Below are 198,297 nucleotides of genomic sequence, written 5' to 3'. Positions count from 1 at the left end.
TGATTACATCGAAATGTTTTATAACAGTAAGCGTCGGCATGGTTCGAGCGATAAGATGCCACCGACAGAATATGAAAACCGATATTACCGACGACTCGAAAGTGTCTAGATTATCCGTGGCAACTCACTCTTTAAAGTAACTCTTTGTTCCATTACGATAGTTTAAATATGATGTTCTGAATGGGCCTTCACTACATGAACAGGAAAGGCTCAGGATAACCACTTCTCAGACATTAAAAGCAAATGAGAAAACCAAGGGGGCCTAAACCTGCCGCCAGGGAACAAACCTTTGCACAGTCTGCAGTGCTACCACCGTCCCCTATGCACCCCAGGGCGAACGCTGGCTGGGCAGCAGACGACAACAGCAGAAGAGTTGTTATGAATAAAACTTTACGTGATTTAATAAGAGAAAACATATTATTACCCTCATAGTAAGCAGTATTAAATAAGCCGGGATATATCTGATGTTCAATCAGTCCCTCATATAGGGTTAGCACCATAGCGAGTCGTTTTCACAAAAAACACAGACTGTTGAAACTTTATTTATCACTTTGACATTTGCAATACATGACACGTGATTAGCTTCAGCCGCCATTATAGGGAAAGCTCCATTTCCATACTCATTTACTCACTTCTCCCTGCGGAAAAAGAAATGCAGTATAGCCAGCGTGGTGCTTTTGCTGAAACCAGGCGCGAGCAACACGGCAATGATGATCGGCGTCAGAATGAGTTCGGAATCGGCATTGGCAAACAAGGCGCACAGTCGTTAATACCCACCAGCAGTTCCGCCAAGACTGCGACAATGTCGTAAGAGAGGCCTTCAGCCAGGCAAAACAGCGCTACGGTGCGCCCCGGCTTGCTGAGGAAGTGAACCTGGGGCCTGAGGTACAATGTAAAAACGATAGCGTCCAGCCTGCGCCATCAGGGTCTGCGGCGATCTCAGTCCGGAACAATTTGAAAACCAGAACCTCGCTTAAGGCTGTGTCCACAATACGCGGACAGGATCAAAACTGTTAGTGTGGCTGGCTTACAAGAATGAAGTGAAGTTGATTGATATAACAAACACTCCTGATAATGTTAACTGGCCTGTTCCTCCGGGGGAGCGAGCCAGCCATGATTTGAAAAGCACATGAAATCACTTTCACATGAATTAATTTACATTGGAAATAAAATATAATAGTGCTTATCATTTTTATTTAAGTCAAATATTTTATAAATGGTTTTTATTTACTCACCTGATGGTAATGAATAACGTTTAATATCTATAGTAAAGGATGCTGTAACCGTAAGGATAGTGTGCCACAATTTAACAGGTAACATATTATGAAACACGTCAAGAGCGTATTTTTAGCAATGGTTTTAATATTACCATCTTCACTATATCCTGCTCTTACAATAGCGGCAGACTCTCAAGATCATAAAAAAGAAGAAACAATTAAGCCAATGCCTCAAAAGTGGTGTAATCTTTGGCCTGCTGGCATACCCTTCCCTGAAGATTGGTTTAAAATGTGTAGAGGTTATTGAGTATAAATTTAATATACTAACCAGTAACCATATCAGTTATGACAGACAGGCCTTCTTCATATTTGCTATAAATAAGGCCTGAGCTTTCCTGACAAATTATAAACTACTGGCTGGTTTCTCCGGCCAGACAGGCTTTAAAGTATCAACACGGTTTACCTGTACCCGGTACTTTCTCCATGCCAGAAGAGAAGCTTTTTCTTTATTGGTTGCTTTGTCCAGATCCACTGCATCCTGTAACGGCGCGATTTTTTCAGACGCTATTTGCAGGAGTCTGTTTTTCGTTCCTTCAGCTTCACGAAGTCTGGCTGCGGCCTCCGCAGCTTCATCATTCATCCAGACCTGAGCCTTACTATCCCATTTTTTGTATCCACCACCTGGTGAAACTGATGTGACGTTTTCAGGTAGCGGACCAAGATCGGAGATATAAACCTGATTGCCGGTTGTTGTGTCGTAAACCGTCTCGCCGCGGTGATCCTCCTGCAGACTCCACGTTTGGGTTTCAGCGTCAAAAACAGCAATATGACTGGAGGGAATATCAGGAGGGGCTATATCAGTACAATTTGCCGGGCGACGCTGTCCGGGGGGACCTGACCACATCCGGCCCCCATTGCAGGTAATGCAACAGATGTAATTTTCCGGTCTTCTCCGGCGCTTTTATTGTGCTGAAAAATTGCCAGTAACGCAGCCCGTGTTGCATTATAAACCGCGTCGGTGCCGTCAATAATCAGCGGAACGCGCATCGTCGGGGCGTGAACCAGCCACGGATGTTTACTGTTACCCGTTTCAATAACAAAGGCGGTGCCGACGGGCTGTTCCCCCAGGTATTCACGGATGATATTTTGCTGTACCCGTTCCTGTAATTGCGACCCGAAATATGCCGTAATAGCAGCATCCACACCGCCGTCCATAAGACCAAAGGTTTCCGCATTACCGTCTGCGTCCACAATAACGACGTGTCCGTGTGGACCGATATACATGGTGTGCTCGTGTCCTCCGATATAAACTGTATGCGCATGGTCGCCAGCGGCCTGTGTCCACGCACCACCTCCTAGCTGAAATGAAGTGTGATTGGAATCTCCCCAGTATGAGTTGATATAACCGCCGAACTGGTTAGTATGATTGCCCGTGGTATTGGTCGATTTCGTGCCGTAATCAAAGGATGAGGTAGTTTTTGTCCCTAAGTCGATATCCTGCGCCCGCGCGGTGTACGAGTGCGATTTGTTGCCGTCCATCTCCTGAGAAAGTACAGCTCGCCCACTGGCGGGTTTACCTTTGATTGTCCAGCCTCACATGTCAGGGATAATGCCGGACGGATACGCTATAGCCAGTAACGGGTAAGCAGATTTATCAAACGATTGCCCCTGCATCAGAGCGTAACCTGCCGGAGTAGCATCAGACGGCCATGCTATCGCCGCACCTACTGGATACGAATCCGGTGGCGGATTTAGTGAGGTGTAGAACATCGCCCATTCTGACCACTCAGCGTCGGCGGTATCTCGATGGCTGCGAATATATGCAGGTGCAGGAGCACCATTAACCCCACTCCATCCGATTAATACTCTCCATCACCGGTTCCGGTCAGACGCAAAATATTCCCGTATTGCGTTGGGTAACCGTTATTGTAAACCTCGCCCATTATCAGGCCGCTATCACTGCCTCTTGTCGTACCAGTCAGTGCCGGAAGCCCGCCGCGTGATGCCAGTCTGTTCGCTGCAACAGCCGTACCTGATGCAGGGAGCGCTCCGATATTTTGTACAAACAGCGGCTTTTCCGGAATATCGCCACCGTTCTGTGATTTTTGTAACGCATCGGCGGCATGATTTATCGTTTCCCGTAAACCAACGTATTCGATAAAACCATCAGCGCTTTTTCCTGACAGCGCCGTCAGGGTTTCGTCCAGCGGCTGCTTGCCCGCCAGTTTATTCAGTACCGTGATGGCAAAGTTCGGATCGTTTCCCAACGCGTCAGCCAGTTCCTGCAGGGTGTCCAGCGCTTCCGGCGCAGAACCAACCAACTGCGCCACTTTCGCAACCACAAACGCTGCCGTGGCAATTTCAATACCTGCAGCTGTGGTTTCCGGCATTGGTGCCGTTGGCGTACCGGTCAGTGCCGGACTGTCCAGCGGGGCTTTGGTCTGTACCTCCCCCATACCCCACCATGTTTTCCATCGCTGGCTGGAACCAGTCGCCGCAGTGTGGACAGGGCCAGTACCACCGACGGCGATCGCCCCGGTTATAAAGAGAAAGAATGCCTGTCGTGGGTGGGGCCTCGTGCGGCGAAGAACGCCGCCATTTCACATCGGTGATTTCCCGACCAGGCGAACTCTCTGCCAGTGTCATCCCCGCAGACATAAAGGTGGTGGTACGTTTGGATGCCAGGGAAAAACCATCTCCCTCGCCATCGATATCTTCAGGGAAACGGTCATAGTCGGTCAGCGCCACCCGCTTGTAATCCGACGAAGAAAAAACGGTTATGGACGGCCAGCCAATTTGCAGGAATGAACCATCACGAAACATTTTATCGTGGACGTTGTTGTCATTTCGGGAAGGACTGAGACGCTAACGTGTCATCCCAAGGAACCGCCGTATTGGCACCGCGGGGAACAAACATAAATTGTTTTATTCCTTCCGCTACCGGCATTCTGCGTGGAGGCCTGAGATATTCAGCAACCTCCCGGCGTACTGCCGCTGCGGAGCCATATTTATTCCCCGTCATCGTCTGCGGTCTCCTGTATTGCCTTAACTAACAGTATTCTGGCCTCATCCACCACATCCTGGGCCTCGTTTAGCTGATCCGCAGACCATCCCTTATCCCTTTCCAGTTTATCCGACCAGACTTCAAGTACCTGCGTAATGGCCTTGACTATCGCCGCCATTTGTTGACGGACTTCCGGCAACGGGACGACCTGCTTCATCTCTTTTTCCAGCCAGAAACGCCCCTTTTCGGAGTCAAACCAGTTCTTACGCTCTTTTGGAGTCATTTTATTCGGGTCCTGATGTTCAGCAGCCTGGGAAACGGGCGTTTCCATCAGTACGCGGATCACATCCGTCAGGAGATACAGCTTGTTTTTTTCATTGCTTCCCAGTGCCAGGGGAACGCCCGAGAGGCGACTGACAACCGTCTGTCGATGTAACCCTGTAATAGCGGCAAGCTGACAGATATTGCATTTGAGGTTCTTCAGTTCGTCATCCATTTTTACCTCTGGGGCTGTTTCTTAGCGCGCCCTCCCCCGGAAAAACAAAATATAATGAACAAAAAACATACAAACCATCATCTTTTAAAAATAAATGACATTAAAACAGAGAGTTACAACATGATGATGATGCATGAAAAATCAAAAATGCGCCAAATCCCGCGCCGCTGCCGTCCCGTGGCAGACCGCCCCGCCGGGAGTACCTTTTTAAAATGCGAACAATTATCAACAACTACCACTTAATGATTATTTATTTCATTTTGCGATATTGATTATCATTTTCAATAACAACACACAGAGAACATAAATGAAAAACATCATCACTATTATCGTAGCCATTATTATCGTTTTTTATGCAGGTATGTGGTCGCAGAAATTCCTGATGGAAGATGAGTGCCTTGATTCAGGTGGTTCATACAATGAAAATGGAATTTGCAATATTGCAGGCAGTCATCAGGATGTTCCCCCTAAGTAAGCAGAATGCTTTTTAAATTCGTTACCCACCTCTACAGATAAGGAGGCGAATGGTCACTAAAAGTAAAATACATTGCAGAAGAATTTCCGGAAAGTTGTTATTCCAGCACCCCGACAGGTTATTCAGACAGATTTCAGCTATATCAAAACTGAGTGAGTACTTATCAGTTTCATCTGGTGAAAAACCTGTTCTTATTCATCTGGTTCCATCTGATGATATGTAGTCACTTTTTTACAGCAATATTACAGGGGGAGTTTCAATGCCTCCTGTAATTATTTGACTCTCTCACCGAATCATATACTCGTTCACACGTCATTCCTGCCCGGTAGCGGACTCATTCACTGTGTCCGCATGGATTGATCGCTATGAGGTTTTATTACAGCGCCGGAGTCTGTCGGTTAATACCTACAAGATTCGCAGTAATCAATTAGCGACCGTGAGCGAAAAAATGGGGGAAATGATACTGGCAGAGGTGACCACGCGGCATATTGCTGAGTTTCTGGAGTCATGGATCGCGGAAGGTAAAAACACGATGGCGGGGGCGATGAGGTCTGTACTATCTGACATGTTTCGTGAGGCAATTGTGGAAGGAAGAATAACAACGAATCCGGTTGAGCCAACCCGAGCACCTGAAATTAAGGTTGCCAGGGAACGCCTGCAACTGGAAACATATAACGCCACGCGGACGGCGGCAGAACATCTGCCTGTGTGGTTTCCTCTTGCGATGGATCTCGCGCTGGTTACTGGTTAACGTAGGGAGGATATCGTAAATATGAAATTTAGTGATGTTTTTGACAACCGCTTATACGTAACTCAGATTAAAACCGGAATGAAAATAGCCATTCCCCTCTCCCTGACACTTCAGGCGCCAGGGTTACGTCCGGGAACGGTTATCGATCGCTGCCGGCTGGTAAGCAGAACCGATCTCATGATCAGTGCCGGAATCAGGAAAAATAGCCCGACCGGGAATATTCACCCGGATGGATTGATAAAGACATTTGTAAAAGCCAGAAAAATTTCAGGCGTTAAATTTAGTGATAACCCACCGACATTTCACGAGATCCGTAGCCTGGCTGGTCGGCTGTACAAAGACGAACTCGGCGAGGAATTCGCTCAAAAACTCCTGGGCCACACCTCAGAGAACACCACGAAACTCTATCTCGATGAACGCGATAATAAAGCTTACGTGATGCTCTGATTTTGTTGTAAAAGAAATGTTAAACTGGATTTGGATGTGATATAACCAAAAAGACCGGAATACAGAAATTCGAGGAAATTTCGAGGAATTTCGAGGGAAAACACATAACCAATTGATTTATAATCGAAATAAAAAGAGACCGAATACGATTCCTGTATTCGGTCCAGGGAAATGGCTCTTGGGAGAGAGCCGTGCGCTAAAAGTTGGCATTAATGCAGGCTAAATCGCCTTGCCCTTTAAGAATAGATGACGACGCCAGGTTTTCCAGTTTGTGACGAAGGTGATTGAAAAAACCTGGCGTTTTGTCTGTCATCAGAGATAAAAAACCGTAAGCCTTTTCGTGAAGGTTTACGGTTTTTTATTAAAAATCAGTCAGCTATTGGATGGATCACAAAGCTTTTGCGCACGTTCGATAAACGGCGCCAGACTCATTTTCTCACCGGGCTTCGCCGGGTTATCGATTTGAATGACGGCAATAGGCTGAGCGCGCGTTTTACCCTCCGCTACTTGCTGTTCGGCAATGGCATTCAAGGGATACTGCACCAGCGTACTGGGGTTGATCACATAGAGCGCCTGGCCAGGCCGACAGGTCAACATGACCTCTTCCCGATTAAACGCCCACTTGTCTTTTCCTACTTCAAAACGACTTACGGTAATCACCTGCGGCGCCGCCAACGCTACGCCCGAAGTGGCCAGCAGAAGCGCCGGAAGGAGTATTTTTTTCATTCGTTATGCCAGTCCATCAGAAAGGTTCGAGGGTTGCAAACAGGCTGACGATCGCCAGAACTATGCCTCCAACTCCCCATTCAATTTGCGTCATCCTGACAAACCATAGGTCAGTCCGGGGATTTTCCTGTCGCATACGTGGTACGAGAACATACCGATTCGTCAGCGCAATTGCTACCATAAGCACGACCAGCGCACATTTTAACAAAAGCAACTGTCCATAGGTGGTCTGCCAGATAGCGGTAAATCCCGTGATAAATAGCGTGTTGCCAATGCCTGTGAGCAATACGCCCGCCACAAAAAAGTGACCATAACGAGAAAAACGCATCATGGCGCTAATAGCATGTTGACGCCAGCGTCCCTGAGCCATGCGCATACAATAAACCACTGGCAACAGCCCACCAAACCAGGCAGCGGCACAGAGTAAATGCAGAGCATGGTTAATCTGCTGTAATGTTCCCGCTACACCGTCGCGCATCGTCGCATGTCCAACGCCTGCCAGCAGGATAAACTGAGCAACGGTTAGAATAAGAAGCCGTCGTTGCATTTTTACCGGCGCAATGACTACCACCGCCAGCGTGACCAGCGCGAGGATAATTTGCCATATCCAGACCGCGCCAAAGCGGGTTTGCAGTACCGCGCCCCACACCGAGACGGAAAAAACATCGGGCCAGCCGCCGCCCATCAGCCCGCCCTGAATCGCCAGCATAAAAGCCGCGCTGATAACGCTCCAGGCGGCGGCATGTCGTTGCAGATGTAAAAATCGATGCGTCATTAAACGACGAATTGGTGCGGGTGCCAGCCAGGCGCCGTAAAGCGCGCAGCCGTAGACCAGCATCAAACTAGCAAAATGAATAAATCGGAGAGTTATCCAGACGAATGTCAGCATCATTTATTTCACGCTGAAGGTGTATTTCCCTTTTGTTTTATGTCCATCCACCGACACAACGTGCCAGTCTACCGTGTAAGCGCCAGATTTTAACGGCTGCTCAAGCGGGATAATCAACTGCGTTTTATCCTGTTCATTTCGCTTTGCCGGGCGCGTTTTGATGAGCTCTTGCTGAGGGCCAGTAATGGTTGCGCCGCTGAACCCTGGCTCAATCCCTTCAGAGAAATTCAGGGTCAGCGCCTGTGGCGAGGCAGTAACGGCAGCATTCGCCGCTGGATACTGATGCGTCAGGTGCGCATGTGCCCAGGCCGCTGGCGTCACAAATGTCGATGCCAGCAGCAGTAAAGCTAAACGTCGCGATGGTGCAGAAGAAGCCATATTCACTATTCCTTTTTGTTATACCTACGTTACAAAGAATAACCTTCAACAATCAATGAGTCGAGGATCATCATTTCCATCTTGCCATTACCGCGGACTCTTAGTACCTTCTGGCGGCAACAAAAAAGGAGACACGTATGAAAACAAATCTGGCTCAGCTTGAACAAGCGGAAATGGATAAAGTCAATGTGGACCTGGCGGCAGCCGGGGTGGCATTTAAAGAGCGCTACAATATGCCAGTTGTCGCGGAGGCGGTCGAACGTGAGCAGCCAGAGCATCTACGCGCCTGGTTTCGTGAGCGGCTGATTGCCCATCGTCTGGCTTCCGTATCACTATCCCGACTCCCTTACGAACCCAAAGTTAAATAAAAATTATATAACGTTACACTTCCTTACATGCAGACGACTACATTATAAGGCGATTCTTAACCTATGCTTTTTAGAATGGCTGTAGAGACTATGAAAAGGAAGTCATTATGTCCTCCTGGAAAATTGCTGCTGCGCAGTATGCGCCCCTGAACGCTTCGCCGGCGGAGCATGTCGCCCATCATCTGGAATATATTGAGCTTGCGGCTCGTCAACAGTGCGAACTGCTGGTCTTTCCGTCACTGTCGCTATTAGGCTGCGACGAAAGAAATAAATCGTTGCCCGCCCCGCCTGACGAGGCGCTTTTACAGCCGCTCACTCATGCGGCCGATACCCACCATATGACTATCATTGTGGGTATGCCTGTTGAGCATAACTGCCGCTTCGTAAAAGGCATCGCTATTTTTGCCCCATGGCTAACGTCGCCGCTCATGTTTCACAAAAGTCATGGCGCCTGTATTGCCAGGCAGCGAAGCGCTATCAACGTGGTGGATGAGCAGCCAGAAGGTGGTGATATAGATCCCTCATTTACGTTATTCACAACCAGTCAATGTCTTAACGAACCTGAACTCCATGCTTCTACCTCACGCTTACAACGTTTTTCGCATAAATATGCGCTGGCCGTACTGATGGCCAATGCCTGTGGCAGTAGCGCGCTGTGGGATGAAAGCGGGCAACTTATTGTTCGTGCCGATTGCGGTTCGCTATTACTGACGGGCCTGCGCACAACCGAGGGTTGGCAAGGCGATATCATTCCATTACGCTAAGGTCTTTGGGTGAGGAATGAATCATGTTGCGGATTATAGACACGGAAACCTGCGGGCTGCAGGGCGGGATCGTAGAGATAGCCTCTGTAGATGTCATTGATGGCAACATTGTCAATCCCATGAGTCACCTGATACGCCCCGATCGCCCTATTACGCCGCAGGCGATGGCGATACACCGTATTACCGAAGCCATGGTCGCCGATAAGCCGTGGATTGAAGATGTCATACCGCTTTATTACGGTAGTGAGTGGTATGTCGCTCACAATGCCAGTTTCGACAGACGCGTATTACCTGAATTGCCGGGTGAGTGGATCTGTACCATGAAGTTGTCGCGACGCCTGTGGCCGGGAATAAAATACAGCAATATGGCGCTCTATAAATCGCGCAAACTAAGCGTACAAACGCCGCCGGGGCTGCATCATCACCGGGCGCTTTATGATTGCTATATCAGCGCCGCCTTGCTGATTGATATTATGCGAACCACCGGCTGGACCGCGGAAGAAATGGTCAATATCACGGGCCGTCCTGCGCTGTTAACCACTTTCCCGTTCGGTAAATACCGCGGTAAGGCGGTATCTGAAGTCGCAAAACGCGATCCGGGCTATTTACGCTGGCTTTTTAATAACCTTGATAATATGAGCCCGGAACTTCGCCTGACGCTTAAACACTACCTGGAAGATGTTCAGGCTGGCGAGCAACGCAGCAATGGAACACCACAATAACCCGCGACGCTCACAAGCCGTTGCGGGCGCGCGTCTATGCGCTATGTAAGGTTCCCTGCGCCAGGCCGATTAAAAAGGCGAACTCCAGCGCGACGCCTTCGTAGGATTTAAACCGCCCCGACTTACCACCGTGCCCGGAGTCCATATCCGTACATAACAGCAGCAGACGTTGGTCCGTTTTTAGCTCGCGTAATTTTGCCACCCACTTCGCCGGTTCCCAGTATTGCACCTGGGAGTCGTGCAATCCTGTCGTCACCAGCAGGTGCGGATAGTCCTGCGCTTTGACATTGTCATAAGGACTATAGCTTTTCATATAGTCATAATATTCAATATCCTGCGGGTTCCCCCACTCTTCAAACTCTCCTGTCGTTAGTGGGATCGACTCATCCAACATCGTGGTTAATACATCAACAAAGGGTACCTGGGCAATAACGCCGTGGAAAAGCTCGGGGCGTTCGTTGATAGCGACGCCCATTAGCATTCCGCCCGCGCTCCCGCCCATCCCATAACACAGCGACGGCGAACCGTAACCCAGTTTTAATAAGGCATCGCAGGCATCAAGATAGTCATTAAAAGTATTCCGCTTTTTGAGGAACTTGCCATCTTCATACCACTGCTGCCCCAGCTCACCGCCGCCGCGAACGTGTACGATTGCGTAAACAAAGCCACGATCCAGCAAGCTCAGTCGGCTGCTGCTGAAGTCGGCGTCAATACTGGAACCGTAAGATCCGTAACCGTAAACCAGAAGCGGATTTTGCCCTTTACGAAAATACTTCTGATGATAAACTAGCGATACCGGCACTTCGACGCCGTCGCGCGCGGTGATCCACAGGTGTTCGCTCTGATAACAGCCAGAATCAAACCCAGGCACTTCCGTCTGTTTAAGTACCCGTCGCTCTCCGGTATCCATATCCAGTTCAAACAAGGTATCTGGCGTCGTCATTGAAGAATAGCCGTAACGCAGCCGGGAGGTCTCAGGTTCGGGATTATAGGCAAGCCACGTCACGTAAGCCGGATCGTCAAAGGCGATGCCTATCACTTCACGGGTTTTACGGTTAATTTGCCGCAGGCTGGTAAGCCCCCGTTGACGCTCTTCTACTACTAACCAGTCGGTAAACAGGGTAAACCCTTCCAGCATAATATGCTCGCGCGGAGGGATCAGCTCTTCCCAGGCGTTTTCATTGCGCACGCGGGTACGGTACAACCCAAAGTTTTTACCGTTCCGGTTAGAGCGCAGGTAAAACTTATGTTGATAGTGATCGAGACTATATTCGTGGTCTTTGCGGCGCGGTAAGAATGAAAACGGCTCGGCATCGGCCAGTTCCGCGTCAAGTAATAGCACTTCGCTAGTGGTGGCGCTGGCAAGATGAATTACCACATAATGCTGCGAAGTGGTTTTATGCAGGCTGACATAAAAGGTATCGTCTTTCTCTTCATATACCAGTTCATCTTGCGATGACGGAGTGCCAATCGTGTGTCGCCAAACCTGATAGGGCAGCAGCGTCTTCTTATGCTTACGCACATAGTAAAGAGTCAGGGAATCATTGGCCCAGACAAATTCAGGCGCAACGTTATCCAGCAGTTCCGGATACCAGTTACCGCTTTCGAGGTTACGAAAACGCAACCCATACTGACGACGGGATAAATAATCTTCTGCCAGCGCCATGATGGTATTATCCGGCGTAATGGCAAGCCCGCCGAGCGTATAAAATTCGCTGTGCGCGGCCCGCTGGTTCGCATCGAGCAAGGTTTCCCACACATCCCACTCTTCGCTTAACGCCGATTGTCGTTGATAGATGGCATATTCGCAGCCGGGTTCATAGATATAACGGTAGCGATAGCCATTTTTCACATACGGAGCGGAAACTTCTCTGGGCGGGATGCGATCGATAATTTCTTTTAGAATGCGGTCCTGTAACGCCTGCTGAGAGGTCATGACCTTCCGGCCATACTCATTTTCCTGATGCAGGTAATCAAGGACTTCCGGCTGCGAGCGAGTGTCATCTCGCAGCCAGTAATAATTATCAATGCGCGTATCGCCATGTACGGTCATGGCATAGGGAATTCGATTGGCTTTTGGCAACATGTCGTTTTTTCTTTTGCGTTAATATTTGTTATATATCACGCGGCAAACACAGCGGCTTAGCATGGTAGTCCCGGTCCGCTCACCTCGGTAAGCGCCTGAGATGTCACTGCTTCGCCGCTATCTTGCAACATGAATGACGTAAACTATCCATCCTATAAGGGTGGCAAAAGACACGCATGATGCAAGCGAAACATGTTACTTAATGGCAGGTTATCAGCCTGGTAGCGCCTGTTTTTGCTGCTGCAAGTCCTGCTCGATACCGTCCCGAACCTCCTGAGGAATTTTTAGTGCGTCTCCTAACGCATTCAGATAGCTACGTTCCATAAAGTGGTCAATATCAATGGCGGCGCAGCTCAGGAAGTAGATTTCCAGAGCTTCTTCTTCATTGCGAATGCCCTGTGCCAGACGTTGTGGATCAAGCGGCTGCTCAATAGCTTTCTCGATAAACACACGCCCTTGCTCTTCCACGCCTGATTCTCGCAGTTGGTGCTCAATCGCCGCGCGTTCTTTGGCATCAATATGCCCATCGCTTTTTGCAGCAAAAACCAGTGTCAGGATCAGTCGCTCAGTGCGAACATCCAGCGGCGTACTTTGGCTGCCGAATTGCGGCTCCCCCTGATGCGCAGCGCGTACTTTATCTTTGTACTTATTCCACAATACGGAACCCGCTACCGCGCCGCCGCCCACCAGCAAAGCGCCAGTACCGTATTTAGTTAATAATTTGCGCGAAGACTTATTGGCGACCAACAGTCCAGCCAGACCGCCCAGCGCGCCGGGAACCAGCAGTTTATTTAACCCCTGTTCACCGGAAGGCGATGCGGAAGCGCCTTTTTGCCCAAGAAGTGATTGTAATTGGTTCAACCAGTTAGCCATAGTACCCCTCAAATACAGACCAATAATGGTCAAGCGTACCTGAGGAGATGTCAGGAATTGTCTGTTCCGGCAAAAGAAGCGCAAATTACGCTGCTAGCGGGGCTTATATTCCGCCTTGCCGGCTTTGCAATCAACGATGACCTGATAATGAATGTCGGCACTTTTACCGCGAACAGTTAGCGGAACTGTCCATTTATCATTTTGACCCACAACGTCCTGCACATTAACCCACGCGACCGGGTCAGCCTGCCCGACCTTTTTTTGGTCGTCGGCCCACCGCACGATACGATTTTGCTGGTAGTCGCGCTTCACGCTTGCCGCAATCCCGGCGGCATCCAGCCCTTCGCACTGCGGAAACTTAACCGATTTACTCTCGGTGGATGCCGCAAATGCCGATACGCTGGCGGATAACAGCAGCAGGCTCAACAACGCTCCTCTTTTATTCATACTTTTCTCCTTAGCACAATGATTCAGGAAAAGCATGGTACAAAACGCCGGGAGCGCAAGTACGGGTTCAGGCGGCTTGCTTTTTCGTTTTACTCGCGGCGTCCTTTTCAACCGCCTGCGGAGAAGGCAACTTACCGGTTTTGAGGATAGTACTTAACACCTCTTTATGTTCCGCCAGCCACAGCGACAACGCTTCGCGCTGCCCATCTTCCAGCACGACTGGCGACTGCTCAAGCCAGGTATCAAGAAGATCGGCAGTATCGAGCATTTTGTCCCAGGCGTCGGCTTCCTTTTTACTGGTAAATGACATCTTCTCCTCACCCTCGCGAATGACTACGTATTTAACTTCAACCGCCATTTTGCAGCCCCTTATTTACCTGTGTTTATATACAGTATATTGCAAGACAGCAAGAAAAGCAATCTATTCGAAAAGACATACGCAAACGTTTTCGTATATACTGCGCGCAGGTAAATAAGGGGACAGAAATATGACGCTATTAGGCACTGCGCTGCGTCCGGCAGCAACGCGGGTGATGTTATTAGGGGCAGGAGAATTAGGAAAAGAGGTAGCGATTGAATGCCAACGCCTGGGGATCGAGGTTATCGCCGTCGATCGCTATCCTGATGCTCCCGCCATGCATGTGGCTCACCGTTCACACGTCATTAATATGCTGGACGGCGAGGCGCTACGTCATGTGATTACAGAGGAAAAACCGCATTATATCGTGCCGGAAATAGAAGCGATCGCCACCGATACGCTGCGTGAGCTGGAGGACGAAGGGCTGAATGTCGTGCCTTGCGCCCGTGCAACTCAGCTCACGATGAACCGCGAAGGGATCCGTCGCCTGGCCGCAGAAGAATTAGGTCTGCCGACATCGACGTATCGCTTTGCCGACAGTGAGGCCAGTTTTCATGATGCGGTAGCCGCAGTGGGTTTTCCTTGCATCGTCAAACCGGTCATGAGCTCTTCCGGCAAAGGCCAGAGCTTTATCCGCTCGGCCGAACAGCTCGCGCAGGCATGGGAGTATGCTCAACAGGGCGGACGCGCTGGCGCGGGTCGCGTGATTGTGGAAGGCGTGGTTAAATTTGATTTTGAAATTACGCTGCTCACCGTTAGCGCCGTCGATGGCGTGCATTTCTGCGCGCCGGTCGGTCATCGTCAGCAAGATGGCGACTATCGCGAATCCTGGCAGCCACAGCAGATGAGCGAACTGGCGCTGAAGCGGGCGCAAGAGATTGCTCGTCATGTGGTACTGGCGTTAGGCGGTCATGGTCTGTTCGGCGTTGAACTCTTCGTCTGTGGCGATGAAGTCATTTTCAGCGAAGTCTCCCCTCGCCCGCACGATACCGGAATGGTCACGTTGATTTCTCAGGATCTCTCTGAGTTTGCGCTGCATGTGCGCGCCTTTCTGGGAATGCCCGTAGGCGCTATTCGCCAGTATGGTCCCGCTGCCTCGGCCGTGATTCTGCCGCAGCTTACCAGTCAAAATGTGACGTTTGATAATGTACACGCGGCGGTAGGAGCCGGAGTGCAGGTACGGCTGTTTGGTAAGCCTGAGATCGACGGCACCCGTCGTCTTGGTGTAGCGTTAGCGACAGGTGAAAACGTTGAAGAAGCGGTGATAAGAGCGAAAAAGGCCGTCAGCCGCGTGACGGTAAAAGGCTAATGCGCCATCGCCTGATGGCGACGTTAGCGCATTTTTATCAGACCTGCCTGATCGCCACTCGTAAGCCCGATAAGCAAGCGCCATCGGGCATTTAACGGCTTACTGCTTCGCGCCTTCTACCGCTTCGCGCGCCAGTTTGGTGATGCGATCGTAATCACCCGCTTCCAGCGCGTCGGCCGGCACCAGCCAGGAACCGCCGATGCACAACACGCTTTTCAGCGCCAGATAGTCACGATAGTTTGCCGGAGAGATGCCGCCAGTTGGGCAGAAACGTACCTGAGAGAACGGACCGGCAATCGCCTGCAACGCTTTGGTGCCGCCATTCGCTTCCGCCGGGAAGAATTTGAACTCTTTCAGACCATAGTCCATGCCCAACATCAGTTCAGAAACGGTGCTAATACCGGGAATCAATGGGATAGTGCCTGCCGTCGCGGCTTTCAGCAGTGGCTCAGTCAGCCCCGGGCTAATCGCAAACTGCGCGCCCGCTTCCGTCACCTCCGCCAACTGCTGCGGATTGAGAACGGTTCCGGCGCCGACAATCGCTTCCGGCACTTCTTTAGCGATAGCGCGAATAGCATCCATCGCGCAGGCCGTACGTAAAGTCACTTCCAGAACGCGAACGCCCCCGGCCACCAGCGCTTTAGCCATCGGCACCGCGTGCTCCAGTTTATTGACTACAATGACCGGGACAACCGGGCCGGTGGTCAGGATTGCTTCTGCACTTGTTTTCCAGTTTTTCATCGGAATTCTTCTCTCGCCTGATTACTAGTGTGTCATCTTAAAAAGTGATACAGGTTGCGCCCTGCTCCGCACCCGACAGCTTTTCGCGCAGCGCGCCAAACAACTCACGCCCCGTTCCGACGCGCGACGCGCTCAGGTCCGGAATATGAGGCTGACGAGCGGCAAGTTCCGCCTCGTCGACCAGCAGAGTTAACTCACCTGTCTGCCCATTCACGCGAATGATGTCGCCATCGCGCACTTTTGCCAGTAAGCCGCCATCGTAGGCTTCCGGCGTTACGTGGATAGCTGAAGGCACTTTACCCGAAGCGCCTGAAAGTCGTCCATCAGTAACTAACGCGATTTTGAAACGGCGGTCCAATAATACACCAAGTGGCGGCATGAGTTTATGTAATTCTGGCATTCCATTCGCTTTTGGTCCCTGATGACGCACGACAACGACACAATCCCGGTCAAGCAGGCCCGCGTCAAACGCAGGCAGCACATCATGCTGACTTTCAAATACCATGGCAGGCGCTTCAATGATCTGATTTTCAACCGGTACCGCAGACGTCTTCATTACTGCGCGCCCCAGATTACCGCTTAGCACCTTAGTGCCGCCGTGAGGAGAGAACGGCTTATCAAAAGAGGCAATGACATCGTTATCCAGTGACCTTTCCGCGCCTTCACGCCAGTCCAGCTCGCCGTTGTTGAGCCAGGGCTCCAGCGTATAGCGTTTCAGGCCGAAGCCTGCGACAGTGTTAACGTCTTCGTGCAGCAATCCGGCATTGAGCAGCTCACGCATCAATACCGGTACGCCGCCCGCCGCCTGGAAGTGGTTAATGTCCGCCGGACCGTTCGGGTACAGACGCGCCATCAACGGAACCACTTCCGACAAATCCGAGAAGTCATCCCAGTTGATCAGAATGCCCGCCGCGCGCGCCATTGCAACCAGATGCATGGTGTGGTTGGTGGAGCCGCCGGTAGCCAGCAGCGCGACAATGCCGTTCACCACGACTTTTTCGTCGATCATTTTACCGAGCGGCATCCACGTATTGCCGTTGCCGGTAAGACGTGTTACCTGACGTGCGGCAGCGGCAGTCAATGCCTCGCGCAGCGGCGCATCCGGATGCACAAACGAAGAACCCGGCAACTGCATTCCCATAAACTCCACCACCATCTGGTTGGTGTTGGCGGTGCCGTAAAATGTACAGGTGCCCGGCGCATGGTAAGAGGCGGCTTCCGACTCCAGCAGCGCCATTCTGTCTACTTTTCCTTCCGCATATAGCTGACGAATACGGACTTTTTCTTTATTCGGCAGGCCGCTCGCCATCGGGCCTGACGGAACAAAAATCGCGGGTAAATGACCAAAAGAGAGCGCGGCCATCGCCAGCCCCGGAACAATTTTGTCGCATACGCCGAGGAATAACGCGCCGTCAAACATATTGTGAGAAAGGCCTACTGCTGCCGACATCGCTATCACTTCGCGGCTGAGTAATGACAACTCCATGCCATCCTGCCCTTGCGTAACGCCATCGCACATTGCCGGTACGCCGCCTGCGACCTGACCTACCGCATTCACGGAATGCAGGGCCTGACGAATAATCTGCGGATAATGTTCATACGGTTGATGCGCAGAGAGCATGTCATTGTAGGAGGTAATGATGGCGATATTATTGCGCAACATACTTTTCAGCGAGGTTTTGTCCTCTGGCTGACAGGCGGCGAAGCCATGCGCCAGGTTGCCGCAGGCCAGTTGAGATCGGTGGACCGTGGCGGTTTTCGCCTGCTCAATGCGGGCAAGATAGGCTTTTCGGGTCTGCTGCGAGCGTTCGACAATGCGCTGTGTTACGCGTAACAAATTAGGATTCATAGAGGCTCCTGAAATTTATCTGTCCGGCTACCGGGTTTACCATGCGTTTCATCAATGTGGAAAGACAGTGAAATACATGATGTCCGGGGATAATGGGGCAAAATCGTTTCAGGCAGTGTAATAAAAAAAGCCTCGCAGGTGAATCCACACGAGGCTTAAAAGTGCAAAAATGATTCTACAATCTGTGTTAGATCATGTTACCGGTAAAATACCACCTAAGAGTGAGTGGCAAATTTACTCAAACTCATTCCACGAACGACCGTCACGGGTAATCATCGCCACGGACGCTACCGGTCCCCAGGTGCCCGCCTGATACGGCTTCGGCGCGTCGTTGTCCATCGCCCATGCTTCGGTAATGGAGTCCACCCACTTCCAGGCTTCTTCCACTTCGTCACGGCGGACAAACAGCGCCTGAATGCCACGCATCGTTTCCAGCAGCAGGCGCTCATATGCATCCGCCAGGTGCGTCTGATTAAAGGTCTCGGAGTAGCTCAGATCAAGCTTCGTGATCTGCAGATTATGCTTATGATCCAGCCCCGGTACTTTGTTAAGTACCTGAATATCCACGCCTTCATCCGGCTGCAGGCGAATCGTCAATTTGTTCTGCGGCAGGTCTTGCCAGGACTCTTTAAAGAGATTCAGTTCAGGCGTCTTGAAATAAACCACGACTTCAGAGCACTTAGTTGGCAGACGCTTGCCGGTGCGCAGATAGAATGGCACGCCCGCCCAACGCCAGTTATCGATGTCGACGCGGATCGCGACGAACGTTTCGGTGTTGCTGCTTTTATTCGCGCCCTCTTCTTCCAGATAGCCCGGCACCTTTTGCCCCTGCGCAAAGCCCGCGGTGTATTGACCACGAACCGTTTTTTCACGCACGTTGGAGCGATCAATACGGCGCAGCGATTTCAACACTTTGACTTTTTCATCGCGAATACTGTCGGCGCTCAGGTCAGACGGCGGTGACATGGCAATCATGCAGAGAATTTGCAGCAAGTGGTTCTGGATCATATCGCGCATCTGACCGGCCTGGTCAAAGTATCCCCAGCGCCCTTCAATCCCCACCTCTTCCGCTACGGTAATCTCAACGTGATCGATAGTGCGGTTATCCCAGTTATTAACGAATAACGAGTTGGCAAAACGCAGCGCCAGCAGGTTGAGAACCGTTTCTTTACCCAGATAGTGGTCGATACGATATACCTGGCACTCTTCAAAGTATTCGCCGACCCGATCGTTAATCTCACGCGAGGTCGCCAGCGAAGTACCCAACGGTTTTTCCATCACGACGCGCGCCGGTTTGGCGTTGAGTTTAGCCTCTCCTAACCCTTTGCAAATAGCGCCAAAGGTGCTGGGCGGCATCGCAAAATAGTTAATGGTGGTGCGGTTTTTTTGATCCAGCATATCGCCCAGGCGACTAAACGCAGGCGTATCGTTAACGTCAAGATTACAAAAATCCAGACGGCCGCTCAGCGTATCCCACAAGCCTTCATCAATTTTTTCCTTCATGAAGGTTTCCAGCGCTTCACGCACAACGTGGGTATAAGCTTCTTTATCCCAGTCCGCGCGCCCCACCCCAATGATCCGGGTATCCGGATGGATCTGGCCGGCTTTCTCAAGCTGATACAGGGAAGGCAGCAGTTTCCGGCGCGCCAGGTCGCCTTTCGCGCCGAAAATGACCAGGTCACATGCCTGGGCTGTTTGCGTTACCGCCATGTCATTCTCCTCAGTTAATCTCCTGGTACTTTAGCCAGGATATCGTTGTAATTTTATTACACAGCACTGTACTGCTTTTACGAGATTACGGAAACCGTAAACGCCTTTTCATGGATGAACCGGCGTTTGATTGGCAATATAATCGGCAAAACGCCTAATAAAATTGTCGCTTTTCCACACAAGCTGGAACTTAAAATCCGACGTCGGTCATGTAATGAAAAAAAACGACACCTTTTTTAGCCATTTTGCCCCCTTTGACAGCCGCCAGGAGTAATATCTAACAAAACGCGCTCGGTTTCGCGCATCATTGAAATCGCTAATACCCATGAGCCTTGCTAATCATGAATATGCTGGAAAAAGTCCAGTCTCAACTGGAACATTTAAGCAAATCTGAACGAAAAGTCGCCGATGTTATTCTGGCCGCCCCAGGCAGATCGATTCACTTAAGCATTGCCATGCTGGCCCAGGAAGCTAACGTTAGCGAGCCAACGGTGAACCGTTTCTGTCGCAGCATGAATACCCGCGGCTTTCCTGATTTTAAACTGCATCTGGCGCAAAGTCTGGCAAATGGCACCCCCTATGTTAATCGCAATGTGGATGAAGATGACAGCGTTGAGGCCTATACAGGAAAAATCTTCGAGTCCGCCATGGCCAGTCTCGACCATGTTCGTCAGTCGCTGGATAAATCGGCCGTCAACCGCGCCGTCGATTTACTGACCCAGGCAAAAAAAATCGCCTTTTTTGGTCTTGGTTCCTCCGCCGCGGTCGCGCATGACGCCATGAATAAGTTTTTTCGCTTCAATGTGCCGGTGATTTACTCCGACGATATCGTGCTGCAACGGATGAGCTGTATGAATTGTAACGATGATGACGTCGTCGTGCTCATTTCGCATACTGGCAGAACCAAGAGCCTGGTGGAACTGGCGCAGTTGGCGCGGGAAAACGATGCGATGGTGATCGCCCTGACCTCCGCTGGAACGCCGCTGGCGCGCGAAGCCACGCTGGCCATTACCCTCGACGTACCGGAAGATACAGACATTTATATGCCCATGGTCTCTCGACTTGCTCAGCTGACCGTGATAGATGTGCTGGCAACGGGATTTACTTTGCGTCGCGGGGCGAAATTCAGAGATAACTTGAAGCGTGTCAAGGAAGCGCTCAAGGAATCGCGTTTTGATAAAGAATTACTCATCAGGAGTGATGACCGCTAAAAGCAATAACAATGTTCTACCCTTTTCGTCATCCGGGGACGTTCATTTTATACCGTTAAGGTTTCAGAACGACCGGATCAATGTTCACGCAACACCAAGTTGTTTTAGTCAACGGAGTATTACATGTCCAGAAGGCTTCGCAGAACCAAAATCGTTACCACGTTAGGCCCGGCAACTGACCGCGATAACAACCTTGAGAAGGTTATCGCCGCGGGCGCAAACGTAGTACGTATGAACTTCTCTCACGGCTCGCCGGAAGATCATAAAATGCGTGCTGATAAAGTCCGTGAGATTGCCGCCAAATTGGGGCGTCATGTGGCTATTTTAGGCGACCTGCAAGGGCCAAAAATTCGCGTTTCCACTTTTAAAGAAGGCAAAGTGTTCCTCAATATCGGGGACAAATTTCTGTTAGACGCTAACCTGGGTAAAGGCGAAGGCGATAAAGAAAAAGTCGGCATTGATTACAAAGGGTTGCCGGCAGACGTCGTTCCTGGCGATATCCTGCTGCTTGACGATGGTCGAGTGCAGTTGAAAGTGCTTGAAGTCCAGGGCATGAAAGTCTTTACCGAGGTCACCGTCGGCGGCCCGCTGTCTAACAATAAAGGCATTAACAAGCTCGGCGGCGGGCTTTCTGCTGAAGCGCTGACCGAAAAAGATAAAGCCGATATTCAAACCGCTGCGCTGATAGGCGTTGACTATCTGGCCGTCTCCTTCCCGCGCTGCGGCGAAGATCTGAACTATGCACGCCGCCTGGCGCGCGACGCCGGCTGCGACGCGAAAATTGTGGCTAAGGTCGAACGCGCCGAAGCGGTATGCGATCAAAACGCCATGGACGATATCATTCTGGCCTCTGACGTTGTGATGGTCGCACGTGGCGATCTGGGCGTTGAAATCGGCGATCCGGAGCTGGTTGGTATCCAGAAGGCGCTGATTCGCCGTGCGCGTCAGCTAAACCGCGCAGTCATCACCGCAACGCAAATGATGGAGTCGATGATCACCAACCCGATGCCGACCCGTGCGGAAGTGATGGACGTGGCGAACGCCGTCCTGGATGGCACGGATGCGGTTATGCTGTCTGCCGAAACCGCAGCCGGTCAGTATCCTTCTGAAACCGTTGCCGCAATGGCGCGCGTCTGCCTGGGCGCAGAAAAAATCCCCAGCATCAATGTGTCTAAACACCGTCTCGACGTGCAGTTCGACAACGTTGAAGAAGCTATTGCCATGTCTGCGATGTATGCGGCAAACCATCTGAAAGGCGTTACCGCGATCATCACCATGACGGAATCCGGTCGTACCGCGCTAATGACTTCCCGTATCAGCTCCGGCCTGCCGATTTTCGCCATGTCGCGCCATGAACGCACGCTCAACCTGACCGCGCTCTACCGCGGAGTAACGCCGGTGCATTTTGACAGCGCGGCTGATGGCGTTGTCGCGGCACATGAAGCTGTTAATCTGCTGCGCGATAAAGGGTATCTGGTTTCCGGTGACCTGGTTATCGTGACTCAGGGCGATGTCATGAGCACCGTCGGCTCAACCAATACCACGCGTATTTTGACCGTTGAGTAAAACTCCCCCACACCTGCTCATCAGGTAATACAGGGTTTGTCAGCATAAAGCCTCTCTTACGAGAGGCTTTATTTATTTGATGGGATAAAGATCTTTACGCTTATACGGCTGAATCTCGCCTGGCTTGCGGGTTTTGAGCAGCTTCAGGATCCAGGTGTACTGTTCCGGATGCGGGCCGACAAAAATTTCGACCTCTTCGTTCATCCGTCTGGCGATAGTGTGATCGTCAGCCGTGAGCAGATCGTCCATTGGTGGGCGAATCTGGATAGTCAGGCGATGCGTTTTACCATTATACACCGGGAAAAGCGGTATCACGCGTGCGCGGCACACTTTCATCAGCCGACCAATCGCAGGCAGCGTTGCTTTGTATGTCGCAAAGAAATCAACGAATTCACTATGCTCCGGGCCGTGATCCTGGTCCGGCAGGTAGTAACCCCAGTAGCCCTGACGAACAGACTGAATAAAGGGTTTAATCCCGTCATTGCGCGCATGCAAACGTCCGCCGAAACGCCGACGCACTGTGTTCCAGATATAGTCAAAAACCGGATTACCCTGATTATGAAACATCGCCGCCATTTTTTGCCCCTGAGAGGCCATCAGCATGGCTGGAATGTCGACGCCCCAGCCATGCGGTACGAGAAAAATGACTTTTTCGTCGTTACGACGCATCTCCTCAATGATTTCCAGACCTTCCCAGTCAACACGCTGTTGAATTTTTTTCGGACCGCGCATCGCCAACTCAGCCATCATCGCCATTGCCTGCGGCGCGGTGGCGAACATCTCATCGACAATCGCTTCGCGTTCAGCTTCGCTACGCTGCGGAAAGCACAACGACAGATTAATTAGCGCCCGGCGACGAGAACTCTTCCCCAGCCGTCCGGCAAAACGCCCCAGCGTCGCCAGCAAAGGGTCGCGGAATGATACCGGTGTTAATGCGATCCCCGCCATTGCCGCAGCGCCCAACCAGGCGCCCCAATACTGCGGATAGCGAAAGGATTTTTCGAATTCAGGGATATACTCACTATTATTTTTTTTGGTTTCCATGCTTTTCCAGGGTCTGCTGACGCGAAAAGGAATTGTGAATAGTGTAGCGACGTCTGCGTCTCACACAAAACAAAAAAGCCGGCACACATCGCGTACCGGCTCTGTCAGCGCATTTGTTAATCGAAGCGCAGTTGTGGCAGAACCTCTTTCACCTGTGCCAGGTATTCACGACGATCTGACCCCGTCAGACCTTCCGTGCGCGGCAATTTTGCTGTTAGAGGGTTAACGGCTTGCTGGTTGATCCATACCTCATAATGCAGATGCGGCCCTGTGGAGCGCCCGGTGTTACCAGAAAGCGCAATACGATCGCCACGTTTCACTTTTTGCCCCGGTTTCACCAGCAGCTTACGCAAGTGCATATAACGTGTGGTGTAGGTGCGTCCATGACGAATCGCAATGTAGTAACCGGCAGCGCCGCTACGTTTAGCGACCACGACCTCGCCATCCCCCACCGACAGCACCGGCGTACCCTGCGGCATCGCAAAGTCAACGCCACGATGCGGCGCAACGCGTCCAGTAACCGGGTTCAGACGGCGCGGATTGAAATTGGAGGAGATGCGGAACTGTTTGGCGGTCGGGAAGCGTAAAAAGCCTTTCGCCAGACCAACCCCATTACGGTCATAGAATTTACCGTCAGCGGCGCGAATGGCGTAGTAATCTTTACCATCGGAACGCATCCGCACGCCCAACAACTGACTCTGTTCACGCTTGCCATCCAGCATCTCGCGCGACATCAGAACCGAAAATTCATCGCCCTTTTTCAGCTTCCGAAAATCCATCTGCCACTGCATTGCTTTTATCACTGCGCTGATTTCGCTGCTGGTTAAACCGGCCTCTTTCGCGCTGGCGACAAAGCTACCCCCTACCGTACCTTTCAGCAGACTGTTGACCCAGTCCCCCTGCTGCATTTCACTGCTCATTTTAAAACCGTTGGCAGTGCGATCGTAGGTACGCGTTTCACGGCGGGAGACTTCCCATGTCAGACGCTGTAAATCGCCATCGGCGGTCAGTGTCCAGGAAAGCTGTTGGCCAATTTTCAGATTGCGCAGCTCCTTATCAGAAGCGGCAAGTCGGCTAATATCGCTCATATCGATGCCGTACTGATTCAGAATGCTGCTTAACGTATCGCCTGTGGAGACGACGTATTCATGGACGCCGACTTCGCCTGCGGTTTTATCGTCCAGCTCATCCTGAGGAATAGCTTCATCTTCCTGCGCGGCCTGATCGATGGGTTCGCTGGCCTCCGGTAAGAGGGAACGAATCTCGCTTTTCTCCAGTTCAATAGTTTTAACGATTGGTGCGGATTCTGGGTGGTAAACATAGGGCCGCCATACGGCGACGGCCAGTGTCAGAACGGTAAGTGACCCCAGCATAACGCGGTGGGGTCGGGGCAGATTATTAAATGCCAGGGCGACAGAGCGGGCTATCTGTTGCACGTATTCACTTCCTCGTTAATCTCCTTTCAGGCAGCTCGCATACTGGTTGGCTAATTGGCTTAAAAACGCTGAATAGCTTGTGTTACCCAGTTTAATGTTCGTCCCGAGGGGGTCCAGTGTTCCCATTCGAACGGATGTCCCTCTCGCCACGGCTTCCACGACCGCTGGCCTGAATTGTGGCTCAGCAAAAACGCAGGTTGCTTTTTGCTCAACCAACTGTGTTCTTATTTCATGTAAACGCTGCGCGCCAGGTTGTATCTCAGGGTTCACGGTAAAGTGACCGAGCGGGGTGAGTCCGTAGTGTTTTTCGTAGTAACCGTAGGCGTCATGAAAAACGAAATACCCTTTCCCCTTGAGCGGCGCGAGCTCGTTACCGACCTGTTTATCGGTTGCGGCTAATTGTGCCTCAAAATCCTTCAGGTTGGCGTCGAGTTTGGCTCGACTTTGCGGCATAAGTTCCACTAATTTTTCATGGATTGCAACCGCTGTAGCCCGCGCTATCTCTGGGGAGAGCCAAAGATGCATGTTATATTCGCCGTGATGGTGATGTACGTCACCTTTTTCCTCATCGGCGCCCGTATGCGCATGTTCATCCTCATCATCATCCGCGCCCTTCATGAGTAACGGTTTTACATCGGCAAGTTGCGCAATGGTAACTTGCTTATTATCAGGAATATTCCTGACCGACTTCTCCATAAAGGCTTCCATTTCCGGGCCAACCCAGACGACTAAGTCCGCGCCCTGTAAGCGTTTTACGTCTGATGGACGCAATGAATAATCATGCTCGGAAGCCCCATCCGGAAGTAATACTTGTGTATCCGTAACGCCATCAGCAATGGCGGAAGCGATAAACCCAAGCGGTTTAAGCGAAGCGACAACGGCGGCGTCGGCAGCCTGGGTTGCACTCCCCCAAAGCGCGGCGGATAATGCTGCGAAAAGAAGCGTATTTTTCTGTAACATAATGCGACTAATCATCGTAATGAATGTGTGAAATGTGATATTATAACATTCTATCACTTCTGCAAGCCTAAAATTAACATGACAAGTTTAGTTTCACTGGAAAACGTCTCGGTCTCATTTGGTCAACGCCGCGTCCTCTCTGACGTGTCGCTTGAATTGAGCCCCGGAAAAATTTTAACGCTTCTCGGCCCTAACGGCGCGGGGAAGTCAACGCTTGTACGCGTGGTTTTAGGACTGGTAGCCCCTGATGAAGGGGTGATCAAGCGCAACGGGCAACTCCGTATCGGCTATGTCCCGCAAAAGCTCTATCTCGATACCACGCTTCCGCTGACGGTAAACCGATTTTTACGTTTACGTCCCGGCACACAAAAAACGGATATTCTCCCGGCGCTTAAACGCGTTCAGGCCGGACATTTGATTGACGCGCCCATGCAAAAACTCTCTGGCGGTGAGACACAGCGCGTACTGCTGGCGCGTGCTCTGCTTAACAGGCCTCAGTTGCTGGTACTTGATGAGCCGACGCAAGGCGTGGATGTCAACGGCCAGGTCGCGTTATACGATCTTATCGATCAGCTGCGCCGTGAACTCGATTGCGCCGTGCTGATGGTGTCGCATGACCTACATCTGGTCATGGCAAAGACAGATGAAGTGTTATGCCTGAACCATCATATTTGTTGTTCCGGCGCGCCGGAAGTGGTGTCTATGCATCCGGAATTTATCTCTATGTTTGGCCCGCGTGGCGCGGAGCAATTAGGGATTTATCGCCATCATCATAATCATCGCCACGATTTACAGGGTCGTATTGTACTGCGCCGGGGAAATGGTCACTCATGATTGAATTATTACTGCCCGGCTGGCTGGCCGGGATGATGCTGGCGTGCGCCGCTGGTCCTTTGGGCTCATTTGTGGTCTGGCGTCGGATGTCCTATTTTGGCGATACGCTGGCTCACGCGTCGCTTCTGGGCGTGGCGTTTGGCCTGTTGCTGGACGTTAACCCCTTTTATGCGGTAATCGCCGTTACGCTGCTGCTGGCCGCCGGTCTGGTATGGCTGGAGAAACGCCCTCACCTCGCGATTGATACCTTACTGGGCATTATGGCGCACAGCGCCTTGTCTTTAGGGCTGGTCGTGGTCAGCCTGATGTCCAATGTCCGTGTTGATTTAATGGCTTATCTGTTTGGCGATTTGCTGGCCGTGACGCCGGAAGATCTTATCTCGATCGCTATTGGGGTAGTTATTGTGCTGGCCATTCTCTTCTGGCAGTGGCGCAACTTGCTGTCAATGACTATCAGTCCGGATCTTGCCTTTGTCGATGGCGTGAAGTTACAGCGCGTGAAGCTGCTATTGATGCTGGTAACGGCGTTAACCATTGGCGTAGCGATGAAGTTTGTCGGAGCGCTGATCATTACGTCGCTGCTGATTATCCCCGCCGCAACCGCGCGTCGCTTTGCCCGTACGCCGGAGCAGATGGCGGGCGTCGCCGTTGGTGTAGGTATGATAGCGGTTACAGGTGGACTGACCTTCTCAGCCTTTTATGATACCCCGGCAGGGCCATCCGTAGTGCTATGTGCCGCGCTGCTGTTTATCTTCAGTATGATGAAAAAGCAGGCAAGCTAAGCGTGTGTTGCCCGGTGACGCTGCGCTTACCGGGCCTACAAAATCGCCCTGGTCTGATGAGCGCAGCGACTTCAGGCGTTAAGGCATCTCTGGCGGCGTAATACCAAAGTGGTTCCAGGCGCGCACCGTTGCCATACGCCCACGCGGCGTGCGCTGCAAAAAGCCTTGCTGAATCAGATACGGCTCCAGCACGTCCTCAATGGTTTCACGCTCTTCGCCAATCGCCGCCGCCAGGTTATCCAGTCCCACCGGACCACCGAAGAATTTATCAATAACCGCCAGCAGTAGCTTGCGATCCATATAATCAAATCCTTCCGCATCGACGTTCAGCATATCCAGCGCCTGCGCGGCAATTTCCGCTGAAATAGCCCCGTCATGCTTCACCTCAGCAAAATCACGCACACGTCTGAGCAGACGGTTGGCTATACGCGGCGTACCGCGCGCCCGACGCGCCACTTCCAGCGCGCCGTCATCGCTCATCTCAAGCCCCATGTGCCTTGCGCTGCGCCCGACGATGTGCTGCAGATCGGGCACCTGGTAGAACTCCAGGCGCTGCACAATACCAAAACGGTCACGTAGCGGGGACGTTAACGACCCGGCGCGCGTCGTCGCGCCAATGAGCGTAAACGGCGGCAGATCGATCTTAATTGAACGTGCAGCAGGCCCTTCGCCAATCATAATATCCAACTGGTAATCTTCCATCGCCGGATAGAGTACCTCTTCCACCACCGGTGAAAGCCGGTGAATCTCATCAATAAACAGCACATCATGCGGTTCAAGATTGGTGAGCATAGCCGCCAGATCGCCTGCTTTTTCCAGCACCGGGCCGGACGTGGTTCGGAGATTGACGCCCATTTCATTGGCAACGATATTCGCCAGAGTCGTTTTACCTAACCCTGGCGGGCCGAAAATCAGCAAGTGATCTAGTGCGTCGCCACGCAGTTTTGCCGCCTGAATAAAGATCTCCATCTGGGAGCGCACCTGCGGTTGGCCGACATATTCCGCCAATAACTTCGGGCGAATGGCGCGATCGGCGACGTCTTCTGCGATCGTGGCGCCTGCTGAAATCAGGCGATCTGCTTCTATCATCCTTTACCTCATAACGCGGCGCGTAACGCGTCGCGAATCAGTGTTTCACTGCTTGCATCCGGACGGGCGATCTTGCTTACCATCCGACTGGCTTCTTGCGGTTTATAACCCAGCGCCACCAGCGCAGCAACTGCTTCTTGTTCTGCATCTTCCGAGGTTGGGCTGGCCGGCGATGTCAATACCAAGTCGACCGCTGGCGTAAAGAGATCGCCATGTAGCCCTTTAAAGCGGTCTTTCATTTCGACAATCAATCGTTCGGCAGTTTTCTTGCCGATACCCGGCAGCTTCACCAGCGCACCAAGCTCTTCGCGCTCAACCGCATTGACGAACTGTTGCGCCGACATGCCGGAGAGGATCGCCAGCGCCAGCTTAGGCCCGACGCCATTCGTTTTAATTAGCTCTTTAAATAGCGTGCGCTCTTGCTTATTGTTAAATCCGTACAGCAACTGCGCATCTTCACGCACCACGAAGTGGGTGAAGACGATTGCCTCCTGCCCGGCCTCCGGCAGCTCGTAAAAGCAGGTCATAGGCATATGTACTTCATAGCCTACTCCCCCTGTCTCCAGCAGCACGATCGGGGGTTGTTTTTCGAGAATAATGCCTCTGAGTCTGCCTATCACATGACGCTCCTGCGTAAAGGGCTGAAAAGATAATGCACTATCATAAAAAAAGACTGGATGTTTATCCAGATGAAAAACACGTATCCCGATATTTATCTACTCCGACAACCCGCGATGGTTAACGACGGGTACGCTCCCCGCTGCGTACAAAATAAGTCGTACACTCATTGACAACTTTTTGCGTCCTACGCGAACAACTTTTTGCCAACATGCCGTGGCGCACGTTCGGTAGTCTTCAATAATGAGTATCCTGATAACACTAATAATGTATCCAGTACGAATGCCAACAGCGGAACATCGGGCCTCCAAAAAAACAGACCCGAGAATAGATTTAATAATATTAACCACTAGCGCTGAATTTAATCGCATGTTGTTTTATCGTCGCGCGCAACAGATTTTAATTCGCCATGACACAATAAATATTGTACAAACTCATTTTTCATGCCATCGAAATTCACGGCTGGCATCCCTTCTGAATAACTATAATAAATATTCACATACTCTTCGCTACTAAAAAGTGCCTGTCGTTTTGCTGCTAACCCACGGCCTTTTGCTGCAATATACTGGAAGCAGTGGCCGCTGGCGCCACAGCTCCGCCCATCATCAACAATATATATATCGGCAGCGTTAAACAGCTGTTCCAGCCAGCACTGGCGAATCGTTCCGGCCGCACAAACCAAAAATAATGATGCGCTAATCATCCACCCGGATTTTTTTACCGATGTCATAGCCAGGAAAGCCATAAAGCACGCTGCCTGCAGGCACAAAACCAGTTCTTTATTCCCGGCAACCAAATGCCACTGGTTAAATACTAAGGTAATGAAAACTGAACTCAATGTTGCCAACAGTCTGGTCCTGAACCGCCTGGCAGGGAGAAGCAAAAATAATAATGAAATCGTCCCTGGCTTTAATAAAAAAACAACAGTATTAGCCTCTGCCATATCAATACTCAAACAATAACAAAAACTAATAAACAGATGAAAGATAATAGCAACAAAAATATAAGAAAAATAAAATACCCAACCTATTCTCATTGGTTTATCATCAACCACGTCATACTCCCTGTCAATATGAGAGATCAGATGATGAGAAATTTACCACCTTAATTCTCCCCCAAATATATTTGCGACATTAATTCCAATAAATGAAATATTCACCATACATATTTCGATAACACTAAGGCTTGTCATTTATCTGGTATAATGCTAACTACCCTGTAGAATAAATAAAAGGAATTTATTTCAAATAATGGAATGCAGAGATGAAAAAACATTATTCTGTCCAATATGAAACCGGGGATATCGTCTTTACCTGTATAGGTGCCGCGCTTTTCGGCCAGATATCCACCGCTTCACAGTGCTGGAGCAACCATGTTGGGATTATTATTGGCCATAATGGTGATGACTATCTGGTGGCGGAAAGTCGCGTCCCCCTCTCAACCGTCACCACGCTGTCACTATTTATACAACGTTCAGCCGGACAACGTTACGCCGTTCGCCGTCTGCGCGGCGGCCTGACGGTCGAGCAGAAACTCGCCATCATGGAGCAGGTTCCCGCCCGGCTGAATAAGTTTTATCACACGGGGTTTAAATACGAGTCATCGCGCCAGTTCTGCTCGAAATTTGTGTTTGATATCTATAAAGAAGCATTGTGTATTCCGGTAGGCGATATTGAGACATTCGAAGAATTACTTCACAGCAATCCTGATGCAAAACTCACCTTCTGGAAGTTCTGGTTTTTAGGTTCAATCCCGTGGGATCGTAAGACGGTGACGCCAGCCAGCCAGCCTGTGGCATCATCCCAACCTGGATGTAATCTATCAGAGTCACTCTCAGGGGCATCTTCCCGGAGAAGCGGCATAACGCCCTGATATTTCCACTCGCGAGTATATCCTGACAGGCCGATACGAGGCCTGTCAAATGACTGACAGATATATTGTCTCTCCCGCCTCCCAACGTGCATTAGCGCACCAGAGGAACGTATCCAACGTCAGCAATCAACCTTTGCCCTTGCTCGCTCAAAAACCAATCGATAAATTTTTGCGATTGCCGCGAGGGTTTTCCAGCGGAAACCATATATACATCAATAGTGTAAGGATATTTTCCATTGCGAATATTTTCGATGGTTGGCTCGATGCCATTCACCGCCAGCAAGCGCAAATCAGGGCTATGGTGAAGCTGCGTAGCATAATAGCGGAAGGTATACCCCAGAGCATTGGCGCTGTTCTGGTAATTTGCCACATTACGCAGCAATCCGATCATATCGTGAACGGATTCTGTTTCCAGCGGCTTGCGAAGTTTATCCTCGCCCATCACCGCAGCCAGCATAATCGTCTGGCTACCCGATCCCTTTGGCCGCTGATAGGGGTAAATACGCGCATCGTTGCCGCCGACTTCCAGCCAGTTGTTCACACGCCCGGAATAGATATCGCGAATCTGTTTTTCACTCAGTTGAGTCAGCGGATTATCCTTATGCGTGACAAAAACAAAAGCCTCGCGGGCAATGGGAGAGAAGTGTAAATCAACGCCCTGCGCCCTCGCGCTGTCTTTTTGCTCGGCGGAAGGCTCAGCGACAAAAATGATATCCGCTTCACCATGAATTAACTTCTCCCAGGCACCAGGTGTCCGATCGCAGCGAACATATTTCCACACGCTGTCTACATCCAGATTGTGATACAGCGCCTGCGCTGCCGAGGCGTACACCGGATAAACTGCCGTTGCGCCATTCAGTCGCGGCCAGTCGTTTTCCAGCAATAGCCCAGGTGATGCGTTCAGCGCCGTCAGTTTATTATCGGGGGTAAACGGGTCATATGCGCCAGGCTCAAAAGATTCCGTTATTTCCCTGGCCGGATCGTTAACCACTCGTCGCTCGCGACGATCATAACTTTGCCAGGCCAATAATCCGCTAATGGCAATTGTCATTGCGGCAATGAGCAGAACAATACTTCGCCATCCGGTGACGTTTTCCAACTTATTATTCTGCCGGACGGTGATAAAACGCATGATGGTATACGACAGGAAGCCGACAAATGGAATCACCGGGGCAATGATCACCCTTGACGATGATATCTCATAAAATTCCGTCATTAAAGCCGATTTGATCAAGGCAGAATAGAGTCCGAACCACTGTATCCCGTGATAAAACACGCGACTTTCGAAGTCGCCGTCAGCGACGATAATCATTATCAGCCAAACGGTAAGAGAATAGAAAATCAGTAATAAGGCAGGTAAAAAACCAGGAATAAAACGCTCTCGTTCATCGATAAAGCGACCGCGAATACCACCAGTCGCACAACCCACAAGAATGGTGGCCATCAGCGTGGCGATAAGCCCATAGATATCGCCAGCAATATTAAAAATAATGTTAAAGATACTGAGTATTATTGCTAATATCGGCAACACCACGACCAGCAGCACGATTTCTGCCAGCCAAAATTTTATCGACTTTATTATCGCCATAGTACGGGTCTCCCTGACCCTGCATTTACATCAGCGCATTCTCCCACGCGCTAAATTCAGCCGCGATTCGCTCATTTGCATCGCGTTCTGGCTAACATGGCAATGCGTAATGGCGATAGCCAGCGCATCTGCGGCGTCTGCCTGCGGGTTAGCGGGGAGCTTCAGCAACGTGCGCACCATATGCTGAACCTGGCTTTTCTCCGCGCTACCAATACCGACGACGGTTTGCTTCACCTGACGCGCCGCGTATTCAAACACGGGCAGTTCCTGGTTGACCGCGGCGACAATCGCGACGCCGCGCGCCTGTCCCAGCTTGAGGGCTGAGTCGGCATTTTTCGCCATAAACACCTGTTCGATAGCGAAATAGTCCGGCTGGAACTGCGTGATGATTTCCGTCACGCCTGCGTATATGAGCTTCAAACGAGACGGCAAATCATCAACTTTGGTGCGAATACATCCGCTGCCCAGATAGGTGAGTTGTCTGCCTACCTGGCGGATAACGCCATAACCGGTAATGCGCGAGCCGGGGTCAATACCGAGAATAATCGACACGCTATACCCCCTGCCCGCCGGCGTTTAACAGCACCATTACAGGGTCGCCGCCACCTCATCAGAGATCTCACCGTTATGGTAGACTTCCTGAACATCGTCACAGTCTTCCAGCATATCGATCAGACGTAGCAGTTTCGGCGCGGTTTCCGCATCCATATCCGCTTTGGTTGACGGGATCATAGACACTTCGGCGCTGTCCGCTTTCAGACCCGCCGCTTCCAGCGCGTCACGCACTTTGCCCATCTCTTCCCAGGCAGTGTAAACATCAATCGCGCCATCATCATAGGCCACAACATCTTCCGCGCCAGCTTCCAGAGCGGCTTCCATGATGGTGTCTTCATCGCCTTTCTCAAAGGAGATGACCCCTTTCTTACTGAACAGGTACGCCACTGAGCCATCGGTACCCAGATTACCACCGCACTTGCTGAAAGCATGACGCACTTCCGCTACGGTACGGTTACGGTTGTCACTCAGACACTCAATCATAATGGCCGTGCCGCCAGGACCATAACCTTCATAGATGATGGTTTCCATGTTCGAGTCTTCATCACCACCCACACCGCGAGCGATGGCACGGTTCAGAGTGTCGCGGGTCATGTTGTTGGCCAGCGCTTTATCTACAGCCGCGCGCAGACGCGGGTTGGCATCCGGATCGCCGCCGCCCAATTTAGCTGCCGTTACCAGTTCACGAATAATTTTAGTGAAGATTTTACCGCGCTTGGCATCCTGCGCAGCTTTACGATGTCTGGTGTTGGCCCATTTACTATGACCTGCCATAAATATTTCCTCAAAAAAAGCGCGCCTTTTCAGGCGACGTTAATGACAAACTCTTCAATCGCTTGCCGGTTACTCCAGGACTTGGTAAGCGCCGCCGCGTCAGGCGCATCAAGCCACTGGTACGTCAGATGTTCAGTGAATATCACCTGCCGCTCATGCGGTAACGCAAGGCAGAACCAGAATTCTGTATTGTGCATGACGCCCGGCGCATAGCGATGACGTAAATGTGAAAAAATTTCAAACTCCACCGTACGTTGGCAGTCGATTAAGGTCAGTTGCTCTGCCGCAACATCAATCGTGACCTCCTCTTTGACTTCACGTACGGCGGCCTGCAACGCGGTCTCCCCTTCTTCTATGCTGCCAGTCACTGACTGCCAAAAATCCGGGTCATCGCGTCGCTGCAACATTAGCACCCGTTTCGTATCCTGCGCGAAAATAACCACCAAGACCGAAACGGGGCGCTTGTACACTTTATCCTTCACGCGACCTCGTTGTTGGCTGTTGGGTGACGGATGAGACTCGCCCTTGCGGGCCGCCGCGATATCACGCGAATGATGTCGTGTACATTGTTCATATCAGTTATTCTCGGCTTTCTTCACAACCTGAATACCCAACTCCGTCAACGCTGCCTGGTTAGCGAAACTCGGCGCTTCGGTCATCAGACACGCGGCGGCGGTCGTTTTCGGGAAGGCGATAACATCACGAATATTGTCGGTGCCGGTCAACAGCATAGTCAGACGGTCCAGACCAAACGCCAGGCCCGCATGCGGCGGCGTACCGTATTTCAACGCATCCAACAGGAAGCCGAACTTCTCGCGCTGCTCCTGCTCATTGATACCGAGAATACCAAATACGGTTTGCTGCATTTCACCATTGTGAATACGCACCGAACCGCCGCCCACTTCATAGCCGTTAATCACCATATCGTAAGCGTTAGCGACGGCTTCTTCCGGCGCAGTTTTCAGTTCAGACGCCGTCATATCACGCGGGGCGGTGAACGGATGGTGCATCGCGGTCAGACCGCCTTCGCCGTCGTCTTCGAACATCGGGAAGTCAATCACCCACAACGGCGCCCATTTGTCTTCGTCGGTCAGGCTCAGGTCTTTGCCCAGTTTCAGACGCAGCGCGCCCAGCGCATCGGCAACCACTTTTTTGTTATCTGCGCCGAAGAAGATCATGTCGCCGTCCTGCGCGCCGGTACGTTCAAGGATAGCCTCGACGATGTCGGCGGTCAGGAACTTGGCCACCGGACTGTTAATCCCATCCAGACCTTTCGCGCGCTCGTTAACTTTGATATACGCCAGGCCTTTCGCGCCGTAGATCTTAACAAAGTTACCGTAATCGTCGATCTGCTTACGGCTAAGCTGTGCGCCGCCCGGCACACGCAGCGCTGCCACGCGGCCTTTCGGATCGTTAGCCGGGCCCGCGAAGACCGCGAACTCTACCGATTTCAGCAGGTCAGCGACATCTACCAGTTCCATCGGGTTACGCAGGTCTGGTTTGTCGGAACCGTAACGACGTTCCGCTTCGGCAAACGTCATGACCGGGAAATCCCCCAGATCCACGCCTTTCACTTCCAGCCACAAATGGCGCACCAGCGCTTCCATCACTTCGCGCACCTGTGGCGCGGTCATGAAGGAGGTCTCGACGTCGATCTGAGTAAACTCCGGCTGACGGTCAGCACGTAAGTCTTCATCACGGAAGCATTTGACTATCTGATAGTAACGATCGAAACCGGACATCATCAGGAGCTGTTTGAACAGCTGCGGCGACTGCGGCAACGCGTAGAATTTACCTTTGTGCACGCGCGAAGGCACCAGATAGTCGCGCGCGCCTTCCGGCGTGGCTTTGGTCAGCATCGGCGTTTCAATATCAAGGAAACCGTGATCGTCCATAAAACGACGCACCAGGCTGGTAATTTTGGCGCGAGTTTTCAGGCGCTGCGCCATTTCCGGACGACGCAAATCCAGATAGCGGTACTTGAGACGCGCCTCTTCGGTATTAACGTGGTTAGCGTCAAGCGGCAGTGAGTCTGCGCGGTTGATGATAGTGAGAGAGGACGCCAGCACTTCAATTTCGCCGGTCGCCATATCCGCATTGACGTTTTTCGCGTCACGCGCACGCACGGTGCCCGTAACCTGAATGCAGAACTCATTACGCAGTTCAGAGGCCAGCTTTAACGCGTCCGCACGATCCGGATCGAAGAACACCTGCACAATACCTTCGCGGTCGCGCATATCGATAAAGATCAGGCTGCCAAGATCACGACGACGGTTGACCCAACCACACAGAGTCACCTGCTGCCCCACGTGGGACAGACGTAGCTGTCCGCAATATTCTGTACGCATGAGATATCCCTTAACTTAGCCGCAGGCGGATTGTTGCCTGCCATGCAGGCGACGAAGTCGCAGCTTTAGCTGTATGTCACAACTGGATGAAAAAAGGCGGCTATTATACTGGAAATTCTGCCGCACGATAAGAGTCAATCCAGCATGGGAGCGATAACTTGCCCGTTTCATGCGGTATCGACGCCTGGTTCATACTGACTGTACCCGGGTTTTTCACGCGGGTATTGCGTATGCTCACAAAAATTAACAATATTTGTCACCGCTTTCCTCTTTAATCGCGCTTAAGGTGTAGTGAAATACGCTATTTTTAGGAGAGTGATTATCATGCTGAAACTCAACGCGACCACAACCGCCCTGGTGGTTATTGATTTACAGGAAGGAATTCTTCCGTTTGCCGGCGGCCCGTATACGGCAAATGAGGTGGTCGCCCGCGCCGCGCGGCTGGCGGAAAAGTGTCGTGCCAACGGCTCGCCCGTGGTTATGGTACGCGTCGGATGGTCTGATGATTATGCCGAAGCGTTAAAACAGCCGGTGGATGCCGCAACGCCTGCGCACGCGTTGCCGGAAAACTGGTGGACCTGGCCTACGGCATTGGGTAAAAAGGACAGCGATCTGGAAGTGACTAAACGCCAGTGGGGCGCGTTTTACGGCACCGACCTGGAATTACAACTTCGCCGCCGGGGTATCGACACCATCATATTGTGCGGAATCTCAACCAATATCGGCGTCGAATCCACAGCGCGTAACGCCTGGGAGTTGGGATTTAACCTTATTATTGCCGAAGATGCCTGTAGCGCCGCCAGCAGTGAGCAGCATCAGAGCAGTATGACGCATATTTTCCCGCGCATTGGCCGGGTACGCAGCGTAGAGGATATTTTAAACGCCTTATGATCTACATTGGCCTGCCGCAATGGTCGCACCCGAAATGGGCGCGGCTCGGCATCACCAGTCTGGAAGAGTATGCCCGCCACTTTAACTGCGTGGAGGGCAACACCACGCTTTACGCGCTGCCGAAAGCGGAAATTGTCGATCGCTGGTATGCGCAAACTACGGACGATTTCCGTTTTTGCTTTAAATTTCCCGCCACCATTTCTCACCAGGCCGCGCTGCGCCATTGCGACGATCTGGTACAGGCGTTTTTTACCCGCCTGGCGCCGCTGGAAACGCGTATTGGCCAATACTGGCTGCAGTTGCCCGCCGCCTTTGGACCGCGCGAGCTCCCCGCCTTATGGCAGTTTCTTGATGCGCTCCCCGCCACGTTTACCTATGGCGTAGAAGTTCGTCATCCGTGTTTTTTTGACAAAGGAGAGGATGAACAGCGGCTCAATCGCGGGTTACACGCGCGCGGCGTAAACCGCGTGATCCTGGATAGTCGTCCGGTACATGCCGCCCATCCCCACAGCGAGGCCGTCCGCGACGCGCAGCGAAAAAAACCCAAAGTCCCGGTACATGCGGTCGTGACGGCCAGCCATCCGATGGTGCGTTTTATCGGTAGCGACAATATGGCGCAAAACCGTGAATTTTTCGCCGCCTGGTTGCAGAAACTCCCGCAGTGGCGGCAGACCACCACGCCTTTTCTGTTTTTACATACTCCGAATATCGCGCAGGCGCCGGAACTGGTGAATACGCTTTGGCATGATTTACGCAGCGTCTTACCGGAAATCGGCACTGCTCCGTCCATTCCACAGCAATCTTCTCTTTTCTGAAAATGCCCCCTATCATAGACAGTGCCATCAGCCATTTTAAAAGGGAGTTTGTATGGTAAGCGCGCTGTATGCCGTTTTGGGTGCGTTATTATTAATGAAGTTCTCTTTTAATGTCGTTCGCTTGCGAATGCAGTACCGTGTCGCCTATGGCGACGGCGGTTTTAGCGAATTGCAAAGCGCCATCCGTATTCATGGCAACGCGGTGGAATATATTCCTGTCGCGCTGGTGCTGCTGCTGTTTATGGAAATGAACGGCGCCGAAACGTGGATGGTGCATATCTGCGGCATCATTTTAATCGCCGGTCGGCTGATGCATTATTACGGTTTTCACCACCGCCTGTTCCGCTGGCGGCGGGCGGGGATGAGCGCGACCTGGTGCGCATTGTTGCTGATGGTGCTGGCAAACCTGTGGTATATGCCCTGGGAGTTGGTTTTCTCCCTGTATTAGCGCACAATATGCGCCTTTATTTTTCCCGGATGTATACGTTATGTCTCACCGCGACACGCTTTTTTCTGCGCCTATCGCCCGTCTCGGCGACTGGACTTTTGATGAACGAGTAGCCGAAGTTTTCCCCGACATGATTCAGCGTTCGGTACCAGGCTACTCCAACATCATCTCCATGATCGGCATGTTGGCTGAACGCTTTGTGCAGCCGAACACGCAGGTCTACGATCTGGGCTGCTCGCTGGGCGCCGCGACGCTGTCTGTTCGGCGTAATATCCGCCATGAGCATTGTCGCATTATCGCCGTCGATAACTCCCCGGCCATGATTGAACGCTGCCGCCGTCATATTGATGCGTATAAAGCGCCTACGCCGGTTGAAGTCGTTGAAGGCGATATCCGCGATATCACTATTGAAAACGCCTCGATGGTGGTGCTGAATTTTACCCTGCAATTCCTTGAACCTGCCGAACGCCAGGCATTGCTGGATAAGATTTACCTGGGGTTGAATCCCGGCGGCGCGCTGGTACTGTCGGAAAAATTTAGCTTTGAAGACGCGAAAGTGGGCGAGCTGTTATTCAACATGCACCACGATTTTAAACGCGCGAATGGGTACAGCGAACTGGAGATCAGCCAGAAGCGCAGTATGCTGGAAAACGTGATGCTCACCGACTCGGTGGAAACACATAAATCGCGCCTGCGTAAGGCGGGTTTCGAACACAGTGAACTGTGGTTCCAGTGCTTCAATTTCGGGTCGCTTGTCGCGTTAAAAGCCGGAGCTGCCGCATGATCGAGTTTGGTAACTTTTATCAGCTCATTGCTAAAAATCATCTCTCCCACTGGCTGGAAACATTGCCCGCGCAGATTGCCGCCTGGCAACGCGAGCAGCAGCATGGCTTGTTTAAACAGTGGTCGAACGCGGTAGAATTTTTACCGGAAATGACGCCCTGGCGGCTGGATTTACTGCACAGCGTCACGGCGGAAAGCGAAACGCCGCTCAGCGAAGGTCAGCTAAAGCGTATTGATACATTGCTGCGTAATCTGATGCCGTGGCGTAAAGGCCCGTTCTCGCTTTATGGCGTAGATATTGATACCGAATGGCGCTCCGACTGGAAGTGGGATCGCGTACTGCCGCATCTGTCAGATTTAACCGGCCGGACGATCCTTGATGTCGGCTGCGGCAGCGGCTATCACCTGTGGCGGATGATTGGCGCGGGCGCACATCTGGCGGTCGGCATCGATCCTACACAGCTTTTCCTCTGCCAGTTTGAGGCGGTGCGTAAACTGTTGGGTAACGATCAGCGCGCGCATCTGCTGCCGTTGGGCATTGAACAACTCCCGGCGCTGAAAGCATTTGATACCGTCTTCTCGATGGGGGTGCTTTATCACCGTCGCTCGCCGCTGGAACATCTGTGGCAGTTAAAAGATCAGTTGGTCAACGAGGGTGAACTGGTACTGGAAACGCTGGTCATCGACGGCGACGAAAATACCGTTTTGGTGCCGGGTGACCGCTACGCGCAGATGCGTAACGTCTATTTTATTCCTTCCGCGCCGGCATTAAAAAAATGGCTGGAAAAATGCGGCTTTATTGATGTGCGTATCGCTGACGTTTGCGTCACCACCACCGAAGAGCAGCGTCGCACCGAGTGGATGGTTACCGAGTCGCTGGCCGATTTTCTTGACCCGAACGATCGCAGCAAGACGGTGGAAGGCTACCCCGCCCCGCAGCGCGCGGTGCTGATTGCGCGTAAACCGTGATGGATTGCCGAATGACCGTTACGTATAGCACCGTTTCTCCAAAATAGTTCAAGTTGCAGCAAGGCGGCAACGCAGCAAATCCCCGGGAACGTAGGTAGCTACGTGACCGGGGTGCGCGAGGCGGCCAACGCTGCTGCGGCTTGAAATATGAAGGAGAAAAAAAGGCCCCTGTTGAATTGGCAGGGGCCTGGTACGAGCAAGCATCATATTGGGCGACATGATGCAACGGTAAAAATCATTTGGCCTGATGGCGAACAATGATTCCTTTCATTTCAGCGACCGCCGCACCCTCTACTCTATAGCGAGAATACTCGTCCGCCTGTATATCGGCAGACATCGATAACCCCTGATTGCGATAGCGCATCGGCGAAGGCAGTAAAACTCCGGCGGAACTGTGTACTTCCCGTACTCCGGCATCGAGGAAATTCTGCAGGTTATTTGCACGAACCCCCGCACCAGCCATAATGATTGGAGCATCCCCCTGGGCAATAAGTTCCATAATTATTGATAAACCTTGCGCCGCATCGGCTTTTTGCCCGGAAGTCAGTACTCTTGCTACGCCTGCGTCAGCCAGATTCTTTAGCGCATTGAAGGGATTAGCGCACATATCGAAGGCGCGGTGGAATGTCACCGCCAGCGGTCCGGCCGCCGCCATTATTTTTTCCATTCGCGACATATCGACATCCCCATCAACGGTCAACACACCAGTAACCAGCCCGGGAAAACCCAACTCTCTGACGAGGCGAATATCTTCCAGCATGGCGGCAAATTCGCCGTCAGTGTAATAAAAATCCCCGCCGCGAGGACGAATAATCGGATGTACGGGAATCGTAATATGCTCGCGCACGCTGCGTAAGACGCCCAGCGAAGGCGTAAGCCCGCCTTCTTTCAGCGCGGCGCACAGTTCGATACGATCCGCGCCGTTTCGCTGCGCGGTGAGCGCGCATTCCATGCTGTAACAACAGATCTCAAGTAACGCCATATTCACTCCGCTCGGCAGGTTAATGGGCCGCCTGTTCGCTGGCGACAATCGCTTCAATCGACCATGGATGAAATTTTACCGTGATGCGGCCATCGGTCACGGCCAGCGTAGGGTTTGGCAAACGTTCATGCTCGCCCTGTGGCGAACTGGTTTTAACCACGATCCCCGGCTGACTAAGCCCCTCATCCGACAACAACGCCAGCGCCCTCGCGTTCAAGGTCTCCGGCTCGCCGGGCAGCACGATTTCAATATGCTCCCACCCTTCGTGTGGATAGCGTTTTTCTCCCGGCCACGGTAATTCAATAACAGAAAACCGCCAGTGTTCCACACATACCGGTTCATGCAGTTTAAACAGACAAATCGGCCTGCCGTTGATGATATTTTCCGACAGTAGCTCGCCGCATTGTTCAAAACCGCGACGCCAACGCTCCGCCGTCGTATTCTGGTGACAGCGCAATGAAATGTGATCGGCCTCAAGGGCGCTAATCTGCAGACCAAGGCGAGTGGAAAGTTCTCTGAACGCCAGAGTGAATCGCGGTAAATCTGCGGAAATATCATGCAGTTCATCAATGTGTTGCCAGTTCGCCATATCAGGACGCTCTTCTTGCTGTGAAAACCGCTAATTTACGCTGTTGCGCCCCGGCAACCAACCTTTGATTTGATTGGGCGTTTATTGAATGCTTATGCAGATTATTGTTGCGTATATTTCAGGCGACGCGCCGCGCGCGCAATGCTGACGCCAACGGGCATTTGCAGTATACTCCCGCCCTAATTCTTAAACTGGCGCGGGCAATACAGCCCGCTTCATAAACGTAAGGTATTCCGGTGAATATTCAGGCTCTTCTCTCAGAAAAAGTTAGTCAGGCCATGATTGCTGCAGGCGCGCCTGCAGATTGCGAGCCCCAGGTTCGTCAGTCAGCCAAAGTTCAGTTCGGCGACTATCAGGCCAACGGCATGATGGCAGTTGCGAAAAAACTGGGTATGGCCCCCCGACAACTTGCAGAGCAGGTGCTGACTCATCTGGATCTCAGCGGCATCGCCAGCAAGGTTGAAATCGCCGGCCCTGGCTTTATCAATATTTTCCTCGAACCGGCTTTTCTCGCTGAACAGGTGCAACAGGCGCTGGCCTCCGAACGTCTGGGCGTTTCTCAGCCGACTCGTCAGACGATTGTCGTCGACTACTCCGCGCCCAACGTCGCGAAAGAGATGCACGTTGGTCATCTACGCTCCACGATTATCGGCGATGCGGCAGTGCGCACGCTGGAGTTTCTGGGCCATCATGTTATTCGCGCTAACCACGTCGGCGACTGGGGTACCCAGTTCGGTATGCTTATCGCCTGGCTGGAAAAACAGCAGCAGGAAAACGCGGGCGACATGGCGCTGGCGGATCTCGAAGGATTCTACCGCGATGCGAAAAAGCATTATGACGAAGATGAAGCGTTTGCCGAGCGCGCGCGTAACTACGTCGTCAAATTGCAGAGCGGTGATACCTATTTCCGTGAGATGTGGCGTAAGCTGGTTGATATCACGATGACGCAAAACCAGATCACCTATGATCGCCTGAACGTCACTTTGACGCGTGACGATGTGATGGGCGAAAGTCTGTATAATCCGATGCTGCCGGGCATCGTCGCCGATCTGAAAGCCAAAGGCCTGGCGGTTGAAAGCGAAGGCGCAACGGTGGTTTTCCTTGATGAGTTTAAAAACAAGGAAGGCGACCCGATGGGCGTCATTATTCAGAAGAAAGATGGCGGTTATCTGTATACCACTACCGATATCGCCTGCGCCAAATACCGTTACGAAACGCTGCACGCCGACCGCGTGCTCTACTACATTGACTCCCGTCAGCACCAGCACCTGATGCAGGCCTGGACCATTGTGCGTAAAGCCGGTTATGTGCCGGATTCCGTTCCGCTGGAACACCACATGTTCGGCATGATGTTGGGTAAAGACGGTAAACCGTTTAAAACTCGCGCGGGCGGTACGGTGAAACTGGCGAACCTGCTGGATGAGGCGCTGGAGCGCGCGCGTCGTCTGGTGGCGGAGAAGAACCCGGATATGTCGGCTGACGAGCTGGAAAAACTGGCTAACGCCGTCGGTATTGGCGCGGTGAAATACGCCGATCTGTCAAAAAACCGCACCACTGACTATATCTTCGACTGGGATAATATGTTGGCTTTCGAAGGCAATACCGCTCCTTATATGCAGTATGCCTATACGCGTGTGCTGTCTGTTTTCCGTAAAGCGGACATCGACGAGCAGGCGCTGGCGAGCGCGCCGGTTATCATTAGCGAAGATCGCGAAGCGCAACTCGCTGCCCGTCTGCTGCAGTTTGAAGAAACCCTGACGGTGGTCGCGCGTGAAGGTACGCCGCACGTCATGTGCGCGTATCTGTATGACGTCGCCGGGCTGTTCTCCGGCTTCTACGAGCACTGCCCTATTCTCAGCGCCGAGAATGACGCGGTTCGCAATAGCCGCCTAAAACTGGCGCAACTGACGGCGAAGACGCTGAAACTGGGTCTGGATACGTTGGGTATCGAAACCGTAGAACGCATGTAAACGCGCCGTCGTTAACATCATCAGGCCTGACTCCGGATAACGGACTCAGGCCTTTTTATTGCCACAGCGGTATATCTGTAACAAATCACAAGGAATGACACATTTCTATAGAGAGATGGAACATCTTTTACCTGTGCTGGCGCTGACCGCCCCGTATCATTAGGCGGCGGATTGTTCAGGTACAGGTAATGACTTTTAAAGACTTTGATGCGGAAGAGAAACTCTTCCTGAGACGTGTGATTGTGGCGTTTGGTGTAGTGGTTGTCTGCTTTGGTATCCTGATCTTCAACCTCTATAACTTGCAAATCCGCCAGCACCACTACTACACCACCCGTTCGAATGAGAACGATATCAAGATGCTACCCGTCGCGCCCACGCGCGGCATCATTTACGATCGCAACGGCATTCCGCTGGTGCGTAACGTAACCTGGTATGATATCGCGGTTACGCCCTATAAAATTGCCGATATGGATGCGCTGCTAAAACAGCTCACCCCTATTGTTGATCTCTCCCCCGACGATATCTCCGACTTTCGCCGTGCGCTAAAATCCAGTAGCCGCTATCGTCCGGTGGTGCTCAAAAACGCGCTAACGGATGTTGAAATCGCACGCTTTGCGGTCAATCAGTTTCATTTCAACGGCGTCACGATCAATAGCTATCAGGATCGGCAGTATCCTTACGGCGCGGAGCTGGCGCATGTTCTCGGTTACGTGTCAAAGATAAACGATAACGACCTTAAAGCGCTGGATAAAAAAGGGCTGGCAGAGAATTACGCGGCGGACCATAACATCGGTAAACAGGGGATTGAGCGTTACTACGAAAACGATCTTCATGGTAAAACCGGTTATCAGGAGGTCGAGGTGGATAATCACGGGCGTATTGTCCGCCTGCTGAAAGACGTTCCTCCCATCGCGGGTAAGAACATTCACCTGACGCTGGATCTCCATTTACAAGAGTACATTGAAAGTTTGCTGGCCGGGCAGCGTGCTGCCGTACTGGTTGAAGATCCGCACGATGGTTCAGTGCTGGCGATGGTATCTATGCCCAGCTACGACCCGAACCCCTTTGTAAAAGGCATTAGCTATCAGGATTACGGCAAACTGCTGCACGATAAAAATCTGCCGCTGATCAACCGCGTGACGCAAGGGCTTTATCCTCCGGCGTCAACGGTTAAACCCTATATGGCAATGTCCGCGCTGTTATGCGGGATTATTACGCCGCAAACCACCTTCTTTGGCGCGCCAACCTGGACGCTTCCCGGCACGCAGCGGCATTACCGGGACTGGAAAAAAACCGGACACGGTATGCTGGATGTCACTAAAGCGATTGAGGAATCTGCGGATACCTTTTTCTATCAGGTCGCTTATATGATGGGTATTGACCGTATCGACACGATGTTGTCTCAGTTCGGCTATGGCAAACCGACGGGCATCGACCTTAATGAAGAATATGACGGGCTGCTTCCCAGCCGCGCATGGAAACAGCGGGTCCATAAAAAAGCCTGGTATCAGGGCGATACCATTTCTGTCGGCATCGGCCAGGGTTACTGGATTGCCACCCCCATCCAGATGGTAAAAGCGATGGTGGCGCTCATCAACAACGGTAAGGTGATTGCCCCTCACCTGTTACTCAATGAAGAGAGCGGCAAAACGGTGGTTCCGTATCGTCCTTCAGGAACACCGGCACAGATAGCCGATCCGGCGTCGCCATACTGGGGACTGGTGCGTCAGGCGATGTATGGCATGGCGAATGCACCCAACGGAACGGGCTATAAGTTCTTTCACACCGCGCCCTACGGCATTGCGGCCAAAAGCGGCACGTCGCAGGTATTTAGCCTGAAAGAAAATCAGACCTACAACGCGAAAATGATCCCCATTCGCCTGCGCGATCATGTGTTTTATACCGCTTTTGCACCGTATAAAAACCCTAAGGTCGCTATTGCCTTGATTCTGGAAAACGGCGGAAGCGACGGCGTTACCGCCGCACCCATCATGCGAAAAATCCTTGACCACCTGTTTGATCCACAGGCTGATACCACACAGCCGGATCAGGCGCCATAGTCAAATAAGCAAAGCGCCATCAGAGAAGGATATGCCCGGAATATCCGCATACATCAGAAATAGTTACGCAGATATTCCGTCAAACACAGCATTGCCATCGCCTGCCCGTAAGGCATAGAGGTCAACGGAATATGACGGTAAAAATCGAGATCGTGGCCCATGCCAGTGCCAAATGACGTTTGCAGCAGTTCGCCTTCCGGCGAGATATGTTTCACTATCCCCCGAATGGCTTTTTCCGCCACCTGCGCATAGTGCCGCCCGACATAGCGTTTGCGCACCGCTTTAAGAATACCGTAGGCAAAACCCGCCGTCGCCGACGCCTCAAGATAAGAGTGCGGATCGTCAAGCAGCGTATGCCACAAACCGCTTTCATCCTGACATTTCGCCAGCGCGGCGATCTGCGCATTCAGTACCTGGACCAGATAACGGCGCACGGCATTATTTTCCGGCAAGTCCAGCAGTTCAAGAAAATCCGGGATCACAATGGTCAGCCAGCTGTTGCCGCGCGCCCAGCGAGCGTTAGCGAAGTTATGATGACCGTCATAGCTCCAGCCGTGGAACCACAGCCCCGTCTCTTTATCCATCAAATTCTGCACGTGCAGCAGGAACTGATAGGTTGCCTCTTCCACATATTCCGGCCGGTTCAACAGTTTACCGATTTTCGCCAACGGCAGCACCGTCATCATTAGCGTGTCGTCCCACATCTGCTGATGATTTTCCCCCGCCAGCGTGATGTGCTGCATTCCGCCGTGATCGGTACGGGGCATTTCATTCATCGCCCATTCGGCCCACGTTTCCAGCCACGGTAAATACGCTGGATTACGCGTCTCTTCATAGCGATACGCCAGCGTTAAAAATGGCGCCATCGTATTAACGTTTTTCGTCGTCGCGCCTTCCGCAAAACGATCGGCAAACCAGTCATCAATGATCTTACGCATCGTCTGGTCGCCGGTCTGTTGGTAATAGTGATACATTCCGTACAGGCCCACGCCGTGCGTCCACTCCCATCCGGCCCAGCCTTTAGTATCGATCACGCGTCCATCGTCCAGTCGCAATAAAAATTCGCCTGTCTCATCTTTAATATTGACCAGGTTATGCGTCACCTTTTGCACCAGGGCTTTTAGTTCATCTCTGGCGATAAAATGCTCAGGCTGACGCAATAGCGGACTGTGTTTGACTGGATAAACCATCATTTGCTTAACCTCTGTGTAATGTCGAATTCAGTGCTGCGTGCAGTTTTACCGCCGACGCAGTCGATTCGCTACAGTAAAAGCTAAGCTGGGCGGAAACCTTTTTGTTTCTGCCATTGCCAGAGCGTAAATGGCAAAAACGCAAAGAGTCCGGCAACCTACCTCACCATTTTATAAAACAGCGTTTCTATTTATTCAAAAAGAGAGTCAGGTCTGCTACCTGGCAAAGAAAGGGGCGGTTAGCGGTAGTTCACAATCACCTGATTGCTCCGCACTTTTAACGCCGGGATAAGTCGGCCGCCGCCGGGGACTTCCCAGACAAAGCGGAGCGGCTCGACTGCGGGAACATGAGCAAAACCGTGGGTCGTGCCACTCTGACCATCAAGTTCTACGCAACGGGACTGGGAACATAAACGTACCCGTAAGCCCGCGGGAGTCGGGCCATTCAGTTCATAACGCCAGGCGACCAGCGTCATCACACCGGAAACCGGCTGGCGCGCCGACAATGGCGAAGACGATGCGGAAACACCCCGGTAATTTAAGGTTACACCCATACCGCTATCCTGCCACGCGCCTTCGCCTGCGGCCTGAACCGTCAGGGGAAAGAGCAACAACGCCAGCCATTTACGCATTATTTTCCTCCAATGGTCGCCGTCATGCGGATATGACGGTTATCGGAAAGCTCAAGGTTCGACAACACCACCAGCTGCGGTAAACTGCGCCGCAAAAAGCGGGACAATAATGGACGTAGCGCATGGTTAACCAGTAATACCGGCGGCGCACCAAGCATTTCCTGGCGAGAAAGCGCTTCTTGCGTCTGCGCCAGCAGGCGATCCGCCAACCCAGGCTCAAGACCGCCGCCGCCCTGCAATGCCTGAAGCAGCAAACGCTCCAGCGCGGTATCCAGGCCAATCACCTGCACTTCTTCATTACCGGGGAACCACTGTTGCGTAATCGCTCGTCCTAATGCCACGCGTACCACGGCGGTTAATTCATGCGGATCGCTTTGTAACGGCGCATGTTCCGCCAGCGTTTCCAGAATGGTGCGCATATCGCGAATAGGGACTTTTTCCGCCAGTAAGTTTTGCAGGACTTTGTGTAAAGTCGTGAGGGTCACGACGCCGGGGACCAGATCTTCCGTGAGTTTAGGCATCTCCTGAGAGACACGATCCAACAGTTGCTGCGCTTCCTGGCGGCCAAACAGTTCGGCGGAGAATTGGCCAATCAAGTGGTTAAGGTGCGTCGCCACAACGGTACTGGCTTCCACGACGGTAAAGCCCTGAATTTGCGCCTGCTCTTTCAGGGCGCTTTCAATCCAGATGGCATCAAGGCCAAAAGCTGGATCGACGGTTTTCTCGCCCGGTAGCGTTCCCGCCGCCGTGCCGGGGTTAATAGCCAGCCAGCGTCCCGGATAGGCGTCCCCGCTGCCGATCTCTACCCCTTTCATCAAAATACGGTAGCGCGCAGGCTGTAAATCCATATTGTCGCGAATATGGACCACCGGCGGCAGGAACCCCATATCCTGCGCGAATTTTTTACGAATACTGCGAATACGTCCGAGCAATTCGCCATCCTGTTGAAAATCCACCATCGGGATCAGGCGGTAGCCCACTTCCATTCCCAGTGAATCCTCAAGCTGTACGTCATTCCAGGTGGCTTCGACCACCGAGTTATTTTCCGGCATTTTTACCGGCTGCGGCTCCTCCGGCGCTTTTTCTTCACGCCCGCGCAGCCACCATGCCAGGCCGAGCAAAGCGGCGGTAAAAAGTAAAAATACCAGGTTAGGCATTCCTGGCACCATGCCAAGCAGCCCCAGCACCGCCGCCGCCAGCAGCATCACCCTTGGATTACTGAACAGTTGGCCAACCATCTGCTCGCCTACATCCTGATCGGTACTGACGCGGGTCACAATGACGCCCGCCGCCGTGGAGATAACCAGCGCCGGGATCTGGGCGACCAGGCCGTCGCCAATGGTCAGCAGAGTGTAGCTTTCCGCCGCGCTGCCTATGCTCATTCCGTGCTGCAATACGCCGACCAGCAGCCCGCCGACCACGTTAATGACCATGATGAGAATACCGGCGATGGCGTCGCCGCGTACAAATTTACTTGCCCCGTCCATCGAGCCGTAGAAGTCGGCTTCCTGAGTGACTTCCGAACGCCGTTTTTTGGCCTCGTCTTCACCAATCAGACCGGCATTAAGATCGGCGTCAATCGCCATTTGCTTACCGGGCATACCATCCAGCACAAAGCGCGCGCCGACTTCGGCAATACGTCCGGCACCTTTGGTGATGACCATGAAGTTGATAATGACGAGGATGATAAAAACCACAATCCCGATCGCGAAGTTACCGCCGACCAGGAAATGACCGAACGCCTCTACCACCTTTCCCGCCGCCGCCGCGCCGGTATGCCCTTCCATCAAAATAATGCGCGTTGAGGCAACGTTAAGCGCCAGACGCAGTAGCGTGGTAAACAGCAGGATGGTCGGAAACGCGGCAAAATCCAGAGTACGCTGGGTAAACATCGCCACCAGCAGCACCATGATCGATAGCGCAATATTAAAGGTAAACAATAAGTCGAGGATAAAAGCAGGTAGCGGCAGCACCATCATCGACAAAATCAGCAGAATGAGGATCGGCCCGGCAAGAATTTGCCATTGCGTCGATTTCAGGTTGCTGGGCAGGCGCAGCATCGCGACCAGATTAGCCATCAGTATTCTTCTCGTTCATAAAATCCAGCGCTTCTGGCACCGGAAGGTTCTCAGGTTGTGGAGGACGTTGCCCGCCCGCAAGCCGCCAGCGTTTAAGCTGCCAGACCCAGGCCAACACTTCCGCAACGGCAGCATATAACTGCCCGGGAATTTGCTGACCGATTTCGGCGTGGCGATATAATGCCCGCGCCAGCGGCGGCGCGTCTAAAGTGGGAACCCGATGTTCAGCGCCGATCTCGCGAATGCGCAGCGCTATTAATCCAGCCCCCTTCGCGACCACTTTCGGCGCGCTCATTTTGTTTTCGTCATACTGCAGCGCCACGGAATAGTGCGTCGGGTTAGTGACAATGACGTCCGCTTTCGGCACATCTTCCATCATGCGGCGCTGCGCGGCGGCGCGTTGCATCTGGCGAATTTTGCCCTTAACATGCGGATCGCCTTCGCTCTCTTTAAATTCGTCGCGAATGTCCTGCCGCGACATGCGTAATTTTTTCAGGTGGCTAAAGATCTGGAAAAACACGTCAAATCCCACCATCGGAATCACGCCCAGTACCACCAGTAACGCGCAGAGTCCAACCAGATCCAGCGCATTCCCCATTGCGACGATCGGCGACTCCGCCATCAGGCGCATCATTTGCGGCCAGTGATGCCAGAGATAAAAGCCGGTAACGCAGCCGACCAGCGTGGATTTCAACACCGCTTTTAGCAGTTCCGCGCCGGTCTGCGCCGAAAACATGCGCTTAATTCCCGGCAGCGGGTTTAATTTAGAAAATTTTGGCTGTAGCGACTTACCGCTAAAAATCAGGCCGCCAAGCATAACCGGCGAGATAAGCGCCACCAGCACCACGCCCGCGATGAGCGGTAGCAGTGCCATCATCGCCGCTTTAATCAGCAAAATTATCTGCCCCAGGATCAGGTTAGGATCGTTCACCATACGGTGATCGAAGTGCAGGCCTGCTGAGAGCATTCCCGCCAGCTGCCGCGCTAACGACTCGCCGCCGAACCAAATAATACAAACGCCCACCAGCAATATCAGCAGTGAGGTCAGTTCTCTGGAACGGGGGATCTGCCCTTCTTCCCGCGCTTTTTCAAGTCGGTGGGGTGTGGGGGCTTCTGTTTTGTCGTCGTCGCTCTCTTCTGCCACGCAGCAAACCCTGGATAGATTGATAAGCGAGAATGATGCCAGAACCGCTTTACGCCAATGGGCAGAGTAAGCGGTAAAAAAGGCGGGGTTTATGGCGTTAATAGAGATAGCCGGATACGATAAGAAAGTATCGTATCCGGCCGGGTTGACGGATTCGGACCCGATAAGCGCAGCGCCATCAGGTCAAAAAAGCTTAAAAGCCAAGACTGTCCAGCAGGTCGTCCACCTGATCCTGACTGGCAACGACGCCAGCTTTCGAGGTATCCACCTGCGGGCCGTTGAGCAAGCTTTCGTTCTCGCGTTTTGGTCGCGCGCTCTGTTCCGGGATGTTTTCCAGCAGCACCATTAACAACTGGCGTTCAATCTCCTGAATCACGTCCATCATGCGTTTGATCACCTGACCCGTCAGATCCTGGAAATCCTGCGCCATCATGATGTCCAGCAGTTGCGCGTTAGTAAAGCTGGTATGGCCCGGGACATCCCTGAGAAACTGGCGCGTATCCGTCACCAGTTCACGGGCGTCGGAAAGCTCGATCGGATTGTCAAACCACTCGTCCCAACGTTGGGTTAGCGCTTTCGCCTCTTTTTCCATCGCATCCTGATGCGGCTGCGAGGCTTCGACACTGTTTAGCGCGCGTTCCGCCGCCTGCGCCGTCATCTGGACGACATAATCCAGACGGTCGCGCGCATCAGGGATCGCCTCCGCCGCTTCGGCAATCGCCTGGTCCAGCCCCAGTTCACGCAGGCTGTCGCGCAGCATTCGGGTCAGACTACCGATGCGCGCAATGATGTCTCCTGCTGAGCCTTCATCAGCAGGCTTGATAGATGGTTGCATCATCATCGCATCCTCACATGCCCAGTTTCTCAAAGATTTTGTTGAGCTTCTCTTCCAGAGTCGCTGCGGTGAACGGTTTTACGACATAACCGCTGGCGCCAGCCTGTGCGGCGGCGATAATATTCTCTTTCTTGGCTTCCGCCGTGACCATCAACACGGGTAACGCCGACATGGCGCTATCGGCGCGAATGGTTTTCAGCAGCTCCAGGCCATCCATGTTCGGCATGTTCCAGTCGGAGATAATAAAACCAAAGCCGCCCGCCTGGAGCTTGTTCAGCGCATCGACGCCGTCTTCGGCCTCTTCCACATTGTTAAATCCAAGCTCTTTTAAGAGGTTGCGCACGATACGACGCATGGTCGAAAAGTCATCCACAACCAAAAATTTAAGCTCTTTATCCGCCATAAAATACTACTCCTGGTTCAAATACGTATCGCCTGTCCGGCACTGATTTTCGCCAACATCTGCTGGCTTACCTGGCTAAGATCGACCACTTCGCTTACGCCACCCATATTGATGGCCTCGCGCGGCATGCCGAACACCACACAACTTGCTTCGTTTTGCGCAATGGTCCAGGCGCCAGCCTGGTACATCGCTAACATTCCAGCGGCGCCATCGTTGCCCATCCCCGTAAGAATGACGCCTACGGCGTTGCGCCCCGCGTGTTTCGCCACCGAATGAAACAGCACATCCACGGAAGGCCGATGCCGGTTTACCGGCGGGCCATCATGAATTTTGATTTGATAATTCGCCCCGCTACGCGCCAGCTCCATATGCTTGTCGCCGGGCGCAATGTAGGCATGACCTGGCAATACGCGTTCGCCATCCTCGGCCTCCTTCACGCTGATTTGACAGAGTTTATTCAGGCGCTCGGCAAACGAGCGGGTAAAGCCAGGCGGCATATGCTGCGTAATAATCACTGCCGGACTGGAAAGCGGCAGCGGTTGCAGCACATGTCGGATAGCTTCAGTACCGCCCGTTGAAGCGCCGATAGCAATCAGTTTTTCCGAACTGAGCAGCGGACCGGCTTTTAAGGTTGCCGGGGCCGCCATCGGTTTATGTGCGGCGATGCGGGCCCGCGCGGCGGTACGCACTTTTTCGGCGATCATCTCGCTATACGCCAGCATACCTTCACGAATACCAAGCTGCGGTTTGGTGACAAAATCGATGGCCCCCAACTCCAGCGCCCGTAGCGTCACTTCGGAACCTTTCCCGGTCAGCGAAGAGACCATCACCACCGGCATCGGTCGCAGGCGCATCAGTTTTTCCAGAAAATCGAGGCCGTCCATACGCGGCATCTCAACGTCCAGGGTCAATACGTCCGGATTAAATTTTTTGATGAGATCCCTGGCGACCAACGGGTCCGGCGCAGTCGCCACCATCTCCATATCGCTATGGCTATTAATAATTTCAGTCATGATTTGGCGCATTAGCGCGGAATCATCAACTGACAATACCCTGATTTTACTCATGCTTTATCCTTACTTAGCGCATACACCGTCTGTCCGCGCAGGCTAAACTCGCGCACGAGGTTGCTAAAGTTTTCTGAGTGACCGGCAAACAACAGTCCGTCAGGTTTAAGGAGTGGAACAAAACGGCGCAGAATGTCCTCCTGAGTCGTTTTATCAAAATAGATCATGACGTTACGGCAAAAAATCGCGTCAAAGGGACCGGGTACGTTGTACTGCTTTTCCAATAAATTAACGGAGGAAAATTCAACATAATTGGCCAGTTCCTGACGCACGCGCACCAGTCCTTCATGCGGCCCCGTACCGCGCATGAAGTAACGTTGTAGCTGCTGCGGCGATAACGTTTTCAGTTCGCTGAGGCGATAAATACCGCTTCTCGCTTTTTCCAGCACTTCAGTATCAATATCGCTGGCGAATACTTTCCAGCGACCGGGGGCCATCCCTAACGCATCCGCCAGCGTAATGGCGATACTGTAAGGTTCTTCTCCTGTCGATGCCGCCGCACTCCAGACGCGGTACTCGCCGTGGCGGCGACGCGCATGTTCCGCAAGGATGGGAAAATGGTGCGCCTCGCGAAAAAAAGCGGTCAGGTTGGTAGTCAGAGCGTTGATAAAAGCCTGCCACTCAGCGCTGTTTTGATTAGCCTCCAGCATACTGAGATAACGGCCAAAATCATCCAGTCCCAGGGCACGCAGCCGACGGACCAGGCGGTTATAAACCATATCCCGCTTATGGTCGGCCAGCACGATCCCTGCGCGCTGGTAGATTAATTGACATATCCGACGAAAATGCGCGTCGGACAGCGCGAGGCGCTGTGTCATCTGTAACAATACTGACGTTTGCCCGGAGGGCAGAGATGATGTCATAGCGCCTTCTTAATCACATTCAAAGTACAACGGGCGCGCCCTGCGGCAGCGCCATGCTTCCCGTATTACACATTTTTTGCTTTTATCTATGCGAACCAGACGAAAGGGATCGGCGGGTTCGCAAATTAATCGATAACCGACAGCACACAGCGCACGTCGATCAGAAGGTTTCCCAGTTCGCATCATCCCCGGCGGCTAAGGGCCGCGGCGTATTGCCGGACTGAGCGTCCACTGACAAACGCATCTCAGGTTTATTTGCCACCAGCGGTCGCGATGCCAGGCGGAAAGCCGATACCGCCTGGGTCAGACGGCTGGCCTGCTCTTCCAGCGCGGCGGCGGCCGCTGCGGATTCCTGAACCAGCGAGGCGTTCTGTTGCGTTACGCGATCCATTTCGGAAACGGCCAAAGCGACCTGATCGATACCCCGGCTTTGCTCATCCGAGGCGGAGGCGATTTCGCCCATGATATCCGTGACGCGCGTAACGGCATTGACGATGTCAGTCATGGTTTCCCCGGCGCTTTCCACCAGCACAGAACCGGTATCGACACGCGAGACGGAATCTTCAATCAACGCTTTTATTTCTTTCGCCGCCTGGGCGCTGCGGCTGGCCAGATTACGCACCTCGCCTGCCACGACCGCAAAACCGCGCCCCTGCTCTCCCGCGCGCGCCGCTTCTACCGCCGCGTTCAGCGCCAGAATGTTAGTCTGGAAGGCAATACCGTCGATAACGCTGATAATGTCAGCGATTTTTTTCGAACTGTCGGCAATTTCGTGCATGGTGTTTACCACGCCGTCGACCACTTTGCCGCCATGACGCGCGGTCTCGGAGGCGCTTTGCGCCAGTTGCGAAGCCTGACGGGCGTTATCGGCGTTTTGCTTCACGGTAGCCGTCAGTTGTTCCATGCTGGCCGCCGTCTCTTCCAGAGCGGATGCCTGCTGTTCGGTACGGGAAGAGAGGTCGGTATTACCGGCGGCAATTTCACTGGTGCCGGAATAAATCGCATCCGAACCTTCACGAACCTGCGTCACGGTGTCAATCAGCGAGCGTTGCATATGTTCAACCGTTCCCGCCAGTTCGCCAATTTCATTACGTCCTGAGACAGTGAGCGTTTTCGTCAGATCGCCGCTGGCAATTTCACGGATATGAGTAATCACTCGCGCTAATGGGTTAAGCAGGGCATGACGAATGCCGAACCAAACCACCATCAAAATCAGCACCAGCACGACCGCAAGCCCCCCCAGTTGCCATTGCGCAAAACGGTAGTCATGAGCGCTTTGATCAAATGTCTGGCGGTACAGGTTTTCGCTCACCCGGGCGTAATTGCCCAGCGCCTCGCCCAACGCGTTTTGCATTCCCTGGGTTGGCTGGGCGAAGTAGGCATCCATATTGCCATTGTCCAGAAACTGAATAAGTTCGGCTAATGCGGCCTGATAGCGCTGATATTTTTCATCGACGTTCGCGCTGGCCTCCGCCATCGCTGGCAATGGCGTCATGTTTTTGAAATTGGCGTAGTGCGCCGCCGCCTGTGCGAGAGTCGTTTTTGCATTCTGGAGTAAATCCGTTTTGGCGCTGCTCTGCTGGTTAGAAGCGTCCATCATCATGCGTGCGGCGGAGCGGCTCAGGTTAATGCGCGTTTGCAGCATTAAGTCCCATGTCGACGTGAGTTCGCTTTGTTGCTGGCGTAATTCGTTAGAAATAACAAAACCTTGCTTGTTATGCTGTAATGAAGAAAACAGCAAACCACCGGAAACAAGCTGTAGCAGTGCGAAAACCCCCAGCACCATCATCAGCATTGTGACAACGCGGATACGGTTAAACATAAGGCACCTTCCTGATAACGAGTTATCAACGTTATCGGCACCTGCGGTGATAACTTTACTTTTGCAAAAAGGAAATACGCTGTTCCGGAAGACGACATTGCCAATGACAGTGTCGCAGCGGCGATGCCGGCGCAAAATGCAGGGGCTGGGCGCGGGCGATGAAGAGGCACTCTCACCGCTGGCGGAAGCATAACGGTGAATATTGCCGGATGGCGCGACGCCATCCGGCAACGTTATTACGCGACGTGTGATGCTGCGATATCCAGCAGCGCCATCTCTTCGCTGTTAAGCAGTTTTTCGATATTCACCAGAATCAGCATACGCTCGCCGAGCGCGCCCAATCCCGTCAAATATTCTGTTGACAAGGTCACGGCAAATTCTGGCGCCGGACGGATCTGTTCCGCCGTTAACGACAGTACGTCAGACACGCCGTCTACCACTATCCCGACGACACGTTGCCCCAGATTCAGTACGATCACTACCGTATTATCATCATACTCAACGTCGCCTTCGCAGAATTTCACGCGCAGATCGACAATGGGGACAATCACGCCGCGCAGGTTGGTCACCCCTTTTATAAAGGCCGGTGTATTGGCGATGCGCGTCACCTGGTCATAGCCACGGATCTCCTGCACTTTCAGGATATCGATGCCGTACTCTTCATTTCCCAGTGTAAACACCAGGAATTCCTGACCTGACGGCTCGCCGGCCAGTTTGCTTACATTACTCATACCGGTCATATTATTCCCTTCTCACTCAATCAGGCGGCTGTGATCGCCATACGTTGTTCGCGGTTTAAACCCTGCAATGCGGAAACATCAACAATCAGCGCGACGCTGCCGTCGCCCAGGATCGTCGCGGCGGAAATCCCCGGTACCTTGCGATAATTGCTTTCCAGATTTTTGACCACCACCTGGTGCTGACCGATGAGCTGATCGACCAGCAGCGCGTAACGGCGTCCCGCGCTTTGCAGGATCACAACAATGCCCTGCGTGGCTTCGGTTTTCGCCCCGTCCACGTCAAACACTTTCCACAATTCGACCAGCGGCAAATACTCGCCGCGAACTTCCAGAACCCGTTCGCCGCCCGCCAGCGGATGAAGATCCTCTTCACGCGGTTGCAGCGACTCCATCACCGCATTTAACGGCAGGATAAAAACTTCTCCCGCCACGCGAACCGACATCCCATCGAGGATGGCCAGCGTCAGCGGCAGCAGAATACGAATCGTGGTGCCGGAGCCTTGTTTTGACTGGATCTCAACGTGACCGCCCATCTCCTGAATGTTACGTTTCACCACATCCATGCCAACGCCGCGACCGGAAACATCCGTGACCTGTTCCGCAGTTGAGAATCCCGGCGCGAAGATCAACATGCCTACTTCATCGTCGGTCATGTTTTCATTCACCGCCATCCCCTGCGACATGGCCTTCGCCAGGATACGCTCACGGTTAAGCCCCGCGCCGTCATCGGTCACTTCAATACAAATATTCCCGCCCTGATGTTCTGCGGAAAGAATCAGGTTGCCGACAACATTTTTCCCCGCCTCAAGGCGTTTTTCCGGCATTTCAATCCCGTGGTCGAGACTGTTGCGCACCAGGTGCGTCAGCGGGTCGATAATGCGTTCGATCAGGCTTTTATCAAGTTCAGTGGAGCTCCCCACCAGCGTCAGCTCTACCTGCTTGCCCAGTTTGCCCGCTAAATCGCGTACCAGACGCGGGAAACGGCTGAAGACGTACTCCATAGGCATCATACGAATCGACATCACCGACTCTTGTAAGTCGCGGGCGTTACGTTGTAACTGACCCATACTGGTAATGAGATCGCCGTGGTTTACCGGGTCCAGCTCATTAGAACGCTGGGCCAACATTGACTGGGTAATCACTAACTCGCCGACCAGGTTTATGAGCTGATCCACTTTCTCTACCGCCACGCGAATGCTGGTGGACTCGCGTTCACGCGCAGGTTTTTCGCGCCCCGCATGATGTTCATGGGCCGCGCTTTTGGCGGCTGGCGCAACGACTGCCGGAGACGCTACCGGTGCTACCTCGGTTTTCTCTTGCGCTTTTTCAACCGGCGCGGTGACCACTTTTTCAAAAGCGATCTGATCGGCCTCGATGACAAAACAGAGCACCGCGACAATGTCATCTTCCGCGACGCTGCCATCCAGAGTTGCCGACAGTGAATCCGCCCCCTTAACGACATCCGTCAGAGTAGCCAGATTGCCCAACTCTTCTTCAAGCAGATCGACCTCATTGGCTTTCAACCGTGAAAGTACAATGCGCAGTTTACTCTCGTCACGAGGCGATTCGGTTTCGGCTACGCTCTCTTCCTGGATCGCCGCGCTTAGTGCCGCGGTTTCTACGACCGCCGGCGTGGTTTCGCCTTTCGCCTCCAGCGCCAACTGGCGTAGCGCATTGCAGATATATTCGAAGCTTGCGGCATCCGGCTCTTCGGAGTTTTTATAGGCGTCGAGCTGTTCCTGCATAATATCTTTCGTTTCCAAAAACAGGTTGATAATGTCGGTATTGAGCTGCATTTCACCGCGTCGGGCTTCATCCAGCAGGTTTTCCATTAAATGCGTGGTTTCCTGCAGAATAGTGAAGCCGAATGTGCCCGCGCCGCCTTTAATGGAGTGCGCCGCGCGAAAAATGGCGTTCAGTTGTTCAGCGTCCGGGGATTCCGGCACCAAATCCAGCAGATGCTGCTCCATATCAGCCAACAGCTCGTCAGCTTCATCAAAAAATGTCTGATAAAAATCGCTAATATCCATGCTCACGCTATCACCTCGGTTCCGCTTTTGGCGATGTGGGTACGCTTGCCGGCGGGGCTGCCGCAGGCTGTTGTAATACACTTACCGGCTCATTCTGGCTTTCAGCGTTTTCATGCAAAATGGCCTGTTCCGCCTGTTTGTTTAACACCAGCAGGCTTATACGGCGGTTGATGGCGTCATCAGGACCGCGATCGCTCAGCCGCATCGTGGCGGCCATGCCAACCACCCGTAATACTTTCCCGTTATCCAGCCCCCCAGCGACCAGTTCGCGACGCGAGGCATTGGCGCGATCGGCGGATAATTCCCAGTTGCTATAGCCTTTTTCGCCGTTCGCGTAGGGAAAGTCATCGGTATGGCCGGCCAGGCTAATGCGATTAGGTATACCGTTTAACACTGGCGCAATCGCACGCAGGATATCGCGCATATACGGCTCAACTTCGGCGCTGCCGGTTTTAAACATCGGGCGGTTCTGGCTGTCGATAATCTGGATGCGCAACCCCTCCTGAACTAAATCAATTTTCAGATGCGGACGTAACGCGCGCAGTTTGGGATCGGATTCGATCAGTTGATCCAGATCGCCACGCAGTTTGTTTAAGCGACTCTGCTCCATCCGTTTTTTCAGCTCGTCGATATTCGGCTGCTTTTCCACTTCACCCTGTTGTTGGGTGTAATCATCGCCGCCGCCTGGTATCGGGCTCTCGCTATTGGCAATCCGATTCCCCCCCGTTACCGCGGTGGCCAACGGCGTACGAAAATATTCGGCAATCTGAATTAATTCTTTAGGGCTGGAGATGGAAATCAGCCACATCACCAGAAAAAAAGCCATCATCGCCGTCATAAAATCGGCGTAGGCAATTTTCCAGGAACCGTGTGCCCCGCCGCCGTGCGGTTTGTGCCTGCGGCGTTTTACGACGACAATGGGATGAGCCTGATTTTTCATGCTTCCTCAGTCGTCTGCTGCTGGTTTGGGTTTCTCACTGCGCGAACGTGTTCTTCCAACTCAATAAACGATGGACGCTCACTGGAATAAAGCGTTTTACGTCCAAATTCCACGGCAATCGGCGGCGCATAGCCGTTCAGATTAGACAGCAGTGTAATTTTTACGCACTGCATCATCTTAGTGGTTTCGGCGCTCTTCTGGCGCAAAACGGTCGCTAACGGTGAAATGAATCCATAAGCCAGTAAAATACCGAGGAACGTACCTACCATGGCATGGGCAATCAGCGCCCCCAACTCCGCTGCCGGACGATCGGCTGAAGCCAGAGCGTGAACCACCCCCATTACCGCCGCGACGATACCAAAGGCAGGCAGCGAATCCCCCACCATCGCCAGACTGTTGGCCGGGACTTCCGCCTCGCTTTCATGGGTTTCAATCTCTTCATCCATCAACGCTTCAATTTCGAACGTATTCATGTTGCCGCTGATGATCAGGCGCAGATAATCGACAATAAAATCAAGCATTACCGCATCGGCCAGAATACGCGGATAACTGGCGAAGATTTCACTCTCTTTCGGATTTTCAATATCGCGTTCAAGGGAGAACATCCCCTGCTGGCGTGATTTGGCCATCAGGCGATAGAGCAACGCCAGCAAATCCATGTACATAGATTTTGTGTATTTCGAACGACGAAATAACAACGGGATCGCTTTCATCGTGCCTTTGATGGCCTTCCCGTTGTTGCCGACAATGAACGCCCCTATCCCTGCGCCGCCAATGATGACCAGTTCAGCAGGTTGATAGAGTGCCCCAAGGTGTCCGCCGGTCATGACATAACCGCCGAAAACTGTACCGATAACCACCAGGTAACCTAATAAGATAAGCACGACATCATCCTTCCGCTGTTGACTATGACAGGATGCGCAGTCGGGCGATTAACGCGAAGGCAAGGCAAAAAAAAGCAGCGGTAATAACTTACCGCTGCTGGAGTGTTTGTCCACACCGTTTCGGTTAAACAGCCTGTTCGATCTGTTCATCCAGCAGTTGTGGAATAATATCGGCAGCATCTCGGGAAAGTTTACGTCTTTTTACTGCGCGGGATGGCGGCTGGCATAAACTACACGCAAAGCTGCCTACGGGCTGATGCGCATGGGTAATAAAGTTCCCACCGCAGCAGTTACAGCTCGACAATTCGAGCAACCCACTTTCAACAAAACGCACCAACGTCCATGCGCGAGTCAGCGCCAACAACGGCCCTTCAGGCGGTTGCGGACACTGCTCAAGATAAAGCCGATAAGCTTTAATCACCGCATCCACACCGCTGCATAAGCCGGTTTTCAGTAAAAATTGCCAGGCGTTGCAGAACATGGAGGCATGAATATTTTGCTCCCAGGTCATAAACCAGTCTGTCGAAAATGGCAGCATCCCTTTAGGCGGCGGGCTACCGCGTAATTCTTTGTACAGCCTGATGAGGCGACCACGGCTGAGCTGTGTTTCGCTTTCCAGCATTTGTAGACGAGCGCCAAGATTAATCAACTCCATCGCCAACTGGATATCGCGAGCTTCCTGAACAATGCTTTTTTCACTCATTATCATGCCCTTTTCTTACGCGCCGTATCGTCCACTTCATTGAGCAGACGCGTTGAAAGCATGATACCTGTGTGAATCTGCTGTAAATCATCGACGCGCGAATCCTGAGTCAAACGGGTGATCGTCTGATGATCGTCAAACCGGAAATGACAAACTAACTGGTTCGTCTCCGCCAGTTTGACCATCTGCGGCAGGGTCAACGCGCCCAGTGTGTTTGCCATCTCTTCGTTGATACCGAGGCGGAACATCGCAGATGCTTTGTCCTGGACGATCAAACGCTGTGCAAGGAGTAAATATGACAAATTGATGTCATAAATGTGTTTTAGCAACTCGGATGTATGCATTGTTCCCATCCAGAATAACCAACTTTATTTTTGTGCGACGTAGCCGCACCCCGTGATGTCGCCGGGAAGGCCCGGTAAAAGAAGCAAAAAGGTCAAATGCATAGCAGCGCTCAGACATTATGGACATTGTGACGTATAACGCAGCTTCCCACTGGGATTCGCCTTACACGTTTACATCAATTTTTACAAATGCCTAAGATTTTTCCTAATTCGACGCAACTCTACTCGTCAGCTTCGTGACATACAACGGAGCGGGACGGCGATTTTAGAAAATATGTGATGCAGATCACATAATTTAACAGAATACTTACGATAAAACCATCAGTATGGCTTTTACTTTGTTTAATTAATAACCTAATGTTCACTTTTTCTATTCCACACTGCTGAATAGGGGTACGTCAACACCAAATTCTTTTTTGTTTCTCTCTGTTAAAATAACGCCAGGATAATAGATAACAGGCTATTATTTCTATTTTAGAAACAATTTTATTTTACCTTTAGTAAACAGTGGCTTAAATATTAAACGTTATTAATTAATCTCGTCACAGCATACGCCCTCCTCTGTTAAAAATAAGCTCATTTGATTTAACTTTTAGCTTTCCTTGTTCACCCGTTTAAATAAACCATCCTGGTGGTGTGTAAAAAGTGTCTTATGCCACGATTCTTTACATAAGAATAATTAATGATTAATTATGATGTCCTTCACATTAATGTGGCATTAGCGCATTGCAGAAATGCGATAAACAGAGTAAAGCTAAAGCACAATCTCATATTCTTGCAATCAAGGAGCGAGTTATGAGCTACACCCATATTCTTGTCGCCGTTGCCGTCACCCCGGAAAGTCAGCAGCTACTGGCTAAAGCGGTCTCTATCGCCCGCCCTGTTCAGGCGAAAGTAAGCCTGATTACTCTCGCTTCCGATCCTGAACTGTATAACCAGTTCGCCGCGCCCATGATGGAGGATTTACGCGCGGTTATGCATGAAGAGACCGAGAATTTTCTTAAGATGCTGGGGGAAAAGGCGGATTATCCGATTGAACAAACTTTCATCGCATCAGGTGAGTTAAGCCAGCATATTTTGGCTGTGTGCCGCAAACACCATGTTGATCTGGTCATTTGCGGCAATCATAACCACAGTTTCTTTTCGCGCGCATCCTGCTCGGCAAAAAGTGTCGTTAGCGCCAGCCAGGTAGATGTGTTGCTGGTGCCGTTAGCGGGCGACTAGTCGCCGCTCGCGATATCTCAGGCCAACTTAGGGAACGTCGCCACGTTGTTCTGCTGCTGACGCTCAGGGCTACGCGGCGTGACCTCCTTTAGGTCATGAATAAAACGCTCCTGCCAGCGATTAATGTCATTTTTAACGATCACGTCCAGCATTTCCGCATGGCGCGAAATACGCTCGGCAAGGGGCATCGTTAACGCGCGATTGAGCGCCGCCGCCACGTCATCCCGATCGTAAGGATTGACGATTAACGCCGACGTCAGTTCATTCGCCGCGCCGGCAAACTGTGACAGTACCAGTACGCCAGGGTTAGCGGGGTCCTGCGCGGCGACAAACTCTTTCGCCACCAGGTTCATCCCGTCACGCAAAGGGGTGACGAGCCCGACGTCTGAATAACGGAATATCTTCATTAACAGTTTACGGTCAAAATGCTGATTCAGATAATAGAGCGGCGTCCAGCCCAATTGTCCATATTTCCCATTAATCCGGCCTGCTTCCGTCTCAAGCTGGTGGCGAATATCCTGATATGCCTGTACTTCTCCGCGTGACGTAGGCGCAATTTGGGTATAACGAATTTTTCCCCGATGCTGCGGATAGTTTTCCAGTAGCGCTTCATACGCCAGAAAACGTTCCGGCAGCCCTTTCGAATAATCCAGCCGCTCAACGGAAAAAATATTCTTCACATTTTTCAGTTCCGCCTTGAGCTGCGCCAGTTTTGGCGGCAACGGCCCGGCAGCCTGTAGAGCAATCTCATCGGGCTCAATACCGATAGGATACACTTCTGTCTGGAAGTCTTTACCCCACGCGATATGCTGCTTGCCGCTGCGAGTCGTGACTCGCGTTTGACTCGAAAGGCTATCCAGAAAAGCCAGGCGATCATTTTCGGTCTGGAACCCTAGCAGATCAAAGTCACACAACTGCTCCAGCAGTTCATCATGCGGCGGTAAAGCGTTAAAAATCTCCGGGGTCGGGAATGGAATATGCAGGAAAAAACCAATTCGGTTGTTCACGCCGCGTTTACGCAGCTCGCTGGCAAACGGTAACAGGTGGTAGTCATGCACCCAAATGATGTCGTTCTCTTTAATGAGGGGCAATAACTTATCCGCTAATAGCGCATTCACCCGCATATAGCCTTCCCATGCAGGACGCTGAAACTGTACCAGGTCCAGACGATAGTGGAACGCAGGCCAGAGAACCGCATTGGAAAATTGACAGTAATAATCTTCGTAATCTTGTTCGCTCAGGTTAAACGATGCCCAGGTAATATTACCTTTTGTCACCTTTTTTAATGGCTCATCCTCGTTACCTGTCTCGCCACTCCAGCCGAACCACAACCCGCCAGCCGCTTTTAGCGCGCCAAGCACGCCAACGGCGAGGCCGCCGGCGCCGCCTTTATTATCCGGGGGGGCAATTCGATTAGATACTACGACTAAACGACTCATAGCCATCTCTCCTGTTATTCATTACTTGTTGTTCTTGTTGTGGATAATTGATTTGTTCCAGCCAGCGCCAGACATCGGGTACGCTTTCCAGCCGCCATGCCGCCTGGGTTGCCCCGACGCCCACTTTTACGGAAATTCCGCCAGCGTGATTCACCACGCCAAAGCCAGCCTCATCGGTCAAATCGTCGCCCACAAAAACGGGGATCCGTCCCGCAAAGGGCGCCTCCTGCATAAAGGCGGCAATCGCTTCGCCTTTATTGGTTCCCTTAGGTTTGATTTCCACAACACATTTACCAGGCTGCAACGCCAGTTGCGGCCAGTGCTGCGTAACGTGTTGCGCAAGCGCCAACAGCGCCGCTTCATGTTCCGGAGCCTGACGGTAGTGCAGCGCAAACGCCATCCCCTTCGTCTCCAGCTCCGTTCCGGGCAGCGCTACAAGCGTCGAACGTAATAACGCCTCCACCTCACGGACTACCGCTTCAGGAAGGCGCACGATATGGGTTTTACCATTGATGTCACGACGCTCTGCCCCGTGAACGCCAGCGAGCGGAAAGCGAAAAGGCTTCGCCAAAGCATCCAGCTCAGTCATTGAACGCCCTGAAATCAATGCCAGTGCCCCTGCGTTGTGCGCCGCGAGACGGTCTAACAACTGAAGGATTTTATGCGGTACCACTACCTGATCGGGATGAGGCTTTATCTCTGCCAATGTGCCATCAAGGTCAAAAAAATACGCATAGTTCGCAGTGAGTTCGGGGGATACGGTTAACGGTTCTGCCACCCTGGTCTCCTCCTTATCATCATATTGAGACTCACAAACGGTCTCATTAGTCATGTAAGTATAGACAGTGTGACGCTGCTCGCCATTTAGAAAGGCCATCGCCAGCCGGGGTAGCGGCTGGCGATGACGTGAAGCTATACTGTTTAGTTGAGTGTTAATTCATCAAATCGTACGCTTCGCTTTTTGCTTATAATGGTCGAAGATAACTGCTGCCAGAAGGATTCAGCCGCGAACCACACACTGTGCAAAAGGTGAAATGTTGAGCAGGTTCATCGCGTTCTCCACCGTTTCTGATATCAGTACGCTCGCCACCACATATGAGATTTTTCCGAGGCCGCCTTTCAGGAATACCCCCTAAGACACACGCAGAAATAACGATTAACTCATAACCCAGGGAAGTCATTAGCCACCATGACATAACCCAGAGCGAATTCATCAGCCAAAAGGCAGGAAAGCCAGCCCATTAATCCATAACATCAGCCAGCTAATCCTTACGGCCCTGGGTGAATAACGATTACCAGGGATAATAGATATGTTCAGCCTGTTCGCGAACCGGCGCATCGTCTCCCAGCAGTCTGGCGGAAAGGGTTAGCGCGAAATCAAAGACATGACCCAAGCCTTTGCCGCTAATTAAATTACCATCTTCAACAACGGGCGCATCCACATAGACACCTTCCGGAACCGCTTTCCACAGGTCGCCGGAACAGACATAACGACGCCCCTTCAGCAATCCGTGAGCACCCAGCACCCTTGCCGCCGCGGAACAGATAGGACAAATTAATTTGCCTGCCGCATCATGACGCGCAACGAAAGCGATCACCGCCGGATTAGCCGCCAGATTAGCGCTCCCCTGCGGACCGCCCGGCAGCACTACCGCATCGAAAAGCGCCTGCTGGCGTTCACTCAGCGTGCTGTCCGCAACCATAGGAATATCATGGTAACTCACCACCGCCCGTGATTCAGCACACGCCAGCGTTTCGACGTCGATATGCAAACGTCGCAGAATATCAAGAGTAACAATGGCCTCTGCTTCTTCAAATCCTGGCGCCAGCAGCACCGCGACCTTTTTCATTGACTGCTCCTTGTTAACGAGTCACCCATCAAAACTGCGCTTAACCGAATAACGTGCTCGTATGATTAATGACATTAAAAATGATCTACCGCAAAATCGGCTAGTTTATAAAAACAGGCATATTTGCTCTCAACCGTTTATGCGTGTGATATCCAGACTGACTAATGTTTATTTTATTGAAATTACCATACTTGAAAGGCTTACCTCATAATCTGAAATAATGTTTCATAAATCAGAAAACCATATAATATCATTTAACTTTCAAATGGTTGTAACTGCTCCGCACTCAAAATCATTACACCTGAAAAAATCACACCGCTGAAAATGTAAAAAAAGATAAACAATTGCATTTAAGGATTTTCTTATTTTCATTGACGCGCTATTCTCATTACCGATCGATAAACAGGAAATGAGATCGCATAAGGGACTGGCGGAACGGAGTTCTTCTGCTAAGAGTATTTATTGTGCATAGAGATAAGAATGTGACAACGATCCGTTGCATTCTCGTCTGTCATGCACATCAACACTTTCTGGAAATAAGGATATTGTTATGGCAGCTGTAGGAATGGTTCAAAAGCTCAACACGCCAATGAACCTTGAGTTTTACGCATCAAATCTTTACCTCCATCTAAGCGAATGGTGTTCTGAACACAGTTTAACAGGCACCGCCACCTTTCTTCGTACCCAGGCGCAAGGCAACGTGACGCAAATGATGCGCATGTTTAATTTTATGAAAAACGCCGGCGCCACCCCTATCGTTAAAGCCATTGACGTTCCGGGTGAAGAGCTCTGCTCTCTGGAAGAATTGTTCCAGAAAACCCTGGAGGATTATCAGCAACGCGCCAGCACGCTGTCGCGTCTGGCAGATGAAGCGAAAGCGCTGAATGATGCCTCAACGCTCGATTTTCTCCATACCCTGGAAAAAGAGCAGCAGCAGGATGGCGTACTTTTACAAACTATTCTCGAAGAAGTTCGCAGCGCTAAACGAGCAGGGTTATGCCTGGCGCAAACCGATCAGCATCTCCTTAACGTCGTGACCTATCAGCATCACTGATAGCGGCACCCCGAGCGACAATATTGAGACGTTATTAGCCGGATAGCAACGCGAAGCAGCTTATCCGGCCTACACCGTTTCTGGTCTGTTTGCCAGAGGTGGCACCTGTCGCTACTGGCGTATTATCGGCACATCATGCCAGCCGACAGGCGCGAAACGTCTCTGTCTTGTCCGGGCATTACCCCAGCATCTCACGTACAAACGCTTCTATTTCTTTATTCTGACCGTTTTCAAACAAACATCGCTGGAAACGCGGCCCTGAAACCGCCGTTTTAACCAGTTCAGGATCGATAGCCCGTAGTGTATCCAGATAATTCTCTTTGACGACCGCGGCCTTAACCTGATTCAAAATGCCCGCATTGCGTACCTGCGGCGCTTTGCGCTCAGGCGGATACCCCTCACCTTTACGCCCGGTAAACGCTTTTTCAAAGATGAAACGCACGTTCAGCTCAGCGCCCCAGCCAAAGCCTTTCGCAAATGGCAGGGACAACGCATTGCCGTTGTTGATCTGCGCAAACAGAAAAGCATCTGCCGGATCGATGCAATAGCCACAAATGACACCTGGATGAATATTTAACGACATCAGCGCGCCCTGACCAGTGCCACAGCCAGTAACCACAAAATCAACCGCGTTTGCATTAAGCAGAATACTCGCCATGATGCCTAAATGAATGTACGTCAGGTGATGGTCATTTTCGTCGCACATGCCGACGTTAAAAACGGGAAATCCCTTTTCATTGGCGACGGCGCTAAGTTCGTTATAAATGATGGCATTTTTGCTGGCCTGGCTATTTTCCATCATCAGTGCAATTTTCATCGTGTTCCTCCTGAATGCAGACGGTCGCGCCTGCGTAAATCATGACGTTTTGCCCACATTACACATTTGCGAACATGCATTCAAATTTAATGAAACGAAGTTTCATTAAATGAAAAGACGCTCACACATTTTCTGTTCCCGCTGTAAATCCCCTGCCGTTACCTTTAATCAAGGCGAATCCGTAAGTTATTCCAGCCATTGACGGTGCAAGACACGAGGTAGCATGGTCTGATACCGAACTGTCGGAGCGATTTTATGAAGCCTCTTATTTTTACTCTTTCACTGCTAGCCCTGACGGGATGCACCATTACTCGACAAGCGCAGGTCAGCGAAGCCAGCCCGATAAGCGGCATCGTGCGCCTGACGTATAACCAGCCGCTATTTTTTACTTCACGGACAGATGACTATGTATCTCACGGGACCGCAACACGCGAATGCCAGCAGATGGGCTATGCCGATGCCGTTTCGTTTGGTCAGCCGGTAGGAACCTGTAGCATTTATGCGGGCTCGTTGTGTCTGAACACCCGATTTACCCTCTCCTGGCAGTGCCGGGGCGTTGCCGTCCCGCAAATCATGCCGCTTTATTATTAAGGCGGCTGGCTTAACGCCGACACCATGTACAATGGAGGAGAGTGCAGGGTCGCTATTGCCAGCATGAAGGTGCTGGCTTTTCTTTATTTTTATACGCTATACACTGGCGTTAATGCGTTTTATTCCCATTCGTATTTTTAATAATTAAATTTAATATTTTACCTTTTGCAAATAATAAAATAACAAATTATAGTGGCGCCACATTACCGTATATCTTTTGCTATTTGTGGAGCGGAACCATGCTGAAAACAGAAATGATCGACAAACTGAATGAGCAAATGAATCTGGAGTTGTACTCCTCCCTGCTCTATCAACAAATGAGCGCGTGGTGTAGCTATCACAGTTTTGAAGGCGCGGCCGCATTTCTTCGTCGCCATGCGCAAGAAGAGATGACGCATATGCAGCGCCTGTTTGACTACCTTACCGATACCGGAAGCCTGCCGCGCATTCATACCGTTTCTTCGCCCTTCGCTGAGTACGCCTCGCTGGATGAGCTGTTCCGCGCGACCTATGAGCATGAGCAGCTTATTACGCAAAAAATTAATGAACTGGCTCATGCCGCAATGACCAGCCAGGATTATCCGACATTTAATTTCTTGCAGTGGTATGTGGCAGAACAGCATGAAGAAGAAAAACTGTTCAAATCTATTATTGATAAATTAACGCTGGCGGGAAAAAGCGGCGAAGGGCTTTATTTCATTGATAAAGAACTCTCCACCCTGGATACGCAAAATTAATCCAGCACGTCCTTACACGGTGAGACGCGCTCTCACCGTGGCGTATTAATGGCGGCAGATTTTACTCTCATGCGTTGAAAAACCGTCCTCCACCGCAATAAACTTTCCTTTCGCCGCCAGAAACGCGACCAGTTCCGCCGCCGTCATATCTGATGCTGAACAAGTGTGAAATCGTGCCCGCTCGCCAAAGCGCGCTTTTATTGCCGCCTCCAGCGAGGTATGCGTGTACTGCTCGCCAGACTCAATCATCATGTTGAGCACTTCGTGACCATGAATGGAATCCATAACCCCTCCTGAATAAAACTCGTAGCCTAATGTGTCCGTGTACGAGCGACTTTGCGCTAGCGCAGGTTTGCGGCGGTTGTCCGCGTCTCCTTCCATATTCGCTTTTATGCCCGGAACTGTAAATTTTACAGTACACCCATTGTAACGACCATTTGACGAAAATAGCGTAATGCCTTACCCTGCGCCGCGGATATCACCGTTCTTTGTTACCGGGGTAGTAGAAAGCGTGAAAAACAGAACTCTGGGCAGTATTTTTATCGTGGCAGGCACCACTATCGGCGCCGGGATGCTGGCAATGCCGCTGGCAGCGGCTGGCGTTGGTTTCAGCGTCACGCTGGGATTGTTGATTGGCCTGTGGGCGCTGATGTGTTATACCGCGCTACTATTACTGGAGGTATATCAACACGTTCCGGCGGATACCGGGCTGGGCTCGTTGGCAAAACGCTATCTTGGACGTTACGGACAGTGGCTTACGGGATTCAGTATGATGTTCTTAATGTATGCGCTCACCGCCGCCTACATTTCCGGAGCCGGAGAATTACTGGCATCCAGTATTAATAACTGGCTTGGCGCCACGCTCTCGCCCGCTGCCGGAGTACTGCTGTTCACCTTTGTTGCCGGTGGGGTGGTATGTGTGGGCACCTCGCTGGTCGACCTTTTTAACCGCTTCCTGTTTAGCGCGAAGATCATTTTTCTGGTCATCATGCTTGCGTTGCTCACGCCACATATTCATAAAGTAAATCTTCTTACGCTTCCTTTACAGCAGGGGCTGGCGTTATCCGCCATACCGGTCATTTTCACCTCGTTTGGTTTTCACGGAAGCGTGCCGAGTATTGTGAGTTATATGAACGGCAATATTCGCCGGCTGCGTTGGGTCTTTATGACGGGTAGCGCCATTCCGTTAGTGGCCTATATTTTTTGGCAGCTCGCCACGCTGGGAAGTATCGACTCGCCGACATTCAGAGGGCTACTAGCCAGCCATGCCGGGTTAAATGGCCTGCTGCAGGCGCTCAGAGAAGTGGTCGCTTCGCCACATGTCGAACTGGCGGTCCACCTGTTCGCCGATCTGGCGCTGGCGACCTCTTTTCTGGGCGTAGCGCTAGGATTATTTGATTACCTGGCCGATCTATTCCAGCGCCGCAGTACGGTGTCCGGACGCCTGCAAACCGGGCTGATTACCTTTCTGCCGCCGCTGGCGTTTGCGCTTTTCTACCCACGCGGATTTGTGATGGCATTAGGCTATGCCGGCGTAGCGCTGGCAGTGCTGGCACTGCTCATCCCTGCCATGCTGGTCTGGCAATGCCGTAAACAGAGCCCTCAGGCGGGATATCGTGTGGCAGGCGGCACGCCAGCGCTGGCGCTGGTGTTTATCTGCGGCATTGTCGTGATTGGCGTCCAGTTTTCGATCGCACTGGGGTTCCTGCCCGATCCAGGTTAACGCCAGGCAAAGATTACCGGGCCCGGACGCCGTCCAGGCTCGATAATCATCACGCTATGGCCGTTTACGAGCCATTAATGCAGGCAGCACTGCTTAAATTTTTTGCCGCTCCCGCATGGACAAGGATCGTTACGCCCCACTTTCACCTCTGCTTTTATCGGCATCTGTAGCGGCGTCGTGTGCGGATGCGCCATCCACCAGGCATGAAGCTCAAGCGCCGCGATACGGATAGCGTCAACGCTTTTATCGAACGCTTCCGGGCTCATTTTATCCAACAGCGCAAAGTTTTCTTCAGTGCCGTGTAAGGCAATCGCTTCCAGCGCCGGTTTTAGCGTATCCGGCAAGTCAGACCAGTCGGACAGCGACACTCCGCGCATGTAACCAAAGCACCATTCTTCAACAATCGTTAATTCATGGCCATCAACTTCTCGCAGGCCAAACAGCGGCTCGAACTGTTCTGGATAATCTTCAAGCCGGGCGGCTGTGTCCGCCATGTGCTGGAACACCAGATCCATAAATCGCGTCATTTCTTTTTCAGATGTCCAGCGCGGTACGTACGCGGGTCCCCCCCATATCGCGACCAGCCACTGTTCCGGCTCGATGGGACGCGGAGAACTTAGTACCGCAGTAATCAGACCGTCCAGCTCCGCGACATCCAAAATGGCCTGATCGGTATTGTATTTCGTCAGCACATCATCCAGCCATTCCAGCTCGTTCTCGTTTAATGGTTCCATTTTCATAACGCTTTTCCTCAGTGATGACTTCCGCCTGTAGGCCTCTTACATTGCAGCGGATAAAAATAATTTTTTTGCAGGCAGTTTGGATGGCAACCATCAGGGGCCAGATTAACACGAAATGAGGAGGATTCCGGAAGTTAACGCACAAAAGGAGGATCAGGGCGCAGATTTTCAGCCAGGAAGCGCTCGCCCCACACAAAAGCGAGAGATGGGTTTCTCGCTATATTATACTCATGCTAACTTATACCACCGCCGCGGACAGATAAAACCGCCCTCTCAAATAGAGCTTATTTTCAGTAAAAAAGTGTTTAATGAGTTCGTCTACCGCTTCTCTGTCAGCAGAAAAGGTTATTTCCATAAACAGCGTATCGTACCCTATTTTGATATTTTTTTTCTTACAGTAAACACGGATCTCATCCTGCACACTCAGCAACGGCAGGCTAAATGTGTATAGCGGTTGCGGTTCTTTTTTCGCCGCTTTCTCAAAAACTTTAGTGACCAGATCTCCAAGATCGCGCTCTGACCGGGCACCGTTATTAAAATGCAATAAATTACGTCTTTTTACCACCCAGCCTCCAGCCAGATACCGCCAACAATAACTCTCACTTCAATGTGTGAGTCACATAATCACATCCAGAATCAGCTCCAGATAGTATTTCAAATAAACAGCCCGCACTATAGCGCATACTTTTTTCAGACACAGTTTACAGGGATACTCTCTTTATATCCACGCGCACGGTTGCCTTAATCATGTCTTCCGCGATAACACAGTTTGTCAACCTATTCTATATAACCAAGCTTAAACAGAACCTTACCAGCCAGCGATATCAGCTCAGGATTTTCAGGATAAAAACGCAGTAACGGCAAAAAAACCGCCTCACCGATAATGCTCCGGCTATTAGCATGGTTTGGGCGCAATCCCCAGATATTCTGATAAGTCATCGGCACGACCTGCCCATTCATGGTTGTGTTACCGATATACAGCATAATATGCCCTGGAATATAGACCAGCGTAGTAAACGGTTTTCCGTATCTGGTGAGATAATCGATCCGCATTTGGGGACTTTTATGACTAAGATCGACCACCCGTCCAGCAGCCTCTACCTGCGCGGATGAATGTCTGGGCAGGAATATGCCAAACGGCATTAACAGGCTGCGGACTTCGGCTGAACAATCATTATAAAAGTTAAAATTTCCCCAACCGTAGGGGGCGCCGTGCATTGCTTTCATTAGCACAGCGATATTTTCCGGCGTCATTTTCCACGGCATAGCCGTAAACTCGTTACCGCTTAGCCAGACCCAATGGATAAACGCGCGACCGTTGCTGCCGCGAACTGGCGCCGCAATCAGGAACTGGCCCGCCCGTTGATGTCGGAACGGTAAAATAGTGCCCGGTCGCCCGGTGAAATAATAGACGCCTGCGGCATGGACAGAAACCGGCGCGTTGATAAATGCCCCCAGTTGCTTATGAGCAAGCAAAACCCACTGTGTTATAAATTTCTGATCCGTACTGGCAATATCTTCACTATGAACCCAGCCAGTTACCGCTGGTGAAACGACATATTGCCAGCGTTGGTCTTTGCTCTTCGCCAGCGTATAGACCGGCGTACCGGGACGCAGCGAAGACATTTGTAAATTATCAAACGGATACCCCTCGCCCGCCTGACGGGGATCGTTAAAGAGCGGGTCGTCCGTTGGCAGCGCTCTGACTAAACTTTCCCTGACCATAATGCCTCGCCGGGAGGCATGATAGATATTGTCAATCTGCGTATCCGTATTCCCTCTAACCTCCTCTTTCCAGCGAGAGGTATAAAGTCTGAAGTTTTCCCCCCAATAAGCACTGCCGTCGCTAAGAAACTGCTTAATACTGGCATCCCGGGCCTGTGCTGCGTTTTTTTTCAGCAATGCGGTAATATAAAAACCATTCCACGGCGAGTGCGCTTCACTGTCCATTCCGAAATAATGAGATTTTAGTGCGTGAAAGTAGCGTTGTTGGGTAGCACTATCAATAACCGGAATAGTGTAATCAGCCGAGTCCGGAGGTATCCATTTATCAACCGACTGTGAATAATCCGCTAACGGAAAGCGTGTTTTTGTCGGGTCAATATAGCTCCCTGCGACAATTTCATCTTTGGCTGTTGATCGGTAGGTCGTCTGGTGGCAAGCGGTGAGGCACAATGGTATCAATAAAACGGCCCAGGTTTTCTTTTGCATCATCATCTCCGTAAAGCGGGGAAAGCATAATATAGAGACTGACCAAAACCGCCATTCACGAAAACCCGAAATTATCTGTAGTTGACCTGTTATTAAGACAATATTGCAAAACGTGATTAAAGCATGATGCGGATCACATTACCTTATGATCAATATTAGTTCGCTATCTACCTTTAGTTAAATTGTGCAGAAAATAACCCTGAACAGTTATATACTCGTTTAATTTGCATAAATACCCCACTGACCCGCCCCTGTTTTTTTCAGACAATACATACTGTAGCGCGTCAGTTCTACTTTTTTTATATACTCTGCAAAGTCATTTTCATCGACGTAGCCAATAAAATTACGCGCATCACATGTTGAAGAGGAAAGCTCTCCTGAAAGAGAGTAGGTTACGATTGCACTCTCAGGCTCATACAAAATAAAAAAAAGTAAAAAAGCGCAACCTACAATCCCAATATTAATGAAGCTAATAAATAATTTTGCATTATCGGTATATTTCACTGGCAGACCTACTCTCTTTAATAAAGCAGGCATAAAACATATCAGCATTTTTTATAGAGATTAATGGATTTTATCGGCTGATTTACCCGACGTTTAGTATTTACCAGGCATAAGTTCTTGCGGGTCGGTAGCACATAACTGTTGTACTGGCAGAAATGCCGCTACCGATGTTTTTTACTGTATATCGCACTGGAGAGTTCACGCTCGCGGTCGGCATACAAACTGAAGGCACAAAAAAACCACCCGTAGGTGGTTTCACGACACTGCTTATTGCTTTGATTATTCTTGTCTTTCCCATGGTACCCGGAGCGGGACTTGAACCCGCACAGCGCGAACGCCGAGGGATTTTAAATCGTGCGCTTTCTTTCTTAATATCAGTTAGATAGCGCGCATTTTCATAACATCTATTGTTATCACCATCGTTATCATTCAGTTAATTACAATAAGTGAATAGCCAATATTACGTATCCATTGACCATATCTCCGATCCCATTTACTGTGTATGCATCCAGCAAAAAAGGATTGTTTTATGGTAACCGCAAAAGAGTCGAATGCAGGAGCAATGCCTGAGTTAACTGATTTTGCTATCAGTTACTGCGCGCTCACTGAACATGTTCTGTTACACGCCAAATTCACAGACACTATGGCTTCTGTCCCATCATGGCCGTCGGTGCAATTCCCTGATCAAACGATCTGCTTGTCCCGTCGGCAAGCGGAAAATCTTCTTCGTGAACTAAAGAAAGCCGTCGATTACATAGATGCTGGCATTGAGCATTCTTCCATTAAATTCATCGACTAAAAGGTGTGTCATGTTCGTTGAACTGGTTTATGACAAACGTAACGTTGCAGGTCTTCCCGGAGCTAATGACATCATACTGACCGAACTGACAAAGCGTGTGCGCCGTATCTTCCCCGATGCCGAAGTGAAGGTTAAGCCGATGCAGGCGAACGGCTTGAATAGCGATGCTAGCAAAAGCGATCGTGAAAAACTCAACCGTTTGCTGGAGGAAATGTTTGAAGTAACAAATAAGTAGCTGGTTTCGGATTCTCTTGTACTTTCGTATTGTACCAGTACCAGCCACGGTAACTGGCGATTGTTCAGTAGAACAAGTATCAACCTACTGCTCACGCCCCCGCATAGTATGAGCTGTGGTATTCAGCGTCTCCCCCTCAGACCACTATCAAACTCACATACTCATATGGACATTATCATAATGAACGATGACCCCACATTACGCTAATCAGCACTGTCTTCTGATAATGAAAACTTAGAGTCACCAATCTACATCCAGGCCGAATAACCGGAACGGACGACACTTCTCTTTATGTAACTAAATCATCAAGATACAATTATGAAAAATTCAGCAGCATGAAATTTAAATTTCATACACATTATTCATATATAATAGTCTGACCCTACTCACAGTAACAATCAATTGATTGCGTTAAATAAATATAAATTTACGTTTATATCAGACATCTATTTCAGTTTGATTTACTTTTCATAATGTATTTTGAATATTACCTTATGCTATGTATTAACAGGAAGTATACATTGCCAAGATACAATCAACAGCAATAATGTGTACGGATATTATTATGGATACAATCATCACTCAGATAAAGAATAACATTTCCAGAAAAAGAGTATGATACTGGCGAATACTAATGAAGCCATCAAGATCTACGTATTTTTATCTCATTCAGTTTAAACAAACAATCAATAATTCAGCGACTCAACAGGAGAGTAGATAATGAAAAAGAATTTTCTTCACCTTTTGATAATGATTCTTTGCAGCTATATTTCTTTTGCCTGCGCGAATATCAGCGATTACAGAGTTATGACCTGGAATCTTCAGGGTTCTTCAGCAGCCACAGAAAGTAAATGGAATGTCAGTGTCAGGCAGCTTTTAAGTGGTAATGATGGTATAGATATTCTTATGGTTCAGGAGGCCGGGGTTATACCCGCTTCAGCAGTTCCAACCGGACGACATATTCAGCCTTTTGGAATAGGCATTCCCATTGAGGAGTACACCTGGAATCTCGGAACTACCCGCCGTCAGGATATAAGATATATCTACTACTCGCGTATTGATGTTGGAGCACGCCGTGTTAATCTGGCAATAGTTTCCAGACAAAGAGCGGATAATGTTTATGTCTTGCGTCCGACAACTGTCGCATCTCGCCCCGTTATTGGTATCGGACTGGGTAATGATGTTTTTCTGACGGCGCACGCACTGGCTAATGGCGGTCCGGATGCTGCAGCAATTGTCAGATCGACCTATAACTTTTTTAATGAGTTCTCGACACGACATTTGTCCTGGTTTCTTGCCGGGGATTTTAATCGCGACCCGAACAGACTTGAAAGTGACCTGATGACTGAGCGGCTGGAAAGACTTGTATCCGTACTCGCACCGACAGAACCCACGCAAGTTGGTGGTGGTATTTTAGATTATGGGGTCATTGTCGATCGCGCCCCTTATTCACAAAGGGTTGAAGCATCACGTAATCAAACAACATCACACCTCGCTTCTGATCATTATCCTGTGGCCTTTTTAGCACAGCGTTGTTGATGAGAGGTCCATCAACAAAATTCTATGTATTCGCCATATTTATTTCCACTTATTATATTAGCAATAATAAGTGTGAGACTAAATCCGTATCATGATATCTATTAGCAGATAGTAAACAGCAGGAATAGTCAATTTTTCCCAATACAGGTAGATTTTTGTGATATGTATTCCCTAATAGTACAGCACATAGAATTAATAACAGGTGAGATTATGAGTTGTTTTACTAGTCCAGCAATAATGGAAATGTTAGGTCATTATAGATGGCGGGTTTACGAACCGTTCAGATTTTATCTCAGTAAAGATAAAAATGACGTAATTGAAGTACCAGTAGGTTTCATTACCGATCTTGCCACTGTTCCGCGTATTTTCTGGTCACTGTTGCCACCGGATGGAGAATACGCCAAAGCAGCAATCATTCACGATTACTTGTACCACTATTCACTACGTAACAGAAAAGAATCCGATCTAATATTCCTAGATGGAATGAAAGTACTCGGTGTGCCAAAATGGAAACAAACATTAATGTATCTTGCTGTAAGGATGTTTGGATGGAAATATTATGCCCCTCATACCTCACAGTCTGATTAATTTTCTCAGGTTGAGTTTCAAAATTAACAAGCTGGATATGTTATTAAAAAAGCATTGAAAGCTACTCCATTTTAAAATAGTAATTACGATTCCTAACGACTTTATCTTTTTCATCGGCAGTGGCACAAACTGTATTAATGCATCCATCGCAAACAGCATATTGCAGATTAATAAAAATTACAGTTTAACACGTTCCTTCATCCATCCGTAAATAAATGATTCATTAGCCTGACGCTGTTCAGCCAGTTCCAAATAGCGTTGCCCCTGACTACAATTTAGTGCATGAATAAGTATTATTTCACCTTCATTCCCCCGATTAGAGAGGAAAAATTTCAACGCCGACAGAGTACGTGGACCAATCTGACCATCCACTAACAAATCCGGATAAAATTTTTGTTGTTCGTTAAACACATTCAGCCAACGCTGGAACCACTTAATCGGGATTAATGGCCCCATATTTACACCCGTATCACAAAGCTCAGCAGCGACAGAGTGAGATATGATGGCGACTTGATCGAACCGCGGACCATACCAGTAATCAGCCTCAAGAATTTTTAACGCTTGATCACGGGTAAGATTTCGCATATCACCCATGTAACCATTAGCTCGCGCTGTCGTCAGGGTGATCCCCCAGTTAGTTGGACCGCCTCTGTCGTCAGAGTGATTAACGTAACCGCCCTCCCTATCGAGGATAGTCGCAAAGATTTCATCTTTAGTCATGATAGCTTCTCTCAATATTAATAAAATGCATCACCCGATTTCCATGTTTTATAATTCCATCAGGAATAGTGTCATCGACATTATAAATAATAAATAACTCTGTTCAGAAGTCAGCACCTATTAACAGCATTGAACAGACTACTGACAGTGGTCTGTTCAATTTAATGTGCAGCATACTTTAAACCTTATTTACCTGAAATGATAAATTGTATTACTGGCCTTGCATTATAAAATGACATTTTGTACACTTCAGCTTTTTTACCTCTATGTGTCTGACACACGCTATTAATTGAAAAACATGAACTTATTAACGAGCCGAATGCATCAATCCGTTGCTGTGTATTAGCCTGCGGGTCGGGGAGAAAAGGTATTACTCCAGGATTTGACACACTACTTATACTTACATAATCGGTATTTATTGTACTTGCACCATCCTTTATCTGACCTGTTGCGCTATCATAAACGAGCGCCACTGCCTTTTGAATATTCCCCGGAAAAATAGACAATACGGAAACATACTCACTTTGTAATCGTATCATGCTTTTTTCATAAGCATTAAAGTGACCACCTTTCGATTCCAGATAGTTGACGGATGGAGTCAAACTGTAGAAATTATTATCTGCGCGAATTTTATATCTGTACAGATTGCCGTTGAATGTTGAACGAGAATAGTATGATCTGGCTATAGCGTATGTTTGATTAATATCTGAGGTCATTGTAATATAACGACTATCGCTACTTCCACCAGCACATGATTCTCCACTGATCAATTTCTGCAGGTCCCGATTATACCCAAGTAGAGAGAACCCATCACGAAAAATAATATCCGGTGGATTTGAGTCCACACGATAAACAAAATCTATCGCATAGATATCAAAACTGGCTATTATTAAAGTTAGTAACATTAACTTTTGCATTATTCCACTCTCCTCTTACTTAGGCGTTGGGCCAAAGCATTCTGTTGCGCTGCATGTCGAAAATCCTATAAGGACTTTATTTGAAAATGTATCTACAAAGGATTTATATTTCCAGGCATTAACATCAAAATAAGCCATTATAGATTGTCCAGTAGCGTAAAAATACCGAGCTTGTTCCTTGAGCACTTCAAAAGAAGGAGACCATATACTCTGATTTGATACTGAGCACATAGTAACAGGAGTTCCACTACCACTACCATTAACGTTAACCAATTTTATACAAAAATAATTCCCATTATCTACCTGGCCAACGTGTAACTCGGTAATAACCCTAAATTTATAATAACCATTGCGATTATCCCCCGTCCACTCAGCGCTGGCGTTGAAAGAACAAATGAGGATTAATAACGCACAAACAGAAATGATTTTTTGCATAATACTCTCCTTACTTAGCCAAAAATATTTAAAAGCAGGAATTACTATTACGAACAAACTATTAGTTTCAATTCATATATGATGACATCCTTAATAGCCAGGAACTCACTTTCCAGGTCCGAAACATTCAGATGCACCACATGAAGAAAGTCCAACAAGTGCATTGGATGATAACGCCGCCTTAAAGGATTGATTGTTCCAGACATTTGGTTCAACATACACTCTTATAGATTGCCCTGTAATATAAAAATGCCTTGCCTGCTCTAACATAGTATTAAATGAATGTAACCATTTAGAATCATTTGAAATTGCACATGCTATAACCGGTGTCCCTCCTCCTGATTTTTTAACTGATTTTATGCAAAAATATGTACCACTGTTAAACTGACCGACATGAAAACCAGAAATAACCTCATCAGAATAATAGCTTATAGAACTATCTCCTGTCCATTCAGCCCATGAACTCAAAGGGCATGCTGCAATTAACAAAGCACAGACAGATACAATCTTTTTCATATTAACACCTCACCCCTATATAAACAGAACGATATTTTTATTTGTTTATTGTATATCTATCTTGTTCTATTAGATTTAAACAAAACTATCATAACTTACTTCAACAAAGAGTCACTAAACAGACTCCTCTCTTTTCATGTGAAGAATAACCGCTTATACTATTCAACGCATCAACGCACATAAAGCTTTCACAGCAAATAATAAGCAAGATCTATCCCCATTATTAAAAATCGTTACTAACACTTTTATTCTCATAAAGTCAATAACAAAAAATCAATTAACCCATTGTAATAATGAGTACCTATGACAACCATCTAATACTTTAATTATTAAGTACTCAGACAAACCACAACCTATAGCAAGAAAATAATTATATTATTTCCATAATAACACCCAATGAAAAACGAGAAAATTAAAACTCAAATTACAATAATTAACAAAAAACATAATTCAGTATAAAATTAAATATATGTTCAACTACTATAAAAATCTCCCTATCAGAACAATAATATTGTTTAATCAACTGAAGAAAAGTGTAATTGACATGTAAAAATATAGTTGAGAAAATCCCCCTTTACAGGAGGAAATATCAAGAGAATTAAAGAAATACGCATAGTATTAAGCTTTGTATTACTGGCATCATTTTCAACCCTCGCGCTGGCTTATTTTTGTGCAATGAATCCAGAGGTAACACTCCAGGAATGCGCAAAAATATGCGCTGGCGCAGGGGTCATGGGTATTCCAGGTTACCTGTAATACCTTTAAACAAGAAAGAGCTTTATTAACTTGTTAGTTTCGCCTCGCCGGCCAGTCAGGATTTGAGGTATCAACCCGGTTTACCAGTACCCTGTATTTCTTCCATTCGTCGATACGATAGGCAAGACTCAGCACCGCTTCGGATACGTGCTTTACCTTCAGTGCTGTCTTATCTGCAATGAGGCTGTTGGCAATACGATCTGATTTTTTCGACCAGCCATAAGTCAGCCGGATAATCGCATTCAAAACACGGAACTCACGCCCCGATAGTTCAACGATACACAAGGCGTCCTGGATCTGATTAGCTAAACGTAAATAGCCATTTTCCAGATCAGCCATACGGCACTCCTGTTGCGTCGGTACCGGCGCAGGGAATTTGTATATTTCAGCGGTATTTGACATACTCATCTCCGCAATTACCTACCGTTTTTGCACCAGAAAGCCGTTGGTGACCCCTCACCGCGGCTTTCGCCTTTTTGGTTGCTGTCATTTTCAGTCCCACCCCAGCGCATCCGGCCTGGCTCGTTCAGCCTTTAGCCCGGCATCAGCGAGAATCTCTACAGCTGTGAGATAGTTTCTGGATACCAGTACCGCCTCAGGTGGCGCGGCCTGAATCCCAAGAAAAGCCAGCTCTTTCGCCATGTTGCAGAAATATCCCTCAGCTTTACGCCTGCTGACTGTCGACTCGCTGATGCCCATATGCTCGGCGTATGATTTCTGCCCTACTGATGCAAGCCGGTTGAGCAGGACACTCTCTATCTCAACCGGGTTGATTTCTGGTGGGTCTAACTTTCGTGCAATTGCGTTCTCCATGGGTAAATATCCTCTATGGTTATTTGGCTGATGCCTCTTGGCTTGGTAAGCCATCGGTTGGGTTTGGGTAGAGATCAGGACGCAGTTCGTGTGGGGTGACTTTCCAGTCAATAGCTCTTGCCACTCGAACTACAAGTTCGCCGGGAACTTTGTTTTTAAACCAGCCGTTAACGGTCTGAGCACGGCGACCAAGTCGGCGTCCCAACTCAGCCTGGCTACACACGGAAAGGATCTTGCGTTGAACAGTTACTTTCATTGGTCGGTCTCATTGAGTGAAGATACAACCAATTATTCAAATTTAATCGATACTGTCAAATTATTTCGATAGTCATACCTACAGAAAAAATCTGTATAATGAAACCATGTAATTGTGCGAGAACGAAAAATGAACTTTGGAGAGCGTTTACAAAGAGTGCTTAATGAGACTGGGATCACCCAATCTGAGTTAGGTCGTAGAGTCGGCGCTACCTCTCAATCAGTTAATGGTTGGTGTCAGTCCGGCATTCTTCCCCGAAAAGATATCTTAGAGTTGTTACCTAAGGCCACGGGTAAGCCGTTGTATTGGTTCTTCATGGAGGATGATGAGGAATCGGATGTGCCTGAACGTCTAACACAAGGTGGTCCAACAGATCTCAATGACCGACAAAAGCGGCTCTTAGAAATATTTGATCAGCTACCGACTGTTGAACAAGACCGTTTTATTGAGCTGGCAGGCACCAGACTTCAAGAACTAGACGATTTCATGGCTGAATACCAAAGACGCAGAAAAATCGAGCCTCCTTCTCGCTAAACCAGCTTTAAAACTACTAACCGCCTTAACTGGCGGTTTTTTTATGTCATTAATTCACCCACATCTCGCTTTCTTAATCTTCCCTGTAAAATTAATCATCAAATTTAATTGACATGTATCGATTTAATCGATAATACTTAACCTATCAAACGCAGCAACGAGTCATCAAGGCAGGACGCCCACGAAGTAGCCGCCCGGGGCATACGAAGACCGGGATGAGATGGCAAGGTTAACGCGCAGCAGGTGATAAACGTTCCGCTGGCCGGCGATAAGGCAAACGAGGGTGAGAATGATTGATTTCGCACGTAAACCAGCTCGACAGCAGGCTGTCCCGCTCAACCGGATTGAGGTTTTAATCCGCCGCCTCTGCTACCTGCTGGCGCAGAAAGGAGATCCGGATGCTTAAACAATGCGGTTACTGCCGCAAATCCATTGATGAAGGCAAAGAAGTAAAAAACACACTTCTCTATCGCAACGGCTCGCAACTGGCGAGCAAAGAAAAGGAATATTGTTCCAGGCAGTGTGCTGAATACGACCAGATGGCGCACGAAAGTTAAATAGTAGATCCGAAATATGAAATGAAAAATTCGCCATTAATTTGGCGTGGCTTCATACACCCTGAATTTAAGACTGGAGAAATTATGGAAATCGTAAAAATCGAAATGAACCTGAAAGCAGTTAATAAGAGCATTGCTTTATTCAATTGCGAAAAGAGAGTCTCAGGCGTTATTCACTCAAATTCAACTGGCGAAACCACTGTGATTCTCGACGGTGGATATGTACTCGGAAAGTTCGACAGTCCTCATTGTGCTGTAAAAGCCATTTCGCTGCTCACAGTCAAGGTAAGTGATGGAGAACAAGCAGGGTTTGGTAATTACCGAAGTTACAAGCTTGATTACTCAGAAAAATTTTATCAGACCATCCATTAAGAAAACGCCCACCGAAGCGGGCGTGCCCTGTCCGGTCCAACCGACCAAAGCGAACCGGACCTAACAACCAGATATATCGGGGTGCTGTTAAGGCACCTCCATTCTACACGAATTGAGGACAAAACAATGAGTGGAACTAATCCTGTATTTTTAGTCCGCAAAGCAAAGAAATCATCAGGCCAGAAAGACGCTGTACTCTGGTGCAGTGATGATTTTGAAGCGGCAAATGCAACACTGGATTATCTTCTGATTAAATCCGGTGCGAAGCTGAAAGATTATTTCAAAGCTGTCGCTACTAATTTCCCTGTCGTTAACGAGCTGCCGCCGGAAGGCGAACTGAGCCTCACTTTCTGCGATTACTATCAACTCGCTAAAGACAATATGACCTGGACGCAAATCCCCGGCGTCACCCTGCCATCATCTGAAGCCGCCGCCGCGGCGCGCCAGCATATCGTCGATGGTGTTGATACCGAAACAGGCGAAGTGCTGGAAGACCACACCGAAAATTTTGGTAACGAAAGCAACAGCCCTGCCCAGGCAACAGCCCCAGCCCCCGAGCTGACTGTTGTCGCAACTATGCCTCTCCCCTCAACGATGGGATGAGCAGCCTGTTTATTCTTCATCAACCCTCTGGGCACAAATACACCAGGGATGGCTTCAACAGCCGATGGAGAAAAGCCAAAGAAGAAGCGCGGATCAAATACCCACACTTGAGTTTTGACTTCACATTTCATGACCTGAAAGCGAAAGGTATCTCAGACCTGCAAGGGAACATTTACGATAAACAAGCTATCTCAGGACATAAAAACGTGGAGCAAACAGCACGGTATGATCGCAAAATTGCTGTCGTTCCGGTCGTCGGTGGTCAATAAAATATTATGAAGTGATATTATGAAACAGCAGATTTCTGGCATAAAAAAACCACCCGTAGGTGGTTTACACGACACTGCTTATCATTGATTTTATTCTATTTTTCCCATGGTACCCGGAGCGGGACTTGAACCCGCACAGCGCGAACGCCGAGGGATTTTAAATCCCTTGTGTCTACCGATTCCACCATCCGGGCTCGGGAAAAATTGGAGGCGCGTTCCGGAGTCGAACCGGACTAGACGGATTTGCAATCCGCTACATAACCGCTTTGTTAACGCGCCAAATTTTTTTTGCTTTTCAGCCAGCATCCGCTTTACGCCAATGCTTTTAAACTGGAGCGGGAAACGAGACTCGAACTCGCGACCCCGACCTTGGCAAGGTCGTGCTCTACCAACTGAGCTATTCCCGCAGTATCAAGCAACTTTGTTAATCACTTGATTTTGTTATCGTCTGGCAATCAGTGCTGCCGTTCGATGCGTTGCATTCTACTTACCTGACGCACTGAGTCAACGATATTTTTCGTCACTCACGATCGTTTGCTGAAATTTGCGGCGAAACGATCACTGATCAAGCAAATCTCCGCGTGCAGCGCTCAAATATTGCAACATGGACCACAACGTTAGCACTGCTGCGACAAAGAAAAGCGCGATCCCGGCATACTCTACCCAGATATTCGGACGCCACAAGAGCCACGCCAGCGCCACCATCTGTGCGGTAGTTTTGACTTTACCGATCCAGGAGACCGCTACACTACTGCGTTTGCCCAGCTCCGCCATCCATTCACGCAGAGCAGAGATAATAATTTCGCGGGCTATCATCGTCGCCGCAGGTAACGTCACCCACCAGCTATGATAATGCTCGGTGACCAGCACCATGGCGATCGCCACCAGCACCTTGTCGGCGACGGGGTCGAGGAAAGCGCCGAAACGCGTACTCTGGTTCCAACGTCGCGCCAGAAAGCCGTCAAACCAGTCGGTAATAGCGGCAATACAGAAAATCAGCGCGCTGACCATCGGCGCCCAGGCGAACGGCAAATAAAACACCACGACAAAGAATGGAATCAGGATGACGCGAAACAGCGTGAGCAACGTAGGGATATTAAATTGCATAGTGACGGGTAACTATCTGTTGTCAGTGAAATTACCCCTATGTTGCTACAGTGGCCTCAATGTTTCAACGACCAGAAGATCTTTTCTGCCAGACCTTGCGAAATACCCGGCACTTTTGCAATTTCTTCTACGCTGGCGTTACGTAGTCCTTGCAAACCGCCCATATATTTCAGCAGCATCTGGCGACGTTTAGGCCCAACGCCTTCAATAGTTTCCAGCGTACTGGTATTTTTAACCTTCGCGCGTTTTTTACGGTGCCCGCCGATCGCGTGATCGTGCGACTCATCGCGAATATGCTGAATAACATGTAGCGCCGGCGAGTCCGGCGGCAGGCTAAACCCCTCGCCTTCCGGTTCAAAAAAGAGTGTTTCCAGACCGGCCTTTCTGTCCGCGCCTTTGGCGACGCCAAGCAGCAAAGGGCGATGCTTATCCCAGGGGACATCCAGCTCAGCAAAAACGGCTTTCGCCTGGGCGAGCTGCCCTTTTCCGCCGTCGATCAGAATAACATCCGGAATCTTACTTTCTTCTATAGCCTTGCCATAACGCCGACGTAGCACCTGATTCATCGCCGCGTAGTCATCACCCGGCGTGATGCCCGCGATATTATAACGACGATACTCGGCGCGTAACGGCCCGTTAGCGTCAAATACCACACAGGATGCGACCGTTTGCTCCCCCATGGTATGGCTGATGTCAAAACATTCCATCCGCTTGATCGCAGGAAGTTTTAATACCGCCGCCAGCGCGGTCAAACGCTGCGTGATGGTGGACTGCTGCGAGAGTTTAGTGATTAAGGCCGTTGCCGCGTTGGTCCGCGCCAGCTTGAGATAACGGGCGCGATCGCCGCGCGGTTTTGTCTGGACATGAATACGCCGTCCGGCAAGTTCCGACAACGAATCGGCCAGCAGCGTTTTATCACTCAGATTAAAATCGAGCAGTATCTCGCCCGGTAGCGTGCGCATCTGGCTACCCTGCAGGTAAAACTGCCCGACAAAGGTTTCCACCACTTCGCCCAGTTCCGTACCGCCAGGTACTTTTGGAAAATAGCTGCGGCTGCCCAGCACCTTACCCTGGCGAATAAACAGCACATGCACACAGGCCATACCCGCATCAAAAGCCACGCCGATAACGTCGAGATCGTCGCCCGCATTGGAGACAAACTGTTTTTCCGTGACCCGGCGTACCGCCTGGATCTGATCGCGAATACGCGCCGCCTCTTCAAATGCCAGATCCTGGCTGGCCTTTTCCATCCGGGCAATCAGCTGTGTTAAGACCTGGTCGTCCTTACCGGACAAAAACAACCGGACATACTCCACCTGTTGCGCATACTCCTCCTCGCTGACCAGTCCTGCAACGCAGGGGCCTAAACAGCGGCCAATCTGATATTGCAGGCAAGGACGCGAGCGGTTGCGATATACGCTGTTTTCGCACTGGCGGATAGGGAAAATTTTCTGTAACAGCGCCAGCGTTTCCCGCACGGCATAGCCATTAGGAAATGGGCCGAAGTACTCGCCTTTCGCATGTTTGGCGCCACGGTGCATCGCCAGACGCGGATGGGTATCGCCGCTCAGAAAAATAAAAGGATAGGATTTATCATCACGCAACAACACGTTGTAACGCGGTTGATACAACTTGATGTAATTATGCTCAAGCAGCAGCGCTTCCGTTTCGGTATGTGTTACCGTGACATCAATGTGTTGAATTTGCGCAACTAGCGCTTCGGTTTTACGCGAAGCCAGGTTGCTGCGAAAGTAGCTGGAAAGACGCTTTTTCAGGTCTTTTGCTTTACCGACATAAATAACCGTACCGCCGGCGTCATACATACGATAGACACCGGGTTGGCTGGTAACGGTTTTCAAAAACGCCTTTGCGTCAAATATTTCACTCACTGGCTTGTTAACGTCTCCGCATTACACAGGCCATGGCGGATTGCCAGGTGAGTCAGCTCAACATCACCATGAATGTTTAATTTACTGAACATACGATAGCGATAGCTGTTCACCGTTTTAGGACTGAGATTCAGCTGTTCTGAAATCTCATTGACCTTCTGACCCTTGGTGATCATCAGCATAATCTGCAACTCGCGTTCAGACAAACTGGCGAACGGCGTTTCCGTTTTTGCAGGCTCGATCTGACTGAGCGCCATCTGCTGAGCGATATCGGAGGCGATATAACGTTGTCCGGAATACACCGAACGAATAGCGCTCACCACCTCCTGAGGCGCAGCGCCTTTGCTGAGATAGCCAGCTGCGCCAGCCTGCATCACTTTGGCGGGCAACGGGTTTTCCGTATGGACGGTCAGCATGATCACTTTGATATCCGCTGTCGAGCGGGCAATTTTACGCGTCGCCTCAAGGCCGCCAATACCGGGCATGTTCATATCCATCAGCACGACGTCAACGGCGTTAGTACGGCACCATTTTACCGCATCCTCTCCGCAGCACGCTTCACCGACAACTTTAATGCCCTTTATATCTTCAAGAATGCGTCGTATCCCTGCGCGCACCAGTTCGTGGTCATCAACAAGAAGAACGTTGATCAAAGGAATATCTCCAGAATAGGGATAACGCTACTGATAGTTAATCGCCCTTATATTAGCTGGTTTTATCTCAACTTTGAAACGTAAAAAAACACCGGGTATTCGATTTTGCTCTCGTTTTTGGAAATTATGTTGTACGTCGTGTGGCAACTGCCAACGTTGTAGCCCCTTCTGACAGCGCTGTCCCGGGCTGCTATTTCATAATGGTGACAAAAATTTCACGTTCCGCTGTCTAAACACTAATTAGGGAATCAACTTTGTAACAATAATTAACGAGTAAAATACGCGTAATAAACAAAGAATGAAGAAAATATATGCATCACGCGGCAACGTTTATTTTGTGGGTAACCCCTCCGCTTTTTGATCAAAAAACAACCACTGCTATTTTTAGCGTAGCTTATGGTATACTCCGCCGCCTTAACATCTGCTATCGCACATTTTCACTGAAACATAACGAGGAAAATAAATGAGTACGCCTGATTTTTCCACCGCTGAGAATAATCAAGAACTGGCTACTGAAGTCAACTGCCTGAAAGCCATGTTAACGCTGATGCTGCAGGCGATGGGCCAGGCCGATGCAGGGCGCGTGATTCTTAAAATGGAAAAACAGATCGCGCAGATGGATGATGAAGCACAAGCGGCGGTATTTTCCAGTACGGTTAAGCAAATTAAACAGGCTTACCGCCAGTAGTAAAAAACCGGCTGTTAGCATCGCTTTCAGCCGGTTTCGCGTCTGGCGCGAAGCATCGTCAGCACGTCATATCAGACCTGTCGCCGCAGCGTAGCAGGCAATCTGTGTTTTATTTGGCGCATTGAATTTCTTCTGCATGTTTTTCTGATGGAAGTTAACGGTATTTTCAGAAATCGACAGAATAATGGCGATCTCCGATGAGGTCTTCCCTTCCGCCGTCCACTTCAGAATCTCTTTCTCACGTTTACTGAAACGCATCTCAGGCGCCATCACCATGTCGTCTTCAAATCTTGTCAGCGCCGAAAGACTCTCCCGCGCCAGCAGTTGCAACCTCAGCTCCACTTCATCGTAGGTAAACGAGGAGCAGCGTAAACTGCTACGGGAGAAAGATAAAAAGCCCAGCGCCCGGTTCGGCAACATCACACACTGGGTTACGCCTCTGCGTAATCCGAAACGCTGGGCGGCATCCCACATCGCCTGCGCTTCATGAAATAGCACGTCATCCCAATGTAAATGACCTTGCCTGAAATTTTCCGGCTTTAATACCGGATCGATCGCAAAATAGTTTTCGGACTGATAATGCGTTACCCACGCCGGAGGATAAGTGGTACGAAGCGATATTTTAGGCCGGGTAAAGGGGACGGGATGACGAACACACAGGGCATAATAATCAAATTCCAGCCGCTGTGTCTGATATTGCAATTCAGTATAAACATCCTCTGCTGCCGCCATCTCCTGAAAGCGTAACAACATTGCGCGTCGCCAGGTGAAGAAATCATTTTCCTGCATATTTTATGGTCACGCCTTTGATATTGATAATCATTATTATGAATAGCTTAAATTAACACATAAATAGTGTTTATATATAAGAAATATCGGACGAAACGTAGAATACTTGAGCGGCATTACAGTTTTTTGGCTTCCGCCTGAGAGCAAGGTTAATAATCTGGCAGAATGACTTCATAATTATTCATTGCGCTCGCCCAAGGCGCGGCTAATTCGGGCGAGCGTTGAAAAGGTATTATTTCACTAAAAATTTCTCAAGGAACTGGCGGGTACGCGGATGCTGAGGATCGGCGAACAAGGTTTTCGCCGGCCCCTGCTCGACGATTTGCCCCTGATCCATAAATATTGCCCGGTCAGCCACGTCACGCGCAAAGCCCATTTCGTGAGTGACGATCACCATCGTGCGCTTTTCCTGCGCCAGCTGGCGAATCGTATTAAGCACCTCGCCGACTAATTCAGGATCAAGCGCCGACGTCGGCTCATCAAACAGAATCACTTCCGGGCGCATCGCCAGCGCACGCGCAATCGCCACGCGCTGCTGTTGCCCGCCCGACAGGCGGCGCGGATAACGGGTCTCTTTACCGGCCAACCCGACTTTGGCTAACAGTTCCCGCGCCAGCGCCGTCGCCTCAGCTTTCGGCTCTCCCTTCACAATCACCGGACCTTCAATGATATTTTCCATCACGGTACGGTGCGGGAACAGGTTAAAACTCTGAAAGACAAAGCCGACATGCTGACGTAGCTGGCGAATCAACCCTTTTTGCTGGCTGAATGGGCGGGCGGTATCGATGATAATATCGCCTACTTTAATGGTGCCCGCTTCCGGTTGTTCCAGCAGGTTAATACAGCGTAATAACGTTGTCTTCCCTGAGCCGCTCGGGCCGATAATGGCGACGACTTCTCCGGGTTTCACCTCAAGGTCGATACCGTGCAGCACCGTTTGACCATGAAATTTTTTGACCAGGTTGGTGACTTCGATAGCACTCATTTTGGCTCTCTCTCCTGGCGGTTAAGCTGGTTTTCAAAATAGTTTTGCAGTGCCGATAAGACGGTCGCCATTACCCAGTAGATTAACGACGCGGCCAGATACATGGTAAACACCTCCAGCGTTCGCGAGGTAATTAACTGCGCCTGGCGGAACAACTCCGGCACCTGAATCGTCGCGGCGAGCGACGTATCTTTCACCAGGCTGATAAAGCTGTTGCTCAACGGCGGAAGCGCGACGCGAGCCGCCTGCGGCAAAATAGCGCGACGTAGCGTTTGCCACGGCGTCATGCCAATGCTCGCCGCCGCTTCCCATTGTCCCTTGTCGATAGCCGAGATCGCCGCGCGCAGCGTCTCGGACGTGTAAGCCGCGGTATTGAGCGATAAACCAATCATCGCCGCCGGGATAGGGTCCAGCTCAATACCAAATTGCGGCAGGCCGTAATAGATCATAAATAACTGGGCGATAAGCGGCGTACCGCGAAAAATCGAGATATAAAAGCGCGCCAGCCAGCGAACCGGCCATAGCGGAGACATCCGCATCAGCGCCAGCACAAATCCCAGCAGCAGACCAAAAAACATACCGCCAATACTCAGTTGCAGGGTAAAGACGGCGCCTTTAAGCAAATACGGCAGCGATTCAATAACCAGTTGGATACTTTCTTGCATTCGCGTTGATTACCTGGAGGTTATACATGAGGATGGTAGGCAAACAGCGCAGGCGCCCCACCGGTGTGAATAAAGAGAATCGGCCCGTCATCGTTAAAGCGTTTCTGGCTGATGCCGTCTATCAGACCCGCCATCGCTTTGCCGGTATATACCGGATCCAGCAACACCCCCTCCAGGCTCGCCAGCAGTTTCACCGCCTCCATCCCCGCGTCATTTGGCACGCCGTAACCCGGGGCAAAATAGTCATCCCATAAATGAATATCCGCCGTCGCCGTCAGCGCCAGCTGACCGGCAATAGCCTGCTGCAAGGAAATCACTTTGGGTTTCTGCTCGGCGACAGAACGTGAAACGGTCACGCCAATCAGTTCGACATCCGGCATCAGATGTTCCAGCCCGACAGCTAACCCGGCGTGCGTTCCGGCGCTGCCGGAGGCCACCACCACCGAAGAGAGCCCGACGACCTCTTCACACTGCTGGGCGATTTCCAGGGCGCTCTCTACGTATCCCATTGCCCCCAGCGCGCTGGAACCGCCGACCGGAATCACATAGGGCCTGAACCCTTGCGCTTCAATGCGCGTCGCCAGCGTTTGCAGCTGCGCATCCGGATCGGTTAGCGCATCGCACATCTCAATTTGCGTATTAAATAAATCCAGTAACAGGCGATTACCATTCGTCAGGTAATTTTCCGCGGTGGTACCGATTGGATTTTCCAGCAAGGCGACGCAATGCAGTCCCAATTTGGCCGCGACTGCCGCCGTCTGACGGACATGGTTCGACTGAATCGCCCCTGCGGTTATCAGCGTATCCGCCCCTTCTCGCAGCGCGTCGGCCACCAAAAACTCCAGCTTGCGCAGTTTATTGCCGCCCATTGCAATGGGCGTAACGTCATCGCGCTTAATGTAAATCTCACGGCCAAGATAATCAGACAATCGCGGCAGGTATTCGAGCGGGGTCGGCGCGCCGATAAACTCCAGGCGAGGGAAGCGCGTTAAGTGATGTAGTGGCATTGAGCCTCCGGTAACGTTGTGGTGTGTTCTTTTTATTATGCACGTTGATCCAACGGAAATAAAAAAGGCGCCGATTAACGCGCCTCCGTTTGCTGACATAGTATGAGGTTGATATTGCCCGGCGGCGCACTGCCTGCCGGGCAACGTAGAGCATTATTGGGTCACGTCAGCGCCAAACCATTTTTCAGAGAGCGCTTTTAAGGTGCCATCTTTTTGCATTTCCGCAATGGCGTTATCTACCGCCTTCAACAAGTCTTCGTTGCCTTTACGTAACGCAACGCCGGACTCCTGACGCGAAAACGCATCACCGGTGACGGCCAGCGTACCTTTGGTTTTTTTCACCAGATCCAGCGCCGCCAGACGATCGACTAAAATCGCGTCAATACGGCCTACGCGCAGATCCTGATATTTTGTAGGATCATCGTCATAGGTACGGATATCCACGCCCTGCACATGTTGACGTAGCCACTCTTCATAGTTAGTCCCCAGCCCAACGCCGACTTTTTTGCCCTGCAGATCGGCAGCCGTTTTGATCGTGCCTTCATTGCCTTTTTTCACCAGCGCCTGAACGCCGGAGACAGTATAAGGCGTAGAGAAATCATATTTTTTCTTGCGGACGTCTGAAATCGTGACCTGGTTTATCACTACATCAATGCGTTTAGCGTCCAGCGACGCCAGTATTCCGTCCCATTTGGTCGGCTTCAACGACGCTTTAACGCCCAGATGTTTTGCCAACGCCTCGGCAAAATCGACTTCAAAACCGGTTAATTTGCCGTCTTCGCCCTGAAAGCTAAACGGCGGATAGGTACCTTCCAGCCCTACCAGCAGCGTGCCGCGTTCTTTAACTTTGTTCAGCAAACCCTCATCGGCAAAGCTCTTCGCGCTCATTCCCGCCACCAGAGCTACAGCCATTACTCCCATCAGTGCCTGACGTCCCAGCAGTGCTAATTTCATAGTAACCCCGAATATTGCCGTTAATGACCATAGACTGTGTCCCGCCATGGCGCATCGTCACGTCTCGCGAACCTTTGGGGGACTCAGCCTAATGTAGAAGGTTTGCCACGTTTCACCAACACGACTCTGCTACATCTTATGCTTTTTTAATATATATCAGAACTGGCGGTAAAGGGGGATTTCTGTCTGGGCGCAATCTGCTGATGCGCTTTATATTGCTGGTATTTACGTAGTGCGATACGGTAATTATTGGTGCTGGTTTCCGGCAACCATGGCGCCAGGCTTTCATCGAGAAAACCGTCCTGCAGCAGATCGTGGGAAATGTTTTGCTCGCTGAGGTAGTTGCCAAGACGTCGTAAACGCACGACATATTCCCGCACCGTGCCATGGCTCATCTCGGTTTGTTCAAACAAATACTGCTTGAAACCGATAATATCGAAAAAATCACTCTGCTTTTTGCAGTGCAAATCGCCGCAAAAGCGACACAGCGCCACCCACTCCTTCTGCTCCCGCTGCCAGGCAGCGTCGTCAAGTAGCATATCCAGCTGTGAAATAGCGATTTTATTAACGATCTTGCCACGGCGAACCAGCGTAATGCGGTCGAGCAGTTTGTGACAATGCGCGCAATGCGTCTGGCTGTGTTTAAAGTCTTTAAGATAGCGGCTCAAGGGCCGCCTTTTAGGTTGCTGCACCGTCATGAGAACTCCTGGTAGTCTATACGTTGTGCGGCACTTTTCGGGTGCGACCATGCGCGACCTATAACTTACCCAGTTTGGTGCGTAATCGTTTGATGGCCTGACTATGCAACTGGCTGACCCGCGATTCGCCAACTTCCAGTACCGCGCCAATCTCTTTGAGGTTGAGCTCTTCCTGGTAATACAGCGTTAACACCAGTTGCTCGCGTTCCGGCAGCGATTCAATCGCGTCCATTACCCGCTGTCGCAGGTCGCCCTCCAGCAGTTGATGTAACGGGTTTTCCTGTTGATGTTCTTCAGTCACCAGTTCGATGCTATCGCCATGCTCTTCCCGCCACTCATCGTAAGAGAAAAGTTGGCTGTTGTTGGTATCGAGCAACATCTGACGATACTCCGCAACAGGGATGCCAAGACGTTCCGCCACTTCGGTTTCCGTCGCATTACGCCCCAGTTCCTGCTCCAGTTGTCCCATCGCCTGCGCCACTTCGCGGGCATTACGCCGGACGCTACGCGGCACCCAATCGCGGCTGCGTAATTCATCCAGCATCGCCCCACGAATACGCTGCACTGCGTAAGTGGTAAATGCCGTTCCTTGCAAAGCGTCATATCGGTCGACCGCATTTAATAACCCGATGCCGCCCGCTTGTAGCAGATCGTCCAGTTCCACGCTCGCCGGCAATCGCACCTGCAGGCGCAATGCTTCGTGACGCACCAGCGGTACATAACGCTGCCACAGCGAGTGTTTATCCATTACACCTTCAGCGGTATACAGTGAATTCACGATAAACAGCCCTGCGTTAAATGAGTTATCGGCATGATTATCCGTTTCTACAGAGGGTTCTATCGAAGGAATAAGGCTATAAAAGAAGGGTTATTTCACTTATGTAACCTGTAGCACCTTTTTAGCGGCTCAAAGAGCAGAATAAAATCAGCCAGATAGGATAAACGGGATGCGCAAAAGCCCACCCCGAACAAAACTATGTCAGAAGATGAATCATCGACAGATCGTCGCCAGTACGCACCGTTTCTATATGGCGATGAAAATTCTTCGCCACCTCGCTGTTATGCTGGCTGCGGGAGTGAAAACTATACACAATATTGGTAACGTCATCCCACTCAAGCCGCCCGCGCTCATGCACGCTGGCTGCCGTTAATAGCTTAATAAAGGCATATTCCGCCACGATAATATACAGCGCGCGTAACGGGTCGACATTCGGCTGGTTGGGGAAATTATTTTCCCAAATTTTATAGAGAATTAAATTTCTGAAGGCCCAATTCTTCTGCTGCTCATCCGCCTGTAAACAGCGCGCTAATGAGGACTCAATATCGCTAACCTTCTGCTCCATTGAAATGCCCTCTTCCGCCGTCAGCACCCGCAGAAGGCACTGGATGTAGTGATCGAGGATAACACTGCCACGATTAAGCGGGAGCGAGCGGAAATAGTTCTGCATCTGCAATACCAGCGAGGTTTTTACCTTGCTATCCGGCGCGATATTCATCAACTCCTGCGCCAACACGCCGGTCTGCAACTGTTCAAGTAACGCGGCATACACCTGTTCCAGTTCGCCCAGCGCGGCATCATCAATTTTGGCAAATTTCTGCGTATACATGACGAATTTAATCAACGCATAGAGCGCGGCTTCCGTACTGCTGTTGGCATGGTTGATCAGACTCAGGCAAAACAGATTGAGTAACTTTTGCTGCGCAGGGAATAACGGCGCAGTATTGAATGTCTGCTGAATGATAGTTTTTTCGCCGAGCGCCATCGCGTCAGGATCGTTTAAAATGCGGGACGTCACCTCCGGGCAGGCAAGACTCAGGGAGTTACGTACCTCATTTTTGTAGGTATGATGCGCCCGCGGGAAAGAGGAACAGGTATGACTTAATGCCTTTGCGCCTAACGTTTTTTGTACCCGGCACAGACGGTCCTCATCCAGATAAGGGCAATTCCCCAGCGCCGAAGGCAGCTTAATTTCGCCCCAGTGGCTGTTGTTCTTTTTCAGCAGGATAATATGGTCTTGCGCGATGGTACGAATCGTCGCGTCTTTACTGGCGAGATACTTTTTAACCGTCGTCTTATCCAGCGTGATTTTCCAGCCCTTACAACAGTGGTCGCGACAGGCCGAGCCAGAACAGGAAAAGCGGGTGACAAAGGCAGGTTCAGTGACGGTGATTTCTTTCATTACACAGGCTCCGGAATTAAAAAAGGCAGCTTTCGCTGCCTTGATTGTGTACCACGTGTCGGTGAATCAATCGCCGGATTAACGCAGTAAAGAGAGGACGTTTTGCGGAACCTGGTTCGCCTGCGCCAGAACGGAGGTACCGGCCTGCTGCAGAATCTGCGCGCGAGACATGTTGGAAACTTCGGTCGCGTAGTCGGAATCTTCGATACGGCTACGGGCAGAAGTCAGGTTGTTTACGGTGTTGCCCAGGTTGGTAATAGCGGAGTTGAAACGGTTCTGTACCGCACCCAGGTCAGAACGTAACGTGTCAACCTGTGCCAAAGCAGCATCAATTTTCTGCAGCGGGTTTTCGGTGGTTGTAGCAGCCGCTTCCGCCAGATCAGGCTGTGCTTTAAAGTTGTGACCTTCGGCTTTACTTGCAGCGTAAGTTTTACCACCAATAGAAACAACTTCGGTTTTGCCGTCTGCGCCACCCAGTTTGTTTAGTGCAGTTTTGGATGTACCGTCATCTGCAGTGTATTTCGTAGTATTAATACTTATGGAACCATCTTTATTTTGAGTTGCAGAATAGTAATCATCGCCTACCTTAACTGCTAAACCACCATCAATAGTTTTACCGTTATTATCAGTATAAGACATCTTAACAACAGATGCTGTGCCGGTAACACCTGCTGCTGTCAATGCGGCTTTAGCCTCTGTCAAATCAGCATTTGCAACTTGTACATTTTTCACATCCTCAGTTGCTGTCGCAGGTAGTCCACCTGTAAGCGGGGAAGTCGCACCGCCAGCAAGAGTCACCTCACCGTTCGTCTTATCAACGGAAACTTCATAATAGCCATCTTTACCAGTTCCCCCCGTAACGGTAACTTTGGCGTAATATTTTCCAGTCGTATCATCAAATTTTAAATCGCCATCAATTTTCTGGTCAGTACCACCAAGACCAGTAGCCGAGGCTTTAAAAGTACTATTGTCTAAAGCAATCGTAGTATCGGCATATCCTGTAACAGTTGCAGCCGTATCGCTGACCTTATATTTTTGTTGCACATTCAGCGTATCCAGACCCAGGGTCTGAGAGTTGATCTGCTTCAGATCGATATCGATGGTTTCACCGTCGTTGGCACCAACCTGGATGGTCAGGGTGTTGTCCTGCGCCAGGACTTTCACGCCGTTGAACTGAGTCTGGCCGGATACACGGTCGATTTCGTTCAGGCGCTGGGTGATTTCAGCCTGGATGGAGTCGAGGTCAGACTGGGAGTTGGTGCTGTTAGCAGACTGAACCGCCAGTTCACGCACACGCTGCAGGTTGTTGTTGATTTCGTTCAGCGCGCCTTCAGTGGTCTGCGCAATGGAGATACCGTCGTTAGCGTTACGGGAAGCCTGAGTCAGACCTTTGATGTTCGCGGTGAAACGGTTAGCAATTGCCTGACCTGCCGCATCGTCTTTCGCGCTGTTGATACGCAGACCGGAAGACAGACGCTCGATAGCGGTGCCCAGAGCGGACTGGGATTTGTTCAGGTTATTCTGGGTCAACAGCGACAGGCTGTTTGTATTAATGACTTGTGCCATGATCTTTTCCTTATCAATTACAACTTGATGTTATTGGGCTGTTGCCCACGGTTTCTCACCGTAACCCTTGTATCGGCACCTGAATTTCGAACTTTAGAAAATTTTTCACTTCCCCCGATCTTTTTCTTAGGCGGCGAAATAGCCGCTTTATGCATCATTATTCCGCGCATTATTTTTGCAAAATTATCATTAAACTTTGCCTCCAGATTGCCGATAACGCGCTTAACTACTGTTTGCAATCAAAAAGGAAGAAGGCATGGCTTCAATTTCATCATTAGGTGTGGGATCAAACTTACCGTTAGACCAGTTGTTGACAGACCTGACAAAGAACGAAAAAGGACGCTTAACGCCAATTACCAAACAGCAGAGCGCGAATTCGGCAAAGCTAACCGCCTATGGCACATTGAAAAGCGCATTAGAAAAATTCCAGACGGCAAATACCGCGTTAAATAAAGCGGATTTATTTAAGTCTACCGTGGCGTCCAGCACGACGGAGGACCTCAAAGTCAGTACTACCGCTGGCGCTGCCGCAGGGACTTATAAGATTAACGTAACCCAGCTTGCCGCCGCACAGTCGCTGGCGACAAAAACCACCTTCGCAACCACCAAAGAGCAGTTGGGCGATACGTCGGTCACGTCCCGGACAATTAAAATTGAACAGCCGGGACGTAAAGAGCCGCTGGAAATTAAGCTGGATAAAGGCGACACCTCCATGGAGGCGATCCGTGACGCCATCAATGACGCCGACAGCGGTATCGCCGCCAGTATCGTTAAGGTCAAAGAGAACGAATTCCAGTTGGTGCTTACCGCCAATAGCGGTACCGACAATACGATGAAGATCACGGTGGAAGGCGATACAAAACTTAACGATCTACTCGCTTATGACAGCACCACCAATACCGGCAATATGCAAGAGCTGGTGAAAGCAGAAAACGCGAAGCTGAACGTAAACGGCATCGACATTGAGCGTCAGAGCAATACCGTAACCGACGCCCCTCAGGGAATTACGCTCACCCTGACGAAGAAAGTGACCGACGCGACCGTGACGGTAACGAAAGATGATACCAAGGCGAAAGAGGCGATTAAATCCTGGGTGGATGCCTATAACTCGCTGGTGGATACCTTTAGCTCGTTAACCAAATATACCGCCGTTGAGCCGGGCGAAGAAGCCAGCGATAAAAACGGCGCGCTGTTAGGCGATAGTGTGGTTCGTACTATCCAGACCGGGATTCGGGCACAATTTGCCAATAGCGGCAGTAATTCTGCGTTCAAAACAATGGCGGAAATTGGCATCACTCAGGATGGGACTTCCGGCAAACTGAAGATTGACGATGATAAGCTGACCAAGGTACTGAAAGATAACACGGCCGCAGCGCGTGAGCTGCTGGTAGGCGATGGTAAAGAAACGGGTATCACCACCAAAATTGCCACCGAAGTGAAAAGTTATCTGGCGGATGACGGCATTATTGATAATGCGCAGGACAACGTTAACGCCACGCTGAAAAGCCTGACAAAACAGTACCTGTCCGTTAGCAACAGCATCGATGAAACCGTTGCCCGTTACAAGGCCCAGTTTACCCAACTGGATACCATGATGAGTAAGCTGAATAACACCAGTAGTTATTTGACCCAGCAATTTACAGCTATGAACAAGTCCTGATAACAGAGGTCACCATGTACACCGCGAGCGGTATCAAAGCTTATGCGCAAGTCAGCGTGGAAAGCGCCGTGATGAGCGCCAGCCCGCATCAGTTGATTGAAATGTTGTTTGATGGCGCGAATAGCGCTCTGGTGCGCGCTCGCCTGTTTTTAGAACAAGGCGATGTTGTCGCGAAAGGTGAAGCGTTAAGCAAAGCCATCAATATTATCGATAACGGGCTGAAAGCCGGCCTCGATCAGGAAAAAGGCGGTGAGATTGCGACGAATCTTTCCGAGCTATACGACTATATGATTCGCCGTTTACTGCAGGCTAATTTGCGTAACGACGCTCAGGCCATCGAAGAAGTGGAAGGGTTACTCAGCAATATTGCAGAAGCCTGGAAGCAGATTTCACCGAAAGCATCTTTCCAGGAGTCTCGTTAATGACCTCAACCGTGGAGTTTATCAACCGTTGGCAGCGTATTGCGCTGCTCAGTCAATCGCTGCTTGAACTTGCGCAGCGAGGTGAATGGGATCTCTTACTGCAACAAGAGGTCTCCTATCTGCAAAGTATTGAAACGGTGATGGAAAAGCAAACTCCACCGGGCATTACGCGAAGTATTCAGGATATGGTCGCCGGATACATCAAACAAACGCTGGACAATGAGCAGCTCCTGAAAGGGCTGCTGCAACAGCGACTGGATGAACTGAGTAGTTTGATCGGACAATCCACCCGCCAAAAATCACTCAACAACGCGTATGGCCGTCTTTCCGGTATGTTACTCGTGCCAGACGCGCCTGGCGCCTCATAATATTTTCCCGTCTCGTATGAAAATTCTTCCATACTCCAGAGGTCGGCTAAACGACTTCTGGAGCACGGAAGATGAAAAACCCCACGTTATTGCAGTACTTCCACTGGTATTATCCCGACGGCGGTAAACTCTGGTCTGAGCTGGCGGAACGTGCTGATGGGCTGAATGATATTGGTATCAATATGGTCTGGCTACCGCCCGCCTGTAAAGGCGCCTCCGGCGGCTATTCCGTAGGCTATGATACCTACGACCTGTTTGACCTCGGCGAATTTGACCAAAAAGGAACTATCGCGACAAAGTACGGCGATAAACGCCAGTTACTGACGGCGATAGACGCGCTCAAAAAAAATAATATTGCGGTGCTGCTCGACGTCGTCGTGAACCACAAAATGGGCGCAGACGAAAAAGAACGTATTCGCGTTCAGCGCGTGAATCAGGATGACCGCACGCAAATCGATGACAACATCATTGAATGCGCAGGCTGGACGCGCTACACCTTCCCTGCCCGCGCGGGCCAGTATTCCAACTTTATTTGGGACTATCACTGTTTCAGCGGCATTGATCACATCGAGAATCCCGACGAAGACGGCATTTTTAAGATCGTCAATGACTATACCGGCGATGGCTGGAACGATCAGGTTGATGATGAGCTGGGTAATTTCGACTATCTGATGGGGGAAAATATCGATTTTCGCAATCACGCGGTTACGGAAGAGATTAAATATTGGGCTCGTTGGGTCATGGAACAAACCCACTGTGACGGCTTTCGCCTGGACGCGGTAAAACATATACCCGCCTGGTTTTATAAAGAATGGATTGAGCATGTACAGGCGGTTGCACCAAAACCGCTGTTTATTGTCGCAGAATACTGGTCGCATGAAGTGGATAAACTGAAAACGTACATCGATCAGGTCGACGGGAAAACCATGCTGTTCGACGCGCCGTTGCAGATGAAATTTCATGAAGCCTCGCGCCAGGGCGCGGAGTATGACATGCGCCACATTTTCACCGGCACGCTGGTAGAAGCCGACCCTTTTCATGCGGTGACGCTGGTCGCTAACCACGATACACAACCGTTACAGGCGCTGGAAGCGCCGGTAGAACCCTGGTTCAAACCATTGGCCTATGCGCTGATCCTGCTTCGTGAAAACGGCGTACCGTCGGTATTCTATCCCGATTTATACGGCGCCAGCTATGAGGATAGCGGCGAAAATGGCGAGACCTGTCGGGTCGACATGCCGGTGATTAACCAACTGGATCGGCTGATCCTCGCTCGTCAGCGTTTTGCGCACGGTATACAAACACTCTTTTTCGATCATCCTAACTGTATCGCCTTTAGTCGCAGCGGTACTGAAGAGAATCCAGGCTGTGTGGTCGTACTTTCCAATGGCGACGACGGTGAAAAAACCCTCCTGCTCGGCGACAATTACGCTAACAAGACCTGGCGTGATTTTCTGGGAAACCGGGATGAGTATGTTGTAACTAATGATCAAGGCGAAGCGACGTTCTTCTGCAACGCAGGCAGCGTCAGCGTGTGGGTCATTGAGGACGTGTGATGAGCGTTCCCGGCGGCAGAGCGCTGCCGGGAAGCGAAATTACGGCAGCGGCGTCGGCAGCGGCGTTTTTTCTAACGCGGCGGCGCACTCCGGCGTCGGACGAGCGACCCGTTGCAGCGTCATGCCATCATATTCCAGGGTATTCCCGTCGCGCTCAATCTCATAGAGCTCACGCTTAACCGTAACATTGGTTAAGTCATCGGAGAGCATGGTCAGCTTGCCCGGCAGAGCAATAACGCGCTGCCACTGGCGGCAGTCCAGCGTATCGCCTTCTTTAGTCACCACCAGGCTGGCGATAGCTTCAGGGCTCACCAGCTTACGTTGCGGGCCTTTTGACTGCCAGTACCCTTCCAGACCGGCCGGCGCGGGCGTTTTCACCACATCATTATAGTTTTCCACATCGGCGCATCCGGCCAGAACCAGCAATGCGCCAACGATCGCTACTTTTTTCATCATTCATCCTGCATCAGAAGAAAGAAGAATTGTGGCATTAAAGCCCTGACGCCGCCAGCCTTTCCAGGCGCTGGCCGCAATTTGATCCAGTCGGTATTACCGCTTATTAGGTGTAGGCAAATTCTGTGATCGGTGTAGTATGCGCACTTCTTGTTTCACACCTTCTGAGTTCAGAGGCTAAACACATGTCATGGCAACACTTCAAGCAAACCTGGTTAATTAAATTCTGGGCGCCGGCCCCTGCGGTGATCGCAGCCGGTATTCTCTCTACCTACTATTTTGGCATCACCGGCACGTTTTGGGCCGTGACGGGCGAATTTACCCGCTGGGGCGGGCAAATTTTGCAGCTTTTTGGCGTTCATGCCGAACAGTGGGGCTACTACAAGCTGATTCATCTGGAAGGTACGCCGCTGACGCGTATCGACGGCATGATGATCCTCGGCATGTTCGGCGGCTGTTTCGCCGCGGCGCTGTGGGCCAACAACGTAAAACTGCGTATGCCGCGCAGCCGAATCCGTATCGTACAGGCGGTGGCCGGAGGCATTATCGCTGGCTTCGGCGCGCGTCTGGCGATGGGGTGTAACCTGGCCGCCTTTTTTACCGGGATCCCGCAGTTCTCCCTACACGCGTGGTTCTTTGCGCTGGCGACCGCTATCGGCTCCTGGTTCGGCGCCCGCTTTACGTTGCTGCCGATATTTCGCATACCGGTGAAAATGCAAAAGGTCTCCGCGGCTTCGCCACTGACGCAGAAACCGGATCAGGCAAGACGGCGTTTCAGGCTCGGTATGCTGGTCTTTATCGGCATGATTGGCTGGGCGTTATTAACGGCAATGCATCAGCCGAAACTGGGGCTGGCGATGCTGTTCGGCGTCGGGTTTGGGCTGCTGATCGAGCGCGCGCAAATCTGCTTTACTTCGGCCTTTCGCGATCTGTGGATCTCCGGACGCGCCCATATGGCGAAAGCGATTATTTTTGGCATGGCGGTCAGCGCCATTGGTATTTTCAGCTACGTGCAGTTGGGCGTTGCACCTAAAATTATGTGGGCTGGCCCGAATGCGGTCATTGGCGGACTGCTGTTCGGTTTTGGCATCGTGCTGGCGGGCGGCTGCGAAACCGGCTGGATGTACCGCGCCGTAGAAGGCCAGGTGCATTACTGGTGGGTGGGCCTCGGCAATGTCATCGGTTCGACCATCCTGGCTTACTACTGGGATGATTTCGCGCCCGCGCTGGCGACCAGTTGGGATAAAGTTAACCTGCTGAACACCTTTGGTCCGCTGGGCGGTCTGCTGGTCACCTACCTGTTATTATTTGCCGCGCTGATGTTAATTATCGGCTGGGAAAAACGTTTTTTCCGCCGTGCGGGGCTGACGCCTGCTAAGGAATCTGTATGAAAAATATCGTCCCTGATTACCGTCTGGATATGGTTGGCGAACCTTGCCCGTACCCGGCGGTCGCCACTCTGGAAGCGATGCCGCAGCTAAAAAAAGGGGAGATCCTGGAAGTGGTGAGCGACTGTCCGCAGTCCATTAATAATATTCCACTGGATGCGCGCAATCACGGTTATACGGTGCTGGATATCCAACAGGATGGCCCGACAATTCGTTATCTGATTCAAAAATAAGCGCATACTCCCGCTGTACGTTACGGCGGGAGACCTTTTACGGCATAACCGGCAAAAATCTAAAACGCATAAAAGAAATCAGACAAGGTCGTCTTGTGCGCCGTGGCATAAATCTATTATATAACGTATACCGTTTTAATTTTGTCTGAGCCGATGAAAAATCCAGGGTTATTTTAATCAAAAAATAAAACAATTATTATTTTCCGTCTACGCCATAAAAGACTATCAGGTATTTATATTTTTACTCACTGACACCATCAGGTGATGATTTATTTATGCACAGCAGAAGCCCAAAAAATGATAAAAATTATTTTCATCTCCATTATTGGAGTCGTCTGTCTTGCCGCTGCCCGTTACTCACCCGTCACAGTGGTCAATGCACATCCGAGCGCCATTGCCCGCTGTCTCGCTGATAACCTGTCCCCGTATGGGTATATACTGGATCTCCATGAAACAGATATTCCAGGCATTAGTAAAGAATTTACCGTGTATTATCGCAACGGCGCATATATTGCAGGAACATTCTGGATTGCAAACTCAATGACAATAGCGTCAGAACGAATAGTAGGAATGAATGGCGTCAGTAAACAGGCGTACCCTATTTTTAATAAGTCCCTGCAACAATGTGCAACCCGCTTATCAATAAAATGAGCGCGCCTCGCAAAAAACAAGCCCACATAATCACGCACTGGTTGCATGGGCGTCGCGCCCCCCGCCGCTGACTTAGGTAAGCGCCCGGGAGTTCGCTGCGGATGGGTTGTCAGCCCTGGCTTAAACCTGCATGGACATGACTTCCTGGTACGCGGCGACCAGCTTATTGCGCACCTGAATCCCCATTTGCATGGAGACGGACGCCTTTTGCATATCGGCCATCACGTCATTAAGCGCAATGCCCGGCTCACCCAGAGTGAATTTTTCCGCCTGAACGCGCGCCGCCGTCTGTCTGTCGCTAATACGATCCAGCGCAGCATGTAGCTGGCCGGCAAAACTCACCGTCGACTGCGAGTGCGTTTCTTGCCCGCGCGCGGCCATCGCCGTCGCCTGTAACTGGCTAATAACCCCTTCAATCCCCTGTATTGCTGCCATGCTATTCCCCTGGATGATTTTTTACGCAGCAGAGATTACCAGTTTGTCAATAAGATAAAGGCGTTAAATAACGATAAAAAACCTCGGTTTTTAGCGCATAGAAAAATTCGAAACCACAAATAATGAGACCGTCAATTTTTCGAGTTTGCTGACCCGGGAGTGAGTCTTGTTCCACTTTGCAAAAAACGCCGTCCACGATCAGTCACGAGGTGCGAGATGAGTGCGACTGCATCGACTGCAACCCAACCTAAACCTCTCGAGTGGCTTAATCGCCTACGCGCGAATCCCCGAATTCCGTTAATTGTGGCGGGTTCCGCCGCCGTGGCGATCGTCGTTGCGATGGTGCTGTGGGCCAAAACGCCCGATTACCGCACGCTATTTAGCAACCTTTCCGATCAGGACGGCGGCGCGATCGTCGCGCAGTTGACCCAGATGAATATCCCCTATCGCTTTGCCAATGGCAGCGGCGCAATTGAAGTGCCCGCCGACAAAGTGCATGAACTGCGTCTGCGTCTGGCGCAGCAGGGACTGCCTAAAGGCGGCGCGGTAGGCTTTGAACTGCTTGATCAGGAAAAATTCGGTATCAGCCAGTTCAGCGAGCAGGTGAATTATCAGCGCGCGCTGGAAGGTGAACTGGCCCGGACGATCGAGACTCTGGGTCCGGTAAAAAGCGCCCGCGTTCACCTGGCGATGCCAAAGCCGTCGCTATTTGTGCGGGAACAAAAATCCCCTTCCGCCTCCGTCACCGTCACACTTGAACCGGGACGGGCGCTGGATGAAGGACAAATTAGCGCCGTGGTACATCTGGTTTCCAGCGCTGTCGCTGGTTTGCCGCCAGGAAACGTCACGCTGGTCGATCAATCCGGTCATCTGCTCACGCAATCCAATACCAGCGGTCGCGACCTTAATGACGCGCAATTAAAATTCGCTAATGATGTGGAAAGCCGCATCCAACGCCGTATCGAAGCCATTCTGTCGCCTATCGTCGGGAACGGTAATGTTCACGCTCAGGTAACCGCCCAGTTGGATTTTGCCAATAAAGAACAGACGGAAGAGCACTACAGCCCGAACGGCGATGCGTCGAAGGCCACCCTGCGTTCACGTCAGTTGAATATTAGCGAACAGGTAGGCGCGGGCTATCCCGGCGGCGTGCCTGGCGCGCTGTCGAACCAACCAGCGCCGCCTAACGAGGCGCCGATCGCCACGCCGCCGACCAATCAACAAAACGCGCAGAATACGCCACAAACCAGCACCAGTACCAACAGTAACAGTGCTGGCCCGCGCAGTACACAGCGTAATGAAACCAGTAACTACGAAGTGGACCGCACCATTCGTCACACCAAAATGAATGTGGGCGATATTGAGCGTCTCTCCGTGGCCGTCGTGGTGAATTACAAAACGCTGGCGGATGGCAAACCGCTACCATTGACCGCCGATCAGATGAAACAGATCGAGGATCTAACCCGTGAGGCGATGGGTTTTTCTGATAAACGCGGCGATACGCTAAATGTGGTGAATTCACCGTTTAGCGCAGTGGATAACACCGGCGGCGAACTGCCCTTCTGGCAACAGCAGTCCTTTATCGATCAGTTGCTCGCGGCAGGTCGCTGGTTGCTGGTGCTGGTGGTGGCCTGGATTCTGTGGCGCAAAGCGGTACGTCCGCAGTTGACGCGCCGCGTTGAAGAAGCGAAAGCGGCGCAGGAACAGGCGCAGGTTCGCCAGGAAACCGAAGAAGCCGTGGAAGTACGCCTTAGCAAAGACGAGCAGCTCCAGCAACGCCGGGCTAACCAGCGTCTGGGCGCTGAGGTGATGAGCCAGCGTATTCGCGAAATGTCAGACAACGATCCGCGCGTTGTGGCGCTGGTCATTCGCCAGTGGATGAGTAACGATCATGAGTAATCTTAGCGGTACCGATAAAAGCGTCATTTTGTTGATGACCATTGGCGAAGACCGGGCGGCAGAGGTGTTTAAACACCTCTCCACCCGCGAAGTACAGGCGTTAAGTACGGCGATGGCTAACGTGCGTCAGATCTCCAACAAGCAACTGACGGACGTACTATCAGAGTTTGAGCAAGAAGCGGAGCAGTTCGCCGCGCTGAATATCAACGCCAACGAATACCTGCGCTCCGTACTGGTTAAAGCGCTGGGCGAAGAACGCGCCTCCAGCCTGCTGGAAGATATTCTGGAAACGCGCGATACCACCAGCGGTATCGAAACGCTCAACTTTATGGAACCGCAGAGCGCCGCCGACCTGATTCGCGACGAACACCCGCAGATTATCGCCACCATTCTGGTCCACCTTAAACGCAGTCAGGCCGCCGATATTCTGGCGCTGTTTGACGAACGACTGCGTCATGATGTGATGCTGCGTATCGCGACATTTGGCGGCGTACAGCCGGCGGCGCTGGCGGAATTGACCGAAGTGCTGAATGGCCTGCTCGACGGTCAGAACCTGAAACGCAGTAAAATGGGCGGCGTAAGAACCGCGGCGGAAATTATCAACCTGATGAAAACGCAGCAGGAAGAAGCGGTTATTACCGCTGTGCGCGAATTCGACGGCGAACTGGCGCAGAAAATCATCGACGAGATGTTCCTGTTCGAAAATCTGGTGGATGTGGACGATCGCAGTATCCAGCGTCTGTTGCAGGAAGTGGATTCCGAATCGCTGCTGATCGCTCTGAAAGGCGCCGAACCGCCATTACGCGAGAAGTTCCTGCGCAATATGTCCCAGCGCGCCGCCGATATCCTGCGCGACGACCTTGCCAACCGTGGCCCGGTTCGTCTGTCTCAGGTGGAAAACGAGCAGAAAGCGATTCTGCTTATTGTGCGTCGTCTGGCGGAAACCGGCGAAATGGTGATTGGCAGCGGCGAGGATACCTATGTCTAATGAATTGCCGTGGCAAGTCTGGACCCCCGACGATCTCGCCCCGCCGCCAGAAACGTTTGTGCCGGTTGAGGCTGATAACGTGACCTTGACAGAAGATACGCCGGAGCCCGAACTCACTGCCGAACAGCAGCTGGAGCAGGAGCTGGCGCAGCTAAAAATACAGGCCCATGAACAAGGTTATAACGCCGGGCTGGCGGAGGGACGGCAAAAAGGACACGCGCAGGGATACCAGGAAGGGTTAGCGCAGGGGCTGGAGCAAGGACAAGCCCAGGCGCAGACGCAGCAGGCGCCGATTCATGCCCGTATGCAGCAGTTAGTGAGCGAGTTTCAGAACACACTTGACGCGCTCGATAGCGTTATCGCCTCACGGCTGATGCAAATGGCCCTGGAGGCCGCACGTCAGGTCATCGGCCAAACGCCGGCGGTGGACAACTCAGCGCTGATTAAACAGATCCAACAACTGTTGCAGCAAGAGCCGCTCTTTAGCGGCAAGCCGCAGTTGCGCGTGCATCCGGACGACTTACAGCGGGTGGAAGAGATGCTGGGCGCCACGCTCAGTCTTCACGGATGGCGGTTGCGCGGCGATCCAACGTTGCATCACGGCGGGTGTAAAGTCTCTGCCGATGAGGGCGATCTGGACGCCAGCGTCGCCACTCGCTGGCAAGAGTTGTGTCGCCTGGCGGCGCCGGGAGTGCTCTGATGACCACGCGCCTGACCCGCTGGCTTACCGCGCTCGACAACTTTGAAGCAAAAATGGCGTTATTGCCGGCGGTGCGCCGTTATGGACGTTTAACCCGCGCCACTGGCCTGGTACTGGAGGCCACCGGTCTCCAGCTTCCGCTGGGCGCCACCTGCATTATTGAGCGCCAGGACGGCCCTGAAACCAAAGAGGTGGAATCGGAAGTCGTCGGTTTTAATGGCCAGCGTCTGTTTCTAATGCCGCTGGAAGAGGTCGAAGGCATTCTGCCCGGTGCCCGCGTTTACGCCCGTAACGGGCATGGCGACGGTCTGCAAAGCGGCAAACAGTTACCGCTCGGCCCGGCCCTGCTTGGTCGGGTGCTGGATGGCGGCGGTAAACCGCTCGACGGACTGCCTGCGCCGGATACGCTGGAAACCGGCGCGTTAATCACGCCGCCGTTTAACCCGCTACAGCGAACGCCAATCGAACATGTGTTGGATACCGGCGTACGCGCTATCAACGCGTTGTTAACCGTAGGGCGCGGTCAGCGTATGGGACTCTTTGCCGGTTCCGGCGTCGGTAAATCGGTTCTGCTTGGCATGATGGCGCGCTACACGCGGGCGGACGTGATTGTCGTGGGACTTATCGGCGAACGTGGCCGCGAAGTTAAAGATTTTATCGAAAATATTCTCGGCCCCGACGGTCGCGCGCGTTCGGTGGTGATTGCCGCCCCGGCGGATGTTTCGCCGCTGCTGCGAATGCAGGGCGCCGCCTATGCCACCCGCATCGCCGAAGATTTTCGCGATCGCGGACAGCATGTGTTGCTGATTATGGATTCGCTGACGCGCTATGCGATGGCGCAGCGTGAAATTGCGCTGGCAATCGGCGAACCGCCAGCCACCAAAGGTTATCCGCCCTCGGTGTTCGCAAAGCTGCCGGCGCTGGTCGAGCGTGCCGGTAATGGCATCCATGGCGGCGGCTCTATCACCGCGTTTTATACCGTGTTGACCGAGGGGGACGACCAACAAGATCCCATTGCCGACTCGGCACGCGCAATCCTCGACGGGCACATTGTCTTGTCCCGCCGTCTGGCGGAGGCCGGGCACTATCCGGCCATTGATATCGAGGCGTCAATCAGCCGGGCGATGACCGCGCTCATTACCGAGCAGCACTATGCGCGGGTACGGCTATTTAAACAGTTGCTTTCCAGTTTCCAGCGTAACCGCGATCTGGTCAGCGTCGGCGCCTATGCCAAAGGCAGCGATCCGATGCTCGATAAAGCCATTACCTTATGGCCGCAACTGGAAGCGTTTTTACAGCAAGGCATTTTTGAACGGGCCGACTGGGAAGACTCTCTGCAGGCGCTCGATTTAATTTTCCCGACGGTGTGATAAAGCAGGAGGGCGACGATCATGGCACAACATGGCGCTCTGGAAACACTCAAAGATCTGGCCGAAAAAGAGGTAGATGACGCGGCGCGTTTACTGGGCGAAATGCGTCGCGGCTGCCAACAGGCGGAAGAACAGCTCAAAATGCTGATCGATTATCAGAATGAGTATCGCAGTAATTTGAACACCGATATGGGCAACGGCATCGCCAGTAATCGCTGGATCAACTATCAGCAGTTTATTCAGACACTGGAAAAGGCGATAGAGCAGCATCGCCTCCAGCTTACGCAGTGGACGCAAAAAGTCGACCTGGCGCTGAAGAGCTGGCGTGAGAAAAAGCAGCGACTTCAGGCCTGGCAAACCTTACAGGACCGACAAACCGCGGCAGCGCTGTTAGCTGAAAACCGCATGGATCAGAAAAAGATGGATGAATTTGCTCAGCGTGCAGCAATGAGGAAACCCGAATGATCACCCTGCCCCAACTGATCACCACCGATACCGACATGACCGCGGGTCTGACGTCAGGAAAAACCACCGGTTCAGCCGAGGACTTTCTGGCGCTCCTGGCGGGCGCGTTAGGCGCAGACGGCGCACAGGGCAAAGACGCCCGCATCACGCTGGCCGATTTACAGGCGGCAGGCGGCAAGTTATCGAAAGAGCTACGGACCCAACATGGCGAGCCAGTCCAGGCGGTGAAGCTTGCCGACCTGCTGGCGCAAAAAGCGAATGCGACGGATGAAACGCTTACCGATCTGACACAAGCGCAGCATCTACTGTCTACGCTAACGCCATCGTTGAAAACCAGCGCTCTGGCCGCACTGAGTAAGACGGCGCAGCATGATGAGAAAACGCCCGCGCTGAGCGATGAGGATCTTGCCAGTCTGAGCGCCTTATTCGCCATGCTGCCCGGACAACCTGTCGCGACGCCTGTCGCCGGAGAAACGCCGGCTGAAAATCACATCGCCTTGCCGTCACTGTTACGCGGCGACATGCCATCGGCGCCGCAGGAAGAGACACATACGCTCTCTTTTAGCGAGCATGAAAAAGGGAAAACCGAGGCGTCGCTTGCGCGCGCCAGCGACGATCGCGCCACGGGGCCAGCACTGACGCCGCTGGTAGTCGCTGCCGCCGCGACCAGCGCGAAAGTGGAGGTGGATAGCCCGCCCGCGCCAGTAACGCATGGCGCGGCAATGCCGACGCTCAGCAGCGCCACGGCGCAACCGCTACCTGTCGCCTCAGCCCCGGTACTCAGCGCGCCGTTAGGCAGCCATGAATGGCAGCAAACGTTCAGTCAGCAGGTCATGTTATTTACGCGTCAGGGACAGCAAAGCGCGCAGCTTCGATTGCATCCGGAAGAGTTAGGTCAGGTGCATATTTCGCTCAAGCTGGATGACAATCAGGCGCAGCTCCAGATGGTATCGCCGCACAGCCATGTCCGCGCCGCGCTGGAAGCCGCCCTGCCCATGTTGCGCACCCAGTTGGCGGAAAGCGGCATTCAGTTGGGACAAAGCAGTATCAGTAGCGAAAGCTTTGCCGGACAGCAGCAGTCTTCGTCGCAACAACAGTCTTCCCGCGCCCAACACACGGACGCGTTTGGCGCTGAAGATGACATAGCGTTAGCGGCGCCGGCCTCGCTTCAGGCCGCCGCGCGCGGCAATGGCGCAGTGGATATCTTCGCCTAACGCCAGAGGTAGCATGATTATCCGCGTCTTTTCCACGCTTTGTCGTGGACAGGACACGGGATAATCAGCCAATAAGCAGTACCGAAACAGGAAGCCCGTATCAGATGACTGACTCCGCGATTAACAAAAAGAGCAAACGCTCGATTTGGATACCTTTGCTGGTGTTGATTACCCTCGCCGCCTGCGCGACCGCCGGTTATAGCTACTGGCGTATGCAGCAGCAACCGACCACGAACGCTAAAGCGGAACCGGCTCCGCCGCCCGCGCCGGTATTTTTTGCGCTGGATACGTTTACCGTCAATCTGGGCGATGCGGATCGCGTGTTGTATATCGGCGTGACCCTGCGCCTGAAAGACGAAGCGACGCGCGCGCGATTAAATGAATATCTGCCGGAAGTGCGCAGCCGTCTGCTGTTGTTGTTTTCCCGTCAGAATGCCGCCGAGCTCTCAACAGAGGCTGGCAAACAAAAACTGATTGCCGCCATTAAAGAGACTCTGGCCGCGCCGCTCGTTGCCGGACAACCAAAACAGGTCGTCACTGACGTGCTTTATACAGCTTTTATTCTGCGGTAACGATATGGGCGATAGTATTCTTTCTCAGGCTGAAATCGACGCGCTGTTGAACGGCGACAGCGACACCAAAGACGAACCCACTCCCGGTATCGCAAGCGATAGCGATATTCGCCCTTACGATCCCAATACCCAGCGTCGCGTCGTGCGCGAACGCTTGCAGGCGCTGGAGATTATTAACGAGCGTTTCGCACGCCAGTTCCGGATGGGATTATTTAACCTGCTGCGCCGCAGCCCGGATATTACCGTGGGTGCCATACGTATTCAGCCGTATCACGAATTTGCGCGTAACCTGCCGGTACCGACCAACCTGAACCTGATCCACCTGAAGCCGCTACGCGGCACCGGGCTGGTGGTGTTCTCGCCGAGTCTGGTGTTTATTGCCGTCGATAACCTGTTCGGCGGCGACGGTCGTTTTCCGACCAAAGTCGAGGGCCGCGAGTTTACCCATACGGAACAGCGTGTCATCAACCGTATGCTGAAACTGGCGCTGGAAGGCTATAGCGACGCATGGAAAGCCATTAATCCGCTGGAAGTGGAGTATGTGCGTTCCGAAATGCAGGTGAAATTTACCAATATCACCACCTCGCCGAACGATATCGTCGTCAATACGCCGTTTCATGTGGAGATCGGCAATCTGACCGGTGAATTTAACATCTGTCTGCCATTTAGCATGATCGAGCCGCTGCGTGAGCTGCTGGTGAATCCGCCGCTGGAAAACTCGCGCCATGAAGATCAGAACTGGCGTGATAACCTGGTGCGCCAGGTTCAGCACTCTGAACTGGAGCTGGTGGCCAATTTTGCCGATATTCCGTTACGTCTTTCCCAGATTTTGAAGCTGAAACCCGGCGATGTACTGCCGATTGAAAAACCCGACCGCATTATTGCTCATGTGGACGGCGTTCCGGTACTCACCAGCCAATATGGCACCGTAAACGGACAGTATGCGCTACGCGTAGAACATTTGATCAACCCAATTTTGAATTCGCTGAATGAGGAACAGCCCAAATGAGTGACATGAATAATCCGTCCGATGAGAATACTGGCGCATTGGATGATCTGTGGGCTGACGCGTTAAACGAGCAAAAAGCGACCACCACTAAAAGCGCCGCCGACGCGGTTTTCCAACAGCTTGGCGGCGGCGATGTCAGCGGTGCTATGCAGGATATCGATCTGATTATGGATATCCCGGTCAAACTGACCGTAGAGCTGGGCCGCACGCGAATGACCATTAAAGAACTGCTGCGTCTGACGCAGGGGTCGGTCGTCGCGCTGGACGGGCTGGCGGGCGAGCCGCTGGATATCCTGATTAATGGCTACCTGATTGCCCAGGGTGAAGTGGTCGTCGTGGCGGATAAATACGGCGTACGTATCACCGATATTATTACGCCATCCGAGCGTATGCGTCGTTTGAGTCGTTAATGATGAAGACAGAAGCCACGGTTTCTCAGCCCACCGCGCCAGCCGGATCGCCGCTCATGCAGGTGAGCGGCGCATTAATTGGCATTATTGCGCTCATTCTGGCGGCGGCCTGGGTGATTAAGCGTATGGGATTCGCGCCAAAAGGAAATAGCGTCCGGGGACTCAAGGTGTCAGCCAGCGCCTCGCTTGGCCCGCGCGAACGCGTGGTGATTGTCGAGGTCGAAAATGCGCGTCTGGTACTGGGCGTGACCGCCTCGCAGATCAACCTGCTGCACACCCTCCCGCCCGCGGAGAATGACACGGAAGCACCCGTTGCCCCACCGGCGGATTTCCAGAACATGATGAAGAGCTTACTCAAGCGTTCCGGGAGATCCTGATGCGCCGTTTGTTATTCCTTTCTCTGGCGGGTCTGTGGCTTTTTAGTCCCGCCGCTGCTGCGCAACTGCCGGGGCTTATCAGCCAACCATTAGCGGGCGGAGGCCAAAGCTGGTCATTATCCGTCCAGACGCTGGTTTTCATCACCTCGCTGACGTTTCTGCCGGCGATTTTACTGATGATGACGAGCTTCACGCGTATCATCATTGTTTTTGGCCTGTTGCGTAACGCGCTGGGCACGCCCTCGGCACCGCCAAATCAGGTGTTACTCGGGCTGGCGTTGTTTTTGACCTTTTTTATTATGTCGCCCGTCATTGACAAGATTTACGTGGATGCTTACCAGCCGTTTAGCGAGCAGAAAATTTCTATGCAGGAAGCGCTGGATAAAGGCGCGCAACCGTTACGCGCGTTCATGTTGCGCCAAACCCGCGAAGCCGATCTGGCGCTGTTTGCCCGTCTGGCCAATAGCGGTCCGTTACAGGGACCGGAAGCAGTACCGATGCGTATCCTCCTGCCCGCTTATGTCACCAGCGAATTAAAGACGGCGTTTCAGATCGGTTTTACGATTTTCATCCCTTTTTTGATTATCGACCTGGTGATCGCCAGCGTATTGATGGCGTTAGGGATGATGATGGTGCCGCCAGCGACAATCGCCCTGCCGTTTAAGCTGATGCTGTTTGTGCTGGTCGATGGTTGGCAATTGCTTGTGGGGTCGCTGGCCCAAAGCTTTTACAGTTAGAGGCGCAAAATGACTCCTGAATCCGTCATGATGATGGGGACCGAGGCGATGAAAGTCGCTCTCGCCCTGGCTGCGCCGCTGTTACTCGTCGCGCTGATTACCGGCCTCATTATCAGTATTTTGCAGGCCGCGACTCAGATTAATGAAATGACGCTGTCGTTTATCCCTAAAATCGTCGCGGTATTCATCGCAATTATCATTGCCGGCCCGTGGATGCTCAACCTGCTGCTGGACTACGTACGCACTCTGTTCAGCAATTTACCTTATATCATCGGATAAACAGAACGATGATACAGGTTACAAGCGAGCAATGGCTATACTGGCTGCATCTCTATTTCTGGCCTTTGCTGCGCGTACTGGCGCTGATTTCAACGGCGCCCATTCTCAGCGAGCGCGCTATTCCCAAGCGGGTAAAACTGGGGTTGGGAATAATGATTACCCTCGTTATCGCGCCGTCGCTACCGGCAAACGATACGCCGCTTTTTTCTATTGCCGCCTTATGGCTGGCGATGCAACAAATTCTGATCGGTATTGCGCTGGGATTTACCATGCAATTTGCCTTTGCGGCGGTGCGTACCGCAGGTGAGTTTATCGGTCTGCAAATGGGGCTTTCCTTTGCCACCTTCGTCGACCCGGGCAGCCACCTGAATATGCCGGTTCTGGCGCGTATTATGGATATGCTCGCCATGCTACTGTTTCTCACATTTAATGGCCATTTGTGGCTTATTTCGCTGCTGGTCGATACCTTCCACACTCTGCCCATCGGTAGTAACCCGGTGAACAGTAATGCATTTATGGCGCTCGCCAGGGCCGGAGGGCTCATTTTCTTAAACGGACTGATGCTGGCATTGCCGGTCATTACCCTCCTGCTTACGCTCAACCTGGCGCTGGGGCTATTAAACCGCATGGCGCCGCAGCTCTCGATATTTGTTATCGGTTTCCCGCTTACCCTCACCGTCGGCATTATGCTGATGGCCGCGCTAATGCCATTAATTGCGCCGTTTTGCGAACATTTATTCAGCGAAATTTTCAATTTGCTTGCTGATATTGTTAGCGAGATGCCGATAAATAATAACCCATAATTTTTATCCTGTTTTACTAAGGTTTATCCGAAAATAAATTTTAAAAAACATTCACCAGGATATATCCGCTGCCCCTTATTTGTTTTTACTTCACTCACATAACGCAACATTCACTTTACTTTAAGATGATTCCTGGCAAATTATATGTAACTTTACGGGATAGTAAGTTCGCCTGAAAAACCGCGTAAGCGTTGTCTAAGGTGACTATTCGTGTTCCGTCTGATTATGGTGAGTTATTCAGGTAAGGGGAATTATCGTTACGCATTGAGTGAGGGTATGCCATGTCAACGATTATTATGGATTTATGCAGTTACACCCGGCTAGGGTTAAGCGGGTATCTGGTCAGCAGAGGGGTGAAAAAAAGGGAAATCAACGACATCGAAACCGTTGACGAACTCGCTATCGCTTGTGGCGCGCATCAGCCTTCGGTGGTGTTTATTAATGAGGACTGTTTCATTCATACGCCTTCAGACAGTCAACAAATAAAGCAAATCATTAATCAACATCCTGACACGTTATTTATTGTTTTTATGGCAATTGCTAATGTGCATTTTGATGAATATTTATTAGTAAGAAAAAACTTATTGATTAGCTCGAAATCGATTAAACCTGACTCGCTGGATACCATTCTTGGCGATATTCTGAAAAAAGAGTCGGGTATTTCAGGAACCATAAATTTACCAACATTGTCGTTAAGTCGAACTGAATCCAGCATGTTGCGAATGTGGATGGAAGGTCAGGGAACCATTCAGATTTCTGACAGAATGAATATTAAAGCAAAAACAGTATCCTCCCATAAGGGGAATATAAAAAGAAAGATAAAAACGCATAATAAACAAGTGATCTATCACGTAGTGCGGCTGACAGATAACGTCACTAACGGCATTTTTGTTAACATGCGCTGAGACATCCGGACTGGCAATGTACCTCCAGTCCGGCTCAATTAGTCCTGCTCCGCCTTCTCGACAAAAATACCATCCTGGTGACCTGACTCATTGAAGAACCAGATGCCGAGCGGGTAATCCTCCAGCGAAACCAGGTACATTGTGCCTTCACTAAATTCTTCCACTGCCAGTACCACGCCCGGTCGGCGGGGACCGCCGTCCGTTTTAACGGTTACCCGATCATTCACCTTCATCATTTTCCTCCTGTCGCTTTGTGCCAGTGTAGAACAATTTTCTGCGTCTGACAGCGCCTTGCCGGCGTGTTTGCTGGTTTTCTCAACGGTCTATACTTAGGCTGTCAGGAACCCGTGAGGTAGTGAAGATGAAAACGGCAAAAGAGTACAGTGATACGGCCAAGCGCGAAGTGAGCGTCGATGTAGATGCGCTACTGGCGGCCATCAATGAAATCAGCGAAAGCGAGGTTCACCGTAGCCAGGAAGATCCTGAGCGGGTGAGCGTAGACGGACGGGAATATCATACATGGCATGAATTAGCTGAAGCATTCGAGCTGGATATTCATGATTTTAGTGTAACAGAAGTAAACCGTTAAAAATGGCCGAAAAAAATCCCGGCCCTACGGGTCGGGATCAAACTTGCTTATGCAAGAAGCACTTGAAAATTCGTTACACCAGGAAATCTGATGTGAGATTTACCTTATCTGCAATTTTTTTGCATGACAAGTAAATATTTTTTACATGAATGATTAAGCACGCTAATAGTTCGGTAGCAAAAGTGTGACAACGCATGTGCTGCCTGGAAGCGACGGGATCGGTTCCAGTTAGCGTTCGACTTCTTTCGGGTGTGCTTTAGGACTTTTCCTGGAAATAAGCCCGCCGTTGCAACGGAAAATGAGGAAAAAATGCTCTCAATCCATGACCCCTTGCTGATTTTTACCGATCTGGACGGCACATTGCTGAACAGCCACACTTTTGAGTGGCAGCCCGCGGCTCCCTGGCTTACACGCCTGCATGAAAGCGGCGTGCCCGTGATCCTCTGTAGCAGTAAAACCGCGGCTGAAATGCTCCAGCTCCAGACGACGTTAAATCTACAGGGACTTCCGCTGATTGCGGAAAACGGCGCGGTGATCCAACTGGACGTTCATTGGGAAGACCATCCCAACTATCCCCGTCTGATAGCCGGTATTTCTCACAACGAAATCCGCCTCGTCCTGCATAAATTGCGTGAAAAGGAACAGTTTAAGTTCACCACGTTTGATGACGTTGACGATCAGGTGATAAGCGAATGGACGGGCCTAAACCGGGCACAGTCTGCCCTAACCCGTCTGCATGAAGCGTCGGTGTCGCTGATCTGGCGCGATAGCGATGAACGCATGGCGCAGTTTGTCGCCCGTTTAAATGACCTGGGACTGCAATTTGTCCATGGCGCCCGTTTCTGGCATGTGCTGGACGCCTCCGCCGGAAAAGATCAGGCTGCCAACTGGCTGATTGAAGCATATCGTCGGCAGTGGCACGCGCGTCCTCTGACGTTGGGGCTAGGAGACGGCCCCAATGATGCGCCCTTACTGGATGTGATGGATTATGCGGTTGTCGTTAAAGGGCTAAACCGGGAGGGCGTACATTTGCGTAACGACGATCCTCAGCGCGTCTACCGTAGCCAGAACGAAGGGCCGGATGGCTGGCGCGAAGGCATGGACTATTTCTTTTCCCGCTCCTGAGTCGCGTCGCTGGCGCAAATACGGTTACGTCCGGACTGTTTGGCGTAATAAAGCCGTTTGTCGGCCAGCGACTGCAACTGCTCAAAATCATAGTCGCCGTATTCCTCCGCGCTACTGATCCCCATTGACGCGCTGATACGAAGCGTCGTGCTTTTCGTCACCAGAATCTCTTTGTCATTAATGCGCTGGCGTATGCGTTCGGCAATCTGCAGCGCCTGCGCTTTCGTCGCGCCGGGCAGCACGATACAAAACTCTTCGCCTCCTACCCGTCCGGCGATGTCGTGCGCTCGAATGGTGCTGCCAATGAGCCCAGCGGCATGGGACAACACGCGATCGCCTGCCTGATGACCAAAGCGATCGTTAACGCTTTTAAAATAATCTAAATCCAGCTGTATCACAGAAAATGGCTGGCGGGCTTCCCGGTAACGCTTTGCCAGCCTGGACGCTTTTTCAAACAGCGCGCCACGGTTATACAGCCGGGTCAGCGGATCGTGCCATGCCTGCCATTGCAGCGAATTTTGCAGAACAAACATGTTTTTGACCATATGTCGAATAACGCCCCAGGAGATCAACAGCATCGCCGTAAAAAGCACCCATAACAGCGTCAGCGCGATACTAATACTGCCAAAATTCCCTTGGATGCCTTCACGTAGTGTATGCACGCGCAGCAGGACGCCATCAAAATGATCCAGCCGCTCCCAGCTTACATAATGCGTTCCTAAACGCAGCCCGCCCAGGGTATCTTTTTCTATTTCACGCGCCAGTAAGGCGCGCTCACGGTCATTTAACGTATTCGCGGTTTGTTGTTCCGGCGCGGAGTCCGTCAACAAACGGAGATGGTTATCGTATAGCTGATATTCCCCTTCAATATCCTTTTCGGCCGCATCGCGCAGGAACCGCTGTAATGACGCGACGGGAATATCCATTGCCAGTACGCCATACCAGTAATTATCGTGATCCAGCGGTAGACTGGCTGTCACTTTTTTCTGCTCGTCAGCAACATAGGACTGTGCGGAGGTAAACCACCGCACGCCGCGCTGTGGGTTACGCCGTTGGCTTTGCTCGATAAACCAGGGCTGAGTCACGTACTGATAGTAACGGGAGACAATATCGCTACCGTACGCCGTAGGGAGAGTTGAGAGGTAAAACCCTGAGCGAGAAACATACATCGTCTCCAGCGTCAGCATGGCGGATGAGCGAGCCAGACGCGCCAGATACCCTAACTCCAGAGTGGCGGTTAATTCATTTGCCAGGTCACGACTCTCCCGCGAAAGAAGCGTCGTCCGGGCGACAAATTGATCGGAAACGCCATATAACGGCAATGTCCGCCGCTTATCCAGCTCCAGTTGCCAGAAATGTCTGACGCGTCGTTGCTCAAACTGCGTCACCGCGCTTTGCAATGCGGAAAAAGCCAGCGGCGCCACCAGCGCTTCATGCATACCGTTGCGTAAAAAGATCAACCTGTCCATGTTGAATTGCAGTTGGCGGTCAAGGACATTCGCGACGCTCCCCAGATGATTGCGCTGACTGGCGACATACGCGTCTTTCAGTATCATCACTTCCCGCCAGGTAAGTAGCGTCGAGAACAGCATCACGATCAGAAAACAGGTGTTGACGACATGACCGGGACCAAAACGCCGCGCCAGCTTTTTAAACCAGCCTTGATTGTCTAACAGTGTTTCGTGCGGCACCCTGGTAACTCCTGGTTATTGATACAACTCCCCCTGATGGCTTACGGTAGCCAGACATCATCAAGGGATACCACTCAATCCTGGCATAACCAGGTAGCAGCATGTCGCAGCGCGACGACTCTTTTTCTCCACAGCAAAACGCCCGGCATTAACCGGGCGTTTTGTCATCGGGCTTCGTCCCGCCCGCGCCTTTCCTTGCCTGGCACGAGCTCATTCTCATGGAATGCCTCCCGTTTTACGCCAAAACCATCATACCAGCGACACTCTACCATTCCGCTGGAATAACCGGTGACGATCATCCGGGGCCCACCCTCTTTCACGGTAACTTCCTCACTGACAGAAAAGACCATACCTGCCTCCTGTATCAGATGAAACGTTTTCACCTTAGACGAGGATGGGCAATTTTGCATAATTCATTGTAGAAAATCAGTGCGAAACACCGCGAATTTTCGCCACACCTTTCACCAGCGCCACCACAATGGCGCCGATAATAAAGCCGAGCACCAGATTCAGCCCCGCAGGGATCGTATGCGCCATGAAAGCCCCCTGCTGCTGCGCAAAATGTTCAATGGCATGGTGTAGCGGCGCAATACCGTGTACGACAATTCCGCCGCCGACCAGAAACATCGCCAACGTACCGACAATGGATAATGCTTTCATTAACCAGGGCGCGATAATCAGTAATCCTTTACCGACGCCCTGCGCCAGCACGCTACGCTTTTCCGCCAGCCAGTACCCCATATCATCCAGTTTGACAATAATACCCACCAGGCCATACACGCCAATGGTCACAACCAACGCAATCCCCGCCAGCACCAACACCTGATTAAGCAGCGGCGCCTGCGCGACAATCCCCAGGGTAATGGCCACAATTTCAGCGGACAGAATGAAATCGGTACGGACCGCCCCTTTTACTTTATCTTTTTCAAAGGCCAAAGGATCTTGTGCAGCCAGCGCCTCAAGACGTTTTTGCCGCTCCGCCGGGTCTTCTTTGTGTTTTCGCGCCTCAAAGGTATGCAGGACTTTTTCTACCCCTTCAAAGCAGAGAAACGCGCCGCCTAACATTAATAAAGGCGTGATGGCCCACGGGATAAATGCGCTTATCAGCAGCGCCAACGGCACCAGAATAACCTTGTTGATTAATGATCCTTTCGCCACGCTCCATACCACCGGCAGCTCGCGATTAGCGCGAACGCCGGTCACCTGCTGCGCATTGAGCGACAGGTCATCCCCCAGTACGCCCGCGGTTTTTTTCGCGGCCAATTTGCCCATTACCGAAATATCGTCCAGCAGCGTGGCGATATCGTCGAGTAATGTCAGTAAGCTACTTCCTGCCAAAATGATTTCCTCGGTCTTTTCTTCTAAGACGTTAAGTATGTAGCAAAATGCGCAATGCCGAAACCGGCGGCGCGGGTCAACGCCTTTTTATTCCAAAAGGACAATTATAATGCTCGCCAGCATAATAATTTTGACGTTTACTATATTCACCCTTTTTATTTCACCGTGAGTGATTATGCGTTTCCGGCAGTTATTACCTCTTTTTGGCGCGCTTTTTGCCTTGTACATCATTTGGGGGTCTACCTATTTTGTTATCCGCATAGGCGTTGAAAGCTGGCCGCCGCTAATGATGGCAGGCGTACGTTTTCTCTCGGCGGGGATGTTGCTCATGGCGTTTTTGCTGTTGCGCGGCGAAAAACTTCCGCCGCTGCGCCAGACCATCAACGCCGCGCTGATTGGCCTACTGCTGCTGGCGGTGGGTAACGGTCTGGTGACGGTGGCGGAGCATCAAAACGTGCCATCGGGCATTGCTGCCGTCGTGGTCGCCACTGTCCCGCTATTTACGCTGTGCTTTAGCTACTTTTTTGGTATTAAAACGCGCAAATTAGAATGGGTGGGGATTGCCATTGGACTTGCCGGGATTATTCTGCTGAACAGCGGCGGTAATTTAAGCGGCAATCCGTGGGGCGCGATTTTGATCCTGATAGGTTCGATGAGCTGGGCATTTGGTTCCGTTTACGGCTCGCGCATCGCCCTGCCTGTGGGCATGATGGCGGGCGCGATTGAAATGCTGGCGGCGGGCGTGGTATTGCTTTGCGCGGCGTTTCTTTCCGGCGAAAAGCTCGCCACGCTGCCTGGTTTATCGGGGTTTATGGCCGTCGGCTACCTGGCGTTGTTCGGTTCTATTATCGCCATTAATGCCTATATGTACCTGATTCGCAACGTCAGTCCGGCACTGGCGACCAGCTACGCCTATGTGAATCCGGTTGTCGCCGTGTTGCTTGGCACCGGCCTGGGCGGCGAGAGGTTATCGCCCGTTGAATGGGCCGCGCTGGGTGTGATTGTGTTTGCCGTAGTGCTGGTGACTCTGGGTAAGTACCTGTTTCCTGTCAAGGCGGTGGTCACGCCGTGTAAAACGGAAGATTCACGCCAGTAGATGAATCCCCTGGGTGTCGATCTGCGCGCTGGCGCCGCCGCCGCAGATCCACTCTTCCAGGCGCTCCGCCAACGCCGCGTCGCTCAATTTCGTTCGCCCGCGCAAGGCGCACTCCCAGACGATCAGTACCCGCCAGCCAAGCGCCTGTAAACGCTGAATATCGCGCTCATCGCGCTCAACGTTCTTACCGATTTTTTCCAGCCAGAAAGCCGTTCGCGTGGCCGGCACTTTGAACAGATAACAGTGGTGATGATGCCAAAAGCAGCCGTGAGTAAAAATCACACAATCATAGTCATTCACCACAAAGTCCGGCTTGCCCGGTAATGTCGTGTCCTGAGTATGAAACGTAATCCCCTGCGCGCTTAACAGGCCAGCAAGACGTTTTTCAATCGCCGTATCGCGGGTCGCTATCGCGCGCATATTTTTACTGCGCGTGGCTTTATCGTGAACGTCCGCCATCTGCCGTCTCTCTCTGACGCAGCGTCACCGCCTGGTGAATTTTGGGCTCCAGCAGCTTTGCTACCGCAGCAAATACCGGCACCACCACGGAGTTGCCAAACTGGCGATAGGCCTGCGTATCCGAGACAGGTATCCTGAACTGGTACGTTTGCGGCGCCTCAAATCCCATTAAACGCGCGCACTCTCTCGGCGTGAGTCGGCGGGGACGATGTTGTTGGTTGCCAGCATCGTCGAAATTCACTTCGCCTTTCGCCATATCCCAACCACGATCGATCAGAATTTCGGCACCATCTTTGTAGTAGCGAGCAGATAACGTGCGCGCCACACTTTCCGGATTGTCAGGATAAACCATGCCATAGCCAAAACCGTTTCCCCGCGCCTGGTGCTTTTTCGCGTAGCGATATAAATATTTCCACAGCACCGGCGTCAGGATATATTTGGCTTCGACGACGGGCTCCAGCAGTTCTGCCAGCGTCGGACGGCGCGGTGGATAACAACGGGCGATATTGCGTAACGTAAAATCGGTTTTCAGGTTTAAATCGCGACGGAATCCCACCAACACAATACGTTCCCGATGCTGAGGAAGAAAGTGCTGCCCGTCGATAATTTTCGGATCGTCCGGGCCATTGTCAGCGGCATCCGCCACGTCATATCCCAGTTCATCGAGCGTTTGCATAATAATGCGGAAGGTGTTGCCCTGGTCGTGACTTTTAAGGTTTTTCACGTTTTCCAGCACAAACAGCGCGGGGCGGCGGGCGTCGATAATTCTTACGACATCAAAAAATAATGTCCCCTGAGTCTCGCAGGCAAAGCCGTGGGCGCGGCCCAGCGCATTTTTCTTGGAAACGCCCGCCAGAGAAAATGGCTGACAGGGAAAGCCCGCCAGCAGGACATCATGTTGCGGAATATGCTGGCGAATGTGTTCCGCCGCCTCATCATCGCTGACCCCTTCCCGGTGGCTCAACGTGATATCGCGGATATCTTCATTAAAGCGATGTTGCAGCGGATCGCAAAAATAGTTCGCTTTATATGTCCGTACCGCGTGCTTATTCCATTCGCTGGTAAACACGCACTGTCCGCCTATCGCTTCAAATCCGCGGCGAATGCCGCCGATGCCCGCGAAGAGATCGATAAAACGAAAGGCGTAATGTGGATGATGCGATGGCGGCGTCGGCAACTCTGTTTTAAGACAGGTGAGTTCATTGTCGCTCAAACGATGCCATGCCGCGTTCATTATTACGCGCTTTAAGATGGCCGGGCTCCAGTGCTGCTCGCCCAGGCCGTTAAGGTGCGCCACCAGCGTTTTAACATCATAGATTTCCAGCAATTGACTCAGCATCGCCTGGATCTCGCTTCCGGCGTCGTCGGCGATGAGGTTCCGGGCGTGTGTTACTGAAATATTTTCCTGCATACATTTAACCGGCCAAAAATAATTGCCGACAGACTAACATAAAATGACGCGGTTTACGTTTCAGCGGCAGGGGTTACTGATGCGTAGCAAACATCTGGATGACCGCCTCATCCCGTGTTTCATAGTCGCCTTTCAGCTCAGCGCTCAGTTTCGCCATGTACGACACCAGAAAATCCGCATTACGCTGCGCCAGGTACTTGCCCCGTTCGGTCTGCATCGTCAGCGGCAGTTTCAGCAGTTTGGTTTGAAAATGGTCGAGCGCGAATTGCTTATCGTTAAGAGGCCGTCTGTCAGCAAAGGGATCGTCGGCATCAAATAGCGCGACGCCCAGCGCGCCGGAGACCGCGAAGACCCGCGCCAGACCAATGGCGCCCAACGCCTCCAGTCTGTCTGCATCCTGCACGATTTTCGCCTCTGGCGTGGTGGGCGCAATTTTTGCGCTGAAGCTATGCGCTTCGATAGCATGACAAATGCCCGCCAGTTTTTCTGCCGGAAAGTCAGGAAAATCCCGCAGAAAAATACGCCGGGTTTCTGCCGCCGCCAGAATGGAAGAACGATGCCGCTGCGGATGATTTTTCGCCAGGCTGACGATGTCATGGAAATAACATGCCGATAGCACCACCAGCCAGTCGACAGGACTGTTTTCCCCCAGCGTTTGCGCGGTTGCCCAAACACGACGAAAATGGAAGATGTCATGGGCGGCATCCTGTTCCTGGTGGTGGTGACGTAGCCAGTCTTCAAACTGCGATTGCCAGTATCCTGAGTCCATACGCCCTCTCTTTATAGCAGACCATTTTTATTACATGCCTGAGCACAGGGTTCGCTATCCTGACATATCCGCCACCACTTTACATCCCTGCGTGCTTGCGCGTTTCTGGCTGAGTGTCGGCGGGATACCCCCTGTTTTTGCGAGGCCGGGTGTACCAGGCAATACTCCCCAGAATAAGCCAGACGACGCCCAGCGAAAGCGCGTTAAGCCATTTTTCCGTTGTGCTGCCAGGAGTGCTGATTGGGCCGAGAACCGGCTCGGTTTGTATGGCGGACATCAGCCACACGCAACGCGCCATCACCCAGATGAAGTAGCCGCAAAAGGTATAAAAAACCCATAACGCTAATTTGCCGCCCATGCTACGGGTGGCGTTGTCCTCCCTGGTACTCAAACTTTACTCCGCTTTTGTGATGTAAGTCATATGACATTAATTACATTATAATGTGACATTAGTCACATTTCGACCATAAAATACCTTATCCACCTGTTCTGGTTATTCATTCCACAAATAGTTTATTCTCAGATAATGTTACGCCTGGCGCTGAACCTGCTGTTAAATAAGGGAATGGTGATTGAATCGCACTCTAATGCAGAATAACCCATAACCAGAACAACTTATTTTTACGCACCGCGATAGCGTTTTATTTTATTAGCATTAAGTGTCAGAATGATTCGGTTATTAGCCTTTTATCATTTATTTTATCATTACCCACATTACCGGCATTTATGCCGGTTTTTTTTATTCTTTTTCATAATCAAAGCATCAAATACATATAAAAAACAAATTATATTCACGCCAACAACCATCAAATCAAAACACATAACCCATTGATAAAAAATGATAATTATAGAATATATATTCTTAATTACTTATATAGCATGTATTATAAAAAACCAAACAGAAACAAATTGAAATATTTTAAATACCTTTGTTACATGTTATTTTTTAAATTCCATGAACTTCATAGAATAGTATCAATTTGTAGTTTTGTTGAAGTGGCTACATATTCATATAAATTATTATCATAAGGGAATACATAATGAACAGAAAAGTTCTGGCACTGCTTGTCCCGGCGTTATTAGTGGCAGGCGCAGCAAATGCGGCTGAAATTTATAATAAAAATGGCAACAAACTCGACCTGTACGGCAAAGTTGATGGTCTGCGTTACTTCTCTGACAATGCAGGCGACGATGGCGACCAGTCCTACGCCCGTATTGGCTTTAAAGGCGAAACGCAGATCAACGATATGCTGACCGGCTATGGTCAGTGGGAATACAACATTAAGGTGAACACCACCGAAGGCGAAGGTGCAAACTCCTGGACTCGTCTGGGCTTTGCCGGTCTGAAATTCGGCGAGTACGGCTCTTTCGATTATGGCCGTAACTATGGTGTTATCTACGACATTGAAGCCTGGACCGATGCGCTGCCGGAATTCGGCGGTGATACTTATACCCAGACCGATGTCTATATGCTGGGCAGAACCAACGGCGTTGCCACCTACCGTAATACCGACTTCTTCGGTCTGGTGGAAGGCCTGAACTTCGCGTTGCAGTACCAGGGTAATAATGAAAATGGCGGTGCTGGTGAAGGTACAGGTAACGGCGGCAGCCGCAAACTGGCCCGTGAAAACGGCGACGGTTTCGGTATGTCTGCCTCCTACGACTTTGACTTCGGGTTAAGCCTGGGTGCGGCCTACTCTTCCTCTGACCGTACGGACAATCAGGTTGCTCGTGGTTATGGCGACGGCATGAATGAGCGCAACAACTATGCTGGTGGTGAAACCGCTGAAGCCTGGACCGTAGGTGCCAAATATGACGCCTACAATGTTTACCTGGCGGCGATGTACGCTGAAACCCGCAACATGACCTATTATGGCGGCGGCAATGGCGAAGATAATGGCGGTATTGCTAACAAAACCCAGAACTTTGAAGTGGTTGCGCAGTATCAGTTCGATTTCGGTCTGCGTCCGTCCATCGCCTACTTGCAGTCTAAGGGCAAAGATTTAGGCGGTCAGGAAGTCCATCGTGGCAACTGGCGTTACACCAACAAAGATCTGGTTAAATATGTTGACGTCGGTATGACTTACTACTTCAACAAAAATATGTCCACCTACGTTGATTATAAAATCAACCTGCTGGACGAAGATGATGACTTCTACGCAAGCAACGGTATTGCAACCGATGATATCGTAGGTGTTGGTCTGGTCTACCAGTTCTAAGACGCTTTATGTTATTCAAGCCCGTGCTTAGCGCGGGCTTGTTATTATAGGGCAAGAATTAAATAACGGATAACGGCGCAAAGACAGGTGACCTGGTTTCATTGGATAGATGAGGACAACGTCGCTTTTTTCAGGCGCTGTCTGCAAGACAAATAACACCTTTGGGGAAAGGTAAATGCCACTATAGATGATGGATGTCAGCGTCTATAGATGATAATCATCCGGGCATAAAAAAGCTCCTGTACGGAGCTAATATGAATTATTTTCTAAAATCTGGCGGAACCTGTCCTGAGCGAATGTATAATCCAACATTATCAAAAGTGATCATGGTTGACTTACAAAAAATACATTTCGCGCCAAACGGGTTTTGCTCAGTAACATCGAATGTCGATGTTCTGTATTGTGAACCATGGCAACATGGACACCGGAAGTGAATTTTATTAGTAATATTAGTTGCCTTAAAGCGCCACAACGTTGACCGCTGATGGACCTTTTGGTCCCTGTTCTACTGAAAACTCCACTTCCTGATTTTCATTCAGAGTGCGGAATTCATTACTTTGAATGGCTGAAAAATGCACAAACACATCTTTGCTGCCATCTTTAGGCGTAATGAAACCAAAGCCCTTTTCAGGGTTAAACCATTTTACTAAACCAGTGATTTTCGTCGTCATAATATTGTTACCTTTTGAATGAGCCCTTGGGCGAAATGGCCTGAAGAAAATTATCAGAGAGAAAAAAACCTAAAGGAGATCTCAAGAGGAACAAATGATGAGAAATATTACAATCACTACTTCAGATAAGTTTGTATCAAACCGCACAACCATTAACGCATGGTTAACTGAACATAGCAAGCTTTAGTTTTGTTAAAAAAATATTAATTGTTTTTTAGCATTATCACACTGATTGCCATACTCTTTTTATCCATGCCCATCGCTACGGCTGAAACCTGGCGTAAATAAGTGACGTCTCATAACGCCTACCTGGCAATAAACGCGCCACATTTCCTGATGTCGTAAACCAGGATACATGCGCCTCATCGTGAGAGGTTCCTGTGATCTTGTGCGACCAAAACCGGTTAGAGAACGGGGATGATTTGGCAACTATCTCATGCATTGATCGCACAAGTTACTTAACACGCAGTAGATCAGAGTATCTTGTGGTGTACCGAGGCGAAAGCATTTCTCGCTTCATAGCCCACTGTTGCGACATCCCCTGCCCGGCGAAGTACAGCGTCCCCTTCCCGTCTTTTGCGTTAAGATGGTCCAGTACTTCCATCAACTTCGCACTACCGGCGCGCGGCGCATTATCGTCGAAAAGGTTGAGTTGCGCTACGCCCTGACTGAAGAAGTCACCCAGCATCACCCCCGCTTTCTGGTAGCGATGGCCGTCGCGCCATATTTTATCCAGGCACTTCACAGCCGCATTGATAATGTCGCGTGAATCCTGCGTGGGGGTGAGAAGCGTCACCGCGGCGCTGTTACCGTAGTAGGGCTCGTTCAGGGCAAAGGGGGATGTTTTGACGAATGTTGAGATGAAACGGCAGTACTGGTGCTCGCCGCGGAGTTTTTCTGCCGCGCGCGCAGCGTAGCTGTAAATAGCCTGGCGCATTTCCTCATAGTCTGTGACCCGCTCGCCGAAAGAGCGGCTACAAACGATTTCCTGCTTTGCCGGCGCAAACTCTTCAAGCTCCAGACATGGCTCTCCGCGAAGCTCTCTCACGGTACGCTCCAGCACGACATTGAAGTGTTTCCTGATGATCCAGGTACTTTGTTCAGAGAGATCGAGAGCAGTCTTGATGCCCAGGGCATTGAGCTTCTTACTGATGCGCCTGCCGACACCCCAGACATCCTCTACGGGTATCAGGGCCAGCAGCCGACGCTGGCGATCGATGTTCGACAAGTCAACCACCCCGCCGGTCTGGTGCTGCCACTTTTTCGCAGCATGGTTAGCCAGCTTGGCAAGGGTTTTCGTCTGGGCAATGCCTACACCGACAGTCAGGTGCGTGCGCTTCAGGACCGTCGCTCTTATCTCGTGCCCGAAATCTGTCAGATCCCGGCAGTTTCGTACTCCCGTCAGATCACAAAAAGCCTCATCAATGCTGTAAATTTCTACCCGCGGCACCATCTCCTCGAGTGTGGTCATTACCCGGTTCGACATATCAGCGTAAAGCTCGTAATTACTGCTGAAGCAAGCAACACCGGATCGCCGGAAGCGTTCTTTCTGTTTGAAGTATGGCTCACCTGGTGCGATACCGAGCTGTTTCGCCTCGGCGCTACACGCGATAACGCAGCCATCATTGTTTGATAACACCACCACCGGTCGGCCACATAAATCAGGACGAAAGACCGTTTCGCAGGAGGCGTAAAAGCTATTAACATCGCAGAGCGCGAACATAATCAACTGACCGCTTTAATGATAAAGGTCACCACCCCGAATATGTCGAGCGTGTCTTCACTGCCGACAGGTATAGGTCGATAGGCGCCGTTCATGGGGATTAACTGCACTGTCGGGCGCAACTGCAACCGCTTTACAGTGAACTCTCCTTCAATTGCCGCAATTACAATGTCACCGTGGTCAGCGTTCCGTGAGCTATCCACCACCAGCAGGTCACCGTCGCTGATGCCTGCTTCAATCATTGAATCCCCCGTTGCTTTGACAAAATATGTTGAGCTGGGATGAGAAACGAGCAACTCATTAAGATCGATACGCTGCTCAATATAGTCCGCCGCGGGGCTGGGGAATCCACACGGCACTAAGTAACTGAAAAATGGGAGAGGAATAATTTCGCGCAACTCTGTAGGTCTGAAAAATTCCATAATCCATACCTCGAATACTGTTTTTATATACAGTAGTGTTATTTGAACATGCGCGCAAGATACCGGAGTCGCTACGACTGTTTAAATCTTCGTCGCTTCGTTTGTAAGTTTCTCTCTCAGTTCAAATTATGGGTTTTGTAAATTTTCCGGTTGTATTGTCATGTGCGCATATTTAAGCCAGCCTGGAGGCCAGATTTTCTGTACAGCGTCGACAGTCCCGCAGCGTAAGTTATCGCCACGCGCCAGCGCGTTTCCCTGACAGCAAGTAATCTTTTGCCTGGCGACCATGTCTACAGGGGAACATGTCGGGCAACAGGCCGGGTGCGACGATGACCGAGGACGACGGCGTTAAGTCGCCGCGAGTGACATCAATATTAATCCAGATGGGAGACGGCGAAAGAGCGGGGCAGAAAACCAGGAGTTGACTTATGATCGAAAAGTAAAAATAACACTATCCCTGGCCCCCTCTTCTGGCAGAAAAAGCATAAGATGGCGATACGTTTTTCACGTAATATTCTAACAGAATATTCTAAGTGTATTCTAAGTGTGAGACTGATCGCTGAAAGAAGATGAGCTAAGTGTTTGAATTGTGGCGGAGAGAGGGGGATTTGAACCCCCGGTAGAGTTGCCCCTACTCCGGTTTTCGAGACCGTCCCAATATTCTTATTTAACATTAACTTATCTAATAACATGAGAAAAAAGTAGCATTTTTGTACGCAGTATTTTCAGAAAGTTAGCCTACTTATCAAAATCATTTTCTCACCATGATAGACTGTTTTTTAAACAAAACCATCCCCTTTATTGACTTCCCACAACAACATGCGTCATAACATCTTTGTGGCATCTGGTGGTTTCCGTCCTTAATCAGTTATGGGATTCCTACAGGTTCACCGGATGCCACAACCTTCCCTCATGCTTTTAGTTAGCGCGGTAATCCCGTTTTTTAACTCACTTCCGGTCAGCCGATAACAGAATCCAGTACAGCCCGTGTGTCGACAGCGCCACATCATAAATAATCGCTACTGGCTGGTTTCTCCGACCAGTCAGGATTTGAGGTGTCAACCCGGTTTACCAATACCCTGTATTTTTTCCATTCGTCGAGTTGCGCTTTCTCATCATCTGTTGCGATTCCAGGATCCTGACTCTTCTGTGAAAAATTTTAGCTTAGCTGATTACTGCCCACAGTGTGTTTCACTGTATAAGAACCGAATTATTATCAGTAATATTTATATGCTTGTTGAAGTAATATACAGCATATACCAATAAAAATCAGATTGTTTTTGCGTCGGATGATGCTTCAATTGACCTTAATCACAACTTATCATAACAATCAGTTGCTTATAAATATTCTCAAATAAATGTATATTGCCATCAATAAAAGGTTCATACTGTTTTATGATTCAACCTGACTATTATCACAGCATATTAAAGCCAGTAAAATCAATCTGTTGTAACTCATAAATATTTTTCAGGAGTCGACCATGAACACTTTAGACATATCATCATACCCACCTAACTTACTTTCAGATATAGAGATTATTTATGGTAAAGCGTTACTGCAGCTCATCCTGGAGTCTAAAAAAATCAACAGCGAGAATCTTATCTCTCAGTTAAAACATGAACAAAAAGAGCAGCAATGGCTCGAAGATAAAGAACCATTATCTACTGCGCTGAAAATACTGGATAAATCATGAAAAGCAGCATAACATTGTCATCTTTACTTGTACTCACAGTTATAATAACAGGATGCTCGTCAGGTAAGAGTAAAGATGATTATAGCCAGGTGGATGGAATATACTTCTGGGGCCAAGATATAAGCGCATTTCAACCATGCCACACACGCCAGATATACTGGCTTAACGGAGAAAAAACCACACTGAGAAGCTTAAAAAAGCATCACAGTACAAATAAAAATGTCTATGCATCCCTGATCGTGCATAACGATGGATACCAGGACAAAGGGTCTTCAGGCACTTATGATGAAACTCTTATGCTTGAGAAAATTATTAGTACAGACAACAGTAAAAACCACGCTGATTGTCTGAGCTTTATAATTCCCAGTAAAAAACACAAAGTTACATCCAAAAATGAACTTTCCAGATAAAAAACTGTCAAAGCAATATACATAATAAAATGTACTTCTGAGGATATATGGACAATACACTGATAATAATTTCCCTGCTTATCATATTCAGTATTTTTAGCTATGCTGTAATCAAAGTAGGAATAGGCATATCAAATAATCCAGACAAAACTGATGAGTAAAAACAAACATTTCCTGAATTAATGTCTCTACCTTACCATCAAAAAATTAACAATATTTTGAGGAACATTTCTTAATGAAATCAAAAGATACCCTAAAGTGGTTCCCCTCTCAACTTCCTAAAGTTCGTATTATCCTGGGTGATGCAGTAGTGGAGGTGGCGAAACAGGGCAGGCCTATCAATACCAGGACATTGCTTGATTATATCGAAGGGAATATAAAGGCCAAGGCATGGCTGGATAATAAAGAATTATTACAAACAGCAGTATCAGTTCTTAAAGAAAACCAGGATGCGAATGGGAAGATATAATATATTCAACAAGGAGATAACCCAGACAAAATTTCGCCGTCTGACCATCACTCATTTATTACTTCAGGCTAGTGTATTTTATTGACTCTAACCTGTTTTTTCACAACGTCATATCACTGGCTTACAGGCACATCAGGCCAGTCAGGGGAAGCTGTATCCACACGGTTAACCATTACGCTGTAGAGTTCCCAGGCGTCCAGCCGTTTAATCTCCTCATCTGTGGCAATTTTTAGTTTTACTGCCCGCGCCAGTGGTGCAATGGCTGATTCAGCCTCAGCCAGGCGGCGAACTTTTTCAGCCTCCGCCTTTTTACGCAGCTCTTCCGGCGAATGAACCCGTTGAGCAACTTTACCGTCCTGATATAACCACATACCATCACCACGACAATCATCAGGACAGTCAGCAGCGGCTATTTCCGCAACAGACATATTAACCGGCCACAGCATTGATACAGCATATGTGTTTCCTCGTTGCGGGACTGGCTTATTAACAACACCCCAGATAACCCCCTCATGGTCGTACATGATTTTTGCGGTATCATCAGAAAATAATGACTGACATTCATACCAGTCCTGCCCGTCTTCCGATTCCAAAAAAAATGCACCTATATTTATTTCGGACTGCGTTTTACCCCTGTTTACGGGCGCGTCAATAAGTCTGAAATTTTTAATATCCTGATATTTTTTCATTATGCCGTTCCCCCTTGTACGGTATACCACTGATTCCCGACTCGTTTTTGCAAAGGCGCATAAGCAATACCATCAATATTTTCGCCCTGATAATCTTTCCAGACGGAGGTAACTACATATCCGGGAGTGTTAGGCCAGGAACCTGCATTGTTCCAGGTAGTCACTGATGTGCCAGCCCCTAACTGAACATCTGCGACGAAATTATTATTAATCCACAGACTCAGCCAGCTATTCCCCCAGACAGAACCAAAGATGTCGCCGTTATTCTGATAGATGGCCCCGCCTGCACGAAGCGTGTTAGCGGTGATATCGCCATTGACCGTAAAGACAATCGAACCATCAGGATTTCGCTGGCTGTACAGATGCCATCCCTGATCGTCGTCCAGTTCAATAACTGTTGGCCTGTTTGCATCGCCCCATAAATTAAACGTGGCTGTCATTGTCGAATTATTATTGCTCGTCAGTGAAAGCCTTTTTCCGTCACCTGCTCGTATGCCACCATTAGTGAGAACATCTACTGACATGTGTAACCCGGAATTATCGATATAACCGACCCGGGCATTATTGGCGTAAATACCCAGAACGCCGTCGCCATCCTGTTTAAACCCGGTATCGTTATCACCGAGCACAATTGAATTACCGCCCAGCGCATTGTCAGTACCAATGCCTAAAGACCCATTCAGTCGCCCTCCATTAACTGACAGTGCCTCAACGTCACCGGCTGTGGGTTTCATCAGACTATTAAACAGTGTATATGTCTGACCGCTGGTTGAGTTTCCCGGCTGAACTGATGAATATTCAGGCGTACTGTGCAGCGTGACATTTGCATTACCGGTGTAATCATATTGCGCAATTAACCAGTACGCATACTGGCCGATATTAATATAAATATCGTAGGTGTCGCCTGATGTATTAACCCATGCGACCTCGTTAGCAGCAGCAGGCGAGCGTCTCCACAACGTGGCAGTTATTCCAACAGGTGAACCATTACCGGCACGCAATACCAGTTCGCTGATTGCCGCCTGTTCAGGTGAACCAGCGTTAAACCCCGCCCCACCGTACAGTTTAATCACCGCAGTTGATGTAGCCTGCGGCATTACAACCGTGGCGATTTTGAACCAGCCTGATTCGCCAAGTGTAATGGTGGTTGACGTTACCGCACCGATGGTTCTCGCAAATTGTTTTTTGTCAGGAATATCGCCGCCGTTCTGCGATTTTTGCAGGGCCCCTGCAGCGAGATTTATCGTTTCTCCTAAACCAACGTTCTGGAGAAACAGCGGCTTATTCGGGATGTCCGCGCCATTCTGATTTTTTTCAAGACGGGTTTTAACCTGTTCATCGATCAGCCTGCCAATGGCGGCGTGAAGCTGCGTATGTTCGCCTTTACTGAGTGGTATGCCGGCGGCTTCAATAACAGTACAGACCTCTTCCTGGACTGCATCCCACATATCACTGTTGAGATCCGTTGCGCGGCGGCCCGTGGCGGGATCACCATTCGTAAATCCGTTTTTTCCCTGACCAAATTTATCTTTTTGCGCGGTGGGCGTATCCCCGCAGACAGATACTGGCGACCACCATCAGCATAAAACGTGACGGCGTCATTTCAGGATTGGGGCGCCGGCAAAGCACCTGGTAAGCAGGATTATCAGAAGCCAGTTTTCGGGAGCCATCAGCCTGCCGCTCGTAGATTTTCAGCGGTAACGTGGAAACCGATTCACTCAACAGCCTGACACAGGCCCATACAGCAGACAGGCGGATAATCTTATCAGCCGTCACAACTTTTCCACTGCTGCTGGTTCCGAACCACTCGCGCCAGAACTCGCCGTTAGTCAGGCTGACGGGGACGCCCAGCCAGTTTAAAAGGGCGCTTTTTATTCGCCCGGGGTGTTTATTATTCGCCATCAGATACCCACTATGATTGGATCATCAAAGAAACCATCAACATCGCCATCATCAGTGACATCCTCTTCTGATGCACCTATTGCCATAGCGGAAGCCACCACGCCATCAATACGTCCGGTACTTTTTTTCTTGGCAAAAATGCGGTTTTCTTTCTGATCGGCTTCGGTTACTGCGGAAGCTGCATTCCAGCGCAGGCAGGGATTAGTTTTAATAACGACTGCACCATCATCCAGCATCTGCTCAAATAGCTCGATAGAATGCGGCATCCACAGACCAGAATCTTTTGCCTTGTAGTAGCCCTGCCCATGCGGGATCAGCGGCACTGATACTGAGGCTTCGTCCAGTTCCGGCTCAAGGTATTTAATACGGTACTGATCGAAGGCAATGGCTTTGATGTCGAACTGCATTGCAAGATCTGCGATACGTTCAGCAACAAAACCATACTTCACGGCTTTACCTGGTGTGGTGTGGATGTATCCGTCCCGTTCCCATGCGTCATATGGAACCCGGTCTGTTTTCGCCCGGTCTGTCAGAGTGTCTTTTGGCGTCCAGAATTCCACCACCAACTTTCTCTTTTTCGGAAAGAACAGAGCCAGTGCGGTGAGATCCCGGCTGCCTGAAAGATCCAGACCGCCATAGCATTCCTCGCCCCGCAGCTCCTGCAGGTCGAAATCCTCCTCGCATCCCATCCAGACATCACTGCTCATCCAGGGATTATCAGCATCCACCCACTGGCAGAAGTTCAACCGCCGGACAATGCTTTCCTTCGACGGCATTCCGCGGGCCTGCGTGACCTGCTCACGCAAATAGCGCTCAGTAAAGGTGTGTCCCAGCGAAGGGTTAGCCTTTTTCCAGCAGGTCTCGTCCTTAAAGGGATCTTCCCCTTCGTCCAGCGAACAGATAAAAGAAAAGAAGCTGTCATCGTCAACTGAACCTTCAGCAACCTTGCGACCATATTCGTGATAGTCATAACAGACGCTGGTTTTATCATGGCCACTGTTAGTTATCATGAAAATCAGCGCCTGCCGGCGGCCTTTCGTTCCGGCGCGCATCATTTCCACGACCTGGTTATTTTTATGTTCGTGAATTTCGTCTATCAGAGCACAATGCGGGCGTGGCCCTGACTGGCCGTCGTCTGAGCTGATAGGCCGGAAAAAAGAACCGGTCTGCAGAAAAGCCAGATTCCACTCTTTCCCGGCACCGCCTGATTTGTTAATCCGCTGTGCCAGTGCTGGCGACTGGTCAACCATCGCCACAGCATCGCGAAACAGTATCATGGCCTGGTCTTTTTTCGTGGCGGCCGCGTAGACTTCCGCGCGTGGTTCCTTGTCGGCGACAAGGCAGTAAAGAGCGATACCAGCTGCAAGCGGTGATTTACCTGACCCCTTACCGGATTCGACGTACACCATACGGAACCGGCGATAGCCGTCTGAGTTTTGCCAGCCAAATATAGACCCCACGATAAAGCACTGCCAGGGTAACAGATTGAACGGCTTGCCTTCGTGTTCGCCGCCGTTAAGTTTCAGCACTTTCGCGAAAAAGTCGATGGCACGCTGCGCTGTTTCCGTATCCCATACCAGACCGCGGGCATGGCAGGACTCCAGATCCTTCAGGTGACGCTTGCAGGAATTGCGGATATCAGGTCCGGCAATTTCCTTACCGGACGCCACATCCATCGCATAACGAGTGGTGGGGTCAACCGAAGAACTGGTTGAGCGGGTCTTCTTTCTCTTCTCCACCATCAACTTTCACCTTTGTTCTGGCGGCCGGGGTGAGACCGAATTCGACCAGGTAACTTTTAAACCGTCGATCGGCATCAGCCAGCATCGCAACAGCCGGGTTCGCCTTAATCAAAAATCCCCCTTCAGTCTGGACTGTATAAGTTCTCCCTTCGTCCGCGATCGTCAGACGAAGCTGAAGGATATCTGCATAGATATCGCAAAGACGCTCCAGCGCCAGTGAATCGGCAACTGTAAGAATAGCCATGCCATCAAGTAAAACTGTGAGCCTGCCCCACGCAACTTTTCCCCAGTCGCTAAGATGTGCTGGCGGGCTGGGGATTTCTTTTGCTGGTTGGGGTTCTTTATCGTTGAGTTTACGTTTGCCCGGGTTGCCGGTAACCACTTTCAGGTGGGTCGGTTTCGGGCGCCGTCCTGCCATCGGAACCTCCCGGAAAAAACTTTTCATTTCGCGGTTGTGCACACAGAGGGGGGCGGGCGGTCACGCAGGCACAAAGCTGTGAACTTTTAACCCGCCCACCTCCTTCATAGCTGCCACACATATGAGAATTGTTATCGTCTGAACCAGTGCGATGCACGGTCAAGTGGAATACCGTTCTCGTCACAGCCCACGACGACACCACGTTTCTCCATTCGTTGTTTCGTAGAGTCGTGGTGCTGCTTACACAACCCCTGCCAGTTCTTCCGGCTCCAGAATAGCTTTTGTGCCTTCGCTATCGCTTCGGCGTTTCCACTATTCAGCGCCTCTTTCAGTTTGTGCGGAATGATATGATCGACCACCGTTGCCGCCGTCACTCTTCCCTGCTCATGACACATGGCACACAACGGATGAGTACGAAGGAACAGGAGGCGCTCCCGGTCCCATTTGCTGCCGTAGATACGGAGCTCTTTTTTCACATCCGCCCCTATGTGTTGCGGGGCTCCCCGGTCCGGTTTTGTCATGTGGATACCTTGTTGTATAGTCGTCACCATAAACCGCATGGAGAAATGATATGGCTGTCAAAATATTCAGAAGCGATCATCAACCAGCCAGCGAATTAGCTTACCGTAACTGGCTTCGTGATAACCCTGATGGATTTGTCGTGAATGCCTTAAAGAGCGCCAGTGGACAGAACACGAAAAGTGATAAGCGCTTTACCCGAATTCACCGGGCCAAATGTAAAACAATTAATCCGCTGCTGAGTTCAACGGAAAAATCTGGCTTCACCACAGGGCGATACCAAAAGCTTTGCGCCATAAATTTTGACGCCGTTAATAGCGAGGCCCGGATAGTTACTGGCCTGCCGACCATTAAACCATGCCGCTGCGTCAAATGAAGTTACGTTATTATGATGAGTCTGCCCATGGTGATGGCAATAGAAAAGGCCGCCATAATATGCGGCCTTTGGTTACTATCAGCTAACAGATAAAACACAACCCTCAGGAGCCACCTGGAAGAGTTATACCTAACCGGATAGCTGGCAACCTCTGCTTTATACTGGTATTGGCTGGCAGAGGTAAAATAAGAGTAGTTTGTTTTATTTTATCCACATTGATATATCAACGATGATGGCAGTTATTCTTATAAATAGAGAATTGTTTAATCATTCGACTACAAAGGCAGCATTATATCCTGTCAATACTGGGTTATTTTCATGAGGTGTGCCAGTTTTTAACGTCTGGTTACGCTGCGTTGATACATGAGATCTTTTTCTTCAGTACCATGGTATGTGACATACGTCCGTATATCCCCTTATAGGACATTTTGTGCTCTTTATGACACCCCGCAGGCCGGAACCGTAACCGTCCTGCGGGAATTTTTTATCTGCACTGCGTCCGGATGTACTCCTGCAAATACTTCAGTTTTTCCTGATCGCTGATGATTCCGGCGCGGATATCGAGAACGTTTTGTCCAGCAACTGGAGAGAGTTCGACGGTGGCAGCATTGCCCACGCGGCGGGTACTGGCGGTTTTGGTTGTGGTTGGCACTGTACAGCGTCCTTCGACACGCACCCGGCCACCAGCAGCAAGGAGGCGCTGCAAATCAGTATTCCTGTTTTGTGCATCAGCTAGTTCCTTTGTGTATTTTGCATCGAGGGCAGCAACGTCACGCTGGCGCTTAGTCATGTCGGTAATTGTCGCGTTCGCCAGTGTCAGGCTATGGCTGGCTGTATCGCGCTGCGATTTATACTGAATGGCGTTGTCGCGGTAATGCTCTGTTGTCCATGCAAGTGCAGCAATCAGCAAAGTCACTGAGAGTTGCAACCAGTATTTTTTCAGCAATACAGGTAACAGATTCATACCAGCACCGATTTTGCTTTTTCAAAGCGCTCTCGCCTGTCACCGATGCCGTTCTGCCCTCCGTTAATGATCTGCGTAACGCGTACCAGGTCGCCGGAGTATTTCAGACACCCTCTAGTCACAAAAAACCACGCTGCGGAACGGGCGGCATGACGATCCAGCTCAAGCTGTCCCGGATTCGCCACCAGATCCAGTTTCAGGGCAACGCCGCATCTGGTGTAATTCTCCAGCCCAGTAATCTGGATAAGCCCACGCCCGCGATACTTCCAACCATCTCCGGCGTCTTTGTTACCCATGCGGCCGCCATAAACCAGATTGGCTATTTGTGGCTGGTGGGCAACCTGGCGACCATCAATACGCCCCAGCATTTCGCACTGATAAGGCGTAAGGCGTTTACCAAACGTCTTTTTCAGCGCCCCCACCGAATAATTGAAGCTTTCCTTCAGAACAGTAAATCCTGCTGATTCATGCCCCGCTTGTGCAATAAACATGGCCTGATCGAGTGGAGTAGTAATACCGAATTCGCTCATTGCCGCCGTAATATGCGGATACCAGCGCGCAGAAAGCCCGGCGCTAATACCAGCCGCCTGCTGAAATTGTTGTTGATTCATCAGTGCCTCAGAGCATCAACCAGACGCGCCACATTACCGCGAGCCCACAGCACAGCGGCGCAGATAAGGATATTCACCATCACCACCAGCCAGTGGGATGATTCATATAAACCAAAAACAAACCGGAAAGGGACGCTGGCATACACCAGCACCATGACATAGGCCAGTAACGAAATCAGGGGGCGGTGTGTCGCATCACCGCGTCGGTAAAACATCAAAACGATGACTATCACCCCACAAATTACGGCATTCAGAACTGCAGAAGGGTCATTTGCTACCATTTGATCCCCCTCCCCTGATACGAGAAAGAATACTGAACAGGCTGTTCAGATCCTGACTGTTAAGAAAAGTGAGAAACTTTATACACATTGCAGAAATAATCACTGCGCCAAGTGCATCCAGTGGTTTTTCATAATGCGTTATTGCCGCAAGCTTAGTACCTATCAACCCGGCGCCAAGCACTCCCACAATAAATGATGTAATAAAATAAGCGACCAGCCTGATGCGTCCGATGTTAGTTGCCGTGGCGACATAAAACACCGCGCCGGCAAAAGCACCGAATACCACACCATAATCGGTTCCGGTTGCCAGACCGAATACACTGGCCCCCATTAATCCACCAGCCAACACTGTCGCACTGGATACAGGTTCGGACATTCATCCCCCTCTGGTTATGTGGGTCCTCTCAGTTATGAGGGGAAATAAAAAAGGCTGCCTGATGGCAGCCCTGATAAGGTTTAAGTCATTTAAACTGGTGGCTGTAACGGCCCAGACAGTACTTCTGCTTCACCGTTATGGCAGATATCATCGCCCCTTGTCAGATGCCAGACACCGACAATAAGCTGTCCTGATTCCAGATCGTCAACTGTGTCATTCGTATAGTATGCCACCTGAGCAACACCGTTATGCTGAATCCAGTAATACCCTTCGTTCATTCACTCCCCCTGATACTATGTAGATAGTATAGAACAGTGCTAATTATGAAATGGTGCAAGAAACCACAACTTAAACTTTGCTATATGCTAGATAAGTAATCACTTCACCAGTTTATTTGATGGCATTGCGTGGGTTCGATGTGGAACAAAAAAAAGATCCTGTACCAAGAAAACGAAGAAGCTCCCTTATAAGAGAGCTTCTAATGAAAAAAATCAAGTGCAAGCACTATCCATTCACAATATAGGATATTTAGAATTTATTTCCTGAACCATCCATATTTAAATTTTTTATACAGACATTATAAAACAAACGTCCAAATTTTGTAAGCGATATAAACCAATAATCATATCCTTTTACGCTATCAATAAAATCTTTTTCTAAAAGATAATCTGGACCGTGTACATACTCAACAAAACCTAACGAGTTTAGATGTTCCAAATACGTAAAGAAATAATCAGGAACATTTAAAATATCAGGATTAAAAACAGATTCTTCGATAGGCTTGCCATCCATTAAAATTCCAGACCACGGAAGGAGGACATGCTCAATTTCTTTATGAGTTGGTGCTACCCAAGAATCAGATCTTTTCAAATAGATCGACCGTTCGCGCAGTGCTAAACAATCGATGAATAATGCTTCATCGCCTGATATCTGGCTTATTAAATTCACAAAGGCGGGATGGACAGAATTAATATTACTTTTGCTAATACATGAAGAGAGCAACTCAATATACATTTCAGAAATAGCATCATCTTCAGGCATAGACATTAACTTTTCAGCTATTTGATATACAGCATTTGCAGGCGGTGGAGTCAATTCACTCTCTGGAACCTTATGAAACGATTTTTGTATTCTTACCAATAGCTGTTCGTATTTTGCTGCACCATAGACAAACGGTAAGCTTAATAAGCATACTGTTTGCGCGACTCTCTCCCCTGCAGCTCCAAACTGACGCAAGGCAGGTTGGAACAAATCTTCATAGATTTTTACGACCGTTTCAGAAGGTATCTGAGGCAACATACTCTCATCTCACTTAATAGTAATCAGAACCAATAACTTACCATGCATTAGTCGATTCATGAGACAGAAAAACCCGCTCATTGGCGGGTTTATAAAGCTATGGCAACATATCAAACATGCTTCAAATATGGCTTATTTTGTTGCATTTTGCAAGTGCGTTTGAAGGAGATAGTGAAATTTAGGTCACATTTTTGCCACTTTGAAGGCTTCTTCATCCTCATAGTACTCAAGAGCCATGGCCAACGCAGATTCATCAAGCTGGGTAAAAGCGGCCTTTAACCCAGCCCAGTGCCCTGAATAGACACGCAACCATGTCGAACGGTCAACGCTAACCATGCGGGCCAACGCTGCACCAGCATAGTCTTTATAGGTTTCATTATTTCTGGTTGCGGCAATTTCCTGCCCTGCCAGCCATACCAGGCCTATAAGTTTCTTTACTACGCGCTCCTGAAGCGAGTTTTCACCTAGGCATTTCTGATAAGTTTTCCAGACGTATTCCGGCACTACCGGCGCTGGCGGTGCTGTGTAGAGCGGTATATACACGGCAACATCATCTGCAGCGTTTGACTGCTGCTCTAACGTCACGCATGTACCGGAAAATTTATTCAGGTATCGCACGGGCTCAGCATCCAGCGATGCCAGCGCCCGCTTCAACACCAACAAAATTTTGGCGTCATCATCGTCGAGACCAAACGGAATATCGTCGCGAGTGTTTTCAAATTCAGCGATAGTTTGCTGTAGCCATTCTTTGGTAATAGTGGTCATGGGTTAGTCCTCAGCCTGCCGTGCTTTCAACCTGGTTAGGAAATGTCAGGCACTCATTAAAGGTTGCGCCGATACGCATAGCGGAAGGGATAAATTCGCTTTTCCCCTTCTCTACTTCATCAAAAATTTCGTCATAGCGAGTCACATCAAACAGCGATACTTCACAATCGCCAGTCGTCGCAAACGCGATCCGATTTGAGGGACACTCCGCCAGTAGCTTATTGAGTTTCTTTACCCAGGCTTTTTCCTGTTTCGTCAAAGTAGCCATATCACTCCCCCTTAACCTTGATGCCAGCGGTGCGTATTTCGTGTATCGCATTGTCATTACCAGCACACCAACCCTCGGCATAATCCCGGCTGAATCCGCTCATGTGCATGACTTCGCCAACGCTGCGTTTTGACAGGTTGACCGTCCGCGCCTCCAGTTCTGCTATGCGCTGCCGAGCAGACTGATAAGCATCGATAACCACGTCCAACAATTGCCCGTCACACAGCAGGTTGCTAAGTTCAGGCTTCCACGCTACGCAGTCATCATCCGGGTCTTGCATGTTGTAGACGTAAGTATCAAAGGCACCCATAAAGCGCCCGAATCCACCTTTGTCGTCTACCAGCACTAGCCAGGAGCGGAGAAGGAACAGTTTTTGGTTACGATCTAAATCCGTCCGGGATAGCTCATCGGCGATAATGCTGATTTCACTACCGTGCCAGCGAGCATCATTACGTTGTGCAGCATGAAACAGCTTCCATAAATACTCAGTTTCTTCCTGGTCCGGGCGGCATTGCTTCAATGTATGGACTGTCATGCTGCACCGCCTTCAACGCGCTCCCACAAACGTCTTGATCTGATTGCCTTCACTACAGACTCTTTATCTTTTATGCAGCACATTGGCGTAGCTCCATCAGTTCATTAAAGCGGGCCATAAACAGGCCGAAAGCCTGACCGGGGCGAAGGGGGTAGATTTCGAATAAATCTGTCGGGGGGATACCTTCCAGTATTACCCAGGGAATACTGTCATCAATATCCAGATCGCGGCGTTCAGTTGCCAGCATGGTAAGATCTGCATACTTCACTACGCTGGCTTCTTCCAGTGGCAAGCCAAACTTAAAGCGGATCAGTTGATCGGTACGTTTCTCAATCTCGCGATAATCAGGCAGTAACGCTTTTAATGGGGCAGGGATATCCTGGCAATACGCTTCGGCTGCGTCGTGCATCAGGGCTTCAAAGGCAAACTCCGGTGATACAAGCTGGCTGCACAGTACGGAATGCTGCGCCACGCTATAAAATTCAGGGAGATGTCCGGAGAAGCGGCAAATATTGGAAAGCGCCACGGCGATATCTTCAATATCAATGTCGTCAATAGTTGCGCTGAGATAATCAAATTGTTTACCTGAAAGTGTTTGAATAAAACTCATCGTTGGTTCTCCTTATAATTTATTTCGCGCTGCACCGCGTGAATTTTGGTTGTGCGAATCCCTCGCCGGGTGGCGATAATTAACAGAATTACGCTTCAATAAATCCCCGCGGCGCCGGGGATTTAATGCAGAGCAATTACGCTTTAAAGTTACCGATGAACGTTTCTACTGATTCACCGTCGAATTTGTTGATCAGCATGTCGCGGAATTCACTGGCGATCGCTTCTTCCTGCGCTTCCAGTTGTACGATACGCAGAACAAAGCGAGGTTCATCACCGGTCAGCAGGCTGTTGCGGAGGCTGAACGCACGTTCGCCGAGACCCTCATACGGAACACATTTGAACTCAAAAGCCACCGGCATAACATCTTTGCTGCTGGCCTCAATGCTTTGCATAAGGGATTTCTTACCGCTGAAATCGCCATCTTCATGATCCTGCTGGGTTGCCTGTTGGATCGTAATGCGGCGAACAGCCTGGGCAGCCTGTGAAATCTGCATTGTGTTACCGTCAGAATCGAACGCCAGGAGATAATCGCTCCAGTCTTCAAGCCATTCGGCGATCTGTTTTTGTTTCAGGCGTTCCCCGTTGATCTGTAGCAGGGCGCGGAATGGTGCAGTCTGTTTCAGCGTGATAGAAGCAGCGTTGTCTGCATGACCGGGGTTATCCAGCGTACCAATATTGAAAACTGAGCGAGCTGTCATATGGTCAGCATCAATAAAGCAGCGTGCTTTTTCGGTTGCACTGGCATAGCCCTTTGAATAACGGACAAAGTCTTCAATGCTGGTGGTAGTCATGGTGCCGCGGAAGCGGAAACGCTCCAGAGCAAAGCGTTCGAGGCTTTCAACACCTGTTCCGGCAGGTAATAATGCTGTCGGGCAAGCCAGCCCCTGAATATCGTTCAGGTGATAGCCAGAAAGGACCAGGTCTTTTACCTGCTGAAAAGTGCCGCTGTCTAACTGAGACATAAAAATTCCTTATTAACTAGTGATCAAAGTGGTGGCAGTGATTTGGTTAGCTGCGGTTCACTGAGCCGCTTTAAGCTTTCCGTCAGTAGTGCCTTTAATACTGAGCAGTTGACCCTGATCTTCCTGCAGTATGGTGAGCTTTCCGCCCTTGTTAACCCACATTGGGGTTTCTGTTGTGTCCTCTTCTGACGCTTTACCGCGCGGCGTCGGAGTACTGTACTGCAGCTTGTGTTTAATTTTGACGCGCTTCTCTTCGACTGAATTTCCCATGCGCTCAAAATCAAAGGTGAGGACTACCTTGCCTTTATTGCCGTTATTCAGAACGCCTAATCCGACAGTATTCAGCGCTGCCGCGATTTTGTTCATGAACACGCCGGCATCCAGTTCGCCCAGAAAGTCGGGCACTACGGTCATGCGGTCATCATTCATCGTTAACCCCTCAAGATGGCGGTTGCCACCGCCAGTTGGTTTCTCCACAAAACAGAAAAGAGCACCTGCTGTAACAGCTTTCCGGGTGGAAGGAACCTATCACCTGGCACATTCAGTAGCCAGGGCATCAGGTGGCGTTTTTGTTCCGCTGGCAGATATGGAAGAAGTGGATAACGCAGATATTAATCAGCGCCTGCTGGAAGCGATTGAGCAGATCACCAGTTATTCCCAGCAAATCAGGGTGGCTATCGAAGATGGCGTTATTGAGCCACATGAAAAAGCCGTGATTGATGAGGAGTTGTATCAGGCGATCGCAAAGCTGCAACAGCATTCGACACTGGTATACAGAGTTTTTTGCGCGCCAGAAAAGGGTGACGCCCGCGAGTGTGCAGCTCCGGGCGCCGTGGCGTCAAATTTTATGGAGAAAACCAACGCATGAACAGTTTAACGGTAAATAACCGTTTGTCGCAACAACCGGGGATGTATGAGTACCGGCCGTTGCGTCATGAATGCAGATTATCAAATAGCCTGGTCGTGCGTAACCACAGGGAACACAGCCTGACCGTGGGGGATGAATCGTGCAGGAACTTAACCGCTGGTTTCGGGATGGAAGGGGACTTTATGTCCATGTCATTCGCTGGGAACCAGAAACTGAGCGCGTTATCTATCTGCGCAAGGGCTATCCGCATGAGTGTTTTAGCCCTTTGTGGAAATTCAGGCGTGATTTTGTTGAGTGTGAAGCGCCGCCAGAGTGACGGCGCAATAGTAGAAGTTTACACGAAGCGGATCTGGAGTTTTTTCCCGGTTGCCTGTGCGAACTTTTTCAGCGTAGTAAAAGATGGTCCGCTGACGCCAGCAGCAAGGTTGCTTTCCATTCTGGTTATAGCAGTGGCTTTTGTTCCCATCCGTTCAGCAACTTCAGCCTGGGTGAGACCTGCTTCTTTACGTGCGGCCAGCATTTCGTCAAGCAACGCGAACTCATCAGCAATGGCGTCATATTCAGCTTTGAACGCTGGGTCTTCCATCCATTTAGCGGCCATTTCATCGTGCGTTATAGTTGGCGCATTACGTTTACCAGTCATGCTTAACCTCCTTCATTCTGGTTTCTGCCTTTTTGCGTTCAGCTACAGGGGTTTTCTGAGTCTTCTTTATAAAGCTGTGCAGCATGACGATGCGCTTCCCTGCCAGGGTGCAGTAAAAAACGCGAGCGATGCCATCGCTACCTTTAATCCGAAGCTCAAAAAGCCCATCACCAAAGGCGCTGGTGTGAGGTTCTCCGAGATTGCTGCCATACACCTTCATTCGTTCAACAAGGTGCTGATATCTGGCTCGCATACTCAATGGAAGCTGATCCACCTCAATCCGGACTTCCTCGTTGTAGTACTCAATAGTGTAGTTCATAGATGTAAACATAACAAAATTGTTATGTTTGTACAATGTATTGATTCTGCAATTCCGGGACGTTACACTATTCAGGCACCTTATAAAGCGGGTGCCGGGCGTGGAAACCCGGAATTCAATATAGAGCACAACCGCGCTCATGCGGTTTTTTCTTGTCATGAGCATTGTTACGCCCAAATTATGGTGGGGCGTGCAGGGCCAGTTTCGGCTGGGCCGGGTTCTATGTTGACCGGTATTTCCACCCCTGTACGTCTCACCACCTATAAGGTCGTGGAAAGCCTTGGTGGTGAGTTCATTGAATTCAACATAGAGGCTGCCACTATGGCTACTGTCACAACCCTCGCTCAACCTGAAATTAGAATTATTAACGGCCAAGCCGTTACTTCCTCCCTGGCTGTTGCCGACTACTTCATCAAGCGTCACGCTGATGTTATCCGTAAAATAGAATCTCTCGAATGTTCCACTCTATTTCGTAAACGCAATTTTGCGTTTACATCGATTTCAATAAGTCAGCCCAACGGCGGTACTCGCAAACTCCCATGCTATCAAATCACACGCGATGGTTTTGCTTTCCTTGCTATGGGCTTTACGGGCAAACGCGCCGCCCAATTCAAAGAGGCATACATCAATGCCTTTAACCAGATGGAGAAACGCTGCATTACGGCGTTATCCCTTTTTGACTATCTCCGCTTGTTGCGCCTTGCTGGTGTTCCGGGTTATATTTCTCGCGTTGCTGTAAATCCAGCAACCGGGTTTAGCAGCCCGGAACACATCACAGCGCACAACCGCGCCTGCGGTTTTTTTGTGTGCAATGCCCCGTCACATTTGAATTATGGTGGCTTGGGTAGGGGAGCCGAAAGGCTCGCCGGGTTCTGTGATGACCGGTCTGCTAACCCTGCTCAGGTCACCACCAGTTGTTTAGCAGCAGCTTGTGGTGATAAGTCAAAACTCATCACAGGGGCTGTCGTTATGACTACCATCCCAACCCTCGATCAACCTGAACTTTGCGTTATTGATGGCAAAGTCGTTACTTCCTCACTGGCTGTTGCCGATTATTTCCATAAGCCACATAAAGACGTACTGGCTAAGATTTCCCGCCTGGATTGTTCTGTCGAATTTACCGAGCGAAATTTCTCGCTCAGCAAATACACCGATGTAACAGGGCGTAAGTTACCGTGTTATCACATCACCAGAAACGGTTTTGCGTTCCTGGCCATGAGTTTTACGGGTAAACGAGCGGCCCGTTTCAAAGAAGCGTATGGAGCATCGGCCTCTGAGTGCGTATGAGGAGTTACTGTGATGCCTGAACTTGAAGTACTGCTGAGTCGCCTGAAAATGGAGCACCTGGGTTATCACGTTGAAAGCCTGCTGGAGCAGGCGGCTAAAAAAGAGCTGAACTACCGGGAGTTCCTGTGCATGGCGCTGCAGCAGTAATGGAACGGCAGGCATCAGCGTGGCATGGAGTCCCGACTGAAGCAGGCTCGTCTGCCGTGGGTCAAAACGCTGGAGCAGTTCGACTTTACCTTCCAGCCGGGCATCGATCGTAAAGTTGTCCGGGAGCTGGCCGGTCTGGCGTTCGTGGAGCGCAGCGAAAATGTGATCCTGCCGGGACCTCCAGGTGTCGGAAAAACCCATCTGGCCGTTGCGCTCGGCGTGAAATCGGCGGATGCAGGGCATCGGGTACTGTTCATGCCACTGGACAGGCTGATCGCAACGCTGATGAAAGCGAAACAGGAAAACCGACTGGAGCGTCAGCTACAGCAACTGAGTTATGCCCGGGTACTGATCCTGGATGAAATAGGCTATCTGCCAATGACCAGAGAGGAAGCCAGCCTGTTCTTCCGGCTACTGAACCGTCGATATGAAAAAGCGAGCATCATCCTGACGTCAAACAAAGGCTTCGCAGACTGGGGAGAGATGTTCGGAGATAACGTACTGGCAACGGCGATCCTGGATCGGCTGCTGCATCACTCAACCACGCTGAATATCAAAGGAGAAAGTTACCGGCTAAAGGAGAAACGCAAAGCTGGAGTGCTGACCAAAAACGCAACGCCAATCAGTGAGGATGAAATGGTGAAAAGCGGACAGCATCAGTAACGAAAGTATCTGGCGGGCATGAAAATGGCAAATAACGGTCAAAGATCGTGGCGTTGACAACAAACGCAGTTTGAGCAGGTTGCTGACCTCTACGAAATGCAATTTGATGATGGGCGCACCTGCGCATTCCACACAGATGGTGCAAAAGCTGCTCAGTGGTTGCTCGCATGCGATGGTAATAAGGTGCAGGAATACGTCAGGCTTGAGCGCTATCATGAGGCTCTTATTGGCAACTCTCCGGTAATTCCGGATGATTGGGTTATGGTGCCGAAGAAACTAACTGCTGAGAACGGTGCCAAGAGTTTGCTATCCGGTGAGTTTTTAGAAACTACTTTTATAAGCTTTCCTGAATGCTTGGCCGACGAAGAATGCGAAAGCTGCGACGGCAGCGGGCGAATTAAAATTGAGGTTCCTGTCAGCTGGACGACGATTAAGGCTATTTGGAATAAAGGCGTTGAACATTTTCGTAGCAGCACCGCAACAGGGGACAACTAATTTATGAATAACTTGATGATCGACCTTGAAACTATGGGTAAAAAACCTAACGCGTCTGTTGTCTCCATCGGTGCTGTGTTCTTCGATCCGCAAAGTGGTGAAATTGGACCTGAGTTCTATACCGCCGTTAGCCTTGAAAGCGCAATGGAACAAGGTGCCGTTCCTGATGGCGATACCATTCTATGGTGGTTAAGACAAAGCCCGGAAGCGCGAGCGGCTATTTGCGCTGATGCAGTATCTGTTACGACCGCGCTTATTGAGTTCAATGACTTTATCACCTGTCACGCCGACGATTTGAAATACCTGAAGGTATGGGGTAACGGTGCCAATTTCGATAACGTTATCCTGCGTGGCGCTTTCGAACGTGCCAGCCTCCCCTGCCTGTGGAATTACCGGAACGATCATGACGTCCGCACGATGGTTACTTTGGGTCGTGCAATCGGCTTCGATCCCAAACGTGACATGCCGTTCGAAGGCGATATGCACAACGCGCTGGCTGATGCCAGGCATCAGGCGAAATACGTTTCAGCTATCTGGCAGAAACTGATCCCGCCCACCAGCAACAATATCTGATTTAAACCGGGTGCAGCCGGTTAGATGGAGAAGCAACTCATGAGCGATCGCTTCCTGACTGAGGAGGAACTGGAAGATGCTACAGGAGCAAGCCAGAAGTCACTCCAGAAAGAAGTATTAACGCTGAACGGTATTTATTTTATAGAACGCCGGGACGGTTCAATCAGAACAACCTGGTATCATATAAATCACCCAGTTTCGCGCCTTCTTCCACCAGCAGGGTATCAGCCTGTACCAGGCATGAATTTTGACGCTATAGAGAGTTAACATGGGTCGCAAACGTGCGCCCGGTAATGAGTGGATGCCAAAGGGTGTATTCTTTCGCCCTTCTGGTTACTACTGGAAACCGGGAGGATCAACAGAAAATATAGCTCCAGCTGATGCAACTAAAGCTGAGGTCTGGGTGGCTTACGAAAAAAAAGTTGAGGGTAGAAAAAACAGAATTACATTCACACAATTATGGCGAAAATTTCTTGCCAGTGCCGATTATGCTGATCTGGCCCCAAGAACGCAGAAAGATTATCTGGCACATGAGAAATATATACTTGCCGTATTTGGTGATGCCGAAGCTAAAGCAATAAAGCCAGAACATATCCGGCGTTATATGGATGCCCGTGGGCAAAAAAGCCGTGTCCAGGCGAATCATGAACACAGCTCTATGTCGCGCGTATTTCGTTGGAGTTATCAACGTGGTTATGTTCCTGGTAATCCTTGCGTTGGTGTGGATAAGTTTCCTAAGCCTCAACGCGATCGATATATTACCGATGAAGAGTACAGAGCGATATATAATAACGCAACGCCAGCCGTCAGGGCTGCAATGGAAATAGCTTATTTATGTGCTGCCAGAGTTTCTGATGTATTGAAAATGAACTGGAATCAAATACTGGAGAAAGGAATTTTTATTCAGCAAGGAAAAACCGGAGTTAAACAAATTAAATCCTGGACAGATCGCTTACGTGATGCCGTTGAAATATGTCGTGAATGGGGAGAGGAAGGCCCTGTTATCAGGACTATGTATGGCGAGCGTTATTCTTATAAAGGATTTAACGAGGCGTGGAGAAAGGCGCGAAAGGCTGCGGGGGATGATCTGGGACGTCCTCTTGACTGCACTTTCCACGATCTAAAGGCAAAGGGGATTTCAGACTATGAGGGAACGGCGAAAGACAAGCAGAAGTACAGTGGCCACAAAACCGAATCCCAGGTTCTTGTTTACGATCGCAAGGTGAAAATGAGCCCAACCCTGGACAGGAAGCGTTGAGCTTTTCGATGTGCGCCAGTAAAAATTCTGGCGTTTTTTTCTCACCGAATTTTCTCATTTTTTCTCAACGTGATTTTCATCACTATAAGAAAATCACGTAAGTGCTTGAATAGTGGCGGAGAGAGAGGGATTCGAACCCTCGGCGGAGTTACCCCCGCAACGGTTTTCGAGACCGGTCCGTTCAGCCGCTCCGGCATCTCTCCGTATATTGCAATGATGCCAGGTAATTTGGCATTTTAACAGACCCTATTCGGGTAATTTTGTTCAAGTGACGAGTTTACGAGCAAAACGATGATTAAGTGGCCCTGGAAAGCACAAGAAATAACCCAGAACGAAGACTGGCCGTGGGATGATGCGCTAGCTATACCTCTTCTGGTAAACCTCACCGCGCAAGAACAGGCTCGGCTTATTGCGCTAGCCGAACGTTTTTTGCAGCAGAAAAGACTGGTAGCGCTACAGGGATTTGAGCTCGACTCGTTAAAAAGTGCACGTATTGCGTTAATTTTTTGCTTACCGATCCTGGAGCTCGGTATTGAGTGGCTTGATGGTTTTCATGAAGTGCTCATTTATCCCGCGCCCTTTGTAGTAGATGATGAATGGGAAGATGACATAGGTCTGGTGCACAGCCAGCGTGTCGTACAGTCGGGGCAAAGCTGGCAACAAGGGCCCATCATTCTGAACTGGCTGGATATCCAGGACTCGTTCGATGCTTCGGGTTTCAACCTCATTATTCATGAAGTCGCGCACAAACTGGATATGCGTAATGGCGATCGCGCCAGCGGCATCCCTTTCATCCCGTTGCGCGATGTGGCTGGCTGGGAACACGATCTCCACGCGGCAATGAATAATATTCAGGATGAAATCGACCTTGTTGGCGAAAGCGCTGCCAGTATAGATGCCTATGCCGCCACCGACCCTGCAGAATGTTTTGCCGTGTTGTCAGAGTATTTTTTCAGCGCGCCAGAACTGTTTGCTCCACGTTTCCCGGCGCTATGGCAGCGTTTTTGCCAGTTCTATCGCCAGGATCCTTCTCAGCGTTTACGGGTAAGCGCTGACGAAGGCGACTACGGCGAGGAATCCGAACATTAATTCCTCACTTTGTGGGTTAATTAACCAATTGAATTGGCGCGTTAATTTTACTGTTGACACGTTATAGCGGGCCCAGTATTATGCGCCTCGTTGAAACAATTCCTCTGTAGTTCAGTCGGTAGAACGGCGGACTGTTAATCCGTATGTCACTGGTTCGAGTCCAGTCAGAGGAGCCAAATTCCTGTTTTCAGGCGTGCTTATAAATCTTTATTTAGTTGGGTTTCAATAAGTTAGCGTGAAAATCTTTCCCGATGCGTATCTGGTTTTCCCTGCGCATCCGGCGAAATTGGTGGTCTGATTTGGGGTCATTTCAGTTCAATAATGGAGTGACCACCATATGTCCCTGTCCGACGTGAAAATCCGCAGTATTAAGCCATCTGATAAACCCTTTGAACTGACCGATTCTCAGGGTCTGTATCTGCTCGTCAATCCGGGCGGTTCACGCCTCTGGTATCTCAAATATCGCTTCAACCGAAAAGAATCCCGCATTGCGTTAGGCGCATACCCACAGGTCTCGCTTTCCGACGCCCACCAGCAGCGCGACGGTATCCGTAAGCTACTGGCGCAGAATATCAATCCAGCACAACAACGCATAACTGAAAAAGCCGCCACGTCACCGGAAAAATGCTTTGAGGCCGTTGCGGTAGCATGGCACAAAACCAACAAGAAATGGTCGGCTGACTATGCAGAACGCATTCTTGCCAGTATGAAAAATCATATCTTTCCGGCAATTGGTCATCTGCCCGTCACGATGCTGAAAACGCAGCATTTCACGGCACTGCTGAGAGTTATCGAGGATAAAGGCTTTCTGGAAGTCGCGTCCCGAACCCGGCAGCAACTCTGCAACATCATGCGCTACGCCGTGCAGCAGGGACTAACCGAAAGCAACCCGGCGCTGCATCTGGAAGGCGTCACCGCGCAGCCGGTAAAAAAGCACTATCCCGCCCTGCCGCTGGAGCGGTTGCCCGAATTGTTTGAGCGCATTGGCGACTATCAGCAGGGACGGCAGCTTACGAGGCTGGCGGTAGCGCTGACGCTGCATCTGTTTATCCGTTCCAGTGAACTGCGCTTCGCCCGCTGGAGCGAGATTGATTTCAGAAACAAAATCTGGACCATTCCCGCCACAAGGGAAACGATTGAGAAAGTCCGTTTCTCTGGCCGTGGCGCAAAAATGCGTACTCCACATATAGTGCCGCTTTCTCGTCAGGCTATCGCCATTCTGAAGCAGATAAAGGAAATCTCTGGGCATCTGGAACTGGTGTTCCCCGGCGATCATAACCCGTATAAGCCGATGAGCGAAAATACCATCAACCGGGCGCTTCGTCTGATGGGCTACGATACCAAAACCGACGTCTGCGGGCATGGTTTCCGGGCAATGGCCTGTAGCGCACTGGTAGAATCTGAACTCTGGTCGCGGGATGCCGTGGAGCGGCAAATGAGCCATCAGGAGCGTAACAGCGTGCGGGCGGCATATATCCATCGAGCCGAACATCTTGATGCACGCAAGGACATGATGCAGTGGTGGTCTGATTATCTGGACGTGAGCCGCGAGGGGTACGTTGCCCCCTATATTTATGCGCGGCGGCATAAAGCGGCCTGAGCCAGAGACTGCATAATTTGTTAAAAATGAAAAAGCAGATCCTGATTGAATCCGGATCTGCTTTTTGTATTGAAAGGAATTACCTTGCATTTTTTGGTTGTTAATAGGAAAACGTACAAAATTATTCTACGTAGAATAATTTTGTACGAAAATCTATCAATATTTCGCGAATCAATAGGTAAATATAGAAAATTATTTGAGGAGAATAATTTCAGGCGATAGCAGCCAGACAATCTGCACCAGAAACTGATTTACCGGTACGCCATAACTACACCAGTCCAATGCCACCGTTTACCTGCACCAGCCCGCCGTCGCCTGCCTGTGTCAGGAGTGCGCCAGAAACAACCGGCTAAACATCGAACTGCGCCAGTGTTAAGGCCCTTTCAGCCCTTTGGCCTTTTCCGGTCTGGCGCTGTTACTCTTAGTCGCCCTTTACCTTTATCTGGCCTTTTTCCTTTTGCTGGCGCAATTATCAGAAAAATACCGCAATGCTGCACCAGAATCCTGTTAATAGGCCATACCGTTCGTAAGTACCGTTATTAAGAGGAAACCGTACAAAAAATTTTGCCCCCAAAACTTTTTGTATGAAAACCTATTAATCCCCCCGAGATTAATAGGAAATCACCCAAAATTATTTGAGGGCAAATAATTTTGTACGAAAACCGATGGATAACTCGATCTTTTCAAGGCAACGGCTATCAGTAAGTATCCCTTCGCCCGTAAACCTGCGCCACATACCGCCCGCGCCCGTCGCCGTGGCCCAAATCCATCGCCGTCATTGCCAGTGCTTCCTTCTCACAAAATCCCTGCGCCAGATAATGACGAATGGCATCCTGCGCCCACGCATAGCGCAACGAGTGCGGGGAATATGCGCCCGTTAAGCCGAAACGTGCCGCCTGACTGTGCCAGTATTTCATCGCGGTTTTCAGGTCCGGCTTATCTATCAGCCTGCCGTGGCGATCTTCTGCCACGGTCAGCGCATTATCCAGCGCTTTTCTGACAGCGACAGCATCAAGAATAATCGTCTCCCGGGGCCGCCCGCCTTTGGTGCCAAACACCACGGTTAAACGGGTGTCACCGCGCTCCAGCGCCTGTCGCCACGTTTTCAGCGACTGTACGCTCTGCACCGCCTCCTGCGACCGCAGCCCCATCAGCCTTGAGAGTTCCAGTGCTGCCGCCATCCCCGGATCTTTTGCGCGGGCCGTCTCCAGCACGTCGCGATAGTGCTCCGGCGTGATAGCCAGCTTCGTACCGTTGCGGGATGCGCCGGACAATCCCAGCGAGCGGTTATTCAGCCGTTCACTCTGCGCCAGCCTGTCACGCCCGGCCTGTTTCAGAATGCAACGTACCGCTGCCATCTCATTTTGCAGGGAACGTTTTGTAATGCCCTGCGCCAGCCGTTCACGGATATAACCCTCTATATGTCGCGCCTTAAGCTGCTCCACCCGGCGGATCTGCACATTCTGCGCCAGAACCAGACGCTCACAAAACCGCTGCGCCAGCTTAATGCGGTCGTGAACGGTCTTATGGCTGCCGCCCGCCTGTTGTGCAAGCCGCTTCATTTCCTGCGCCAGAATCCCCATATTTTCCCCCTTTCATGATTGCCGCAAACTCATCTCCAAAAAACCAACACTGATACCGCTTTCCCCGGCGCACAGGCCGATAGCCCCTGTTTTTTTGTCGGGGCAGCGAACGATACCTGAGCGCCGGGGCGGCAGCCGTTGAGGTGTGGTGGGGCTTCGGTTGTGCTCTCTGAGCAGCCGCCCGCGTTAGCGGGTCATCCCCCGGATCGTCCAGATCCGCCTCGGTATCGGTTCATGTTCTCCTTATGGTCAAATGGCCTGAAAAGGCGGTGTCAGATTCCAGCCGTGAGCTGGCGCAGTTGAGTTTTCTGGTGCAGGTCGAAAGGGCTGCGTGCGTCACTTTCCCGCTTTGCGCGGTTAAAGTGACGCACTGGACTGGTGCAGCGTCTGAAAATTTATCGTCTGGTGCAGTTTTACGGTCACGCGGCAACAAATGCCTGACGGCAATGCAGGCCGCAGCCCGTCATGAAGGGGTTGACGCTCCGGTTAAGGGAGCGTCAGTGTTTACAGTACAAATCCGTAGTGAGAACCATCCGGCAGTTCAACATCAAGACGTAGCTTACCGCCAGTCGCTTCAACGTAGCGTTTGAGAGTGGAAAGCTTCAGATCGCGCCCTAGTTTTTCCATTCCTGCAACGGTAGGTTGCCTGATGCCCAGCGCCTGTGCCATCTCCACCTGCGTTTTCTGTACTTTCTCACGCAGTTCGGCAAGGTGAATGTTGAGCAGGATGTCCGTCGCCATCGCCTGAGCTTCGGCCACGACTTCAGGTTTCTCATCCGCAATAAGCTGTTCCAGCGTTCTGCCCATCGCGTTACTCCTTCTCTTTTAATGTGTTCAGCCAGTTCGTGAATTCCCTGTCAGCAACAGGGAGCATCTCATCGTAAAAACGTTTTTCATTGCCGACCTTATTTCCGGCACAAAGCACAATGCCGGTACGGGTCGGGTCAAAAGCGAAAAACGCCCGTATCGGCTCGCCCCGACTCTGAATACGTAGTTCTTTCATGTTGCTGTAACGGGAACCTCTGACCGTATCGGCATAAGGTCTGGACAAACCCGGCCCCTTTTCTCGCAGGACCAGCAGTGCTGCAAGCACGCTGACCCTGTCGGTATCGTTGAGCGAGGCAAACCAGCGATCAAACGTATCCGTTGTTTTAATTGTCCACACGGGACCTCCCAATTAATATAGGTTAAATGCTATATAGATGTAAAGCTATAAAGCGGATTATGAAGTGATGGGATGAAGGATTCATGCGTCATTACTTCAAAGATGAAGACGCATTCGGGTATTTCAGTGAATAACATGCAAGACATTCACCGTTTTACGACCTGTACCGAAAAACCAGTTCAGGTATTAACGCAGTGTGAAGAGTGACCTTAACTGCAAAGCAGTCCGACATTTTCAAAGGTATTGTCGGTAACGGGACGACCAGCCTGAAATCAGACCGCTTCTTGCAGGTCATGAAGCGTAAGGGCAGCCCGGAGGGCCATTCGTTGCATGGGGGAAATTATACGAATGCTACTGGCGCAGAAAGAGGAAACTGTTTTTGCCTGAAAAACATTTTCCGTTGATTTGATTAGATGCTGAGTTGCCGCGCGTCACTGGCGTTCTCTCGATCTCCCACCCGCAAGGGCAGGCAGAAGATCGGGAGGATCTGTTTACCTTATCGATATTCTGATTTACGGTAGCGCGATGGCCAGATGTCCTCAGGCGCAACATCTAACGCTTCAGCAATCAATCTTTCGCCTTTGGGCCAGTGGCGGGTAAGCGCATTAGCCAGCGTGGAGGACGCCAGCCCGGCGTTACGGGACACCGCCGCCAGCGAGGTCCCCCGTTTTCTCAGCCCGGCGATAATATCGGCAGGATGCCAGTCAGACTGCATCATGCTTTGACCTCCACACCGTCGATAAACTTCACGCCATCGGCGGTGCGCAACCAGCGCGGGGCTTTCATTTCCGCAACGAAGTAGTTAATCAGGTCGTACAGCAGCCAGCTAAGGTACTTCTCCGTTTCAGAGGCAAATCCCAGCCCCGACAGGGTTTGCGTGATAGCAAGGCAGTAACAACAAAGCTCCGTACATTCAGGCTCGAAACGGGGAGTGGTCGCGGGGAGAGTGTCAACGGTCAGGCTTTCAACCAGATGGAGAGGCACTGGTTCTAACAGTGTGGGTTGTAACAGCGTCAGACAGGTGTTGATTCTGCCGCAGAGCGCCATTTTCAACGCGGGATCGTTGCTTTCAATCAGGGTTTCGGCGAAATTTTCGCAGTGGCTGGCAAGGACGGTGAAGTCCGTGGCGGCATTAAAGGGAATGGCAAGTAGCGGATATGTTTGATTGGGGATCGTAGCCATAGTGGCAACCTCCAGTGAGAATCAAATTATTCCCACCACCCGAGGTTCCAATCTCATGGTGGTGGAACCGGACGGGGTTGGAACTACCGGCCTCACTGCCACCGGCGCGTCTTACGACGCCCCCGCCCGGCCCACCATTGAGATGTAGCTAAGCGAACGACACAAAAAAAAGCGCAGACGCGCCTTGTGTCGTCAGTGAAGTTAATCAGGGTTCCAATCCCGGCACCTGATTTTGCAGGTGCGGAGTAAGGATACTGCGATTGGAGTTAAGCATCAAGTGGGTTTTAATGGAGGGAAATTAACAAAACATAATAAGCTTAGGGGAAATCGCAGATCCCCCCTTTAACCAGCTCATTGGTACGACTATCGTTACAAATTAGTTTTTGCGTATCAGATTACGCAACCATCCTAATAAATTCCCCATAACTCCGAGATCTCTGGATAACTGCCTTGAGGTATCTTTCATCTCCTCCTCTAGGTTAAGAGGTTTAGCTGATGGGTTATAGTAATGCGCTTTAGCTAATTTATCTCTTTTTCTTTCTGCCGTAATCTGGGCATCATTCCAGCTACCAGCCTCAACGATAATACCCTGTTTAATAATATAGTGCGAGCGACAGGCGGAATGCCAGTTACCAATGGATGGCGTCAACGATACAGACTCACCATCGTAAATCATCTTCCAGTCAGTTGGTGAAAATGGCGTAACAACCTGTTCCCCACAACCACAACAGCAGCAATGTACTGCTGTTGAGTACTCCATTGATATATATCACGCCAACATCGAGTTCACGAGGAATGCTACGAATAAAGCGATGTTCTAGTTTCTTTATTTTCAGCATTTCATATCCTCATTCAGCAACATATTACCATCAGTGGTATAGGTGCAATGATGTTCGTTTTCCAAATCGCGGTAAAATCCTTTCAATTTCTTCCATTTTATGACAGCCAGAGCTGCATTAAGCGCATTTAAATCAGCAACCTGTATATTTGAGGCATAAATATCTTTCTCCCCTCCGCCTGCTAAAGAGATACGTCCTGAATGTACATGTTCGCGTTTGTCCGTAGTACTGGTAGTTACTCTAAGAATGCCACCAAGACTACCATTCACTAATTCAAGGCCCATCCCGACATCAATGAAGGAAACACTAAGCGACTCCAGCTTTTGAATTATCGCTTTTTTTTCTTCACCGGCATCCATACAAATAAATGCAAACGTAGTACCGTTTATCAGGCTGAGGTTAGAATCGTTCAATCTGACAGGATGTACAATAATATTGCGATGCATTCTTTCGTAAATACTCTTATTCCCCATCCCAGTGTATTACGTGATTTTCAGGTTTGCGGGTGGACCTGCCGCAGATAAAATCTGCCGACCGGTAGGTACCGGATCAGAAACGAAAGCTGGCTGAAAATCCACGCTTTCAATGGCTACGCTGATGCGATATTCACGTGCAGCCCTTAACGGACGGTTCTCACGAACGGCATCGCCAACATCATCAAAATCATTTTGAACAGAATTCATATCACTACCTTTTAAAGTTTTTGCCTGAAGGAGTTTTCTGGCTACATTCCTTTAATCGGGTGATCAGAACGCCGTCGGTAAATTTTTTTAGAATTTTTTCTTGAGGGGACCTGCGGGGACGCCACCGCAGATAAAAAACGCAGGACACCCTGGGCAGCTAAACGTAGAGTCAGATATTTTAAAATCGCCACTACGTATGCGAGTGAGGATCTCTCGCAATTTATTTTCGCATTTGTTCAGTGTTTGCGGCTTAAGGTTGGGCACCTCTCTTTAAGTCATCTTAAATGACTCTGAGGTGTCTGTTAAACCTGTGGCGATTCAAACAGAAGGTGTTTTCTATTGGGGTTTACCCTGCGGTTTCTCTTGCTGATGCCAGACAACGCCGTGACGAGGTCAAAAGGCTGCTGGATCAGGGGATTGACCCGAACGCAAAAAACAGGCTGATGAAAAAATCCTTCAGGAAAAGCGCGATAAAACCCGCTCGTTCCGTGTCGTCGCCAAAAGCTGATGCACCATAATTCTGCCTATGATATTGACGGAAATCTTTTCGCCTGCACCAGAAATTTATCTGCCATTTCCGCTACCGGCGTCAGACTGCCTGTATCAACCATTTTCACAAAATATTTCACGTCTAAAGTTCATTCTACTCCCTGCCCTTAATCTCTACGGCGTTATGTCTCAGAATTATTTGCCAAGTGCCTGCCAGTTTTTCACGTTTCATCAGACGCTGGTACATAGCCATTGCGGTAAGGTCACAGCATTTGACTTGTGCAATTACAGACAAAGTTGCGCCATGCCGGAGCAAAGTAGGAATTAGATCAAAACTTCAACGCTTTGTTGTTTTTGTCAGCAAACAAACGCGCAACCTTATTTCCCCCTTTGACAAGCCGATCGCACATCGTTACTATGCGCCCCGTTCACACGATTCCTCTGTAGTTCAGTCGGTAGAACGGCGGACTGTTAATCCGTATGTCACTGGTTCGAGTCCAGTCAGAGGAGCCAGATTTTAGTTTCGGGACATCCTGGCGAGTCCGGAGACGTTTAAAAAACAAGAAATTATCTTTACCCGGTTGATCTGATAAGGTTTGCCGGGTTTTTTGACATCCATAGTTTTTGGGGCTTAATCGGGGCCTCACGGTTCGTTGAGTAAATGGAGCCCCCTCCTATGGCATTAACCGATACCGCTGGCGGCACGCAGACCGATCCGGGTACAGGAAAACCGTCAGAAAATCCACCCGCCGCTCCCAATAAGCCCACTCCACCGAAAGAAGAAACGCCGCCCGGCGCGCCGGAGAAATACGCGTTCACCGCCCCTGAAGGTCAGGAACTCGATACCAGCGCGCTGGCGCAGTTCGAACCAGTGGCGCGTGAACTGAACCTGACGCAAGAGCAGGCGCAGAAGCTGGTGGACGTCTATCCGAAAGTGCTGGCGGGAGTGCAACAACAGCAAGCGGAGTCATGGCAGAAGCAAACAGAAGACTGGGCTGCGGCAGTTAAAGCCGATAAAGACATTGGCGGTGACAAGCTGGCGTCTAATCTTGGCGCAGCTCAGCGGGCTATCGACACGTTCGGTACCAAAGAACTGAAAGAGTATCTCGATGGTACCTGCGCCAGATCTCTGGTCAATGCTGCACCGTGACGGAAGCGATTCCACCCGGCACCTGTTACCACATCAGCGCCTTTTACTTTACGGGCTGCGGCCTGCAAAGACGTCCGGCTTTGCTGCCGCGTGACCGTCAATCTGCGCCAGAATCCGCGATCTTTCGCGCCCGGCACTCAACCGGTGCGTCACTTTCGTCGCGCAAAGCGACAAAGTGACGCACAACCACTACACCGCGCCATGCCCCTGTTTTCGGGGTTCCGGCGTTCATTCCCGAATCTGACACGCCTTTTTGGGGCCGCTGTCAGCAAGAAAGAAGAGAAAAAGATCGATACCGAGGGGGGGGCTGATGCCCCGGAGAATTTCTGCTCACGCAGGCAGCCTGTACCGCGTACAGTCTGAAACTCCCTATACCTCAACAAACTGCCACTCCGGCGTAAAGGTATCGTTCTGGCGCAGCCAAAGAGCATACGCCGGAGACTGTTCGTGTTCTCAAAATCATAGGAGAAGTGTATGGGCAAGTTAGGTGGTGAAATGAAGGCACTGGCAAAGCACTGTGGCGGTAGCCATAAAACGGTGCACGATCGCATTCATATCGTGCAGCGTTTCGATCACCACTTACGGGCTTTGAACGTCCATATCCAGCGGGTTGCGCAGATTAAGGTGCGCCACATTGAAAGCTATATTCATGAAAGGTTGGCGCAGGGGATCGGCAAACGCACGCTGCAAAATGAAATGGCCTCGCTGCGCGCTGTTCTGCAACAGGCCGGGCGTAAACAGGTGGCAGAGCATGAGTGGCTGACTAATAAATCGCTGGGTCTGGCTGGTGCATCGCGCAGCGGGACGCGACAGGCGATCACGCCGGAACATTATCATCATGTGCTGGAGACGGCCCGCATGAAAGATCCGGGACTGGCGGCGGCGCTGGAACTGGCGAGGCTGATGGGCTTACGTTCACAGGAAGCGGTGCAGAGCGTGCAATGGTTCTGGGGCATGGGGACGGGCGTGGGCGGTATGTGGCGCAGGTGTATGGGCAAATTTGACAGCTGGCTAAGAGCGAGCAGCGGATGGAGCAGGTTACCACCGTTCACAGTTAGTGAAAGACTGGGCGGAGGTGGTAAATATCAGGCTGCATTACCTTCCCCCTTACAGTCCAAACCTGAATCCGATAGAACGAATGTGGAAATTAATGAACGAACATGCCCGGAATAATCGCTACTTCAGCAGTACGCGAGAGTTCAGGGACGCAATATCTGTCTTTTTTAACCAGACGCTGCCGGATATAGCGGACTCACTGACATCCCGAATTAAAGATCACTTTCAGGTGCTCACTCCCGCATCTTGAGGTTTATTGGGTATATAATCGTTAATAATCATCAGCGCGTTATTATCAAATTAAAAACAACGCGCTCGTAATACTTAAATTATTCTTACTGGTAACTGAAGAAAACTCTCTCCTGCCAGAATATGCTCCTCGCATCCTTTACATTAACTCTTTGTTTCTATAGCATGAAATAAGTTTCAGGGAGTTATTATTCATACAAGGAGAACATCTTGAAGAAAATATTCATAACAATTATAGTTTCATTATATTGCGCGAATATATGTGCAAAACAATCCCCCAGTACAGAATCCAAACCCGTTAATTTCATCGCCCAAATTGAAAATATCGATTTTAATAAAACCGCCATTAGCAGTGACCTGAAACTTTTACTCGCCGACCGTTATTATTTTAAAGATAAAACACCCTGTAATACTAATACCCTTTCTGCGCGCGCAGAATCAATGGGACTGACGACAGAAGAATATATTAATAAAATACGCAGTTTAAGACCGGCTATTCTCGATGACCGTTATTTTTACCTGACGGTCGATCAGTGCGATGCTGGCGGCACGCCCATGCTGACTGGAATCGAGCTATGTACCGAAGCGCTGTGCGGTGCCGAATACATGAAAAGATCGTCTGACTTGTGGCTGGATGATGAACTGCAACCGACGGTTAAACGTCAGGCAACAACAGTAGTCCATATGCCCCTCCCCTATGACAAAGAGAAAAAATTATGGAAAGTCACCGGCTGGTATCTGGAATCCTCAGAAGAAACAGGGGAGGTGATGCAGAGTAAACAGATAGCCTTTGAAGGCTATACCAACGAAGAAAACTTCGCTAACCGACAACGTGTTTCTGTATTTAAATCTTTCTATGAAAGCGGCAATCTCAAAAGTATTTATCATTATAATGCGCAAAATAAGCGTGACGGAAAAGCTGAAACTTACTTTGATGAAAAAGACAAAATAGCGGAAACGCTGACGTTTAAAGATGGTCAACCCGAAGGGGAATACATCGTATACCATGAAAACGGAGCCGTTGAAAGTAAACGTTACTTTGCCCAAGGTAAAATTAAAGATGGCGAATGCCCACATTTTTATGATAACGGCGTTTTAAAACAAAAACACAGCTATTTAAATCAGAAACTGGAAGGCCCGGCATTTGAATATTTCCCTGATGGGAAAATAAAGGGGAAATATTCATACAGTAAAGGCACCATTGTCGGCACCAGTACGGAATATTATTCTACCGGTAAAATTCGTGGTGTTTACCACAGAAATAACCAAGGTGAAAACGACGGAACGTTCGAACAATACAGTGAAGAGGGCAAACTCCTTTCTAAAGCGACCTATAAAAATGGCAAACAGCTTTCTGCTCAGAGCTGGTATGAAAATGGACATCCCAAAGAAGAATCCTCTTTTGATAGTGAAGGCCGTAAACATGGTGCGGTCAAAGAATGGTTCAGCAACGGAAAGCCTGCCTCATCCAAAATGTATAAACATGATGTGTTAGACGGGGATTTCGAAAAGTGGTACGAAAATGGTCACCGCGAATCAGTCTATCCCTATAAAAACGGTATGCTAAATGGGGACGCTAAGCACTGGAATGAACAGGGCAAACTCACCTATACCACCGAATATAAAGACGATAAAAAGCAGGGAGCCGATCGCCGCTGGAGCGAACGTACCGGTAAACTTGTTGAAGAGGTTATGTTTGCTAATGATGAAAGAAACGGCCTGAAAAGAGAGTTTAACGATCGTACGGGTAAGGTCTTAAGTGCGCTGCCCTATGTCGATGGCGACAAGGAAGGTACAGAAGAAGCCTATGATGAAGACGGCATAAAATACATCCGTTGTTACCACAACGATGAAGAGCTTTCAGAGCTATATGCGCCGACTGACGTCACCAATAAGGCAAAGCAGGGTGACAGCACTGCGCAATATCATTTAGGTAAGTATGAGTTTGAATGCACAAACTACGATGCGGCGATGAAATGGTTAACTCAGTCCGCAGAGCAAAATCATCCCGGCGCGCTTCTCTTTTTGGCCTATGCGTACAACGACGGTGATGGCGTAGCGCAAGACAGCAAAAAATATCTCTCCTATTTATTCAAAGCGGCAGAGCTTGGCGAAAGTGATGCGCAGTTAGAAGTGGGATATTTAAATCTTATCGGCGAAGGAATGCCGAAAAACCTGCCGGAAGCCTATAAGTGGATTAAAAAATCCGCTGACCAGGGAAATGCTCAGGCGCACTATAACCTTGGACTCATGTACAGGAATGGTGATGGCGTTGAGAAAGACCTCAACAAAGCCAAACTTCATCTTACAGCGGCGGTAAAAGGCGGCGTCAAACCTGCACTGGCAGCCTTAAAGGAATTAACGCCTCAAACTAAGTAAATATGACTTTGCTGTAAAGAGGCTATTCAAACGGAACTGAAAGGATACACGTTGCTATGAAATTTAAATTCGCCACATTACTCACAGCCGCCACGGTTTTTTACTCTTATCAGAGCGTTGCACAAAGTCAGCAATCGCCTGATGTCTGGTCAGTTGTCGAACAGAAACTGCAAAATGCCGTCCCTTTAAATGAAAACACCACTTTTAAATCGCAGGCAGCCTGGTTTGAATTACACAGGGAACTGTTTATGTACGGCCCGATGAGCCGTGCGGATGCATTACTGAAAAAGCTGGACACACAATCGAATGATGCGAAGTTTTCGCTAAACCATGAGGCCTCGTGGATCGCTGAAAATAATAGCCCGGATGCCGCGATGGTTTTCCTGTCCAAAATTGGTCTCGATAAACCGTCGAGCATTACCGCCTACGAGAGCTACGTTGATGGCTGGGTTAATCGCAAACAGCCTGAAAAAGCCTTAGCCCTTCTTAGCAAAAATGCCGACGCGAGGAATTTTTATTTAGCCACGGTTTTAAAATCCTGGCACTCAGATCCTGATAAAACCGCCGCTATTTATAATGAAAATTACGCTGATAAAATTGTTGTTCCTTATACTCAGCTAAAAATGCTGCTTATTATTGCGAAGCAGTACCATGCCAAGGGCGACACCGCAAAGGCGTTGGTTTACGCAGATAGCGCGCTGAAAATGTTTGATACGGCTATTGCTCAACAACCGAGTGCTGAAGCCTACCGTTATCAGGAGTATCTCGACCTGATGGAGATCTATTACGCCACGGGTAATAAAGAGAAGGCGATGGCGTTGTCTGCGAGATTGCGCAAAGCAACCGGCAATAAAGGAAGCTATTTCCAGTATTCATTACCGGGATTGCTCTCTTTTTATAAGAAAAACGAGCTGACACAGAATTATCAGGAGACGCTTTCAACCTATGTGACGCAGGTCGATAAAATATTCAATTTTGCCCCTTCGCCGCGCATTGAAATGGAGCTGATTGATTTATTAAGCAAGCTTGATGATGTTGCGCTGATGAATAAGCGTATCGATTTGCTGATGAGCGCGCCGGAATATACCTGCTACGACGACAGGTATTGCTACGAGTACAAAATCAAAGCGCTGAAGAATCTCTTTCAGCATAAGCAGAATGCTGTGGCGGAAAAGCATATCGCAACCCTCTCCGCCGAGGCGCAAACCCTGACGTTCGCCGAATGGGAAGATGCAACAAATGAAATGGGTGAAGTACTCAAAGAAATTGGTCATCCTGAGGCAGCGCAAAAATTAGCCGTCAGCGCCGAGGCGATTTACCTCAGCCAAGCAAAAGCCTGGCCTGATGAAGATATGTCGCGTTCCTTTCAAAGACTTGCGGAGCTTTACAGCTATGGCAACGACACGGTGAATGCCAAACGGGTGTTACACCAGCACGTTCCCTCTCTCGAAGAGGAGGCGATGATCGACCACTACATGAATGCAAAACAGTGGAGTCAGGCAAGGGAATTGATGATTAACGCAGATAGGGTCGATAATAAAAACCTGATGCTGTTACGCCAGATTTGTTCTGAAAACACGCCCGAGTGTCAGGAACATATTACCTTTACGCTGAAAAAATTAACCACGCAGGCGTCGATTACCCGCCAGGACGACACCGGTAATCAGCAGCTTTATCAGATTGGGAATATTTTTCACAGATTGGGTATCATACCGGGAGCGGAACAGCAGGCGCTGATTCAGGCGTTGTATAACAAGGCCGCAGAGCCTAAAAAAGCCACGCCTTAATCGATTTACCCGCCCGGCCACCTTTCTCACATGCGGGAAGGCGGCGGGCGGGAAAAATCAATCGCGGAAGTTTTTGAACTGGAACGGCTGGCCCAGATTGCCGCCGCGCATCAGCACCATCGCTGCCTGCAGATCGTCGCGGGATTTACCGGTCACACGCACTAACGTAAATTCGAATCCAAACCCACAGAGATTACCGCAAGATATTAATGTTGACCCAACACCGCCTGCCGGAAGACCCGCGCTGGAACGCCCTGCACGAGGAGTTCAGCTTTGACGACGACGACAACCAGCTGGGCATGAACATGCCGCCCGAAGGTGGCGAGCATCAGGCGAAAGTCAAAGGCGACCGCCTGCTGCTACAGGACAGACCACCACTATGAGTACGACGAGTTCGGCAATCCCATCGCTGACCGCTGGGGCAAGGCGCAGTGCCGGGAGCACCGATTTGAATGGAACTGCGAGCACCGGCTGGTGCGCTTTACCGACGTGCGCCACTATGATGATGAAGTCTTTCCGCGCCACTCGTGGCGCTATGAGTTCGATAATGACGTGACCACCCTATATCCCTGTCCAACGCGAAAATCCTCAGTATCAAGCCTTCTGACACCCCTTTAAGCTGACCGCTTCTCATGGTCGGTATCTGCTTGTTAATCCGGGCTTGTGGGTCAGGCGCTCAAGGAGCGTGAAGTGTGGCGCAATGTTTTCGCCTTCCGGCGCGTTTCCTGGCATAGACGCGGTTATCGGCGACAGGTATCCGGCGATGGTGATGAAGCTCGCGGCACAATAAGGCCTTAGCGGGATGCAGAATCGCCTCCCGCTAAGGCTTCATTCAGCCGCTTTTCATATCACATAAATACGCCTCTTCCACTCCTGTCCAACAGCAGGCGACAGCTCATTTCGTTAGCGAAACGGTGGCTCATTAAACGTGCGTAATTTACGTGAGTGCAAACGATCACCTTCTGCGCGTAGTAAATCAATAGCACGAATACCAATTTGCAAATGTTCTGAAATAGCCCCCTCATAAAACCGGTTTGCCTGCCCGGGCAGTTTAATTTCACCGTGTAAAGGTTTGTCAGAAACACAAAGCAGCGTGCCGTAAGGCACGCGGAAGCGATAGCCCTGGGCTGCAATCGTCGCGCTCTCCATATCAATCGCGACCGCGCGGCTAAGGTTGAATCGCAGCGCCGATGCGGAATAACGAAGCTCCCAGTTACGATCATCCGTGGTGACGACCGTTCCCGTGCGCAGTCGCTGTTTCACCTCTTCACCGGGCATTCCGCTAACCGCTTTGGTAGCGTCGTACAGCGCACGCTGTACTTCCGCAATGCTTGGAATAGGAATATCAGGCGGCAGAACGGCATCCAGCACATGATCATCGCGTAAGTAGGCATGGGCCAGCACATAATCACCAATCGCCTGACTTTCTCGTAACCCTCCACAGTGCCCAATCATAAGCCAGACGTCAGGCCGCAACACGGCCAAATGGTCGCAAATCGTTTTAGCATTTGAAGGGCCGACACCGATATTTACCAGCGTAATCCCCTGCCCATCTGCCGTTACCAGGTGCCAGGCGGGCATCTGATGCTTCTTCCAGGCCAGATCGGAAATAGCCTCTTCCGGCGCTTCCGTTTCTGCCGTGATCCAAATTCCGCCGGCACAGGAAAGCGCGATATAGGGACTGTCAGGATCAAGAATTTGGCTGCATCCCCAGCGCACAAACTCATCGACATAGCGGGTGTAGTTGGTAAACAAAACGAAGGGCTGAAAATGTTCAACCGGCGTACCGGTATAGTGCCGTAACCGGGCCAACGAGAAGTCAACACGACGCGCGTCGAAGTGCGATAGCGGATAGAATTCGCCGGGGTGGAACAGACCGTCTGCCGTCTCATCGCCAATCTGCGCCAGTTCTGTGGTAGGAAAATGGCGCGTTAGCCCGGCGCTCATAGAACGATCCAGCGTCAGAGCCGAGCCATCGATCACATAAGGATACGGGATCTCATGGTGCGAGGCCTCTACCGCAATATGCGCGCCATAATCATGGTAAACGAGGTTAAGCTGTTCCAGAAGATAAGCGCGAAATAGCGCAGGCCGCGTAACGGTAGTGGTATAACAGCCGGGATGAGTAAAGCGTCCAAAAGCGCGTGTTTTAGGCGGGTTCGGTGTCGCGCCATCCCAGCTTACAGACAGCGAAGGATAAACAAACAGTCCGTTAAGCCTGGCGTGGGGATCGGGCAGCGTACCGTTATCAACATAGTCAGCGATGGCTTCACGGAGCGCGTTAACCGACTGCTCGTACAGCTCCTCCAGGCGATCCAGCGCCTGCTCGGGCGTCAGGTTTGTGCCTTTATTTTCCATATTATTCTCCTTAGCGTTCACAGGTGAGGCACGTCATTCGATAGTATGACAGCAAAGGAGGAAACTAAAGGGGTTAGCGTAAGGGCGGCGGCACAGGTAACCGCCAGATCACCTGCCACATCCGCCTCTTCGTCAGCGGCGGCGGTGAAAGCGTCGCTGAAGATTTCCCATTTTGGCGCGGTATCGGAGGAGGCATTAACGCCCATATGATTAAAATGGCATTCCCCAAGGCGGAGCCATCGGCAGCGATAATCGTCAGTTTACTATCAAAGACGCCGTTGGAAATTTCACTGGTTTTAATATTGGTTTTTTAAGCTAGCGTAAACAGGATCAAGATAATTATAAGTAAGGGGCTGTCAGGCACCATGTATCAGGCAGCAGTTTTCGCACTCCCTGCATGGTTTTAGGACGCTGGATGCAATCTGTTATTTTCTGATGCAGAAATTTTTATCGGTGGGTTTGAGCCTACGGATAGCAGTATCAGTGAGTGCCATCGTGAAAGGCTATTTGTTTAACGAACCTGGAGGCACTCGGACGCCAAAATAACAGATATCAAAAAACCCGGTAAACCTTCTCAGGTCAACCGGGTAAAGATAATTTATTGTTTTTTAAACGTCTCCGGACTCACCAGGATATCCCGAAACTAAAATCTGGCTCCTCTGACTGGACTCGAACCAGTGACATACGGATTAACAGTCCGCCGTTCTACCGACTGAACTACAGAGGAATCGTGTGAACGGGGCGAATATTAACGAGGTGCCCCTGGCTTGTCAAAGCCTGTTTTCACAAAAAAAGTTCGTTTGCTGCTTTATTCCACACTTCGGTTAAAATTCACCGTTTCCTGATGATTTTCACAGCAAAAAGCGCTTACTCCCTCTTTACGCGCGGGTATCTCCACAGCCAGCGCCCGCTTATCAGACGCCAGTAAAACAGTGCGCCACGCACGGCCCAGTCAAGAAACATCCCCAGCCAAACCCCTACAACCCCCATACCCAGCACAATACCAAGCGTATACCCTGCCACAACGCGACAGCCCCACATCCCCAGCATCGATACCCACATCGCAAATCGCACATCGCGCGCGCCTTTAAAACCCGACGGCAACACCCACGCGGCCGCCCAAATTGGCATAAAGACAGCATTAAGCCAGAGCAGAACTTTCACTACCTCTTTTACGTCCTGCTCCTGGGTATAAAATGAGGCAAACAGACCCGCGAACGGCGCTGTCCCCCAGGCGATTGCCGTAAGTACGATAGTCGACATCCAGAATACATGGCGCAATTGACGCTCTGCCTGACCAATTTGTCCGGTACCAAGACGCTTACCGGTGATAATAGTCGACGCCGAACCAAGGGCGTTACCCGGCAGGTTGATAAGCGCCGCCACGGAAAAGGCAATAAAGTTACCCGCAATAACGTTAGTGCCCATTCCGGCGACAAACATTTGCGTCAGTAGCTTGCCACCGTTGAACAGCACTGATTCAATGCTCGCCGGAATACCGATACCCATCACTTCCCAGATAATGCCGAAATTCAGCGGCTTCAGATAGCTTTTCAGCGGAATGCGCAGCGCCGGATTAAAACCAATCATCAGCACCCAAATAATCGCTACTGCGCCGATGTAGCGCGAAATGGTTAATCCCAGCCCCGCACCGGCAAAACCCAGCCCTTGCCAGGAGAAAGCCCCGTAAATCAGGATGCTGCTGATGATAATATTGAGAATGTTCATCCCGCCGTTAATCATCAACGGGATTTTCGTATTCCCTGCCCCACGCAGCGCGCCGCTACCGATTAGCGCAATTGCCGCAGCCGGATAACTCAGCACTGTCAGTTCAAGGTACGTTAACGCCAGCCCCTTTACTTCTGGCGTCGCCTCGCCTGCGACAATATTAATAATTTCACTGCCGAAATAATGAATGACCACTGCCAGCACAACGGCAAATAGCGTCATAATCACCAGCGACTGGCGCGCCGCCGCCCTTGCGCGTCGCCTGTCGCGCTTGCCGAGGCTAAAGGCGACCACCACCGTAGTACCAAGATCGATAGCCGCAAAAAAAGCCATAATTACCATATTAAAACTGTCGGCAAGCCCCACGCCCGCCATTGCTTCCTTGCCCAGCCAACTGACGAGAAAAGTACTGAGCACGCCCATTAGCAAAACACAGGTATTTTCCAGAAAAATAGGGATAGCAAGTGGGGTGATTTCACGCCAGAACAACACTTTGTAGCTCTTGCGTTTGGCATACCAGGGCGTACGGACGACAGCCTGGCGTAAGGCAGTGGAGACGTTCAAAATGGACCTTAAAGAAGAGAGTTGAAACCACATTTCAATAATGAGCGAGAAATCGTAAGGCTGCAAAGCTTTTTGCAGAAAAAATGTCTGCAAATGCAACAAAGTGATGAGATAACCCGCAATCGAATCTGTAAGAGGTTAAATGGGGTTTGACAAAAATTTTTCCGCCGCTAATATACGCCCCCACACGATTCCTCTGTAGTTCAGTCGGTAGAACGGCGGACTGTTAATCCGTATGTCACTGGTTCGAGTCCAGTCAGAGGAGCCAGATTTTAGTTTCGGGACATCCTGGTGAGTCCGGAGACGTTTAAAAAACAAGAACTTATCTTTACCCGGTTAACCTGATAAGGTTTGCCGGGTTTTTTGACGCCTATAGTTTTTGGGGACTTAATCGGGGGCCTCACGGTTCGTTGAGAAATGGAGCCCCCGCCGATGGCATTAACCGATACCGCTATCCGCAAGATCAAACCCACCGAGAAATCCTTCAAGATTACCGACAGTTCAGGACTCTACCTGCTGATCAAACCCAACGGCTCGAAACTCTGGTACATGAAGTACCGCATTGACGAGAAAGAGAAGAAGCTGGCTTTTGGCCCCTATGCGGTGAAAAAACAGTTAATCAGGTCGAACCCTGCGCAAAATCTGGATGGTGAGTTCACGCCGCCTGAAACACAGCATTACCCGGCCCTGCCCCTTGAGAAACTGTCTGAATGTTTGCCGCGAACGGATAATTAGAGAGGGATAATATCTCCGCTAAGCTCTCTCATACCACCCTTTCGAACGATTCACCACTCGCACAACCAGCAGCATCACCGGCACCTCAATGAGCACCCCAACCACGGTCGCCAGCGCCGCACCGGAATGAAAACCAAACAGGCTGATTGCCGCTGCGACAGCCAGTTCAAAGAAGTTCGATGCGCCGATCAGGCTGGATGGACAGGCAATATTGTGCTTTTCGCCCACCAGTCGATTCAACCCATAGGCCAGTGCCGAGTTAAACAGCACCTGAATCAGAATTGGCACCGCCAGCAGGGCAATGACCAGCGGCTGTTGCAGAATGGCTTCGCCCTGAAACGCAAACAGTAACACCAGCGTTGCCAGTAATGCCGCCATTGACCACGGGCCGATTTTCGTCAGCGCATTATCGAATGCCGCTTGCCCCTTGCGTAGCAGGGCCTTACGCCAGAGCTGGGCCAGAATAACCGGCACAACGATGTACAGTACCACGGAGGTTAACAGGGTGGCCCACGGCACGATGATTGAGGACAAGCCGAGTAGCAGCCCAACAATCGGCGCAAAGGCGAAAATCATGATGGCATCGTTCAGCGCCACCTGCGACAGCGTGAAATAAGGGTCGCCGTTGGTGAGTCGGCTCCAGACAAACACCATTGCCGTACAGGGCGCGGCGGCCAGCAGAATAAGCCCGGCGATGTAGCTGTCAAGCTGATCGGTTGGCAGCCACGGCGCGAATAAATAACGGATGAACAGCCAGCCGAGCAGCGCCATTGAGAATGGTTTAACCAGCCAGTTGATAAACAACGTTACGCCGATCCCGCGCCAGTGCGCTTTGACCTGCCCCAATGCCCCGAAATCAATGCGCAGCAGCATAGGAATAATCATTACCCAAATAAGCAAACCGACCGGCAAATTGACGCGGGCAATCTCCAGACCGCCGATAACGCGAAAGACGCCCGGCATTACCTGCCCGAGCAGAATACCGATGGCGATGCAGAGCGCAACCCAGACGCTCAGGTAACGTTCAAACAGGTTCATGGCCGGAGCGGCCTGGGTTTGTGCTGACATGTCAGACTCCTTTGGGGTTATTTTCCGGTTGTGCTCAGTTGTAGTAAACGCTCAACGCCGACAGGCTCTTCCGCCTGTAGCGGCACCAGCGCACAGCGTCGGGCATGGTGGGTACAGACGGCATCAATCTGCGACCGTTCGCGTTCGGCACGCTGGCGCAGCAGCGGCGATGTAGTCGGCGTATTGATCAGGCTGTTATTAATGACCCAGCCCCACGGTTCAATCCCCGCGCGACGCAGGTCGTCCTGCAAATGAGCGGCTTCCAGCACCGGGGTGGTTTCCGCCAGCGTGGCGATGAGAACTTTTGTCTGATCGCTGTCCTGCAGGCGCATCATGGGCGTCAGTACGGGCTGACCGTGTTCCCCAGCTAGTCGGGCAATCTCACGGTGGTAAGCGCCGGTGGCGTCAAGTAGTAGCAATGTATGGCCGGTTGGCGCTGTATCCATAACGACAAACTGCTTACCCGCTTCCTGAATAATGCGTGAAAAAGCCTGAAACACGGCAATTTCTTCCGTGCAGGGAGAACGCAGATCTTCTTCAAGAACGGCACGACCCTGTTCGTCGAGGTTTTTACCCTGCTCAGCCATCACCTGCTGCCGGTAACGCTCGGTTTCGGCCAGTGGATCGATACGACTGACGGTCAGACCGTCGAATGAGCCATCCAGCGTGTCGGTCAGGTGCGCCGCCGGATCGGATGTGGACAGGTGAACCGGATAACCGCGACGGGCCAGTTCAACGGCAATAGCCGCCGCCAGCGTGGTTTTCCCCACGCCACCTTTGCCCATCAGCATGATCAGGCCATGTCCCTGAGATGCGAACCCATCGATTAGCGATGACAGCGAAGGGAGGTCAACGGGCGGTATATCTCCGCTTTCCACCGGCGCGCCTGTTGCGCTGTCGTCCAGCAGGCCACGTAATGCCACCAGACCCACCATATTGAACGGTTTTAGCGGCAGGCGATCGCAAGGCAATGCTCGCAGGTTATCAGGTAAATGTTGCAGCGCCTGTTGTTCACGTTGATACAGTGCCTGCGCCAGCTTATCGTGTGCGGCTTCCTGATCAGGCAACAGGCCGTTAATGACCAGATACTGCTGCGTCAGGCCGATGGCGGCTAGTTCGTCATAAGTGCGCGATACTTCCTTCAATGTTGCGGTTTGCGCTCTGGCGACCAGCACCATTCGCGTCAGTTCCGCATTCGCCAGTGCGTCTACGGCGGCACGATACTGGCTGCGCTGTTTTTCCAGCCCGGCCAGCGGTCCGAGACAGGACGCACCGTGCTGGCTGTTGTCGAGATAACCGCTCCACGCGCCGGGCAGTTGCAGCATTCGTAGCGTATGCCCGGTTGGCGCGGTGTCGAACACAATATGATCGTACTCATCGCGCAGTTGCTGATTAGTCAGCAGCGCGGTGAATTCGTCAAAGGCGGCTATTTCGGTGGTACAGGCACCGGAAAGCTGCTCCTCAATACCCGCTACGATGTCGTCCGGCAGAATTCCACGCACCGGTCCAACAATGCGCTCACGGTATGCCGCTGCGGCAGCGGACGGATCGACTTCCAGCGCAGCCAGTCCGTTGACCGCTGCAATCGGGGTTATCTGATGACCGATAGTCTGTTCAAATACCTGCGCCACATTGGAAGCCGGATCGGTGCTGACCAACAGTACACGTTTGCCAGAGGCGGTCAGATGAATCGCGGTAGCACAGGCCAGCGATGTTTTACCCACACCGCCTTTACCGGTAAAAAACAAAAAGGGGGGCACCTGCCGAAGCATCAGCATAAAAAAGACTCCTTTAAATTAAATAAAGCGGGAAATCAGTCCGTCAGCAGCACTTATCGCCGCCGCAACAGGAGGAAGCCGCTGGCGTAAAACTCGAATAGACGGTAAGCCCCATCCAACGCGCCAGTTCCTCTCTGCGAGGGTAGCGACCAGCCAGTGCGACTTCACCATCCACCAGAATCAGCGGTAGCGCCTCTTTGCCGGAACGGGCCAGAAAGCCTTTAACGATTTCGTTCTGTGCGAAGAGCAATGGTTGCTGCGCCAGATTGAAACGCTCAATATTGACGCCCTGCGTTCTGGCCCACTCAAAATCAGCGGCGAATGCGACCAGCGCCGGATCGGTTTCCGGGCCACAGACGCCGGAAGAACAGCATAATGCGGGATCGAAAATCTGAATCGTCTTCATTTGACTCTCCATCAATTATTGAAATACAGGTCGTTAAAAAATTTCGCCAATACGATCCAGTTCAACTTTCAGACGAGCGCGATCGTGCAGCAATTCATTCAGCGGCAGCGCCAGAAAAGCTTCAATACGCGCACGTAATGTCTGGTAAGCAGTGACAAAAGCCGCATCGATTTCGGCATCGCTACCGGTAGCACGAGCCGGATCGTCAACGCCCCAATGGGTACGCATCACGTTACCGAGCCAGGCCGGACAGGTTTCTCCGGCAGCGTTTGAACAGACTGTCACGACAATATCCGGCGTCTGCGGCAGGCCATCCCACAATTTGCTGAAATAACCTTCTGTTGAAATACCTTCCCGCGCCAACAACGCCAGTGCTCGGGGATGTACGTAACCCGCCGGGTGACTGCCTGCGCTCATGGCGTGCCATCCGGCTGGAGCCAGATGGTTAAACGTGGCTTCGGCCAGCACGGAACGGCAGGAGTTGCCGGTACAGAGAAAAAGTACGTTCATGATTTACTCTTTTTCGTGGTGTTGAGTGGGGGTAAAACGGCTTCTGAGCAGGAAGAAGCCGAACGAAAATCCGCGCATTGTTCCGGGTGGCCTGAGCAGCACTCCTCGGTCAGCCAGCCGATTAAATCCAGCATCAGTGGGATGTTGGCACGATAACGCTGGTAACGACCTTCCTGTTCTACCGTCAGCATCCCGGCTTGCGTCAGCGCCTTTAAATGAAACGATAAGTTAGTCGGCGGGATATCCAGCGTTGAAGCGATCTCCCCGGCAACCATGCCCTCGGTACCCATTTTGATCAGTAGGCGATATACATCCAGACGCACGCCGGAGGAGAGGGATTCAAAGATGGTTGTGGCAGTTTGTTTGTTCATAATGTGGGGCGGCCCTCTATGATTCAATATTTCAATCATTATTGAATAATCGAATTAATTCAAGTATCCGTTAATAATATCTAGTGGAAATGGCAAGATGGGGGGAAATAATCCCACTTTTAAAATGTGATAAAAATCACATTCTTAGTGCATCATTACGATCGGGGCTTTTATAAGGGCCTTATTTTGAATTTAGAAAATAAATATTTTATTATTCAATGAGATAAAAAACGCACCCAGTCAGAGGAGCCAAATTCCTGTTTTCAGGCATCTCAGCATGTCTCAATAGTATTTTGATTCAGAGAGTTAGCGTAGAAAACTGTCTCAGTGCATATTGATTTATCTCTCCGCATCGGGACAAATTGGTGGTCTGATTTGGGGTCATTTCAGTTAGATAAAGGAGTGATCACCACATGCCCCTTACTGACAGTAAAATCCGCGCTACTAAACCTTCACCAACTCCCTTTAAACTGACCGCTTCTCACGGTCTGTATCTGCTTGTCAGTCCGGGCGGTTCATGCCTCTGGTATCTCAAATATCATTTCGACCGAAAAGAATACTCGGCGCGGTGGATAAGAGAGCCTTGCAGACGCATATGAAAAACCTCCGGCGATGCCGGAGAAAAGATTTATGACTTTGAGCTTAATCGGAGGGCTCGCGGTTCGCTGAGAAATGGAGCCCCTGCCATGACACTCACTACTAATACAGATGCTCCAGCCCATGAAAACCAGCAATGTGGCAGGATATTTAAAGGCCAGACCTGCCCGCGCTAATGTTGACCGGCATTCCGGAACGGCGCTCCAGCACCTCATTAACCCGCGAAGTATCAACGTCATCCCCTTTGATAAACGTGCGCAGCACTGGCGTAACGGGCAATGGAACTTTTTTGTCTGACTCAAATTCAGCACGGTTACGAGAAAGCGGTTCGTGTACCTCCAGCCAACGACTGCCATCCGGCTCTACCGAAAATTTAACGGGCCTGTCGATAATCTGAACGCGGGTTCCTACAGGAACATGGTCGAATAAATATTTAATATCGTCATTGCGTAAACGGATACAGCCCTGACTGACGCGAAGGCCGATGCCAAAGTTAGCATTAGTGCCATGGATGGCATATAACCTGCCGATATATATTGCGTATAGCCCCATAGGGTTATCCGGCCCCGCAGGCACCATCGCGGGCAGCGTTTTTCCCTCTTTAGCATATTCCCGGCGCGTATTAGCCGTTGGCACCCAAACCGGGCCATCTTGTTTGCGTTCAACCGCAGTTACCCAGTTGCGCGGCGTTTCACGGCCAGCCTGACCAATACCAATGGGTAGCACCTCAACCGTATTCGTGCCTGCGGGATAATAATAAAGGCGCATCTCGGCGACGTTTACCACAATACCTTCACGAACGGTGTCAGGCAGAATCAACTGCTGCGGCACTACCAGTGTGGAACCAGACTGAGGTAAAAACACATCCACGCCGGGATTCGCTTCAAGCATATTACTCAGCCCCTGACCGTAGCGGGCGGCAAATGACTCTAAGGGCTGAGTATTGTTCTGTGGTACGGCGATTGTGACAGGCTGTCCTACCAGACGACTGCCTTCGGGCGGCAACGGATAGCTTATAGCCAGCGAGAAATGGCTTACCAACAAGACGAAAAACGGAAAAAAAGGTGTGATACGACGCATTATATCCCTTCCTTTGTCGCGGCAGGTGTGCGTTAAGTATAGCTTTTTTCTCACATGGCTGGTGTTGTGCTCCCGGGTTATATTGCGTTTGCGTTCCCCTCCGGCAGGACAATATTACTGGCCGCTAACTCCCCCATATTGTGGAACATGGCGCACGCGGCTTCCACGATCGGCATCGCCAGCGCCGCGCCGCTTCCTTCACCTAACCGCATCGCCATATGCAAATAGGGTTCCATAGACAAATGCACGAGCGCGATGCGGGCACCCTTTTCCGCCGAAAAGTGCGACGGGATCAGATAAGGTCTCACCGCAGGCGCAATCTGACAGGCCGCCAGCGCTGCCGAGTAGGAAAGAAAGCCATCCAGCAATACGGGTAAGCCACACCTTGCCGCGCCAAGCATCACGCCGGTCATCCCGACCAGATCGAAACCACCCACCTTCGACAACACATCAATGCCATCGCGCGGATTGGGCTGATTAATCGCAATCGCCCGCCGCACAACGTCCACTTTATTATCGATGCGGGAAGGCGGAAGATTCGCGCCAATCCCCACTACCTCTTTTGCATCACTTCCTGTAAAAACGCTGACCATCGCGGCGGCTGGTGTAGTGTTCGCCATTCCCAGCTCCCCTACGCCAAATAAGGTCACGCCGCGTTGCGCCAGGTCGCAGGTGTAGCGGGAAACCTCCAGCAAAAGCGCCTCAGCCTGCGAGCGACTCATCGCCGGGCCAACGGCAATATTTCCGCAGCCGCGCGCGACGCGCATATTAACTACGCCAGGAATAGGTTCAGCATCAATACCAACATCAATGACATGCACCTTCGCACCGGCCTGAGCGGCAAGCACGCATACGCCGGTTGTTCCCCGCGTCATATTCGCCGCCTGAATCGCCGTCACGATTTTGGGCGAAACCGCTACGCCTTCATCCCAGACGCCATGGTCGGCGCACATCACCAGCACCGCCTTTTCACCTACCTGCGGCGTACCGTTAAGACCCGGCATTCCCGCGAGCTGAACGGCTAAGGTTTCCAGTCTGCCCAGGCTGCCCGGCGGTTTGAGCAGGCCGTCAATATGTTGCTGCGCACGCGCCATCGCCTCGGCGTCCGGCGCAGGAATGTCACGGAGTAAAGCGTGTAGTGTCTGCATAAGATGTCTCGTCCGTAATAATCGGCTCATAATAGAGCCAGCAGAAAGATCAATTCGCCAAGTTCGATCGCCGCGCCCAGCGTATCGCCGGTTTGACCGCCAAGCGTACGTTTAAGCAACTGGCCAAGGATGAAAATCGCCGCACATGTGACCACCATTGCGGCCAGTCCTTGCATACCAGGCAGTAATACCGTGGCGATGATTATCGCCAATCCCAGAGTAATGCAGGTTTGCCGTCCGCTGACTTTACCGATAAATACATTGCCAAGCCCCTCTTCACGGGCGTAGCGATGACGGTACATCAATAAAACGGCGCTGCCGCGTCCGGCCGCACAGGCCGCTGCCAGCGCCGCCAACATTGGCGTTCCACGTAACGCCAGTTCGCTGACCACCAGAATTTTTGCCAGTAGCACAAAAATAAGCGCCAGCCCGCCATGGGTTCCCAGACGACTATCACGCATAATCTCCAGCATTCGCTCACGGCGGCGCGCGGAAAAAATACCATCGCAGGTATCGGCCAACCCATCCAGGTGAAAACCACCGGTCAGCAGCGCCAGCGCCAGAATACAGAACAACGCCGCTAGCGGAATACCGCACCAGGGTTGCAGGAGGATGAAAATCAGGCCGCTTACCCCTCCCAGAATCAACCCGATAAAGGGAAACATCACGATCCCACGCGAATACTGCTCGAAATCCAGTCCCTGCGACCAGCGTGACGGCACGGGCAAGCGGCTAATAAAAGCGAGCATGGCCCAAAACAGCTTACTCATTTAATTTTGACTCCAATACCTGAGACCACCAGCCAGACCTCATTCGCCGCTGCCGACAGTCGTTGGTTGACCCGACCGGCAATATCACGAAAATGGCGCGCCAGACGGTTTTCCGGGACGATCCCCATTCCCACCTCATTTGTCACCAGTACCACTTTCGCCGGGCAGCGCTGGCAGGCTGCAATTAAAATCTGAATTTCATCGTCAATGGCGCGCTCCATCGCCGCATAATCCCACTGTTCGGGATCGTTTGCGCCTCCCAGCGCAAACAGCAGATTCGTCACCATGGTGGTAATACATTCCAGTAAAATCGCGTCGTCAGGGGCAAGATCCGCGGTAATCAACGTATCAAGATGCCGCCAGCATTCTGCGGTCCGCCAGTGTGCCGGCCTGCCATCTTTATGATGCTGAATTCTCGCCGCCATCTCGTCATCAAGAATCTGCGAGGTGGCGATATACAGTACCTGCGGCGCATCGCCAATTAAGGCTTCAGCATGACGGCTTTTACCACTACGCGCCCCGCCCGTCACCAGAATCATCATACCGGCTCCTGATGCTGTTGCATGATGGTATAAATTTTATCAATATCAATATGTTGCCGCATCGCTTCCGCCAGCAGATCAAATTGCCGCGCTTTATGCTCCGCATAACAAAAAGTCGTTTCCCACGGCGCAAGCCCTTTTCGTGCCCGTAACCCATTGACCACCGCACGGGTAAACGCATCGCTGTCAAACAGGCCGTGAAGGTAAGTGCCAAACGCCAGTCCGTCGGCGGTGACCGCGCCATCCGCCACAGAGCATCCATTTTTCTGTAACGTCATGGCCGTACAGCATCCTTCCTGCAGCACCGTTTCCCCCATGTGGATTTCATAACCGCGTACCGGTAGCCCCGCCGCGGCAGCCAGCCAGCTGGGCAGCTCGCCTGACATTGTCGCGTTAACCTGCGTCGTGATTTTATCCTGTGCAAAGCGAGTGATCGTATTAAGCAGCCCCAGGCCCGGCTGCGTACCCAGCCCCGACTCCACCTCATCCACAATAGTGTCGCCCAGCATCTGGTAGCCACCGCAAATTCCCATCACCGGCACGCCCTGCCGATGTGTCTGCAATACCGCATCCGCCATCCCGCTTTCGCGCAGCCAGGCGAGGTCGCTCAGCGTATTCTTACTGCCCGGCAGGATCACCAGATCAGCGTCAGTCAACGCTTCCGGGCGGCGAATATAGCGTATGCGCACATCCGGCTGCGCCGCCAGAGCGTTAAAATCCGTAAAGTTAGAAATATGTGGCAGTTGCACAATGGCAATAGTGATATCACGGGGGGCGTTACCGCGATATTTATCGTTTTGCAGCGCGACGCCATCTTCATCTTCCAGATCCACATCCAGCCACGGCATCACTCCCAGGACCGGGACGCCGGTAAGCGATTCGATTTGTTCGATACCGGAATAGAGTAGCGCCACGTCGCCGCGGAATTTGTTGATAATGACGCCCTTTACTCTGTCACGCTCCTGTTTATGCAGCAGCGCCAGCGTGCCATAAATAGCGGCGAATACGCCGCCCCGGTCGATATCCGCCACCAGAATAACCGGACACTGGGCCATTTCCGCCATTCCCATATTGACGATATCACGATCGCGCAGATTGATTTCCGCCGGGCTTCCGGCGCCTTCCAGCACAATAACGTCATATTCCTGCGCCAGGCTGTTATAGACCGCAAGGATTTGCTCACGCAAACGCGGTTTATAGTCATGGTAACTCACCGCATCCATATTGGTCGCCACTTTCCCCATCAGCACGACCTGCGCCTGACGATCGCTGGTCGGTTTGAGCAGCACCGGATTCATACGCACATCTGGCGTGATCCCCGCGGCTTCCGCCTGAAAAATCTGCGCCCGCCCCATCTCTTTACCATCCGGCGTAATACCAGAATTAAGCGCCATATTTTGCGATTTAAACGGCGCGGTACGCAGACCATCTTGATAAAAAATGCGGCATAAACCGGCCACCAGCACACTTTTGCCGACGTCGGATGCCGTCCCCTGCAACATAACTGCCTGTGTCATGACGCCTCCCTGAATGCGCACTTTTGCATTCGATGAAAAAACTCCGTTTCTGTTTTACACAGCGGCAGTCCCAGTTGAGTATGAAGTTTGACCAGCCAGGGCTGGGTTAGCCCCGCTTGTTCCATCGCTTCCGTACACGCGAAAACCTCGCCAGGCGCGCCATGCGTCAGGATCTGGCCCTGGCGTAATACGTATACGGCATCGCTAATTTCATAAATAAGATCGATATCATGGCTGGAGATAATGACATGATTGCCCTGCGCCACAATCCGCCTGATGATAGCAATCATCTGAGTGCGCCCTGCGGGATCGAGACCAGCAGTGGGTTCATCCAGCAATAGATAGCGCGCCTGTAGCACCAGCGCTCCGGCGATAGCCACACGTTTTTTTTGCCCATGACTCAAACACTGAATGGGCTGATGGCGAAAATGTTGGGCGTCAACCAGCGTTAGCGCCTCGTCGACGCGGCGCGTGATTTCCGCCTCCGGCACCCCCAAATTACGTAAACTAAATGCAATATCGCTATCGATATCAGTATAAAAAATCTGCTGTTCAGGGTCCTGAAAAACCGTCGCAACTTGCTGGCGCAGCGCCAGTAGTCCGCGCTTGCTGTAATCCAGCGGTTTTCCCTGCCACAACACGGCCCCTTTTTGCGGACGCAACAAGCCGCTCAGGTTCATAAAAAGCGTAGACTTCCCACAGCCGTTCGCGCCCACCAAACCGGTAACAGGCGAAAGCGAAAAATCCAGATTTAACCCTTTAAGTACCGGCTCATTCTGATAACGAAACCACAGGTCTGAAGTGGCAAGCATAATAGTCCTTACAGGTAAAAATCACCCTGATACAGTTTGATATCCAGCGTGGTGGTCATTTGCTGATAACGCATTAACACCCGCGTAAACAGGAGTCCAGCCAGCATCGCCAGAGATCGATAGCCGTTCGGCAGGCTGCAATAACCAAAACGCAGCGTTTGCGCACGACGGATTGCCACCGCCTCATCCAGAAGAATAAAGAGAAAGCGCCACGTTAACAGGATTTGCTCGGTAAGCAGGCGTGGAATATGCGCGCGCTTAAGCAAGCTAATTAACTGCGGAAACGGTAGGTTCATCACCAGCCACAACGTCGCGGACAGCGCCGTCAGGCTACGCCAGAACGTTTCATTCGCCGTAACCACGCCCGCACGGGTAATCCCGATCCAGTACGGCCCAACAGATATGCCAGCCAGCAGCATTTGCGGCTCGCGGCTGATGCTGAAGATAATCGTTATCACGCCGACCAACAAAAATCCAAAAGGTATCGCCATCCATCGACACCAGCGCCAGAGGGATATGCGCAATAGCCAACAGCTCAATCCGGCAATGATCAGCAGCTCAATGCCCTGCCCTACAGGCGGCAGAACAAACGCCAGTATCATCATCGCCAGCCACAGCAAAAACTTGCGCTGCGGCGCAACGTGTGCCCAGCGGCTTTGATAGCTGAGTCGATCAAGCCCGGTCATCACGGCGTTGTTTACCTTTGCAATACCCCAGGATATAAAAAATCACCGCCGCGCCAAGAGAGCCCTGAAGGGTAAACAGCAGGCTTTCAATTTCACCGCTGGCAGGTTCATATAACGGCTGAAACCAGGGTTTATACTGCGGCGCAATAGCCTGAATCTGGCTTTCCGCTTCGCCGTCTGAACCGCCATATTCACCGCCATGGTTAATAAAAAACGGCAGAATCACCAACGCCACCACCATCGCTAACAACATCAACGTTTTTTTCATTTTAATGTCCTTGTACGGTAATCACTTGCCGTTTGGTTAACTGGTCATAAATCATGACGGTTAATAAACCTTCAGCAATAGCGACAGGAATCTGTGTGAGGCAGAAAATCCCCATAAACTTCACAACAGACCCTGTCGCTCCGGCATGGGGATCGGGAAACGCAACGCCAAGCTGGACTGAAGTCACAAAATAGGTCGCCAAATCCGCCAGCATCGCGCACAGAAAAACGGCGACATCGCGGCGCAGTCCGGCACGGCAGGCCATTTTCCACACCAGATAACCGACAACCGGGCCAATCACCGCCATCGACATTCCATTTGCGCCAAGCGTCGTCAGGCCGCCATGCGCCAGCAATAGCGCCTGAAACAACAGCACAACCGCGCCGAGAATCGCCACCACCCCGGGCCCGAACAAGATAACCGCCAGACCAACGCCGGTCGGATGTGAACAACTCCCCGTTACCGACGGAATTTTGAGCGCGGACAGGACAAAAATAAACGCGCCGCACAGCGCCAGCAGTACCTTCTGATGATTATCCTCCTGCACAATACGCCGTAAGCGCACCAGTCCATACCACAAGCAGGGTAAAAACAGTAACCACCAGGCCAGCGCCCACACTGGCGGTAAAAAGCCCTCCATGATATGCATCGCAAACGCCTGTTGCGGGACAACCATCAGCAATAGCGCTGCAGCCAGTCCACTGAAAGACAACTGTCGAAGCTGCTGTTCAAGTTTCATTCTGCATACTCCCACTGTTTATTGACCAGAATGGTCGAAAAATAGGGCAACGGTCGATCATCGTTGACCTCGTGGAGATGGCGCCAGCACTGCTCGCCGGGCAGCGTGGCCTCGGACATCATTAAGGCGCATTCCAGCAGGCCAGCCTGCGCCAGCAACGCTTTAATACGAACGAACCGGCCATACACTTTCATCAGCACCAGGCTATCATGCTGTTGTAGCGCTTGGGCTATTTCCGCTTCCGGCGCGGTACAAGAAATAACCGCCAGCGATTGCTGTTCTATGGCGAGCGGCATTTTCGCGCGGGCGGCTATCGCGGCGAAGGACGTGACGCCGGGGACAATCTCCAGCCACTCCGGGCAGCCGATACGCTGGAGTAAAAAAATCCAGGTACTGAATAGCATCGCATCGCCCAGGGTAATAAAACCGACCTGTTTACCCGCTTTCACCTCTGCGGTAAGCGCGGCGGCAACCTCGTTCCAGACCGCTTCTTTCTCGGCGCCGTCAGCGCTCATAGGGAAATGGCAACAACGTACTTCCGTCTGCTCGCCGAGATAGTCGCGCACAATCGACAGCGCCAGACTATCGCCCCCCTTACGACCGGCGGGCGCATACAGAATGTCCAGCGAGCCAAGAATCCGCGCTGCGCGGACGGTTATCAGGTCGGGCGCGCCTGGCCCGGTGCTTAATGCGTATAATTTACCGTTCATGCCGCCTCCTCTACCGCCATGTTCAGCGCCTGGTGCAAATGCGCGACAAACATCGCCCGGATAGCCGGGTTTTCTCCCAGCCCGCTCAGCCACGGCGTCGCCGGAATGCCCGCCGCGTTAAAGCGCATTTTCCATGAGTCGCCGTCGTCTGAAGCCATATCATTAATGGCGTGATCGCCCGCCACCAGCATTAATGGCATCAAATGTACGCCGGTGACGCCTTCGTCACGCAGGCTGTCGATCAGGATGTCGACCTCCGGGTAGCTTTCTACGGCGCCGACGCGCGCCGGAAAGCGCTGCGCGGTCATCATATGATCGAGACAGGCATAAGCTGCGAATGCGTGATGGCTGGCGCCGTGGCCCATAAAAACGACTTTCTCCGTTTGTCTGAGCGATGGCATCTGTTGTCGCAACGCCTGCATTAGCTGCACATAATCGTTATGGCTGCTCAGCAGCGGCACGCCCAGCGTCAGGCGAGTAAATAACGGACGCAAGAGTTGTACTTCACGGACAATTTTTTCATATTCGTCGCCGTTAATAATGTGCAACGACTGAATCGCCACGTCCTGATATCCCTGTGCGGCAAGCTTTTGCAAAGCCTGTAATGGCGTATCGATGTCGATACCGTCACGCTGGCGAAGCTTGCGAATGATCATTCCGGAAGTGAAGGCGCGAAACAGGTCGCGATCGGGACAGGACGCCGCCAGATCACGTTCGCACGCCACAATGTTTTTTTCACAGGTGTCGTGATAGCTGGTGCCAAAACTGACTACCAGAAGCGCTTTTTTCATTTTTACTCCTTAGCTGCGGCCAGCCAGCGCGATAAACGCTGCGCAAAGGCGGCCTGGCTTTCCAGTAACTCATCACCCGTCACAAGCGGCGTCGGGCGCGCAATAACGATGCAGGGAATGCCCGCATCCAGACAGGGCTGAACTTTTTCCTGATATCCCCCCTCCGCGCCGGACGCTTTGGTAATGACTACGTCGGCCCGGCACTGGTGGTAAAACGCGGCGTTAAAATCAGCGCTGAACGGCCCACACAGTGCGAAAATTTCTCCAACGCCGAACCCCAGTTCGCTGCAGCGTTGAATCACCTCCGCCACGGGCAGTACGCGCGCCAGCAACGTTTTTTCCGCCAGCCCGGCACGCCAGACGGCCAGATCTTTACTGCCGGTCGTCAGTAACACGCGCGGACCAAAACGCCTCGCTATCTCGCAGGCATCGGCAATACTGCGCGCCGTATAGAGAAGCGGATGCGTCAGATTGCTAAGCTGCTCCGGACGCTGATAACGACTTAACAACACGCCCGCCGTTTCACAGGCGCGAAGGAGGTTATGGCTGACCATTTCTGCATAAGGATGCGATGCATCTATTACCCAGCGAGTACGGTTTTCTTTTAGCCAGGCGACCATCTGCCCGTACTCCAGACGACCACAGCGCACCTGCCCTTTAATGTCGCCAGCCAGCGCTTTTCCGGCTGGCGTCGCCACGGATAAGGTGTACGCGACGTTCGCCGCATCCAGTTGTCGGCATAACGCGCGCGCATCGCTGGTGCCGCCCACCACCAGCACCTCCCCCTCACTCACAGCGTGTAACCTCGCGGCGTTATCATCAGCCCATCCTGAACATAGGTCGTTTTATTACCGACGATGACCAGACTGGTCATATCTACCGGTTCAAAATCCATATCGCCGAGCGTAGTCAGCCATTTTTCCTCTTTTTTACGTCCGGCGGATTTCACCACGCCAACCGGCGTCTGCGCGCTTTTACTGGCGGCAAGCAGGTCAAACGCGCGCGCCAGATGCCCTTCGCGCCCGCGGCTGCGCGGGTTGTAAAAACAGATAACAAAGTCTGCCTCTCCGGCGGCAACGATGCGTTTTTCAATAACCGGCCACGGGGTCAGCAGGTCGCTGAGGCTGATATGGCAGAAGTCATGCATCAGCGGCGCGCCCAATAAAGAGGCGGCGGCGATGCTGGCGGTCATGCCAGGAATGAGCCGCACCTCGACGTCCAGTTTTTGCTTGCCGACCAGTTCCAGCACCAGACCCGCCATGCCGTAAATACCGGCGTCGCCGCTGCTGATGAGCGCGACGTTATGCCCGGCCTGCGCCAGTTCAATAGCCGCCTGGCAGCGTTCAATTTCCTTACACATGCCGGTCTTGATCACCTGTTTGTCGCCAGTGAATGCTTTAACCAGATGGGTATAGGTTTTGTAACCCACGACGATTTCCGCCGCCTGAAGCGCCTCAATCGCCTCCATCGTCATCATTGCCTGCGAACCGGGGCCAATACCAATTACGCTCAACATCAGTGTGCAACTCCTAAAGTAATAGTGACGCCCTGTTCTCGCAGGGTCTCGCCTAACAATTGTCCCTGGCTTAATAACCACGCTGCCGGGCCGGATACGCTGCCAACGCCCACCGTTTTTCTGACGAAGCCAGAACCGGGAAAATGGTGTTCGAATTCACGCAACGCTTCGGCGGTAAAGGTTTTAAAAGGCACGCGGCAGCAGGAGGCGAGCTGAATAAGCCCCGGCTCCCCTTTTTTGAGCGTGACGCTGCCAATCGCTTTTAACGCCAGCGGATCGAGTTTCTGCGCTTCAAGCTGACGCGCCAGTAATGTCGCTAACAGGGGAAATGGCGTATCGCGGCGACAGCCAATTCCCGCCACCACACGCTGGGGCACCAGTTTCCAGTGCAGTACGGGAAGCTCAGGAAGGTCATTACGCAAAGAGACGCAGATAAGCGCATCCAGTTCAGGCAATCGCTGCAAATCATCAACAGGGATAAAACCGCGAATATCGCACTGGCCGATCTCTTCCGTTAGTTCGGCATCCCACCATAACCCCACACGTTGATGACTGACCAACATCTGGTTAACGGTTTTTACCGCCGTTCGAAGATCGGACATGCGGGCGTTAAGCTGGAAAGCTAAGGTGTCCAACGCGGACATCTCATTGACATCCGTTGCCGTGGTAATCACCGGATCGGCGCCTAACATTCCTGCCAGGTAGCGCGTCAAGGCATTGGCCCCGCCCGCATGACCGGAAAGCAGGCTAATGACATGCTGACCACGTTCATCAATGACGACCACCGCCGGATCGCTGAACTTGTCGTTCACTAACGGCGCCAGGACACGAACGGCAATGCCGGTCGCGCCGATAAAAATAAGCGCGGTATAAGTGGTAAAAGCCTGCCGGGCGGTATTAGCGAATCCGCCATCGAAGGGAATAAATCCCTCTTCCCGCAGTTTTTCACTGGTAAAGCAGGTTAACGGCAGCATCGCGGCGAGTCTCTTTGCCAGCGCCACGCCGCCGGGCGTCAGGCAAAACAACGCAATGGATTCAGGCTTTACGGTATTCATGGCTAAAGTCCGCTGCATAAAGTCTTGAGTAGTGATACTCCTTACCCAGAAAATTCCCGACCAGGATTAGCGCCGTCTTACGGATGCCAGCATCACGTACTTTGTCGCTAATATCCGCTAACGTGCCGCGAACGGTCTGGCTTTCCGGCCAGGTAGCCTTATAAATGACCGCGACAGGCGTAGTTGCCGGATAACCGCCGGCAATGAGACGTTCCGCCACTCGGTGAATACGCTGAACGGAGAGATAAATCGCCATCGACGTCTGGTGACTGGCGAACGCCTCCAGTTGTTCGCGCGCCGGTACTGGCGTACGCCCTTCCAGACGGGTAATAATGAGACTCTGCGATACCTCCGGTACGGTATATTCCACACCCAGCTCCGCCGCAGCGCCGAGAAACGCGCTGACGCCAGGCACTACCTGCCAGTCGATACCACGGCGAGTTAACTCCTCGCCTTGCTCACGTACGGAGCCGTACAGCGAGACATCGCCCGTTTGCAAACGCACCACCGTTTTTCCCGCTTTCACGCCCGCCGCCATCAGCTCGATAATCTGCTCAAGATGCAGTTCGGCGCTGTCGTAGCGTTCTGCCTGCGCGGGGCAGTAATCCAGCAGTTCGGTATTGATCAGCGAACCGGCATAGATAACTACCTGCGCCTGTTGCAGCAGGCGGTAGCCTTTAAGCGTGATCAGCTCGCGATCGCCCGGCCCGGCGCCGACGAACCATACACAGCGTGGATCAAATGTCTCTGACATGGTTTTCTTCCTTCTGACAGGCGATAACAAAAACAGGATTGTTCGGTTTGAAATAGTGCCCCGCCCCCAGCGGCGTTAACGATGAAAGCTGAAGCTGTACACAGTCCATTCGACATGCGCCGATGTGCGCAAGATGCGCCAGCGCGCTATGAAGGTTTTCCTGCAAGATAAAGGTCATCACCAGACGGCCACCGGGATGCAGATGGCCCATCGCCCAGTCAATCAGCGCCGTCAGATGTCCGCCGCTGCCGCCCATAAACACCGCATCGGCTTTCCCGGTTATGGTCATTGGCGCTTCGCCGGGGAGAATATCGATATTGCCGCAGGCAAAGCGCTGACGATTCTCATCAAGCAGCCGTAGCGCGGCAGGATTACGCTCGATAGCCGTCACCTGCAACGAAGGAAATTGCAGCGCCGCTTCAATTGAGACGCTTCCCGTTCCCGCCCCGACGTCAATCAGGTGACTGGCGCGGTGGAGCTCAAGTTTCGACAGTGCCAGCGCCCGTACCGCCTCTTTGGTCATTGGCACGTTCTCGCCGCGCAGAAAAAGCTCATCTTTCATCCAGGATCACCACTGCATTCATTTCATAGTCGGCGTTGACCGCACTGACGGGTAGCCAGTGGATCCGCTCATTTTCCATCGCCAGATTTTCACCAATCACCATTAAGCGATGCCCTTTACCGCGCGCGACCAGTTCCCGCGCGATTTCTCGCGGCCCGCAGCGTGCATCCGTGACCATCGCCACTTTGCGATGGTTCGCTAACTGCTCGAAGCTGACGCAACGACCGTGGCTACTGGTCAACCACATGTCATTCATATCAATTCCAGCCTGTGCGCACAGATACTGTACGGCGCTGATGCCAGGGATAATACGAACCTGTTCGATACCAAAATGCGCCACCAGGCGTGTACCGATGCCATAAAACAGCGGATCGCCGGAGGCCAGCACCACGATCCCTTTATCCCGACGGGCGGCAATCCATGACAACAACGCGCCAATATCCGCGCCCAGCGTAAATCGTTCGCCGCCAAACGCCGGAAACTGCGCCAAATGCCGTTTACCGCCTGCCAGCGCATCGGCGTGGTCTATCGCTTCCAGCGCCGCAGGCGTCATCAAATGCCGTCCAGCGGGCCCCATTCCCACGACCGTTAGCATTGCAGCTCCTTAGCAATCTCGTCGACGGGACGATTACTGCCGAGAATATGGTTATCAAAAGAAAACAGGATGGCGTCGCAGACAGGCGGCGTTTTGGTAAAACGCAGCATCTGCATGACTCGCAAACAAATACGCCTGGCAAGATGGTTATAGATATGCCCGAAGCCATATGCTTCAATGTGCTCCATTGCCGCTTCAGTGGTATCGCAATCGCCGACCAGGGTGAGTAACTCCAGCGGCGCGCCCAGTAAAGCTAAATGCGCGACCAGCGTTTCCATGCGCGCATCGGCAATATGGCTATGGGTATGAAAGATCCCGGCGGCGATTTTGATCAGTTTTCCAGGATGCCCCACCAGCACTATCTGGCAAAATCCCAGCCGTACCGCCTCTTCAATCATGTAGCCGACAAAATTGCTCATGGTGACGACCGCCTGTGTGTCGACGCCCATTTGTTCGCGAACAAACCGTTCGCCGTGGTTGCCCGGCACGAGTATCACCCGCGTTAATCCTGACGCCCGTTTGATCTCCAGTTCCAGCGATAGCGAGCGTTTCCAGCTTTCTTCCGACATCGGTGTCACAATGCCGGTAGTGCCAATAATGGAAATGCCGCCAAGAATGCCAAGCCGCGAGTTATACGTTTTTTGCGCCCGCGCTTCGCCTTCCGGGGCAAAAATCTCCACATCGGCCCCACGCGCTGGGCCTATCGCTTCGCGCACCGCAGATTCAATGGTATGACGCGGCGTACGATTGATGGCAGCGCTCCCGAGCGGTAGTCCAACCCCTTTACGCGTTACCGTACCAATACCTTCGCCGCCAGTGAGCGTAATCTCACCGCTGTCGTTGAGCGTAACGCGGGCAAAAATCAGCATTCCGTGCGTGGCATCCACATCATCGCCGCCATCTTTACGAATTGCGGCTATCGCCTGCTGGCCTTCAATGTGCGGCGACTCCACGTTCAGGCATAGCGTGACGCCCGACGGCGTGACGATGGAGACCTGATGAATCAGATGTTGACGCAATACCATCAGCGCGGCGACTTTTGCCGCCGCCGTCGCGCAGGAACCGGTGGTATATCCTTTACGTAACGCTTTACCGTGGCGCCAGACCGGCGCGTCAAAAGAAAGCTCGCTCATCAGGCCTCCCGGAGGTGATAGAGCAGCGCATTGACGATAGCGGCAGCCACGTTACTGCCGCCTTTACGCCCTAACGCGGCAACCGCGGGGAAATGGCTATGGGTGAGCGCCTCTTTGGACTCCGCCGCGCCGACAAAGCCTACCGGTACGCCCACCACGCCGCTCACCGTCACGTTATGTTCAAGCAAACGGAACAGGGCCGTCGGCGCATTACCGAAAACAAAGAGCTTGTTTTTCTCCTCCTCGGCGATAGCGATATCGACGGCGGCCATTGAGCGGGTAATCCCCTGCGTTTTTGCAGCGCGCACCACGCGCGGATCGCTGATATAACAGCGACACTCGCCGCCAAACGTCGCCAGTAATCTTTTATTAATGCCGGACAGCGCCATCGTGGTATCGGTATAAATAATGCCAGGTTGACGTAGCGCATCACAAAGCTGTTCCAGCGCATCGGCAGAGAACCACAAAATGTCCAGCCAGTCGAAATCGGCGGTGGTATGAATAACCCGCTTGATAATGGCCTCATGGAGCGGACTGGCGAAACGGTAATCAGGACGCGTTTCGCGAATAATGTCGCTAATAATGGTGAAACTGTTGGCCTCAATGGTTTGGGGCTGCTGGATATAATGCATACTGTCGTCCTCAGGCCACGCCAGATAACCCGCACCGCGCCGCAATAAACAGCGCCAGCGCCAGGGTTGAAGCGACCCACATCAATCGAATCGTTCGGGAAATATCGTCCACGGAAATATCGCGCTGCGCGTCGCCTATCCAGGGCTTGTCCACACGCTCGCCAAAGTAGTTATTTGGGCCACCGAGCTGGATTCCTAAGGCGCCGGCCACACACGCTTCCGACCAGGCGCAATTTGGGCTACTGTGGTTATAACGGTCACGCCAGCCAATACGCAGCGCCCGCCAACCACTCAGGCGACACAGTCCTGCCGCAATGCCCAGCAACAGCCAGCTCAGTCGGGCAGGAAGATAGTTCGCTACGTCGTCCATACGGGCGCTGACCATACCAATCGCCCGGTATTTTTCATGTTTGTAGCCCACCATTGAATCCAGGGTATTGACGGCTTTGTAGGCCATCGCCAGCGGCGCGCCGCCGAGAAAGAGGAAAAAGAGCGGCGCGATAATGCCGTCAACGGTGTTTTCTGCAACCGTTTCCACCACGGCGCGATTGATCTGCGCTGGCTGAAGTTGCGACGTATCGCGCCCGACGATCCAGGAGAGTTTTATTCGGCTTTCCGCAAGGTCGTTCTCCCGCAACGGTCGTTCAACCTCCTGCGCGGCGCGGGCCAGAGAGCGTCCGGCCAGCGTGGTAAAGATCATCCAGACTTCGACGCTCCAGCCAAACCAAGGGTGAATCCGCTGCGCCAGCGCCAGTACGCCCCATGCCACGCCCCAGGTCGCCCCGACAACCACAACCCACATTACGCCGCCGCCAATCCGCAGCGCTTTATCGCCGGGACAATAGCGACGAACAATACGCTGCACAAACGTGATTAAACGACCTATCCAGCGTACCGGATGGGGCCAGTGTTGAGGGTCGCCGATGATAAAATCCAGCACCCAGGCGATACACCAGGCAAGAATCATCATAATACGCGCCTCGCCGCCGCCAGCCAGTGCTGCAACATTTCCGGACGCTGGGCGAAATGGACGTGCAGATAGCTGGCAAACGTGTTGCCTGTCTGCCAGCCGCCAGTCCATTCCTGTAACACGCGGCCATCGCGAACCTTACGACAGGCCATAACGGCGGGTGTTTCGGGAATAAAATCTGAGTAGTGAAATTCATGGCCGCGCACTATCTCGCCAGGCGCCGCCAATAGCGTTGGCTGCATAGCCTGCGCCTCACAGTAACCAAAGCGGGTAAGTCGCTTACCCATTTTGCTGTGACCGGGGATAATATTCGCCATCTGATGAATTTCCCCACCGCTATCCTCCAGAGTGCTCCCCAGATACATCAGACCACCACACTCCGCGTAAATCGCCACGCCGCGCTGATGCGCCGCCCGCAAATGTTTTAACATCACCGTATTTGCCGCCAGATCCGCGGCGTATAATTCAGGATATCCACCGCCCAGCCAGATCATCTGACAATCAGGCAATGCGCGGTCATGCAGTGGGCTAAAACGCACAATGTTAACGCCGGCACGCTCCAGCAAATCGATGTTATCGGGATAATAAAAGTTAAAGGCCTCATCATCCGCCAGAGCAAGCGTCAGCCCTGCCCCTGCTGTGTTATCGGGGCGCTCAGGCCACATTCCCGTCGGAAGCGCTGATAACACGCTCAGCGAGAGCAGCGCATCCACATCCACTGTTTGTTCCAGCGTGGCGGCAAAATCATGCCATGCTTGCTGATTGACGAGGGATTCTCTGGCGGTAATCAACCCCAGGTGGCGTTCAGGTAATGCGACGCCGTCGCAAGGAGGGACATACCCCAGTACCGGCAGTGAGCAATAATGTTCAATGGCATTTTTGAGGAGCTGATAGTGGGCGTCGCTAGTGACGCGATTCACAATCACGCCCGCGAGGTTGAGGGTCGGGTCGAAGTGCTGAAATCCCATAACGGTAGCCGCAAGCGACGTTGAAACAGCCTTGCCGTCCACCAGTAGGATGACCGGGCAACCAAGCTGTTTGGCCATCGCGGCTGTGCTGCAATAATTGGGGTCGACGCCATAGCCGTCATACAGCCCCATGACGCCTTCAATGACAGCGATATCCGCCTGCCGCATTTGTTCGCAAAATAAGGCGTTGAGAACAGGAGGAGGAAGCATGAAACTGTCAAGATTACGGGACGCCACGCCACAGATAGCGGTATGCCAGCCGGTATCAAGGTAATCTGGCCCAACTTTAAACGGCTGTACGCGCAGCGCGCGTTTTTGCAGCAGCCTCAACAAACCAAGCGTCACCGTGGTTTTGCCGCAACCGCTTCCTGTGCCTGCAAGAATAAATGCGTGATGCCTTGCCGCCATTACCCTGATCCTGTTCAGGGTGGTAGGGGTATACAGGTACGCGCATGTTCAGTCTTTCGACTGTACGCGTCTTCGCAACCCACTTCCCACCGAAGTTGTTGGTTATCACCGACAGGCAGGTCTTCTGGCTTAGCGTCCTCCTCGCCCGTCCTTCCCAATCTTGCGATCAGTGGTCTTTACGGGGTCGTCAGCATCACAGCAGCGGGGGCTGCGGGGGATTTTCACCCCCTTCCCTACCACAAATGTGGCAAACCTGTTGGTTTACGTTATGGCTGTACGGCACACCCATAACGGCAATTAATAATGTGCTACGTTTTACATTTCTGTGAGCAATAGCCTGAGCGGTTGCTCATCTGACGTTAATCTACTCATCCTTATCGGTATATTGACGATAAAACGTATCGACAAAGCGTAATAAAACTTATCTTTCCTGACACTGTACTTCATCACAAAAATAAAAACTGGTGCAGTTTATGCCCTAAATTTTATTATTTTGTTGCGCTATGACAATTTATTGTTACACCAGATAAATTTTCTTTCTGAAATGATTAAGATACAAAAGACTATCAAAAATCGGCAATAGCAAAATATTGCTATTCATAACGATGGAGGATGAGAATTCTCATTTATCTGCTGGCGATAAGCCTGCGGCGTAACCTGATAGGTCTGGCGGAAGACTTTGCAAAAATAGCTGGTTTGCGAAAAGCCTAAATTACGCGCAATACTGGCAATACTCCAGTCACTATGGCAAAGCAATTCTCTGGCGCTAACCATTCTCTGGCGGTTTACCCACGCATTAAATCCGATTCCCTGATATTTCTTGAATAGCTTACTGAAGTAATAGGGGCTGAGATAGACATGTGAGGCGACATCCTCAAGACGAAGATCGTCGGACAAATGCGCATCAATATAGCGAAGCGCTTTTTTCATTTTACTGTCATGCGGAGTGGGACCACGAGTGGTTTTATTTGCCTCCGATTGCTGCGGATTGTCTTTGATAACCACGAAATTGAGCTGTTTTTTCAGGCAATTCTCAACAATCAGTTTAAGAAGATCGGCGGAAGCGATAACGCGTGAATAGTCCATCTCTGGCACATTCCGAAATTCATTCAAGAGCTCAGGGTCAGCCTGCCAGCGATCGTCAACATTAAGAATGTTTACCAGCTCCACGTCATTACTTAAACGAACCTGCCCGCATAAAACAAAGCCAACTAAATGCCCTGCGATTACCAGCGGAATAGAAAAATCCGTTAGACCGGCATGACAACGATAAATACAGGGTTGATCGGACTTCGATGCCTCCAGTCCCCCGCAGCGATCGCTCATACGACAACGTGTACTATGCTGGGGATGCTGCCGCATCAACTGACAAAACGGCGTGAAATTGAATAGCTCAGATATTTCATCACCATGAATATTGACAACCACAACCGCCAGACCGGTGGCTTGTGCAAAATCCTGTGCGATTTTATTAATGAGTTCTGAGTTCAGAGCGCTCGCAGAAATCATGATAAAACCCCTCAGTTAATTTATTGTTATAAACAAAACACATTATTTACATTCACTTTTTATTACCATTATCCTGGCCCTGATAAAAAGTACAATGACAATATCAAAAGTCTCCCATTGCTGGGAGACGTTTTGATCAGTTCGTGAAAGCAGATCACGAAATTATCTCACCTGTTTTTACGATACATCATTGCTGTGAATCTGGTTCGCATTTCCTTACAGTTCACAGCGGTTACAAGGTAAATTCTTACCAATAAAATAGCGATATATGGCTGCTCCGGCACAGGCGCCGATAACAGGCGCGACAATCGGCACGATAAAATAAGGGATCTCTCGCCCACCGCTCATCGCCATGTTCCCCCACCCCGCTAACCATGTGAACAGTTTGGGACCGAAATCACGCGCCGGGTTCATTGCAAAACCGGTAAGGGGTCCAGTAGACGCGCCGATAACGGCAACCAGTATCCCAATAAGCAAAGGCGCAAGCGGCCCTTTAGGAATGCCATTGCCATCATCCGTCAATGCCATGATCATGCCCATCAGAATCGACGTAATGACCACTTCCACCAACGCAGCCTGCCATACATTTAGCGCTGCGGCCGGATAGGTACTGAAAATGCTGGCTAATTGCAAACTTTCGACGCTACCGCGCACCATATGATGCGCAGTCTCAAATTCAGTAAAAAGGCTACTATAAAGCACATACGCCAGCAGAGCGCCGCCAAAAGCGCCGGCAAACTGGGCAATAATATAAGGCAATACTTTCTGTTTGGGGAAGCAGGCAAACAGCCACAGCGCAATCGTCACCGCAGGGTTAAGATGTCCGCCGGAGATTCCGGCAGTAAGGTAAACGGCCAGTGAAATTCCAAGCCCCCAAATAATGCAAATCTCCCATAATCCGAGGCTGGCGCCTGCGACTTTGAGCGCGCTCAAACAACCGATACCAAAAAACAAAAAGAGTCCGGTGCCTAAAAATTCCGCACCACATTGCGCCTTTAGAGAATCATTCATGTGACACCTTCTGAGCAAAGTTCGTGTCCTGGCCAGCGCAAGTTTCGGCTGGCGGTAGAGTACAGCTAACCTCACTATAAAAAGTGCCGCCTGTAAATTGTTGGCAACCTGCGAACCTGTCTCCCGGAAAAATCGTGTTGCGATAGCAAAATTTTGCTTTTCCGATATTTTTAGCAGCCCATCATACGGGAGATTCGAGCTATAAAATACGCCTGTGAAAATAATAAAATATTGCACAAGCCAACTTATCAATTTCGAATAAGCATCACATTTTGCGTCTTTCGCCATATCAAATAAAAATACTCTCGTCACTAACAAAAATGTAAAAATGAAATAATAAAAACAAAATAATCATATAGAGAATAATAAATTAAATGTAATTTATCAATAAGTTATAAAAGCAAAAGACAATTTAGTCATATTGCTTTCCCATTATTTTCTGATGCTCAACAGCAAGTCAGCCATTCTTTTTCCTCGCATCTTCTTATAGTCCCAACTATCGGAACACTCCATGCGAGGTCTTTATGCAACAAGAAGCACTAGGAATGGTAGAAACCAAAGGCTTAACCGCAGCCATAGAGGCCGCTGATGCAATGGTTAAGTCAGCCAATGTGATGTTAGTGGGCTATGAAAAGATTGGCTCTGGGCTGGTAACCGTCATCGTGCGCGGCGATGTTGGCGCGGTCAAAGCGGCCACCGATGCAGGTGCCGCAGCCGCACGCAACGTGGGTGAAGTGAAAGCCGTACACGTCATCCCACGCCCTCACACCGATGTAGAAAAAATCTTACCGAAGGGAATTAGCCAATGAGCAGCAATGAGCTGGTGGAACAGATCATGGCGCAGGTGATTGCCCGTGTGGCAACGCCGGAACAACAGGCCATCCCTGGTCAACCCCAACCTATACGAGAGACGGCTATGGCAGAAAAAAGCTGCAGTTTAACGGAATTTGTCGGGACCGCCATTGGCGATACCCTGGGCCTGGTTATCGCCAACGTCGATACCGCCCTGCTGGACGCGATGAAGCTTGAGAAGCGCTATCGTTCCATCGGCATTCTCGGCGCCCGCACCGGCGCTGGCCCGCACATTATGGCGGCGGACGAAGCGGTGAAAGCCACCAATACCGAAGTGGTCAGCATTGAGCTGCCGCGCGATACCAAAGGCGGAGCGGGCCACGGTTCGCTGATTATTTTAGGCGGTAACGACGTGTCCGACGTCAAGCGCGGTATCGAAGTCGCGCTGAAAGAGCTGGACCGCACCTTCGGTGATGTTTACGGCAACGAAGCCGGACATATCGAGCTGCAGTACACCGCTCGCGCCAGCTATGCGCTGGAAAAAGCGTTCGGCGCGCCGATTGGCCGCGCCTGCGGCATTATCGTCGGCGCTCCGGCTTCCGTCGGCGTACTGATGGCCGATACCGCGCTGAAGTCAGCCAACGTTGAAGTCGTGGCGTACAGCTCTCCGGCGCACGGCACCAGCTTTAGTAACGAAGCTATTCTGGTGATTTCCGGCGACTCCGGCGCGGTCCGTCAGGCGGTGACCTCCGCCCGCGAAATCGGCAAAACCGTCCTTGCGACCCTCGGTTCTGAACCGAAAAACGATCGCCCGTCCTACATCTGATACCCACGAGGCTGATTCATGAGATCGAAAAGATTTGAAGCACTGGCGAAACGCCCTGTGAATCAGGACGGCTTTGTTAAGGAGTGGATCGAAGAAGGCTTTATCGCGATGGAAAGCCCGAACGACCCAAAACCGT

217 protein-coding genes, 8 tRNA genes, 24 pseudogenes and 1 riboswitch (1 of these 250 running past the window's edge) are annotated in these 198,297 nt (G+C 51.0%); of the genes and pseudogenes, 95 read left to right on the top strand and 154 right to left on the bottom strand.

Translation table 11 applies throughout. The features are described from left to right. Nucleotides 1-628: 628 nt before the first annotated feature. Nucleotides 629-754: a hypothetical protein gene (locus tag J4728_RS08065; RefSeq protein ID WP_000457876.1), complete on the bottom strand. Its 126-nt coding sequence runs from the start codon at nt 752-754 to the stop codon at nt 629-631. Here J4728_RS08065 and J4728_RS23925 point away from each other — a divergent pair. Together J4728_RS23925 and pagK are read left to right on the top strand one after the other, a co-directional pair. Further along, nucleotides 745-946: pseudogene (locus tag J4728_RS23925) on the top strand (IS3 family transposase); the annotation flags it as partial. The gene J4728_RS08065 and the pseudogene J4728_RS23925 sit on opposite strands and share 10 nt — an antisense overlap. A 377-nt stretch (nt 947-1,323) precedes the next feature. Further along, nucleotides 1,324-1,524 carry a vesicle-borne virulence factor PagK gene (pagK, locus tag J4728_RS08060; RefSeq protein ID WP_010989029.1) on the top strand — a complete coding sequence of 67 codons (201 nt, stop codon included), beginning with the start codon at nt 1,324-1,326 and terminating at the stop codon, nt 1,522-1,524. 96 nt (nt 1,525-1,620) lie between these two features. Here the strand turns inward: pagK and J4728_RS23920 are convergent. The 5 genes and pseudogenes from J4728_RS23920 to J4728_RS08040 form a co-directional block, all read right to left on the bottom strand. After that, a pseudogene (locus J4728_RS23920) lies at nt 1,621-2,109 on the bottom strand (tail fiber assembly protein); the annotation flags it as partial. Next, a pseudogene (locus J4728_RS23915) lies at nt 2,076-2,450 on the bottom strand (macro domain-containing protein); the annotation flags it as partial. The pseudogenes J4728_RS23920 and J4728_RS23915, both read right to left, overlap by 34 nt. Next, a pseudogene (locus J4728_RS08050) lies at nt 2,442-3,673 on the bottom strand (tail fiber protein); the annotation flags it as partial. The pseudogenes J4728_RS23915 and J4728_RS08050, both read right to left, overlap by 9 nt. Continuing rightward, a pseudogene (locus tag J4728_RS08045) lies at nt 3,636-4,239 on the bottom strand (phage terminase large subunit family protein); the annotation flags it as partial. The pseudogenes J4728_RS08045 and J4728_RS08050, both read right to left, overlap by 38 nt. After that, the gene (locus J4728_RS08040; protein WP_001623776.1) at nt 4,226-4,717 is read right to left on the bottom strand and encodes a DUF1441 family protein; all 492 of its coding nucleotides are present in this window, start codon (nt 4,715-4,717) and stop codon (nt 4,226-4,228) included. The pseudogene J4728_RS08045 and the gene J4728_RS08040, both read right to left, overlap by 14 nt. A 54-nt stretch (nt 4,718-4,771) precedes the next feature. Between J4728_RS08040 and J4728_RS08035 the strand changes: the two genes are divergently transcribed. After that, on the top strand, nt 4,772-4,960 hold the full coding sequence (locus tag J4728_RS08035) for a hypothetical protein (protein ID WP_001532317.1): 189 nt from the start codon (nt 4,772-4,774) through the stop codon (nt 4,958-4,960). 64 nt (nt 4,961-5,024) lie between these two features. Then, the gene (locus J4728_RS08030) at nt 5,025-5,192 is read left to right on the top strand and encodes a lytic enzyme (RefSeq protein ID WP_000789530.1); all 168 of its coding nucleotides are present in this window, start codon (nt 5,025-5,027) and stop codon (nt 5,190-5,192) included. 256 nt (nt 5,193-5,448) lie between these two features. On the opposite strand, the pseudogene J4728_RS23910 reads toward J4728_RS08030, so the two are convergent. Next, a pseudogene (locus J4728_RS23910) lies at nt 5,449-5,523 on the bottom strand (DUF2514 domain-containing protein); the annotation flags it as partial. Between J4728_RS23910 and J4728_RS24270 the strand changes: the two are divergent. Continuing rightward, a pseudogene (locus J4728_RS24270) lies at nt 5,524-6,390 on the top strand (tyrosine-type recombinase/integrase); the annotation flags it as partial. 372 nt (nt 6,391-6,762) lie between these two features. On the opposite strand, the gene J4728_RS08015 reads toward J4728_RS24270, so the two are convergent. The 3 genes from J4728_RS08015 to yobA are packed head-to-tail and all read right to left on the bottom strand — an operon-like array spanning nt 6,763 to nt 8,383. Next, nucleotides 6,763-7,116, bottom strand: a complete 354-nt coding sequence (locus J4728_RS08015; protein ID WP_000722368.1) for a YebY family protein — start codon at nt 7,114-7,116, stop codon at nt 6,763-6,765. A 16-nt stretch (nt 7,117-7,132) separates the two neighbouring features. Then, nucleotides 7,133-8,008 carry a copper homeostasis membrane protein CopD gene (gene copD, locus J4728_RS08010; protein ID WP_208211548.1) on the bottom strand — a complete coding sequence of 292 codons (876 nt, stop codon included), beginning with the start codon at nt 8,006-8,008 and terminating at the stop codon, nt 7,133-7,135. Further along, nucleotides 8,009-8,383: a CopC domain-containing protein YobA gene (yobA, locus tag J4728_RS08005; protein ID WP_000168395.1), complete on the bottom strand. Its 375-nt coding sequence runs from the start codon at nt 8,381-8,383 to the stop codon at nt 8,009-8,011. A gap of 137 nt (nt 8,384-8,520) precedes the next feature. On the opposite strand from yobA, the gene J4728_RS08000 reads away from it, so the two are divergent. From J4728_RS08000 to exoX, 3 genes are all read left to right on the top strand, one after another. Continuing rightward, the gene (locus J4728_RS08000; RefSeq protein ID WP_000856224.1) at nt 8,521-8,751 is read left to right on the top strand and encodes a DNA polymerase III subunit theta; all 231 of its coding nucleotides are present in this window, start codon (nt 8,521-8,523) and stop codon (nt 8,749-8,751) included. A gap of 107 nt (nt 8,752-8,858) precedes the next feature. Beyond that, nucleotides 8,859-9,515 (top strand): carbon-nitrogen hydrolase family protein, encoded by a 657-nt coding sequence (locus tag J4728_RS07995; RefSeq protein WP_000100257.1) that lies wholly within the window; start codon nt 8,859-8,861, stop codon nt 9,513-9,515. A gap of 23 nt (nt 9,516-9,538) precedes the next feature. After that, nucleotides 9,539-10,237, top strand: a complete 699-nt coding sequence (gene exoX / locus J4728_RS07990) for an exodeoxyribonuclease X (RefSeq protein WP_208211546.1) — start codon at nt 9,539-9,541, stop codon at nt 10,235-10,237. 34 nt (nt 10,238-10,271) lie between these two features. Here the strand turns inward: exoX and ptrB are convergent, their stop codons facing one another. From ptrB to yebG, 4 genes are all read right to left on the bottom strand, one after another. Next, entirely contained in the window at nt 10,272-12,323 is a 2,052-nt protein-coding gene (gene ptrB, locus J4728_RS07985) for an oligopeptidase B (RefSeq protein ID WP_000936999.1), read from the bottom strand. 213 nt (nt 12,324-12,536) lie between these two features. Continuing rightward, entirely contained in the window at nt 12,537-13,196 is a 660-nt protein-coding gene (locus tag J4728_RS07980) for a tellurite resistance TerB family protein (RefSeq protein ID WP_208211544.1), read from the bottom strand. A gap of 93 nt (nt 13,197-13,289) precedes the next feature. Beyond that, entirely contained in the window at nt 13,290-13,643 is a 354-nt protein-coding gene (yebF, locus tag J4728_RS07975) for a protein YebF (RefSeq protein WP_001042123.1), read from the bottom strand. A gap of 67 nt (nt 13,644-13,710) precedes the next feature. Then, the gene (gene yebG, locus J4728_RS07970; RefSeq protein ID WP_000257723.1) at nt 13,711-14,001 is read right to left on the bottom strand and encodes a DNA damage-inducible protein YebG; all 291 of its coding nucleotides are present in this window, start codon (nt 13,999-14,001) and stop codon (nt 13,711-13,713) included. Between the two features lie 130 nt (nt 14,002-14,131). Here yebG and purT point away from each other — a divergent pair, with 130 nt between their 5' ends. Then, a complete protein-coding gene (gene purT, locus J4728_RS07965) occupies nt 14,132-15,310 on the top strand; it encodes a formate-dependent phosphoribosylglycinamide formyltransferase (protein WP_208211541.1) in 1,179 nt (392 codons plus the stop codon). Between the two features lie 99 nt (nt 15,311-15,409). On the opposite strand, the gene kdgA is transcribed toward purT, so the two are convergent. The 3 genes from kdgA to zwf form a co-directional block, all read right to left on the bottom strand. Further along, nucleotides 15,410-16,051 (bottom strand): bifunctional 4-hydroxy-2-oxoglutarate aldolase/2-dehydro-3-deoxy-phosphogluconate aldolase, encoded by a 642-nt coding sequence (kdgA, locus tag J4728_RS07960; RefSeq protein ID WP_000800497.1) that lies wholly within the window; start codon nt 16,049-16,051, stop codon nt 15,410-15,412. 37 nt (nt 16,052-16,088) lie between these two features. Continuing rightward, nucleotides 16,089-17,900, bottom strand: coding sequence for a phosphogluconate dehydratase (gene edd, locus J4728_RS07955; protein ID WP_208211539.1), 1,812 nt, complete (start codon nt 17,898-17,900; stop codon nt 16,089-16,091). A 234-nt stretch (nt 17,901-18,134) separates the two neighbouring features. Next, nucleotides 18,135-19,610, bottom strand: coding sequence for a glucose-6-phosphate dehydrogenase (gene zwf, locus J4728_RS07950; RefSeq protein ID WP_000301711.1), 1,476 nt, complete (start codon nt 19,608-19,610; stop codon nt 18,135-18,137). 341 nt (nt 19,611-19,951) lie between these two features. On the opposite strand from zwf, the gene J4728_RS07945 reads away from it, so the two are divergent. Both J4728_RS07945 and pyk read left to right on the top strand, forming a co-directional pair. Continuing rightward, nucleotides 19,952-20,821: a MurR/RpiR family transcriptional regulator gene (locus J4728_RS07945; RefSeq protein WP_001056719.1), complete on the top strand. Its 870-nt coding sequence runs from the start codon at nt 19,952-19,954 to the stop codon at nt 20,819-20,821. A 123-nt stretch (nt 20,822-20,944) separates the two neighbouring features. Then, nucleotides 20,945-22,387 (top strand): pyruvate kinase, encoded by a 1,443-nt coding sequence (gene pyk, locus J4728_RS07940; protein WP_000091156.1) that lies wholly within the window; start codon nt 20,945-20,947, stop codon nt 22,385-22,387. Between the two features lie 72 nt (nt 22,388-22,459). Here pyk and lpxM read toward each other — a convergent pair whose 3' ends face one another. The 3 genes from lpxM to znuA all read right to left on the bottom strand — a co-directional run bounded on the left by lpxM (nt 22,460) and on the right by znuA (nt 25,827). Continuing rightward, on the bottom strand, nt 22,460-23,431 hold the full coding sequence (gene lpxM / locus J4728_RS07935) for a lauroyl-Kdo(2)-lipid IV(A) myristoyltransferase (protein WP_208211538.1): 972 nt from the start codon (nt 23,429-23,431) through the stop codon (nt 22,460-22,462). 116 nt (nt 23,432-23,547) lie between these two features. After that, the gene (gene mepM / locus J4728_RS07930; protein WP_001184028.1) at nt 23,548-24,867 is read right to left on the bottom strand and encodes a murein DD-endopeptidase MepM; all 1,320 of its coding nucleotides are present in this window, start codon (nt 24,865-24,867) and stop codon (nt 23,548-23,550) included. Between the two features lie 15 nt (nt 24,868-24,882). Then, nucleotides 24,883-25,827, bottom strand: coding sequence for a zinc ABC transporter substrate-binding protein ZnuA (gene znuA, locus J4728_RS07925; protein WP_208211536.1), 945 nt, complete (start codon nt 25,825-25,827; stop codon nt 24,883-24,885). 78 nt (nt 25,828-25,905) lie between these two features. Here znuA and znuC point away from each other — a divergent pair, with 78 nt between their 5' ends. Both znuC and znuB read left to right on the top strand, forming a co-directional pair. Beyond that, on the top strand, nt 25,906-26,661 hold the full coding sequence (gene znuC / locus J4728_RS07920; RefSeq protein ID WP_000203023.1) for a zinc ABC transporter ATP-binding protein ZnuC: 756 nt from the start codon (nt 25,906-25,908) through the stop codon (nt 26,659-26,661). Continuing rightward, nucleotides 26,658-27,443: a zinc ABC transporter permease subunit ZnuB gene (gene znuB, locus J4728_RS07915; RefSeq protein WP_000571508.1), complete on the top strand. Its 786-nt coding sequence runs from the start codon at nt 26,658-26,660 to the stop codon at nt 27,441-27,443. The genes znuC and znuB overlap by 4 nt, the downstream gene beginning before the upstream one ends. 78 nt (nt 27,444-27,521) lie before the next feature. On the opposite strand, the gene ruvB is transcribed toward znuB, so the two are convergent. The 3 genes from ruvB to J4728_RS07900 all read right to left on the bottom strand — a co-directional run bounded on the left by ruvB (nt 27,522) and on the right by J4728_RS07900 (nt 30,204). Continuing rightward, nucleotides 27,522-28,532, bottom strand: coding sequence for a Holliday junction branch migration DNA helicase RuvB (gene ruvB, locus J4728_RS07910; RefSeq protein ID WP_000568504.1), 1,011 nt, complete (start codon nt 28,530-28,532; stop codon nt 27,522-27,524). 8 nt (nt 28,533-28,540) lie between these two features. Beyond that, nucleotides 28,541-29,152, bottom strand: a complete 612-nt coding sequence (gene ruvA, locus J4728_RS07905) for a Holliday junction branch migration protein RuvA (protein WP_000580335.1) — start codon at nt 29,150-29,152, stop codon at nt 28,541-28,543. 359 nt (nt 29,153-29,511) lie between these two features. Beyond that, nucleotides 29,512-30,204 (bottom strand): hypothetical protein, encoded by a 693-nt coding sequence (locus tag J4728_RS07900; RefSeq protein WP_000227320.1) that lies wholly within the window; start codon nt 30,202-30,204, stop codon nt 29,512-29,514. 209 nt (nt 30,205-30,413) lie between these two features. Between J4728_RS07900 and J4728_RS07895 the strand changes: the two are divergent. Continuing rightward, nucleotides 30,414-31,014: pseudogene (locus J4728_RS07895) on the top strand (YebB family permuted papain-like enzyme). A 99-nt stretch (nt 31,015-31,113) separates the two neighbouring features. On the opposite strand, the gene J4728_RS07890 reads toward J4728_RS07895, so the two are convergent. The 5 genes from J4728_RS07890 to aspS form a co-directional block, all read right to left on the bottom strand. After that, nucleotides 31,114-32,610, bottom strand: coding sequence for a PstS family phosphate ABC transporter substrate-binding protein (locus J4728_RS07890; protein ID WP_208211534.1), 1,497 nt, complete (start codon nt 32,608-32,610; stop codon nt 31,114-31,116). A gap of 30 nt (nt 32,611-32,640) precedes the next feature. Beyond that, nucleotides 32,641-33,162, bottom strand: a complete 522-nt coding sequence (gene ruvC, locus J4728_RS07885) for a crossover junction endodeoxyribonuclease RuvC (protein ID WP_000022510.1) — start codon at nt 33,160-33,162, stop codon at nt 32,641-32,643. A 36-nt stretch (nt 33,163-33,198) separates the two neighbouring features. Further along, the gene (locus J4728_RS07880; protein ID WP_023197855.1) at nt 33,199-33,939 is read right to left on the bottom strand and encodes a YebC/PmpR family DNA-binding transcriptional regulator; all 741 of its coding nucleotides are present in this window, start codon (nt 33,937-33,939) and stop codon (nt 33,199-33,201) included. 29 nt (nt 33,940-33,968) lie between these two features. Continuing rightward, nucleotides 33,969-34,421: a dihydroneopterin triphosphate diphosphatase gene (gene nudB, locus J4728_RS07875; protein WP_000653693.1), complete on the bottom strand. Its 453-nt coding sequence runs from the start codon at nt 34,419-34,421 to the stop codon at nt 33,969-33,971. Nucleotides 34,422-34,514: 93 nt separating this feature from the next. Continuing rightward, nucleotides 34,515-36,287: an aspartate--tRNA ligase gene (gene aspS, locus J4728_RS07870; protein WP_001258633.1), complete on the bottom strand. Its 1,773-nt coding sequence runs from the start codon at nt 36,285-36,287 to the stop codon at nt 34,515-34,517. A 324-nt stretch (nt 36,288-36,611) separates the two neighbouring features. Between aspS and J4728_RS07865 the strand changes: the two genes are divergently transcribed. From J4728_RS07865 to cmoB, 5 genes are read left to right on the top strand one after another with little or no spacing between them, the layout of a single operon-like run. Then, complete coding sequence (locus tag J4728_RS07865) at nt 36,612-37,178, top strand: hydrolase (protein ID WP_000916144.1); 567 nt, start codon at nt 36,612-36,614, stop codon at nt 37,176-37,178. Beyond that, entirely contained in the window at nt 37,175-37,993 is an 819-nt protein-coding gene (locus tag J4728_RS07860; protein WP_208211532.1) for a DUF72 domain-containing protein, read from the top strand. The genes J4728_RS07865 and J4728_RS07860 overlap by 4 nt, the downstream gene beginning before the upstream one ends. Nucleotides 37,994-38,045: 52 nt before the next feature. After that, complete coding sequence (locus J4728_RS07855; protein ID WP_000252975.1) at nt 38,046-38,441, top strand: MAPEG family protein; 396 nt, start codon at nt 38,046-38,048, stop codon at nt 38,439-38,441. Nucleotides 38,442-38,481: 40 nt separating this feature from the next. Then, on the top strand, nt 38,482-39,225 hold the full coding sequence (gene cmoA / locus J4728_RS07850; protein ID WP_001524372.1) for a carboxy-S-adenosyl-L-methionine synthase CmoA: 744 nt from the start codon (nt 38,482-38,484) through the stop codon (nt 39,223-39,225). Then, nucleotides 39,222-40,193 (top strand): tRNA 5-methoxyuridine(34)/uridine 5-oxyacetic acid(34) synthase CmoB, encoded by a 972-nt coding sequence (gene cmoB, locus J4728_RS07845; RefSeq protein WP_000569034.1) that lies wholly within the window; start codon nt 39,222-39,224, stop codon nt 40,191-40,193. Before cmoA ends, cmoB begins: the two co-directional genes overlap by 4 nt. 235 nt (nt 40,194-40,428) lie before the next feature. On the opposite strand, the gene cutC is transcribed toward cmoB, so the two are convergent. Together cutC and J4728_RS07835 are read right to left on the bottom strand one after the other, a co-directional pair. Further along, nucleotides 40,429-41,175, bottom strand: a complete 747-nt coding sequence (cutC, locus tag J4728_RS07840; protein ID WP_208211530.1) for a copper homeostasis protein CutC — start codon at nt 41,173-41,175, stop codon at nt 40,429-40,431. A gap of 19 nt (nt 41,176-41,194) precedes the next feature. Continuing rightward, complete coding sequence (locus tag J4728_RS07835; RefSeq protein WP_000024794.1) at nt 41,195-41,764, bottom strand: VOC family protein; 570 nt, start codon at nt 41,762-41,764, stop codon at nt 41,195-41,197. Nucleotides 41,765-42,000: 236 nt separating this feature from the next. Between J4728_RS07835 and argS the strand changes: the two genes are divergently transcribed. Continuing rightward, nucleotides 42,001-43,734, top strand: coding sequence for an arginine--tRNA ligase (argS, locus tag J4728_RS07830; protein ID WP_208211528.1), 1,734 nt, complete (start codon nt 42,001-42,003; stop codon nt 43,732-43,734). 188 nt (nt 43,735-43,922) lie between these two features. After that, entirely contained in the window at nt 43,923-45,794 is a 1,872-nt protein-coding gene (gene mrdA, locus J4728_RS07825; protein ID WP_000142877.1) for a penicillin-binding protein 2, read from the top strand. Nucleotides 45,795-45,847: 53 nt separating this feature from the next. Here mrdA and J4728_RS07820 read toward each other — a convergent pair whose 3' ends face one another. The 15 genes from J4728_RS07820 to flhD form a co-directional block, all read right to left on the bottom strand. Beyond that, a complete protein-coding gene (locus J4728_RS07820; protein WP_208211526.1) occupies nt 45,848-46,987 on the bottom strand; it encodes a glycoside hydrolase family 105 protein in 1,140 nt (379 codons plus the stop codon). 236 nt (nt 46,988-47,223) lie between these two features. Then, nucleotides 47,224-47,616, bottom strand: coding sequence for a flagellar protein FlhE (gene flhe, locus J4728_RS07815; protein WP_001233619.1), 393 nt, complete (start codon nt 47,614-47,616; stop codon nt 47,224-47,226). Continuing rightward, complete coding sequence (flhA, locus tag J4728_RS07810) at nt 47,616-49,694, bottom strand: flagellar biosynthesis protein FlhA (protein ID WP_000002386.1); 2,079 nt, start codon at nt 49,692-49,694, stop codon at nt 47,616-47,618. The genes flhe and flhA overlap by 1 nt, the downstream gene beginning before the upstream one ends. Continuing rightward, nucleotides 49,687-50,838, bottom strand: coding sequence for a flagellar biosynthesis protein FlhB (gene flhB, locus J4728_RS07805; RefSeq protein WP_208211524.1), 1,152 nt, complete (start codon nt 50,836-50,838; stop codon nt 49,687-49,689). The genes flhA and flhB overlap by 8 nt, the downstream gene beginning before the upstream one ends. Before the next feature lie 193 nt (nt 50,839-51,031). Then, entirely contained in the window at nt 51,032-51,676 is a 645-nt protein-coding gene (gene cheZ, locus J4728_RS07800; RefSeq protein ID WP_000983586.1) for a protein phosphatase CheZ, read from the bottom strand. 10 nt (nt 51,677-51,686) lie between these two features. Further along, a complete protein-coding gene (cheY, locus tag J4728_RS07795; protein WP_000763861.1) occupies nt 51,687-52,076 on the bottom strand; it encodes a chemotaxis response regulator CheY in 390 nt (129 codons plus the stop codon). A 17-nt stretch (nt 52,077-52,093) separates the two neighbouring features. Continuing rightward, nucleotides 52,094-53,143, bottom strand: coding sequence for a protein-glutamate methylesterase/protein glutamine deamidase (cheB, locus tag J4728_RS07790; RefSeq protein ID WP_000036389.1), 1,050 nt, complete (start codon nt 53,141-53,143; stop codon nt 52,094-52,096). After that, entirely contained in the window at nt 53,140-54,006 is an 867-nt protein-coding gene (gene cheR / locus J4728_RS07785) for a protein-glutamate O-methyltransferase CheR (protein WP_000204362.1), read from the bottom strand. The genes cheB and cheR overlap by 4 nt, the downstream gene beginning before the upstream one ends. A 160-nt stretch (nt 54,007-54,166) precedes the next feature. Continuing rightward, entirely contained in the window at nt 54,167-55,828 is a 1,662-nt protein-coding gene (gene tar / locus J4728_RS07780) for a methyl-accepting chemotaxis protein II (protein WP_208211523.1), read from the bottom strand. 236 nt (nt 55,829-56,064) lie between these two features. Then, entirely contained in the window at nt 56,065-56,568 is a 504-nt protein-coding gene (cheW, locus tag J4728_RS07775) for a chemotaxis protein CheW (protein ID WP_000147295.1), read from the bottom strand. Between the two features lie 20 nt (nt 56,569-56,588). Then, entirely contained in the window at nt 56,589-58,604 is a 2,016-nt protein-coding gene (cheA, locus tag J4728_RS07770; protein WP_000061307.1) for a chemotaxis protein CheA, read from the bottom strand. A gap of 4 nt (nt 58,605-58,608) precedes the next feature. Next, nucleotides 58,609-59,538 carry a flagellar motor protein MotB gene (gene motB / locus J4728_RS07765; protein ID WP_000795653.1) on the bottom strand — a complete coding sequence of 310 codons (930 nt, stop codon included), beginning with the start codon at nt 59,536-59,538 and terminating at the stop codon, nt 58,609-58,611. Beyond that, the gene (gene motA, locus J4728_RS07760; protein WP_000906312.1) at nt 59,535-60,422 is read right to left on the bottom strand and encodes a flagellar motor stator protein MotA; all 888 of its coding nucleotides are present in this window, start codon (nt 60,420-60,422) and stop codon (nt 59,535-59,537) included. Before motA ends, motB begins: the two co-directional genes overlap by 4 nt. Nucleotides 60,423-60,546: 124 nt before the next feature. After that, nucleotides 60,547-61,131 carry a flagellar transcriptional regulator FlhC gene (flhC, locus tag J4728_RS07755; protein ID WP_000605987.1) on the bottom strand — a complete coding sequence of 195 codons (585 nt, stop codon included), beginning with the start codon at nt 61,129-61,131 and terminating at the stop codon, nt 60,547-60,549. Beyond that, on the bottom strand, nt 61,128-61,469 hold the full coding sequence (gene flhD, locus J4728_RS07750; protein WP_001518146.1) for a flagellar transcriptional regulator FlhD: 342 nt from the start codon (nt 61,467-61,469) through the stop codon (nt 61,128-61,130). The genes flhC and flhD overlap by 4 nt, the downstream gene beginning before the upstream one ends. A gap of 682 nt (nt 61,470-62,151) precedes the next feature. On the opposite strand from flhD, the gene J4728_RS07745 reads away from it, so the two are divergent. Continuing rightward, nucleotides 62,152-62,268 carry a hypothetical protein gene (locus tag J4728_RS07745; protein ID WP_001617301.1) on the top strand — a complete coding sequence of 39 codons (117 nt, stop codon included), beginning with the start codon at nt 62,152-62,154 and terminating at the stop codon, nt 62,266-62,268. Further along, nucleotides 62,265-62,693, top strand: coding sequence for a universal stress protein UspC (gene uspC, locus J4728_RS07740; RefSeq protein WP_208211522.1), 429 nt, complete (start codon nt 62,265-62,267; stop codon nt 62,691-62,693). The genes J4728_RS07745 and uspC overlap by 4 nt, the downstream gene beginning before the upstream one ends. Before the next feature lie 17 nt (nt 62,694-62,710). Here the strand turns inward: uspC and otsA are convergent, their stop codons facing one another. From otsA to J4728_RS07720, 4 genes and pseudogenes are all read right to left on the bottom strand, one after another. After that, nucleotides 62,711-64,132, bottom strand: coding sequence for an alpha,alpha-trehalose-phosphate synthase (gene otsA / locus J4728_RS07735; protein WP_000089042.1), 1,422 nt, complete (start codon nt 64,130-64,132; stop codon nt 62,711-62,713). Further along, on the bottom strand, nt 64,107-64,910 hold the full coding sequence (gene otsB, locus J4728_RS07730; RefSeq protein WP_000840114.1) for a trehalose-phosphatase: 804 nt from the start codon (nt 64,908-64,910) through the stop codon (nt 64,107-64,109). The genes otsA and otsB overlap by 26 nt, the downstream gene beginning before the upstream one ends. Before the next feature lie 222 nt (nt 64,911-65,132). Next, a pseudogene (gene araH, locus J4728_RS07725) lies at nt 65,133-65,313 on the bottom strand (L-arabinose ABC transporter permease AraH); the annotation flags it as partial. A 111-nt stretch (nt 65,314-65,424) separates the two neighbouring features. Next, entirely contained in the window at nt 65,425-65,982 is a 558-nt protein-coding gene (locus J4728_RS07720) for a DJ-1/PfpI family protein (protein ID WP_000754800.1), read from the bottom strand. Nucleotides 65,983-66,532: 550 nt separating this feature from the next. Here J4728_RS07720 and J4728_RS07715 point away from each other — a divergent pair. Further along, nucleotides 66,533-67,036, top strand: a complete 504-nt coding sequence (locus tag J4728_RS07715) for a non-heme ferritin-like protein (RefSeq protein WP_000741707.1) — start codon at nt 66,533-66,535, stop codon at nt 67,034-67,036. Between the two features lie 178 nt (nt 67,037-67,214). Here J4728_RS07715 and J4728_RS07710 read toward each other — a convergent pair whose 3' ends face one another. Then, the gene (locus J4728_RS07710) at nt 67,215-67,853 is read right to left on the bottom strand and encodes an RpiB/LacA/LacB family sugar-phosphate isomerase (protein WP_208211521.1); all 639 of its coding nucleotides are present in this window, start codon (nt 67,851-67,853) and stop codon (nt 67,215-67,217) included. Nucleotides 67,854-68,108: 255 nt separating this feature from the next. On the opposite strand from J4728_RS07710, the gene J4728_RS07705 reads away from it, so the two are divergent. Beyond that, on the top strand, nt 68,109-68,444 hold the full coding sequence (locus J4728_RS07705; RefSeq protein WP_000803229.1) for a YecR-like lipofamily protein: 336 nt from the start codon (nt 68,109-68,111) through the stop codon (nt 68,442-68,444). A gap of 239 nt (nt 68,445-68,683) precedes the next feature. Next, entirely contained in the window at nt 68,684-69,181 is a 498-nt protein-coding gene (gene ftnA, locus J4728_RS07700) for a non-heme ferritin (RefSeq protein WP_000920611.1), read from the top strand. A gap of 45 nt (nt 69,182-69,226) precedes the next feature. Here the strand turns inward: ftnA and J4728_RS07695 are convergent, their stop codons facing one another. Then, a complete protein-coding gene (locus tag J4728_RS07695; protein ID WP_000377238.1) occupies nt 69,227-69,466 on the bottom strand; it encodes a YecH family metal-binding protein in 240 nt (79 codons plus the stop codon). A gap of 226 nt (nt 69,467-69,692) precedes the next feature. Here J4728_RS07695 and tyrP point away from each other — a divergent pair, with 226 nt between their 5' ends. Then, complete coding sequence (gene tyrP / locus J4728_RS07690; protein WP_001562965.1) at nt 69,693-70,904, top strand: tyrosine transporter TyrP; 1,212 nt, start codon at nt 69,693-69,695, stop codon at nt 70,902-70,904. 74 nt (nt 70,905-70,978) lie between these two features. Here tyrP and J4728_RS07685 read toward each other — a convergent pair whose 3' ends face one another. The 4 genes from J4728_RS07685 to J4728_RS07670 form a co-directional block, all read right to left on the bottom strand. Then, complete coding sequence (locus J4728_RS07685) at nt 70,979-71,644, bottom strand: YecA family protein (RefSeq protein WP_000781521.1); 666 nt, start codon at nt 71,642-71,644, stop codon at nt 70,979-70,981. 238 nt (nt 71,645-71,882) lie between these two features. Further along, a complete protein-coding gene (locus J4728_RS07680) occupies nt 71,883-72,209 on the bottom strand; it encodes a glucose-6-phosphate dehydrogenase (protein ID WP_000240837.1) in 327 nt (108 codons plus the stop codon). A gap of 212 nt (nt 72,210-72,421) precedes the next feature. Further along, the gene (locus J4728_RS07675; RefSeq protein WP_208211520.1) at nt 72,422-73,861 is read right to left on the bottom strand and encodes an SH3 domain-containing C40 family peptidase; all 1,440 of its coding nucleotides are present in this window, start codon (nt 73,859-73,861) and stop codon (nt 72,422-72,424) included. Between the two features lie 213 nt (nt 73,862-74,074). Beyond that, on the bottom strand, nt 74,075-74,407 hold the full coding sequence (locus tag J4728_RS07670) for a hypothetical protein (protein ID WP_208211519.1): 333 nt from the start codon (nt 74,405-74,407) through the stop codon (nt 74,075-74,077). A 481-nt stretch (nt 74,408-74,888) separates the two neighbouring features. Here J4728_RS07670 and J4728_RS07665 point away from each other — a divergent pair, with 481 nt between their 5' ends. The 4 genes from J4728_RS07665 (at nt 74,889) to J4728_RS07650 (ending at nt 77,520) form a co-directional block, all read left to right on the top strand. After that, nucleotides 74,889-75,158 (top strand): hypothetical protein, encoded by a 270-nt coding sequence (locus J4728_RS07665; RefSeq protein ID WP_086126956.1) that lies wholly within the window; start codon nt 74,889-74,891, stop codon nt 75,156-75,158. A gap of 10 nt (nt 75,159-75,168) precedes the next feature. Beyond that, nucleotides 75,169-75,393 (top strand): DinI-like family protein, encoded by a 225-nt coding sequence (locus J4728_RS07660; RefSeq protein ID WP_086126958.1) that lies wholly within the window; start codon nt 75,169-75,171, stop codon nt 75,391-75,393. A 720-nt stretch (nt 75,394-76,113) separates the two neighbouring features. Further along, a complete protein-coding gene (cdtB, locus tag J4728_RS07655) occupies nt 76,114-76,932 on the top strand; it encodes a cytolethal distending toxin S-CDT (protein ID WP_208211518.1) in 819 nt (272 codons plus the stop codon). A gap of 210 nt (nt 76,933-77,142) precedes the next feature. Further along, nucleotides 77,143-77,520 carry a DUF1353 domain-containing protein gene (locus J4728_RS07650; RefSeq protein ID WP_208211516.1) on the top strand — a complete coding sequence of 126 codons (378 nt, stop codon included), beginning with the start codon at nt 77,143-77,145 and terminating at the stop codon, nt 77,518-77,520. 177 nt (nt 77,521-77,697) lie between these two features. Here the strand turns inward: J4728_RS07650 and J4728_RS07645 are convergent, their stop codons facing one another. The 8 genes and pseudogenes from J4728_RS07645 to J4728_RS07615 form a co-directional block, all read right to left on the bottom strand. Then, nucleotides 77,698-78,240 carry a glycoside hydrolase family 108 protein gene (locus tag J4728_RS07645; RefSeq protein ID WP_208211515.1) on the bottom strand — a complete coding sequence of 181 codons (543 nt, stop codon included), beginning with the start codon at nt 78,238-78,240 and terminating at the stop codon, nt 77,698-77,700. 185 nt (nt 78,241-78,425) lie between these two features. Then, entirely contained in the window at nt 78,426-79,157 is a 732-nt protein-coding gene (gene artA / locus J4728_RS07640; RefSeq protein ID WP_208211514.1) for a pertussis-like toxin subunit ArtA, read from the bottom strand. 15 nt (nt 79,158-79,172) lie between these two features. Continuing rightward, nucleotides 79,173-79,592, bottom strand: a complete 420-nt coding sequence (locus tag J4728_RS07635; RefSeq protein ID WP_208211513.1) for a subtilase family AB5 toxin binding subunit — start codon at nt 79,590-79,592, stop codon at nt 79,173-79,175. A gap of 105 nt (nt 79,593-79,697) precedes the next feature. Then, the gene (locus tag J4728_RS07630) at nt 79,698-80,108 is read right to left on the bottom strand and encodes a subtilase family AB5 toxin binding subunit (RefSeq protein ID WP_208211512.1); all 411 of its coding nucleotides are present in this window, start codon (nt 80,106-80,108) and stop codon (nt 79,698-79,700) included. A 789-nt stretch (nt 80,109-80,897) separates the two neighbouring features. Next, nucleotides 80,898-80,981, bottom strand: a pseudogene (locus tag J4728_RS24090) (tail fiber assembly protein); the annotation flags it as partial. Continuing rightward, a pseudogene (locus J4728_RS07625) lies at nt 80,979-81,272 on the bottom strand (replication protein); the annotation flags it as partial. The pseudogenes J4728_RS24090 and J4728_RS07625, both read right to left, overlap by 3 nt. An 84-nt stretch (nt 81,273-81,356) precedes the next feature. Continuing rightward, nucleotides 81,357-81,731: a CII family transcriptional regulator gene (locus J4728_RS07620; RefSeq protein ID WP_001538023.1), complete on the bottom strand. Its 375-nt coding sequence runs from the start codon at nt 81,729-81,731 to the stop codon at nt 81,357-81,359. Then, nucleotides 81,697-81,933, bottom strand: coding sequence for a transcriptional regulator (locus J4728_RS07615; RefSeq protein ID WP_000869364.1), 237 nt, complete (start codon nt 81,931-81,933; stop codon nt 81,697-81,699). Before J4728_RS07615 ends, J4728_RS07620 begins: the two co-directional genes overlap by 35 nt. A 129-nt stretch (nt 81,934-82,062) precedes the next feature. On the opposite strand from J4728_RS07615, the gene J4728_RS07610 reads away from it, so the two are divergent. The 6 genes and pseudogenes from J4728_RS07610 to J4728_RS07590 form a co-directional block, all read left to right on the top strand. After that, nucleotides 82,063-82,467 carry a transcriptional regulator gene (locus J4728_RS07610; protein ID WP_001009038.1) on the top strand — a complete coding sequence of 135 codons (405 nt, stop codon included), beginning with the start codon at nt 82,063-82,065 and terminating at the stop codon, nt 82,465-82,467. A gap of 250 nt (nt 82,468-82,717) precedes the next feature. Next, a pseudogene (locus tag J4728_RS23900) lies at nt 82,718-82,873 on the top strand (hypothetical protein); the annotation flags it as partial. After that, the gene (locus J4728_RS07605) at nt 82,866-83,024 is read left to right on the top strand and encodes a YdaE family protein (RefSeq protein WP_000917564.1); all 159 of its coding nucleotides are present in this window, start codon (nt 82,866-82,868) and stop codon (nt 83,022-83,024) included. The pseudogene J4728_RS23900 and the gene J4728_RS07605, both read left to right, overlap by 8 nt. Before the next feature lie 21 nt (nt 83,025-83,045). Next, nucleotides 83,046-83,396: a hypothetical protein gene (locus J4728_RS07600; protein ID WP_001669126.1), complete on the top strand. Its 351-nt coding sequence runs from the start codon at nt 83,046-83,048 to the stop codon at nt 83,394-83,396. Nucleotides 83,397-83,522: 126 nt separating this feature from the next. Further along, nucleotides 83,523-83,981, top strand: a pseudogene (locus J4728_RS07595) (RecE family exodeoxyribonuclease); the annotation flags it as partial. Beyond that, nucleotides 83,981-84,268 (top strand): annotated as a pseudogene (locus J4728_RS07590) (integrase); the annotation flags it as partial. The pseudogenes J4728_RS07595 and J4728_RS07590, both read left to right, overlap by 1 nt. A 107-nt stretch (nt 84,269-84,375) precedes the next feature. Here the strand turns inward: J4728_RS07590 and J4728_RS07585 are convergent. The 6 genes from J4728_RS07585 to uvrY all read right to left on the bottom strand — a co-directional run bounded on the left by J4728_RS07585 (nt 84,376) and on the right by uvrY (nt 87,917). Continuing rightward, nucleotides 84,376-84,462: transfer RNA gene (locus J4728_RS07585), tRNA-Leu, on the bottom strand. A gap of 11 nt (nt 84,463-84,473) precedes the next feature. Further along, nucleotides 84,474-84,547 (bottom strand) — tRNA-Cys (locus J4728_RS07580). Between the two features lie 52 nt (nt 84,548-84,599). Then, nucleotides 84,600-84,675: transfer RNA gene (locus J4728_RS07575), tRNA-Gly, on the bottom strand. 151 nt (nt 84,676-84,826) lie between these two features. Then, nucleotides 84,827-85,375, bottom strand: a complete 549-nt coding sequence (gene pgsA, locus J4728_RS07570; protein ID WP_001160192.1) for a CDP-diacylglycerol--glycerol-3-phosphate 3-phosphatidyltransferase — start codon at nt 85,373-85,375, stop codon at nt 84,827-84,829. 56 nt (nt 85,376-85,431) lie between these two features. Continuing rightward, complete coding sequence (gene uvrC, locus J4728_RS07565) at nt 85,432-87,264, bottom strand: excinuclease ABC subunit UvrC (protein WP_001289464.1); 1,833 nt, start codon at nt 87,262-87,264, stop codon at nt 85,432-85,434. Continuing rightward, nucleotides 87,261-87,917, bottom strand: a complete 657-nt coding sequence (uvrY, locus tag J4728_RS07560; protein ID WP_000611323.1) for a UvrY/SirA/GacA family response regulator transcription factor — start codon at nt 87,915-87,917, stop codon at nt 87,261-87,263. The genes uvrC and uvrY overlap by 4 nt, the downstream gene beginning before the upstream one ends. A gap of 311 nt (nt 87,918-88,228) precedes the next feature. Between uvrY and J4728_RS07555 the strand changes: the two genes are divergently transcribed. Continuing rightward, nucleotides 88,229-88,384 (top strand): hypothetical protein, encoded by a 156-nt coding sequence (locus J4728_RS07555; RefSeq protein ID WP_000546186.1) that lies wholly within the window; start codon nt 88,229-88,231, stop codon nt 88,382-88,384. Continuing rightward, on the top strand, nt 88,381-88,605 hold the full coding sequence (locus J4728_RS07550) for a DUF2594 family protein (RefSeq protein ID WP_000106483.1): 225 nt from the start codon (nt 88,381-88,383) through the stop codon (nt 88,603-88,605). The genes J4728_RS07555 and J4728_RS07550 overlap by 4 nt, the downstream gene beginning before the upstream one ends. 66 nt (nt 88,606-88,671) lie before the next feature. On the opposite strand, the gene sdiA is transcribed toward J4728_RS07550, so the two are convergent. From sdiA to J4728_RS07505, 9 genes are all read right to left on the bottom strand, one after another. Beyond that, nucleotides 88,672-89,394, bottom strand: a complete 723-nt coding sequence (sdiA, locus tag J4728_RS07545) for a transcriptional regulator SdiA (protein WP_001157167.1) — start codon at nt 89,392-89,394, stop codon at nt 88,672-88,674. Between the two features lie 232 nt (nt 89,395-89,626). Beyond that, complete coding sequence (gene tcyN / locus J4728_RS07540; RefSeq protein WP_208211510.1) at nt 89,627-90,379, bottom strand: L-cystine ABC transporter ATP-binding protein TcyN; 753 nt, start codon at nt 90,377-90,379, stop codon at nt 89,627-89,629. After that, entirely contained in the window at nt 90,376-91,044 is a 669-nt protein-coding gene (gene tcyL / locus J4728_RS07535) for a cystine ABC transporter permease (protein WP_001158238.1), read from the bottom strand. The genes tcyN and tcyL overlap by 4 nt, the downstream gene beginning before the upstream one ends. A 20-nt stretch (nt 91,045-91,064) precedes the next feature. Then, the gene (dcyD, locus tag J4728_RS07530; RefSeq protein WP_023250255.1) at nt 91,065-92,051 is read right to left on the bottom strand and encodes a D-cysteine desulfhydrase; all 987 of its coding nucleotides are present in this window, start codon (nt 92,049-92,051) and stop codon (nt 91,065-91,067) included. Nucleotides 92,052-92,204: 153 nt separating this feature from the next. Next, nucleotides 92,205-93,005, bottom strand: a complete 801-nt coding sequence (tcyJ, locus tag J4728_RS07525) for a cystine ABC transporter substrate-binding protein (RefSeq protein ID WP_000761634.1) — start codon at nt 93,003-93,005, stop codon at nt 92,205-92,207. Between the two features lie 146 nt (nt 93,006-93,151). Further along, nucleotides 93,152-93,703 (bottom strand): flagella biosynthesis regulatory protein FliZ, encoded by a 552-nt coding sequence (gene fliZ, locus J4728_RS07520; RefSeq protein WP_000218080.1) that lies wholly within the window; start codon nt 93,701-93,703, stop codon nt 93,152-93,154. A gap of 58 nt (nt 93,704-93,761) precedes the next feature. Further along, the gene (locus tag J4728_RS07515; protein WP_001087453.1) at nt 93,762-94,481 is read right to left on the bottom strand and encodes an RNA polymerase sigma factor FliA; all 720 of its coding nucleotides are present in this window, start codon (nt 94,479-94,481) and stop codon (nt 93,762-93,764) included. A gap of 196 nt (nt 94,482-94,677) precedes the next feature. After that, nucleotides 94,678-95,883: a flagellin lysine-N-methylase gene (gene fliB, locus J4728_RS07510; RefSeq protein ID WP_208211509.1), complete on the bottom strand. Its 1,206-nt coding sequence runs from the start codon at nt 95,881-95,883 to the stop codon at nt 94,678-94,680. Between the two features lie 78 nt (nt 95,884-95,961). Beyond that, nucleotides 95,962-97,449: a FliC/FljB family flagellin gene (locus J4728_RS07505; protein WP_000079805.1), complete on the bottom strand. Its 1,488-nt coding sequence runs from the start codon at nt 97,447-97,449 to the stop codon at nt 95,962-95,964. A 256-nt stretch (nt 97,450-97,705) separates the two neighbouring features. On the opposite strand from J4728_RS07505, the gene fliD reads away from it, so the two are divergent. The 4 genes from fliD (at nt 97,706) to amyA (ending at nt 101,455) form a co-directional block, all read left to right on the top strand. Continuing rightward, entirely contained in the window at nt 97,706-99,109 is a 1,404-nt protein-coding gene (gene fliD, locus J4728_RS07500; protein WP_000146802.1) for a flagellar filament capping protein FliD, read from the top strand. 14 nt (nt 99,110-99,123) lie between these two features. Beyond that, nucleotides 99,124-99,531, top strand: a complete 408-nt coding sequence (gene fliS / locus J4728_RS07495; protein ID WP_000287764.1) for a flagellar export chaperone FliS — start codon at nt 99,124-99,126, stop codon at nt 99,529-99,531. After that, nucleotides 99,531-99,899 carry a flagella biosynthesis regulatory protein FliT gene (fliT, locus tag J4728_RS07490; protein WP_000204899.1) on the top strand — a complete coding sequence of 123 codons (369 nt, stop codon included), beginning with the start codon at nt 99,531-99,533 and terminating at the stop codon, nt 99,897-99,899. Before fliS ends, fliT begins: the two co-directional genes overlap by 1 nt. A gap of 71 nt (nt 99,900-99,970) precedes the next feature. Continuing rightward, nucleotides 99,971-101,455, top strand: a complete 1,485-nt coding sequence (gene amyA, locus J4728_RS07485) for an alpha-amylase (RefSeq protein ID WP_208211507.1) — start codon at nt 99,971-99,973, stop codon at nt 101,453-101,455. A 39-nt stretch (nt 101,456-101,494) separates the two neighbouring features. On the opposite strand, the gene yedD is transcribed toward amyA, so the two are convergent. Continuing rightward, on the bottom strand, nt 101,495-101,908 hold the full coding sequence (gene yedD / locus J4728_RS07480) for a lipoprotein YedD (protein WP_208211559.1): 414 nt from the start codon (nt 101,906-101,908) through the stop codon (nt 101,495-101,497). A gap of 185 nt (nt 101,909-102,093) precedes the next feature. Between yedD and yedE the strand changes: the two genes are divergently transcribed. The 3 genes from yedE (at nt 102,094) to J4728_RS07465 (ending at nt 104,180) form a co-directional block, all read left to right on the top strand. Further along, nucleotides 102,094-103,299: a selenium metabolism membrane protein YedE/FdhT gene (gene yedE, locus J4728_RS07475; protein WP_001662379.1), complete on the top strand. Its 1,206-nt coding sequence runs from the start codon at nt 102,094-102,096 to the stop codon at nt 103,297-103,299. Further along, nucleotides 103,296-103,529: a sulfurtransferase-like selenium metabolism protein YedF gene (yedF, locus tag J4728_RS07470; protein ID WP_000790504.1), complete on the top strand. Its 234-nt coding sequence runs from the start codon at nt 103,296-103,298 to the stop codon at nt 103,527-103,529. The genes yedE and yedF overlap by 4 nt, the downstream gene beginning before the upstream one ends. 264 nt (nt 103,530-103,793) lie before the next feature. Next, on the top strand, nt 103,794-104,180 hold the full coding sequence (locus tag J4728_RS07465; RefSeq protein ID WP_077917352.1) for a hypothetical protein: 387 nt from the start codon (nt 103,794-103,796) through the stop codon (nt 104,178-104,180). Nucleotides 104,181-104,300: 120 nt separating this feature from the next. Here the strand turns inward: J4728_RS07465 and fliE are convergent, their stop codons facing one another. Beyond that, nucleotides 104,301-104,615 carry a flagellar hook-basal body complex protein FliE gene (gene fliE / locus J4728_RS07460; protein WP_000719039.1) on the bottom strand — a complete coding sequence of 105 codons (315 nt, stop codon included), beginning with the start codon at nt 104,613-104,615 and terminating at the stop codon, nt 104,301-104,303. A 216-nt stretch (nt 104,616-104,831) separates the two neighbouring features. Here fliE and fliF point away from each other — a divergent pair, with 216 nt between their 5' ends. From fliF to rcsA, 14 genes are all read left to right on the top strand, one after another. Beyond that, a complete protein-coding gene (fliF, locus tag J4728_RS07455; protein WP_001276834.1) occupies nt 104,832-106,514 on the top strand; it encodes a flagellar basal-body MS-ring/collar protein FliF in 1,683 nt (560 codons plus the stop codon). Beyond that, nucleotides 106,507-107,502 carry a flagellar motor switch protein FliG gene (fliG, locus tag J4728_RS07450; protein WP_000067735.1) on the top strand — a complete coding sequence of 332 codons (996 nt, stop codon included), beginning with the start codon at nt 106,507-106,509 and terminating at the stop codon, nt 107,500-107,502. Before fliF ends, fliG begins: the two co-directional genes overlap by 8 nt. Continuing rightward, nucleotides 107,495-108,202 carry a flagellar assembly protein FliH gene (gene fliH, locus J4728_RS07445; protein ID WP_000064163.1) on the top strand — a complete coding sequence of 236 codons (708 nt, stop codon included), beginning with the start codon at nt 107,495-107,497 and terminating at the stop codon, nt 108,200-108,202. Before fliG ends, fliH begins: the two co-directional genes overlap by 8 nt. Continuing rightward, nucleotides 108,202-109,572 carry a flagellar protein export ATPase FliI gene (gene fliI / locus J4728_RS07440; RefSeq protein WP_000213257.1) on the top strand — a complete coding sequence of 457 codons (1,371 nt, stop codon included), beginning with the start codon at nt 108,202-108,204 and terminating at the stop codon, nt 109,570-109,572. Before fliH ends, fliI begins: the two co-directional genes overlap by 1 nt. A 21-nt stretch (nt 109,573-109,593) precedes the next feature. After that, on the top strand, nt 109,594-110,037 hold the full coding sequence (gene fliJ / locus J4728_RS07435; protein WP_000046981.1) for a flagellar export protein FliJ: 444 nt from the start codon (nt 109,594-109,596) through the stop codon (nt 110,035-110,037). Continuing rightward, nucleotides 110,034-111,251, top strand: a complete 1,218-nt coding sequence (fliK, locus tag J4728_RS07430; RefSeq protein ID WP_208211504.1) for a flagellar hook length control protein FliK — start codon at nt 110,034-110,036, stop codon at nt 111,249-111,251. Before fliJ ends, fliK begins: the two co-directional genes overlap by 4 nt. 104 nt (nt 111,252-111,355) lie before the next feature. Then, entirely contained in the window at nt 111,356-111,823 is a 468-nt protein-coding gene (fliL, locus tag J4728_RS07425) for a flagellar basal body-associated protein FliL (protein WP_000132169.1), read from the top strand. Between the two features lie 4 nt (nt 111,824-111,827). Next, a complete protein-coding gene (gene fliM / locus J4728_RS07420) occupies nt 111,828-112,832 on the top strand; it encodes a flagellar motor switch protein FliM (RefSeq protein ID WP_000502811.1) in 1,005 nt (334 codons plus the stop codon). Next, nucleotides 112,829-113,242, top strand: coding sequence for a flagellar motor switch protein FliN (gene fliN / locus J4728_RS07415; RefSeq protein WP_001282115.1), 414 nt, complete (start codon nt 112,829-112,831; stop codon nt 113,240-113,242). The genes fliM and fliN overlap by 4 nt, the downstream gene beginning before the upstream one ends. After that, on the top strand, nt 113,242-113,619 hold the full coding sequence (gene fliO / locus J4728_RS07410; RefSeq protein ID WP_000978276.1) for a flagellar biosynthetic protein FliO: 378 nt from the start codon (nt 113,242-113,244) through the stop codon (nt 113,617-113,619). Before fliN ends, fliO begins: the two co-directional genes overlap by 1 nt. Continuing rightward, nucleotides 113,619-114,356: a flagellar type III secretion system pore protein FliP gene (fliP, locus tag J4728_RS07405; protein ID WP_001253411.1), complete on the top strand. Its 738-nt coding sequence runs from the start codon at nt 113,619-113,621 to the stop codon at nt 114,354-114,356. Before fliO ends, fliP begins: the two co-directional genes overlap by 1 nt. Nucleotides 114,357-114,365: 9 nt before the next feature. Continuing rightward, on the top strand, nt 114,366-114,635 hold the full coding sequence (fliQ, locus tag J4728_RS07400) for a flagellar biosynthesis protein FliQ (protein ID WP_000187354.1): 270 nt from the start codon (nt 114,366-114,368) through the stop codon (nt 114,633-114,635). A gap of 8 nt (nt 114,636-114,643) precedes the next feature. Continuing rightward, the gene (gene fliR / locus J4728_RS07395; protein ID WP_000616953.1) at nt 114,644-115,438 is read left to right on the top strand and encodes a flagellar biosynthetic protein FliR; all 795 of its coding nucleotides are present in this window, start codon (nt 114,644-114,646) and stop codon (nt 115,436-115,438) included. Nucleotides 115,439-115,719: 281 nt separating this feature from the next. Continuing rightward, nucleotides 115,720-116,343, top strand: a complete 624-nt coding sequence (gene rcsA, locus J4728_RS07390) for a transcriptional regulator RcsA (protein WP_000103971.1) — start codon at nt 115,720-115,722, stop codon at nt 116,341-116,343. A gap of 38 nt (nt 116,344-116,381) precedes the next feature. On the opposite strand, the gene dsrB is transcribed toward rcsA, so the two are convergent. Further along, nucleotides 116,382-116,576 carry a protein DsrB gene (gene dsrB / locus J4728_RS07385; RefSeq protein WP_000867218.1) on the bottom strand — a complete coding sequence of 65 codons (195 nt, stop codon included), beginning with the start codon at nt 116,574-116,576 and terminating at the stop codon, nt 116,382-116,384. Nucleotides 116,577-116,704: 128 nt separating this feature from the next. On the opposite strand from dsrB, the gene yodD reads away from it, so the two are divergent. Together yodD and J4728_RS07375 are read left to right on the top strand one after the other, a co-directional pair. Continuing rightward, complete coding sequence (gene yodD / locus J4728_RS07380) at nt 116,705-116,932, top strand: YodD family peroxide/acid resistance protein (protein ID WP_000844798.1); 228 nt, start codon at nt 116,705-116,707, stop codon at nt 116,930-116,932. Nucleotides 116,933-117,241: 309 nt separating this feature from the next. Further along, on the top strand, nt 117,242-118,057 hold the full coding sequence (locus J4728_RS07375; RefSeq protein ID WP_023243853.1) for a mannosyl-3-phosphoglycerate phosphatase-related protein: 816 nt from the start codon (nt 117,242-117,244) through the stop codon (nt 118,055-118,057). Here J4728_RS07375 and dgcQ read toward each other — a convergent pair. The 3 genes from dgcQ to J4728_RS07360 form a co-directional block, all read right to left on the bottom strand. Continuing rightward, nucleotides 118,036-119,748 (bottom strand): cellulose biosynthesis regulator diguanylate cyclase DgcQ, encoded by a 1,713-nt coding sequence (gene dgcQ, locus J4728_RS07370; RefSeq protein ID WP_001119834.1) that lies wholly within the window; start codon nt 119,746-119,748, stop codon nt 118,036-118,038. The genes J4728_RS07375 and dgcQ overlap by 22 nt on opposite strands. Before the next feature lie 164 nt (nt 119,749-119,912). After that, nucleotides 119,913-120,098: a YodC family protein gene (locus J4728_RS07365; protein ID WP_001521741.1), complete on the bottom strand. Its 186-nt coding sequence runs from the start codon at nt 120,096-120,098 to the stop codon at nt 119,913-119,915. Between the two features lie 76 nt (nt 120,099-120,174). Next, the gene (locus J4728_RS07360; RefSeq protein ID WP_085920526.1) at nt 120,175-121,092 is read right to left on the bottom strand and encodes a DUF808 domain-containing protein; all 918 of its coding nucleotides are present in this window, start codon (nt 121,090-121,092) and stop codon (nt 120,175-120,177) included. Between the two features lie 169 nt (nt 121,093-121,261). Between J4728_RS07360 and yedA the strand changes: the two genes are divergently transcribed. Next, nucleotides 121,262-122,182, top strand: a complete 921-nt coding sequence (gene yedA / locus J4728_RS07355) for a drug/metabolite exporter YedA (RefSeq protein WP_001212264.1) — start codon at nt 121,262-121,264, stop codon at nt 122,180-122,182. Here yedA and J4728_RS07350 read toward each other — a convergent pair. The 4 genes from J4728_RS07350 to drpB all read right to left on the bottom strand — a co-directional run bounded on the left by J4728_RS07350 (nt 122,171) and on the right by drpB (nt 125,212). Next, nucleotides 122,171-122,641 carry a very short patch repair endonuclease gene (locus tag J4728_RS07350; RefSeq protein ID WP_000785982.1) on the bottom strand — a complete coding sequence of 157 codons (471 nt, stop codon included), beginning with the start codon at nt 122,639-122,641 and terminating at the stop codon, nt 122,171-122,173. The two genes, yedA and J4728_RS07350, sit on opposite strands and share 12 nt — an antisense overlap. After that, a complete protein-coding gene (locus tag J4728_RS07345) occupies nt 122,622-124,052 on the bottom strand; it encodes a DNA cytosine methyltransferase (RefSeq protein ID WP_023232059.1) in 1,431 nt (476 codons plus the stop codon). Before J4728_RS07345 ends, J4728_RS07350 begins: the two co-directional genes overlap by 20 nt. Nucleotides 124,053-124,125: 73 nt before the next feature. Further along, nucleotides 124,126-124,821, bottom strand: coding sequence for a phosphohydrolase (locus J4728_RS07340; RefSeq protein ID WP_000377042.1), 696 nt, complete (start codon nt 124,819-124,821; stop codon nt 124,126-124,128). A 79-nt stretch (nt 124,822-124,900) separates the two neighbouring features. Then, nucleotides 124,901-125,212 (bottom strand): cell division protein DrpB, encoded by a 312-nt coding sequence (gene drpB / locus J4728_RS07335; RefSeq protein ID WP_208211502.1) that lies wholly within the window; start codon nt 125,210-125,212, stop codon nt 124,901-124,903. A 649-nt stretch (nt 125,213-125,861) separates the two neighbouring features. On the opposite strand from drpB, the gene ompS1 reads away from it, so the two are divergent. Continuing rightward, complete coding sequence (gene ompS1, locus J4728_RS07330; RefSeq protein WP_001080668.1) at nt 125,862-127,040, top strand: porin OmpS1; 1,179 nt, start codon at nt 125,862-125,864, stop codon at nt 127,038-127,040. 259 nt (nt 127,041-127,299) lie between these two features. On the opposite strand, the gene J4728_RS07325 is transcribed toward ompS1, so the two are convergent. The 5 genes and pseudogenes from J4728_RS07325 to J4728_RS07300 form a co-directional block, all read right to left on the bottom strand. Further along, nucleotides 127,300-127,488: a hypothetical protein gene (locus tag J4728_RS07325; protein WP_024131109.1), complete on the bottom strand. Its 189-nt coding sequence runs from the start codon at nt 127,486-127,488 to the stop codon at nt 127,300-127,302. A gap of 10 nt (nt 127,489-127,498) precedes the next feature. After that, nucleotides 127,499-127,711: a cold shock domain-containing protein gene (locus tag J4728_RS07320; RefSeq protein WP_000208509.1), complete on the bottom strand. Its 213-nt coding sequence runs from the start codon at nt 127,709-127,711 to the stop codon at nt 127,499-127,501. A gap of 454 nt (nt 127,712-128,165) precedes the next feature. Further along, complete coding sequence (locus J4728_RS07315; protein ID WP_208211500.1) at nt 128,166-129,434, bottom strand: Y-family DNA polymerase; 1,269 nt, start codon at nt 129,432-129,434, stop codon at nt 128,166-128,168. 2 nt (nt 129,435-129,436) lie between these two features. After that, nucleotides 129,437-129,856 (bottom strand): translesion error-prone DNA polymerase V autoproteolytic subunit, encoded by a 420-nt coding sequence (locus tag J4728_RS07310; RefSeq protein WP_000394197.1) that lies wholly within the window; start codon nt 129,854-129,856, stop codon nt 129,437-129,439. A gap of 1,006 nt (nt 129,857-130,862) precedes the next feature. Next, a pseudogene (locus J4728_RS07300) lies at nt 130,863-131,006 on the bottom strand (tail fiber assembly protein); the annotation flags it as partial. A 331-nt stretch (nt 131,007-131,337) separates the two neighbouring features. Here J4728_RS07300 and J4728_RS07295 point away from each other — a divergent pair. The 4 genes from J4728_RS07295 to ydfK all read left to right on the top strand — a co-directional run bounded on the left by J4728_RS07295 (nt 131,338) and on the right by ydfK (nt 132,429). Beyond that, nucleotides 131,338-131,550 carry a hypothetical protein gene (locus J4728_RS07295; protein WP_001093793.1) on the top strand — a complete coding sequence of 71 codons (213 nt, stop codon included), beginning with the start codon at nt 131,338-131,340 and terminating at the stop codon, nt 131,548-131,550. Continuing rightward, complete coding sequence (locus J4728_RS07290) at nt 131,547-131,960, top strand: hypothetical protein (RefSeq protein WP_208211498.1); 414 nt, start codon at nt 131,547-131,549, stop codon at nt 131,958-131,960. The genes J4728_RS07295 and J4728_RS07290 overlap by 4 nt, the downstream gene beginning before the upstream one ends. A 47-nt stretch (nt 131,961-132,007) precedes the next feature. Further along, complete coding sequence (locus J4728_RS07285) at nt 132,008-132,121, top strand: YnaM/YnfT family protein (RefSeq protein WP_122815478.1); 114 nt, start codon at nt 132,008-132,010, stop codon at nt 132,119-132,121. A gap of 74 nt (nt 132,122-132,195) precedes the next feature. Continuing rightward, entirely contained in the window at nt 132,196-132,429 is a 234-nt protein-coding gene (ydfK, locus tag J4728_RS07280; protein ID WP_000836773.1) for a cold shock protein YdfK, read from the top strand. 113 nt (nt 132,430-132,542) lie between these two features. Here ydfK and J4728_RS07275 read toward each other — a convergent pair whose 3' ends face one another. The 6 genes and pseudogenes from J4728_RS07275 to J4728_RS07250 form a co-directional block, all read right to left on the bottom strand. Next, the gene (locus J4728_RS07275) at nt 132,543-133,148 is read right to left on the bottom strand and encodes a tail fiber assembly protein (RefSeq protein WP_022742744.1); all 606 of its coding nucleotides are present in this window, start codon (nt 133,146-133,148) and stop codon (nt 132,543-132,545) included. Continuing rightward, nucleotides 133,118-134,566 carry a phage tail protein gene (locus tag J4728_RS07270; protein ID WP_237357497.1) on the bottom strand — a complete coding sequence of 483 codons (1,449 nt, stop codon included), beginning with the start codon at nt 134,564-134,566 and terminating at the stop codon, nt 133,118-133,120. Before J4728_RS07270 ends, J4728_RS07275 begins: the two co-directional genes overlap by 31 nt. Before the next feature lie 94 nt (nt 134,567-134,660). Beyond that, nucleotides 134,661-135,020 (bottom strand): annotated as a pseudogene (locus J4728_RS07265) (phage portal protein); the annotation flags it as partial. Further along, a complete protein-coding gene (locus J4728_RS07260) occupies nt 135,020-136,762 on the bottom strand; it encodes a terminase large subunit (protein WP_000229716.1) in 1,743 nt (580 codons plus the stop codon). The gene J4728_RS07260 and the pseudogene J4728_RS07265, both read right to left, overlap by 1 nt. Then, complete coding sequence (locus J4728_RS07255; RefSeq protein WP_208211496.1) at nt 136,716-137,180, bottom strand: phage terminase small subunit P27 family; 465 nt, start codon at nt 137,178-137,180, stop codon at nt 136,716-136,718. The genes J4728_RS07260 and J4728_RS07255 overlap by 47 nt, the downstream gene beginning before the upstream one ends. A gap of 131 nt (nt 137,181-137,311) precedes the next feature. Then, nucleotides 137,312-137,656 carry an HNH endonuclease gene (locus tag J4728_RS07250; protein ID WP_023891432.1) on the bottom strand — a complete coding sequence of 115 codons (345 nt, stop codon included), beginning with the start codon at nt 137,654-137,656 and terminating at the stop codon, nt 137,312-137,314. 95 nt (nt 137,657-137,751) lie between these two features. Here J4728_RS07250 and J4728_RS07245 point away from each other — a divergent pair, with 95 nt between their 5' ends. Next, nucleotides 137,752-138,075, top strand: coding sequence for a hypothetical protein (locus J4728_RS07245; protein WP_000268746.1), 324 nt, complete (start codon nt 137,752-137,754; stop codon nt 138,073-138,075). A gap of 484 nt (nt 138,076-138,559) precedes the next feature. On the opposite strand, the gene J4728_RS07240 is transcribed toward J4728_RS07245, so the two are convergent. The 12 genes from J4728_RS07240 to J4728_RS07185 all read right to left on the bottom strand — a co-directional run bounded on the left by J4728_RS07240 (nt 138,560) and on the right by J4728_RS07185 (nt 145,177). Continuing rightward, nucleotides 138,560-139,039 (bottom strand): lysis protein, encoded by a 480-nt coding sequence (locus J4728_RS07240; RefSeq protein ID WP_243771255.1) that lies wholly within the window; start codon nt 139,037-139,039, stop codon nt 138,560-138,562. Further along, the gene (locus tag J4728_RS07235) at nt 139,036-139,650 is read right to left on the bottom strand and encodes a glycoside hydrolase family 19 protein (RefSeq protein ID WP_131535314.1); all 615 of its coding nucleotides are present in this window, start codon (nt 139,648-139,650) and stop codon (nt 139,036-139,038) included. Before J4728_RS07235 ends, J4728_RS07240 begins: the two co-directional genes overlap by 4 nt. Beyond that, nucleotides 139,650-139,931: a phage holin family protein gene (locus tag J4728_RS07230; RefSeq protein WP_000226307.1), complete on the bottom strand. Its 282-nt coding sequence runs from the start codon at nt 139,929-139,931 to the stop codon at nt 139,650-139,652. The genes J4728_RS07235 and J4728_RS07230 overlap by 1 nt, the downstream gene beginning before the upstream one ends. Then, complete coding sequence (locus J4728_RS07225) at nt 139,918-140,307, bottom strand: phage holin family protein (RefSeq protein ID WP_001294873.1); 390 nt, start codon at nt 140,305-140,307, stop codon at nt 139,918-139,920. The genes J4728_RS07230 and J4728_RS07225 overlap by 14 nt, the downstream gene beginning before the upstream one ends. 89 nt (nt 140,308-140,396) lie before the next feature. Next, the gene (locus J4728_RS07220; RefSeq protein WP_079787904.1) at nt 140,397-140,585 is read right to left on the bottom strand and encodes a hypothetical protein; all 189 of its coding nucleotides are present in this window, start codon (nt 140,583-140,585) and stop codon (nt 140,397-140,399) included. A gap of 250 nt (nt 140,586-140,835) precedes the next feature. Further along, nucleotides 140,836-141,606 (bottom strand): Abi-alpha family protein, encoded by a 771-nt coding sequence (locus tag J4728_RS07215; protein ID WP_079787905.1) that lies wholly within the window; start codon nt 141,604-141,606, stop codon nt 140,836-140,838. A 183-nt stretch (nt 141,607-141,789) separates the two neighbouring features. Beyond that, nucleotides 141,790-142,371, bottom strand: a complete 582-nt coding sequence (locus J4728_RS23895) for a bacteriophage antitermination protein Q (protein WP_243771254.1) — start codon at nt 142,369-142,371, stop codon at nt 141,790-141,792. A 10-nt stretch (nt 142,372-142,381) separates the two neighbouring features. Continuing rightward, nucleotides 142,382-142,639: a hypothetical protein gene (locus J4728_RS07205; protein ID WP_000224241.1), complete on the bottom strand. Its 258-nt coding sequence runs from the start codon at nt 142,637-142,639 to the stop codon at nt 142,382-142,384. Between the two features lies 1 nt (nt 142,640). Further along, nucleotides 142,641-143,174 (bottom strand): hypothetical protein, encoded by a 534-nt coding sequence (locus J4728_RS07200; protein WP_208211494.1) that lies wholly within the window; start codon nt 143,172-143,174, stop codon nt 142,641-142,643. A gap of 70 nt (nt 143,175-143,244) precedes the next feature. Next, complete coding sequence (locus J4728_RS07195) at nt 143,245-143,784, bottom strand: hypothetical protein (RefSeq protein WP_000008351.1); 540 nt, start codon at nt 143,782-143,784, stop codon at nt 143,245-143,247. Nucleotides 143,785-143,920: 136 nt separating this feature from the next. Continuing rightward, the gene (locus J4728_RS07190; RefSeq protein ID WP_208211492.1) at nt 143,921-144,748 is read right to left on the bottom strand and encodes a YfdQ family protein; all 828 of its coding nucleotides are present in this window, start codon (nt 144,746-144,748) and stop codon (nt 143,921-143,923) included. Between the two features lie 57 nt (nt 144,749-144,805). Further along, entirely contained in the window at nt 144,806-145,177 is a 372-nt protein-coding gene (locus J4728_RS07185) for a hypothetical protein (protein WP_000997191.1), read from the bottom strand. An 82-nt stretch (nt 145,178-145,259) separates the two neighbouring features. Here J4728_RS07185 and J4728_RS07180 point away from each other — a divergent pair. Together J4728_RS07180 and J4728_RS23890 are read left to right on the top strand one after the other, a co-directional pair. Beyond that, nucleotides 145,260-145,616, top strand: a pseudogene (locus J4728_RS07180) (YmfL family putative regulatory protein); the annotation flags it as partial. Between the two features lie 139 nt (nt 145,617-145,755). After that, nucleotides 145,756-145,932 (top strand): DUF4222 domain-containing protein, encoded by a 177-nt coding sequence (locus J4728_RS23890; RefSeq protein ID WP_001525520.1) that lies wholly within the window; start codon nt 145,756-145,758, stop codon nt 145,930-145,932. A gap of 18 nt (nt 145,933-145,950) precedes the next feature. Here the strand turns inward: J4728_RS23890 and J4728_RS23885 are convergent, their stop codons facing one another. Next, nucleotides 145,951-146,259: a helix-turn-helix domain-containing protein gene (locus J4728_RS23885; protein WP_000147078.1), complete on the bottom strand. Its 309-nt coding sequence runs from the start codon at nt 146,257-146,259 to the stop codon at nt 145,951-145,953. Beyond that, on the bottom strand, nt 146,249-146,479 hold the full coding sequence (locus J4728_RS23880; RefSeq protein WP_108429764.1) for a type II toxin-antitoxin system RelE/ParE family toxin: 231 nt from the start codon (nt 146,477-146,479) through the stop codon (nt 146,249-146,251). The genes J4728_RS23885 and J4728_RS23880 overlap by 11 nt, the downstream gene beginning before the upstream one ends. Before the next feature lie 123 nt (nt 146,480-146,602). Between J4728_RS23880 and J4728_RS23875 the strand changes: the two are divergent. The 7 genes and pseudogenes from J4728_RS23875 to J4728_RS07150 form a co-directional block, all read left to right on the top strand. Further along, nucleotides 146,603-147,232, top strand: a pseudogene (locus tag J4728_RS23875) (Rha family transcriptional regulator); the annotation flags it as partial. Continuing rightward, entirely contained in the window at nt 147,221-147,865 is a 645-nt protein-coding gene (locus tag J4728_RS24165) for a Rha family transcriptional regulator (protein WP_313896400.1), read from the top strand. The pseudogene J4728_RS23875 and the gene J4728_RS24165, both read left to right, overlap by 12 nt. Nucleotides 147,866-147,877: 12 nt before the next feature. Continuing rightward, a pseudogene (gene istB, locus J4728_RS07170) lies at nt 147,878-148,675 on the top strand (IS21-like element helper ATPase IstB). Between the two features lie 60 nt (nt 148,676-148,735). Next, nucleotides 148,736-149,170: pseudogene (locus J4728_RS24160) on the top strand (hypothetical protein); the annotation flags it as partial. 3 nt (nt 149,171-149,173) lie between these two features. Further along, complete coding sequence (locus J4728_RS07160; RefSeq protein ID WP_208211490.1) at nt 149,174-149,743, top strand: 3'-5' exonuclease; 570 nt, start codon at nt 149,174-149,176, stop codon at nt 149,741-149,743. Nucleotides 149,744-149,782: 39 nt separating this feature from the next. Next, nucleotides 149,783-150,010, top strand: coding sequence for a DUF4224 domain-containing protein (locus J4728_RS07155; RefSeq protein WP_001527041.1), 228 nt, complete (start codon nt 149,783-149,785; stop codon nt 150,008-150,010). Nucleotide 150,011: 1 nt separating this feature from the next. After that, on the top strand, nt 150,012-151,001 hold the full coding sequence (locus J4728_RS07150) for a tyrosine-type recombinase/integrase (protein WP_000532847.1): 990 nt from the start codon (nt 150,012-150,014) through the stop codon (nt 150,999-151,001). 113 nt (nt 151,002-151,114) lie between these two features. On the opposite strand, the gene J4728_RS07145 is transcribed toward J4728_RS07150, so the two are convergent. After that, a tRNA-Ser gene (locus J4728_RS07145) sits at nt 151,115-151,204 on the bottom strand. An 88-nt stretch (nt 151,205-151,292) separates the two neighbouring features. Between J4728_RS07145 and mtfA the strand changes: the two genes are divergently transcribed. The 3 genes from mtfA (at nt 151,293) to J4728_RS07130 (ending at nt 153,690) form a co-directional block, all read left to right on the top strand. Next, nucleotides 151,293-152,090, top strand: coding sequence for a DgsA anti-repressor MtfA (gene mtfA, locus J4728_RS07140; RefSeq protein ID WP_000598921.1), 798 nt, complete (start codon nt 151,293-151,295; stop codon nt 152,088-152,090). 100 nt (nt 152,091-152,190) lie between these two features. After that, nucleotides 152,191-152,266, top strand: a tRNA-Asn gene (locus tag J4728_RS07135). Nucleotides 152,267-152,427: 161 nt separating this feature from the next. Then, nucleotides 152,428-153,690 (top strand): tyrosine-type recombinase/integrase, encoded by a 1,263-nt coding sequence (locus J4728_RS07130; RefSeq protein ID WP_208211488.1) that lies wholly within the window; start codon nt 152,428-152,430, stop codon nt 153,688-153,690. A gap of 698 nt (nt 153,691-154,388) precedes the next feature. On the opposite strand, the gene J4728_RS07125 is transcribed toward J4728_RS07130, so the two are convergent. From J4728_RS07125 to J4728_RS07090, 8 genes are all read right to left on the bottom strand, one after another. Further along, complete coding sequence (locus J4728_RS07125; RefSeq protein ID WP_208211486.1) at nt 154,389-155,273, bottom strand: integrase domain-containing protein; 885 nt, start codon at nt 155,271-155,273, stop codon at nt 154,389-154,391. 504 nt (nt 155,274-155,777) lie between these two features. Then, nucleotides 155,778-156,080, bottom strand: a complete 303-nt coding sequence (locus J4728_RS07120) for a helix-turn-helix domain-containing protein (RefSeq protein WP_042309123.1) — start codon at nt 156,078-156,080, stop codon at nt 155,778-155,780. Nucleotides 156,081-156,084: 4 nt separating this feature from the next. Then, nucleotides 156,085-156,438, bottom strand: coding sequence for a type II toxin-antitoxin system RelE/ParE family toxin (locus J4728_RS07115; RefSeq protein WP_000269841.1), 354 nt, complete (start codon nt 156,436-156,438; stop codon nt 156,085-156,087). Nucleotides 156,439-156,934: 496 nt separating this feature from the next. Beyond that, the gene (locus tag J4728_RS07110) at nt 156,935-157,156 is read right to left on the bottom strand and encodes a helix-turn-helix domain-containing protein (protein WP_000983729.1); all 222 of its coding nucleotides are present in this window, start codon (nt 157,154-157,156) and stop codon (nt 156,935-156,937) included. Further along, nucleotides 157,153-157,620: a hypothetical protein gene (locus J4728_RS07105; protein ID WP_000201258.1), complete on the bottom strand. Its 468-nt coding sequence runs from the start codon at nt 157,618-157,620 to the stop codon at nt 157,153-157,155. Before J4728_RS07105 ends, J4728_RS07110 begins: the two co-directional genes overlap by 4 nt. Before the next feature lie 376 nt (nt 157,621-157,996). Continuing rightward, a complete protein-coding gene (locus tag J4728_RS07100; protein ID WP_208211485.1) occupies nt 157,997-158,380 on the bottom strand; it encodes a DUF6527 family protein in 384 nt (127 codons plus the stop codon). A 72-nt stretch (nt 158,381-158,452) separates the two neighbouring features. Next, on the bottom strand, nt 158,453-158,905 hold the full coding sequence (locus tag J4728_RS07095) for a hypothetical protein (protein ID WP_243771253.1): 453 nt from the start codon (nt 158,903-158,905) through the stop codon (nt 158,453-158,455). 36 nt (nt 158,906-158,941) lie between these two features. Continuing rightward, nucleotides 158,942-159,142 carry a hypothetical protein gene (locus J4728_RS07090; RefSeq protein ID WP_208211561.1) on the bottom strand — a complete coding sequence of 67 codons (201 nt, stop codon included), beginning with the start codon at nt 159,140-159,142 and terminating at the stop codon, nt 158,942-158,944. Between the two features lie 320 nt (nt 159,143-159,462). Here J4728_RS07090 and J4728_RS07085 point away from each other — a divergent pair. The 7 genes and pseudogenes from J4728_RS07085 to J4728_RS07055 form a co-directional block, all read left to right on the top strand. Then, nucleotides 159,463-159,647, top strand: a pseudogene (locus J4728_RS07085) (Arm DNA-binding domain-containing protein); the annotation flags it as partial. A 421-nt stretch (nt 159,648-160,068) separates the two neighbouring features. Then, nucleotides 160,069-160,144, top strand: a tRNA-Asn gene (locus J4728_RS07080). 163 nt (nt 160,145-160,307) lie between these two features. Further along, nucleotides 160,308-160,781, top strand: coding sequence for a peptidase (locus tag J4728_RS07075; protein ID WP_001219015.1), 474 nt, complete (start codon nt 160,308-160,310; stop codon nt 160,779-160,781). Nucleotides 160,782-161,255: 474 nt separating this feature from the next. Then, nucleotides 161,256-161,723 (top strand): annotated as a pseudogene (locus J4728_RS07070) (phage integrase N-terminal domain-containing protein); the annotation flags it as partial. Nucleotides 161,724-161,808: 85 nt separating this feature from the next. Further along, nucleotides 161,809-162,087: pseudogene (locus tag J4728_RS07065) on the top strand (transposase); the annotation flags it as partial. A gap of 683 nt (nt 162,088-162,770) precedes the next feature. Beyond that, nucleotides 162,771-164,465, top strand: coding sequence for an SEL1-like repeat protein (locus J4728_RS07060; RefSeq protein ID WP_010989035.1), 1,695 nt, complete (start codon nt 162,771-162,773; stop codon nt 164,463-164,465). Nucleotides 164,466-164,521: 56 nt separating this feature from the next. Further along, on the top strand, nt 164,522-166,252 hold the full coding sequence (locus J4728_RS07055) for a hypothetical protein (protein ID WP_023251228.1): 1,731 nt from the start codon (nt 164,522-164,524) through the stop codon (nt 166,250-166,252). Between the two features lie 57 nt (nt 166,253-166,309). On the opposite strand, the pseudogene J4728_RS07050 reads toward J4728_RS07055, so the two are convergent. Beyond that, nucleotides 166,310-166,414, bottom strand: a pseudogene (locus J4728_RS07050) (DUF520 family protein); the annotation flags it as partial. Nucleotides 166,415-166,461: 47 nt separating this feature from the next. Here J4728_RS07050 and J4728_RS07045 point away from each other — a divergent pair. Then, nucleotides 166,462-166,635, top strand: a complete 174-nt coding sequence (locus J4728_RS07045) for a hypothetical protein (RefSeq protein ID WP_000957536.1) — start codon at nt 166,462-166,464, stop codon at nt 166,633-166,635. 520 nt (nt 166,636-167,155) lie between these two features. Here J4728_RS07045 and J4728_RS07040 read toward each other — a convergent pair. From J4728_RS07040 to J4728_RS07030, 3 genes are all read right to left on the bottom strand, one after another. After that, nucleotides 167,156-168,610 carry an AMP nucleosidase gene (locus J4728_RS07040; protein ID WP_000428191.1) on the bottom strand — a complete coding sequence of 485 codons (1,455 nt, stop codon included), beginning with the start codon at nt 168,608-168,610 and terminating at the stop codon, nt 167,156-167,158. Nucleotides 168,611-169,261: 651 nt separating this feature from the next. Further along, a tRNA-Asn gene (locus tag J4728_RS07035) sits at nt 169,262-169,337 on the bottom strand. 140 nt (nt 169,338-169,477) lie between these two features. Continuing rightward, a complete protein-coding gene (locus J4728_RS07030) occupies nt 169,478-170,935 on the bottom strand; it encodes an EmmdR/YeeO family multidrug/toxin efflux MATE transporter (RefSeq protein WP_023204221.1) in 1,458 nt (485 codons plus the stop codon). A gap of 159 nt (nt 170,936-171,094) precedes the next feature. On the opposite strand from J4728_RS07030, the gene J4728_RS07025 reads away from it, so the two are divergent. Together J4728_RS07025 and J4728_RS07020 are read left to right on the top strand one after the other, a co-directional pair. Further along, a tRNA-Asn gene (locus J4728_RS07025) sits at nt 171,095-171,170 on the top strand. A 164-nt stretch (nt 171,171-171,334) separates the two neighbouring features. Further along, nucleotides 171,335-171,637, top strand: a complete 303-nt coding sequence (locus J4728_RS07020) for an Arm DNA-binding domain-containing protein (RefSeq protein ID WP_001219031.1) — start codon at nt 171,335-171,337, stop codon at nt 171,635-171,637. Between the two features lie 18 nt (nt 171,638-171,655). On the opposite strand, the gene arsB is transcribed toward J4728_RS07020, so the two are convergent. The 5 genes from arsB to J4728_RS06995 are packed head-to-tail and all read right to left on the bottom strand — an operon-like array spanning nt 171,656 to nt 175,770. Beyond that, nucleotides 171,656-172,705 (bottom strand): ACR3 family arsenite efflux transporter, encoded by a 1,050-nt coding sequence (arsB, locus tag J4728_RS07015; RefSeq protein ID WP_001276040.1) that lies wholly within the window; start codon nt 172,703-172,705, stop codon nt 171,656-171,658. A 17-nt stretch (nt 172,706-172,722) separates the two neighbouring features. Further along, nucleotides 172,723-174,483 (bottom strand): arsenical pump-driving ATPase, encoded by a 1,761-nt coding sequence (gene arsA / locus J4728_RS07010; protein ID WP_208211484.1) that lies wholly within the window; start codon nt 174,481-174,483, stop codon nt 172,723-172,725. Between the two features lie 43 nt (nt 174,484-174,526). Continuing rightward, entirely contained in the window at nt 174,527-174,889 is a 363-nt protein-coding gene (gene arsD / locus J4728_RS07005; protein ID WP_000849417.1) for an arsenite efflux transporter metallochaperone ArsD, read from the bottom strand. Nucleotides 174,890-174,922: 33 nt separating this feature from the next. Then, complete coding sequence (locus J4728_RS07000; RefSeq protein ID WP_208211483.1) at nt 174,923-175,399, bottom strand: arsenate reductase ArsC; 477 nt, start codon at nt 175,397-175,399, stop codon at nt 174,923-174,925. Next, nucleotides 175,396-175,770 (bottom strand): ArsR/SmtB family transcription factor, encoded by a 375-nt coding sequence (locus J4728_RS06995; RefSeq protein WP_001041816.1) that lies wholly within the window; start codon nt 175,768-175,770, stop codon nt 175,396-175,398. The genes J4728_RS07000 and J4728_RS06995 overlap by 4 nt, the downstream gene beginning before the upstream one ends. 413 nt (nt 175,771-176,183) lie before the next feature. Here J4728_RS06995 and J4728_RS24265 point away from each other — a divergent pair, with 413 nt between their 5' ends. After that, complete coding sequence (locus J4728_RS24265) at nt 176,184-176,369, top strand: Arm DNA-binding domain-containing protein (RefSeq protein ID WP_001624696.1); 186 nt, start codon at nt 176,184-176,186, stop codon at nt 176,367-176,369. Between the two features lie 148 nt (nt 176,370-176,517). On the opposite strand, the gene ldtA is transcribed toward J4728_RS24265, so the two are convergent. The 23 genes from ldtA to pduF all read right to left on the bottom strand — a co-directional run bounded on the left by ldtA (nt 176,518) and on the right by pduF (nt 196,543). After that, entirely contained in the window at nt 176,518-177,447 is a 930-nt protein-coding gene (gene ldtA / locus J4728_RS06990; RefSeq protein ID WP_001252817.1) for a L,D-transpeptidase, read from the bottom strand. Nucleotides 177,448-177,524: 77 nt separating this feature from the next. Next, a complete protein-coding gene (cobT, locus tag J4728_RS06985; RefSeq protein ID WP_208211482.1) occupies nt 177,525-178,595 on the bottom strand; it encodes a nicotinate-nucleotide--dimethylbenzimidazole phosphoribosyltransferase in 1,071 nt (356 codons plus the stop codon). Nucleotides 178,596-178,621: 26 nt separating this feature from the next. After that, complete coding sequence (cobS, locus tag J4728_RS06980) at nt 178,622-179,365, bottom strand: adenosylcobinamide-GDP ribazoletransferase (RefSeq protein ID WP_000039993.1); 744 nt, start codon at nt 179,363-179,365, stop codon at nt 178,622-178,624. Beyond that, the gene (cobU, locus tag J4728_RS06975; protein WP_208211481.1) at nt 179,362-179,907 is read right to left on the bottom strand and encodes a bifunctional adenosylcobinamide kinase/adenosylcobinamide-phosphate guanylyltransferase; all 546 of its coding nucleotides are present in this window, start codon (nt 179,905-179,907) and stop codon (nt 179,362-179,364) included. Before cobU ends, cobS begins: the two co-directional genes overlap by 4 nt. After that, nucleotides 179,904-181,424, bottom strand: a complete 1,521-nt coding sequence (locus tag J4728_RS06970; protein ID WP_208211480.1) for a cobyric acid synthase — start codon at nt 181,422-181,424, stop codon at nt 179,904-179,906. Before J4728_RS06970 ends, cobU begins: the two co-directional genes overlap by 4 nt. Further along, a complete protein-coding gene (locus tag J4728_RS06965; protein ID WP_000881550.1) occupies nt 181,421-182,236 on the bottom strand; it encodes an energy-coupling factor ABC transporter ATP-binding protein in 816 nt (271 codons plus the stop codon). The genes J4728_RS06970 and J4728_RS06965 overlap by 4 nt, the downstream gene beginning before the upstream one ends. A gap of 8 nt (nt 182,237-182,244) precedes the next feature. After that, entirely contained in the window at nt 182,245-182,922 is a 678-nt protein-coding gene (locus J4728_RS06960; protein WP_208211555.1) for an energy-coupling factor ABC transporter transmembrane protein, read from the bottom strand. Continuing rightward, nucleotides 182,909-183,190 (bottom strand): energy-coupling factor ABC transporter substrate-binding protein, encoded by a 282-nt coding sequence (locus tag J4728_RS06955; RefSeq protein ID WP_000753212.1) that lies wholly within the window; start codon nt 183,188-183,190, stop codon nt 182,909-182,911. The genes J4728_RS06960 and J4728_RS06955 overlap by 14 nt, the downstream gene beginning before the upstream one ends. A gap of 1 nt (nt 183,191) precedes the next feature. Then, nucleotides 183,192-183,929, bottom strand: a complete 738-nt coding sequence (cbiM, locus tag J4728_RS06950; RefSeq protein ID WP_000764336.1) for a cobalt ECF transporter S component CbiM — start codon at nt 183,927-183,929, stop codon at nt 183,192-183,194. After that, entirely contained in the window at nt 183,926-184,639 is a 714-nt protein-coding gene (locus J4728_RS06945) for a cobalt-factor II C(20)-methyltransferase (protein WP_001013557.1), read from the bottom strand. The genes cbiM and J4728_RS06945 overlap by 4 nt, the downstream gene beginning before the upstream one ends. Beyond that, nucleotides 184,636-185,430, bottom strand: a complete 795-nt coding sequence (cbiK, locus tag J4728_RS06940; RefSeq protein ID WP_000709784.1) for a sirohydrochlorin cobaltochelatase — start codon at nt 185,428-185,430, stop codon at nt 184,636-184,638. Before cbiK ends, J4728_RS06945 begins: the two co-directional genes overlap by 4 nt. A 2-nt stretch (nt 185,431-185,432) precedes the next feature. Continuing rightward, nucleotides 185,433-186,224 (bottom strand): cobalt-precorrin-6A reductase, encoded by a 792-nt coding sequence (locus J4728_RS06935; RefSeq protein ID WP_001288966.1) that lies wholly within the window; start codon nt 186,222-186,224, stop codon nt 185,433-185,435. After that, the gene (locus tag J4728_RS06930) at nt 186,221-186,946 is read right to left on the bottom strand and encodes a precorrin-3B C(17)-methyltransferase (RefSeq protein WP_000953637.1); all 726 of its coding nucleotides are present in this window, start codon (nt 186,944-186,946) and stop codon (nt 186,221-186,223) included. The genes J4728_RS06935 and J4728_RS06930 overlap by 4 nt, the downstream gene beginning before the upstream one ends. Further along, nucleotides 186,946-188,001, bottom strand: a complete 1,056-nt coding sequence (cbiG, locus tag J4728_RS06925) for a cobalt-precorrin 5A hydrolase (protein WP_001098912.1) — start codon at nt 187,999-188,001, stop codon at nt 186,946-186,948. Before cbiG ends, J4728_RS06930 begins: the two co-directional genes overlap by 1 nt. Then, nucleotides 187,982-188,755, bottom strand: coding sequence for a cobalt-precorrin-4 methyltransferase (locus J4728_RS06920; protein ID WP_000004870.1), 774 nt, complete (start codon nt 188,753-188,755; stop codon nt 187,982-187,984). Before J4728_RS06920 ends, cbiG begins: the two co-directional genes overlap by 20 nt. After that, nucleotides 188,739-189,317, bottom strand: coding sequence for a decarboxylating cobalt-precorrin-6B (C(15))-methyltransferase (locus J4728_RS06915; protein WP_000650985.1), 579 nt, complete (start codon nt 189,315-189,317; stop codon nt 188,739-188,741). Before J4728_RS06915 ends, J4728_RS06920 begins: the two co-directional genes overlap by 17 nt. Further along, nucleotides 189,307-189,912, bottom strand: a complete 606-nt coding sequence (locus tag J4728_RS06910) for a cobalt-precorrin-7 (C(5))-methyltransferase (RefSeq protein ID WP_000958833.1) — start codon at nt 189,910-189,912, stop codon at nt 189,307-189,309. The genes J4728_RS06915 and J4728_RS06910 overlap by 11 nt, the downstream gene beginning before the upstream one ends. Beyond that, nucleotides 189,906-191,045, bottom strand: a complete 1,140-nt coding sequence (cbiD, locus tag J4728_RS06905) for a cobalt-precorrin-5B (C(1))-methyltransferase CbiD (RefSeq protein WP_001808101.1) — start codon at nt 191,043-191,045, stop codon at nt 189,906-189,908. Before cbiD ends, J4728_RS06910 begins: the two co-directional genes overlap by 7 nt. Continuing rightward, nucleotides 191,045-191,677: a cobalt-precorrin-8 methylmutase gene (locus J4728_RS06900; RefSeq protein ID WP_000558995.1), complete on the bottom strand. Its 633-nt coding sequence runs from the start codon at nt 191,675-191,677 to the stop codon at nt 191,045-191,047. Before J4728_RS06900 ends, cbiD begins: the two co-directional genes overlap by 1 nt. Before the next feature lie 10 nt (nt 191,678-191,687). Next, the gene (gene cbiB / locus J4728_RS06895) at nt 191,688-192,647 is read right to left on the bottom strand and encodes an adenosylcobinamide-phosphate synthase CbiB (RefSeq protein WP_208211479.1); all 960 of its coding nucleotides are present in this window, start codon (nt 192,645-192,647) and stop codon (nt 191,688-191,690) included. Then, nucleotides 192,644-194,023: a cobyrinate a,c-diamide synthase gene (locus tag J4728_RS06890; protein WP_208211478.1), complete on the bottom strand. Its 1,380-nt coding sequence runs from the start codon at nt 194,021-194,023 to the stop codon at nt 192,644-192,646. Before J4728_RS06890 ends, cbiB begins: the two co-directional genes overlap by 4 nt. 96 nt (nt 194,024-194,119) lie before the next feature. After that, nucleotides 194,120-194,295, bottom strand: a riboswitch (cobalamin riboswitch). 325 nt (nt 194,296-194,620) lie between these two features. Continuing rightward, on the bottom strand, nt 194,621-195,532 hold the full coding sequence (pocR, locus tag J4728_RS06885; protein ID WP_000622326.1) for a transcriptional regulator PocR: 912 nt from the start codon (nt 195,530-195,532) through the stop codon (nt 194,621-194,623). A 216-nt stretch (nt 195,533-195,748) separates the two neighbouring features. Next, complete coding sequence (pduF, locus tag J4728_RS06880; RefSeq protein WP_001000023.1) at nt 195,749-196,543, bottom strand: propanediol diffusion facilitator PduF; 795 nt, start codon at nt 196,541-196,543, stop codon at nt 195,749-195,751. A gap of 524 nt (nt 196,544-197,067) precedes the next feature. Between pduF and pduA the strand changes: the two genes are divergently transcribed. The 3 genes in view from pduA to pduC are tightly spaced (at most 18 nt apart) and all read left to right on the top strand, a layout consistent with a single transcriptional unit that may run on beyond the window. Then, nucleotides 197,068-197,352, top strand: coding sequence for a propanediol utilization microcompartment protein PduA (pduA, locus tag J4728_RS06875; protein WP_001183618.1), 285 nt, complete (start codon nt 197,068-197,070; stop codon nt 197,350-197,352). Beyond that, complete coding sequence (gene pduB / locus J4728_RS06870) at nt 197,349-198,161, top strand: propanediol utilization microcompartment protein PduB (RefSeq protein ID WP_000097497.1); 813 nt, start codon at nt 197,349-197,351, stop codon at nt 198,159-198,161. Before pduA ends, pduB begins: the two co-directional genes overlap by 4 nt. Nucleotides 198,162-198,179: 18 nt before the next feature. After that, a protein-coding gene (pduC, locus tag J4728_RS06865) for a propanediol dehydratase large subunit PduC (protein ID WP_001256896.1) crosses the window boundary here: on the top strand, nt 198,180-198,297 show its 5' end (the start). It continues 1,547 nt past the right edge of the window; only the first 118 of its 1,665 coding nucleotides appear in the window; its start codon is at nt 198,180-198,182; the stop codon falls past the right edge of the window.

The sequence above is a fragment of the Salmonella sp. 32070601201500089SM genome (genome assembly GCF_017573605.1).
Lineage (GTDB): Bacteria > Pseudomonadota > Gammaproteobacteria > Enterobacterales > Enterobacteriaceae > Salmonella > Salmonella enterica.
The sequence above is the reverse complement of the archived record's forward strand: the minus strand, read 5'-3'. Positions and strand labels throughout refer to the sequence as shown.

Bases quoted from the DNA above. Each gene is read 5' to 3' on its own strand.
- J4728_RS07665 (WP_086126956.1), top strand. From the start codon at position 74,889: ATGGTAACCGCAAAAGAGTCGAATGCAGGAGCAATGCCTGAGTTAACT.
- J4728_RS07600 (WP_001669126.1), top strand. From the start codon at position 83,046: ATGAAAAATTCGCCATTAATTTGGCGTGGCTTCATACACCCTGAATTT.
- cmoB (WP_000569034.1), top strand. From the start codon at position 39,222: ATGATCGAGTTTGGTAACTTTTATCAGCTCATTGCTAAAAATCATCTC.
- J4728_RS07880 (WP_023197855.1), bottom strand. From the start codon at position 33,939: ATGGCAGGTCATAGTAAATGGGCCAACACCAGACATCGTAAAGCTGCG.
- cheR (WP_000204362.1), bottom strand. From the start codon at position 54,006: ATGACATCATCTCTGCCCTCCGGGCAAACGTCAGTATTGTTACAGATG.
- exoX (WP_208211546.1), top strand. From the start codon at position 9,539: ATGTTGCGGATTATAGACACGGAAACCTGCGGGCTGCAGGGCGGGATC.
- tcyJ (WP_000761634.1), bottom strand. From the start codon at position 93,005: ATGAAATTAGCACTGCTGGGACGTCAGGCACTGATGGGAGTAATGGCT.
- J4728_RS07255 (WP_208211496.1), bottom strand. From the start codon at position 137,180: ATGGCAGGACGGCGCCCGAAACCGACCCACCTGAAAGTGGTTACCGGC.
- J4728_RS07865 (WP_000916144.1), top strand. From the start codon at position 36,612: ATGCTGAAACTCAACGCGACCACAACCGCCCTGGTGGTTATTGATTTA.
- J4728_RS06915 (WP_000650985.1), bottom strand. From the start codon at position 189,317: ATGAAAGATGAGCTTTTTCTGCGCGGCGAGAACGTGCCAATGACCAAA.
- J4728_RS06945 (WP_001013557.1), bottom strand. From the start codon at position 184,639: ATGAACGGTAAATTATACGCATTAAGCACCGGGCCAGGCGCGCCCGAC.
- J4728_RS07650 (WP_208211516.1), top strand. From the start codon at position 77,143: ATGAGTTGTTTTACTAGTCCAGCAATAATGGAAATGTTAGGTCATTAT.
- arsD (WP_000849417.1), bottom strand. From the start codon at position 174,889: ATGAAGACGATTCAGATTTTCGATCCCGCATTATGCTGTTCTTCCGGC.
- mrdA (WP_000142877.1), top strand. From the start codon at position 43,923: ATGACTTTTAAAGACTTTGATGCGGAAGAGAAACTCTTCCTGAGACGT.
- J4728_RS07075 (WP_001219015.1), top strand. From the start codon at position 160,308: ATGGCATTAACCGATACCGCTGGCGGCACGCAGACCGATCCGGGTACA.
- J4728_RS07720 (WP_000754800.1), bottom strand. From the start codon at position 65,982: ATGAAAAAGGTCGCGGTGCTGCTGGCGCCAGGATTTGAAGAAGCAGAG.
- J4728_RS07860 (WP_208211532.1), top strand. From the start codon at position 37,175: ATGATCTACATTGGCCTGCCGCAATGGTCGCACCCGAAATGGGCGCGG.
- J4728_RS07030 (WP_023204221.1), bottom strand. From the start codon at position 170,935: ATGTGGTTTCAACTCTCTTCTTTAAGGTCCATTTTGAACGTCTCCACT.
- sdiA (WP_001157167.1), bottom strand. From the start codon at position 89,394: ATGCAGGAAAATGATTTCTTCACCTGGCGACGCGCAATGTTGTTACGC.
- J4728_RS07155 (WP_001527041.1), top strand. From the start codon at position 149,783: ATGAGCGATCGCTTCCTGACTGAGGAGGAACTGGAAGATGCTACAGGA.
- J4728_RS07890 (WP_208211534.1), bottom strand. From the start codon at position 32,610: ATGGCGATAATAAAGTCGATAAAATTTTGGCTGGCAGAAATCGTGCTG.
- pyk (WP_000091156.1), top strand. From the start codon at position 20,945: ATGTCCAGAAGGCTTCGCAGAACCAAAATCGTTACCACGTTAGGCCCG.
- pocR (WP_000622326.1), bottom strand. From the start codon at position 195,532: ATGATTTCTGCGAGCGCTCTGAACTCAGAACTCATTAATAAAATCGCA.
- J4728_RS07190 (WP_208211492.1), bottom strand. From the start codon at position 144,748: ATGTCTCAGTTAGACAGCGGCACTTTTCAGCAGGTAAAAGACCTGGTC.
- tar (WP_208211523.1), bottom strand. From the start codon at position 55,828: ATGTTTAACCGTATCCGCGTTGTCACAATGCTGATGATGGTGCTGGGG.
- yebG (WP_000257723.1), bottom strand. From the start codon at position 14,001: ATGGCGGTTGAAGTTAAATACGTAGTCATTCGCGAGGGTGAGGAGAAG.
- J4728_RS07295 (WP_001093793.1), top strand. From the start codon at position 131,338: ATGAACACTTTAGACATATCATCATACCCACCTAACTTACTTTCAGAT.
- J4728_RS07660 (WP_086126958.1), top strand. From the start codon at position 75,169: ATGTTCGTTGAACTGGTTTATGACAAACGTAACGTTGCAGGTCTTCCC.
- J4728_RS07745 (WP_001617301.1), top strand. From the start codon at position 62,152: ATGATTAATTATGATGTCCTTCACATTAATGTGGCATTAGCGCATTGC.
- J4728_RS07620 (WP_001538023.1), bottom strand. From the start codon at position 81,731: ATGGCTTACCAAGCCAAGAGGCATCAGCCAAATAACCATAGAGGATAT.
- J4728_RS24265 (WP_001624696.1), top strand. From the start codon at position 176,184: ATGCCCCTTACTGACAGTAAAATCCGCGCTACTAAACCTTCACCAACT.
- yobA (WP_000168395.1), bottom strand. From the start codon at position 8,383: ATGGCTTCTTCTGCACCATCGCGACGTTTAGCTTTACTGCTGCTGGCA.
- yedD (WP_208211559.1), bottom strand. From the start codon at position 101,908: ATGAAAAAAGTAGCGATCGTTGGCGCATTGCTGGTTCTGGCCGGATGC.
- fliQ (WP_000187354.1), top strand. From the start codon at position 114,366: ATGACTCCTGAATCCGTCATGATGATGGGGACCGAGGCGATGAAAGTC.
- flhC (WP_000605987.1), bottom strand. From the start codon at position 61,131: ATGATAATGAGTGAAAAAAGCATTGTTCAGGAAGCTCGCGATATCCAG.
- J4728_RS07000 (WP_208211483.1), bottom strand. From the start codon at position 175,399: ATGAACGTACTTTTTCTCTGTACCGGCAACTCCTGCCGTTCCGTGCTG.
- fliT (WP_000204899.1), top strand. From the start codon at position 99,531: ATGACCTCAACCGTGGAGTTTATCAACCGTTGGCAGCGTATTGCGCTG.
- J4728_RS07635 (WP_208211513.1), bottom strand. From the start codon at position 79,592: ATGCAAAAAATCATTTCTGTTTGTGCGTTATTAATCCTCATTTGTTCT.
- J4728_RS07230 (WP_000226307.1), bottom strand. From the start codon at position 139,931: ATGGTAGCAAATGACCCTTCTGCAGTTCTGAATGCCGTAATTTGTGGG.
- lpxM (WP_208211538.1), bottom strand. From the start codon at position 23,431: ATGGAAACCAAAAAAAATAATAGTGAGTATATCCCTGAATTCGAAAAA.
- J4728_RS07945 (WP_001056719.1), top strand. From the start codon at position 19,952: ATGAATATGCTGGAAAAAGTCCAGTCTCAACTGGAACATTTAAGCAAA.
- cheW (WP_000147295.1), bottom strand. From the start codon at position 56,568: ATGACCGGTATGAGTAATGTAAGCAAACTGGCCGGCGAGCCGTCAGGT.
- cutC (WP_208211530.1), bottom strand. From the start codon at position 41,175: ATGGCGTTACTTGAGATCTGTTGTTACAGCATGGAATGCGCGCTCACC.
- flhA (WP_000002386.1), bottom strand. From the start codon at position 49,694: ATGGCTAATCTGGTCGCGATGCTGCGCCTGCCCAGCAACCTGAAATCG.
- dcyD (WP_023250255.1), bottom strand. From the start codon at position 92,051: ATGCCACTACATCACTTAACGCGCTTCCCTCGCCTGGAGTTTATCGGC.
- cbiG (WP_001098912.1), bottom strand. From the start codon at position 188,001: ATGAATACCGTAAAGCCTGAATCCATTGCGTTGTTTTGCCTGACGCCC.
- J4728_RS07995 (WP_000100257.1), top strand. From the start codon at position 8,859: ATGTCCTCCTGGAAAATTGCTGCTGCGCAGTATGCGCCCCTGAACGCT.
- J4728_RS07615 (WP_000869364.1), bottom strand. From the start codon at position 81,933: ATGAAAGTAACTGTTCAACGCAAGATCCTTTCCGTGTGTAGCCAGGCT.
- artA (WP_208211514.1), bottom strand. From the start codon at position 79,157: ATGCAAAAGTTAATGTTACTAACTTTAATAATAGCCAGTTTTGATATC.
- J4728_RS06900 (WP_000558995.1), bottom strand. From the start codon at position 191,677: ATGCATTATATCCAGCAGCCCCAAACCATTGAGGCCAACAGTTTCACC.
- J4728_RS07315 (WP_208211500.1), bottom strand. From the start codon at position 129,434: ATGTTCGCGCTCTGCGATGTTAATAGCTTTTACGCCTCCTGCGAAACG.
- flhD (WP_001518146.1), bottom strand. From the start codon at position 61,469: ATGCATACATCCGAGTTGCTAAAACACATTTATGACATCAATTTGTCA.
- J4728_RS07285 (WP_122815478.1), top strand. From the start codon at position 132,008: ATGGACAATACACTGATAATAATTTCCCTGCTTATCATATTCAGTATT.
- pgsA (WP_001160192.1), bottom strand. From the start codon at position 85,375: ATGCAATTTAATATCCCTACGTTGCTCACGCTGTTTCGCGTCATCCTG.
- cobS (WP_000039993.1), bottom strand. From the start codon at position 179,365: ATGAGTAAGCTGTTTTGGGCCATGCTCGCTTTTATTAGCCGCTTGCCC.
- J4728_RS07465 (WP_077917352.1), top strand. From the start codon at position 103,794: ATGATTTATTTATGCACAGCAGAAGCCCAAAAAATGATAAAAATTATT.
- J4728_RS07350 (WP_000785982.1), bottom strand. From the start codon at position 122,641: ATGGCGGACGTTCACGATAAAGCCACGCGCAGTAAAAATATGCGCGCG.
- otsA (WP_000089042.1), bottom strand. From the start codon at position 64,132: ATGAGTCGTTTAGTCGTAGTATCTAATCGAATTGCCCCCCCGGATAAT.
- J4728_RS08000 (WP_000856224.1), top strand. From the start codon at position 8,521: ATGAAAACAAATCTGGCTCAGCTTGAACAAGCGGAAATGGATAAAGTC.
- cbiB (WP_208211479.1), bottom strand. From the start codon at position 192,647: ATGATGATTCTTGCCTGGTGTATCGCCTGGGTGCTGGATTTTATCATC.
- cmoA (WP_001524372.1), top strand. From the start codon at position 38,482: ATGTCTCACCGCGACACGCTTTTTTCTGCGCCTATCGCCCGTCTCGGC.
- J4728_RS07610 (WP_001009038.1), top strand. From the start codon at position 82,063: ATGAACTTTGGAGAGCGTTTACAAAGAGTGCTTAATGAGACTGGGATC.
- J4728_RS07310 (WP_000394197.1), bottom strand. From the start codon at position 129,856: ATGGAATTTTTCAGACCTACAGAGTTGCGCGAAATTATTCCTCTCCCA.
- J4728_RS06960 (WP_208211555.1), bottom strand. From the start codon at position 182,922: ATGACCGGGCTTGATCGACTCAGCTATCAAAGCCGCTGGGCACACGTT.
- flhe (WP_001233619.1), bottom strand. From the start codon at position 47,616: ATGCGTAAATGGCTGGCGTTGTTGCTCTTTCCCCTGACGGTTCAGGCC.
- J4728_RS07095 (WP_243771253.1), bottom strand. From the start codon at position 158,905: ATGCATCGCAATATTATTGTACATCCTGTCAGATTGAACGATTCTAAC.
- J4728_RS07120 (WP_042309123.1), bottom strand. From the start codon at position 156,080: ATGGGCAGAACGCTGGAACAGCTTATTGCGGATGAGAAACCTGAAGTC.
- pagK (WP_010989029.1), top strand. From the start codon at position 1,324: ATGAAACACGTCAAGAGCGTATTTTTAGCAATGGTTTTAATATTACCA.
- J4728_RS06910 (WP_000958833.1), bottom strand. From the start codon at position 189,912: ATGCTAACGGTCGTGGGAATGGGGCCCGCTGGACGGCATTTGATGACG.
- J4728_RS07290 (WP_208211498.1), top strand. From the start codon at position 131,547: ATGAAAAGCAGCATAACATTGTCATCTTTACTTGTACTCACAGTTATA.
- J4728_RS06995 (WP_001041816.1), bottom strand. From the start codon at position 175,770: ATGAACAAACAAACTGCCACAACCATCTTTGAATCCCTCTCCTCCGGC.
- ptrB (WP_000936999.1), bottom strand. From the start codon at position 12,323: ATGTTGCCAAAAGCCAATCGAATTCCCTATGCCATGACCGTACATGGC.
- J4728_RS07225 (WP_001294873.1), bottom strand. From the start codon at position 140,307: ATGTCCGAACCTGTATCCAGTGCGACAGTGTTGGCTGGTGGATTAATG.
- J4728_RS07630 (WP_208211512.1), bottom strand. From the start codon at position 80,108: ATGAAAAAGATTGTATCTGTCTGTGCTTTGTTAATTGCAGCATGCCCT.
- J4728_RS07240 (WP_243771255.1), bottom strand. From the start codon at position 139,039: ATGAATCTGTTACCTGTATTGCTGAAAAAATACTGGTTGCAACTCTCA.
- pduA (WP_001183618.1), top strand. From the start codon at position 197,068: ATGCAACAAGAAGCACTAGGAATGGTAGAAACCAAAGGCTTAACCGCA.
- fliI (WP_000213257.1), top strand. From the start codon at position 108,202: ATGACCACGCGCCTGACCCGCTGGCTTACCGCGCTCGACAACTTTGAA.
- J4728_RS07670 (WP_208211519.1), bottom strand. From the start codon at position 74,407: ATGCTGATATGTTTTATGCCTGCTTTATTAAAGAGAGTAGGTCTGCCA.
- fliP (WP_001253411.1), top strand. From the start codon at position 113,619: ATGCGCCGTTTGTTATTCCTTTCTCTGGCGGGTCTGTGGCTTTTTAGT.
- fliJ (WP_000046981.1), top strand. From the start codon at position 109,594: ATGGCACAACATGGCGCTCTGGAAACACTCAAAGATCTGGCCGAAAAA.
- fliZ (WP_000218080.1), bottom strand. From the start codon at position 93,703: ATGACGGTGCAGCAACCTAAAAGGCGGCCCTTGAGCCGCTATCTTAAA.
- J4728_RS23885 (WP_000147078.1), bottom strand. From the start codon at position 146,259: ATGACTGGTAAACGTAATGCGCCAACTATAACGCACGATGAAATGGCC.
- J4728_RS07320 (WP_000208509.1), bottom strand. From the start codon at position 127,711: ATGACGACGAAAATCACTGGTTTAGTAAAATGGTTTAACCCTGAAAAG.
- J4728_RS07820 (WP_208211526.1), bottom strand. From the start codon at position 46,987: ATGATGGTTTATCCAGTCAAACACAGTCCGCTATTGCGTCAGCCTGAG.
- fliD (WP_000146802.1), top strand. From the start codon at position 97,706: ATGGCTTCAATTTCATCATTAGGTGTGGGATCAAACTTACCGTTAGAC.
- J4728_RS07605 (WP_000917564.1), top strand. From the start codon at position 82,866: ATGCTTAAACAATGCGGTTACTGCCGCAAATCCATTGATGAAGGCAAA.
- fliS (WP_000287764.1), top strand. From the start codon at position 99,124: ATGTACACCGCGAGCGGTATCAAAGCTTATGCGCAAGTCAGCGTGGAA.
- J4728_RS06955 (WP_000753212.1), bottom strand. From the start codon at position 183,190: ATGAAAAAAACGTTGATGTTGTTAGCGATGGTGGTGGCGTTGGTGATT.
- cbiD (WP_001808101.1), bottom strand. From the start codon at position 191,045: ATGAGCGAGCTTTCTTTTGACGCGCCGGTCTGGCGCCACGGTAAAGCG.
- J4728_RS07125 (WP_208211486.1), bottom strand. From the start codon at position 155,273: ATGGGGATTCTGGCGCAGGAAATGAAGCGGCTTGCACAACAGGCGGGC.
- J4728_RS07855 (WP_000252975.1), top strand. From the start codon at position 38,046: ATGGTAAGCGCGCTGTATGCCGTTTTGGGTGCGTTATTATTAATGAAG.
- J4728_RS07220 (WP_079787904.1), bottom strand. From the start codon at position 140,585: ATGAACGAAGGGTATTACTGGATTCAGCATAACGGTGTTGCTCAGGTG.
- J4728_RS07345 (WP_023232059.1), bottom strand. From the start codon at position 124,052: ATGCAGGAAAATATTTCAGTAACACACGCCCGGAACCTCATCGCCGAC.
- ftnA (WP_000920611.1), top strand. From the start codon at position 68,684: ATGCTGAAAACAGAAATGATCGACAAACTGAATGAGCAAATGAATCTG.
- mtfA (WP_000598921.1), top strand. From the start codon at position 151,293: ATGATTAAGTGGCCCTGGAAAGCACAAGAAATAACCCAGAACGAAGAC.
- tcyL (WP_001158238.1), bottom strand. From the start codon at position 91,044: ATGCAAGAAAGTATCCAACTGGTTATTGAATCGCTGCCGTATTTGCTT.
- purT (WP_208211541.1), top strand. From the start codon at position 14,132: ATGACGCTATTAGGCACTGCGCTGCGTCCGGCAGCAACGCGGGTGATG.
- kdgA (WP_000800497.1), bottom strand. From the start codon at position 16,051: ATGAAAAACTGGAAAACAAGTGCAGAAGCAATCCTGACCACCGGCCCG.
- J4728_RS07365 (WP_001521741.1), bottom strand. From the start codon at position 120,098: ATGGTCTTTTCTGTCAGTGAGGAAGTTACCGTGAAAGAGGGTGGGCCC.
- cbiM (WP_000764336.1), bottom strand. From the start codon at position 183,929: ATGAAACTTGAACAGCAGCTTCGACAGTTGTCTTTCAGTGGACTGGCT.
- J4728_RS07245 (WP_000268746.1), top strand. From the start codon at position 137,752: ATGGCTGTCAAAATATTCAGAAGCGATCATCAACCAGCCAGCGAATTA.
- amyA (WP_208211507.1), top strand. From the start codon at position 99,971: ATGAAAAACCCCACGTTATTGCAGTACTTCCACTGGTATTATCCCGAC.
- aspS (WP_001258633.1), bottom strand. From the start codon at position 36,287: ATGCGTACAGAATATTGCGGACAGCTACGTCTGTCCCACGTGGGGCAG.
- ruvB (WP_000568504.1), bottom strand. From the start codon at position 28,532: ATGATAGAAGCAGATCGCCTGATTTCAGCAGGCGCCACGATCGCAGAA.
- J4728_RS07235 (WP_131535314.1), bottom strand. From the start codon at position 139,650: ATGAATCAACAACAATTTCAGCAGGCGGCTGGTATTAGCGCCGGGCTT.
- J4728_RS24165 (WP_313896400.1), top strand. From the start codon at position 147,221: ATGGAGAAACGCTGCATTACGGCGTTATCCCTTTTTGACTATCTCCGC.
- J4728_RS07160 (WP_208211490.1), top strand. From the start codon at position 149,174: ATGAATAACTTGATGATCGACCTTGAAACTATGGGTAAAAAACCTAAC.
- J4728_RS07340 (WP_000377042.1), bottom strand. From the start codon at position 124,821: ATGGACTCAGGATACTGGCAATCGCAGTTTGAAGACTGGCTACGTCAC.
- tcyN (WP_208211510.1), bottom strand. From the start codon at position 90,379: ATGAGTGCTATCGAAGTCACCAACCTGGTCAAAAAATTTCATGGTCAA.
- J4728_RS07090 (WP_208211561.1), bottom strand. From the start codon at position 159,142: ATGAATTCTGTTCAAAATGATTTTGATGATGTTGGCGATGCCGTTCGT.
- J4728_RS08040 (WP_001623776.1), bottom strand. From the start codon at position 4,717: ATGGATGACGAACTGAAGAACCTCAAATGCAATATCTGTCAGCTTGCC.
- J4728_RS07185 (WP_000997191.1), bottom strand. From the start codon at position 145,177: ATGAATGATGACCGCATGACCGTAGTGCCCGACTTTCTGGGCGAACTG.
- J4728_RS07055 (WP_023251228.1), top strand. From the start codon at position 164,522: ATGAAATTTAAATTCGCCACATTACTCACAGCCGCCACGGTTTTTTAC.
- znuA (WP_208211536.1), bottom strand. From the start codon at position 25,827: ATGTTACAGAAAAATACGCTTCTTTTCGCAGCATTATCCGCCGCGCTT.
- cbiK (WP_000709784.1), bottom strand. From the start codon at position 185,430: ATGAAAAAAGCGCTTCTGGTAGTCAGTTTTGGCACCAGCTATCACGAC.
- J4728_RS06965 (WP_000881550.1), bottom strand. From the start codon at position 182,236: ATGCTTGCCACTTCAGACCTGTGGTTTCGTTATCAGAATGAGCCGGTA.
- J4728_RS07105 (WP_000201258.1), bottom strand. From the start codon at position 157,620: ATGGCTACGATCCCCAATCAAACATATCCGCTACTTGCCATTCCCTTT.
- arsA (WP_208211484.1), bottom strand. From the start codon at position 174,483: ATGCTGATGCTTCGGCAGGTGCCCCCCTTTTTGTTTTTTACCGGTAAA.
- pduB (WP_000097497.1), top strand. From the start codon at position 197,349: ATGAGCAGCAATGAGCTGGTGGAACAGATCATGGCGCAGGTGATTGCC.
- J4728_RS07555 (WP_000546186.1), top strand. From the start codon at position 88,229: ATGCATCACGCGGCAACGTTTATTTTGTGGGTAACCCCTCCGCTTTTT.
- ydfK (WP_000836773.1), top strand. From the start codon at position 132,196: ATGAAATCAAAAGATACCCTAAAGTGGTTCCCCTCTCAACTTCCTAAA.
- fliR (WP_000616953.1), top strand. From the start codon at position 114,644: ATGATACAGGTTACAAGCGAGCAATGGCTATACTGGCTGCATCTCTAT.
- fliN (WP_001282115.1), top strand. From the start codon at position 112,829: ATGAGTGACATGAATAATCCGTCCGATGAGAATACTGGCGCATTGGAT.
- J4728_RS07130 (WP_208211488.1), top strand. From the start codon at position 152,428: ATGTCCCTGTCCGACGTGAAAATCCGCAGTATTAAGCCATCTGATAAA.
- fliE (WP_000719039.1), bottom strand. From the start codon at position 104,615: ATGGCAGCAATACAGGGGATTGAAGGGGTTATTAGCCAGTTACAGGCG.
- znuC (WP_000203023.1), top strand. From the start codon at position 25,906: ATGACAAGTTTAGTTTCACTGGAAAACGTCTCGGTCTCATTTGGTCAA.
- J4728_RS07980 (WP_208211544.1), bottom strand. From the start codon at position 13,196: ATGGCTAACTGGTTGAACCAATTACAATCACTTCTTGGGCAAAAAGGC.
- J4728_RS07715 (WP_000741707.1), top strand. From the start codon at position 66,533: ATGGCAGCTGTAGGAATGGTTCAAAAGCTCAACACGCCAATGAACCTT.
- yebF (WP_001042123.1), bottom strand. From the start codon at position 13,643: ATGAATAAAAGAGGAGCGTTGTTGAGCCTGCTGCTGTTATCCGCCAGC.
- J4728_RS07375 (WP_023243853.1), top strand. From the start codon at position 117,242: ATGCTCTCAATCCATGACCCCTTGCTGATTTTTACCGATCTGGACGGC.
- J4728_RS07260 (WP_000229716.1), bottom strand. From the start codon at position 136,762: ATGGTGGAGAAGAGAAAGAAGACCCGCTCAACCAGTTCTTCGGTTGAC.
- yodD (WP_000844798.1), top strand. From the start codon at position 116,705: ATGAAAACGGCAAAAGAGTACAGTGATACGGCCAAGCGCGAAGTGAGC.
- J4728_RS06890 (WP_208211478.1), bottom strand. From the start codon at position 194,023: ATGGCGGCAAGGCATCACGCATTTATTCTTGCAGGCACAGGAAGCGGT.
- fliL (WP_000132169.1), top strand. From the start codon at position 111,356: ATGACTGACTCCGCGATTAACAAAAAGAGCAAACGCTCGATTTGGATA.
- J4728_RS07060 (WP_010989035.1), top strand. From the start codon at position 162,771: ATGCCCCTCCCCTATGACAAAGAGAAAAAATTATGGAAAGTCACCGGC.
- uspC (WP_208211522.1), top strand. From the start codon at position 62,265: ATGAGCTACACCCATATTCTTGTCGCCGTTGCCGTCACCCCGGAAAGT.
- fliK (WP_208211504.1), top strand. From the start codon at position 110,034: ATGATCACCCTGCCCCAACTGATCACCACCGATACCGACATGACCGCG.
- J4728_RS07045 (WP_000957536.1), top strand. From the start codon at position 166,462: ATGTTGACCCAACACCGCCTGCCGGAAGACCCGCGCTGGAACGCCCTG.
- motB (WP_000795653.1), bottom strand. From the start codon at position 59,538: ATGAAAAATCAGGCTCATCCCATTGTCGTCGTAAAACGCCGCAGGCAC.
- J4728_RS07270 (WP_237357497.1), bottom strand. From the start codon at position 134,566: ATGTGGGATGCAGTCCAGGAAGAGGTCTGTACTGTTATTGAAGCCGCC.
- J4728_RS07835 (WP_000024794.1), bottom strand. From the start codon at position 41,764: ATGGCGAACTGGCAACACATTGATGAACTGCATGATATTTCCGCAGAT.
- cheZ (WP_000983586.1), bottom strand. From the start codon at position 51,676: ATGATGCAACCATCTATCAAGCCTGCTGATGAAGGCTCAGCAGGAGAC.
- dsrB (WP_000867218.1), bottom strand. From the start codon at position 116,576: ATGAAGGTGAATGATCGGGTAACCGTTAAAACGGACGGCGGTCCCCGC.
- cheY (WP_000763861.1), bottom strand. From the start codon at position 52,076: ATGGCGGATAAAGAGCTTAAATTTTTGGTTGTGGATGACTTTTCGACC.
- J4728_RS07100 (WP_208211485.1), bottom strand. From the start codon at position 158,380: ATGGAGTACTCAACAGCAGTACATTGCTGCTGTTGTGGTTGTGGGGAA.
- J4728_RS06920 (WP_000004870.1), bottom strand. From the start codon at position 188,755: ATGTCAGAGACATTTGATCCACGCTGTGTATGGTTCGTCGGCGCCGGG.
- J4728_RS08015 (WP_000722368.1), bottom strand. From the start codon at position 7,116: ATGAAAAAAATACTCCTTCCGGCGCTTCTGCTGGCCACTTCGGGCGTA.
- cheB (WP_000036389.1), bottom strand. From the start codon at position 53,143: ATGAGTAAAATCAGGGTATTGTCAGTTGATGATTCCGCGCTAATGCGC.
- arsB (WP_001276040.1), bottom strand. From the start codon at position 172,705: ATGTCAGCACAAACCCAGGCCGCTCCGGCCATGAACCTGTTTGAACGT.
- copD (WP_208211548.1), bottom strand. From the start codon at position 8,008: ATGATGCTGACATTCGTCTGGATAACTCTCCGATTTATTCATTTTGCT.
- J4728_RS07040 (WP_000428191.1), bottom strand. From the start codon at position 168,610: ATGGAAAATAAAGGCACAAACCTGACGCCCGAGCAGGCGCTGGATCGC.
- J4728_RS07505 (WP_000079805.1), bottom strand. From the start codon at position 97,449: ATGGCACAAGTCATTAATACAAACAGCCTGTCGCTGTTGACCCAGAAT.
- fliM (WP_000502811.1), top strand. From the start codon at position 111,828: ATGGGCGATAGTATTCTTTCTCAGGCTGAAATCGACGCGCTGTTGAAC.
- J4728_RS23880 (WP_108429764.1), bottom strand. From the start codon at position 146,479: ATGAAGGTGTATGGCAGCAATCTCGGAGAACCTCACACCAGCGCCTTT.
- edd (WP_208211539.1), bottom strand. From the start codon at position 17,900: ATGAATCCTAATTTGTTACGCGTAACACAGCGCATTGTCGAACGCTCG.
- J4728_RS07205 (WP_000224241.1), bottom strand. From the start codon at position 142,639: ATGGCTACTTTGACGAAACAGGAAAAAGCCTGGGTAAAGAAACTCAAT.
- fliB (WP_208211509.1), bottom strand. From the start codon at position 95,883: ATGAAAGAAATCACCGTCACTGAACCTGCCTTTGTCACCCGCTTTTCC.
- J4728_RS23895 (WP_243771254.1), bottom strand. From the start codon at position 142,371: ATGACCACTATTACCAAAGAATGGCTACAGCAAACTATCGCTGAATTT.
- ompS1 (WP_001080668.1), top strand. From the start codon at position 125,862: ATGAACAGAAAAGTTCTGGCACTGCTTGTCCCGGCGTTATTAGTGGCA.
- yedE (WP_001662379.1), top strand. From the start codon at position 102,094: ATGTCATGGCAACACTTCAAGCAAACCTGGTTAATTAAATTCTGGGCG.
- fliH (WP_000064163.1), top strand. From the start codon at position 107,495: ATGTCTAATGAATTGCCGTGGCAAGTCTGGACCCCCGACGATCTCGCC.
- cobU (WP_208211481.1), bottom strand. From the start codon at position 179,907: ATGATGATTCTGGTGACGGGCGGGGCGCGTAGTGGTAAAAGCCGTCAT.
- J4728_RS07215 (WP_079787905.1), bottom strand. From the start codon at position 141,606: ATGTTGCCTCAGATACCTTCTGAAACGGTCGTAAAAATCTATGAAGAT.
- cdtB (WP_208211518.1), top strand. From the start codon at position 76,114: ATGAAAAAGAATTTTCTTCACCTTTTGATAATGATTCTTTGCAGCTAT.
- J4728_RS08030 (WP_000789530.1), top strand. From the start codon at position 5,025: ATGAAAAACATCATCACTATTATCGTAGCCATTATTATCGTTTTTTAT.
- J4728_RS07685 (WP_000781521.1), bottom strand. From the start codon at position 71,644: ATGAAAATGGAACCATTAAACGAGAACGAGCTGGAATGGCTGGATGAT.
- J4728_RS08035 (WP_001532317.1), top strand. From the start codon at position 4,772: ATGAACAAAAAACATACAAACCATCATCTTTTAAAAATAAATGACATT.
- J4728_RS07675 (WP_208211520.1), bottom strand. From the start codon at position 73,861: ATGATGATGCAAAAGAAAACCTGGGCCGTTTTATTGATACCATTGTGC.
- J4728_RS07110 (WP_000983729.1), bottom strand. From the start codon at position 157,156: ATGATGCAGTCTGACTGGCATCCTGCCGATATTATCGCCGGGCTGAGA.
- J4728_RS06930 (WP_000953637.1), bottom strand. From the start codon at position 186,946: ATGTTGAGCGTAATTGGTATTGGCCCCGGTTCGCAGGCAATGATGACG.
- cobT (WP_208211482.1), bottom strand. From the start codon at position 178,595: ATGCAGACACTACACGCTTTACTCCGTGACATTCCTGCGCCGGACGCC.
- fliO (WP_000978276.1), top strand. From the start codon at position 113,242: ATGATGAAGACAGAAGCCACGGTTTCTCAGCCCACCGCGCCAGCCGGA.
- J4728_RS07150 (WP_000532847.1), top strand. From the start codon at position 150,012: ATGGGTCGCAAACGTGCGCCCGGTAATGAGTGGATGCCAAAGGGTGTA.
- J4728_RS07645 (WP_208211515.1), bottom strand. From the start codon at position 78,240: ATGACTAAAGATGAAATCTTTGCGACTATCCTCGATAGGGAGGGCGGT.
- J4728_RS07195 (WP_000008351.1), bottom strand. From the start codon at position 143,784: ATGAGTTTTATTCAAACACTTTCAGGTAAACAATTTGATTATCTCAGC.
- pduF (WP_001000023.1), bottom strand. From the start codon at position 196,543: ATGAATGATTCTCTAAAGGCGCAATGTGGTGCGGAATTTTTAGGCACC.
- J4728_RS07710 (WP_208211521.1), bottom strand. From the start codon at position 67,853: ATGAAAATTGCACTGATGATGGAAAATAGCCAGGCCAGCAAAAATGCC.
- rcsA (WP_000103971.1), top strand. From the start codon at position 115,720: ATGTCAACGATTATTATGGATTTATGCAGTTACACCCGGCTAGGGTTA.
- J4728_RS07705 (WP_000803229.1), top strand. From the start codon at position 68,109: ATGAAGCCTCTTATTTTTACTCTTTCACTGCTAGCCCTGACGGGATGC.
- J4728_RS06970 (WP_208211480.1), bottom strand. From the start codon at position 181,424: ATGACACAGGCAGTTATGTTGCAGGGGACGGCATCCGACGTCGGCAAA.
- yedF (WP_000790504.1), top strand. From the start codon at position 103,296: ATGAAAAATATCGTCCCTGATTACCGTCTGGATATGGTTGGCGAACCT.
- J4728_RS07020 (WP_001219031.1), top strand. From the start codon at position 171,335: ATGGCATTAACCGATACCGCTATCCGCAAGATCAAACCCACCGAGAAA.
- J4728_RS07695 (WP_000377238.1), bottom strand. From the start codon at position 69,466: ATGGATTCCATTCATGGTCACGAAGTGCTCAACATGATGATTGAGTCT.
- J4728_RS07200 (WP_208211494.1), bottom strand. From the start codon at position 143,174: ATGACAGTCCATACATTGAAGCAATGCCGCCCGGACCAGGAAGAAACT.
- J4728_RS07550 (WP_000106483.1), top strand. From the start codon at position 88,381: ATGAGTACGCCTGATTTTTCCACCGCTGAGAATAATCAAGAACTGGCT.
- fliG (WP_000067735.1), top strand. From the start codon at position 106,507: ATGAGTAATCTTAGCGGTACCGATAAAAGCGTCATTTTGTTGATGACC.
- ldtA (WP_001252817.1), bottom strand. From the start codon at position 177,447: ATGCGTCGTATCACACCTTTTTTTCCGTTTTTCGTCTTGTTGGTAAGC.
- zwf (WP_000301711.1), bottom strand. From the start codon at position 19,610: ATGGCGGTAACGCAAACAGCCCAGGCATGTGACCTGGTCATTTTCGGC.
- fliF (WP_001276834.1), top strand. From the start codon at position 104,832: ATGAGTGCGACTGCATCGACTGCAACCCAACCTAAACCTCTCGAGTGG.
- yedA (WP_001212264.1), top strand. From the start codon at position 121,262: ATGCGTTTCCGGCAGTTATTACCTCTTTTTGGCGCGCTTTTTGCCTTG.
- znuB (WP_000571508.1), top strand. From the start codon at position 26,658: ATGATTGAATTATTACTGCCCGGCTGGCTGGCCGGGATGATGCTGGCG.